This is a genomic window from Thalassospiraceae bacterium LMO-SO8, from assembly GCA_031655335.1.
GTDB lineage: Bacteria > Pseudomonadota > Alphaproteobacteria > Rhodospirillales > Casp-alpha2 > UBA1479.
The window spans coordinates 1,771,655-1,997,183 of the sequence record CP134226.1; the positions used below are offsets into that span (position 1 = coordinate 1,771,655).

The window sequence follows — 225,529 nt, forward strand, 5'->3', positions numbered from 1 at the left end:
CAAGGCGGCCATGGAGGGGGCGGCGCTCGACGCCCGTTTGGCGCAAGAGCGCATCGACGTCACCCTGCCCGTGCGGCCCGAGGACAGCGGGCGGATCCATCCCATCAGCCAGGTTATCGAGGAAATCGTCGCCATCCTGGGTGACATGGGCTTCGGCATCGCGGAAGGCCCCGACGTCGAAGACGACTGGCACAACTTCACCGCCCTCAACATCCCGGCGGACCATCCGGCCCGCCAGGACCACGACACCTTCTATCTGCCCGGGTCGGACGGCGCGGACGCGGCCCGTCTGGTCCTGCGCACCCATACCAGCCCCGTGCAGATCCGCACCATGCAGGCCGGCCCGCCGCCCTACCGGGTGATCGTGCCGGGCCGCACCTACCGCTGCGACTACGACGCGACCCATTCGCCCATGTTCCATCAGGTCGAAGCGCTGCTGGTCGACGAGAATACCCATATGGGCCACCTCAAGGGGTGTCTGATCGACTTCTGCCGCGCCTTCTTCGGCATCGACGACCTGCCCGTGCGCTTCCGGCCCAGCTATTTCCCCTTCACCGAACCCTCGGCCGAGGTCGACATCGGCTGCACCCGCGAAGGCGGCGAGCTGAAGATCGGCCACGGCGGCGACTGGCTGGAAATCGGCGGTTCGGGCATGGTCAATCCCAACGTGCTGCGCAATTGCGGCATCGATCCCGAAAAATACCAAGGCTTCGCCTTCGGCATGGGGGTCGAGCGCATGGCCATGCTGAAATACGGCGTGCCGGACCTGCGCACCTTCTATGAATCGGACCTGCGCTGGATGCGCCATTACGGCTTCGCGTCCCTCGACATCCCGTCCCTGACCGGGGGACTGAACCGATGAAGTTCACCCTCGGCTGGCTCAAGCAGCACCTGGAAACCGACGCCACGTTGGCGGAAATCACCGACCGCCTGTCCATGGTCGGGCTCGAGGTCGAAGGCGTGACGGACCGGGCCAAGGGCCTGGAGACGTTCATCGTCGGCGAGGTTCTGGACGCCAAGCAGCATCCCGACGCGGACCGGCTGCGCGTCTGCCAGGTCAACACCGGCACGGAGACGGTCGAACTGGTCTGCGGTGCGCCCAATGCGCGGACGGGATTGAAGGGTGTGTTCGCGCCCTCCGGCTCCTACGTCCCGGGCACGGGCATCACCCTGAAGCCGACGGAAATTCGGGGCGTGACGTCCAACGGCATGCTGCTGTCGGAACGGGAAATGGGTCTGTCGGAAGACCACGACGGGATCGTCGAACTGCCCGCCGATGCCGCCGTGGGGGCCCGCGCCGTCGACGTCATGGGCCTGGCCGATCCGGTCATCGAAATCGCCATCACGCCCAACCGGGGCGATTGCCTCGGCGTGCGCGGCATCGCCCGCGACCTTGCGGCCTCCGGGCTCGGCAGCTTGAAGCCGCTCGATACCTCGCCGGTGCCGGGCGCGTTCGACAGCCCCCTCGGCGTGGCCCTCGACTTCACGGACGAGACCGCCAGTGCGTGTTCCAAATTCGTCGGACGCGCCTTCCGGGGCGTCAAGAACGGACCCAGCCCGAAATGGCTGCAGGACCGCCTGACCGCCGTCGGCCTGCGCCCGATCTCGGCCCTGGTCGACGTCACCAACTACATCTCCTTCGAATTCGACCGCCCGCTGCACGTGTTCGACGCGGCCAAGGTTTCGGGCACGATCACCGCGCGCCTCGCCAAGCCGGGCGAAAAGATGCTGGCGTTGAACGAGACGGAATACGACCTGGACCCGGAAATGACCGTGATCGCCGACGACAACGGCCCGCAGGCTGTGGCCGGCGTGGTCGGCGGCCTGGACTCGGGCTGCACCGAGGCAACGACGGACGTGTTCCTGGAAGTCGCCTATTTCGACCCCGTGCGCACGGCCATGACCGGGCGCAAACTCAATCTTCAGACCGACGCCCGCTACCGGTTCGAGCGCGGCGTCGATCCGGCCTTCCTCGACGACGCCTGCGAAATCGCGACGCGCCTGATCCTGGACCTGTGCGGCGGCGAGGCATCGAATGTGGTGTCCGCCGGCGACGGCCCCGACTGGCGCCGCACCCTTGATTTCAACCTGGACAAGGTCGCGACCCTGGGCGGCACCGAGATCGACGGCGTCGAGGCGCGGCGGATTCTCAACGTGCTGGGCTTCGCCATCGAGTCCGACCAGGGCAGCCGTCTGGTGGTCAACGTGCCGTCCTGGCGTTCGGATATCGTGTCGGAAGCCTGCCTGGTGGAAGAGATCGTGCGCATCAACGGCTACGACCGCATCGCGCCGGTCGCCGTGACCCGACCCGCGGGCGCCCAGGGCCCCGTGATGACCCCGGATCAGCGCCGCCGCGCCCAGGCCCGCCGCCTGCTCGCCCAGCGCGGCATGGTCGAGGCCGTGACCTATTCCTTCATGCCCGACGCCCAGGCCGCCCTGTTCGGCGGCGTCGCCGACAGCATGCGACTTCTCAATCCGATTTCCGCCGATCTCGACGTCATGCGACCGTCGATCCTGCCCAACCTGCTGACCGCCGCCGCGCGCAACCAGGCGCGCGGTTATGCCGACCTGGCCTTGTTCGAGGTCGGCCCCCAGTTCCCGGGCGCCAAGCCGGAAGATCAGCAGCTGGTCGCATCCGGCATCCGTGTCGGCAAGACCGGCCCCCGCCACTGGGCGGCGCAGCCGCGCGGCGTCGACGCCTTTGACGCCAAGGCCGACGCTCAGGCGGTCCTGGCCGACCTGGGTCTGCCGGCCGACCGGGCACAGATCAAGACCGACGCGCCCGCCTGGTATCACCCGGGCCGTTCCGGCACCCTGCGTCTCGGCCCCATGGTGCTGGCCGCCTTCGGCGAGGTCCATCCGGCGATCCTGAAAGCCCTGGACGTGAAGGGCCCGGCCGTCGCCTTCGAAATCTATTTCGACAACCTGCCGGCGGTGAAGGCCAAGAAGTCCGCCGCCAAGCCGCATCTGGTGCTGTCGGCCCTGCAGCCGGTCGCCCGCGACTTCGCCTTCGTCGTCGACGCCGGCGTCGAGGCGGCCAAGGTCATCAACGCCGCCCATGCCGCCGACAAGGCGCTGATCGCCGAGGTCACCCTGTTCGACGTCTACGAAGGCAAGGGCGTGGGCGAGGGCAAGAAGTCGCTGGCCATCAACGTCGTCCTGCAACCCGTGGAAAAGACCCTGACGGATGCCGAGATCGACGCCGTCGCCGACAAGGTCATCGCCGGCGTGACCAAGGCCACGGGCGGCGAGCTGCGGACCTGATGGGCCCGCTCGACGCCTTCTCCACCGACCATCGCCGCGCCATCCGCGGCATCATCACCGACGTCGACGGCACCCTGACCACCGGCGGCAAGATCACCGCGACCGCGCTGGCGGCGCTGGAACGTGCCCAGGCGGCGGGGCTCAAGATCGTCGCCGTGACCGGGGCCGCCGCCGGCACCTGCGACGCCATGGCGCGGACCTGGCCGGTCGATGCCGTGGTCGGGGAATCAGGCGGCTTCGTGTTCCGCCTGCATCCCGACACGGGGCGCATGGTGCATCTGCATATCCTGGCGCGCGACGAACGGCGCAATCATTGGGCGCAGTACGAAAAGGTGTTGGCGGCGATCGTCGCCGAGGTGCCGGGGGCGGCGTTGGCCGCCGACCAGGCCTACCGGGAAACCGACCTCGCCATCGACCATGCCCAGGACGTTGCGCCCCTGGGGGACGAAGCGGTCGCCCAGATCGTGTCCATCATGGAGGCCGCGGGCATGACCGCGACCTATTCCAACATTCACGTCAACGGCTGGCTCGGCCCTTACGACAAGCTGACGACGACCTGCCTGGTGTTGCGCGAACTGTTCCGCGCCGACGTGTCGGACGAAGCCGAACGCGGGCGCTGGATGTTCGTGGGCGACAGCCCCAACGACGCGCCGCTGTTCGACTTCTTCCCTCATGCCGTCGGCGTCGCCAACGTGCGCGACTTCGCCGACCGCCTTTCGGCCAAGCCCAAATATGTGACGGAAAACGCCTCGGGCGCCGGCTTCGCCGAAGCGGTCGACGCGGTGCTGGCGGCTCAGTCCGCCACCGGGGCCACGGAATAGACCTTCACCGGCGCCGCCCGGCCCTTGACCGGGATCTCCCCCTGAAACGCAGACGCATAGCCGCCGCCGCAGGTGTCGATGGTTTCCTGCGTGCACATGACGTAGGTCCCGTACTGCTTGTTCAGCTGCTCCAGCCGCGCGGCGATGTTCACGTTGTCGCCGTGCACGGTGAAGGTCAGGCGTTCGGCCGTGCCGACGGCGCCGACCACGATGGGCCCGGTGTTGACGCCGCAGCGGGTCAACAGCCTGACCCCGTCGCCGAAGGTGCGTTCGCGGCACACCCGTTCGATCTCGAGCGCGCAGTCGATCGCCCGGGCCGCGTGATCGTCCTGCGGCGTCACGGCGTTGAAGGTGATCAGCATGGCGTCCCCTTCGAACAGCAGAACCACGCCGCCGTGCCGGCTGATGATTTCGCCCATGGCCTGGAAATAATCGTTGATGGTGCGGGCCAGTTCCGCGGGCGACATCTTTTCCGACGCGGTTGAAAAGCCCTCGATGTCCGTGAACACGATGGTCGCGACCTTGCTTTCGCCGTCGCCGGGCTGGATCGCGTGATCGGCCTGGGTGATCCGTTCGGCCACCTCGCGCGACACGAAGCGGGACAGGTCCTGGGCCGCGGTGCTTTCGATGATCGCGCGGTAGAGCGAGCGCCGCGCGCGCAGCACGGCGATGGCCAGCACGCCGGTGACCATGAGGATGGAGACGATTTTGTCGATTTCGGCGCCGATCAGGATGGCGTTCGACGTCATGTATTCCACGTAGTCACGGGTGATCATGGGATTGCCGGCTTCTGCGTGGACGACGTAGTACATGAGGCCGAGCCAGCCCACGGACGCGGACGCCCCGGCGAGCAGGATATAGCCCGGCTCGAAACGCAGGGTGCGCAGGCCGATGAAGATGAACACGTACATCAGGGTCGGGGCCTTCAGGTAGAAGCTCGCGGGCTGCATGTACTTGATGTGGAACGACCAGATCAGCACCATCAGCAAGGCCATGTCGATCACCACCGAGGCGGTCAGCAACGGCGTGTTGAGGGCGTTGCGGTAGGCCGCGATCATGCGCACCAGGGTGAAGGCGAAATAGAAGGCGAGGGCCGCCGGCACCAGGTCGAACTGCGTCTGCGGGCCCTTGGGCGACGCGGCCCACAGGCTTCCGAACAGCAGGACCAGCAGCAACTGCATCCAGCTGATGAGCTTCTCGCCCTGCAACTGCTGCGCGGCGATGCGGTCGCGCACGCGGGCCGGCAGCCGGTCGCCGACCGGATGACCGAAGATGAAATCGGAAAGGCGTTGCCACATGCCCGAACGATGGACTGACGCGGCCGAAAGCTCAATCATGGAATGCAGGTTCCCTTCAGATGGCGGCCTGTCTAGCAGACGGGGCCGCTCACCGGGAATTCACGGCTGCGTCATCTGCCGGGGGATCGGAAGGGGGATCAGGCGGCGTCTCCGACGCCGCCGTCCTGGCGCAAGGCTTCCTTCACCGCCTCGCATTTGTTTTGCAGGTGGTCGCGCAGGACCTTGGCGAGTTTGGGGCCGTCGCGTGCTTCCAGGGCGGCCAGCATGTCCTCGTGCTCGGCCATGGCCTGTTTCCAGCGTTCGGACGTGATGGAGGAAATATAGCGCGCCCGGCGGATGCGGCCGGCCAGGCCTTCGTACATGGAAACGAGCAGGTCGTTACCGGCCGAGCCCATGATCTTTTCGTGGATCTTCTGGTTGAGGGCGAAATACTCCGCCCGTTCCCCCCGCGTGTGATGCAGGGCCATCTGGTAATGCAGGGCGCGCAGCTCGGCCAGATCCGCCTCCGACGCATTGGCGCAGGCAAGCTCCCCGGCCAATGCCTCCAACGCCCCCATCACGGGAAACATCTCGTCCACGTCGGCGGCGGTCAGCCGGGCGACCCTGGCCCCCCGGTTGGGCAGAAGTTCCAGCACGCCTTCCGACGCCAAGACCTTGAGCGCCTCGCGCAGCGGCGTGCGCGAAATGCCGAGCGTTTCGCAGAGCAGCCGTTCCGGCACCTTGTCCCCCGGCTTCAGATCGCCGTCATAGACCATGGCGCGCACCCGGTTGACGATGGTGTCGTGCAGGGACGGGCGCTCGATGGGGGTGTGCGAAGCATCCATGGGCGTCACTCCGTTGCCAGGAAGCGGTCGAGAACCTGGGCCACGTGCACCGCCGCGCGCGGCGTGCCGTCGGCGATTTGATGGCGGCAGCTGGTGCCGTCGGCAACGATCATCGTGTCCGCCTCGGCGCCTCTGACGGCGGGCAGCAGGGCCAGTTCGCCCATGCGCTTGGACACGGCGACGTTGTCCGCGTCGTAGCCGAAGGCGCCCGCCATGCCGCAACAGCTTGAATCGACCGTTTCCACGTTCAGCCCCGGCACCAGACGCAGGGCCGTTTCGACCGCCCCCATGGCGGCGAAGGCCTTCTGATGGCAATGGCCGTGCAGCAGCGCCTTGGCGTCGGCGGCGTTCTTCAGGGGCAGGGTGAGGGTTCCGGCATCGGCTTCCGCCGCCAGGAATTCCTCGAACAGCATGGCCTTGGCGGCCAGCGCCTTGGTGTCCTCGCCCGGCAGCAGGACCGTGAATTCGTCGCGCAGGGTCAGGAGGCACGACGGCTCCAGCCCGACGATGGGCACGCCCGCCTCGACGAAGGGCTTCAAGGCCGCCAGCGTGCGCGCCGCTTCCTTCTTCGCTTCGTCGGCAAGACCGGCGGCCAGGAACGTGCGCCCGCAGCACAGCGGCCGCGTGCGGTCCGGCGCCTGCGCCGTGACCACGCGGTAACCGGCGGCGGTCAGCACGCGCCGCGCGGCGGCCAGATTTTCCGGCTCGAAATAGGTGTTGAAGGTATCGCCCAGAAGGACCACGGCCTTGCCCGCCGGGCAGGAAGTTGCGTCCATGGGCGCGCCCTTGTCCGGCGCCGATGCCCAGCGCGGCAGGGTGCGGTCGGCGGAAAAGCCCAGCAGTTTTTCCGACAGCCAGGGCAGGCCGGGCAGGGTGTCGCGCAGGTTCAGCAGCCAGGACAGCTTCGACGCCACGGGGGCATAGCGCGGCAGATAGGCGACCAGCCGGTCGAACAGGCGCAGCCCGTGGCGCTTGTTGTACTGGTTCAGGAATTCGATCTTCATGCGCGCCATGTCGACGCCCGTGGGGCATTCGCGCTTGCAACCCTTGCAGCCGACGCAAAGCTTCATGGTGGCGGCCATGTCGTCCGACGTGAAGGCGTCGGGCCCCAACTGGCCCGAAATGGCGAGGCGGAGCGTGTTGGCGCGGCCGCGGGTCAGGTGCTGTTCATCCCCCGTGGCGCGGAACGACGGGCACATGACCCCGGCGTCGCGCTTGCGGCAGGCCCCGTTGTTGTTGCACATCTCGACCGCCCCGGCGAAGCCGCCCCAGTCGGACCAGTCGAGGACCGTCGCGATCTCCTGCGTCTGATAGCCGGGCTTGAAGCGGAACAGCGTGCGGTCGTCCATTTTCGGCGGGTCGACGATCTTGCCCGGGTTCATCAGGCCCGTGGGGTCGACCGTGTTCTTGACCTCCTTGAAGGTCTCGACCATGCGCGTGCCGAACATGGCCTCGTGGAATTCGGAACGCACCAGCCCGTCGCCGTGTTCGCCCGAATGCGATCCTTTGTATTCGCGGACCATCTCGAAGGCTTCCTCGGCGATGGCGCGCATCTGCTTCGCACCCAGGTCCTGCTTCAGGTTGATGACCGGGCGGACGTGCAATGTCCCGACCGAGGCATGAGCGTACCAGGTGCCCTCGGTGCCGTGCTTGTGGAACACCTGCGTCAGGCGGTCGGTGTATTCGGCCAAGTCCTCCAGGCGCACGGCGCAGTCCTCGACGAAGGAGATCGGCTTCCCGTCCCCCTTCATGGACATCATGATGTTGAGGCCCGACTTGCGGACCTCCCACACGTCGCGCTGGAAGGCCGGGTCCACGGCCTCGACCACCGCGTCGGGGAAGCCCAGGTCGGCCATCATCTCGCCCAGCTGTTTCAGCTTGGCGAGCAGGGGCTCGCGTTCCTCGCCGGCGAATTCGACCAGCAGCAGGGCATCGGGCTCGCCCTTCACGAAGCGCTCCACCGTGGGGCGGAAGATTTCGATGTCGCGGGCCAGGCCGATCATGGTGCGGTCGACCAGCTCGACCGCCGCCGGGCCCAGGGTCACCAGATGCTGGGCCGCGTCCATGCATTTGTAGAAGGTCGGGAAATGGCACACGCCCAGCACCTTGTGCTTCGGCAGGGGCTGTAGATCCAGGTGCAGTCTGGTCGAGAAGGCGAGGGTGCCTTCCGATCCGATCAGAAGATGGGCGAGGTTCGGATGGGTCTGCTGGCGGTACAGCGTCGCCTCGGCCCAGGGGCCCTTGGGCGCGCCGCCGGGCATCAGGGAATCGATGTTGTAGCCGCCGACCCGGCGCATCAGGTCGGGGAAGGATTGGCGGATGTGGTCGCCCTCGCGCCGGCCGATGTCGAGCAGCCTGGCCACCATGTCCTGCTGCACGGGGTCGAGCTTGGCCGCCGGCTCGTTGTCCGACACCTCGCCGAAGCGCATGGCGCGGCCGTCCATGGTCACCGCGTCGATGGCGCGCACGTTGTCGCGCATGGTGCCGTAAACGATGGACCGCGAGCCGCAGGAATTGTTGCCCGCCATACCGCCCAGCGTGGCGCGGGACGAGGTCGAGACGTCGACCGGGAACCACAGGCCGTGGGGCTTGAGATAGGCGTTCAGATGATCGAGCACCAGGCCCGGTTCGACCAGGGCCTGGCGGCCCGCCGCGTCGAACTCGAGAATCTTGTTCAGGTGCTTGGACAGGTCGACGACCAGGGCCTCGCCCACGGTCTGCCCGCATTGCGACGTGCCGCCGCCGCGCGGCAGGATCGGCACGCCTTGGTCCCGCGCGACGGCGATGATGGCTGCCACGTCGTCGGCGTCCTCGGGCACGACGACGCCCAAGGGCTCGATCTGATAGATCGAGGCATCCGTCGAATAGCGCCCGCGCGAAAACGGATCGAACAGAACCTGGCCCTTGATCGCGGCCTTCAGGCGGCGGGCGAGGGCGGGGTCGCCCTTGGTCGGGCGGCTGCGGGAAGCGTCGGCGGCAAGGGCGGTGTCGGACGGGGCCATGGGCGGAGATCGCTTTGTCATCATAGGGGATGCGGAGTGTATCAAATTGCATTCAAAATACAATAAGGCAAATCAACAGCGCCGGATAAAATTCCATTTTTATTGAATTATCTATATGTAATTACACGATAATTATCGTTTTTCATCAGGTATGCCCGAATCCGGGTTGTCTGGGCAAAAAATGTATGCATAATTCCGGAACTGTCGCGCCACCGGGCGCGGCCCATCGATTATAAAGAGGACATCCGATCATGACTGTGCGCCGCGGCCGCCATTTCCTGCAGATTCCGGGCCCCTCCAACACGCCCGACCGCATCCTTCGCGCCATGGATTATCCGGTGATGGATCACCGCGGCCCCGATTTCGCCGACCTGGGGCTGTCCTGCATCGCCGGCATGAAGAAGGTGTTCAAGACGGAAAAGTGCGAGGTCGTGATCTATCCCGCGTCGGGGACCGGCGCCTGGGAAGCCGCACTCGCCAACACCATGTCGCCGGGCGACCGGGTGCTGATGTACGAAACCGGCCAGTTCGCGACCCTGTGGAAGAACCTGGCGCTGCGTCTCGGCCTGGTGCCTGAGTTCATCGACGGCGACTGGCGCCACGGCGTCGACGCCGCCGCCATCGAGGCGCGCCTGAACGAGGACACGGACCGCGAGATCAAGGCCGTCTGCATGGTCCATAACGAAACGTCGACGGGCGTGACCTCGCGGGTCAAGCTGGTGCGCGAAGCCATCGACCGCACGGGCCATCCGGCCCTGTTCATGGTCGATACCATCTCGGGCCTCGCCTCCGCCGATTTCCAAATGGACGAATGGGGCGTCGACGTCGCCGTCGCCGGATCGCAGAAGGGTCTGATGTTGCCGCCGGGGATCAGCTTCAACTGCGTCTCGGAAAAGGCGCAGGAAGTGTCCAAGACGGCCAGCCTGCCCAAGTCCTATTGGGCCTGGGACGAAATGATCACCATGAACAAGACCGGCTATTTCCCCTATACGCCGGCAACCAATCTGCTTTACGGCCTCAAGGAAGCCATCGCCATGCTGATGGAGGAAGGGCTCGACAACGTGTTCGCCCGCCACGAGCGCGTGGCCGAGGCGACCCGCCGCGCCGTGCGCGCCTGGGGCCTCGAGGTCCTGTGCCAGGAACCCAAGGAGTATTCCCCCGTGCTGACCGCCGTGGTCATGCCCGAAGGCCACAGCGCCGACAATTTCCGCCGTGTGACGTTGGAGGCCTTCGACATGTCGCTCGGCAACGGCCTCAACAAGATCGCCGACAAGGTGTTCCGCATCGGCCACCTGGGCGATTTCAACGAACTGATGCTGATGGGCACGCTCTCGGGCGTCGAAATGGGCCTGGAACTGGCCAAGGTGCCCCATGAAAAGGGCGGCGTCGACGCGGCCATGGCCTATCTGGTCAATCCGCAGGCGCGCTGATCCCACCCCCGCGCGTTGCGGACAGGATGCAGACAAGCAGACAAGAAGAAACGGAAGGAGAGATCATGGCACGAGGTGATGGGCCGCTCGGCGGCATGAAGGTTCTGGACCTGACCCATGTGATGGCCGGGCCGACCTGTGCCCTGATGCTGGCCGACATGGGCGCGGACGTCATCAAGGTGGAAAAGGTGCCGGGCGGCGACGACACCCGCCGCGCGGCCCCACCCAAGATTGGCGACGAGGCGGCGGCCTTCCTGGTCATGAACCGGGGCAAGCGGTCGGTCGCCGTGGACCTGAAAACCCCGGGCGGTCAGGCCGCCGTGCGCCGCATGGCGCTTGAGGCCGACGTGCTGCTGGAAAACTACCGTCAGGGCACGCTGGCCAAGCTGGGCCTGGACTATGAGGAACTGAAAAAAGAAAACCCCAAGCTGGTGTGGTGTTCGATCTCCGGCTTCGGGCAGACGGGGCCTTACGCGGAACGCGGCGGCTTCGATTTGATCGCCCAGGGCATGTCGGGCCTCATGCACATCACCGGCGAAGGCCCGGGCCGTCCGCCCTGCAAGGTCGGCTCGCCGATCACCGACATCACCGCCGGCCTGCTGGCGGCCATGGGCGTGTCCGCCGCCTATGCCCATGCGGTCAAGACCGGGCAGGGCCAGGTCGTCGATACCTCCCTGTTCGAGGCCGGGATCATCCATACCTACTGGCAATCGGCGATCGCCTTCGCGACGGGGGTTTCCCCCGCCGCCATGGGCTCGGCCCATCCCTTGAACGCGCCCTATCAGGCGTTCGAAACGGCGGACGGCTGGATCACCTGCGGGGCGGCAAATCAACGCACCTGGGAACGGCTGCTCGAAGCCCTCGACAATCCGGCCATCGCCGACGATCCCCGGTTCACGGACAACACCGGGCGCATGGCCAACCGCCAGGCATTGGAAGACGTGCTGACGCCGATCTTCAAGTCCCGGCCCGCCGCCGACTGGCTCGCCAAGTTCGACGCGGTCGGCCTGCCCGCCGGCCCGGTCCTCGACATCACGCAGATGCACGCCGATCCGCATGCCCTGGCCCGCGACATGATCGTCGAGGTGCCGCACAAGACCCTCGGCACGGCCAAGGCGCTCGGCATGCCGGTGAAGTTCTCGGGCACGCCCGCGAAGACGGATCAGGGCGCGCCGGTCTACGGCCAGCACACGCGCGAAGTCCTCGCCGAATACGGCTACGGCGCCGACGAGATCCAGGCCCTGATCGACGATGGCGCGGTGATCGCCGCCGACTAGGGCCTATCAAGATGATAGGCTCTAGGGGCGGGCTTGCAGGGTCAGGCTGATCTGTCGATCCGCGCCGCCGCGCCGCACGGTCAGGGCGACGGCGTCTCCCGCGTGATGACGGAACAGGGCCGCGCGAAACTGCCCCGGTGACGTCACCGGCCTGCCGTCAATTTTTGTGATGACATCGCCCGCATCGATCCCGGCGGCGAAGGCGGGTCCGCCCCGCGCGACCTCGACCACGGCGACACCCCCGGTCCGTTCCTGTTGTTGGGCGGACAACGCCCCCGTTTCCATCCCCGCGGTCGCTTCCATCACCGTGCCGTGGGCGGCCAGGTCGCCGACGACCCGCGCCATCAGCGGCTGCGACGCCGCGAAGTTGACACCGATGTTGGCGTCGGAGCCTTGCGCGAAGATCGCCGAGACCAGGCCGACCAGACGTCCCTTGCCGTCGACCAGGGCCCCGCCCGATCCACCCGGGTTGACCGCTGCGTCGGTCTGGATGAAATCCTCGATCACGTTGAACCCGGCGTTGGCGCGGCCCGTCCCTGAGACCACGCCGCAGGATACGGAAATTCCCCGCCCGAACGGATTGCCGATGGCGCAGACCGGCTCGGCCAGGGTTGGCTCGGGCCCGGGTTCCGCCACGGGAAGGTCGATGGGAGCCTTCAGAAGGGCGATGTCCGTCGCCTTGTGACGGCCGACGATCTCGGCGGAAACGGTGCGCCCATCGGCAAGGCGAATACGGACGCTGACGGCATCGCCCAGCACATGATCGTTGGTCGCGACGTAGCCGCCGGGCAGCACCGCGACGCCGGAAGCTTCCGGCGTGATGCGTCCGTCGGCGCTTTTCGGCGCGAATCCGGCCCGCACGCCTTGCCAGTTCGGCAGCACGACGACCACGGACTGTGCCGCCGTGGCCACGGCGGCGGGATCGATGCCGCCGGCCGTTCCCGTGCGGGGTGCCAAAACAAGGACCGCCGCCAGGGCGGGGGCGATGAGAATCCGTGCGCTCATGCCGTCGTCTTTACCATGATGCGAAGCGGCCTGCCGACCTCTATATTGGCCAACCTTCATATTGAGAGGTCACGGCTTGAGAGGAATTCCGGCACAATGAAGTTCGCACGCACCATCCGGCTCGACGCTTCGGACCAGAACGTGTTCGACATTCCGGCGGAACCGGGCGAATGGGCCGTCGCCGGCACCTTTGAATTTCTTCAGGGTGAATTCGCCGACGGCGATCCGTCGGCGTGGACCAACAAACAGCAGTTGGCGTTCAAGAGCGGCTGGATGGGCCTCGGCAGTTTCGGGCGGTCGACCTTCGTGCAGGTCGCGGTGCTGCCCGACGGCCAGGTCGAGGATGCGGTGCGGGCCCTGGCCGGGCATCTGTACGAACGCTACGGCGCCCCCGACATGATGGCGGCCCTCGACGCGGCCAGGGGCGAATGCCGCGACATGGCTGACCTCTGCGATCATCCGGCGGGCACGTTGCTGGCCATCGAACGGGACCTGACGGACGACGGCATCGCCGAGCGCGTGCGCGTGATCCCCGCCACGGGCGACGGTCAGCACGCCCGCATCTGGGGCGTGGCGGGCGACGATCCGGCCTGAACGGTTCGCGGAGAATCCGCCGCATTTCACTCAAGCGTCTCTCACACCCTTGTGATGCCCTGCGACGTCAACGTTACGCCCGCTGCCGGCCCGCGCGGGTACACTCCTCCTCGACCGGACACGAGAGCCGGATCATAGGTTTCACCAAAGGAGAGTACCCAATGTCGATCCAGAAAAAGACCGTCGGCGCCACCTTGGCAACCGCCGCCGCCGCCCTGTTCATCGCCGGTGCCGCCATGACCGGCGCCCCGATGGCCGCGAAGGCCGCCGACGGCGTCAAGTGCATGGGCGCCAATTCGTGCAAGGGCCACGGTTCCTGCAAGACCGCGTCCAATGACTGCAAGGGCCACAACGCCTGCAAGGGCAAGGGCTGGATTTCCACCAGCACGGAAAAGGAATGCATGGAAAAGGGCGGCACGGTCGCCAAGTAACGGCGCCCGCACCTTACCCAACACGACGGATGGCGGGGGGCCGGAGGCATCTGGTCCCTCGTTTCCGTTTTGCGCGAGGCTTCTTTCCATGACTCTCTGCCAGGATACTTTTGCCGGTTTCGGGCTCGGCCTGCGGCCGCAACATTTTCCCGATATTCTCGGTCCCGACGGGGGCGAGGGGCTGGCCCGCGTCGACTGGTTCGAAATCATTTCGGAAAACTTCATGGCCGTGGGCGGCATGCCGCTGCGCAACCTTTTGGCCGTGCGTGAACGCCGTCCCATGGCCATGCATGGGGTGTCGCTGTCGATCGGGGCGCCCGATCCTCTCGACGACGGCTATCTCAAGGACCTCAAGACGCTGGCCGATCTGATCGCGCCGGCGGTGGTATCCGACCATCTGTGTTGGACCGGGGCGCATGGCGTGAACCTGCACGACCTGTTGCCCCTGCCCCTGACCGAGGAAACCCTGGACCATGTCGCGGCGCGGGTCGCCCGGGTGCAGGATGTCTTGGGCCGTCGCATCGCGTTGGAAAACGCCTCGACCTACGTGACGTTCACAGCCGATACCATGAATGAATGGGAATTCCTGGCCGAGCTGACGCGGCGCGCCGATTGCGACCTGCTGCTCGACGTCAACAACGTCTACGTATCGGCCTTCAACCACGGCTTCGATCCGGCCGACTATCTGGCCGGCATTCCCAAGGACCGCGTGCGCCAGATTCATCTGGCCGGGCACGAACACAACGGCGACCATATCGTCGACACCCACGACGCGCCGGTGGCGGATCCCGTGTGGGATCTCTACCGCGCCGCCGTCGCCCGCTTCGGCGCCGTGCCGACGATGATCGAGCGCGACGCCGACATCCCGCCGTTCGCCGATCTGGTCGCGGAACTTGGCACCGCGCGGCGGCTTGCCGGTGACGCCCTTGACGAGGCCGCGGCATGACCGCGTCCTTGCTCGAGGTGCAAACCCTGTTCCAGGACCGTCTGCTGACCGGGCGGGCGGACATCGAAGCGCACCTGACGTCCGGCGGCCCGTTCCTCAAGGTCTACGACCACGCCTATGTCGCCCGCCTGTTGGAAGTGATGGGCGAGGATTTTCCCGCCGTGCACACGTTGCTGGGCGACGATGAATTCGGGGATGCGGCCGCCGCCTATGTGCGGGGCCATCCGTCACAGGCGCGCTCCGTGCGCTGGCTGGGTGCCGGCTTTGCGGCCTGGCTCGGCGAAACCGCGCCCTGGTCGGGCCTGCCGGTGCTGACCGACATGGCGGCCTTCGAATGGGGTCTGGGGCTTGCCTTCGACGCGCCCGACGCGGAGGTCATCGGGGTCACGGCGCTGGCCGCCGTGCCGCCGGAAGCCTGGCCGGTCCTGACGTTCGATTTCCATCCCGCCCTGAACACGGCGGCGCTTGCCCACGACGTCGCCCCGTTCCAGCAGGCCGTGGCCAACGACCGGGATCCCGAGGCGGCGCCCGGGGTGGCGCCGGGGGGGCCGCAGACCTGGGCTTTCTGGCGCGACGGGGAAACCTGCCAGGTGCGCTACCGCGCGCTTTCCGGCGCGGAGGCATCGGGACTTGCCCTGTTGCGTGCCGAGGGAGATTTCCAGACGTTGTGCGAAACCCTTGCCGGGTTCGGCGATGAGGACGATGCCGCCTTGCGGGCGGCTGGGTTCCTGCGCGGCTGGGTCGAGGCGGGCTGGATTACCGGCCTGTCCGCGCCGGGCCTGAGCTGGGCCTGAGCGGACGCCCGGCCCGGCGGCTGGTGACCCCGACAGGATTTGAACCTGTGACCTACAGATTAGGAATCTGTCGCTCTATCCGACTGAGCTACGGGGCCTTGCCGCCGTCGGCCTGACGCTGGACGTCGCGCGCCCGTCTATACCACAGGTTTCCGTGCCGGTTCCAAGCTTTGGTGGCAGGGACGACGGATGCGCGGCGGCCTATTTGAACAGGCCCTTGATGCGGTCCATGGACATGGAATAGTTCAACATGACCGATTCCACGCCCGGGTTGCCGTCGCCCAGGCCCGCGTTCGACGAATGGTCGATGGAAATGCCGATGCGCGAACGGTCGTCGAAGCGGTAGGCGAGTTCCAGGCGCGAGCGGAATTCGAGCGCGTGGCCCAAATCCAGGTTGGACGTCTTGCCCCGCCAAAAGGTCGGCGAGAACTGCGGCGTCAGCACGAAGCGCCGACCCAGGTAGATGTCGACCAGCAGGCCGGCCCCGATGAACGACGAATTGTTGGTGACATAGGCGCCGGTCAGGAACGGCTTGAAGATCCAAAGTTTCTTGCCGAACCGGTAGTCGAGGCGGATTTCCGCGTCCTCTTCCCGGTTGCGGAAGATGTCGAATTTGCCGACGGCGAGGGTCAGGAAATCAGGATCATCCTCGGCCCGCGCGGTACCCGACGGCATGACGGTCACCGCGGCAAGCAATGCCGGAATGAGCAGCTTTTTGAACATGTTAGATCGTCCCCGATACGGTCCGATTGCCGGACCCACCCCTTTGTCGGGCATCTTAATCGATCGGGCCGATCTTTCAAGCCGGGATGACGCGCGGGGTCAGCCGTCGCCGAGCCGCCGGAAGCCGTCCATGGCCCTGACCAGGGAGGAGCGGATGCCCGGCTCCATGGCCGAATGCCCGGCGTCGGGCACGATCACGTAATCGGCGTCGGGCCAGGCCTGCGCCAGTTCGTCTGCCGTGGCGATCGGGCAGACCATGTCGTAGCGGCCCTGCACGATGACGCAGGGCAGGTGGGTGATGCGTCCGATGTTGGCGAGCAGATGATTTTCCGCCATGAACACGTCGTTGACGAAGTAGTGGGCCTCGAGGCGTGCCAGGGACAGGGCCCCCCGCCCGGAGCCGCCGCCGCCGTCGCCGTGGTGCAGGGTGGAACAGGCGGATTCGAACTGGCTCCAGACCTCGGCCGCCGGACGGTGGGTGTTCGGGTCCGGGTCATTCAGACGCCTGTGGTAGCCAGCCAGGATGTCGCCGCGTTCGTTTTCGGGAAGGTACCCGGAGAACCGCCGCCAGGCTTCGGGAAACACCTGTTTCATGCCGTAGAGGAACCAGTCGACCTCCGGCTGGCGGCCGAGGAAGATGCCGCGCAGCGCGAAGCCCCGGCAGCGGTCCGGATGGGCGATGCCGTAGGCCAGCGCCAGGGTCGACCCCCAGGAGCCGCCGAACACGAACCATTTGTCGATGCCGAGTTGGCGGCGCAGGGCCTCCATGTCGTCGATCAGGTCCTGGGTCGTGTTATCCCGCGTTTCGCCGAACGGGGTGGAGCGCCCGGCCCCGCGCTGGTCGAACACGACGATGCGGTAGTGGTCGGGGTCGAAGAACCGGCGGTGCGACGGGTTGGATCCGGCCCCCGGCCCGCCGTGCAGGAAGATCACCGGCACGCCGGTCGGATTGCCTGACTGTTCCCAATAAATGCGATGGCCGCCGGACACATCCAGATATCCCTGGGCATGAGGTTCGATCCGGGGATAGAGGTCCGGCGACGGGCGGTTCAGGGCGGAGTTGGATTTATCCAATGTCGTTGGCCGGTTCGGGTTCTTCCAATTGCCCCTCGGGGCGGTTGGCGGGCGCGGGCCCTCTTTAATTAAGTTGGCCCGTGATCGCGTATTTCAACAGGCGCACCACCTGATCGGGCGTTTCCGCCGTCGCCATGGCTGCCCCGTTCACTTCCTTCAACGCATGGGTCAGGGACGGGTCGTGCAGCGTGATCATCGGCGTTCCAAGCGCGGCGGCGTATCCGGCGTCGAAGGCGGCGTTCCATTGTTTGTACTTGTCGCCGAAGCGTACGACAACCACGTCGGCGCGTTCCATCAGGGTGCGGGTGCGGATGGCGTTGACCTTGGCCCCCTTGTGGTCCTTCCAAAATCCGTCGGGCTCGTCGCCCAGGATGGCGACGCCGCAATCGTCGCTCGATGCGTGGTCGGTCACCGGGCCGACGAAGTCGATGGGCAGGCCCGCCTCGGCGGCACCGGCGGCGATCCGGTCGCGCCAGTCGGTGTGGATTTCGCCGGACAGGTAGACGGTCCAGGGTGTGTCGTCGCTGTTCGTTTGGCTGGTCACTGGGACGTTTCCTTACGTTTCCTGGCAAATCGGGCGATCAGCGGCGGCCCGTGTGAAAGCCCCGCTGGAGATCAAGGTAATCGGAATGGTCGGGTCCGATAAACCCCCGGCGGATCAAAAAGTCGATCACGACGACCCCGCAGTTGAATTTGAAGTCATCCGTCTCGCGCACAGTGTCCATGACCTGGTCCATGGACCACAAGTAGAATTCCTCGATTTCGCCGTCCGTGTTGCGCGGCGTGAAATCCGCCGGCAGTTCCAGGTCATAGTTGAACAGGACGTCGCGGCGCAGGCCCTCGGCCCGTTCCGTGCAGTAGGAAACGGCGCCCACGGGCCGGGCGCGCCGGGCGATGGCTTCGGGAATGGCGGCTTCCTCGCCGCATTCCTTGATCAGGTTGTCCATCACGCCGATCCCGGCGGGCAGGCCGCCGGCGACGATCTGGTCCAGCTTGCCGGGTCCGGTCGGCTTGGTCAGGGACCGCTTGCCGATCCACATCTTCAACTGATCGCCGTCGCGTACGAATCCGTTCACGTGCACGCCGTAGCCTTCGACCCCGAACAGCGGCACCGCCGCGCGCTCCATCTGGAACAGGGGGGCGGCGCCCCAGCGCGCGCAGACGGCATAGGGCTCGTCGCGCCAGCCGGGGATCAGGCCGCGGGACCGGAGTTCGCCCAGGACCCCGGCCATGGCCGTCGTGCGCGCCGCCGGGCTGCCGGGATCGGGGTCCATGGCGACCGCGTCCCCGGTCACCCGGAACACGGCGCCGAAATCGGCGAGATGGGGAACGAAATCGCGATGGATCAGGCCGACCTGCTGACCGCCCGCCATGAACGGCCGGTAGGCCGCCGGGTCCCAGGCGTGCAGGGCGCGGACGCGGTCCAGATAGCTCATGCGGGGACCCCGTGCCGGCGGTCACTCATGGGCGTCGTTCGATTTTTCGGCGACCAGCACGGCCTCGACACAGAACTGGCGGCGCAGTTCCTGGGCGATGAGCCGGGCCTGTTCGGTGTCCGTGTTGTCCAGATGGATGTCAACGATCAGGTCCTCCCGGCCGCTCTGTGCGCGGCTGGCGTGGATGCGGGCGGGCACCAGGCCGCGCTTGGCGAACACCTCGACCACGCGGGGCAGGGTGCCCGGATCGGCCAGGGCCTGCACGGAAAAGCATTGCGTCGGCAATGATTTGCGCCGGCGTGGCGGCCGGGTGGAAGGGGTGGGGGAAACGGCGGATGAATGCGGGGCGTGCCCGCGGTCTTGCGTCTGCATCGGAAAATCCTTTGGCGAGGGGAATGCCGGTCACGGCGAATCAGGAAGGCCCGGTCCTCGATTACGAGGCCGGGTCAATAATTCGCCGGAGGTCTCCGGTCGCCGGAAGGATCGATGCCGTCGTCATGGGCCTGATGATAGGCCTGTGGCGCGAAAATTCAAGGTGCCCTGAATTCGGGGCCGCCGGAGTGCTGAGCCTCAGGCGGCGGCGACCTTGCGCCCGTCCTTGGTAATCCGGATATAGGCCTTGGCGCAATGGCTGCGGCAGTAGGGCTTGCCGTCGAGCGATTCCTCGCCGCAGAAATGGAAATCCGGGTCGTTGGGCTCGCCCACGGGCCAGCTGCACATGCCGGGCCGCAGCTTGGCCATGGTCACCAGGTTCTCGTTGACCTGGGGCCGGTCGGGGCGTTCCTTGATGGGCGATCCGCGCTTGGCCAGGCCGAGACGATGGACCTTGCCGATCACCGCGTTCTTGGTGATGCCGAGGCGGCGGCCGATCTCGCTGGTCGGAAGGCCTTCATCCCACAGGGCGATCAGAGCGTTGACCCGCTGGGGCGTCCATTCGTACGTCGTCTGCATGTACCCTTGCCTCCCGCTTTTCGGCCCGATGTCGCATCGCGGCCGAAATCCAAATTTCTTGCCCCTCGAACGGATATTTGCAGGCCGCATCGGCCTGAAATGCCCATTTTTGCCCGAAAATCAGGCTGGAACGCGTTAATAATTACAAGATTTCGCCTGACCGTCAACTAGCTCCACCACATATAGTTATCCACAATACATGTTGTGTTGTTGATAAAATCCTAAACTAGAGAGGATTTCCGGGCCGCAGATGCAAAAAAATCCCTTTGCCGGGCCGGGGTGCCGGTATAATCCGGGGGAGCCGAAGGGGGATTTTGGCGGGACTATCAGGAGTGACGGAAAATGGCTGTCGACAAGAACGGCATGGATGAATGGGCGGCCGAGGCCGCCAAGGAACTGAAGGGCAAATCCCCCGAAGACCTGATCTGGCACACGCCGGAAGGCATCGCGGTGAAGCCGCTGTACACGGCGGCGGACCTGGAGGGGCTGGAGCACATTGATTCCCTGCCCGGCTTCGCCCCCTATCTGCGCGGCCCGCGCGCCACCATGTACGCCAACCGGCCCTGGACCATCCGTCAGTACGCGGGCTTTTCCACGGCCGAGGATTCCAACAAGTTCTACCGCGACAATCTGGCCGCCGGGCAGAAGGGCCTGTCCGTCGCCTTCGATCTGGCGACCCATCGGGGATACGATTCCGACCATCCCCGCGTGGTCGGCGATGTCGGCAAGGCCGGGGTGGCGATTGATTCCGTCGAGGACATGAAGATCCTGTTCGACGGCATCCCCTTGGACGAGATGTCCGTCTCCATGACCATGAACGGCGCCGTGCTGCCCGTGCTGGCGGGCTATATCGTGGCCGCCGAGGAACAGGGCGTTCCGGCCGACAAGCTGTCGGGCACCATCCAGAACGACATCCTGAAAGAGTTCATGGTGCGCAACACCTACATCTATCCGCCGACGCCCTCCATGCGCATCGTCGCCGACATCATCGAGTACACGGCGCTCAACATGCCGCGCTTCAACTCGATCTCGATCTCCGGCTATCACATGCAGGAAGCAGGGGCCACGGCGGTTCAGGAACTGGCCTTCACGCTCGCCGACGGTCTGGAATACGTGCGCGCGGCCAAGGCCAAGGGCCTGGACGTCGACAAGTTCGCGCCGCGCCTGTCGTTCTTCTTCGCCATCGGCATGAACTTCTTCATGGAGGTCGCCAAGCTGCGCGCCGCGCGCCTGTTGTGGTCGGAACTGATGGCCCAGTTCGAACCGAAGGACCCCCGGTCCTCCATGCTGCGCACCCATTGCCAGACGTCGGGCGTGTCGCTCACGGCGCGCGATCCCTACAACAACGTGATCCGCACGACCATCGAATGCATGGCGGCGGTGCTTGGCGGCACGCAGAGCCTGCACACCAACGCGCTGGACGAAGCCATCGCGCTCCCCACCCCGTTTTCCGCCCGCATCGCGCGCAACACGCAGCTCATCGTGGCCGAGGAAACGGGCATCCCGCAGGTCATCGACCCCTTGGCCGGCAGCTACTACGTGGAAAGCCTCACGGCTTCCCTGGCCCAGGCGGCGCGGGAGTTGATCGCGCAGGTCGAGGACCTCGGCGGTATGACCAAGGCCGTGGAAGAAGGCATGCCCAAGCGGGTGATCGAGGAAGCGGCCGCGCGCAAGCAGGCACGGGTCGACCGCGGCGAGGAAGTGGTGGTCGGCGTCAACAAATACGCCCGCGCGGAGGAGGACTACCTCGACATCCTGGACGTCGACAACGCGGCCGTGCGCGAAAGCCAGATCAAGCGCCTCAACACCATCCGCAACACCCGCGACGGGGCCGCCTGTCAGGCGGCGCTGGACGCGCTCACCCAGGCCGCCGAAAGCGGCGCGGGGAATCTTCTGGAACTCGCCGTCGAGGCGACCCGCAAGCGCGCCACCGTGGGCGAGATTTCCGACGCCCTGGAGAAAGTCTATACCCGCCACCGGGCGCAGATCCGCTCCATCTCGGGCGTTTACGGCGCCGCCTACGAAGGCGACGCCGGGTTCGACAAGATCAGGAAGGACGTCGCCGCCTTCGCCGAAGTTGAGGGACGGCGCCCGCGCATGCTGGTCGTCAAGATGGGCCAGGACGGCCATGACCGGGGTGCGAAGGTGATCGCCACGGCCTTCGCCGACATCGGCTTCGACGTCGACGTCGGCCCCCTGTTCCAGACCCCGGACGAGGCCGCCCGCCAGGCCATCGAAAACGACGTGCACGTGATCGGCGTTTCCAGCCAGGCCGCCGGGCACAAGACCCTGGTGCCGGCCCTGATCGACGAGCTGAAGGCCCAGGGCGCCGAGGATATCCTGGTCGTCTGCGGCGGCGTCATCCCGGCCCAGGATTACGATTTCCTGAAGGCCAAGGGGGTCGCCGCGATCTACGGTCCGGGCACCAACATCCCGACCGCCGCGGCCGAGATCATGGAAATCATCCGCGCCCGGCCGCTCGCCGCCGAGTAATGCCGCGGGGCCTTAGCGGACCCCTGAAACGCAAAATGAAAAGCCCGTCCTGACTGTCTTGGTCGGGACGGGCTTTCGTATGTTTGGCGCGGCGGCGGTAGGCCTTGGCCGATTGGATCTTCTGCTGCCGCAGGGTGCGCACGGCCCGGGCCACCGGGTTCCGCCGCACCGGTGCCTTGCGTTTCATGGCGGGGCTCCTTCGTGGTGACCAACGGGTCGGCGTCTTAAGGCCTTCCGCCTGGAGATGCAAGCGCCTGCCAGCTAGTCACGCCGCAACAGCCATCCCGAAAGGCGCCAAACCGGGTAAAGCAGCAACATCGCAAGGGGAACGACGTAAAAGGCGGACCGCAGCCAATTCAAATCGCATGAGTAGGGATGCGTGCCCCCCGCGTTGGGGTTCAGGGGCAGCAGACCCTGTGAGCCTGCAACAAACTCACATAGGCCCCGTGGTTCCGTGCCGTCGGACTGTACAAGAATCAGGACGACCGGAAACGCCGCGAGAACCAACGAGCATGCGATCGCGGAAACCAAAATGTACATGGCGCGGCGGGTTTTCATATCGGGATGTTCTTCATCTACTTCGTCCACGGCTTCTCACGATAAATACGCGCGACATAAGCGCCGAAATCATTGACGTTTTCTCGACCAACATAGTTCCACACGGAGGCTATTTTTGCCGGAGAAGGATTTGGCACTCTATCAAAAATGCGCTTTATCAAGGTCACGCCAGCTTTGACGTTCGATTCTGGAGCGTAGGCTGAATTTTTGTCAATTCCGAGGCCGGACCACTTTTCAGGATCAATATTCATCGGGAATATCGTGCCGGCCAGTTGAAACCCCTCTAGCATTTTCGCGGTTCCGAAATAGTGCCCCCTAGCATTCTCGGCGTAGACGATCGCCTTGACGAGATCGGGATCGACACCTTGCTTCCTCGCTTCGGCGATTAAGAGAGGTTCGAAGTTCAAGACCGCCGTCTTGCCGACGCTGGGTACTGCGTACCACGGATCGCTGTCATCGGCGTTCGGGTTCTCTTTCACCTCGAACCGCGCGGAGGCATTATTCAGAATTGCGTCTGTTCTTTCGATCGGGTCCGTCAAAATCGGGTTTTTCGTCGCGATCGATGGGAGCGTGGCATTCGTTATTCTGTCTGAGACGAGAGATTTCTGCTCCAGAGAACGCTTGGGCTCGGCCGGAGGCGTTGCTGGGACGGCGGTTGGGGGCTCCCCGGTCGGCAGGCTGCTGGTGGTGAAGGGCGGTTGGGGCAGCTTGGTGTCAGGTGCGCGGGCTGAGCGCAGGATAGAGGCATTCACCTTGGCCTGCCGCTCCCGCAGGGCGGCGGCGGGCTGTACCTGGTGCGCAGATGGTGGCCGGTCGGCTGAAACGGACGTCGCGGCCATCTTCCCTGAGGTCACGGCCCGTTGGCTGAGAATCTCCGTCGGTCCCCAGGGTTTGGCGATACCGTCGATTTGCAGACCGCCGCCGGCCAGATCGTTGAGGCGTTTCTGGCCGTTCTCGATCCCGCGCAGGAAACCGTCGTCCGCGTCCCGCGTGGGGGCGGGCAGGAGGCCGTTCGCGGCGAGGAAGCCGGAGGCCTGGAATACGTCGTCGGGCAGGTTGGCCTGACCGTGGCCAACGCCTTGGGTCAGGAATGATTGCCCGAAGCCGCCGAACCCGTCCGTGCCGCCGCGCCCGGGCAGGCCGGGCGCCATGTCGTCGAGGTTCGCGGCGGGCGTCTCGATCGGGGTTGGGGAATTGGGCAGGTCTTTGGGGCCACCGGTGGTTCCACCCATGGGTCGTCTCCTGTGTTACGGGGTTGAAATATGATGGGGGCTGGCCGCACGACGCGACCCGTCTCGAGACAAAACCAATCAGAGATCAGCGATCTTGGCTGAGCGGCCCAGTGTAAAATCCGCCATACGAGGGAGAAGAAGGGCAACCGCAAACGGAAAGACAAGGGCGGCGAGCAGGCGTCAGTTCATGCCGCCCGGGCCGTCCGGGTTCCGCCGCATCGGTGCGTTTCATGGCGGGGCTCCTCTTCCTAACGGATAACGGCGCCTGATCCACCAAACCGCGCCAAAGGCGGGCGATTGTAAGATTAAGCTAAGGACAATGATCAGGTAGCCATGGGTTCCGATCACATACCCCCAATTGATCCTGCAATCCTGCCCGTTGATGACGTTCGTGTATCCGGGCGGGACATCGTTGTAATCACAATACTCCGCGCCGCCATTGTGCCAAATCCCGGCATAGGCGCCGAACCCGGCCCATCCCCATATAGCGATAGTGGAAAGGATCAAATAAACCACGAGAATGCCCGTGGCTGCTTGGATCCACAGTGGCCGAGTTCTGCTCATTTCCGTCCCCGCGGCACTTTGCTCCACGCCCCGCCAATTCTTGAACCGAACAAGCCCACTTTTCCTAGAATGACGTAACCCCATAATGGTGCCTTGCGTCTCATGGGGCCTCTTCTTCTTTCGACGGATAGCGCTTTCCAAGCCACCAGATTGCCCCTAGTGCCGGCGATTGCGTGATCAGGCTGACCGCTATGATTACCAGCCCATGCTTGGCGAAGATGTAACCCCATCTGATCTTGCAGTCCTGGCCGCTAATGAAATTTGTGTAACCGGGAGGGGCGGCGGAATAATCGCAATATTCAGCATCTTTATTGTGATCGATCGCGGCGACGGTCCCCAGTCCAATCCAAACGAATATGAGGACAGTGGAACAAAGGAGGTAGATTGCAAGCAGGCTTGCTGCGACACGGGCCCACCGTGGTCGTGTAATTATTGCTTCTTTTCCCACAGCCGTTCCTTGTAGGCCCTTCCGATTCTGGCGCCCAAGGAGTTGACTTTCTCCCGGCCCGTGAAATTCCAGATGCTGCCGATCTTTGATGGTGTCGGATTTTCTATGCGGTCACGAATTCGCCGAATTAGCGCAACGGCAGCGGCAATGTTTTTCTCCGGATCCTTAAAGTCATTGATGGATTTGCCATCCATGCCTTCCCAGGTCTTCGGATTTATGTTCATGGGCATCAACGTTTTGGCGGCACCCATCGCAGTCAACACAGATTCAAGCCCGTAATGTGAACCATCGGCATTTTCAACATACATTATGGCACGAATTAGATTTGGGTCTACGCCTTGGCGTTGTGCCTCGAGATTGATGATCGGATCATACTTCCTTACTGTCTCAACTCCTTTGCTATGTTGTCGGCGGAAGGGGGCGTCCCCCGTTTGATGCGAGTTATCGGCAATGTCGAATCGTGCCGGTGCGTCGTTCTTCAGCGCCCATATCCGGGCTTCTTCGTATCTGATTGGAAACCGCCTGCCCGGGTTGGCCTTCATGCGCGCGATCTCTTCTTCCGCCTGGGGGCGAATTTTCGCTGGATCGGTTTCGATGCGCTGACCGGCTCCGCCTTCGCTGATGATGGATGGAACGGGAGGTTCTCCTTTATCGGCGAGCAGGCCGGCGGGGCCGCCTGAACGACGGGTATCCTTGCTGGGTGAACTTGCGTCCCGCGCTTTCATTTTCTCAACCATGACAGAGGGGAGGCTATTCGGTCGCGGCGGCTTCATCTTGCCGGATGAGACGGCGCGCTGGCTGAGAACCTCCGTCGGCCCCCAGGGCTTGGCGATGCCGTCGATTTGCAGACCGCCGCCGGCCAGCTCGTTGAGCCGTTTCTGGCCGTTCTCGATCCCGCGCAGGAAGCCATCGTCCGCATCCCTGGTCGGGGCGGGCAGGAGGCCGTTTTCGGTGAGAAAATTGGAGGCGCGGAACACATCATCGGGCTGGTTGGCCTGACCGTGGCCAATGTCTTGGGTCAGGAATGACTGTCCGAAGCCGCCGAACCCGTCTGTGCCGCCGCGCCCGGGCAGACCGGGCTCCATGTCGTCGAGGTTCGCGGCGGGCGTCTCGATCGGGGTTGGGGAATTGGGCAGGTCTTTAGGGCCACCGGTGGTTCCACCCATGGGTTTGTCTCCTGTGTGATGAGGTTGGAAAACGGATGTGCGCGGGAACCGTGATCAGGCGCGGCGTGACCGCCGCATTCGGGCGGCCCAATCGGTTTCAATCCGCCGCAGCGCCCCCGCCGGGATGGCCGTCATGTCGGCGGGGGCTGATTTGAGGGCGAGGGCCTTGTGGCGCTTCCGCCAGGCGTCGAGGGACCAGTCGCGGGCGCTTAGCCGGATGTCCGCCACGAGCAGGAATATCCAGGCGTCGCGGAGCGTGCCGTCCTCGGCCGTCACGGTTAGGGAAAAAGCATCGTACTGTTCGCCTTCATAGGCGCTTGCCCGCGCCGCCATGGCCGGGCTGACGCCCTCGGCCAGCAGGCCGGAAACGTCGGCGCCCCTAGCGGGCGTGACGGCGGGGTAGTCGTGTCCCGCGACGATGCGGCGGCGGTAGCCGGCGAGCACGGCCGGACGCAGCGATCCGCAGGGGCCGCCGAGAACGGCGGCCCGCAGGTCGGGATCCATCAGGGTTCCGTAGAAGAAGAAGGACAGCACGGGCCGGCCCCTTCCTTCGGGAAGATTACCGGGGGGCGATCACCATGGTCATGAGGCGGCCTTCGGTCTTGGGAAACTGTTCGACCTTGGCCAGTTCGTCCACTTCGACGCGGACGCGGTCCAACACCTTCATACCCAGGTCCTGGTGCGCCATTTCGCGGCCCCGGAAACGGATGGTCATCTTGACCTTGTCGCCGTTGTCCAGGAACTTGCGCACGGCCTTCATCTTGGTCTGATAATCGTGCTCGTCGATGCCCGGGCGCATCTTGATCTCTTTGACCTCGATGACCTTTTGCTTCTTGCGGGCTTCGTTGGCCTTCTTCTGGGCTTCGTACTTGAACTTGCCGTAGTCCAGAATCTTGCACACGGGCGGATCGGCGTTGGGCGAGACCTCGACCAGGTCAAGGCCCACCTCGCCTGCCATTTCGATGGCTTCCTTGGTGGAAATCACGCCGACCATTTCACCGTCGGCGTCAACCAGCCGCACTTGGGCGACATCAATATCTTCGTTAATCCGCGGGCCGTCCTTGGACGGCGGCGTCTGTTGCATGGGGCGGCGTGCTATTGCCTTGCTCCTCAGTCGGTTTCAACAATTCGGGTGGTTGCGGTCAAACCACCCCGTTCCGGCAGAACGCGAACGCTGGTCGTTGTTTATGATTTTTAGGGGGGCGGCTTATCGGCCGGCCCCGGCGCCCAACGGTCCTGCCGCTTCGGCCACTAATGTATCTATCGCCAGTTCCAGCGCAAGGATTTCTTGATCCTTGCCGCCCAGACGGCGAATGGCGACCGTGCCGGCTTCGGCCTCCTTGGCGCCCACAACCATGATCACCGGCACCTTGGCGTGGCTGTGTTCGCGGATCTTGTAGTTGATTTTTTCGTTTCGGGTATCAATTTCAACGCGTAAACCCGCCTTCCGGCAGGCCTTGGCGACCTGGGCGGCATAAGCATCGGATTCATTGGTGATCGTCGCCACGGTGATCTGATGGGGCGCCAGCCAGAGCGGGAAACGCCCGGCATAGTTCTCGATCAGGATGCCGATGAAGCGTTCGAACGAACCCAGAATGGCCCGGTGCAGCATCACGGGGCGGTGTTTGGCGCCGTCCTCGGCGATGTAATGGGCGTCCAGGCGTTCCGGCAGCACGAAATCGACCTGCAGGGTGCCGCATTGCCAGTCGCGGCCGATGGCGTCGCGCAGCACGAATTCCAGCTTGGGCCCGTAGAACGCCCCCTCGCCCGGGTTGAGGATGGGGTCGTGCCCGGCCGCCTTGGTCGCGTCCAACAGGGCCTTTTCCGCGCGGTCCCAGGTCTCGTCCGACCCGGCGCGCACGTCCGGGCGGTCGGAGAACTTGATGACGAAGTCGTCGAAGCCGAAGTCCTTGTAGACGGAGGACAGCAGGTCGATGAAAATCTTGGTCTCGGCCTCGATCTGGTCGGGGCGGCAGAAGATATGGGCGTCGTCCTGGGTGAAGGCGCGCACGCGCATCAGGCCGTGGAGTGCTCCTGACGGCTCGTTGCGGTGGCACGATCCGAATTCGGCCATGCGCAGCGGCAGGTCGCGGTAGCTGGTGATGCCCTGTTTGAAGATCTGCACGTGGCAGGGGCAGTTCATCGGCTTGATGGCCAGCAGTTTGTCCTCGGACTCGGAGATGAACATGTTCTCGCGGAACTTCTCCCAATGGCCCGAGGCCTCCCACAGGGCGCGGTCGACCAGCTGCGGGGTGTTGACCTCGACATAGCCGGCGTCTTCCAGGCGGGCGCGCATGTAATTCTGGCACAGGCGGTAGAGCGTCCAGCCCTTGGGGTGCCAGAAGGCGGAGCCGGGGGCCTCTTCCTGGATGTGGAACAGGTCCATCTCGCGGCCGAGGCGCCGGTGGTCGCGCTTTTCCGCTTCCTCCAGCATGTGCAGGTGGGCGTTCAGGTCTTTTTCGTTGAACCAGCAGGTGCCGTACACGCGCTGCAGCATCTCGTTGCGGTGGTCGCCCCGCCAATAGGCGCCGGCCAGCTTCATCAGCTTGAAGGCATGGCCGACCCGGCCCGTCGACGGCAGGTGCGGCCCTCGGCACAGGTCCAGCCACTCGCCCTGACGGTAGATGCCGATGTCCTCACCCTCGGGCAGGTCCTCGATGATCTGCGCCTTGTACTTCTCGCCGATCTCCAAAAAATGACGGATCGCGTCGTGGCGGCTCCAGACTTCGCGGACGAAGGGGGAATCGCGGTCGACGATCTCGTGCATCTTGGCTTCCATCTTCTCCAGATCGTCGGAGGAAAACGGCTCGTCCCGCGCGAAGTCATAATAAAAGCCGTTTTCGATGGTCGGGCCGATGGTCACTTGCGTTCCGGGATACAGCTCCTGCACGGCCTCGGCCAGCACATGGGCGCAGTCGTGGCGCAACAGGTCGAGGGCGTCTTCGTCCTTCGCCGTGACGATGGCCAGGTTGGCATCGGTTTCGATGGTCGTCGCCAGATCCTTCAACTCGCCGTCGATGCGCACGGCCAGCGCGGCCTTGGCCAGGCCGGGGCCGATGTCGGCGGCGACCTCAAGACCCGTGACCGGGCCGTCGAATTGGCGGACGCTGCCGTCCGGAAGGGTAATGGCAACCATGATGATGCTCAGGCCGTTTGAAAAAGGGATCGGATAAGGGGGGGAATGTAGGGCGTGGCCCCGGCGTGTCAAGCGTGTGTCACGGTGCGGGGTCGGGAAGGGGGAGGGCCGGCAGGACCTTGAGGACGTCTTCCAGGGTCAGGTCGGAAAGCCGCGCCTCGCGCAGGATCGTCACCTGGGCTCCCCGCTGGGCGCACAGCGCCGGGTCGCTGGCGTGGGAATAGAGCACCACCGTGGGCGCCCCGGCGAGGGCCGCCACATGCATGGGGCCCGTGTCGTTGCCGACGGCAAGTGCCGCCCGCCGGGCCAGGGCGGCTAGGTCCAGCAAGGATGTTTCACCGCATAAGCTTCGGGCTCCGGGGGCGGCGGCCAGGATGGCGTCGTGCAGGGCCCGTTCGTCGGCCCCGCCGATCAGCAGGGGCGTAATGCCCTGGCCTGATAGATGGCGGGCAAGGGCGGCAAAGCGGTCGGCGGGCCAGCGCTTGGCCGGGCGATGGGCGGCGCCGCCGGGGACGATCAGGGCGAAGGCGTCGGGCAGGGCGAAGCGAGACAGGTCCGTTTCGGCGAAGGACAGGTCGGGCGCGGGCACCGACGGGATGCCCGCCATGGCGAGCTGGTCCGCCTGGCGTTCGACCGTATGCATGCGGTCGCGCTCCGGGTTGGCGTGGGGGTGGGAACAGCCGCGCGCAATGCCCGACCATTCCGGTCTGGTCCTGGCCGGGAACAGGCGGAAATAGAACGAGGATCGGTCCGAGGTCTGCAAATCGTAGACCCGCGTATACCCACCCTGGATCAGGCCGCGGCGCAGGGCGCACAGGGCGCCCAACTGATGCCATTTCATGCGCGGCTGGGCGATGACGCGGTCGAACAGGCCGGTGGCCGAGGCGAGGTCTTCGAAGGGGGGGGTGGTCAAAAGGTCGATGCGCTGGCCTGCATGATGGTCGCGGATCGCCCGCATGGGGCCCAGCGCCTGAACGAAATCGCCGAGCGCGCCCAGCTTGATGACCAGGATATTGCCGGAAGAGGAAAGGGGCGCGGCCATGGCGTCAGGCAGACGGGCGGATGCCCAGAACCTCGTCATAGACGTCCAACGTCTTGGCGCACATGGTGGCTTTGGAGAAGTTGTCGCGCACGTTGGCGATGGCCTTGCCGGCGAGGGTGCTGCGCTGGGCGCTGTCGAGAGAGAGGACCTTTTCGATGGCGGCGGCCAAGGCGTCCGGGTCGCCCGGCGGCACCAGCCAGCCGGTTTCGCCGGGGATCACGGTTTCCTTGGCGCCGCCGTGGTCCGTCGCGATCACCGGCCGGCCCAGGGCCTGGGCTTCGGCGATCACGCGGCCGAAGGCTTCCGGGTCGGTCGAGGCGGAAATCACCACGTCCGTCAGCATGTAGGCCGCCGGCATATCGTCACAATGATCGACAAGGCGCACGACCTCGTTCAGGTTTCGGTCGGCGATCATGGATTCCAGTTCGGCGCGGTAGTCCTCGCGTCCCTGATCGCCGCCGACCAACAGGCAGCGGATGTCGCGGCGTTTCAGCCTGCTGAGCGCGTCGATGACCACCGGCTGGCCTTTCCACCGGGTCAGGCGCCCGGGCAGCATGATCACCGGCATGCCGTCAGGCAGCATCCAGTCGGTTGCCAGATTGACGACCCGCTGGGCCGTAACCTTGGCCGGGTCGAAGCGCTCCAGATCGACGCCCCGGTGGATTACGCGGATCTTGTTGGACGGCACGCCGTACAGTTGGCGGATGTGCCCCGCGATGAACTGGCTGATGGCGATCACCCGCTCACCCCGGGTCATGATGGAATTGTAGACCCGCTTCAGATGGTTGCCCGCCCCGTAGGTCCCGTGGAAGGTGGTGACGAAATGGGCTCCGGTGCGCTTGGCCGCCGCCCGCGCACTCCACGCGGGGGCGCGTGACCGGGCATGGACGATATCGACCTTTTCAGCACGGATGACCTGGGCCAGGCGGTCGACGTTGCGCCACATGGTGACCGGGTTCTTGGAATCCATCGGCAGATCGACGTGCTCCGCGCCGACGCGGGCCAGATCGTGGACCAACGGCCCGCCCGCCGATGCGACCAGGGCACGGCCGCCGGCCTGCACCACCGCACCCGCGATTTCAACGGTGCCGCGCTCGACCCCGCCGGCCGCACCCATCGCCGGCAGGACCTGTAGCACGGTCGCCAGGCGGCCTTCGCCCGTCACGCCTTGGACGGCCATTCCCTGGGCGGCCATTCCTTGGGCGGCCATTCCTTGGGCGGATTGGGCGCGTTCGCTTTCGCCGCCGCCGGTGGTATGGTCCGGCATCTTGTTCATGGATGGAAACCGATCATGTCTTCAGGCCCAGACGTTGCACCCGACACTCCGCCGCAATTCCTGGAATGTGGTGACGGCAGGACTATTGCCTACCATCAAATGGCTGGCAAGTCTCCCGGCGTCGTCTTCCTGACCGGGTTCAAATCCGACATGACGGGGGGCAAGGCCCTCGCGTTGGAGGCCTATTGCCGCGCCAGCGGCCGGGCTTTCCTGCGTTTTGACTATACCGGACACGGGCAGTCTTCCGGGGTTTTCGAGGAGGGTTCCATCGGCCAATGGGCCGACGACGCGGTCACGGCGCTCGATAAACTGACCACGGGAGACCAGGTCCTGGTCGGCTCGTCCATGGGCGGCTGGATCATGCTTTTGGCGGCCCTGGCGCGAAAACCGCGAATCCGGGGCCTGCTGGGCCTCGCCGCGGCACCCGACTTCACCCGCGATCTGCTGTGGGACGCCTTCACCGACGACCAGAAGGCGCAGATGGATCGCGACGGATTTGTCGAGCTGCCCAATTGTTATGATGACCAGGCGCCCTACCGCATCTGCAAGCCGCTGATCGACGACGGCTGGAAGCGCCTTCTACTGGACAACCCGATCGATCTGGACATCCCCGTGCGCCTGATTCACGGGCTTTTGGACGCGGACGTGCCGTGGCGGACGAGCCTGCGGATTCAAGAGCAACTCACGTCGGACGATGTCGAGGTGCAATTGATAAAGAACGGTGGCCACCGCCTGTCGGAAGATCACGACCTGGACCGCATGACGCGGACGCTGGACGCATTGTTGGCGGCAATGGGATGAAATTTTCGGTCTTCCGTCAGCATCCGGTGGAGGCTGCCCATATCGCCGCGTCGTTCTGCGGTTGGTTTGAAAAGGCTGTGGACTGTCCTGGCTCCTGTACGGGATAGTTGTCATTCCCTGTCCAAGTGTGCGTGATGATGACAGACGATCAATCCGACGATCCGCCCAACTCAATAACCTTTGGTCCTCACGAGGGACGGGAACTGGAGTTGATGCTGTCAGGACAGAAGCCCCTGGCGCTTTTTTTCGACACCTTGCCTGAGAGTGGCGTAATTCCGGACAAAGACTTTGATGCCTTCGTGCGGTCGGGCGCGTTTGTCATGGACCAGCGAATTGTTCGCCCGATTGACGGTAAAAAAAACATGCCTCCGACGCGGGTTGTACTCTATGCAATTCCAAGCGAGGCTTGGCGTATCCAGGAAGCCCTCGCCATCCTTGAGCCGGTGTTCGCTCTGACGCGGCCGCCGTCCGAGGAAGATGACGTGACCTTAGGCCGCCTTCTTGGCTACGCTGAAGAAGACATCGCCAACTTCCTCGGGCAAGGGCATCCTTGATCGAATTGGCTTCGATCATCAGGAGTTCAATTTCAGGTAACACCACCAGCAGTATGGGCCGTAGGCGCCGCCATGGGGTGCGCCGCAGTTGATGCAGCGATAAATGGGTGATTTGGCGGCAACACCTAACTCTCCAAGCGTGCGGTTCAATTCCCGTCGGGCTTCACCACGCCATCGACCTGAAGCCGAGTGACCTCTTGAAAGCGTCTTATTGCGTTGAAAAGTGGTTCGTCACCATACGGCGTCACTTCGTCGCTCAGGCCCTGATAAAGCCCGATGTCACGCATCGCTTTCTTGATATTGAGAATGTCATCGAAATCGGTGTTGTAGGTGGAGCCGACTGTTTTTCGAAGCGACAGCGGTTTGAATGTCGTCATTGATCTTCCGTTAAGTTTGAAATGACGGAATCCAGCGCGTAGGTCAGGAGCGTGTACACCGAGTCAGTTCCCGTCCGTGTGAAATGAAAAAACCGGGGCGCCGGCGCCTGAAGGGAGCACAGGCCGCCGGCGCCCCGTCCCGAGAGGGAGGGGGAGCGGCGCGCGAGGGGATCGCGCTCACCCCTCGTCGGGATACAGGTCCTCGAAGCCGCGCCGGACTTCGGCGGCGAAGGATGTGTCGTGGTCCCGCCAGTAGCGGGGATCCTGCATCATGTGGCGCAGTTGCGATTCCGACCGGCCGGCCGGCGCGGGCTGGGCGCCTGAAACCAGTTGCGGCTCGCCGTCCTGCATCATCCGGTGCAGGGTCAGCACGCCGTCGTAGGAATTGCACAGCGCTTCGAACACCGGGGTCGGCAGGTTGGCCTGGCCCCAGGCGTCGATCTGCGCCGCCGCCGTCTGCCAGCGGTCGGCGCCGCCGAAATGGTCGGTCAGGCAGCGGCGCTGTTCGCCCTGCACCGTTTCGGCGGCCAGATCGCGGACCAAGGGGGCGAGCTTTTCCGCCGCCAGGTCATAGACAAGCTGCGCCTGGGCCTGGGTGAAGCCCGCGTCCATCAGCCGCGCGTTGACCTCCGCGTCAGCGGTCAGGCCCTCCATGGCGGGCTCGATCCGATAGCCTGACGGGTCATCGGGTACGGTATCGCCGGCGGCGGCCCCCAGACGCCGTTCCAGGGCGGCGTAGGAGCGGGCCAGATCCTCGACCCGCACTTGACCTGCCTCCGCATCCCAGAACTTGGGCGGCAGGTAGTCTGGCGCCGTCGCCGCCATCTCCGCTGTAGGGGGCTGGGCGTTGTCGCCGTCCATGGGCGGGGGCGCTACGTCCGGTGCGTCCGGCATCGCGGACAGGGTTTGAGGATCGGTCATGCATCGTCTCCTTTCGAGGCGGGGGAAGCGTCCGGGCCGGCGCGACCCAGGTCGATGAGATGGGACAGGTGGCGAACCAGATGGCGCTGCCCTTCGAGGTGGCGGAGGGTTGCGTCGGTCGCGTCGGGGCCGAGGGCCCGGTCCAGGGTCAGCGCCTTAAGATAAGACAGCAGTGCCGCGCCATCGGTGCTGCGAAAACAGCGGGCCGCCAGCCGTGCGGCGCGGTCGCCGTCGGTCGCTCCGGCATTAGCGGTGGCGGACTGGAAAAAATCTTCGGGCCGCCAGGGCCATTCGGTTTCCGGGCCGGTCATCAAGCGGACCCTACTGGTGGGGTGGGCGGCAGGGCCGCCCCCAGGGCAGACGCGAGCGCGGCGAGCCCGCCGCCCCCGTCACCGCCGTCCACTGGCGGCGGATCGCCGGCCGGCGGTGAGGGTGCCGCTGCCGGGCCGCCGTCGGCCGCTTTCAAGACTTTTGACGGCACGCCGAAGGCGGCGGCGAGAGCTTGCGCCGCTTGAGGGACATCGACGATGGCCAGTGCTTGCGGTCCTAAACGCGCCAGAGCGTCGAGGAACGCCAGGGTCGCCTGTACGTCCTGCTGCGCCTGATGGCGGGCGAGCGGTGATTTGTACTCCAGGTCGATGATCTGGCCGTCGATGCGCAGCGCGGGCACCTCGCCCCGGCGGATCAAAATCGACAACCCGCGCGTGACCAGCGGAGTGAGTAGTTCCGACTGTAGCCGCCCATAGGTCGCGCCTAACAGACGGGAAATTTCGGCGACCCGCTCCAGAACCTCCGTCGCGGTCATGCGCGGCCCCTCGATCTGACCGAGGCGGTCGGCCAGGAGGGCGCGGCGGATGCCCGCCCGCAAATCTTGCAACACGACCTGGGACAGGTCGAACCGGCCGGGGGCCTCCAACGGTTTCAGGCCGGCCGAGCCCACGGCCTTGGGGATGATGGTGCCCGGCGTCAGGCGGATGTTGGCGGGGTTCAGCACGCCGTCGTCGTCAGCCTGCCAGATGCCGGTGACGGCGATGGATGCGTTCTTCAGGACCAGTTCGACAACCTTGTTGGCGGTCTTGATGTCGGGCAGGGTCTTCATCACCGGCGAGCGGCCGTAGATCTCGCCGGGCGCCTTGAGCCAGCGGAAATTGATGAAGGGCGAACGCTCGAACCGCCCGGTCTTGAGCACCGTCACAGACTGATCGCCCGTCGTGCCGTCGCCGGGATCGATCAGCGCCATGTACTCGAAGCCGCCCTTGGCGGGGATCAGGGCTTCGAGGATGTCCGCCGACGGCTCCTGCCCGTCGCCCGGCTTGCGGGCCTTCAGGGCGTCGGGCAGCCTGGCCTTGGGAAACCGCTCGACGATCTGCGCGCGGGTCAGGCGGCTGGTGCGGAAGGTCGTGTCGAGGCGGCCGGAGGCGTCTTCCTCGAAGGCGACCTGGCTCAGCGGCACGGCGGTGAACCGGAAGGCCGAGGGTTCGCCCGGCGGGGCGGCTTCGAACATCAGGCTCGCCGTGCCCGCCGTGACCAGGTCCAAATAGCATTGATGCATTTCAACGGCGAAGTTGGAGCGGTCGAAATGGGATTGCAGGATTTGCGCCGCCGTTTCCAGTTCCTGGGACAGGCCGGCGCGCCGCGCGTCGTCGACCTTCGTGCCCGGCATCAGGCCGAACCACCGCGCCCAGGGTGGCGTGAGTTGCGCCAGCAGGCTGGCGGCCAGTTGATCGACGGCATCGGGTGCGGTGCCGTCAAACAGTCGGTCGGTCTTGCGGCTGGCCCCCTGGGTGCGGCCCAGGGCTGTTTCCCGCTGCGGCAGGGCGAAATCGAAACATTCCTGCCACAGAGGCTCCCAGGTCGCGCGTCGGTCGCGGGCCCGCCGGTATCGCGCCATCACGGCTTCGGTCGTGGTTTCCGTCATGGTCATTCTCCCAGTTTTGTCTTGGCGCCGGAGGCAGGGGCTCCGGCGCCGTCCGGCCGCTCGTCCAGCAGGCCGCGGCGCGATGTGGTGATCAGGCCCGCGCGGCCGCGGCGCTGACGCTCCAGGCGCTCCAGGCGGCGTTCGCGATCGCTTTCTTCCGGGTCCGGCGGCGGCGGTGGCGGTGGTGGGGCGGGCGGCAATTTGGGCGAACTGAAGATTCCTCCCATGGCGGGGGCTCCTTTCCTTAGCGTTTTGGTGAACGGGCCGAGCGGTGCGCGGGTTAGATGCTGTCCGGATCGGCGGTCGCGACGGCGTCCTCCGCCGCCTGGATCAGGCGGGCGAGATCGTCCGTGTCGCTGGCCGATGGCCCGGGCCCTTCGGCCCAGGCGATCAGCTTCGCCCCGGCATCAAGATGGGCCAGCGCCGCCTTGCAGGCGGCCTGGTGGCCGGCGAAGCCCTTGGCGTCATCGGGGGCGGGCTGGGCGGCGAAGGCGGCGTAGTCGGTCATCGCCTTGCGCATCAGCCTGGGCAGACGGCTTCTGACCGCTCGCCGGATGGCGTCAATGGACTGTCGGTTTTTTGGATTTGTCATCGAACAGCGAGGGCATCTGTCTGATTCCGCCCGCCACGATGCCGCGGAACCCGTCGAACAGGGTTTCGCGCGGCGCGCTGAGCAGGCTTGAGCGCTGGGCGGCGGCGGCCGAGTTGATGCCATCGATGCGCAGCTTGTTCAGGTTGCCTGTGTCGGCGATGGCTTCGTCGACCTGGCGGGCCAGGCCGGACAAAAGGCTCGAAGCCGATCCGCTGCTGGCGTTGATGCCGCTGCCGGCGAAGCGCGCGCGCTGCGCGGCCTGAGTCTGACGGAGTTGTTCACGCCGCTTTTTGGTTTCGATCTCCTGCTGTTGGTTGATTTGCGCGACCTGCTGACGACGCTGGGTTTCGACCTGTGCGGCCTGTTGTTTCGCGGCGGCCTGTTTCTGCACTGCGGACAGGCCCGTGCTGATGGCGGTGGACAAGGCCAAGGTGGCGAATTCTGCCATGAAGTGGATCTCCTTGAGTTTGCGGGGAAGGATCAACCATTGACGTTCACTTCTTCGGTCACGGACAGCAGCGTGAAGGGCAGGGGCGTGTCCTGCTCGATCCGCCACAGGGATTGTGTCCCGTCTCGTCGCCAGCCGAAGGCGCGCATCGTCCGGTCCCCCGAAAAGGAGATGGGGGGCGCATCCAGAAGGTCGTTGCCGAATTCGCGGAACGGGACATCGACAAACCCGCGTCCGGTGTCCAGGCGCAGCGCCGATGCATCCTTCAGGCGGTAGGTCGCGGCGACCATGCGCAGGCGTCCGCCCTGGTTGGATCCCTGCAGGCCGTTGACCGCCGGCGGTAACGGTTCGATGACGTGGGTGTAGCCGAGGCCAACCGTCACTTCCACCGCCTCCACGCTCAGGGTGATCTGTCCGCCGGTGACCACGGCGTCGCTTTGAAGGGAGCCGTCGGCGAGGACTTTCACCGCACGGCCTTCCAAATGATCCAGACCGGACCATTCGGCCTTGGGCACGACATCCGTCATGTGCAGGCCGCAATCGACCTGAAGTCCATCGTCGAAAGCTTCGATGAAGTGCCCATCCGTACGCTCCACCAAAAGATATACGGTGTCGCCCACGGCGCAGACGGAGCGGAAGGCGCCCTGGGTGTCGGATAGGGTCCAGCCGGTGATTTCCTCGGCACGGTAAAGGGTCAGGGTGCCGATGGTGCCGTTGGCCATGACCAGGTGCAGGTTGCGGCGGCGGGCGTCGAAATCCTGATCCACGGGATCATGGACCAGGTGTTCGGCGACGGTCGCCAGGTCGCGTGACTGATAGGCCTGCTCCACATCCGTGAACAGGAATTCACGCAACTCGCGCCCTGTACGCGGCACGAACAAGGTTGCGCCATCGACGTTGCGCGGCGGCACGAACCTGACCACGGGTGATCCGATGCGGGTCTGGCGGCGGATCTGCACGGACGCCGGCGTCAGGGGATCGCCCGTGACCATCCATTCCGCGCCCGAGGTGAAGACCTGTAGGTGGCGGCCCGAGAACACCGCGGAACAAGCATTGACCTGATCGGACAACAGAGCGAACTCGATGGCCTCGTCGTCCAGACCCTCGCCCAGATCGAAGTTGAACAGGTCCGCCGATTTGGACATCCAAATCTGGTTCGGCAGGTCGCGCGACCCGCCGATCACCGTACGGTCCTGGTGGAAGGTCACGGTTGCCGGATGGCCGCGCACGGGCGAGAACGATTGTTCTTCCCAATCCTTGGTGGCGGCAGTACTGGCAAGGGTCTCCTTCACCGTCGCCGTGGCCGAGGTGGCGGAGGCGACGGCGGTGATCTCTATCTCCTTGTCGGCGATACGGAACCGTGTGCCCACATGACCCGCGTCGAATACGTCGGCCGACGCGGTCACGGTGATTGTGCCCGTGGTCGCGCTGGCGGACAGCGTCACGTCCGCCGCCGCGAACTTGTGGTGCGGTTGGTGGATGCGGTTGTTCGCTTCGGCGAAGGTCCAATCCGCAATCTGCCAGTCCGCATGCGATGTGCGGGTGATCTTCTTAGGTGCTGTGTCCGGATGGACGAGCAACAAAGTATCGGCGCTCTGCACCCAAGCCAACTTGGTGACCTGTGCTTCGCTCCAGGGGGCGGCGATGGTCGCGGTCTTGATGCCGTCCGTATAGACGTCGATTTGGAGATGGGAAAAGCACAGCAGGTAGGTCTGCTCCGTATTGAACTCGAACGCGATCAGTCGTCCCGGCCCCGGCGCCATGCCGACAAAGCGGGTGCCGGCGCGGCGGGCGACGCCGCCGGTCGGCTGGATCACGACGTTGCGCAGCTTCAACGCCCCATTGGCGTAGGATCGCAGGTCGCTGCGTCCGAGCAGTCGGGCCGAAACCTCGCCGGCGGTGAAGTTGGATTTATGTGTCGTCAGGCGGGGCATCAGGCGCGCACCTCCACCAGGGAGAAGTCGTCGATGCGCCCCGGCGTTTCCTGCTGGGCGTCGATGGTCTTGGCGCGCTGGAATTCCTGGTCGGCCAGACGGTACAGGGCCTCCGCCCGCGAGGTGCTTTCCGTCAGCGGAATGCAGAACTCGGCGGCCAGGCGCGTGATCAGGGCCTGGTCGAAGAACGGGGGAAAGTCGATCTCGGCCGGGCGGAAGATGAAGGTCATGACTACGTCGTCCGTGTTGGCGTGCAGGCGCCGCTCGGCGATGCGGTATTCCAGGCCGTGCCCGCGGGCGTTGCCGCCGGCCGACAGGGCACGCAGGAAATTGGCCGGCAACTGGAACGCCTTGGCGTAATCGGCGACGGGTTCCGCCGCCAGGACCGGGAGGCGCTGCTGCGCCGTTGCGAAACTCCAGGGATGGGCGGACAAGAGGGCGTCGCGCACGGAAGGATACAGGTTGGCCGCGATCTCGGCCTCCGCCGTGCCTTCATCGAACGAGGTGATGGTGGTGCCGCCCAGTTTCAGCAACGCGCGGGAACAAAGAGCGATCTGACTTAACGCCATGACGGTGTCTCCGGTGATCGGTCGGGAGGGGTGCACGCGCAAAGGGGCGTCCCGGCGAATGCCGGAACGCCCCCAAGGTGCGATGAGACGGCGGCGGACTAGTCGGTGTCCGTTCCGCCCACGGCGGTCAGGTCATCGACGTCGACCGTGCCGCCCGCATTGGCGCTGATCAGGAACAGGCCGGCGCCCGGCGTGCCGTCAGTGTCGACATTGGCCACCAGGATGTCGCCTGTCCGCAGCATGTGGGACGCGTCGTTGAAGTATCCGGCGCTGTCCACGGTGGCGGCGGCGTCAACCGTGGTGTAGTGCCACAGGGTGAAGCCGTTGGCGTAGCTGAGAACGCTCAGGTCTTTCGAAACGAATGCCATGGTCGCCTCCTAGCTTTCCAGGCAGCGCAGGGACACCACGCCCGACGGATCGATCAGGCAGGCCCCCTGGCTCATCATGTTGTTGACGAAGTTGGACGCGCGGTCGCCGTGCCAGGTGATGTCGGTCTTCACATCCTTGCCGACGGCGTGGCCGACGGCGCTTTTGTGGTACCAGTAACAGAACCGAACGCCGGTCGTTTTGGTCAGGCCCGAATGGGGAATCCACAGGGTGCCCAGCCAGCGTTTGGCCTGGATGCCGCGCCACGGCAGGTCGTCGGAACCGACGAAGTCCATGTCCGAAAATTCGGGGATCTTCAAAAGATCGGTCCACTGTTTCCAGCCGATGACCGCGAAACGGTCACCGTCGTCGGGGACGTCGGCATCGCCCAGCATTTCGAAGGCGGTCAGCACCTTCGTCTTGGTCAGGCCGTCGGCCCCGTCGCCGGAATAGTTGGTGGACGTGTCCAACTGCGCGACGATCAGTTCGTCCGTCTTGCGGCCCAGCGCGTTGGCGCCGGCCCGGGCGATGATCTGGCGTTCGTTGATGTTGGTCTTGATCTCGTCAAGTTCGTCCACCCAGTCGCCGGCGTAATAGTCCTGCAGCTGGCATTCAACGGGTGTGTGATCCAGGTTCATGACCGGGACCATGCCGTGGCGGGCCTTGGTCGAGGCCGTGCCCTTGCCGACCTTCTGGAAGGTGGTGGACGAGCCCTGGATGTCGTTCTTGGACCGCACCGTGTTGCGCAGCTTGGAGCCGACGCGCTGGTATTCCAGGTGCACGTCCGTCTGGAAGTGCTTGATGAAGGATTGTGCGATATGTGTCGACATGCGTGTTCTCCGGAAATCCGGACTCCTTTGTCGTGTCGCGTTGCGGGGAGGGACGCCGGTCCAGGCGGTTGTGGCGGCGCCTGAACGGGCCCGCCGCCGCGGGGGCGTCGAGATAAATCCGGGCCCTCGGCGCGCCGAAATGCGGCGCGGCCCCTGGGTTGTCCGGGTTGGGGATTGGGGAATGGTGTGGGTAGGCGGATCTTGCCCGAAGGTTACTTCATGTAGTCCGCGCAAGCTTCACGGAACAGGTTCAAAAAGACGGCGACGACGGGTTCTCCGGGCGAAGCTTGGCGCGTGAAATCATTCACCGCCGGGTAAAAGCGAAAGATGGTGTTTATTTCTGCGGCCTTGAGGCATTTCGAAACGGCCGCGCCGATGGCATCTTTGGGGCGGATGTAGCTGATGGCATCCGCCAGTCCTTCAAGGTAAGTCGCCTGGGCGTCGCCTGGATATTTTTCGAGGTAGGTTTCGCGATCCACGAATTGGAAAGCCTCGAACCGGTCTTGTGCGCCGGCCAGGCCGCTGGTCGCGGCGGCGCCGAGAATTATGCCAATGATGAGTGAAATAACGATTTTCATATCGGGCTCCCGACGGCCTCTTGCGGAGGAGAATTCGGGGAAACTGTACCATGGGGCCCCCTGCTTTGCAGCCGGGAGACGAGATGAAAATCATCCCATTGGCTTGCCGCCGCGCATGCGCGTCAGGATCGCGCGAATCTCTTCGTCCCAGGCCGCGACGTCCTGTCGCAGGGCGTGCAGTTCGTCTTGTAGCCTTCGTGTTTCGGCCTCGGCTTGATCGCGTTCGGCCAATGCCGCGGCCAAGCCGGGGGACCCGACACGTCCCCGTTTCATTGCCAGAACAGCGACAAGTTGAATGCCGGCCTTGGCGGCCTCCCGTCCAATTCGGTCCCAGGCCTCGTTGACGGCGTTCTTAGCCTTTTGAAATTCGGCTTCCTTGTCCATCGCTCGGTCGACCGCGGCCCGTCGGTTGCGGCTTGCGGCGTCAAGCTCGGCCTGTAATCGGTCCGGACTGGAAGGTGCGGACTGTGCGCTCGAATCACCTTCCTTCTTCGGGTCATTCACGGCGTCGCCGTCCTTGGGTTCGGCAGGCCATTGGCCGCCGGGAGCGTCGCCTGTGGCTGTTGTGCGAATAGTGTCCCTCGGCTCCCTGTTTGCCAGCGTCTCAAGGCTCTTTGCGGCGACCGCTTCAAATTCCTTATCCGTGGAGGATTCGAACCAGTTTGCGGCAAGGTCGTTGAAAAGGTCGCGCTCTCTTTCTTCAAGACGGCTGCCCTGTCGGCGCAGACGTTCAGAAAAGGCATCCTGGTCGACCAATCCCCGCGTTTTCAAAGCGCTTTCCAGAAGATCGGCTTTGTGTTTCTCGATTTTGAATCCCTGGATATCGGCGTTGCCGGACCGGTCACGTGGAAACCGGCCTGGGCCGGTCGCCGCGACATGCCTGAATTCCCCTGCGGCGTTGAATGGGTCTAACCGCCAAGTTGGCGTGTTGGGGAGGGGTGGGCGCATGGTCATTGTCCTTTGATCGCAGGTTTCCGCGCTGGCGGGGCAAATCGGCCCGCCTTGCAGACAAAATGGGACGAAGGTCGATTTTCCCGGTATTCACAAGCCCTTGGCGCGGTTTAGAAAAATCTTCTATTGTTGGGGCTGGGAAGACATAAGAAACCGATTGTGCTCTAGAGGAAGGCCACTTGAACCAAATCCAACGACAGGGGTTGCCATAAGTGCGTTCAGAAGTGGTGTTCCGAGACGGAACGCGGTCCTGGCTGATCTTCGGCCAAGACAGCGGCAAGCCGCCCGATCTGGTTGATTCCAACCAGGTCGTCGTGCGCGCGGGCAATGAGGCCGTGCTCATCGATCCGGGTGGCGTCGAGATATTCCCCGCCGTGTTCGATGCCGTCGAACGCGAGGTGCCGCTTGTCGACATCAAACATGTCATCCTGACCCATGAAGATCCGGACGCGGGATCGTCGCTGCCGCTGTGGCGCGAGGTCTGCGTCGACGAACTGAAGGTCCATGTCCCCTGGCTGTGGCTGGGCTATGTCACCCATTACGACCGCGAGGCCGATTTCGTCGCCGTGCCCGACGAGGGCATGGAAATCCGCTTCGGCGAGGGCGGCCGGCTGCAACTGATCCCCGCCCACTACCTGCATTCGCCGGGCAATTTCTCGGTCTTCGATCCCGTCGCCAAGGTGCTGTTCTCGGGCGACATCGGCGGCGCCCTGGTGCCGCCCGATGACCGCGACGGATTCACGGTTCGCGATTTCGACCGCCATGTTCAGTACCTGACCGGATTCCACCAGCGCTGGATGGGCTCGCCCGCCGCGCGCGACGACTGGATCCGCCGCGTGCGCGCCCTGGGCCCCGAAATCATCGTGCCGCAGCGCGGCCTGGTGTTCACCGGCGCCAACGTGGACCGGTTCCTCAACTGGTTCGAGACCCTGGAAATCGGCATTGCCGTCAAGGGCGGCACGCCGCAGCGACTGGCGGCGCCGCCGGCCGCCGCTTCGGAGACGGCGGCGGAGCCGAGCGGACAGAGCGCGCTGCCTCCGTCCCCGGCGCCCGAGGCGAAGAAGGCCGCGATGCCGATCGAATCGCCCATCATGGGGGCCGGAAAGCCGCTTGCCCGGGCGCTGAAGGAAAGCGGCCGCCAGTTCCGCCTGATCACCCGCAGCGATTTCGACGGCCTGGTCTGCGCCGTGCTGTTCGAGGAGATGGAACTGATCGACGACATCCTGTTCGTCCATCCGCGCCAGATGCAGTACGGCGAGGTCGACCTCACCGACAACGACATCTCGACCAACGTGCCGTTCGACGAGCGGGTCTATCTCGCCTTCGATCACCATCTGAGCGAGATGGAGCGCGTCGGCGGCAAGAAGGACAACCACGTCATTGACCCGACGGCGCCATCGGCGGCCCGCGTGGTCTACAATTACTTCGGCGGGGAAGAAGGCTTCCCCTACGTGTCGGGCGAACTGATGGACGCCGTCGATCAGGCGGACTCCGCGCAGTATGAAATGGAGGACGTGCTCAACCCCCAGGGCTGGGCGCTTCTCAACTTCATCATGGACCCGCGCACGGGGCTGGGCCGCTTCCGCGGGTTCCGCATTCCCAACTACGAACTGATGATGGGCCTGATCGAGGACTGCCGGAACTTCACCATTGAGGAAATTCTCGAACTTCCCGACGTCAAGGAACGCATCGACCTGTACAATGAACACCGGCCCAAGTTCGAGGACCAGCTCCGGCGCTGCACCACCATGCACGGCAAGCTCGCGGTCATCGACATGCGCAAGGAAACGGATATCTATTGCGGCAACCGATTCCTGATCTACGCCCTGTTCCCGGAATGCAACATCTCCATGCATGTGGTCATGGGCAAGCAGGACAGGAACACCGTGTTCGCCGTCGGTAAGTCGATCTTCGATCGGTCCTCGCCAGTCAATGTGGGCGAACTCATGTTGCGTTTCGGCGGCGGCGGCCACCGCGCGGCGGGTACCTGTCAGGCGGACAATCCGATCGCCGAGGAAACCATGGCGGAACTGATCCACCGGATATCGACGGCCACGTAACCCTCCTTACGCTCTAGGACGCCAGACGCCCCGCCATCGGTCCGGTCAACAGATACCAAGCCATGATGCCGATCCCGCCCATCAAGGTCAGGAGGGCCGCGAACAGGCCCCGGATCAGGCCGGAACGCAGTGCGGCGAATCCCTCCAGCACTTGCACCTGGTTTTCCGTGATGCGGTCCTGGGTCTGGTCGACCCGGTCGTGCAGGCGCGTGCGGGCATCGCGGGTCTGGGCCATGAAGGCGCGCAGTTCCTGACCCATGCGGTCGAACGACTGGGCTGCTTCGCGCGACCGCTCCACGCATTGTCGCTCATGGGCGATGATGGCCTGGCGGGCGAGGCTCGCCTCGCGCAGGGCTTCGTTGGCGGTATGCAGGGCCGGAGTGTCGGCGGTGTCGACGGTAGAAGGCATACGGGTCACTCCCCAATCTTGTGCCGGACCGGCAGCAATCCGTGGGGGCGATCTGATTGTGCGCCCCGTCCATGCCGCCGGTCTCGGGCAGGTCAGATTCCGGGTTGTCGCCGGGTCGATAAAGGGATGTCACAAAGTGAAGTCGGTTTTTGCCGTGAAGGTGCCGCCGCCCCGCCAGTTGGGCTTGCGGCGGGACAGGCCGTTGGCGGGCGGGACGCCACGGCCCAGGCGCACCGGCTCCGCCAGCAGGCAGCCGGCGACCGCGTCCAAGCCATCGTCCCGGCAAATTGCGCCGGGTGTCCATTCGCGCATTTCGCGGATGAACGGAGTTCGCCAGACGTTGTCGTGGGCATGCAGGCGCCCGGCCGCCAGTACGGCGTCGAAGGCATCCAGGATGCGCAGGTCCTTGGCGCGATGACTGGTCGCTTCAATCACCGCTGCCTCGACACCGGCGGCCCCCAGGGCGCGGCGCAACAGGCCAGGCAGGAATCGGCCGATGCCGTTGGTCTCCAGCGTTACCGAGGGCAGGTGGTTGTCGCGTAAAAATTCGGCGACCTGCCGGCACTGTTGCGAAGCCTCGTCCAGGTCGACATCACTTGATCCTGCCGCCGCACGGCCTGCCTCATCCGGGTCATGTTCCAGGTATCGGATGGCATGCAGGTAATGGGTGCCGCCCTGATCCGTGAACAGGGCAGCGACCACGCTGGCGTCGCCGGCTCCCGGTGCGCCGTAAGCCGGATCCCACCAGCATGAGGCAGAGACCAGGCGTTTGCCGCCGAGGGTCAGGACGCCTGTGCCGTTGCGCTCCGCATAGTCCAGCGGATGGGCGTAGGCGACCAGACGGTTTGGATCGAGGCGGCTGTCCAGGATATTGACGGGCTCCAACAGCATTTGGCTGCGAAACTTGTTGGGGCCGCTGCGTTCGCGGATCGCGTCGATGCGGGCAGTGGGAAAGCGTTCCGGCCAGCGTGATCCTCCGCCGGGGCCCAGCAACGGCATCTCAAGCCTTTCGAACCCGGAAAGGAACGGCTTGCAGTCCTCCGCGCCTGCCCGGGCTTGGGCCGCGTAGATGGTATCGTAAGCATGGGGTGTGCCAACATAAAGTTGCAGGCCGCCCGGCACCAAGACGTATTCGATTTCGGCCAAGCGTGCGCGCAGGTCGGCGCGCTTGGGCGCCGTGTCGCAGGTGTTGGGCACCTCGACATCGTCGCAAATCACCACGTCGGCGCGCGACCCGGTCAGGTTGGCGCCGATACCGCGGGCCAGCATGGACGGGTCGCGCAGTTCGGCCCGGCGGTTGACCGTGAACTGTTCCGAGGCCCATTGGTCGGCCCGCGTGGGCTTCAGGCCCCGTGTCAGCGGGTGGCGCTCGATGATGCGTTTGACGTTGCGCACCATCTTGCGCGCCAGCGCCAGGTCCGCCGCCAGCACCATGATTCGCAGGTCCGGGTCGCGCCACAGCATCCAGGCGCTGAATAGGCCGACCAGGGTCGACTTGCCCGAATTGCGGAACGCCATCAGCAGCAGTTCCCGCCGGCCCCCGGTCCACTCGTCCTCCAGCCAGTTGGCCATGCGGATGTGGAGGTCCGGCGTCTCCAGCCCCTGCAGGTTGTTCCACAGGGCGGTGAAGACGGCGAAGGTGACCGGCGGCATGGGGTCTCCCTAGGGGCGTGTCGGTTGCGGAGCGGGTCCGAACGTGAAGTTGACGGGCAAGGAAACCCGCGCCGCGACGGGCCCGAAATTCGGCGTCGAACAATGGCGCAGGCGGCCGTCCATGAAGATCATCCGGCCCGGCGGCGTTTCCACCCGGTGGCAGCGCTGTGGGTCGGTGCCGTCCTGAATGATCAGGTCGCCGCCGTCGCCCTTGACCGAATAGACGGCGACGACGGGGGTCTCCGCATGGTCGTGCCAGGGAACGCCCTCGTTGGGCTTGTAATGGTTGCACCAGGACCGGTGACGAAAGGGCGCGCCGACAAACTCGGGACGCCATCGCCCGACATAGACCGCCAACGCGGCGTAGAGCCGCTCCGCCAGCGCGCCCAGTCCCGGCGGCAGGGGGGTGCGGTCGAACAGGCATTGGGTCGCCCGGCGGTTCAGGATGTTGTCGCCGTGGATGCTGTCCGGTGTCACCTCGGCGGTGCGCATTTCCGCCAGGATCAGGTCGTTCATGGCGGCGATGCGCCCGCCGGCGAAATCGAACGCCATGACGCCCGGGAGCGGTTCCGACCGCTGAACGAGGTCACGCATGGACCGCCTGCGCCCGGTCCGAAGGCGCCAGGCGGATGATCTCCGCCGAGGTGATGCCCGGCCGGCGGATGATGCCGCCGGCTGGGGCCTCGATCCGGGTCAGGGTCATGCCGGTCAGGTAATGCAGGGCCGCGGCCATCATCGCCGTGTTGTAGGTGAAGCTGATGTCGCAGGCGGCCTGCCAGTACTTTCCTTCCAGGAACATGCAGGACCCCTTGCACAACTGCACGACGGGGCAGTTCCGGCACTCGTCGCGGGTCTGGTGGTGATGCGCCGTGTCCAGGCGCACGGCAGCCAGGTCGCGGACATTGCCCAGGTTGTGATGGGGATCATCGGCGGACACGTTGTGGCAGGTCGTGACCTCGCCCATCAGGTTGACGGCGATGGTATCCTCGCGGTCCATGCCGCATTTCTGGCCGAGGGCGGCGAGCGGCCGCTTCTTGCCGAGCGAGTCTAGGAAGTCCTCGATCTTGCCGCGCACGGAATTGCAGCCGGGCACGGTCAGGCCGTTGGCGGCCTCGGCGAACAGGGTGTGCAGGGCCGCCCGGTGGTCTGCCTCGCCCTGCGGCGTGCAGGCCAGGGCGTCGTCGTCATAGGGCAGCAGGATTTCTTCCGTGTTGGAAGAAATCGACCCCGGCGGCACGGCCAGCTTGTCCTCGATATGGCGGCGCACGGCGGCGAGGGAATAATTCCACCGCGTCAGCACCGTGCCGAACCCCAGACCGAAGGCCGGTCCATTGCCGGAAGGTCCGTCCGTGTCGCCTAGTTGGCCCGCCGCCGTCATCAACCGGCGGATCAGTCGGCATTTTTCCGGATCGTCCAGAATGTCTTCCGGGTTGCGGTACTTCTGGGCCGGGCCGTCGTGGCTGATCTGCACGCCCACCTTCTGGGCGATCAGCCAATCGGCTTTTTCATCGTCGAGCAGCGAGCCGTTGGTGATCACGTTAAACCGCGCCTTGGGATAGCGCCGCCGCAGTTCCTCGCCGAGAATCTTCAGCTTGGCCCAGTAGACGAAAGGCTCGCCGCCCCAGAACTCGATGCGCAGATCGCGGCCGCCGTCCTTGGCCGCGCCGCCGGCCACGAACCAGCTGTCCAGGGTGCGAAGAAACAGCTTCGCGTCCTCCACCGCACCGCCGAGAAAGGTGTTCCAGCTCGCCTGGTTGCAATAGGCGCAGGCGTAATTGCATTTGAACCCCATCTGGATTTTCAGGGTGCGGATATTGGCCTTGCGCCCGGGGTTGTCCGGCGATACGCGCTGCGGCACGGACCAGGAAACGGGCTCACCGGTCGTGAAGGCCGGATGAACGATCCGCTCGCCGCTGTCTTCCCGGGTCAGGGTCGAGGTTGCAGGGTCGTAGAGCAGGTGGAGCGTGGTGTCGCCCTGCATGGTCAATCGATAGGCCATCATCCGAACTCCCATCCTTCGGGCATTGGCGACGGAACGGAGAAGCACCCGAGATCCGGATTGGCTGTGCCGTCGGCCAGGGTCTGCCGTGCATCGCAGTAGTCGACGCCGTTGTCCGCCGCCGTGTGGTCGAAGGCGCCGGTGAACCCAAGCGGCCCCAGGCGGGCTTCGACGATCACGTTGTCACCGGTGAAGCCTTCGCTTCCGTCTCCGTCGGTTATGATCTTGACGGCGGGGACCAGGCCGAAGCCCGTGGTTGCGCAGATGTGATTGATGAAGTTGGAGATATAGACGAACTCCTTGTGCTGCCAATGGGGGTACTTGGCGGGTACGCGAAGGGGGGCGGGACAAAGGGCCGCCATCCAATCGACCTCCATCACCTGATACGGTGCGGGCGCCGGCGCGCCGTTGCACAGGGTGCTCAGATAGTGGACCACGCCGCCCTGCATGGCGTCTTCGTCCCAGGAAAGGGTTACGTCGCCCATTGGCGTAAACAGAATCCCGGTCAGGCGCGGCGCCAGATCCTCGCCGAAAATATTGCTGCCGGCAGCGCCGTCACCGGGCCGGTTGACGCCGTCCCGCTGGCGATACCAGGTGCGCAGGTGCAGGCGGTCCGCCGTCACCGTGCAGTCATGGACGAGGTTCTCGACCTCGGTCCCGGCAAGGGTCGAGATGCGTCGCGCGCGTTTCAGCATGTGCCTGCCTCGCTCGGAGAATGGTCGTCGTCGTGTTTCGGGGCGGCGGGGCTGACCCGCCGGAGGTAGCGCAGGGTGGCGGCCGCAAGCCAGAGGATCAGCACGGCGACGACACCCGTGTAGGCCCAAGCCCAGGCCTGAAGCCCAGCCCCGCCGGCGACTGCGAACAGCACGATCCAATAGTCGTTGCGGCAGACGTCGAGCGTCCATTTCACCCGGCGCATGGCGGGCCGCTGGCGCGGGGTCAAGAGCTTCTGTGGATTCCAGGGAACGATGTCCAGGCGCTGGCGCCTTGCCAGGCCCCAGCCGACACCCATCAGCGCCAGGCGCAGCAGGACCGCGGCGCCGGCGCCGGTCCAGGCCAGCGCCGTGTCGCCCTGACGCAGGCCGATGGCGACCATGACGAGGACCATGGTCACATAGCCGACGGCGATGTCGTAAAGACCGCCCAGATTGGTCGCGCGGCCGGTCGCCCGGGCCACATGGCCGTCGATCCAGTCGATCCAACGCGACGCGAAGATCAAGACCGCGCCGGTCATGGCGGAGGTCCAGTCCGCGCCCTGTGCGATGAACCCCAGGCCGACGAGCGCCAGAACCAGGCTTGCCGTGGTGATCCAGTTGGGATGCAGCCAAGCCAGCCGCGGGGCGACGGCCAGGGCTGTGTCACGATCCCAGTTGAGCAACCAGTCGCGGGTCATGGCGGGCCTCCTTTCGCAGGTAGCTTTGGAACGGAAAGGCGTAGTCGGGACCGGCGACGGCCCACAGGCCGCCATGGACTTCGTAGCTGCCGGACCCGTTGTGGCAGATCGGCTCGTAGAGCAGCAGGGTGCCGTCGTGATGGACGGGATCGATGCGCTCGACGGCAAGGAAGCTGTCCAGGCTTCCCCAGGCCAGCCGGTCGCCGATCACCATCTGTTTCGGGCGTTCGCTTTCAGGCGCGTATATGCCGTCTGCCGGTGGCTGATCGACACCGTGAATGTCGGCGAAGCGGGAAAGAGAGCCCGGTTCCTTCATGGCGGCGTACCAGCTTGCCGGGTCGGCGGCGACCCAGCCGCGGGTGAGCGACCACATGCGGTGGGCACCGGCGACGAAATAGCGGCCGTTGACGAGGAACGCGCTGTGCGGTCCGATCCGCCCGACGAACATGCGGTCGATCCGGTTGACCAGGCCGAAGGCGCCCTTGACCAGATCGCCCGGCTGCAGCAGTGCGATGTCGCGTTGGCTGCCGTCGGCCATGGTGACCGGCGTGCCGGCCGGGAAACAGCAGTCGCATTGGCAATCGCAGACACAGGCGCAGGCGCAGGCGCAATTGCAGTTGCAGTTGGCATAGCAGTTGTAGTTGTCGTCGCCGGCGCCACCCGTGCCCTGGCCGAAACCGGTGATACTGCGCTGGCGGACGACCGTCAGTTCGCTGTCGGACATTACGGCATAGGCCGTGCGCTGCGGCACGTTCCAATCGACGAGGGGCACATTGGTTGTCGATTGCCCGCCGGCGAAATCATAGCCCGTTGGGTTTCCGGGGTTGGCCTGATTCATGATCGTGCCGCCGTTGCGGTTGGTGGGCGTGCCGCCGATCCCGGGCCAAGTGTACCAAGCGCCGTCCGGCGGCATCCAGAAAGGATCGCCGGCACAGTTGCCGTTCTGCAGAAGCCCCGTGCAGTTTTCCACTCGAATGTCCACGCGCCGTTCGCGCTTAAACCCGTCGACCGGCCGCCGCGACGGCCCGATGCCGTGCAGGCGGTCGTGAGTCCTGACGCCGGGATCATCCATATGCGCCGTCTGTCGGTGCTGGCCCATGGTCAACCCGCCGTCGTTTGCCTGGGGTGCGGCCGGACTCGGTCCCAGACGGCGCGGCTCATCCCCGCCCCGCGTGCTCATCAGTAATCGACCCCGTCGGCCACCACGTGCACGGTCTTGTCCACGGTCAGGGTGGTGGTCATGGCGACGGCGAGGGTCTCGCCCGCGCCGAGGGTCAGGAACCGGCCCGGGTCGGCGGGGATGGACGGGATCACCGAAGGGTCCAGAAGGTCGACCGCCGGCGCCCCGTTCACGCGGCCCGAGTTGGTCGGCAACTGAAAGGTCGCGAGGATGCAGGACGTGGTGCCGTCGCTCTTCATCAAGGTGAGCGACGGCGTGGCGTCATCCGTCGACGCGGAGACCAGATGCACGCGGGCCCCGTTGGCGCCGGCGGTGAAGATGATTTGGGCCGTGGTGCCGTCGCCGTTGGTGATGATGGTGCATTGGGAATTCCGGGCGCCGAGATAATCAGGTGTCGTGGCCATGTCTGGGTCTCCTCAAAGGCCGAAGCTGAGCGCCGTCAGATGGGCGCCATGGGTGAGGGTCGGGTCGTAGTGGAGTGACCCGGAAGCGTTGACGGCGAGCACCGCCCCCGCGTCGCCGGCGTCCGGCGGCGCCACGCGCAGGAGAACCTGAGCGTGGCGCCGCCGGCGCGTCCGTGTCGTCGAGCAGTGTCGTGATAAAGGTCGTGGTAGGCAGACCGCCGATGGAGCCGGCGCCGGGCACGGGTTTGCCCTCGGCGTCGAAGGCGAGAAAGGTTCCGCCCCGCGCCGCGCGGTCCGGCAGGGTCAATACCGCGTCCGGGTCCGTCGGCGACAACTGCAGGGCGCGCCGCGTGTCGTCGGCGACCTGTTGGAGGGCGGCGGTCAGGAAATCCAATTCGTCGTTGATGACGCGCGCCCGGAAGGCTCCGGATTCTTGAAAGTCGGACTGTCTCGCGATGGTCAACCGGCGGCGCAGGGTAACAGCGACGCCCATGGTGGGCGCCGTGCCGAAGGTGACCTCGCCGCCCAGATCATGCCCGGCGCCGGAAACCTCATAGCCGGTCTCCTGTAGGGCGCCGTCGAGGTATACTTCCAGGTCGACGGCCTTGAATATGGGAAAGGGATAGGTAAACAGTGTCTGCACGCCGTCGGCAACGTAGCGCTTGCGCGGCGTGATATCGCCGATCTGGATGTGATCTGCCATGAGTATCTCCGGATTGTCAGCAGGGGTGGGGTGGTCAAGGACGGGGCCGTATTACGGCTGGTCCCGCCATACGCGGATTCCCTTTTCCACGGACCGGCCGACGACGTAGCCGCCGACGCCGATCTTTAGAAGCTCCCACATGTCCGGCGGCAGAGGCAGCATGGGCACGCCGAACCAGGGGTGAATGATGTAGTTGTTGGCGACGATGACGCCGAACAGGCACATCAGAAGGGGCCGCCAGTTGCGCTGCAACCAGCTGTCGCCTTGGGCTTCGGCGACGATGATCTGGGCCGCCGCCTCGATCTCCTTCATCTGGCCGGTCAGCACCATTTCCTGCAACCGCGCCTTGATGCGGGCGGCTTCGTCCTTGTCCTCGACCGCCTGGTCGATGACGTTGAACAGCCCGCCGATCACGGGCGCGATCAATGCGCTCAGCATGGCCGTCACTCGATGTCGGAATAGAACAGATGGCTGCCGATCTCGGCGGACGGCGCCTTGCCTCGGGCCCAGGGCGGATTGGCGGCCTTGGCGTGGTAATGGGTGGCGCCGTCGGTGGGGTCGGCCAGGGTGCCCGCAAGGGCGCGCCGCGCGATGCGTTGGCAGGTCTGGAAGACCCGATTGTCCGCGTCCACGGCGTCGATCTTGGCGCGGTTGGGATCGCCCGCGTTCCAACAGGAAAACTGCCACGGCCGGCGGCACACGTCCTCGACCGTGCCGCCCCACCAGTAGGTTCCGCCGGCGGCCCGCGCCCGGCGCACCCGGTTCATGACCACGGCGGCGACGGCTTCCTTGCCGCGCACGGACTCGCCCCGCGCTTCGCCGTAGAGGGTGCGCGCCAGAATGTCGGCGGCGCGCTGGGCCGCCTGCGCGTGATCTGGGGAACGGCTCATGTCAGGCTCCTTCGTCATCAATGGAGGGAAGTTTGTCGGCGGTCCTGCGGCGTATCCGCAGGCGGCTTTCGAGGAACGCCAGACCCGTCTCGAACTCGTGGCGGGCGTCGTCGAGGGCTTGTGCCTGGGTCCGTGCCCGGCGTTCGAGCCACCACACCAGACCGGCCAGTACGGCGCCGTCGGCGGCGGCCAGGCAGAGCGCCCAGCCGCCTTCCGTCAACTCGGGCATCGGTCAGGCCAGCGCCTGCGCGATCATCGCCGCGCACAGCAAAGCGCCCGCCGCCGCCAGAATGGCGGCCGGGTCGTTCCTCATCGATTGGGTCTCCTGTTGGGGGCGCCGGTTCGGGCGCGAAATGGATCAGTCCTGGTAGAGTGCCTGCTCGCCCCGCGCCTTCACGCCGGCGGCCAGTCCGCGGATGATGCCGGGGATCAGGTCCTGCGTTTGCTCGATCGTCATGCCGGTCTTGATCGCCGGATCGTAGAGGGCGCGCAGGAGGATTCTGTCATTCAGTGGAAGTGTGACCGGCCGCGCGCGGGTGTCCGAGAAAATCGTCGGAAAATACGTCGCCCGGTCGGCGGGCAGGCCCAAGGCTTGGACTAATTCCTCGACGACGCACGATTCCGATTGGCGTTCGCCCTCTGGCAGGCTGAAGACGATATGACCCCAGGCGATGAAGCCATCGTCACCGATTTCATGAATCGCGTAACAGGTCGCCAGTCTTATCCGGTCGTAGTCGATGCCGAATGTGCGCGCCATCTCGCCTGCTGATGTGCCGGGGGGCGCATAGAACACCGATATGCCGACGTTCTGGTCGAAACGCTTGGTCTCATGGAACCGAATGCCGGTGTACTTCGACAGGATTGCAAACTGACGTTCCGTCAGCTGCCGGTACCAGGCTGGAAGAGTCCGATGGTAATACACGGAAACGTCCGCTCCCCACTTGTTGAGCGGAAGCTTATGGGACCGGTCGACAAGATCCGACGTATGGGCGACCAGATAGAAGCTTTCGATGAGGGCGTCTTTCGACGCCAGGACGTTGCTTTCACGATCCGTCCGAATGACCTGATAGGCGTAGTTTCCCGAAAACCACAGGATCGGCGCGAGGATGGCGAGGATGGCGAGAAGCGATGCCCGGCGCGCGAAGCGCTGAAAACGACGGGCGGCCTGAGGGGTACCTTTGCTTTTTGGTGTCATGGAGCACGTCCGAAGTCGAGCCGATACGGTGGCGGGAGTATAGCGTTTCAGATCCAGCCGTCGTCATTCTGACGTTTCTTCACCGTCGATTCAAAGAACGTTGGCGCTTGCAGCCGTGTTCCGATGCTCAACAGGTTGTCGATGATTCGGGTCATGCGAGCCAACGTGTCGTCGCGAAGATTGACCGCCCGCGGATCGTCGGGCTTGCCGTCCGGCCCGACCGGAATGGAAAATTCGACCCGGCGCTTGGCAAGAAGGTCCATCAGCTCGCGCATCTTGTCCTGGAAGGCGGCGGGCTGGTCGTCTTTCGATCTGGGCGGGCCGGGCGGCAAAATGGTCGTGTAGGGCGGCGGCAGATCGATGCGGGCCTTGGGTTCATCGGGCGCCTTCATGCGGCCCGACGACACGGCCCGCTGGCCGAGAACCTCCGTCGGACCCCAAGGCTTGACGATGCCGTCGCGGCGCAGGCCGCCGCCGGCCAGTTCGTTCAGCCGGTCCTGGCCCTTCTCGACGGCGCGGAAGAAGTCTTCGTCGGCGGTGTCCGTCGGCGCGGGCAGGATGCCGTTCCCGGCAAGGAAGCCGGAAACGCGATGAACGTCTTCGGGCTTGTTGGCTTGGCCGCGGCCGACGCCGTCGCTGAGAAAGGACCGTCCGAACCCGCCGAAGCCGTCGGAACCGCCCCGGCCGGGCAGGCCGGCCTGCGTGTCGTCGTCACCGCTCGGCGGTGCCGGTGGCAAGGCCGGGCCGCTTTCCATGCTCCCCATCGGGATCTCCTTAAGGTGTGGGATTGAAACGTCCGGGGGCGCAGGCGCACCTCGCCCGTTCGTTGACTTGGTTATGGCAGATCATGCAGACTGTGTCAAGAATATAATCCTATATACTGTCAAAATTTTGACCCGGCTGAGCGGTGGCGGCCGATTGCAGCAGCGACCGGCGGCCCGGCTCGGGCGCGGTGGGGTCAGTCCTGATAGAGGGCCTGTTCGCCCCGGGCCTTCACGCCGGTCACCAAGCGGCGGATGATGCCGGGGACAAGCCGCCGGGTTTCCTCAAGCGACATCCCGGCCTTAATGGTGGGATCGTAGAGCGTGCGCAGCAGGATCATGTCGTTCAGGGACAATGCCGCGGGGCGCGCCTGATCGTTGGTGAAGACCGTGGGAAAGTAGGTCGCCCGGTCGGCCTCGAGGCCGAGGACCTGAACCGTTTCTTCGACGATGCAGGCCAGGGTTCTCCGCTCTTCCGGCGGACGGCGGAACACGACGATTCCCCAGGCGATTTTGCGGTCCGCACCGGGTTCGTACGTGGCGAAGCAGGTCGCCAGTCGCAAGCGGTCCGCGTCGACCCCGAAATCCCGCGCCATCTGCGCCACGGACCTGCCGTCCTCCGCATAGAAGAATGAAAGGCCGTGGTCCGCATCCTGGGTATCCGTTCGTTGAAATTGGATGCCGGAAATTCGGGACAGAATCTTGATCTGATGTTCGCTCATCCGCCGGTGCCAGGCGGGCATGGATGGATGAAAATAGACAGGGACCATGTCGCCCCATTTCCGGGCCGGGTATTTGAACGCCGGGTCGCCGTGGTCCGACGTATGGGCAACCAAATAGAAGCTTTCGATGAGGGCGCCTTCCGCCGCCAAGACGCCGCTTTCCGATTCGGTTCTGATGACTTGGTATGAATAGTATCCACCAAATCCCAAAACCGGGAGGATGATGGCCAGAACGGCGACGAGGGCCGCGCGCCGTGCAAATCGTTGGAAGCGGCGGCCGGCCCACGGTATGCGGCTGTCCCAATGTTTCATAAATCCGGTCCCGGGCGGTGGGAGTATGACCCTGATTATATCCCGTCAGGCGCCGCCGTCGTTATCCCGAGATGGTTTGACGGTCGATTCGAAGAAGGTCGGCGCTTTGAGCAACGTTCCGACGCTCAGGAGGTTGTCGAAAATGCGCGTCAAGCGTTCCAGCGTGTCGTCACGAAGGTTGACCGCGTTCCGGTCGTCCGGTTTGCCGTTCGGGCCGACGGGAATGATGTATTCCACCTTCCGCTTCGCAAGGAGGTCCAGGAGATCCTGCATCTGGTCCCGGAAGCTGGCGGGGTGGTCATCCTTCGGCCGGGGCGGCGCGGCCGGGCCGGGCGGCGGAATGTCGGTATAGGGCGGCGGCAGATCGATGCGGGCCTTGGGTTCATCGGGCGCCTTCATCCGTCCCGACGACACGGCCCGCTGGCCGAGAACCTCCGTCGGCCCCCAGGGCTTGACGATGCCGTCGCGGCGCCGGCCGCCGCCGGCCAGTTCGTTCAGCCGGTCCTGGCCCTTCTCGACGGCGCGGAAGAAGTCTTCGTCGGCGGTGTCCGTCGGCGCGGGCAGGATGCCGTTCCCGGCAAGGAAGCCGGAAACGCGATGAACGTCCTCGGGCTTGTTGGCTTGGCCGCGGCCGACGCCGTCGCTGAGAAAGGACCGTCCGAACCCGCCGAAGCCGTCGGAACCGCCGCGGCCGGGCAGGCCGGCGGGCGTGTCGTCGTCACCGGCCGGCGGTGCCGGCGGCAAGACCGGGCCGCTTTCCATGCTCCCCATCTGGGTCTCCTTAAGGTGTGGGATTGAAACGTCCGGGGGCGCAGACGCACCTCGCCCGTTCGTTGGATTGGTTATGGCAGATCATGCAGACTGTGTCAAGAATATAATCCTACACACTGTCAAAATTTTGACCCGGCTGAGCGGTGGCGGCCGATTGCAGCAGCGACCGGCGGCCCGGTTTGGGCGGCTCGAACAGGAAGAAACCCAGGTTGCGGCCCATGGTTTCCGTCAGCCGCCGGGGGCCGGCGGCCCTGAGCACGCGCATCAGCGCCGCCTCGGTCTTGGGCCCGATGATGCCGTCCTCGCGCAGCGCCGTGAAGCCGCGCGGCCCCAGCAAAACCTTGCCCAGGTCGTTGACCGACATCTGGAGACTCTCGCCTTCCTCGGTCGGGGTTTGGGGATCGCCCGCCGCGGGGTCGCGGAACAATTCGGCGAAGGATGCGGAGGTGGCCGCGCGAAGACCGTCCGGCGACGCGCCGCCGGCCAGGCCGCGCAGGGCGGCTTCGAAGCGGCCGAGGGCGAGGGCCTCCTCGATCTTGGCTGACCCCAGCCGCGCCGCCGCCGTGCGCAGGGCGGCCCGGGTCTTGGGCCCGGGGTCGCCGTCGTCCTTGAGGTCCTGGAACATCGGCCCCGGGGCCGGCGCCCGGTCCGCGCCGGCGCCTTGGGCCGCCGTCGCCGCCTGATTGAGGATGGTCAGGCCCCGCTGCAGGAAGCGGACGGCATCCCGAGACCCCTGGGTTTCCGCGACGTCGGCAACCCGCTCCGCCAGGCGCCCGACGGCGCGGGTGAGGTCCATGCCGTCGATGGTGCGGGCGGGGACAGGAGTCCCGTTAATGGTTCGGCGCGCCGTCGGGGCCAGGAGGCGGCCGGTCTCATCGGCATCCGCCGGGTCTGTGCCGTAGGCGTCGTCGTAGAACGCGCGCTCGAACTGGTCGAGGGTTTCTTTCTCTGTCCCGGCGGGCAGAGCGAGCCGGCGTTCTGCAATCTGGCGGATCTCTGCCTCGGTCAGGTCGCGGGGCGATTTGGCCAGAATGTCCTCCAGTCCGCCGTCGGATCTGGTCAGCTGATCGATGAGCGCCTGGCGGTTGAAGGCGGTGTGCGCGCCGCCGCCGCGTTGGGCGCGCGGCGCGATCTGTTTCGTTGTCATGGGGTGTCTCCAGAAGGAGGCGCGCCTGCGGCGACAGCGCCGGTCAGGCGGGGCCGGGCGGCCGTATCGAATGATGGAAAGATCGTCGGAGCGGGCCGGCGCCGAAGCGCGGACACAGGTCGCCCTGTCGATGGAAGGGACCTTAGCCGAGCGGCCTGCTCAAGTCAAGGAAAATAATCCGTATATAGGAATCTTAAAATTTCAACTTGCCGCCACGGCCGCGCCTCAATTCTCCACCGACAGGATCGCGGCCAGCCCTTCGCGGTAAGTGGGATAGGACAGCACCGTCCCCAGGTCGTCCTTGATGCGCGCGTTGCTGACCACCCGGTTGTCGCGCCAGAAGCTTCGCGCCATGGGCGACATGGTCTCGGCCGCGGCGTCGAACGGCAGAAGGTCGGGAGCGGGCAAGCCCAGCAGCATGGCGCCGTGTGCGACCACATCGGCCTGGGGCGCAGGTTCGTCGTCACAGACGTTGTAGACGGATCCCGGATTCGGTCGCGCCATGGAGATGCGGAGCACGGCCCCGATATCGGCGACATGGATACGGGAGAACCGATGTCCCGGCTTGTCGATGCGCCGCGCCGTACCCTGGCGCAGCTGGTCGAGCACGCTGCGCCCAGGCCCGTAGATCCCGGCCAGGCGGAAGAGGTGGACCGGCAGGCCCGATGCGCGGCCGAACGCCCGCCAGGCGGCTTCGGCGGCGGCGCGGAATTCACCCCGGGGCGAGGTCGGGGCCAGGGGGCTGTCCTCGGTGACAACGGCGCCGCCGGTGTCGCCGTAAACCCCGGTGGTCGAGAGATATCCGGCCCAGTGGATGTGCCCGGCGGCCTGGTCAAGGGCCTGTCCGGCATGCATCAGCACGGGATCGCCTTCGGCGCTGGGCGGGATGGACATCAACAGGTGATCCGCACGGGCCAGGGCGCTCTCTCCGTCGGCGTCCAGGGGGGCCGTGCCGTCGAACACATGGGCGTCGATCCCGATTGTCCGCAGCTTCGCCTGCTTGCCTGGGGTGCGGCAGGTTCCGGCCACGGTCCAGCCTTCGGCCATCAGGTCACGGGCCAAGGTCAGGGCACTGAAGCCCAATCCAAAACAGAACAGGTTGGTCATGCGCGTACGGCCCTGGTCGACAAGGAGGCGGAATGCCCCCTATAAGCGGGTTCGGTTATAACCAGAGCAAGACCGTCATGCCAGGGGGCCTGCCCATTCTTCGTCGCCATGCCCGCCGCGGCCTGTTCGTGGGCCTGATGCTGATCCTGACCGCCGCCGGTTCTTTTTCGCCGGCGGCGGCCAAGGATCTGCTCGGCCAGAAGCCGGCGACCTCGCCCGGCGCAAGATCGGATGCGGCCCAGGCGGCGGAATATCAGCGCTGCATGATCCTGGCGCGCAAGCGGCCCCAGGAAGGGTTTGAAACGGCCATCGGCTGGCGTTCGTTGGGCGGCGGCGATGCCGCCGATCATTGCGCGGCCGTGGCCCTGATCGAACTTGAACAGTACGGCGAAGCGGCCAAACGCCTGGAACGCCTGGCCCAGATCTCCATCGAAGAGCCACAGGTCAAGGCCGGGCTGTTCGATCAGGCGGGTCAGGCTTGGTTGCTGGAAGGGCGGCCCGAGGACGCGACGCGGGCCTTCACCTCGGCCATCGCACTTCGGCCCGGCGATCCGGACCTGCTGGTCGATCGGGCCCAGGCCTGGGCGGCGCGGGGCGATTATGACGCGGCGGATACGGATCTGAGTGCGGCGCTCAACCTGTCACCGTCGCGCGCCGACGCCTATGCGCTCAGGGCCAGTGCCCGAAGATTCCTGGACCGGGCGGTCGATGCGCTGGCCGATGCCAACACGGCGTTGGAACTCGACCCCGCGAATCCGGAGGCTTTGTTGGAGCGCGGCATCTTGCGGCGGCTGAAGGGCGATGATCGAGGGGCCCGGGCGGATTGGATGAAAATCCTGAACGCCATGCCCGACAGCGCCGCGGCCGGACCGGCGCGCCAGAATATCGAAAACATGGACGTGAAACCCGACGGCGCGCCGCCGAGGCGTTAGAAATCCAGATCCGCGTAATGGCGGGGTGGGGGAAAGCCGGGCATGCGGTCGGACAGCACGGACCGCATGCTGGGCCGCGACTTGACCCGCGCGTACCAGTCGCGGGCTTCCGGATGGTCCTCCCAGGGCACGTCGCCCAAGTAATCGACGCAGGACAGGTGCGCCGCCGCCGCCACGTCGGCCATGGAAAAATCGTCACCGGCCAGCCAGCGCCGCCGCTCGACCAGGAACGACAGATAGGTCAGGTGCATATGGATGTTGGCGTGCCCGGCGCGGATGCGGGCCCCCTTGGGCTCGCCCTGGCCGAGGAACCGCTTCAGCAGCTTTTCGCCGACCAGATTGTCCGTGACTTCGCGATTGAACTTCTCGTCGAACCAGTTGGTCAGGCGGCGGACCTCGGCCCGGATCACCGGCGTGCGTCCGATCAGGGGCGGGTCGTCGTGGACCTCATCCAGGAATTCGCAGATCACGTCCGCCCCGGAAATCGCCGTGCCGTCGATTTCGACGAGCACCGGCACGTTGCCCGCGGGGTTGAGCGCCAGGAACTCCTCGCGGCGCTCCCAGATATTCTCGATCCGAAGTTCGTGCTCAAGCCGCTTTTCGCCCAGGAAGATTCGGGCTTTGCGGCAAAAGGGCGACATCCACAGGTGATAAAGCGTGCGCATGGTGGTTTCTCCTACACCGCTTTCCGGCGGATGGGAACGCCCCAGTTGGCCGGGCGCTCGCGAAACCCTCGCGAAGATGTGACGGCCCTGCCCCGCCTTCGCCTTATTGGGTCGGCACCTTCCCGGCCTATACTCTTCGCGGAACCAGAAAGACCGCACGACCCCTGCCCGGCGCCCATCTCGCGCGCGGGATATCGACGCAGACGCCCCGGAAGGAAACCCGCCATGATTATTCGCCAGCGCCCCCGCCATCCCATCCCGTCCAGCGAGATCACGCCGCAAGACGTGTTCGAAGACCGCCGCAGGGTGCTCAAGACGCTTGGCTTCGGCGGCCTTGCGGCGACCATGCCCATGTGGTTGCCGGCCCAGGCCGACGCCGCCTGGCGCCCGGCCGAAGGCAAGGCCCTCGCCGGCACGCCCCATCCGAAATACAACGCCCAGGTCCTGGGCCAGGAACCGACGTCGTTCGAGGCCGTCAGCACCTACAACAATTTCTACGAATTCGGCACGGGCAAGGGCGACCCGGCGGACAACGCCGGCAGCCTCAAGACCACGCCCTGGACCATCAAGGTCGAGGGTGCGGTGGAAAAACCGGGCACCTACGACATCGACGACCTGATCAAGGCCGAGGACATCGAGGACCGGGTCTATCGTTTCCGTTGCGTCGAAGCCTGGTCCATGGTCGTGCCCTGGCTGGGCGTGCCGCTGGCCAAGGTGATCCAGCGCCTGAACCCCACGTCGAAGGCCAAGTACGTCTATTTCGAAACCCTGTTCGATCCGGATCAGATGCCGGGCCAGCGCCGGCCGTACTTGGAATGGCCTTACAAGGAAGGCCTGCGCATGGACGAGGCCATGAACCCGCTTACCCTGCTTGCGGTCGGCGTGCACGGCCAGGTCATGCCCAACCAGAACGGCGCCCCCATCCGCCTGATCGTGCCGTGGAAATACGGCTTCAAATCCATCAAGTCGATCGTGCTCATGCGCTTTGTCGAGAAGGAACCGCCGACGTCATGGTCGATCGCCAACGGCCGCGAATACGGTTTCTATTCCAACGTGAACCCCAACGTCAGCCATCCGCGCTGGAGCCAGGCCACGGAAAAGAAGATCGGCGTGAACAACGTATTCGGCCTGCCGATCCGCCAGCCGACCCTGATGTTCAACGGTTATGAGGACGAGGTCGCAAGCCTCTACGCGGGGATGGACCTCAAGAAATTCTTCTAAGTCTGGGTGAGGCCCGCGTCGGTGCCCGATCGGCGCCGGTTGCGCTAGGATGATGTCATGAACAAGGAAACCCGCCTTACCTGGGTCATCAAGCCTTTGGTCCACGTGGCCGCGCTGGCGCCGGTCGGGTGGCTGGTGTGGCTCGGCCTGACTGGCCAGTTCGGGCCGAACCCGGCGGAATTCATCAACCGCTATACGGGCGATTGGGCCATCCGCCTTCTGCTGATCGCCCTTGCCGTGACGCCGGTCCGGGGGATCACGGGCTTGGCCCTGGTCATGCGGTTTCGCCGCATGCTGGGGCTCTACGCGTTTTTCTATGCCTTGCTGCATGTCTCAAGCTACGTGGCGCTCGACCAGTATTTCGCCTGGGCCGCCATCTGGCAGGACATCCTGAAGCGCAATTACATCACCGTCGGCATGCTGGGATTGGTGATCCTGACGGCCCTCGCCGTCACGTCGCCCAAGGCCATGGTCAAGAAACTGGGTGGGCGCAACTGGCAGCGCCTGCACAAGCTGGTTTACCTCGCCGCCATCGCCGCCCCGGTCCACTTCTTCATGATGCGCAAGGGCTTTCAGATCGAACCCCTGGTCTACGGCGGCATCGCCGGCCTGTTGCTGGCCTATCGCGCCGCCGCCTGGATGAAGACGCGGCTGCGCGCGCGCACGGCCCGGGCGGACGTTCAGGCGGCCTGACCGCCGACGCCCGCTACATGCCGGCCATCACTTGTTCAGACTTTGGTGGATCAACTCGATCCACATGGCCTGGGAAATGAACGGCCATTCCCATTTCTTCCATTGTTCGGGAAAGCCCTGGGCCTGAATGGTCTTCAGGTCCTTGCCTTCCATGGCCGCGCTTTGCACGAACAGCGTGGTCGACGTCAGCATGTCCAGATAGGCCTCGAGATCGGCCATGGTCGCCAGCGGTCCGTGGCCGGGGATGATCTTGGCGTCGGCGGGAAACCGCCCGGTGATGTCGCGGATGTTGCGGGCCAGGGCGAGCGCGTTGCCACCGTGGGCCACATCGACGAAGGGGAACATGCCGTTGAAGAACAGATCGCCCAGATGCAGGACGTTGGACGTCTTGAAATAGACCACCGTGTCGCCGTCCGTATGGCCGCCCGGCAGGTGGAGAAGCTGGATTTCCTCGCCGTTGAAATGAACCGTCATACGATCGTTGTAGGTGACGTCGGGCAGGGCTTCGGGCGGCGAGGCGGGGATCGTCTTGCCCAGGGCCTTGAACTCCTGATCCACGGCCATGTGCTTGCGCACGTTGTCGTGGGCAATGATCACCGCCTCGGCGAAACGCTTGTTGCCGCCCGTATGATCGAAATGCCAATGGGTGTTGAGCACGAACCGGGGCATTCCGCCGCCGAACGGCTTGAGCGCCGCCACCAGCTTCTCCGAAAAGGCCTCCAGCTTGTCGTCGACGATCAGCAGACCGTCCGGCCCGGGCAACACCGCGACATTGCCGCCGGAAAATCCGCCGACGCCCATCAGCATGATGATCTTGCCCGCGACGGGCTTGGCGCCGATGGTGATTTCCGGGGCCTTTGCCTGCGCCACATCGGTATTGTGGCTGTGCCCCGCCCCGGCCGCGGCGGGCCCGGCGGCGAACGCCAACCCGGCGGCCAGCAGACAGACGCGCGCAAGGATATCGTGCCTCAGCATCCCCATTCTCTCCATGCTGAATTAGAATTTCCTGAATGGTGCCGGGGTGCGTGCGAATAGGCAACCCCACGTGCGGTGGGGTTGTAAAAAGACCTCGCCGGGTGGTGCCGGCGAGGTCCAAATACTGGGAAAATTTTTCCGGGTTGGGCAGAATTTTCCCAACCAGGCGGCAATTGTTTCCGGCCAACGGGTCGCGGCGGCTGGGATCGTGGCGGCGCCTCGTGGCGGTTTCCGGACTTATTCGTCGTCCTTTGATTTGTCGGCGACGGCCGCCGGATTATCGGCCGGGGCATCGCGGGCTTCCATCGCGGCCAGCAGAACCGATCCGGCGCTGCCCGTCCCGGAGGTGTCGGCGATGTCGCGGGCCAGATCCGGCGCGTCACCGAGGAGGCCGGGCTTGTCATTCTCCAATTCGGCGCTGGCCTGCATGCGGCGCTGGATTTCCTGGGCGATCAGGTCCTCGATGGCGGCCCGCTGTTCGGCCGGCATTTTCTTCAGATCTTCTTCCGTGAGGCCCATGCGGTTGAGAATCTTCTCGCGCAGTTCTTCTCTCTTCCGTTCCTCGACCTCTTTCGCGTAGGCGGTGAAGCCCTTCTCGCGGACGATATCCAGGTCGCTCTTGGGCAGGCCGGTTTCGTCGCCGCTCTGGGACGCGACCGATGCGGCCATCATCTCGGCGAAGGACCCGGACCCGGCGTCGTCTGCCGCCGGTTTGTCGGTTCTCTGCGGCAGCAAGATGCTGGCGACGTTATCGATTTTCATGATTGTCCTCCTATGCTTTCGCGCGGGCGCGCGGGTCGTCCCCTCGAAAGCCGAAGCAAGGGCCGTGCCAAAATTTCTGGAAGATGGGGGCGGCGCGGGCGCTCCGTATGCCGTGTCCCGGTTGACGCGCGCGTGCTGCCTTGAAGCGGCCGCAAAAGCGGCTACACTTCAAGGATGCGTTTCCTGTTTCTGATACCACTCGTCGCCCTTGCCGTCGCCGTCCTGCCGCCTCGCGCCATGGCGGCGGAGGATTTCACCATCCTGCCGCTCAAGGCGCAGCCGCCCGACGGCTGCGTCGGCGACCCGGTGACGCCGCTCTGCGCCATCCAGACGTACTGGGCCTGCCATGCCTGGGCCAGGCGGGATTTGTGCCGCACGATCGGCTACACGACCAAATATGTGTACGGCGGCTTCGCCGGCCTTGGCGCGCTGGCCATCTATAAGCTCCGCATCGTCGATCAGCGCCCTCTGGAACCGGGCGATATCCCCGATTGGACGGGCAACGTCGGTCTGTGGGTGATGGAAGGCATCCAATATGAACCTTGGCGGCCGGGCGACCTCGCCGTGCGGCTGGAGTTCTGGCACTGCACCCCGGACGACAAATGCGTGACCCCGACGCGGGACGATCCCACGAAACAGTACGGTGAAGGCTGTCCACCCGACCATAGCTGCACGCGGTCGGACATCGATAACACCTACGTGCTGCGGCGGGTGGGGGCGAAATGGCAGGTTCTATACGAGCACTTCGACCCTGACGATCACGGCGCCTTCTGGGACGCCTTCTGGAACCGGAAGTGATCGAAGCGGGCGTGCTCGTTCCGCCCGGTCGCCGGAGTGCGCTATGGGTGGCGGGGCCCATGGCGCCGTCTGTCTTGAACCGGCCAGAATTCCGAATACACTTCAAGAATGTATTACTTGGTTTCAGCGGCGCTGTTCTTTTTCACGGCCCTTGGCGGCCCGGCCCGCGCCGCCGACGACTTCGAGGTTCTGCCCTACGCCACGGGGAAGGCCGACGGCTGTGTCGGCAATCCATTGACGCCGCTGTGCGCGATCAAGACACTGGAGGCTTGTCAGCGGTGGAGCGAGGCTGGCCTGTGCCGGGCCGTCGGGCATACGACCGTCTATCTGGACGGTAAGGTGAACCGGGGCCTTGCCGGACTGGCAATCGCCAAGTTCCGGATCGTCGAGCAGCGGGTTTTGACGCAAGCCATGATCCCTGCTTGGACCGGTCATGTGGGCGCCTGGGTCCGTCTGGACGACAAACCGCCACCATGGCAGCCTGGCGATCTGGCGCTGCGCGTCGAGTGGTGGGATTGTGTGCCCGATGAAAAGTGTGTCACCGCCACGCGGGACGACCCGACGAAACAGTACGGGGAGGGCTGCCCTCCAGACCGCTGCGGACGGCAGGACCTAGACTTCTCCTACGTACTCCGCCGAGAAGGCGGGCGATGGCGGGTCCTGTACGAACATTTCGACCCTGACGATCACGGCGCCTTCTGGAATCGGAAGTGATCGAAGCGGGCGTGCTCGTTCCGCCCGGTCGCTTCATGGCGCACGGCTTGCTTGCGTTCGTCCGCGAGGCTGTTGAGGAACCGGGCCCGCATCGCGGGATCGCCCGCCGCCCGCCGGAGTGCGCTATAGGTGGCAGGACCCATGGCGCCGTCCACGGCGACCGGAGCCGTCCCGGCCGCGTTTAAGGCCCGTTGCACGATCTCTGTGCCGCCCTTGCTGCCATGGCGGAACAGGGTGTCGCCGAAGGCGGCGGCGGTTTCCGGGTCGCCCACACCGCGCAGCGCGGCGCTACCGCCCACCGTCCCGAGGGCGTCGTCGAAATAGGCGCGGTAGACCTGGGCTCGTTCGTTTTTGTCCAGTGACTTGGGCTCCGTGCCTTTCGGAATTCCCGTGACCTTGCCCCGGTCGATCAGGTCGTTCAGCGTCGTGCGTGTGATGCCGGCGGTGGCGCCGTTGGAGGGATTGACGTTCCCACCGCCTTCGGCGGCGAAGATTTCCATGTAGGCGCGATGTTCCGATCCCGAAAGCCCGGGCAGGCGGGTGAAGGCGTCGTGCTGCTTGGGCCATTCATCCTTCTGCCCTTTGATAACTTGTTTTCTGTATAGGGGAACAGGCGGCGGTGTAATGGCGGGACCCGCGGCGGGCGCACCAAGAGGCGTAGGTCCGATCCCGGAACTACGCGACATGGCCGGTTGGCGGATGTCCTTCGTGCCGCTTGCAGCGATCTGCGGGGCGGCGGATGGACGGTCTTCGGGCGCCGCCGCGAGCAGGGACGGCACCGGCTTCGGCGGGGATGGTGTGCCGACAGAGGTCGCGGAAATGGACAGAGGAGCGGGCTCGGCGGCAGGCATTTTCATTCTACCCGACGAGATGGCCCGTTGGCTGAGAATTTCCGTGGGGCCCCAGGGACGGGCGATGCCGTCGACCGACAGGCCGCCGCCGGCCAGGCCGTTGAGGTGTTTCTGGCCCTGCTCGATCCCGCGCAGGAAGTCCTCGTCGGCGTTCCGCGTGGCTGCCGGCAGGAGACCGTTCGCGGCAAGGAACGAAGAGGCCTGGAATACGTCTTCCGGCGTGTTGCTTTGGCCGCGGCCGACGGCATCGGTTAGGAACGAGCGGCCGAAGCCGCCGAACCCGTCGGTGCCGCCGACCCCCGCCAGACCATTCTGCAAACCCGTCTTCATCTCGTCCGGGCCGGTGGGGGAGGCGTCGAGCCCGGCGTCGCCGGAACCGGCGGCGTCATATGTCTTCGGCGCCGGCGGCAGGGCCGCCGCGCGTTCGAATTCGCTCATCATGTTCTCCTGAAACGCAAAAGCGCGCGGGGCCGGTGGCCGCGCGCGACTCGAACAAAAAAACGCCCGCTGAAAAGCGGGCGCACAGGTGTCGTTCATTGCCCTGGGATGTACCCCGGTTTGGCGGTCGTGTAAAGGAAAATAATCACATACTGGAGAATTTTACCCTGTGACGGCTCAGTGCGCCTCGTCCCAATTGGCGCCGGTGCCGATATCGACGTCGAGCGGCACGCTGAGATGCGCCGCGCCGGACATGACCTTGCGGACCACGTCGCGGGTCGCCTCGATCTCGGCGTCGGGGACCTCGAAGATCAATTCGTCATGGACCTGCAACAGCATGCGGGCATTCAGCCCCGCCTCGGCCAGGGCGTCGGGCAGGCGGATCATGGCGCGCTTGATGATGTCGGCGGCACCGCCCTGGATCGGCGCGTTGATGGCGGCGCGCTCGGCGAACCCCCGCATGTTCGGGTTGCGGTCGTTGATGCCCCTAACATGGCATTTGCGCCCGAAGGTGGTTTCCACGAAGCCCTGTTTCTTGGCCTGCTCCTTGGTTCGCTCCATATAGGCCTTGATGCCGGGATACTGTTCGAAATAGGCGTCGATATACTCACCCGCCTCGCCCCGCGATATGCCCAGCTGACGCGCCAGGCCGAAGGCGGAAATGCCGTAGATGATGCCGAAGTTGATGGCCTTGGCGCGGCGCCGGACCATGGGGTCCATGCCCTCGACCGGAATGCCGAACACCTGGCTTGCCGTCAGGGCGTGGATGTCGATGCCCGCGTGGAACGCCTGCTTCAGGCTGTCGATGTCGGCGACATGGGCCAGCAGGCGCAGTTCGATCTGCGAATAGTCGGCGGACATCAGGGTGAAGCCCTTGTCGGCGACGAAGGCGGTGCGGATTTTCCGGCCTTCCTCGGACCGGATCGGGATGTTCTGCAAATTGGGGTCGTTCGATGACAATCGGCCGGTCGCCGCCACGGCCTGGGCATAGTTGGTGTGGACGCGCCCGGTCTTGGGATTGATCTCGCCGACCAGGGTGTCCGTATAGGTGCTTTTCAGTTTCGCCAACTGGCGCCAGTCCAAAACCTTCTGTGGCAGCTCATGGCCCTGGGCCGCCAGGTCGTCGAGCACCTCGGCCCCTGTGGCATAGGCCCCGGTCTTGGTCTTCTTGCCGCCGTCCAGGCCCATTTCGTCGAACAGGATTTCGCCCAATTGCTTGGGCGATCCGATGTTGAACTCGTGGCCGGCAAGCTTGTGGATTTCGCTTTCCAGGCCATCCATGCGCGCGGTGAAATCGGCGCTCAAGCCTTTGAGCACCCCGGCATCGACCTTGATGCCGCGCCGTTCCATGTCACGCAGCACGGGGATCAGCGGTCGTTCCAGGGTCTCGTAAACCGTGACCATGTGCTCGGCCACCAGGCGCGGCTTGAACAGGTTGTGCAGGCGAAGGGTGATGTCCGCGTCCTCGGCGGCGTAATCCAATGCCTTGTCGAGCGGCACCCGGTCGAACGATACCTGGGCCTTGCCCGTGCCGGCGACGTCCTTGAACTTGATGGTGTCGTAATCCAGGAAATCGCGGGCCAGGTCGTCCATGCCGTGGCCGTGCAGGCCGCCGTCGAGCACATAGGACAGCAGCATGGTGTCGTCCACGGGAAACACTTCGACGCCGTAACGGCCAAGAACCTGGATGTCGTACTTGATGTTCTGGCCGACCTTCAGGATCGACGGATCTTCCAGCATGGGCTTGAGCGCCGAGAGGGCAGCTTTCAGGGGAATCTGCTCCGGCGCGCTGTCACCGCCGCCGCCGTCCCCGTCGCCCAGGTCCAACTGCCCCTGGGGCACGGACGATACATGGGCCAGTGGGATATAGCAGGCGCGGCCCGCCTCGGTCGCCAGCGACACGCCGACAAGGCCCGCACCCATGGCATCGAGGGCATCCGTCTCCGTGTCCACGGCGATGATGCCCGTGGCATAGGCGGCGTCGATCCAGGGCTGCAATTGGTCGAGCGTCTGTACCAGTTCGTACCGCGGGGCGAGGGCCGCCGGCGACTGCGCCGCCGCCGCGCCGTTGCCACCGTTGGCGGGCGTGCCGAGGCGGCTTTCCACCGTCGTCGCCAGGGACTTGAAGCCGAGGTCACGCAGGAAGGTCAGCAGGGTTTCCGCATTCGGCGCCTTCTTGCGCATGTCGTCGATGGTGTGCGTCACGGGCACATCGTCCTTGAGCGTCACCAGGTCGCGGGAAATACGCGCCATGTCGGCCTGTTCCAGCAGGGATTCGCGGCGCTTCGGTTGTTTGATCTCGGCCGCGCGGGCCAGCAAGGTGTCGAGGTCGCCGTATTCCCCGATCAACTGCGCCGCCGTCTTAACGCCGATGCCGGCGACGCCCGGCACGTTGTCGGACGAATCGCCGGCCAGGGCCTGCACATCGATGACCTTGTCCGGCGCGACGCCGAATTTTTCCATAACCTGGTCAGGGCCGATCTCACGGTTCTTCATGGCGTCGAACAGAACCACGCTGTCGTCGACCAACTGCATCAGGTCCTTGTCGGAGGACACGATGGTGACCTCCGCCCCCCGTTCCCGCGCCTGGCGGGCGTAGGTCGCGATGATGTCGTCGGCCTCGAAACCTTCCATGTCGATGGCCGGCACGTTGAGCGCCTCGGTCGCCTTGCGCACCAACTCGAACTGCGGGATCAGGTCGTCGGGTGCCGGCGGGCGGTGGGCCTTGTATTCGGGATAGATATCGTTGCGGAAGGTCTTGCGCGCGCGGTCGAAGATGACGGCGACGAAATCGGCCTCCGTGTCCTCGACCAGCTTCATCAGCATCTTGGTAAATCCGAACACCGCGTTGGTCGGCGTGCCGTCTGGCGCCGTCATCGGCGGCAGTGCGTGATAGGCACGGAAGATGAAGCCCGAGCCGTCGACCAGAAAGACATGTTCGCGTTGATCGGTCATGGGGGTCCGTTTTGATGGATCGGAATGCTGGCTGGGCGGGCCATGGCGGCGCGCCCCTTGTTATAGCCCGGTGGGGGGGTGGGCATGAAGGGGTTATCTATGACTTTTGGCCGCTCGCAATCGATTTAACACCGATGTTAGACTTGCGCCGTCGCGGGAAGGAGAGCATCCCGCCGGCCAATAATTAAGACCGCGACACGCGGATTGGGTGAGTATCCGGGGGGTTCCGTCGCCAATGTTCGACATCGGTCCCTTGCTGCTCGCGGCGCTGTCGGGCGCCGTGGCGGCTGCTGTCCTGATGGTCTGGTTTGCGCGGCGCGGCCGCGCCGCCGGAGACGCCGGTGATGCGCCGACGGCGGAAGACATCGATCACCTGAAGGCCGATCTGCGGTTCCAGGCCGCCGAACTGCGCCGCACCCAGACCTTGTTGCAGGCGATCACCGTGAATTCGCCGGCCAAGATCCACATCAAGGATGTGGAGGGCCGCTACGTCCTGATCAACAATCGCGCCGCACGCCTGTTCGGGAATCCCGAGGATCCCATCGGCAAGACCACCCACGATCTGTTTCCCAAGGCCGTCGCCGACGCCTTCGTCGCCCATGACCGGGCCGTCATCGAAAGCGGTCAGGCGGTCGAGGAAGAAGAAATTTTCGAGACCGCGGACGGACCCGTCACCTATCTGACGGTCAAATTTCCGATCTATGACCTGGACGGCATCGCCGGCGTCGGCGCCATCGGCACCGATATCACGCGTCGCAAGCAGGCTGAAGAGGCGCTGCTGGACCGGGAGGAACAGTTTCGCGACTTTTCCCAGGCGGCATCCGATTGGTTGTTCGAACTCGACGAACATCACCGTTACAAGCAGGTTTACGCCCGTGGCGACACCGTGCCTGGGTACGATCCGGAACGGATGATCGGAAAGACGCGTTGGGAAATCGCCGGCGGCGATCCGGAAAGGGATGACATCTGGCGCCGTCACAAGGCAACCTTGGACGCGCACGAACCGTTCCAGAACTTCGAATACGAATACGTCGATTCGACAGGGCAGTCCCATTTCTGGAGTGTCAGCGGTGTACCTGTTTTCAGTGGCAAGGGCGCGTTCAGGGGATACAGGGGAACCGCGCAGATCATCACCGAGCGCAAGCTGGCGCAACGGAAGCTGGCGGAGAGCGAGAACCGCCTGCGCCAGGCGGTGGAAAGCTTGAGCGAAGGCTTCACCCTTTACGATGCCGACGACCGTCTTGTGATCGCCAACGAACGGGCGATCAGTATCAATCCGGCCATGCGCGAGGTCATGGCCGAGGGCGGAACCTACGAGGATGTGTTGCGCGCCAATGTGAGGCGCGGGCATATTCCGGATGCGGTGGGCCGCGAGGAGGAGTTCATCAAATGGCGGGTCGCGCGCCACAAGAACCCCGAGGACGGAGAGATCGTGCGCCGGTTCGCCGATGGCCGTTATTACGTGCTGAACGAAACCAAAACGCCCGAAGGCGGCATCGCGCTCACGTTCTTCGACATCACGGATCTGAAGCTTGCCGAACAACAGCTGCGCGAGGCCAAGGAGCAGGCCGAGTTGGCCAACCGCGCGAAGACCGAGTTCCTTGCCAACATGAGCCACGAGCTGCGCACGCCACTGAATTCCGTTATCGGATTTTCCGACGCGCTTTTGGCCGGGGTTCACGGCGAGTTCGCCAATCCGTCGGCGCGGGAATACATCAGCGACATCAAACGCTCGGGCGAGCACCTGTTGCAATTGATCAGCGACATCCTGGACGTGTCGAAGGTCGAGGCGGGGATCGTCCAGGTGTCGCCGGAAGACATCGACATCGGCCACGAAATCGATGTTTGCATGTCGATGGTCGCGGAACGCGCCGCCCGCGGCGGGGTCACCCTAGATGCTGCGGTGCCGAACGATTTGCCGTCTGCCTCGGCCGATCCCAGGCACTTCAAGCAGATCCTTTTGAACCTTTTGTCCAACGCCGTGAAATTCACGCGGGCCGAAGGCCGGGTATCGGTTTCGGCGGCCTACGAAGACGGCCGGGGACTGGTGGTCTCCGTGACCGATACGGGCATCGGCATCGCGGCGGAAGACCTGGATCAGGTGTTCGAGCCCTTTGTTCAACTTGGCGCGGGCTCCCACCGGGCGAGCGAGGGCACGGGGCTCGGGCTCAGCCTGGCGCGGGCGTTGGCGCGCCTGAACGGCGGCGATCTCATTATTGAAAGCGAACGCGGGCAAGGCACGACCGCGCGGTTCTGGTGCCCGATCGTCTATCCAGCGGCCAAGCCACGGCGACGCCGGATGATGGCGTCCGAATGAGGGTGTTCGGAGCGATTCCGCATCAAGATGACAGGCTCTAGTGGCCGTGGCTGGCGATCGGTGCGTCAGGGTTGAGAAGATAGCGTTTCGAGCAATAGGGGCAGACGATCTCCGCCTCTTCGTCGAACTTCAGGAACACCTTGGGGTGGCCCAGCGCCCCGCCGCCTCCGTCGCAGGCGACGATCAGCGTGTCCACGTAGATGGGTTCTTCCGGGTCCATGTCGTATCCCTTGATCCGCTGTTCCTGTCCGCCCGGGTCAGGCCATGACCGTTGACCCTGAGCTTGAGCGGATGATACCGATTGCGGCCCGACAATCAATATGTAGCGGCATCATTCCGGCGTCGCCGGCCGACTTGGCCCGGCGTGCCGGTGCCCTCCCGAGGAGCCAATGACGGTCCGAACGTCCGATACCGCCCGGAACCAGCCCGAATTCGCGGTGGAAATCAGCCATTTACGCAAGGTCTACGGGCGCGGTGGCAATGTGCCCGGGGATACGGGCCAGACCGTGGCGGCGCTCAAGGATCTTTCGCTCAACGTGCCCCGGGGCTCGTTTTTCGCCCTCTTGGGTCCCAACGGGGCGGGTAAATCGACGCTCATCAACATTCTGTCGGGTTTGGTCATCAAATCCTCGGGCGAGGCCCGGGTATGGGGCCACGACATCGACCGCGACATGCGGGCGGCGCGCCTGGCGCTCGGCGTGGTGCCCCAGGAACTGAACCTGGACCCGTTCTTTTCGCCGCGCGAACTGTTGGAGGTCCAGGCCGGGTTGTTCGGCGTGCCGGCCAGCCGCCGCCGGTCCGACGAAATTCTCGCCGCCGTGGGCTTGGCGGACAAGGCCAACGCCTATGCCCGGTCGCTGTCGGGCGGCATGCGCCGGCGCATGCTGGTCGCCAAGGCCATGGTCCACTCGCCGCCGGTGCTGATCCTGGACGAACCCACGGCGGGCGTCGACGTGGAACTGCGCCGCCAGCTTTGGGTCACCATGCGCGACCTCAACGCGCGCGGCACGACGATCCTGCTGACCACCCATTACCTGGAGGAAGCCCAGGCGCTGTGCGACCGGGTCGCCATCATCAACCATGGTGAATTGGTTGCCTGCGACGACACCTCGGCGCTGTTGGCGCGCCTCGATTCCAAGGAAATGCTGATCACCGTCGACCGCGACATCACCGATGTTCCCGACGCCCTCGGCGCCTTCCGCACGGCCCTGCCCACGCCCCGGCAGATTTCCGTGTCCTACCCGCCGTCGCAGGCTCACTCGGGCCAGATCATCGCCGCCATGCAGGACGCGGGCTATGTCATCACCAATTTGTCGACCAAGGAAGCGGCGCTGGAAGACGTGTTCCTGCGCCTGACGTCCGGCGGCCCCACGGACGGCGGCCGGCAGGCCGCCGGGCAATGATCCGTCGCGCCGTGCGGCGTCTCATCGTTCTCGCGCTTTGCGGCCTGCTCGCGGCCTGTGCCGTGCCGCGGACCTATCCGGCGGGACCGGCGGTCACCAAGCCCCATTTCCTGATGGACTGGTTCGTCGCCCACGACGGCATCCGCATGACCGTGCGCTCGTGGCTGCCCAAGGGGCCGCCCAAGGCCGTCGTCGTGGCGCTGCACGGGTTCAACGATTATTCCAACTTCTTCGCCGCGCCCGGCGCCTGGCTGGCGGACCGGGGGATCGCCTCCTACGCCTATGATCAGCGCGGCTTCGGCGACGGCGTCGGCATCGGCCTGTGGGCGGGAACGGCGGCCTATGTCCGCGACCTCGCGGATTTCACGGCCCTGGTGCGCCGTACCCATCCGGGCGTGCCGGTCTACGTGCTGGGCGAAAGCATGGGCGGCGCCGTCGCCCTGGCCGCCGGGGCGGGTGCGGCGGAAACGCGGCCCGATGCCGACGGCATGATCCTGTCCGCCCCCGCCGTGTGGGGCCGCGCCGCCATGGCCTGGTACGAACGGGCGGGGTTGTGGGTCACGGCGCATACCATCCCGACTTTCCGCCTGACGGCCCAGGGGCTCAACATTCAGCCGTCGGACAACATCGAGATGCTGCGCGCCCTCGGCCGCGACTGGCGGGTCATCAAGCGCACGCGGGTCGAAACCATTTACGGCCTGGTCGGGCTCATGGACCAGGCCCTCGCGGCGGCCCCCGCGTTCTCGGAAAAGGCGCTGATCCTTTACGGCGGCAAGGACGACATCATTCCCGGACAACCGATGTTCGAGATGGTGCGCCGTCTGCCGGCGGCGGCGAAGGATCGCCAGACCTTTGCGCTCTATGACGGCGGCTATCACATGCTGCTGCGCGACCTGAAGGCCGAGGTGGTGTGGCGCGACATCCTCGCCTGGATCGAAAACGCCCAGGCCCCCCTGCCGTCCGGCGCGGACAGGCGGGCGGCCCAGGTGCTTATGAAATCTCCCTAGCGGTCAACAGCCGGTCATACATTTGCCGGCCCCGTCGAACGACATGGTCTTGCCGCTCAGCGGAACATGCACCGGCACCTTGGCCGCCTTCATGAAGGTCAGGGTCCGCTTGCCGACGACCTTGCCGTCCTCGGTGCCCGTCTCGTTGGCATGCGATGCGATGACCGCCGCGGGCTTGATCAGGGTGTTGATGACATAGGCCGCTTCCATGGGGCCGGTGGTGTAGGTGTCGCCGATGTTCATGACCACCAGCTGCGCCTTGTAGTGGCCGCCGACCACGGTTTCCTGTTCCGCCGTCACGCCCGTGTCGCCGGACAGATAGGCGACCAGGCCGTTGGAAAAGGTCAGAACATAGCCCGTGGGCGGCCCCGCATAGGCGGTCAGTCCCGCCGCATCCAGCATCTTGCCCAGTTCGCCGTCGACCATGGCCCCGGCGATGCCGTTGGAATGGGCGGCCGGCACGGTGGTGATGGTGACGCCGCCGACCTTGGTCGAGGCGCCGAAGCGCACCAGCACCGACTTTTTCGGATCACCCCCCAGCGCCTTCAATTTGCCCGCGAAAAATTTCGGCATCTCGGACCCGGTGACGATCTTGGCCCCGGTGGCGACGGCGATGTTGGCGGCGTTGGTGTTGGGGGTCGATTTGGCCGACACATCGGGCTTGGCGCAGGTCCCGGCCTCGGGCGCCGGCAGGTGGCGGTCGCCCGCGTGGTCGCCGTGCATGTGGCTGACCAGGATGGCGTCGATCTTGCCGAGGCGCGGGTCCTTGGCCCCGGCCACCGTGCGGCCCGGATCGTAGAGCAGCCGCGTGCCGTCCGGATCCTCCAGGATCAGGGCGCGGTCGAAGCGGCAGAACTCGCCGGCATGGCTGCCCAAGGGCGTGATCTTCACCTCGCCGGCGGCCCGGGCGGCGGGGGCGGCGGCAAGAACGGCGACGGCGGCGCCTAGGGCCAGGGCGGCTTTGATCAGGCTCTGTTTCATGCGCGTGGTCCTCCCAAGGATCAGGGCCATGGCCGCCTTATTCGGGCGGCTCGGGCCGTTATATGAGAGAAGTCTGCCGATGATTTCGAAGGCGCGCAATGCTTGCCAGCAGGCAAGGGTTCGGCGTATGGTCCGCCCCGATGCGATGGCGCGACGCGCCATAGAGGCACCCGTAGCTCAGCTGGATAGAGCGCTGCCCTCCGAACTCTTGGGTTCCAAATCCGCTAAATCCGAAATCCGCTAAATCTCAACAACTTAAAGCCCCCGCACGCTATCCACTCCGCCGCCCTTTTGCGCCAGATATGGCTTTGTTGGGTGTTGGGAATGGCAGCGGATGGCAACGCGGCGCAGCGCCACAAAATCCTCATTATTCGTCGGCGAATAGTTCCTTGAGATAGCGCTCGGGGTTGGCAAGGTAACCACGCAGCACCCGGACATGCTGAATGTCATCGAAGCTGATGGGGTCGATTGTCTGACCGTTGAATTCGCGAATGTCCGCGTCTGGATAGCTCATCAAGATCGGTGAATGGGTGGCGATTATTATCTGGGCGTTTCCCGAGTTTTCCCAGAAGCGGAGCAGTCGAAGAAATTCCAACTGGCGCATCGGCGATAAAGCGTTTTCCGGTTCATCCAACAGATACATGCACCGCTCGGACGTTCCAAACCGATTGGAAAACACATCCATGAATGACTCGCCGTGGCTGCGGTGGCCGAGTTTCCCTCCTGGCGTGGTGGGGCTGCCCTCATCATCAATGTAACGTGCGACATCGGCGAATGTGTCTGCACGGAAGAAAAAGCCCTTCGAAACCTTCGGCAGCCATGACGGCCGGATCGCCTTGGCAAGGGTCGTGTCGGTCGTGTCTGCGGTATAATGCAGCTGGTGATTGATGTCGCCGCCGCCCGTCGCGAAACCGCAGAGCTTGGCAATCGCCTGGAGGATTGTCGATTTCCCTGTACCGTTCTCCCCCACGAAAAGGGTAACGACTTTGGGAAACTCAAGAGAGAAATCGTCGGCAAGCAGATCAGGAAACCTCGTGAATGGAAAAGTCTCCCGATCTGCCTTTTCCGGTAACAGCGAAATACGTTTGAGAAACGGAGGCTTGAGTCCACTCAGGCTCATAAGGGATTGTCGTCCGACGATTTTGGCAGGACCGCATCGCGGTCGATGGGCAGGTCTATAGATGCTCCATTCGCGTCTATGATCGTCATTTGATGATGGCGCAGTTGGTCTTGGACCAGCCAAAGGCATAAGGCGACGGCTTGACGTGCGTTCTGGCCGTGGAAATCTCTCCCGTCGAAAGAGAACAAGGGGCAAGAGATCGTGCAGGCGTACTCACCGCTAGAGCGTTGCTGCGGCTCCGAGACGGCAAGGGTGAACGGAGCTGTTTCTCCGTCCGCTCCTTTCACTCGCGCGATCAACTCGTAACCTTCAGACAATCAATCAGTTCCTCGATCAAGTGGCGGTATTGGGCGGCCAACGCGGCAATTGCCGTATCTTAGCAACGATGAAGCCCAACACCTTTCAGCCGCTCGTGGCCCGTGTTTGGCCGCAATTTGCCGGCAGATTTCTTCATCCTCGGCTACTTGTTCCTCACACTTTCGCTTTCGCTCTTCGTCTTCAGACGTATCGCTTTTAAGCGGCAAGGTAAGCCCAAGGATACCAAGAAGAGCGCCAACGGCAGAGGAAATTTCTGGAAGCACCGGAATTAGAGGCGCCGCTATCGCTGCGGCGACTTGTTTGTCTCCCGTCTCTGGAATCGCGCCGTTCTCAGGGGGCGGATTTGGCTTCGATGGGCCAGTTGCCGATGCTGAGGCCGACGTCTTAGGTGTTAACGACGCCAACTGAAAGGAATTGTCGGCATTGTTCGTTTTCGGTGCTGAGTTGCTGGTTGTGGCACGTTTCATGCCGAGGGGGTTGGTGCCCATGGCGTGTGTGGATTGAGTCAGGCCTGTTTTTCCGTTCGCGGTTAGGGCTGCTTGACGGTCCTTCTCGGCCAAGACGGCGCCCAAAGTCGCGGCGGTCTCCCCATCGGGTTTCATGATGCCGTCTTTTTGAAGATTGTATTGCTCCTGGAACCTCTCGATCCCTTTGAACAAGGGTTCGTCGGGAAATTCCGTCATCCCATAAGAAGGCGTTTCGAAAAAGCCGATCTTCTTCAAGGCTTTCTTGATGCGCAGAGTGTCGTCCAGGTCCGCGTTGTAGTCGCGGCCCAGGGTGGCGTTCAGTTTGAAGGGGGAAATCACGTTCCGTCTCCTTGCGAAATGGTGGGGCGCATTTCGACGGGGCGAAGCGGTTTGCCTGACGCTGTTCGAAACGCGCGCGAATTCCTTGTCGGACGGCGTGATTGCCGTTCGGACGGGGGCTCATTGCGGGTTTTCGCAAGCGTTGTCCGCTGGTTTGCGTCGTTGTCTCAGGTTGTCCGAACCGTCAGAAAAGGCCGGGCCTAGGTGACGCGGCGGCGGGCGCACCGGAAACCAAGGTAATGGTTAATTTTTCATATATACCGATAATAAGATAATATACCTAATTATATACTTGACTGAACGAGCGATTCGATGAAAAAGGACCAGCGACAGGCCGGCGCTAGCTTCGAGGAAATCCGAGAAGCGGTAGAAGACGTTTTGTTAGATGACGACGCTCTGAATCTTACAGCCGAAGACGCCAAAAGATTAACGGTTAAGGTTGTCCGTCGCCTTGAGGCGCGATCAGTGCGAATACGTGCCCAGCGAAGACCGCTAAGTCAGTGGCCAGTTCTCTGAACTGGTCTGTTGCTGCATTGATCTGACTATAAGTGAGCGGTTTGGATTTCATCTTCGCTAGAGATTTATCCGCGTTTAAAGGGTCGTACTGGCTAAGGTCCCAAGGCTGCGGTTTTAGCCAGAATTTCCAACCCGTCGCTGTCAATTCTTCGTCAACAGTGAAGTGAGCAATTCGATTCCGTAGGCCCGACGCGTCTCTGATGCGATCAGATAGAAGTTTCCATTCGTCGCGCATGTCGTCGCGATCATGAGTAGCGAAAAGAAACCGCGCAGCGATATCTAGAAGTTGCAGTCGAGTTGAATGATTTTTGATGTGGTAGAATACGCCGGATGCGCCAAGACCATTATGCGACACAAGGAAGTGGGCGAACAAGTGCCCGCATTCTCGTTCCACGTTTTGCCAAATTATAATGGCGCCCCCGATTGCTTCGTAGAACTCTTCCTCTGTCGATTCATTGGGATCAGACATGTCAGACACCACCAAAGATCAGAAAGACGAACTCACCGAGGAAGAAGCGGCTGCGAAGCGCGACGAGGTATTGAAGCGCATGCTGAACACGCCGCCGAAGCCGAGGAAGCTGAGGGAAAAGGATGACAGAGCCAGTTAGTGCGTCCGGGGTACAACAATTTCCGGGGATTCAATCACTATATACCGTTTCGCTAATTCCTCTGGGGCGCGGCCATCAAAGACAGATTTGGGCACTGGGTCGGATACAACAAACTCCGGATCGCCCTCGCCGCGCTCATGAGGGATTGTCTTCAGGCTTACTATTCGCGCTGGCTTACTCACTCCTTTTCCTTGGAGGTCGAGCCATTCTGGCACGAGCCAAAAATAGTCTCCGTGCTCGATTACATCGACTGTGTGAACGGCGCCGCCCTTTCCGTCATCGTTCTCACTAATGATGACCATCGCTGTGTAGATTTTCATATTCACGCTCCATCCCCTCGCGTATTACGCGAAGCATAGCGCGAAACTCGGATCGAGTCTTTTCGGGTTTAGACGTACGCCCGCTGAGCAGTCCGCCGATATGTCAGGCGCTTACCTTCGATGCCCTTGAGGGCAACGTCACGGCGCTCCGAATCGGTGATTTCGCGGTTGTTGTAACGGAAGTCGAATTCGTCCAGATAGCGCTGTAGGTGCTTCTCGCGGCAATGCTGGTAGACGCCGCGCATGCCGCGCTTGAAGACGGAAAAGAAGTTCTCAACGCGGTTCGTGGTCACGCCGTCCTTGCGGACGTACTCGTGACGGGAGTGGTTCACGGTCTTGTGGGCTTTGAACTCGTCCCCGATCTTCACGTACATGGGCGCTTCGTCGGTATGCAGTTCGGTCGCACGGTCCACGTTCGTGACGAGGATTTCGCGGATGGTCGCCGTGTTGGCGCGATTGACCGCGAACGAGCGGGACTTGCCGCCGGAGACGAGAGAGACAACGGGCACCCTTTGCGCGGCCTTACCCGATTTGAGGAAGGGCGTGCCGTCCGTTTTCAGGGTGCGCTTCTTATCGCGCTTGCCGATGTAGGTTTCGTCGGCCTCGACAAACTTGCCATCCCCGCCCATGGGTCCGGGGTTATCGTCGCGCATGGACTCGCGGATGCGGTGAAGCATGAACCACGCGGACTTGTAGGTGATGCCCAGCATGCGGTGAAGCTGGTGGGCCGACATGCCTTTCTTGGACGCGCAAACCAGATGGGTCGCCAGGAGCCACTTATGCAAAGGGATCTTGGAGCGCTCATAGACCGTGCCGACGCGGACCGTGAACTTCTCGCGGCACGAACCACAGTGATACCAGCCAGGCCCCATGGACTTCCCGCCCAGGGCCTTCACGGTCGAGGTGAAGCCGCAGGAAGGGCATACCGGACCATCGGGCCAACGAATGGCCTCAAGATGCTCACGGGCTTTGTCTTCATTGGTGAAGATGGGGTTCGTTAAGTCGCTCATGGGTCTATCTCCTTGACCCATTTGTACTAAATCAAACCCTGTTCAGTCAAGTATATAATTAGGATAATATACCTATCACAAAGAGTCAAATCAGAAATTCAATCTGCAAATAGCGTTCCGATCAAAGCCTTGCCTTAACGGGTTGCAAAGCGTAGGTTTCCGCCGCGCAGCACCCGTAGCTCAGCTGGATAGAGCGCTGCCCTCCGAAGGCAGAGGTCGCACGTTCGAATCGTGCCGGGTGCACCATTTCCTTCAATGACTTAGGCCTTGTTCGCCCAATCGCCTTTCGTTCTCCGGAAGCAATACGGAAGCATTGTGGCGATATTTTTTTGTCCGGTGACACGCCTGAGGCCGAATAACTCTCGCCTGCCAAGGCGAGGAGCGCTCGTTATTGCCCCATCTCAGAGCTCGGATAGAGGGCATAAGCATCTGAAAGCATCATCCCCATAGAGGCTCAAACGATGATGCACTAACATTCAAACTGGGCAGTCATTGGGGGCTGGTTGTTGATGAAAGGGCTCATGTTGCTATACGCATTTGCAGAAATTCCACGATTTGTCTGGAACGATGCGGCAAAACTTCCGCAGGAGCTCAAACGTGCGAACGGCAATAATATCGAACGGGTCCGAAAGCCCCTATCTTATCTGCTACATGGCCCGGGAGACTTTCCCCAGCAACTGAATGACGTCCTGTATATCCCGGCCCGTGAGCTGAGATATTTTGGGCGTTTCTGCGCTCAGAAACTCTTTGTTTCAATCCGACCGATTGAGTGCCCGCCGATGACCAACAGGATGGTCAAGGTTCTCCAGTATTTCGGGTTTGATGTGAGGACCAACTAAGATGCGTCATCTCCGGAGTGCTCGGGTTTCCCTTCTGGCATTGGTGCTTTCGGTTGCCACGTGTTTCGGGGTGGCCGCCGGGGAGTTCACCGGCATCCCTATCGTAGTTGACGGTGACACAATTCGATTTGGCGACACGAGGGTACGAATCTACGGCATTGATGCTCCGGAATCCGGTCAGCAGTGTTGGGTTGAGGATGCGCCTGTCAACTGCGGCCTCCGAGCTCGATCTGCTCTCGAGAAGTTCATCTCGGACAATTATGTACGGTGTTACATGATCGAAACGGATCGGTATGGCAGATGGATTGCCAGATGCCTGAAGAGCGATGAAGACATTGGTGCGTGGATGGTGCGTGAGGGCCATGCGGTAGCATATCAGAAGTACGCCGACGATTACGTCGCAGAAGAACGCAAGGCTCGGCAAGAGAGGCTAGGCCTATGGGAAGGTGAATTTGTTATGCCTTGGGATTGGCGACGTGGCAAACGGCTCGACATGTCTGCATCGCGGGTAAATCAGGATGCTGGGGCTGCAAAGCCTTGCTCCATCAAGGGGAACATTAGTGGTAGTGGCGAGAAAATCTATCACACGACGGCCAGCCCCTGGTATGCGCGCACAAAAATCAATGAAGGCAAGGGTGAAAGGTGGTTCTGTTCGGAAGAAGAGGCAGTTCAGGCAGGCTGGCGGGCCCCAAATTTCTGACTCTAGTGAGGCTGCGGAAAGGACAACCGGTATCTGTTGATCGTCAAAGCTTCTACCACTAGGGTTTGATCTTGTTTGAGGGGCGGATCCATTGAAAAGCGCACTTGGAAGACTTCGCGAAATTGCGTCGGGGAATCGGTCTGACGAGATTCCGAGCCTATTAGATTTTCCGTCGCTCGACGTCGACAAACTGTCGTCCTCAATGCAGTTGGAGGAGCAAGGCGAAGAACAGGGCAGGGCGGGGAAGCCACTTGCCGGTGCCTCCGCTTTAGATCCAGTTGAACTCCAGATCATTGACCGGGTCGTTGAACATCAACGGGACGCGCACGAGCAACTGAATGGTCAGCTTGGTATCTGTACTGAGCGTTTGCGACGGCTGCATGTCGACTCGTTGGTGACGAGCGTTAAGGCTGAAACCAGAGCGACTGTAACCGATTTTGAGCAGGAAGCGCGCAACGGCGAAAACACACTCTACCAGCTTCGACGAGAACTGATTGAGGCGACCGATGCGCTTGAAGCATTCAAGACCAGACACTCAATTGACCGGCCTGCGCACCAGCGACCTAATATCTGGGTAACGGGATTCATTCTAATTGCGGTTTTTCTCGTGGAAACCCTAGCGAATGCAGGCCTGATCGGTGCCGCCCATGAATCGGGTTACATCGGCGCCTATACACTTGCGGTATCGCTATCTTTTATCAACGTGATCACCGGATGGTCGGCAGGAATATTCGGACTTAGATTTGCCCATCACTCCCGACCGCTACAAAAACTTTGGGGAGTTTTGTTAGTCCTTACTTACTTGGTCTCGGTTGCCTGGTTCAATCTGTACGTTGCTCACGTACGAGATGCCATGCAGTCGTCCGTACTGGACGATGCCCTCAGGATGGTTTGGAAGAAGACTTTCGAAGTCTCGCTCGATTTTCATGACTACCAGGCGCCACTGATGCTGATTATCGGTGTCGTGTTCAGTCTTGTCGCTTTCTACAAGGGCTTCAAGAACGATGACCCGTTTCCGGACTATGGCCGCCAGTCGCGCTTGAGAGACCAAACTGAGGCGAGATACGCGGACACTTTCGCGGAGATCGGTGATCACCTGCAAAGTCAACGTGATGACGTTAAGGACGCTCTAAAAAATGTCTCAGCAGAGCTCGGTTTCCGACGTCAGGATTATTTCTCGATAACCGCAACCATTAACCGTCTCCTTGGCAAGTACCAAGCCTATGAAAGATCCCTCGAGCACTCTGCCCGACGACTCCTGAGCGTTTATCGGGAAGCTAATAGGAAATCACGTAAAAAGGGCGAGCCAAGACATTTCAAACGCGATTTTGTTCTGGAACGTCTGCCCACGGAAGAGCCTTCGACAGACGAGATATTTCCCAAAGAAAAGGTCGAACGAATGATCGAGGAAACGCAGACGCTCATCGAGCGATCCATAGAGGAAGTTGATGAGGCCCACCAGCGGGCGTTCAAACGCTACGGACTTATCTCGCAGCTACTTAGCAAGGAGAAACTGGAGGAAATCGCGTCGTCCGAACTACCAATGTCGGGAGGAAATGTTGGCTAACAGGAAGTCCAGGCCATCGCTCGGTAGCCGGCGAGCCTCCGGCCCTGGGGTTGTGGGCAAGATATTGCTCGGCACCGGTGGTGTCGCGATTTTAGCGATTATCGTAGTGCTTGTCGGATATGGGGTCCTCTCGGAAGGGCCTGTTGCCCTTCAGGACAACGGCTGCCCGGTCGACAGACCTCCGTCATCGAAGGTCGTGGTGCTGATTGACCAGACAGACACGTTTTCCGCTGTTCAGGCAGTCGATATTGAGAACCAGTTCAATGCGGTGAAGCAAAGCATTCCGAGGTACGGAGAACTGGTCATTTACACTATCAAGGAATCGTTACTAACACTTCCGGTCCCTGTCGCGAGAGCATGTAATCCAGGCAACGCACATGATGTTGACCGAATGACGGAGTCGATTGTTCGGGCGGAAAACACATGGCGCGAGAGCTTTGACGAGCCATTCCGAAGAGTTCTCACGAGCGTCCTTAACCCGTCTGAGGCTTCCGCGTCACCAATCATTGAAACGATTCAGGCTGTAACTGTGGCCGAGTTTGGGCCGGTCAAACTTGATCAGGTGCCGAAAAGGCTCGTGCTGATCAGCGACCTGCTCCAGCATTCGAAAGCTATGTCGCACTACAGCGGGGATGTGGATTTTGTGAAATTCGAGAACAGTCCGGTCTATAGACGCTTAAAGACCGATCTGCGTGACGTGGCAGTAGAGATACTCTATCTGAACCGTACAACCAAAAGGGATCTGCAGACCGTAAAACATCGTGAGTTCTGGTACGGGCTTTTGGAGAACCAGAACGCTCGAATTGAACGCTTCTATTCCGTGAGTGGATAGCGCATGAAACAGGTGGATCGGAGCCAGAATTTGAAAGACGGGACTTTCGTTTCGAGTGCGGCGGAGCGATCAAGCAATACTGATTCATGGGCCTATCGGCTCGGCGCGTCCATTCCGCGCCTGTCATCTGGAACGGCAAAATTCTCGGACCTTGTATTCTTCCTGTTCTTTACCATGCTTGGTGTAAGCGTCGAGTTTGTCGCCCATCATTTCACCAATAATACCCTTTTCGTGATTCTTGGCCCGACCGCGGTTCTCTCGGCTTACCTGATCGTCTCCCTGTCGTTCAGAGGGTTTCGGCTGCGGCTCGATCAGCTTGGCGACAATTGTTACTACATGGGCTTTCTATTCACCCTTACGGCGTTGTCACTGGCCCTCTACGATTTCCAAGGTTTAGACATCAAAATCGGAACAATCGTCGCGAACTTCGGTGTCGCCCTTGCTTCGACGATCCTTGGCGTGCTGTACCGGGTCTTGCTCTCTCAGATGCGGGAAGATCCGGTCGAGGTTGAGGAACAGTCCCGTGTCGAACTAGCTCAGGCTTCGGCATCTCTTAAGAACGAGCTATATGCCTCAGTGCGGGACATGAACTCCTTCCGCAGTCTAATGCAGCAGTCAATTGTCGAGTCGTTCGACGACGTCAACGAAAAATCCAAAGAGGCTATTCTCACGGCCGCTAACGAATTGTCGATTGCTGCGAAGAACATCAACGAAGAAATTGCTGAGCGGAATGCCCTGTTGGGGGAACGTTTCGATCGCTTCAATGACCTAACCCAGCGGTCCGTATCGTCGCTTGAGGCCCTGGTGGAGAGTATGGAGAAGGTCCGCCCGCCCAACGAGCTCATCAATGATGCCTTCGACAGAACAGTCGAGGTCATAGAAAAGGTCTCAAGGGAAGCGCAGCAGATTTACGAGATTACTGATAAGCAGCGTCAACAGGCGGAATTGAGACTGGCAACGACGATCGATTCTATGGAGAGCGTTTCTGAAAACCTTGCTGCACTGACCGGAGACAGAAGTCCGCTCAACGATGTGACCGACAATCTTAGCAAAGCAGCAGAAACGCTTTCGACGCTGTCCGGAAAGCTTGTTGAAACCGATGAAACTCTGTCTGGGAATATTGAAGCTCAGAAATCTACGCTTGGTGCCTATGAAGAAATAAGTGCCGAGAGCATCAAAATTCTCAAGGCACACAATGCGGGGGTTGCCGAGACCCTCATTAGCAGCAGGGCGATGTTGGCTGAGGTAGAGAAGAACCTCTCCGAGATGGCTCGTGCGCTCGCGAAATCTGTTGCATAGCTTCCATGCCGCGAAACAGCATCAGCCGAAACGAATTATCCTACAAGCGAGGGCTTGTTCTTGGGCTGACAATGGCTGAGATCGTACTTCTCCTATTGTTCTCACTTCTGCTCGCCCTGGCCGCGTTGTTCTGGGAACAGGAACAAGCATTGACGAAGGCATATGACGAGCGTGAAGCCTATCGGCTAGATCTCCGGGACAGCCAGGCCAAACTCGAAACACTCATGAAACAGTTGTCGCAGTCCGACTTTAAGGAAATGAGAAAAGAACTGGTGAGACTGACGGAACAGGAAAGGAAAATTGAGTATCTCATGCAGCGGTTTGCGATCGACCCCGACAGTTCGACGGAGGAAAAGGTATCGACGCTAGTCGAGAAACTCACAAAGCTTGAGAATGTGGAGACGGCATTGGATGTCGCAGGTTTTTCAAAGGAACCGGGATTGCTGACGCAGGAACTTCGGGATGTTCAGGATTCAAAACATGCCATCGATCGGATCAGAGGTAAGCTCAATGCCGCGGACGAGAAGAGTGAAAAACTGGAGAAGCGATTAAGCAATGCAGAGCAGGCTCTTGATCAGAAGCAGGGGCAGGTCGCGAACATGCAGCGTACGCTTGAGCGATACGGTCGAGGAACCGAAAAACCTGCATGCTGGGCTGATCCCGAAACAGGAAAACCCCGTTACATTTATGATATTGGACTAACGAGTGGCGGTCTAATTGTCCGACATGCTGCAACACCGCCATGGGCGGAATCTCGTGGACTGCCGATCAACGAAATTCCCTATGATATGGAACTGAAGCCGCAGGGGTTTATTTCGGAGGCTAGACCGATTTTCGTATGGTCCGAGGAAAACGAGTGTCGCTTCTTTGTTCGGGCATATGATGTGACGGAAGCAACGGAAAAGGCCACATACAAGAGGCATATGCGGTTTCTTGAGTCGTCCTTCTACAAGTACGAGGTGCTTGATGACCCCTGGCGCCCCTGAAGGTTTTCAACTGAGTTGGCTGGAGCTCAGAGAAGAGTTCGTGAGGCGACTGGTTAGGGAACGATTTAACATCAAAGTCACATCAATCGGTATTCGTCGTTTCGACTTCTCAAAGCCTCTTGATGCCGTTGTTGAGGATGTTCGTTCAGCCCACAAGCATTTCATTCAGGATATGCTTCGCAAGATTGTTTTGCGACGTTTCGGTAGGCCCAATGGTTCGGTCTCGGACGGAGATCGAAATGCTGAGAAAACCTGATTTCTGTTTGCTTGCCAGTTAATCCCTGGGCATTTTCGCGGATGTCGCGTAGGTCCATGTATCAAGGTGCCGCTCGCCGCCTAATTTCTGATAATTGAAGATTATCGGAGGGTAGAAACTTAGGTCGTAGTGAATAGTCTAGTTATGGGTTCTAAGCGGATGTGGCCGGACACTGGGGCCCGCCGCTGCTGTTGACCCAAGGCGGACATCTGAGACTATTCAAATGTCCTCGTTTTCGTCGGAAACTGGACCAGCTTTCGCGCCAAGCACGAATCGCTCAAAATCCTTTTGAGTGTGCTTGGCCAAACCTTCGTCGACCATTGATTAGTGCCAGCGCAAAAGAGCTTCGGTCATCGCTGGCGTCTCCCATACAGGCCCCAAAATCTCCTTCCAAAGAGAGATCTCGCGGGGCGAGACTTCATCCCTTTTCGACAAGACTTCGGCTGTCATCACCAGTTGTCTTGCTAGGCTCTCTTCTACTACTTCAAATGGCTCTGACCAGTGACGGTCGCCGTAGCAATCACTGTACAACCCAATCTGCTTTACAGCATCAAGGATCAAAGTATGTTCACCTTCCTGGTCTACAGCGTCTTTAAAGTCATTGAGGGAAATCGCTCCTCTAGCCACGAGGTCCGGAAGAATCCATGAGGTGCTCTTTGCTCTGTGACTTCTGTATTCCCGCCAGACGCTCTTTATTTCTTTTTCATCGCGAGCCATAGAAAGCCGTCGAAGGATACTCACCTTTCCAGCTTCCTCGATAGCGAGAGCCGCAATTGATGCAGCTGTCGGGAACCGGTGAGCATCAAGGAGAATTCTTGCGTCGGATGCCAGTCGGGCGGCATTTCGCGCAGCGACGTTTATCCCCGCTGCGATTTCGTCGGCGGACAACGCCCCGACATAACGATCCAGTGGCTTTTCTTGCTTCGATCCGGACATACTGTACATCTCCGGTGCAGACGTGTCAGACGTAGTACCGAAGTCTCACTAAGGTAACCTACTCTTGCTGAAAATATTTATTTCTGCGCTGCAATTGGCAACAGCAATCACGGTGATTGTATCGAGCGCCCATGCTGAGGAAGGGTGCCCGGCGGGATTTTTCCCTCAAGCTGGAGATGGCAAATGTACTGCCGTCTCCGAATACAATCGGCTTCCCTTGGACGACAGCAAGCCGATGACGTTTCAAGGCCAGCAAATGAGTATGGCGATTGTCTGGCTCCAAGCCACTGGCGTCATCACCAAGGACACGCCCAAGGAGTTTGCTAGGTTTCTCCATACCTATGACGCGAAGTTGACTCGGAACATTTACCTGCATTCTTCGGGCGGCGATCTCATGGCCGGACTTGAACTCGGGCAGATGATCCGCGAGGCTGGTATGAACACCTTCATCGGCCGATCAATCTCACTTGACGGCGTCATGAATGTTTACTCTTACAAGAAATCCTTCTGCGTTTCTGCATGCGCATATGCCTTCTTGGGCGGCGTTACCCGCTCGTACGGAGAGGATGATATCTACGGCATCCATCGTTTTGGTAGATCGGCGGGATCCGTATCAGGTGACGATGCACAGATCATCAGTAGCGTTGTGGCTAAGTATATTGAACGCATGGGGGTTGATCTATCTGTGTTCGTCCTGGCGTCCACCTCCTCATTTGAAGATGAATTATTCCGGGTGCCGGTGGGCCTCGGGAAGCGCATGCGGATCATTTACGATCCGTCCGGTAACACCTCGTTCGTAATTGAACAACGAGGAGGATCAGTGGTGGCAGCCTTCAGGCTAAATGAACGTGAGCGCGAGCTTGAGGGTGTGATTGCATGCGATAATGGTCAGCGCACTCTCATGCTCTTCGACAAAAGCAACTCTATCTCTACTGGCCTTCGGGCTGCCAGACAGTTCCCAACGGAGTTCAAGGCACAAGGCCGTTCGATTTGGGGGACAGCTACCTATTTGCCTGCCGACCCGGCCCGAAACATGCCAATCGGTGTGATGCTCTTCGTCCTTCCATCGCTTGATGAGCAGGCCTTCACGGGCGATGGCATTAGGCTCAACATGATTCAAAATCCGACCCTGCCCACCGACTTAGGGGCACGCTTGCTGTGGGTCGATGAGGTTAGTAAGTACGCATTCAGAATGAGGGCAGCAAATGCCGGGCGAACATTGCCGATTGTTTTCCGCGATTGCAGGGGGCACCGATAGGTCGCTACACGGGCTTGATCCGGACTACGCTGAAGAAATTCGGTCTGCTGCTGGCTAAAAAGCGACCGTGCCGGCGGCCAGCAACGATGGTCGCTTTGTGACCCGGAGCAGAAGCGCGAACTTCTTGGGATAATGTCTGCAATGCGGACTTTCCTGCCGCCCATGGTTCGCGCCGCAATCTCCGCTTCAGTCATTTCGCGGATGCTTATCGAGCCAATCCTCTGCGATAGAGAGACGATTGGTTTGTTGTTCCGCCAACATCAGATAGAAATTCATGAGCATCATGATGGTCTTTCTCGGTCTGATATTCTGATATTCTTGGTAGACCCTAGCATTCGTTGTGTATCGATTCTCTATACGCGACTCCTCTGAAGATATGATTTCGCAATAAAACCGAACACTATTGGGATGTCGACTACCTAATTCCTCCATGAGCTTTGCATCGTAGTGCCATGGGTTAATCTCGTGGTCGGCTCTCCAGACCTCAAGGAACCCAGAATCGAAATAAAGCTGCATGATCGTCTCGTCATGCTCGGGATGTTCCAGCACAAGTTTGTCAACGTCACTAAGATTTTGGATGGATTTATCAATCTTCCGAGCACCGTTCAGGATATGATTCGTAGATTTCCGCATCAGCTCTAGACCGCTGGGATGCGCCTGCCACGCCTGATACTCCTCGTCGGAGACATCCACGGTAGCATCCGCAACTTCGACAAGTTTCTCACTCTTCAGAAGATCCTTCGGGGTACAGAAATTGGCATTTTTGACGAGATCAAAACCGTTGGCGGCATAAGCTTGCGCGACGAGACGGCTGCAGAACTGTTTAGTCGTGCCTTTCTTGCCAAGTCCCTGCCACGCCCTCGCAGCTTCCAATTTCGCGTATTCGCTGCCGATGCGTTCGCGAACATAGTTGCAGATTTTTATTGCAACGGAAGGGTCCAATGCATCCTTAGTACGTAGGACAAATACAGCGTTGTGTTGCTCGAAGAACAGTCGCTGTGTGTTCGCTGAATGCACTCCATCTTCTGTAGCGTCGATGATGGCGCAATGATCAATATACAGCATGGCGTGAGAAATTGGACTGGCGGTGGTGGTGCGGATGAATTTACTGATCTTCGCGTCGCTTGTGGTTAGGATTACATCACCAGGCTTCAGTACTTTTTCGTTCAGTCGCTTTATCATTTTGCGCTCCGGTGCAGAGAAGCACTATCAACTAGGCAATTTTTTCAAAGTTAGTTAATTGTCCTCGCACATTATTGGGTTTGAAGTACATTTTTTCCGCAATAAATGAGGCAATTCATGTTGACCTTGCTGCCTTTTGTGAGGTTTGGTGGCCTGCGTCTTGACACGTAACGATTTTGGACACTTTCGTGTGGCCCGGACCAGTAAGCCAGAGTTTACAAATGCCACACGGTCTAGAAGCAAATATGCCGCATTTGAGGATGTTGTCTGTCCATACAAGAACTATGTGAACTGAACCTGCAAAGCCGCGATTGATGCTCGCGGCCACCTCTCTCACCATGGCCTCATTCTGAACCTCCGACGCGAAGTGTTGGATGGCCGCTATTGGCTATTAGGCGACATCCGGCCCGACGCCGGTTCGTGTCCGGAAAAAGGGGTTAATCGGACTTCTCCTCTTCTTCACTCTCGACTTCGCTAGCTTCGGTCTGAATAGAATCCTGCCGCTTCCTGAGGTTCGCCCCCATGATGATGGCCGGACCCGTGTGCTTGAGCTTCGGCAAGTCCTCTGCTCGCGTGATTTCGCGATCGTAGATTATCTTACCCATGAAAAAGTCCTCCTTCGTTTTCCAAAAGAGGACTGACGCTCGATATTGCCTTACCGGCCTCATCGTGGGTGCCACCTTGCACGAGCTGCAGGTTGGCGGGGCGTCAGCCCTCTCTTGATGATGGGGGAATAATAGCCTCAAGGAAGCTCGGGGGCAATTAAGGCTTGAGCTTCTTGACCTCCACCGCCGAAAATTCTTCCGGTCCGAACCCTCCGATTTTCATACCCGCCTTCACGTCCCTGTATTTTCTTCCTAACGCGGCGATGCCGCTGTCCCGCACAGGCCCGAACAGAAACCGCTCCGCATTTACGGCCCTCGTCCTATTGGCAAGCTTCACCAATTCAGGAGGGATGTTGAGGAGTTGCTGCCGGTCCTTGTTCCAGTGTGCGAGTAGACAGCGGTTAGATGAGAGCGGGAATAGAACCTCGACGTGCTTGTGCAGAAACCCCGGTCCTTCAAGTGGGTGCAGATGCTGAGATGGAACCTCGCGTGTGAACGGATTGTCGCTGGAGATAAAATAGCGGCCTTCAGGAGGGATGAGCGTCGACCAGTCCATATCAAACAAGATCGGGGCCAGCCCGTCATGGACTGTAAGCGCACTCAAAGTGAATTCGCGATCAACGGCTAGCTTGAATTTTTTGGGGTGTAGCATGCCGTCCCGCAGGTCTTCTTTTTCTTTATCGCTTAATGGACCGTGTTCGGCTTCGTATTCTTCCATCGCGGTACGAAATGCGCCGTCGTGCTGCGCCGTGGCATACAGCTTGATATTCATGTATCCCGCAAACGCCTCCGCATAGGTGCGACGAAATGAGTTTGTTCGCACGAACATCATGGCGAAAAAACTGGCCAAGTCTGCTCGCTCTTGTCCTTCGACATTCTCGCCGCGCAAGACCTTCTCAAATGGCCCTGCGGCCTTGCCCTCGACCTTCGCAAGAAACTCTTCGATTTCGGTCGCCCGCGTGCCGTCATCAAGCGTTACGCTATAGAGATGGGTCTCGACTGCAGTGTTGTCCGCTGCGGCATGCCAGATACCTCCGGTTTCCATGTCGTACGTCCACACATGCCCAGTCGGGTCGTTACCCGCGAATTTCTCAAGGTAAAAACGGGATACTTGATGGTGGCGTTTGGGTTTTGATCCTGCGCCGCCCATGCTGCGCTCCTGGCCACTTGGAATTAGACCAGAATACGACGGACATGACGCGAAAGCTCAGCTAAATATAATTATCATGCGTGTGCTTTTATGCGCCTTCTTGATCGCTTCGTTACCGGCCCTGGCAGCCGCCCCCGATACCTCGACCATCAATTCCGGAATGATGATTACCGGCACTGTCACCCACGTCCGCGACGGTGACACCATCGAGGTTAAAAGCATCCCAATTCGGCTGAATGGCATCAGCGCCCCGGAGATGAATGAACCGCTTGGGGTTAAATCGAAGACCTTCATGGTCGACCTAGTCCTCGGCAAGCATGTGCGCTGCGAGCTGAACGGCGAGAAGACGTATGACCGCTGGGTCGGTGTCTGCTTCCTGGAGAGCGTAGACATCGGGCGCGCCGTCGTCCGCGCCGGTCTCGCGCTGGACTGTCCAAGGTACTCACGTTCGCGTTATGCTGGTGATGAAGCGGAGGGAGCGGCGGCACGAATGAGGCTGCCGGGGTATTGTCGATGAGACGCTTAATTATTGGGCTGCTTTTGGTAGTCGGTTTTCTTTCTGGTTGCGCATCGGGGTCGGCCCTAGTGACCGGACAAGCGCGAACTCCAATTACGAACCACGCGGCTGTCAAAATTTTAACCACTATGCCAGCCGGTGCCGAAGAAATCGCCATAGTGAAGGCGTCATCAGACGCGGGGCTAACGCAACAAGGTGACCTTGACTACGCCGTCGAGGAACTGAAGAAGCAAGCAGCAAAGGTGGGGGCGAATGCCGTTGTTCTGACTGGCCGGGGCACATCCACTCAAACCCAGGTCTTTACAGCTTACGGCGGTGCCACATTCATCGGATCGTCCGAAGCCGAGGTGGTTCAAGGTGTGGCGGTCTGGGTTAAGTAAACCATGATCACCACACGCGACATCTACGCAATGGCCGGGCGGAGCCGGAGTGGTGGTGATGATCTCCTGTAACCGCTGCGGCAAAGACAAAGACGACATCGAGTTCCTTGAAGCCAACGGCACCGGTCGCGGGCCGGGCGGCAGATTTCTCTGGTGTCGGCGCTGCCGAGATCGTGAGTTGTCCCGCCTAAACGAGCTGAAGCGGCGGGTACGCAAGAACCAGAAGGAAGCGCCCATCGCCCGGCTTCACCGGGATGAGATGCTGAAGATCGAACGGGCGCGGCGGCGGATTAGTGAGGTGACGGGAACCCAGCATCACGTCGAGCATATCGTGCCGCTGAGCGGCGAGCGAGCCGGACGCCCAGTATGCGGTCTGCATGTCCCGTGGAACGTATCTTTGGCCAGCGCGGCGCTGAACATGAGCAAAGGGGCGAAGTTCACTGGCAAAGATGCTGAGCGCCTAGAGCGAGATCATATGGCATGGTTAAGGGCTAGAGGGTTGGCTTTGGCGCAGGTGTAAACGGACGATGACTAGGAAGCAGCTTATCTATGGCGGAGCGGGTGTTGTGCTCGGCCTGTTTTTCGGCTCTTCGATGGGGATCGCAGCGTTCGGCAATGCGTGGAATGCGGCACTGCCGGTGGGGTTCGTTGGAGGGTTCACTGGAATTTTGTTGGGGAGGGCTAAAGTGAAGTCGCAAGTTGATAAGTTAGGCAATCTGCAGCAGCCTGTTATCGGCCTCCCGCCCGGCGACTGGGGCCAGAGCGACTATCGGGCCTTTTCGGAGAAGTACTACTTTCATCCGCATGCCATCATCGAAAAAACCGGGCGAGACATCGCTGAATGCCTGCCCAACGCTGACCCGGAAAACCCGACAGGCCGGTATGCGATCTTTGCGAAGGCATTCAATGGCAAGCCCCGAGTACATGTTGCGAACCGGCGGGCGAAGGAGATCTCTCCGGACGCCGAATACGACGGCGACATATTCATCGGACTGCTGACCCGTTATATCAGGGTGGTTGCGCCGACGCAGGGCCGGAAATGATGCCCGCCACGCTCGCTAACCTCATTGCCAACGACAATAGTCGTGGGGACGGTAGCGTGGATGGTGCTGCCGGAAAATTTGTTTTGGGGAGACATGATGAGAATTTCTGTTCTGCTTGTGGCAGTGTTCGTTGCGGCTTGCACGGCACGCGTTTTGCCAATCGAACCAACGATACTCAGTGCCAACGACAAACAAGTGATATTTGAGCGGACGCCGTATGCCCAAGAGGCACCCGTTTACGCGGCCGCCGCGCGCCACTGCCAACAATTCGGGAAGAGCAGCGTGTTTACCGGCAAGGATGGCAACTACAAGTATATATTTAGCTGCTCATGACCACTCCCCGCGACATCTACGCGACGGTCAAGCTGCTGCTCGACCGGCACGGATTGAAGGGCGCGGCGGACCATTGCTTGGAACGCGGCGAGGAGCTGGCCGCCGCCGGAGATAAACAAGGCGTGTACGTGTGGGGTCAGGTCCGGGCAGCGCTGTTAGACCTGTCGGACATCAAGTTCGATGGGGAAGTAGTGAACTAGGGGGGGGCGGAAGGTCCGCTAATGACCCAAGGCGGACACTATTAGCTGCACCAACGCTTCGTCGCCCCTCCAGAATTACGCAGACCGCGCCCAAAATCACGTTCTCATCTGACATCTTAACGTCGTCATGCCGATAAGAGTATGCTTTGAACCAGTAATGAATGCCGGTAGTATTTTTCTAATGTGCAAGGGCCAATACGAGAGGCCCACCGGAGATCGGAATGAGCCTTATCACGGCACTCATGAAGACCGTTTTCGGAATCGTCTTAATACTTTTCGCGGGATTTTTCCTTTTTGGTTTGTTCGGCTCGGACGACGAAAACGAAAAAAATCAGGTGGTTCAAATCCAGCCCAGCCTGGCGGCTTCACAACGATGCGCGGATGCGAAAGACACCGGCGTTGAGTATGGCATTACCGGATCCGGGATCAACATCCGTGAGGGACCAGGAACAAGCTACGACAAGGTCATCAACAAGAAAGCCACACAAACGCTCGGCAAAACCCACTATGTTCAAGTCGATTATACCGTCACCGTGCTAGAAGTTTGCCAAAAAGGCGGCTGGTCATACGTTGAAGTCGTTAAACCGGACTGGCTGAAAGAAAGCCATCGGGGTTGGGTGGCCTCCCGGTTTCTCCGTGGCCAGCGCCGAGACACCGCTGGCATTCGAGTTTTCACCGAGGAAGACTTCATTTGGGACAAGAATACGTCTCCCTACAAAGGAACCATTATTACGGGCGTGAACAAGATTCATCGTGAGAATGAACGCTGCAAGGAAATCGACCCGGCAAGTGCGTATCTTTCAGATTCGAGATCAACACCTGACCGACCGGTTTTTTTTGTCACCTGCGGCGCTGGAACGAAAGCGTTCAACGTCTGGTTTTCCGAAGAAGATTTGAAATCAGGGAAGGCATTCAAAGCCGCGAGACACATAAGCCAAAGCATCGCTATCCAGCTGTGCGAGCAGTATGCTCGCCAAGTCGCGACCCATCCCAACACTGTTGATTTTTCGCGTGTGCTTGACCTAGCGATTAACGAACATGCCAATGGTCGGACGGCAGTTCATTCGACCTTCTCAGCAAAAAATAGCTTCAACCTAGAGATCAAATTCCGAATCCGTTGTCTCCTGGACGCAACCGGCCTTATCGAAGCGACTGTCAATGAGGCAGGATGAGTCTGCTCTTCGTTTCCATTCTTTTTTCGTGCGGGTCGCAAGGGCCGTTTTTGGCTAGAAGCAGTCGTTCACGAACGAAACGATAAACGTCTACTTCAAGTCTCAAGCGGACTAATCGCTCGTGAAGATTAGCTGGGGGAAAAATCTACCAACAAAGGTGAATGATCGCTGAGCTTAGTTTCACGAAGCGCATGCAAGTATTGAGCTTTCGTTGGGTTTAGCTGTGGTGAGGCGAAAATGTGGTCAAACCTGCGAACAGTCAGCTTTCCTTCGCGTTGACTAAACCAGCTTCCCTCAGCCACTTCATAACCATGAAGAGCGCGAAATACATCGGGCATGCCAATCTCTGACAGTCCGGTGATAACGCTTCTCTCGCCTTTCGACCACCTTCCCGGTGGCTGACCCCTGTGATCTTGCGGAACTATCGAACCATCTTTCCTTAACCGCTCACCGAAAACCTTCACCCTTCCATCCGAGAACTCCTGGTCTGGTGAATTAAAGTCCCCACAGAGGATGCGATTGGCTTGAGTGTCTAATGCTAATTTTTCAAAAATCCCTTCAAAGGTCTCGATTTTAATCCACTTATTAGTGACGCCAGGAGGGATATGCGTTGTGTGAAAATCCACATCACCTACCGCATGTTTGATGCGGCAAGACAGAACCCTCTCAGGCCAGGGAATACGGAATTTTTCCGGGCGAAGCGGTTCTATAGGAAACCTTGTGGCAATTATCTCGCCGTATTGCCGTGGGCCTACCAGCTTCGAGTGATCGTTAGCCAATTGAAAACTGTTAAGAACATTTTGAAGGCCTAATTTTTTTAGACCGACTGTCAGGTCGTCTATGGTGGAAATTCTCACTTCTTGTAACGCGACAATGTCCGGGCCGAAGGCCCCTAAAGCACTAACCTGCTGTTCTGAACGACTTCTTCTGCCTGCCACATTCCAAGTAATAACTCGCATACGCTCCCCAACGTTATCTCTGAACTAGGTTCATCGTGTCGGCTTCAATTAATTCTTGAAGACGACCTGCGCCTCCCACTGACCGTCGGGGCGACGAGTCATTTTTGCGGTGAAATTTGTGCGGATTTCGGCTCCAAAGCCATTTTCTGCATCAACGTGTGACTGCACTAGCCATACGCCGCACGACGTCATAGTGGTCTGAGCGTGCAACATGCTTACATCCGCGCTGTCTGGGTTTTTCATCCGCCGCTGAACAGCCAATTGAGCAGATGTAAAAGCATTCAGCTCATCCCCACACTGGGACTGGGCTAATTTGTCGCACATCGCGATGCCGATGGGGATCAAGTCACGGATCGTCTGTAGGTTCCCGTCCTTCGCCAAAGCCCGGCCGTTCAGATATTCCTCCGTTCCTATGGCGGCGCCGTTGAGCGCATATGTCTTACCATCCGTCAGGAACAAGACCAGCGGTCTCGGCTTGCCGTTGTAGACGGGGCCGAGTTCGCATTTAAGAACGCCTTGGTCAGGGATCAGTGTCCAAGTGTTCGGAAAACTGTCTGCACGCATGATTTGTCCACTCGATGCGCTTCCTACAGCCACCGTCGTTATCGTTTTCATCAGGTCTTCCGGTCGTGATCGCTCCGATATCTTCATCCCTTGCGGTGGAACGGCCTGCCCGGACTTTTCCGCGTCATCGTTGCCCCAAAGAATTGCGATGACGACGAGCCCGATGATGGTGATCACCAATTGCCGCAGCCGCCCCCTCCATCGTCTGCGAACCGCCTTGTCTACCCAACCCCGTTCAAGTGGGTCTCCGCACTTCGGACAATGCTTAGCGTTCTCCGAGATCGCCTTGCCGCAAGATGGACAGTCTTCCAAAGCCATAAGAATTTCCCGAAACAATGGAGGTCAGAGCCTACGGCGCGCCCGCCGTAAGATGACTTCACATGAACCCTGGTGATCGGGGAGTTAGTAAACCGATGTGAGTCGGCCCCTGTGACCTTTAGGCGGAGAGCCCTGGACATACGTCACAGGCTCCCCGACCGCAGAGGTCAGGGGTGGATTTTGCGGCCCCACCAGACCGCTCACATCAGGGGTTACTACGCCCCGGAACCGTGCGTCTTGGTTCCATGGGATACGTTAATGGGGAAAAGGGGACAGATAAAGGGTTGAAACCATCGACTAATTTTCCACGCCGAGCCTTCGTTATGGACGGCCATTGTCTGGCAGATAGAATGGCGTCGGAGGGTTGCTCATGAATTCAATTATTCGCGCATTTGGAATTTCAACGCTTGTAGGATTACTGGCATCCGCCCAGGCATTTGCTGGTGGGTATGTCGCCGATGTTCTCCGGTTCAAGGTCGATGATGGGCATGCTGAAGTGCAGGCTGGCAAGTTCTGGTTTAAGCCATTGCCCACTTTCTCTGACGCCGAGTTGGAGGTGGGCATCACGGTTCACAACAAAATCTACAACGACGTTGATGCCTTGGTTTGTACGGAGCGGGAATTATCGTTGTATCGGGCCGGACGACCTGCAAGGTGTGCAGGAGTAAATCGGGGCAAAGGATCATTCACATTCCGCGCCCCAGCCCGGTCCACCGAGCGGCTCTACCTCTTAATCAATAATAGTTTCAGCTTGGTCGTGAAGAAGAAGGTCTCCTTCACAGTTTTTGTCCGCGACCGGATCGACCAGGATAAAAGGCAGGCGTTGGAAGACGGCCTCGCAAAAGGCTCGACCGCCGTATCCACAATGTTCGAGGTGCCGGAGTTCGATCTGAGAGTTGAGCCCTGTGGCCAGGACAATGCCTATTCGAACAGCCGAACCGGCGATATCACCATTTGCTCCGAAATGTTCATGGGGATGGCATTGGGGGGGCAGAAGGGGGCCTTATCGGCGATCATGTTCCATGAGATGGGGCACACTCTTCTCAACCTGTGGGGCCTACCGGGCTACGACAATGAAGAAACGGTCGATGAATACGCCGTCGTGATGCTCTATCTGCAAGGGAAGCAGGAGTACGCGATTGAGTGGATCGACTGGTTCGAGAAACACGACTCCCGGCAACAGGCCCTGACCAAACTTTATGTCGATGACCGCCATCCCCTGTCGGTCCAGCGTATCCGGAACATCCGGCGTATTCTTCAAAACCCCGGCCCGGTCATTGCGCGATGGAACCGGCTTCTGTATCCCAGGATGACGGTGGCGGGGTTGGAAGAAGTTCAGAAGCTAGCGCCCATGTATGCCGACCGCGATCTTGCAGAAAAGTTGATCGCGGGAAAAACCAGTTCAACGCCAGACCGGCGGGTTCAATATAAGGAAACCAATACCCCGCCTTCGCCGCAACCGATGTGGGCACCACCACCTCAAAAATAAACACATCACCTGATGGCATTGGCCTGTTTTAAGAGCCGTGCAGAGTCTTTTTTTCCTCGGGTAGGATGCCTACAACAGGCCTCCGGCGGCATTGTTGACGAACAATTCGCCCGTGCGGACGTACCGTGCCAGTGCAGCATCGGAGCGGTGGCCAGTCTGCTTGCGGATGTCGAGGGAACTGACCCCCGCCATCGCGGCGCTGGTCGCTAGGCCTGCACGAAGGGAATGTCCAGAAAAGCTCCTTGGATCAAGTCCGACTTGCTCAACTCGTACTTTGACCACACCGGCGACGGCCTCCGAAGACAAGCGTGCTTCGCCGATCTGTCCATGTTGACTAACAGAACGGAATATCGGGCCATCCTCAATGCTTGAAAACTGCAACCACTCCTCCAAAGATTTGACGGGACAGAACCGTCCCCGTGCGAGCGGAATACCAATTTCGCGACCCTTCCCGGCTTGATCTGTTTTGGACCGCCGGATTGAAACAACCATGCCTTGTCGTACCTGCCGGATGTCTTCGACATCAAGTGCGACGAGTTCCGATCGACGGAATCCGCCCGCGAACCCGATCAGCAGTAGGGCGCGATCCCGCGTGTCCTTCGGGCTATCGCCGAGCATGTTCATGATGCGGAGGAGGTCCTCGACCAGGAGAGGGGATGAGGCCCGCTGTGGTGCGCCGTGAGTGCGCTTAATGCCGCGCAGGGTGGCCTTGATAAGGTCAGAGGTCGTCGGGCTTTGTAGGCCCTTTGAGGTGTGAGCTTTGGAGATCGACGCAACACGCCTCGAAAGAGTCGCGACGGAAAGATTGCCAGCATGCGCCGCTAGGTAGTCGGCGACGACTACGTCCGACGCAGGGATACTACCGCCCCATTCTAGGAAGTGCGCCAGGTCTGATCTATAGGCGCGGCGGGTGTTGTCGGCGACAGACGCCCGCACGTATTCGAAGGCAGTTCGATTGCAACTGATTGCACTCGACTGGTCGGTCGCTTCCTGTGTTCTGGATAATGTCGCGTCGCGGGCCGTGAGCGACTTCACGATTGTTCGCTATCTAGGATCAAGTCGCGCAACAATCGGCGATGACACCTTCTTTGATCGTGGCATGCACAAAGGAGGGTGATGGTCTCCATGTCTTCGTGACGGCAACGAAGCTCCTGGATCGTGTCCCGCTGTACCTTCATTTCGTGGCGATACAACACGGACCAATGTTCCCACACCTCATCGGATGTCCATTTCGGCCCTTCCGAGCGATCCATCAGCCACTTCAGCAATCCAGGTGAAGGCGCCAAATTCGGCAGCCAATGGTCGAAGCAATCCTTACCCATGCCCCTGGGCCAATAACGCATCACGAGTAGCCGGGTGCCATCTTCGGGGGATGGGTATATCCGGCAGTGTTTGTCGATCAAGATGGGCATAATCTGTGTAACTCATTGCAATTGATTGCAAAAACACACTTTCAATCAGACAATCTTGTGTAAACAATTATTCGCATCAGCTACAAAAATTGCCATCGACGCAGTTGGTGAAACCGAAGGCCAGGGCGGGGGTTAAGCCGAAATCCAAGTTGGAATGACCTATGCGTTTCAACGTCGCGCGAGCTTAATGAAGTACAGAACTAAGATGGCCTGAGAGGCCCTTAAGGGGGGCATGGACACACATAACAATCCGCGGGAAGGAGAAGTAGGATGACGTGAATCGAGTAGTTGTTTGGCGTCTTTTGATCAGCCCGCCGCTTCTACGCAAGCATCACCGATATCCCTCATCCGGTTCTCTTTAAATGGCTCTGCTTTATCCCAAAGTCCAAAAGCCGCGCACCATCCCCGCACATACCGACGAAGGTTTTCTTTCTCCTTTTTCCTGCGTTCTTTTGTCATTCCGGCTTTGGCAATGCGGCCTATGCCTTTGTCGAATTTATGCTGAAACTCAGCACGGTTCTGACCGCTCGGAACGAGCGTTGTACCATTCGGGCACGCCTGAAACTCGTAACCCAGGAACTCGAATTTTTGGCTGGGTGACGTAATCTTCCCACACTTAGACGTAAACGGGCCGGCAGGGTGCTTCTTGAGAGCGGCCCCAAGGCTAAATAACATCGACACCGCATCGTCTTCCGTCCTGCCCATCACAAGGATGTTGTCAGAGTAGCCAACCAACCTGACGCCTTCCGGGACGTCTTCGAAGACTGGCGCTAATAGCAGTTCAAATACGTACGACGATACGGTCGACCCTTGGGGTATGCCCTGCCGGCCCTCCTTGAGCGTCTCAGCAAGGAGGTCGGGCTCCTCTGTCATCAGGCTGAGATCGCCTTCGGGGTCTACCAGGTTCATGAGAGTACTACCTGGGATAGCACAGCTTTCTTCGCACGTGAGAACGTGCTTGATCACTGTGCCTGGTATGGGGAGGTATCCCGACAAGGCCTCCACACACACAGATGGGAAACAATCATTTATGTCTAGTTCAACACACCAACCAAAGCCTGCACTCAAGTACTGAACGACCAGCTTCGCCGCATCGTTCTTACCGCCCACGTTGGCGAATTGGTTCGGGTGGAGGTGCGTTCGCGCTTTCAACACGGCGAGAACGATCCCTTGCTTGGTTCTGTTCTCGATCCCGTAGTCTTTTACGTGCCGATAATCGTGCCCCGAATTCTTCGATTTGATGTCGAAGACAACCGGTTCCGTCGAGGCTTTGTGCACATTTACGGTATCAGCAAGATAGCTCAGGTCGATGTCTTTGCTCTTTTTGTGCGGCTTGAGATTCCGAAACGCCTCGACGGCGTGGAAATACTTCACGTGATGGGACTTAAAATAGAGCTGGGTCAGGTAGTCTGCGCGCTTCAACTTTCCCGACTCGCAGGCGCTACGCAGCTTGCGCCACAGCTCAGCCTCGGCAGTCTTCGCCACTTGATACTGCTTTTCGTTCCACTGTTTCGTGCTCATTAGTCATCTCCATCGGACGGAAAAGCTGGCCCCGTCTTCTTTAGTCCTGAGAAGAAGGCCGCGCTTTTTTGCTTTCGTAACTCGCAGAGTTCTTCGTCGAAGTTCGGCTGCACCCGGCGCAACAGCCGTTTCACCGTCTCAGGGTGCCACTTACCGCTGCGTGCTGTCGGAATGCCCTGCTCGTTCAACATCCGGGCAAGAACAACCGACCCACAGACGACACCAGCTTCCAAAGAGAGTTTCAGGAGTATCGGTCGCATCTTCTCAGCGAAGGCATCGGCCCCAGCTTTGTTGGCCTCGCCGCGACCCTGTTTCGGAGTTCCAAATCCCAAAGAGAGATTGGCTTCTCCACCGAAAATGTTTCTGAGGTTTTTGGTCATGATGCACCTACGTGCAATGAGGTGAACAAGTGAGCTTGAATTACGGATTAGTACTCGGAAGTGGAGCGGCGCCGGCGAGATATCAGCCAAGCGTCCAGATCTGCTCGATCGTAGAGTACAATGCGGGGGCCGGCCTTCGAGTAGGGCGGGCCATCTCCACGTAATCTCATCTTCGCAAGCGTGGAAGTTGAGAGGCGGAGGTACTGCGCGGCGTGAGGTGCGCGCATTTTCTCTTTGATGTTCATGATGTTTATCCTTCGGACAAGGCGATTAACTGTGGCCCGAAAGATGCCGGAACATGCCGGTGGGTTCATAACCTAATAAAGTCGAGACTTTATGTTTTTTAATCAGGTTTTGCGAACGTCACGCCTTTCAAAAGAGGCTTAATGTCGAGCGCAATTCTTATTTCGCGAAGTGGAAGATAATACTTTCGTGAATTTGAAGGGGTTTTCATATCTTTCTCAACGATCCCGAATGACCGCTTCACAGTTCCCTCGCTGCATTTAGCTCCAACCGCATCTAAAAGCGGAACGGCCTTGGCAAAGATTTCACTGTCGTGCGGCTCGCCCGCCCTCAGAAGTTTCTTGACGGCAAGCCATCTCCGAAAATGATCGTGATCTTTGTAGAAGGCTTTCGCATCATTGGCCTTCGGCCCTTTGCCTTTCGATGCGCCCCGGACCGTTCGCTCTCGCACGACTTTGATCGCCCCGTCCAACACCCATGCCGGCATCGGGTAGTCAGTATGTTTGCAGACATGCAAAGCATCATAAAGTGCGGCGTTGACGCCTGCTTCAAAGATAACCTGTCGTTCCTCAAACCACGTTTCTAAGTCGGCAACGAGAAGAGAGAATTTACCGTCATCGTGTTTGAAAGTGATAACCACGTTGCACCCATAGAAATGCGCTTATTACGACTTTGACAATCCCATCGCCGCTTCGATGAGCGACGACGTGTCCTCCACAGCAGTTTGCAACGGATCATCCATTAGGTGGGCGTATATCTGCGTCGTCTTGGGGTCGGCATGCCCAAGGATCTTCCCGATGACGATCAGGCTCTCTCGATTGGATGCCGCAGTGCTGCCGAATGAGCGGCGCAGATCATGAATTCGAACGTCCTCAATCTTGGCCCATTTTCTGATCCGTTCCCATTCCTTTTGGAGACCGACATAGGGACCTTCATCAGTCGCGCCGGGGAGCACGTGATCGTTCCCTTCGATCCGGTCGATGCCTTTCAAAATATCGAGAGCTGGTCTGCCGACAGGGATCGTCTTCTCGTTTGTTTTCGAGTCCGGCAGCCTCAACACCTTGTTGTCGAAATCCACATACTTCCACTTGAGAGTCAGGATTTCTGATTTCCTACAGCCAGTCAGGATCAGGAGTTTAATCGCTGCAATGGCTTTCGGGTTCACGCCCTGATTTACCGCGTGAATAAGCGCATCTCCTAACCGCTTGAACTCATCCTGGTTTAGGAAACGCGAACGCCTTTTGTCCTTAGACTTCTTGACGCCGTGGACTGGATTGTCCGGACGAAGGAGCAACGATTTCGATGCGAAGGTGAAGATGCCGCCCAACATGCTCACTGACCGTCGAGCGGTACCGTTGCCGCCGCGAACGATAGCGCGTCCCCGCTTCTTAGTCTTCTTATCGGCACGAGTCTTTCCGTCCGAGACTGCCTTCATGAACTTCTCAACATCGTGGCGCGTCACGTTCCGGACTAAGAGCGTGCCGAGTAGAGGTTTCACGTGCCGTTCGATCCGGCCTTTATCCGTCTCTATGGTGCTCGCTTTCTTATGGCCGCAGCCTTCGGCAATATATTTGTCGCAGAGATCGGCAACAGTCATGTCTTCGCGGGCACGTGCCCTGATTTCAGCCGGGTCGCCGCCACGGGCGACCTCGCCTAGAACACCTTTCGCTTCCCTCCGCGCCTCGTCCGGCGTGAATACGCCATGTGCTCCGATAGCCATCCGCCGCGTTCGGCGGTGCTGGCGATATTGAACAACGTAGGACTTCTTCCCCGACGGGAACACGCGAAGTCCAAATCCCGCGAGGTCATCATCCCAAACGAAATATTCGGTATCTTTGGGCTCGGCCGCATCGACTGATTTCTTAGTTATCTTTGGCACAGTGACCTCCATGTCACGCGCTTCCACGGAAGCAATACGGAAGCAGCAGAGAGGAAATCACTAACATCAAAAGGAATCTTGCGGCAAAGAAAATATCTATAACTGATTGATTTTGCTATTATAATGACAGTTAAGGAATTTAGAGGATAGATAGGTGAGCCCACTCCGAAGGCAGAGGTCGCACGTTCGAATCGTGCCGGGTGCACCATTTCCTTCAATGACTCCCCAAATTCTCGCCGATCGCCCGTCGGGCGGCGAACGCCAACGGGTGCCGCTCGCCCGCGTCCTGGCGCCGGTTTGGGGGCAGACCGGCGCGGCCTATTCTCCACTTGACATCTGTACAATCCTGCCTGTCATATTCACAAATAATAAAGTATCTGGCGGGGCCCTGCCGCGGGCCACGCCCGTACCGCCGCCCGCCCGGAACCGGCCCGGCGGCGGCCCACGAAATCCAAGGAGAGGACCATCCCCATGACACGCCTTCCCATTGCCCTGGCCGCCCTGTTCTGCCTGTTCGTCGCCGGCCTTGCCCCGACATCGGCCCGCGCCGACGACGACAAGCTGGAGGTCAAAATCAACGCCCGCATGCCCAGCGTCACCGTGCCGACCAAGGACGGCCCCGTGAAGATCATGCGCAATCAGGACCTGGGGGCGAAGATCCACGAGGACTACGCCAAGACCTCGCGCAAGTGCCCACCGTTCTGCATCCAGCCCATGCAGGTCGCGCCCGGCGTGACCACCGTGGGCGAGGTCGAGCTGCTGGAATTCGCCAAGGCGGGCGGCAAGCTGATCGACGGCCGCACGGTCGAATGGCACGTCAAGGGCACCATCCCGGGGGCGATCAACATGCCCTACACCCAGATGGCGGAGCGCCTGAACGAGGTCGGATGCGTGCGCGGGGCGGACAAGAAATGGGACTGCGCCAAGGCGGAAAAGGTGCTGCTGTTCTGCAACGGCCCGTGGTGCGGCCAGTCGCCCATGGCGATCAAGGCGATGCTGCGCGAAGGTTATCCGGCGGACAGGATCCTGTACTACCGGGGCGGCATGCAGACCTGGCACAGTCTGGGCCTGACCGTGGTCGAGGGCGAGTTCTAGTCCCCTGGGATCACGTCGAACGCGACGGACAACCGTTCCACCGGCGCGTGGAACGGCACCGTCTCATGGTAGAGGTAGCTGGGAAACAGCAGCATCAGTCCTTCGCGGGGGCATAGCCGCGTGGTGATCGCCGCCGCCGCGTGAAAATCGCCGGGCGGCCGCCCGAATTCGATCCAGCCCTGGTGGTCCGGGTCGTCGCCGCGCACGACATCGGGGATTTCCGGATAATAGACGCCGCTGAGCCAGGCCGCCGGGTGGATATGGGCGATCTGATGGCCCCGGTCTTCCATCACCACGCCCCAGATCGACAGCGACAGATTGCCCGGCCGCTGGGCCAGGAAAGGATGGTCCGGATCAATCGGCAGGGCTGTTCGGTACGCCTCGACCGCGGCCATGATGGCGGCCTCAAGCCCGGCCACGGGGCCCTTGTCGCCGATCAGAAGCTCGCCCGAATGGCGGCCCTTTCGCGTCGCGTGGCTGGCCGGGGCATAGGCCAGGGACGGATGGCCGCGCAGATGGCGGGCAAGCGCCTTGTTGAATTCAGCGACGCTGGCGAAGCCCTTGGGCGGTGTAATCTCGGTCGGCCGCAAGAGCCGGTCAAAATCCAGCAGCTGGGCCGCGTCCGCCCGGTTGCCGGTCTCGTTCAAGGCGATGGCCTGGAACGCCAGGGCCGAGGTGTTGCCGGGGTGGGCGGCGAGAAAGGCCGCCGTTTCGGCGACGGCATCGTCCGGGCGGCCCATTTCCAGCAAAAGGTCGCCCAGATTGACCCAGGCCTTGTCGTAATCGGGGGCCAGCGCGATGGCCTTGCGGGAGGCCTCGAGGGCGCCGTCTAGCCGCCCCAGTTGGCGCAGCGCATAAGCGATGTTGACCTGGGCTCCGGCATGGCCGGGCTCCTGGGCCAGCACGGCCTCGTATTCGGTGATCGCCTCTGCCGGGTGGCCGGTCTCCTGCAACAGGGTGCCCAGGTTATAGCGCGCGTCGGCGTTGTCCGGTTCCGCCGCCAGGGCTTGGGCATAGGCGGCCCGGGCCTCCAACGGCTTGCCCGTTTCCTGCAGCACGGCGCCCCGGTTGGTCGCCGCCCCGGCATGGCTTGGCCGGGCCTTAAGGGCCGCGTCATACTGGGCCAGGGCATCGGGCAGGCGGTTCAGGGCCTTCAGGATGTTTCCCAGGTGGAACAGGGCCTCGGCATGATCGGGTTCGCGGTCCAGGATACGGCGGAAGACGGCTTCGGCCTCCGTGAACTTGCCCGACACCTCCAGCAGGATGCCCAAGTTGAAGCGTGCCCCCCCATGGCCCGGATCGGATTTCAGGACGGCGCGGTAGGCGTCCTCGGCCGCGTCCCGTTGGCCCATGTCGGACAGCACATTGCCCCGGTTCATCAGCGCCTCGCCATGGCCGGGGTGAAAGGCCAGGGCCGTGTCGAACAGGGTCAAGGCCTCGGCCCGGTCGCCCAGGTGAAAGGCGGCGACGCCGGTGACGTTCAGCGCGTCCGCGTCGTCGGGGGCCGCCATCAGGGCGTCGCGCCCGGCGGCCAGCGCGTTTTGCCAATCGCCCTGCGTCAGGGCGGCGCGGGCGCGATCCAGCAGCGGTCCGATGGCCGGCGGGGCGAAGCCGGCAAGTCCCGGCGTGGCCGGGGCCGGGTGTGGCTGCGGGCGGGGTTTTGTCACCGGCGCGGACGGGGCCGCGCGTTTGCGCTTTTTCGATGCTCCCGGATTGGCCCGCCGCTTCTGCTTTTTCACTTCGGCGTCTCCGGTGCCGGGCCGTGGACCGGGGGGGCCGGGGGCGGCGCGGTCTCCGGGACTGCGCCGCCGGGCTTGTCCTTCTCGGACGTGTCCTTCTGGCCCCATTCCATGGATTTCAGAACCTTCTGGAATTCACCGGGCAGGCGGGCGCGTTCTTCCGGGCTGGCGGCGGCCCAAAGTGCCACCCAGACCACCAGGGTAAGGAGGCAGAACGCCGTGACCAGCTTGCCGCCCAGCGGCGCCACGCGGGTTTCGAACCAATGGCGCAGGGGGGCGTCGCCGGTCAGGAACCGACGGCGCAGCAGGACGCCGGCCACGGCGGCGAGAACCAGAATGACGACGAGCTTCCAACCGTTTTCCATGCGCTGATCCTATTCGCCCTGAAGGTGCAGCAACACCCGGCGGCGATGCGCCTGGCGGCGGTGTTCGAACAGATAAATGCCCTGCCAGGTGCCGAGCATAACCCGGCCCCCGGCCAGGGGCACGGACAGCTGCACGTTGGTCAGGGTGCTGCGGATATGGGCGGGCATGTCGTCCGGGCCTTCGGCGGTGTGGCGGTAAAGGGACGGATCCTCCTTCACAAGCCGTTCGAAAAAGCCCTGAAGGTCGCGGCACACGTCCGGGTCGGCGTTTTCCTGAATGGTCAGTGACGCGCTGGTATGGCGGCAGAACAGGGTCAACAGCCCCGCCGTCATCCCTTGGGCGCCGGCCCAGGCCGCGACGTCGCGGGTGATCTCGTAAAGGCCGGGGCCGTCGGTGGCCACGCCCAATTCATGCTGCGCCTGTCGCATGGGGGATGCTTAGCCTTCCCGGGCCCCGGCGGCAAGGGCTTGTCAGAACCGCGCCGGGCGGGTAATCAGGGTAGACAGGAAAAGAACATAAGATGAACGAAATCGAGGCCCGCGATAATCTGTCCCTGCCGGATGCCCCCCGCCCGCAGGTGACCCTGGGCGTGACCCGAGGCGTCGTGCGCCTGCTCTGGCGCATGGGGTTCAGCCCGCTCACGGAATTCAAGTTGACCACGAACCGCCGCATCGACGTGGCGGGACTGGACGGTCAGGGCCGGTTTCTGTTCGTCGAGGTCAAGTCGTCGGTCGCGGATTTCCGCGCCGACGGCAAGTGGCACGAATATGCCGATTTCTGCGATTGGTTTTACTTTGCCGTGCCGCCCGGGTTTCCCCAGGATATTCTGCCGGCGGACGCCGGGCTGATCGTCGCCGACGGCCACGACGGCGCGGTTCTGCGCTCGGCCGACGAGACGTCCATGAACGGTAATCGGCGGCGCAAGCAGACCCTGACCTTCGCCCGCGCGGCGGCGGATCGGTTGGTGCGTGGCGTCTAGGTCTTCCGCCCCCGTTCGCGGGCGAGAAGTGTCCGTTTCCGCGCCACGCCCCAGCGGTATCCTGTCAGCGACCCGTTGGCCCCCACGGCGCGGTGGCAGGGAATGATGAGCGAGACCGGGTTGGTCGCGCAGGCGCGGCCGACGGCGCGGGCCGCCCCGTCGTTGCCCAGTTCCGCGGCCAGCTCGCCGTAGGTCCGGGTTTCCCCGGCCGGGATGGCGGTGAGGGCCTGCCAGACCCGCCATTGAAAGGCCGTCGCCCGCACGTCCAACGGCAGGGCTTCCGCCGTTTCCGTGCCGTCGAGAAAGGCAAACACGCCTTCCATCAGGGGCTTCAGGGTCGCGTCGTCGCGGGTGATTTCGGCCAGAGGAAAATCGTGACGCAGTTCGGATTCCAGCGCCCCGTCGTCGTCGGCAAGCGCAACCATGCAGAGCCCCTTGTCCGTCGCCGCCGCCAGCACCCGGCCGAGCGGCCCCTCGGCGATGGCGAAGCGGATCGCCGCCCCGCGCCCGCCCGCGGCGTAACTTGCCGGCGTCATGCCCAGCAACGCCGCGGATTTCTCATAGACCCGGGACGCCGATCCATAGCCGGCGCCGTACAGCGCCCCCGCCACGCCGCCGCCCGCCTTCAATCCCCGGCGCAGGCGCTCCGCCTTCACCGCGTCGCCGTACTGTTTGGGGCTGACGCCGACCATGACCTGAAACATGCGCTGCAGATGGAAGGGGCTGTAGCCCGTGGCCCCGGCCAGGGCGCCCAGGGTCGGCGGGGTCTCGGCCGCCTCGATCCGGCGGCAGGCCTCGGCGACGGCGGCCAGGCGCGGATCGACGAGGCGGCCATTGTTTGGGCGGCAGCGCTTGCAGGGCCGAAATCCGGCGGCCTCCGCCTGGGGGCCTGTGTCGAAGAAGCGAACGTTGTCCCGCTTGGGCCGGCGCGAGGCGCATCCCGGCGTGCAATAGACGCCCGTGGTGGTGACGGCGTAGACGAAATCGCCGCCGGTGCGGCGCTCGCGCACCTGGCGCCAGCGGTCGTCCTCAAGGGTCGGGTCTTGGTGTGTCGCGTGATCCATGGGGAAAGCCTACGCCCAAGGTCCGGATCAGGCCATCCGAAGCTTGCGGGGTAATTCTAGTCCGAGACAGGCCCGACCAGGAACAGGGCCGCGCCCTCGTCGCGCAGCCACTTGCGGCAGGCGTCCATGTCGTCCGCCAGATCGCGGACCAGGGCCCAGAACCGGGGGCCGTGGTTGTGTTCGCGGATATGGGCGACCTCGTGGGCGACGACGTAACGCAGCACCCGGTCCGGGGCCAGCACCAGCCGCCAGGAAAAGTTGAGGTTGCCGTTGACGGCGCAGGACCCCCAGCGGCTTTTCGTGTCGCGCAGGGTGATGCGTCCGGGCTTCACCCCGAGGGCCGCCGCCGCGGCCTCGACACAAGGGTGGATACGCCGACGGGCATCGCGCTTCAGCCAGTCGGCAAGCCGCCGGGGCAGGTGTTCCTCCTGGCCGGTGACGTGAATTTCGCCCAGGTCCTCGCCGTCCTCGACCCATACACCGCCACGCGCGTCCGGGCGGTGGCGGATGACGTGCGGGCGGCCCAGATAGGGAATGACCTGACCGTCGGCGAAGGGCAGGGGCTTGGGGGCGGAAGCCAGACGGGCGTGGATCCAGCCCGCCTGTTTCTCGGCGAAGGCATGCGCCTCCGCGTCCGAGACCCAGGGCGGGCAGGTCACCACCGCCGCCCCCGTCGCCGGGTCGGCGCGCAGGATCAGGCGTTTCGCCCGCTTGTTGCGGCGGATGGTGAGCGGCACCGCGCCGCCGTCGGCGCGGTCAAGGTCGAGGCCCAGGGTCTGTAAGGTCCGGCCGCGCCCGCCGCCCGTCAACTCAGGCGGCTTCTGCCATGGCCAGGCCGGCACCGTCGTATTCCTGGTACAGACGCTGGGTCTGGGCCGCGTCCATGGCCAGCACCGGCGGGCGCATGTTGAGCCAGGCGTTATCACCCGTGTGGCGGGCGACCATGGCTTTCAGGGACGGGATCAGCGGATAGCCGGAGATGATCTTGCGCACGGCGGCCAGCGGTTTCTGATGTTCTTCCACGTTGCCGTCGTCGCCGTTCGCCCGGTATTCGGAATAGACCGCCTGGGCCAGGTCGGACGCGATGTTGGCGCAGGCCGTGATGCAGCCCGCCCCGCCTTCGCGCAGAACCGGCAGCATCAGGTCGTCGGCGCCGGAGAACACGCAGAAGCCGGGGAATTCGCGGGTGGCGGTCAGCATGTTTTCCAATACGCCCGACGAATCCTTCATGCCGACGACCGTGTTCGGATAGGCCTTCCGCAGCATCCCGATCAGGTTCATGGAGATCGGCACGCCCGACATCTGCGGGAAGTGATAGAGGCAGATCTTCAGGCGGTCGTCGCCGATGCGCTGGATGACCTCGGAATAGGCGGCGAACAGGCCCTCGTCCGACTGGTTCTTGTAATAGAAGGGCGGCAGCATCAGGACCGACCCGGCGCCGATTTCCAGCGCCTTCTTGGTGATCTCGACCGTGTCCGGAATGGCGCAGCAGCCGGTGCCCGGCATCATGCCCTTGGTCGGCACGCCGTTTTCCGCCAGCTTGTCGAGAATTTCCAGGCGCTCGGCGACCGTGAACGAGTTGGCTTCGCCCGTGGTGCCCAGGATGCCCAGGCCGTCGCAGCCGTTGGCCAGAAGCCAGCGGGAATGCGCTGCCAGGCGGCCGTGGTCGGGGCTCAGGTCCGCCAACTGCGGGGTCAGAACGGCGGCATAGACGCCCGTCAGTTCCAGGTTGCTCGCACTCATGTCTCTCTCCTTCGCAGGGTTGTCCGGCCTGCTTGCCGGGTGGCGGGCGGCTATTTGGGCCAGCCCACCACGTGATTTTCCAGGTCGTCGGTGTCGCGTTCGGAAACCACGCGGCCACGCACCGAGATACCCGCATAATGGACCGTTTCCGGATCGCCGGAAACCAGGGGATGCCACCAATAAAGGTCCTGGCCTTCGGAAATCAAGCGGTATGCGCAGGTCGACGGCAGCCAGCCCAGTTTCTTGACCATGCGCGGCGTGAGAATCTGGCATTCGGGGACAAACCGCTTGCGGTCTTCGTAGCTTGAACAGCGGCAGCTGTCGGTATCCAGAAGGCGGCAGGCGACGTCGGTGTATAGCACCTCGCGCGTGGCCTCGTTCTCAAGCTTGTTCAGGCAGCAACGTCCGCAGCCGTCGCACAGCGATTCCCATTCCGACTTCGACATCTCGGCAAGACCCTTGGTCTTCCAGAATGGCGGCGGCAGGTCGCGTTTCTTCTTCTTGAACAGTCCGAACATGGACGTTTTCTTTCCCCGGCGATGATGATGGGCGACAGCATACCGCCCTCAGGCGCGGCTGTCCTCCCGGTCGATGAGGTGGACAAACGATCCCATGACACTGCCCCGCCGCCGGCCCAGGGCGCCCAGATACATGCCGTCGGCGTTGGAAACGTGGAACAGGGGGACATCAAGACCGGCGCCCAGTCCTTCGGCAAGGATCGTCGCGTAATGGAACTCATGGCCGCGCACCGCCGTGCCGGTCGGCCCGAGTGGCCCGGCATCGGCGATGACCGCCCGGCGATAGCCCAGATGCAGTTTGCGTTTGGCAAACGACGTTTCCAGGGGCAGCAGGCCGGCCATGGCGTGGGCGTGGCCCTCGGCATCGGTCAGGGCCTCGCCCAGCACCATGTAGCCGCCGCATTCGCCGAACACGGTATGGCCGGCGGCGGCGGCGACGCGCAGTCCGGCCAAGAAACAGGCATTCTGGGCAAGGCGGCCCGCGTGCAACTCAGGGTAGCCGCCGGGTAGGTAGACCGCATCGGCCGCCGCCGCCGGGGCTTCGTCGGCGAGGGGGGAAAAGAACGCGATCTCGGCCCCGGCCCGGCGCCAGCCGTCCAGAACATAAGGATAGGCGAAGGAAAAGGCCTGGTCACGGGCGACCGCGATCTTCCGGCCCAAGGGCGGCAGGGGCGGCTCATGCGCGGTATCGGCGACCCGTGTCGCGCCGGCGATGGCGCGCAAGGCGGCCGTGTCGACATGGGCCGCGACGGCCGTGGCGGCGGCGTCCAGGAACGTTTCCAGGTCGCCGTGTTCGCCTGCCTGGACCAGGCCCAGGTGGCGTTCCGGCAGGGTCAGATCGGGTAGGCGGGGCAGGCAGCCGAGCACGGGAATATCCGGATGGTCCTGGGCCATGGCGGCGCGCAGGATGTCGGCATGCCGGGGGCTGCCGATGCGGTTGAACACCACCCCGGCGACGGTCACGTTTGCCCGGTGGCGAGCGAAGCCGCCGACCAATGCCGCCGCCGACGCCCCCTGGGCGGCCGCATCGACCACCAGGACGACCGGCCAATCGAAGGCGCGCGCCGCATCGGCGGTCGACCCCACGTCCAGTTTGGCGCCATCGAACAAGCCCATGACCCCTTCGCAGACGATTAGATCTGCCCCTTGGGCCGAGGCCGTGAGCACCGACGCCAGGGTCGCGTCCCGCATGGCCCAGAGATCCAGGTTGGGGCAGGTTCGCCCGCCCGCGGCCGTGTGAAACGCGGGGTCGATATAATCCGGGCCGACCTTGGCCGAGGCCACGGCCAGGCCCGCGTCGCGGAAATGGCGGAGCAAACCCAGGGTCAAAAGCGTCTTGCCGCTGCCCGAGGACGGGGCGGCGATGACGATTCCCGGCGGCAAACCGCCGGTCACAGGAGGGACTTGATCTTGGCCGCCATGGTTTCGGCGTCCGTCTGGGTGCTGAAATGGGCCAGGAACTTGCCGTTCGGTCCCATCAGATAGATCACCGACGAATGGTCCATCAGATAGGCGTCCTTGTCGCCGCCCTTGTCCGGGACCTTGGCGAAATAGACGCGGTAAACTCTGGCGGCCTGCTTGATCTGCTCCAGCGTGCCGGTCAGGCCGACGATGCCGGGATGAAAGTGGGCGACGTAGTCCTTCAACACCTCGGGCGTGTCGCGTTCGGGGTCGATGGAAACCAGGATCGGCACGACCTTGTCCGCCAAGGGCCCCAGCTTGTCCATGGCCGCCGAGATTTCGGTCAGCGAGGTCGGGCAGACGTCCGGGCAATAAGTATAGCCGAAGAAGATCAGCATGGCCTTGCCCTGAAAATCCTTTTCCGTCACCTGACGGCCGGTGTGATCGGTCAGGGTGAAGGGGCCGCCGATCTTCACTTCCGGCGCGGTGCCGGTGCGGGGCGTATCGGTCAGGCGCTGTTCCGCGATCACGGCGACGACGGCGACCAGGATAATGGCGGCCAGGCCGATGGCGACGCGGCGCACCAGGCGCAGGCGGGAGACGGTCTTGTTCGGGTGGTCGGTCATGGCCTCGTTGCCGGTTGTTCTGATGTGCGGGAAAGGTACGGACTTTGTCCGCCGGATCAACCCTTGTTGGTCACGAATGTGGCCGCAAATAGACAATGTAATAAGTCCCCGCCACGAACAGGCCGCCGCCGACCATATTGCCGAGAGTGACCGGCACCAGATTGCCGACGAAACCCGCAAGCGTCAGCCCGGCCCCGGTCCCCGGCAGGCCCGCCGCCGCCACGTAGACGTCGTTGCCCGCCGCCAGCATGCCGACGGGGATGAAGAACATGTTGGCGATGGAATGCTCGAACCCCAGGGCCACGAAGGCGGTGATCGGGAACAGGATGGCGAAAATCTTGCCGATGACGTTGTGGCTGGCGAAGCACAGCCAGACCGCCAGGCAGACCAGGGTGTTGCACAGGATTCCCCGTACGAAGGCGGTCGCGAAATCCAAATCCACCTTGGCCGCGGCAATCTTGACCGCCGTGGCGCCGACGGCACCCGATCCTAAGTCCATGTAGCCGGACCAATGGGCCAGAAACGCCATGGCGACGGCGCCTGACAGATTCCCGCCATAGGCGACGATCCAGTTGCGCAGCAGGGCCGCCGTCGCGATCTTGCGGTCGGCCCAGCCCATGACCAGCAGCAGGTTCCCCGTGAACAACTCCGCCCCGCCGACTACGACCAGGATCAGGCCGAGCGAGAACGTGACCCCGCCCAGAATGCGCGACGGCCCCAGGCCCATGCCGTGGTCGGTCATGGTCAGGGTGAACATCATGGCGCCGAAGGCGATGAAGGCCCCCGCCAGCAGGGCCAGGGTGAACAGCGGCAGCAGCGGCAATCCGGCCTTGGCCACGCCGGCGACCTCGACACGCCGCGCCATCTGGGCCGGCGCGTAGGCGTCGAACAGACCCGGGTCCGTGCCCGGCGGCGTCGCTTGATCGGCCATGAAGATACTCCTTACCTGATCGTGTCCCCGGGGGCGCTGCGGCCCCCGCCTGTTTTCCCCTTTGGGCCGCGGCGGGTCAATGCGCTAGATTCCCGCCATGCCCGCACGCAAACCCGACGGAAACCTGAAACGCGGCTGGACCACCGGCGCCTGCGCCACGGCGGCGACGGCGGCCGCCTATGAGGCTCTGGTCACCGGGGCCTTCCCGCCTGCGGTGACCATCACCCTGCCGCGCGGCGAGGAGCCGACCTTCGATCTCGCCCGCACGGCCCTGGACGGCGGGGCCGCGACCGCCGCCGTCATCAAGGACGCGGGTGACGATCCGGACGTGACCCACGGCGCCGAGGTCTCGGTGTCCCTGCGCCCGGGGGCGGAAGGTTCCGGCGTCACTTTCCGCGCCGGGCCGGGCGTCGGCACGGTGACGCTGCCGGGCCTGCCGCTGCCCCCTGGGGAGCCTGCCATCAACCCGGGACCGCGCAAGATGATGACGGGCGTGATCAAGGATCTGTCGCGCCGCCTGAAGGGCACCTCCGACATCGAGATCACGGTCGCCATCAAGGACGGCGAAGTGCTGGCGGAAAAGACCATGAACGGGCGGCTCGGCATCGTCGGCGGTCTGTCGGTGCTCGGCACCACGGGCATCGTCATTCCCTATTCCTGCGCGTCCTGGATCCACGCGATCCACCGCGGCGTCGACGTGGCGCGGGCGGGCGGGCTCGACCATATCGCGGCGGCCACGGGCTCGACCTCGGAAGCGGCGGTGAAGGCGCTTTACGATCTGCCCGACCGGGCGCTGATCGACATGGGCGATTTCGCGGGCGGGCTGTTGAAATACCTGCGCCGCCATCCCGTGGCGCGGCTCACGCTCGCGGGCGGTTTCGGCAAGCTGGCCAAGCTGGCCCAGGGGCATCTGGACCTGCATTCCGCGCGCTCGTCCCTCAACATGAAGAAGCTGGCCGCCCTCGCCGACGACGACGCGGCCCTGGCCGCCGGGATCAAGGCCGCCAACACGGGCATGGAGGCCCTGACCCTGGCCCAGGCGGCGGGCCACCCGCTGGCCGAGCGCGTCGCCCAGGGGGCGCGGGAGGTTGCCCTGGCGGCCCTGTCCGGCGACGTCGCGGTCGAGGTCCTGGTGTTCGACCGCCAGGGCCAACTCGCCGGGCGGGCCGGTGGTTAGCACGCTTCTGATCCTGGGCGGCACGGCGGATGCCCGCGCACTCGCCGCCGCCGTCCTGGCGCGCTGGCCCGACCGCCGCGTCATCACGTCCCTGGCGGGACGCACGGTGGCGCCAAACCTGCCCGAGGGCGAGGTCGTGACCGGTGGGTTCGGCGGCGCGGCGGGCTTGGCAGATTACATCGCGGCCGAAGGCGTCGACGCCCTGATCGACGCCACCCATCCCTTCGCCGCCGAGATTTCCAAAAGTGCGGCAGAGGCTGCAACAATCGCACATATTCCGCGGCTGGTTCTGGCCCGCCCGCCGTGGGTTTTTGTGCAAAATGCTGCGGTGCAGCATGTGCGCAGCATAAACGCAGCAAAAGCGGCGCTGGAAACGGATGGAAAGCGCGTGTTTCTCGCCATTGGCCGACAAGAAATAAATCAATTCAATAGCTTGAAAGACCGTTTCTTCTTGCTGCGCTTTGTCGATCCGCCGCAAACGCCGCCCGATTTTGGGCAATGTCAGGTGCTGACGGGCCGCCCGGGGACGCTTGAGGACGAGCGCAGCATTTTGCAGCAATTCGCCATCGACACCTTGGTCGCCAAGAACGGCGGCAGCGACGCTTCGCGGGCCAAGGTCGATGCGGCGTTGGAACTGGGGATCAGGGTTATCCTGATCGATCCGCCCGCCCCGCCGCCACCGCCCCATGCGGACAGCGTCGAGGGCGCGCTCGTCTGGCTCGACGGCCTCTAGGAGGGTTGCGCCTTTTTGGGGCGCAGCACGTGGTGGTGATGGGCGGCGTAAAGGGCGGAATCGTCGAACGCCGTCTCGCCCAAGGCCCGGCCGACCAGGATCAGCGCCGTGCGGGTGAAGCCCGCCGCCTTCACCTTCTCGCGGATGTCGGCAAGCGTCCCTTCAACGATCTGCTGGTCGGGCCAGGTGACGCGGTAGGCGACGACCACGGGACAGTCCGCGCCGTAATGGGGCGTCAATTCCCGCACCACCTTGGCCAGGTTGTTGACGGACAGATGCACGGCCAGGGTGGCGCCGCTGCGGCCCAAGGTTTCCAGGTCCTCGCCCTTGGGCATGTCGGACGCCCGCACCGAGGTGCGGGTCAGGATGATGGTCTGGCTGACCTGGGGCAGGGTCAGTTCGCGCTTGAGCGCCGCCGCCGCGGCGGCGAAGGCGGGCACGCCCGGTGTCACGTCATAGGGAATGCCCAGCGCGTCGAGCCTCCGCATTTGTTCGGCGACGGCGCCGTAGATCGACGGATCGCCCGAATGAACGCGGGCGACATCCTGGCCGGCCGCATGGGCCGTCTCGATCTCGGCGATGATTTCGTCCAGGTTCAGGGGCGCCGTGTCGATCACGCGGGCCCCCTCGGGGGCCTCGGCCACGACCTCGGCCGGAACCAGGGACCCGGCATAAAGCACCACCGGACATGCCTTGATCAGGTTGAGGCCGCGCACGGTGATCAGGTCGGGTGCGCCCGGCCCGGCGCCGATGAAATGGACGGTCATGTGCCGGTCTCCTGTTTCTGCATCTTTCCGGCGTAGCCGCGCGGCGTGTAAACCCAGCGCCGGGTGCCCCGCGTCACGGCGCGGGTGTCGGATGATCCGATCATCACCAGGGTCAGCATGTCGACCTGGTCCGCCGTCAGGTCCTTCAGGTCGATGACCCGGATCGTCTCGCCGTCGCGGCCCAGGTTGCGCGCCAGGATCACCGGCGTTTCCGGCGGGCGGTGGGCGAGCAGAATGTCCCGCGCGGTTTCCAACTGCCAGCGCCGGCGCTTGGACACGGGATTGTAGAGGGCCATGACGAAGTCGCCTTGGGCGGCGGCGGTCAGGCGCTTTTCGATGACCTCCCAGGGCGTCAGCAGGTCCGACAGGGAGACGGCGCAGAAATCATGGCCGAGCGGCGCCCCCGCCCGCGCGGCGGCGGCCTGAAGGGCGCTGACTCCGGGCTCGACGGTCACGTTGATGCGGTTCCAACGGGGATCGTCCCCGCGGTCGATCAGCTCCACCACCAGGGTCGCCAGCGCATAGACGCCGGGATCGCCGGAACAGACCAGGGCGACCTGCTTGCCCTCGCCAGCGAGGTCGAGGGCCTTGCGGGCGCGGGCTTCTTCCTCGGACAGGTCCGACGAATGCAGCGCCTTGCCTTCGGCGGCGGGGCCCAGCAGGTCAAGATAGAGGCCGTAGCCGACCAGGTCCGTCGCCTCCGCCACGGCGCGGGACACGGCGGGCGTGCGCCACAGGGGCGTGCCCGGCCCGGTGCCGACCACGGTCAGGCGCCCCCGCGCCCGGCCCACGGTCCGCGCATCGATGTTTCCGGGCGACCGCGCGACGGCGCAGGTGGCGCGCTTGGACTTGCTCTTCTCCACGATCAACTGGGCATCCGGGCCGGCGGCGGCCAGGGCCGCGCCCTCGGCGACGCCGTGGCAGCCGACTTCGTTGAAGACGACGTCGGACGGATTGGCGAGGCGCGGTGTCAGGGCCTCCAACTGGCCTGCGTCGAAGAACCGCACGGGCACGCCCAGGGCGTCGCCGAGATCGTTCACCGCCGCCTCGTCCATCTTCACGTCGATGGAGGCGACGCAGGCGACGGCGCCCGCCGCCAGGCCATGCTTCGCCAGGGTCTCGGTGACGAGGGCCTGGACCTCGGCCGGGTCCGCGTCCCGTTCGCAGCCGACGCCGATGGCCAGCACCGGCGGATGCAGGACAAGATCATCCGTATCCCCCGGGGCGCGGTCGGTGACCTGGATACCGGGCCCGGCCGCCGGGTCGATGGGCAGGCCCGCGTCCGTGAGCCAGCTTGCCTCGCCGGCCTCGACCGTCAGGCGCACGGGGGACCCCGCCAGCAGGGCGGCGGCGACGGAAAGGGATTTCTTGCGGTTGGCGACGGACCAGCCGGCGGGCGGATCGTCCACGCCGATGCCGTGGCGCAGGTCGCCCGTGGTGGTCACGGCGGCGCTGATGCCGAGCGCCTTCGCGATCTCGCGGGCCAGCACGTTAGCCCCCGAATGCCCGCCCAACAGCGGCACCACGGCGCTGCCGTCCTCGGCCACGGAAATCACCGGCGGCTCGGCGACCTTGTCGGCCAGCAGGGGGGCCAGCGCGCGGATCAGGATGCCCGAGGCGAAGACGCCGATCACCGGATGCCCGGTCTGGAACAGGCGGGCGGCGTGGGATGTGGTTTCGGCGAAGAAATCATCGGCCTCGGCGACCCGGCCGACCCGGCCATGGACCAGGGCGCCCGGGATCACGGATTGCAGGCGGCGGGCGAGCGCGGCCCCCGGCTCGGTCACGGCCAGGATCACGGGGGCTGTGGCGGTCATGTCAGGAGCTCCGCGGTTTCGACGTCCTCGGGCGAGCGCACCAGGATCATGGAGAAATAGGGCGCCGTGTCGGGCGCGTCGGCCAGCGCCATGACCTTCTGGTCGGCCATGGTCGCGCGCTCCACGTACTGCGCGTGGTCGAGCCGCCCCAGCTTTTCGATCACCGCCCGCACCTTGGGCAGATGGCGGCCGACCTTCATGATGGCGGCGGCTTCGGAGTTGGCGAGACGCGCTTCCAGGTCCGCCTCGTCGAGCGGCCCCGGGATCACCGTCAGCACCTGATTGCGCGACACCAGGGGAGCCCCTGCCACGGCGGCGCAGGCGGCCAGCGACGACACGCCGGGCACGACCTGGGTCGGATAGTCGCCCGCCAGGCGCAGGAACAGATACATGAACGAGCCGTAGAGAAAGGGGTCACCCTCGCACAGAATGGCGACGTCGCGCCCCGCCGCGAGATGGCCCGCGATCTCTGCGGCATACGTGTCATAGACGTCGTTGGCGGGAAAGCGGCCCGGCACCATGGGCGTGACGATGGCGATTTCCGTCTTGCCCGCCGGAATATGGGGGCCAGCGATGGCGCGGGCGAGGCTGTCCGTGCCCTCCGCCGCCGGATAGGCGATCACCGGCGCCTGGGCGATGATCTTCACCGCCTTCAATGTCAACAGGTCCGGGTCGCCTGGGCCGACGCCGACGCCATAGAGGGTGCCGGGGGCGGTCATGGCTTGGTCACCGCCCATTGCAGCACGTCCATCAGGGGGCGCATGCCGGTCAGGCCGCCGACCGCGTCGGCGCGGGCGACGGCGATGCGGGCGAGTTCGCCGCCGAGGGCGCGGTGGTGGCGGATCAGCGTTTCCTGGGCTTCCAGGGTCACGCCGTTGGCGACCAGACGGCCGCCCGGTTTAAGCGCGGCCAGGGCGCCGTCGATCACGCCGGGCTGGGACAGCCCGCCGCCGACGAACACGGCATCGGGGGCGGGGCCCGCGTCGGCGAAGCACCCCGGGGCGTCGCCTTTGACGAGTTTCAGCTGCGGCACCCCCAGGTTCAAGGCGTTGGCTTCGATGTCGTCGAAGCGGGTGGGATCGCGTTCGATCGCGACGGCTTCCGTGCCCGCCGCCGCGCGCAGCCATTCGATGGCGACCGCGCCCGATCCGGCCCCCACGTCCCACAGCAATTGTCCCGGCAGGGGTTGCAGGCGGGCCAGGGTGGCGGCGCGCACCTCGCGCTTGGTGATCTTGCCGTCGTGGCGGAAGGCGGCTTCGGGCAGGCCCGGCGTTTCCGGCCAGATGGTGGCGCCCGGGCTCGGCCACAGGTGGAAGGCGATGACGTTCAGGTCCTTGACCCGGCGTCCTTCCCATTCCTCGGCCACGGTGTCGTAGCGGCCTTCGTCAGGTCCACCCATGTGTTCGAACACGGTCATCGGGCTTTCGCCGAACCCGCGCCGGCGCAGCAGGTCCGCCGCCCGGGCCGGGGTCTCGCCGTTGCGGGCCAGGATCAGCAGGCGCAGGCCCGGCAGTAGATGGCGGTTCAGGACCTCGACCGGGAAGGCATGGCAGCTCACCGGGCGCACGGTCCCGTCGGCCAGTGACCAGCCCATGCGCGCGGCCAACAGGGCGAAGGCGCCGGGGGCGGGCAGGATGTCCATGGCATCGATGCCGAAGCGCGCGACCAGGCGCTTGCCGATCCCGAAGTTGAGCGGATCGCCCGACGCCAGCACGCAGACGGGCTTGCCCGCATGTTTGGCGATCGCTTCGATCCCCGCGTCCAGGCCGTCGCCCCAGGTCAGACGCGGGCGCGCATCGTCGGCCAGTTTGCCGAGATGGCGGTCGCCGCCGACCAGGACCTCGGCGGCGTCGATCCGCGCGCGGGCGCGGGCCCCCAGGCCGTCGAGCCCGTCCTCGCCGATGCCGACCACGGACAGCCACCTATCCATGGGCGGCCTCCGCCTGTTCCGGGGCGGGACAAAGCGCGTTCACGGCGGCGGCGGCCAGCGCGCTGCCGCCCCGCCGCCCCGGCAGGGTCGCGAAGGGGATGCCGCCGGCATGGTCGATCAGGGCCTGCTTGGATTCGGCGGCGCCGATGAAGCCGACGGGGAAGCCCAGGATCACGGCGGGACGAGGCGCGCCCTCGGCCAGCAGTTCCAACAGCCGGAACAGAGCCGTCGGCGCGTTGCCGATGGCGACCACCGCGCCCGCCAGGTGCGGCGCCCAGGCGTCGACGGCGGCGGCGGAACGGGTGGTGCCCAGATTCGTCGCGCGGTCCCGCACACCGTCGTCGTTCAGGGTGCAGATCAGGCGGTTGTCCGCGGGAAGGCGGGCGGCGATGACGCCGCGGGCGACCATTTCCGCGTCAACCAGAATGGGAGCGCCCGCCGCAAGGGCGGCCTTGCCGGTCTCGGCCGGATCACCGGACAGCACGAGGTCGCCTGCGATCTCCGCCATGCCGCAGGCATGGATCAGGCGCACGGCCAGGGTGCGCTCGGCCCCCCGGAACCGCGACAGGTCCGCGGCCGCCTCGATGGCGGCGAAGGAACGGCGGTAGATTTCCGCCGGGTCGCGGACGTAATCGAACATCGGGCCCCCGGTGTCAGGTGTCGGCGTCGTGGCGGTGGGGATGCTCGTGGCTGTGCCCGTGATCGTGGGAGTGTCCATGGTCATGCCCATGGGAATGGCCGTGACCATGATCGTGCCCGTGATGATGGCCGTGCTTGCCGTGGTGGATGCCGTGGTCGGCGGCCCCGTGGCCGTCCGTGCCGATGCCGACGACATGGTGGTGGTGGCCGACCTGGGGCGCGCCCTGGTCGTCCTCGTAGCCGATGATCTGCTCCCGGTACTTGCACAGCAGGCAGTTCATTTTGTTGTCGCCGTTCAGCGCTTCCTCGACCCGGTCGGCGAAGCAGTCGATCAGGTCTTCATGGTCGTTCAGGTAGGGCGCCTTGACGACATCGGTCTCGGGGTGTGCCGCAGCACACTCGTCGGCCCAGCGGTAGATGCGGTTGACCAGGATGCCCGTGAACAGGAAATAGGGGAACACGATGATGCGCTTGAAACCGAGCTTCACCGCCTTGTTCAGGCCCTCGTCGACAAGCGGATAGGCAACGCCGGAATAGCTGACCTCGGCCCAGCCGAAATCCATGCCTTCCCACAGCATCCGCGCGACCTTGTTGACGTTGGAATTGGCATCCGAATCGTTGGTCCCGCGCCCGACCACCATCAACAGGGTGTCTTTGCGGGCGATCTCGCCCTTGGCGGCGTTGGCCGCGGCCTCGGCCTCTTCGATGCGGGTGCGGGCGGCGCGCAGCAGACGGGCGTCGATCGCCAGTTCGCGCCCGAAACGCACGTCCAGGTCCGGATGGGCATGGGCGAAACTGTTGATTTCCGAGGGCAGGTCGTTCTTCACATGACCCGCCGCGAACAGCATGCCTGGCACGCAGATGATGCGGTTGACGCCCCGGTCCCGCAATTTGTCCAGGCCCGTGCGGATCACCGGCGTGGCGAATTCCAGGAATCCGCTTTCCACGTCGTAATCGGGGAACCGCCTGGCCAAATGGCCCGCCAGGGTACCGAATTCGTCGACGGCCCCCTGGTCGCGGCTGCCGTGGCCGCAGATCATGATGCCGGTTTTTTGGGGTGTGTCAGTCATGTTGGGCATTCGCTTGGTCCTTGCCTTCGAGCGATCGCCGGCGCCATTGCCGACGGAATGGTCTGATCTTTCGCCGCCTGGTCATCGCCTCCGGGCGGGAAAGTGGGCCGACTATACAGATTTCAGGGTCAGGGGAAAGGGTGACGCCGCGTCAACCGGCGGGCACGGGCCGTTCGTCCGTCTCAACGGCTTCCGGGGCCGCCGGATTGCCGCGGTCCTGATCGGTTTCCGGAGAATCTTCTTCTGCCGGTTCCTCGGTTTCCGGCGGCTCGGGGGGCGGCAGGCCGGCCCGGCGTTCCAAATCCTGGGCGTCTTCCTCGCGCCCCAGGGCGCGCAGAGCGGCGGCCAGGTTGACCTGGCTGAGGGCGAGCGAGGCATCGCCCGGCATCAGGTGTTTTTCCTTGATCGCGACGGCGCGGCGGAACAGGGGTTCCGCCGCCTGGGTCTTGCCCCGGCGCCGGTAATAGAGGCCCAGGTTGTTGACCACGGCGGCGACGTTGAGGTGGTTATCGCCCCAGGCCGTCTCGTCGGCGGCAAGGGCGCGCTGGTAATACAGCTCCGCCGCCTTGGCGTCGCCGGCCAGATCGCAGGCTAAGCCTAAGTTGTTGAGAATGCCGCCCAGATCGGGATGGCTCGCGGCGCCCGAGACTTCAAGCAGCTCGAGCGCGGCCGCGAAATGTTTGCGTGCGGCTTTGTAGTCCCCCCGGCCGTGGGCCAACGCCCCCAGGCGGCCCAGACATTCGACCCGCAGCTCCAGATCGTCTTCGGGCACGGCGTCGGTGGCCAGCCGGAACAGGGTCGCGGCTTCCTCCGCGTCGCCGCGCGCCGCCAGAAGGTCGCCCGCGACCAGGCGGGCCAGGGCCGCGGCGCGGCCATGAACGCCGGCGGTCCAGGCATGCTTGTGGCCGGTGGTGTCTTCTTCCTCGGCGGCGCGGATCAAAAGGTCCGTGCCGCGGACGATGTCGCCGGAGGCGATGGCGCCCCGGGCGTCATGCAGCAGTTTGGCCGCCGCCGGCGACCCGGCGCTGACGGTGCCGAGCCGCGCCCGCAAGTCGTCCAGTTCCCCGGCAAAGGAACGCAGCCGTCCGTCGCGTGCCTGATCGTCGACCCCCTGTTCGGCGAGAATTTCGGCGAGGCCCTGAATTTCCGGCGTGTCGGGCAGGGGGGTGGGTTCCATGGGTTCGGGCGCCATTGCGCCGGCCGGGGGCGTGTCCAACGCCGTCGGCTGACCGCGCAGGATGGGGTCGGGGCGGTCCAGGCGGTCACCGCCGTGAAGCCTGCGGCCGCCGAACAGCAGCACGCCGAGCAAAGCCAGCGCCCCCGCCCCGGCGGCGGCGAGCACCCAGGTCGGCATCGTCGCGACGGTTTCCACCAGCGGCACCCACAGGTCCGCGGTCGCGTTCAGAACCCCGTCACGGATCAGCACTAGGTCCGACAGAAACTGTTCCATGACCGGAAAAAATACCCGCCCATGCCTGATTTGCACAGGGGAATGGCCCAATCGCCCGCCTGCGGGGCGCTGGCCGGGGCCGAACGACGGCGATGCGGGGGGCAGGGCACCCTGGCCGCCCCGGCGATTCGCGGGGAGCGGCTTAGTCCGCCGGGCGGAAGGCCGGGTAATCGAAGGGCAGGGCGCCCATGCGCAACAGCGCCTGGCGGCGGGTGCGCTCGTCCTCGTCGTCGATGTTGCGCTGGACGAAGGTCTCGACCGTGTCGGCCAGGCCGTGCAGGGCGAGCAGGCGTTGAATCAGGTCGCGCTGGCCCAGGGCGGGATGGGTGCGGTCACGGGCCGGGATCTCGGCAAGGGGCACCGGACGCCCGTCGATGGCCAGGGCCCCCCGGGTGCAGATGTAGGCGCCGGCGCTGCGCACGGCGGGGCCGAATTCAACCTCGGCCTCCAGATCCGTAAGCTCGCCGAAGACGTAATTCCCGCGCGTGGTTTCCGTTGTGTGCATGTGGGCGAGCTGGGCCGGCGTCAGCCAGTTGACGAACAGCGACACCACGGTGCCGGGGGCGGGATGCAGGGTTGCGGGGACCGATCCGTAACCCGCGAAATGGGCGCAGTAGACGCTGTCGAAATGCTTCAGGTGGACGCGCACCACGGGCACGGCGCCGTCCTCCGGCCGGGAGAATTTCCAGGCCAGGGCCGAGGGCGCCTGGTTCGAGCCGCAGGCGATCACCGGCACGCGCCCGGCAAGGTCGCCGCCCGCCAATTCCATGAAATGGGCGTCGTTCTCGACCGCCTGGACATGGCCCGCGTGAATGACGAATGAACGGTCGGGCACGTCATAGGGGTAGGCCAGCGCCCGCGAGACGGAACGCGGGCGGACCGGGCGGGCGGGGGGTGGGGCGGGCTGGTTATTCAAGGTATTTGGAGATGTCCACGTCGTCGATCTGATAGGGCTCCAGGAACCTGTCGGCGTATTCCTGGAACACGCCCGAGGTCAGGAACAGTTTGAACAACTCGCCGTCGATATGCGCGTCCTTTTTCATGAACGACATGATCTTGATGCTGTCCGACAACTTTTTGGGGTCCTTGTAGGGGCGGTCGGCGGCGGTCAGGGCCTCGAAGATATCGGCGATCGCCATGATGCGCGCCGGCACGGACATGTCTTCCTCGGTCAACTTTCGGGGATAACCCGTGCCGTCCATTTTTTCGTGGTGGCCGCCGGCGTATTCGGGCACCCGCTTCAGGTGCTTGGGGAACGGCAGCTGCTCCAGCATGATGATGGTCTGCACGATGTGGTCGTTGATCTTGAAGCGCTCTTCCTCGGTCAGGGTGCCGCGGGCGATGCACAGGTTGTAGATTTCGCCGAAATTGTACTTGTGCTCGGGGATGTTCAGCTTGAACCCGAAGGGGTTGTCGGGCTGGGCGGTGGGCTCGAGCGCGTCGCGGTAGACCACATGGTCGTCGCGGTCCGCCAGCAGGTTTTCTTTCGTCGGCACGGGCACGGGCGGGGTGCGGTCCTTGCGCTTGCGTTCCTCGAAGGACAGGCCCAGGCGGTCGTTCAGGGTGCGGGTCCATTGGACCTTGCCGATTTCGCGGATGCGTTCCTGGTCCTCGGGCGCCATGAACTCGTCGCCCACGTTGGCCTTGGCGACGAATTCCCAGTCCGCGTCGATCTTGGCCAGGGTCGCGTCCAGTTCGGCCTTCAGCGCGTCCGGGTCGCCCCGGCCCTCGATCAGCGCCTTGTAGTACTCGATCTCGGCCTCGCGCTTGACCACCTCGAAGCGCATGCGCACCTCGTGGACGCGGTTGTAGATGGTTTCCAGCTTCACGGCCTTGTCGACGACGTATTCCGGCGTCGTGACCTTGCCGCAGTCGTGCAACCACGCCCCGATGTGCAGCTCGTACCACTGCTCTTCGGTCAGGTCGAAATCCTTGAACGGGCCGTCCTTGTCGTCGCAGGCGGCCTTGGCCAGCATCTTGGTCAGTTCGGGCACGCGCTGGCAGTGGCCGCCGGTATAGGGCGACTTGGCGTCGATCGCCGACGCGATCAGCTCGATAAAGCTTTCCAAAAGCTTGCGCTGGCTTTCCAGCAGCTGCTGGTTGTCGAGCGCCACGGCGGCCTGGGAGGCCAGGGCCTCGACCAGGGGCTGGATTTGCTTGGAGAACTCGATCACCGTGCCCGACGGGTCGGTGGCGTTGAGCAGCTGGATGACGCCGATGATTTCGTCCTGGCTGTTCTTCAGGGGCACGGTGAGGAACGACTTGGACCGGTAGCCCGTGCCCTCGTCGAACTTCTTGGTCCCGGAAAAGTCGAAATTCTCCGCCTCGTAGGCGTCCTTAATATTGATCGATTCGCCGGTCAGGGCGCAGTAGCTGGCGATGTTTTTTTCGTTCGGCTGGCCCGTTTCCGGATCGAACAGGCGGATCGGCGGAAAGGTGATGTCCTTGCCCGTGGTGCCGCCGAGCGCGATCTTGAGGGAATCGGTGCGCATGATCTCGAACTTCAGCGCGTCCTCGTCCGTCTTGATGTAAAGGGTCCCGCCGTCGGCCGAGGTCAGGTCCTTGGCCTCCAAAAGAATCTTTTCCATCAATCGGTTGATGTCGCGTTCGGCGGACAGCGCGATGCCGATGTCGATCAGGCGCTGAAAATTCTTCAGCGCCGGATCGGTCTGCGCCGTCATTGCGTCACCGGACATGTTTCACCAATGAGGTCTTCAACTTCCCGCCGTGCCTTGGAGCCGTTCCGGCCTCTCCAACCGGAATTCCCTCGAAATCCTAAACCGTCGATGTTTTACAGGGTGTTAATGTCATCGATCAGCTTTGGAAAGGGTATCCGCCTTTGCCCCCCGTGACAACTCAACGCGGCCCGATGGGTAATTGGGGGCGGGCCGGGCATTTTCACCTTTTGCCCAATGGATTCAGCCGCTAACGTCGGGCCCCGCGCCGGAAAACCCTTTCGGCGGCCAAGGAACCACACATGGCCTATGCCTCGCTCAGGGATTTCATCTTCAACCGGCTGGAGCCGGCGGGCCGCCTCGTGCGCGTCACGGCCCCCGTGTCGCCGGAATTGGAGATGACGGAAATCCAGACCCGCCTGATCGCCGAGGGCGGCCCGGCCGTCTTGTTCGAGAACGTCGTGGGAGCCGGCGGCAAGCCCTACGGCATGCCGGTGCTGGTCAATCTGTTCGGCACGGTGGAACGGGTCGCCTGGGGCATGGAACGCGAGCCGGCGGAACTGCGCGAGGTCGGCGAGACGCTGGCCTTCCTCCGTCAGCCGGAGCCGCCGGAAAATTTGCGTCAGGCCATGGACATGCTGCCGCTGCTCAAGACCATGGTCGCCATGAAGCCGAAAACGGTGAAATCGGCGCCGTGCCAGGAAATCGTCCTCAAGGGCGACGACATCGATCTGTCCGCCCTGCCGATTCAGACCTGCTGGCCGGGCGAGCCCGCACCCCTCATCACTTGGCCGCTGGTCGTGACCCAGGGGCCCCAGGCCGGGCAGAAGGGCGGCGACAAGCGCGACGGTTTCAACCTCGGCATCTACCGCATGCAGGTTACCGGCCGGAATACCACCCTGATGCGCTGGCTCAAGCACCGGGGCGGCGCCCAGCACCATGCAAGGTGGAAGGAAACCCGGCCCGAACCGCTGCCCGCCGCCGCCGTCATCGGCGCCGATCCGGGCACCATCCTGGCCGCCGTCACGCCGGTGCCGGACACCCTGTCCGAATACCAGTTCGCCGGCATGCTGCGCGGCAAGCGGGTCGATCTGGTCGACTGCAAGACGGTGCCGCTCAAGGTTCCGGCCGAGGCCGAGATCGTCATCGAAGGGCACGTCTCGCTCGAGGACTACAGCGACGAAGGGCCCTACGGCGATCACACGGGCTACTACAACTCGGTGGAGCCGTTCCCCGTGTTCACGGTCTCGGCCATCACCATGCGCCGCGACCCGATCTATCTTTCGACCTACACCGGCCGGCCGCCGGACGAACCCTCGATCCTGGGCGAAGGGCTGAACGAGGTCTTCGTGCCGCTGTTCCGCCAGCAGTTTCCGGAAGTGGTCGATTTCTGGCTGCCGCCCGAGGCCTGCTCCTACCGCGTCGCCGTGGTCTCCATGAAGAAGGCCTACGCCGGTCACGCCAAGCGGATCATGATGGGCGTATGGTCCTACCTGCGCCAGTTCACCTACACCAAGTTCGTCATCGTGGTGGACGAAGACATCAATGCGCGCGACTGGAACGACGTGATCTGGGCGATCTCGACCAACGTCGATCCCGCCCGCGACGTGACGATGATCGAGCACACGCCGATCGATTACCTGGACTTCGCCTCGCCGGAACCCGGCCTGGGCAGCAAGATGGGGATCGACGCGACGGCCAAGATGGGGGCGGAAACGCGGCGCGAATGGGGCCGCAAGATTCGCATGTCGGACGACGTGATCGACGAGGTCACCCGCAAGTGGGCCGATTACGGTCTGCCCGGATCGGGCAGGCCGATCTGGAAATAGGCCTCAGCAGGCGTCGGCGTAGCTGAAATACATGTCCCGCGTTTCCCGGAACATCGGGCCTCGGGGCAGGGCGCGGCCGTCCAGTTGCGTGCAGGGCACGACCTTGGAATAGTTGCCGGTGGCGAACAGTTCGTCCGCTTCGGTCAGGTCGTCATAGGTGATCCGCCGTTCCACGACCTCGACCCCCGCCTCGCGCAGAAGCTGGATCACGCGTTGGCGGGTGATGCCGTTGAGAAACGTGCCGTTGATTTCCGGCGTGTGCACGACGCCGTCCTTCACCATGAACAGGTTGGCCGACGAGAATTCCGCCACGTCGCCGTCCGGGTCCAGCATCACGCCCGTGTCGAACCCGCGCCCGTTGGCGTCGGCGACGGCGCGCGACACGTTGGGGTACAGGCAGGCGGCCTTGGCCTCGGTCGGCGCCATGTCGGCGGCCGGGCGGCGGAACGGCGACAGGCAGGCCTTGAAGCCGGTCGGCTCGGGCAGGGCCGCCTCTTCCACGGTCAGCACGAAATGGGTCGAGTCCGGGTCGGGCACGACGAAACCGCCCGAGGCGTAGAACAATGGGCAGATGTAAAGCTCGGCGTCGTCGGGGAATTTCTGGATGCCCTCGCGGGACAGGTCGACGATGTCTTCCGTCGTCACGCCCGGGGCCATGCCCATGATGCGGGCCGACCGGATGGCGCGCGCGCAATGGGCCTCCAGGTCGGGCACCTTGCCGGCCATGGACCGGGCTCCGTCGAACACGGCCGATCCCAGCCACATGGCGTGATCGGTTGCCTTGGCGACGGCGGGCTCGTCGTCATGCCATTCGCCGTCGATCCAACTGATGGCGTTGCCGCCCCTGCTTTGTCCGTATTTCATGGCATCGGCCTTTCAAAACTCCCAAAGCCAGCGCCACTCCCTTCGCATGTGCAGCATAGCCCCTGGAGGCCGAAAGGCCAAGGGTAGGGCGGAAAATCAAGTCATTACAGTTCTTTGCGGTGGAATTCCGACGTGTGGCGGAAAAGTTATCCCGGGGCGCGGCGGCCTTACTGGCTGGCCCAGACCACGCGGGAAATCCATTCGACCTGGGTCAGGTCGAGGGAGCGGTCTTCGTGCGCCGGGTTCAAGGATTGCAGGTCGATGTGGCGCGCCGTGCGGCGGATCAGCACCTTGGCCATGACCTCGCCCTCCGTGGTCTTGACGACGACGCGGTCGCCGCGCCGGACCGAGGCATGGGGGGCGACGATGATGGTGTCGCCGTCGCGGAACACGGGCTCCATGCTGTCGCCGTTGATTTCCAGGGCGAAGGTGTTGGGATCGTTCAGGCCGGGGAAGGGGATTTCATCCCAGCCGCCGCCCACGGGATAGCCGGCATCGTCGAAAAAGCCCGAGTTGCCCGCCTGGGCGAAGCCGATCAGCGGCACATTGCGGTAGACGCCGCCGCCTTCGGTTTCGTCCACGTAGGACACCCATTCCGACAGGCTGGCCCCCGTGGCCTGCAAGATCTTGGCGATGCTTTCCGTCGACGGCCAGCGCAGCTTGCCGTCGCGCGTCGTGCGCTTGCTTTTGTTGAAGGTGGTCGGATCCAGGCCGGCCTTGCGCGCAAGACCGGAGGTCGACAGGCCGTGTTCGCGGGCCAGCCGGTCAACTGCATGCCATACGCTTGAATGCCGCAACATGGGAACATTGTCTTACAATTCGTGGGTAATTTCCATAGAGAATCGTCACGGCAGGCCGTTTTGCATCTGGAATGGGCGGATTGTATAAATAGGAAAATCAACCTCAAAAATCGTTGACATGGGAATTTTAGGCTGATTATCTGTATTTGTTCTTGAAATGTTCTGTTCGTTTCAAGCCACAAGGAGGCCGATCCCGTGAAACGCAAACGCTATTTTCCGCGTCCCCAGTCCGCCGGTGCGGTTCGGCCCTTCGACACGGCGGAAGAGGCCTGGTTCTGGTTCATGCGGGCCCATCGGGCGCGGCGCGACGGCCAGCGGTTCGAGGCCGGCGGCGGCATGGCCCGGCCGTGCGAAGCCGATGACGTCTACCTTGCCGCCGTATCCTTGGTGCGGGCGCGGGTGCTGAAGGGCCTGCATCTGCGCACGTTGTTGGAATTCGGTGCCCGCGACCGCCCCCCCGACGCCCGCCTGCGTGACGAGGCCTGGCCCGCCCGTCTGTGGGACGAGGCGCTTGACCGCATGGCGACGGTGCTGCGCCGCAAGGGCATCCTGGCATGAGCGACGACGAGGCCCTGGCCGGACCGGACTTGGCCGTGGTCGCCTTTACCGGGCGGGCGACCCTGCCTTGGTTGCGCCTGCTGCAACCCGGGTTCCGCCATTGCTTCGTGCTGCTGCGCACGCGGGGCAACTGGCTTTATTACGACCCCATGGCGCATTACACCTTCGCCTCGGCGATCGGCGCCTATCCGCTGCTGGGCCTGCTGCGCGTGTTTCGCCGGCGGGGTTGCCGCCTGCGTCTGGCGCGGCCAAGGGTGCCGCCGCCCCGTGCCCAGGCCTGGCGGCCCTATACCTGTGTCGAGGCGGTCAAGCGCGTGCTCGGCCTGCGGGAGCCCTGGGTGCTGACGCCCTGGCAGTTGTACCGGCGTTTGGGCAGGCGGACCCAAGGTGATGTATGATCCGCAGGGGGGTGGATAGGCCCGGTCGTTCCCGGGGTGGATGAAACCGTCATGGCCCTTGTCACCGAACCGGAAAGCAAGGATGCCCGCGCCGTGCGCGCCGCGGCCGCCGTCTTGCGCATCAGCGAATACGATCTGTTCCGCCTGGCCTTCGAACGCTGGAGCGGGCGCCCGGCCGACGACCGGGATATGGAGCCCGTGTTCGTCGCCTTCCTGTTCGACCACGGCATGCCTCATTGGGTGCGGCACTTCGCCCGCCGGGTGCTGGACGCGGCCGAGGCCGGAACCCTCGACCGCGCGGACCTGGGGGCGGACCGCTACAAGCGGGTGGTGCCGCTCCATCCCAGGGCGGCGCGCCCGCCGCTCTCCGTCACCGTGATGATGATCGCGCTTTATGTTCTGGGGGCCGCCGCGATTCATTACCGGGTCGAATTGAAGGCCGATATCTGCGCAATGCTTCGCCACGGCGGCTGGCCCGCCTTTATCGCCGCCGCCCTGATCGAGGGCGAGGACGCGGTCTGTGGTCCCGGGTGGAAAGGGGAAGGGAAGAAGGTCAGCCCGCCGGCGCCAACAGGCGCCCCGCGATGATGGCGGCCAGCACGATCAACCCGAAATCCCGGTTGGATTTGAACCGCGCGAGGCAGATCTTGGCGTCGTCCAGATCGAGGCTGCGAACCTGCCAGGTAAGATGCAGCGCCGCCACGGCCAGGCCCGCGAAATAAACCGGGTGCAGGGCCGCGTGTATGCCCGCCGCCGCCAGCAGGGTGATCGTGCCACCGTAGAACGCGGCCAGCCAAGGCCCGGTCGCATCGCCGAACTTGAGCGCCGTCGATTTGACGCCGACCAGGACGTCGTCTTCCTTGTCCTGATGGGCGTAGATCGTGTCGTAGCCCATCGTCCACAGCAGGCCCGCGGCGTAAAGCAGCACCGCCGGCGCCTCCAGCCCCCCCGTCACCGCCGCCCAGCCGACCAGGGCCCCCCAGTTGAAGGTCAGGCCCAACACGAACTGGGGCCAATAGGTGACTCGCTTGGCGAAGGGATAGAGGGCGACCAGGGCGAGCGACGACGCCCCCAGAATCACGGTGTAGGTGTTGAACTGCAGCAGCACCGCGAGCCCGATGCCGAGCTGCAACGCCAGGAAGGCGAGGGCCTGGACGACCGAAACCTGGCCGGACGTGATGGGCCGATCGGCCGTGCGCGCGACCTTTTTGTCGATATCCCGGTCGGCGATGTCGTTGATGGTGCAGCCCGCCCCCCGCATGACCAGGGCCCCCACGGCGAACAGGGCCATGAACCAGGGGTCGGGCCAACCGGGCGACGCCATCGCCGTCGCCCACCAGCAGGGCAGCAGCAACAGCCAGGTGCCGATGGGCCGGTCCAGGCGCGCGAGGCGCAGGTAAGGCCGCACTCCGGCCCCCGGGACCCGGTCGATCCAGCTTTGCAGCGGAATGTCCGAGGCCGAAACTTGTTGTCGTTCATCCATGGCCTCAAGTAATAGGGGCGGAACCCGAGACATTCAAAGGGGAAAAGCGCCATGGCGGCTGGGATCCGCCTTTACGTCGACGGCGCCCTTGGCGAGGGCGCGCTGGTCGCGGCCACGGCCGATCAGGCCCATTACCTGGGCCGGGTCATGCGCCTGGGCGTGGGCGATCCGGTCCTGTTGTTCAACGGCCGTGACGGCGAATGGCGGGCCGAGATCGCGCGCATGGACAAGCGCGCGGCCGAGATGATCATCCGGGAAAAAACCCGGGATCAGTCCGAGTCCCCGGGCCCGTGGCTCGCCTTCGCGCCCGTGAAGAAGACCGGCACCGATTTTATCGTTCAAAAGGCGACGGAACTGGGGGCATCGCGGCTGCTGCCCGTCGTCACGGCCAATACCCAGACCGGGCGCACGAATACGGAGCGCCTCCGCGCCCAGGCTGTCGAGGCGGCGGAACAGTGCGAACGCCTGTCCGTGCCGGACGTTTCCGACATGATCGACCTCGATGCCCTGCTGGCCGATTGGCCCCGGGACCGCCCTCTGTTCGTTCTGGACGAGACCGGCGGCGGCGCGTCCCTTGCCGCCGCTGCCGGGACGGCGGGTGCGGCGGTCGGATTTTTGGTCGGCCCGGAAGGCGGCTTTCAGGCGCGGGAACTTGACAGGTTTGCTAAGCTTCCCTTCATCACCCCGGTAACGCTGGGTCCCCGCATCCTGCGCGCCGAAACGGCCTGCCTTGCCGCACTTGCCGTATGGCAGGCGGTTGTAGGCGACTGGACCTGACCAAATATAGGAACGGCAACCCTTGATCTTCCTTCCGCCCGTTCCCTCCAACGACGAAAGACCCGGCCATGGCCAATGACAGTTCTCCGAAGTCCCAGCCCATCACCGACAAGGCCACCCTGGTCGAATACCTGGCAGCGGGCTGCAAGCCCGCGCGCGATTGGCGCATCGGCACGGAACACGAAAAATTCGCCTACGACCTGAAGACCCTGCGCCCGTTGACCTATGACGGAACGCCGGGCGTGCGCCAGATGCTCGACGCCTTGACCCGCTTCGGCTGGACCCCGGTGCTGGAGAACGGCAACGTCATCGCCCTGTCGAAGCCGGACCGCAGTTCGATCTCGCTGGAACCGGCGGGGCAGCTCGAATTGTCGGGCGCACCCGTGGAAACCATTCACCAGACCTGCAGCGAAGTGACCGAGCATCTGAAACAGGTGAAGACCGTGGCCGGCGAGCTCGGCATCGGGTTTCTGGGCCTGGGCTATAACCCCAAATGGACGCGCGAAGACATGCCCTGGATGCCCAAGGGCCGTTACGCGATCATGCGGGAATACATGCCGACCAAGGGCTCCCTGGGGCTTGAGATGATGCAGTCGACCTGCACCGTGCAGGTCAACCTGGATTTCAATTCCGAGGCGGTGATGCGCCAGATGTTCCGCGTCGCCCTGGCGTTGCAACCGATCGCCACGGCGCTGTGGGCCAATTCGCCGTTCCGCCACGGCAAGCCCAACGGCTTCCTGTCCTACCGTTCGCACATCTGGACCGACGTCGACCCGGACCGCTGCGGCACCCTGCCCTTCGTGTTCGAGGACGGCTTCGGCTTCGAACAATACGTCGATTACGTCCTCGACGTGCCCATGTACTTCGTCTACCGCGACGGCAATTACATCAACGCCGCCGGGCAGTCGTTCCGAGATTTCATGGCGGGCCGGCTGCCGGCCCTGCCGGGCGAACTGCCGACCATGAAGGACTGGGAAGACCACATGACCACGGCCTTCCCCGAGGTGCGGCTCAAGACCTTCCTGGAAATGCGGGGTGCGGACGGCGGGCCCTGGGCCCGGCTGTGCGCGCTCTCGGCCTTCTGGGTCGGGCTGCTGTACGATACCGAAGCCCGCGACGCCGCCTGGGATCTGGTCAAGGACTGGACCGAGGACGAACGCGAGGCGATGCGCCGGGACGTGCCCCGCACGGCGCTCAAGATCCCGTTTCGCGATCGCCAGGTCAAGGACATCGCCTGCGAGGCGCTGTGCATCGCCCGCCAGGGGCTGAAGAACCGGGCGCGGCTCGACGCCGTGGGGCTGGACGAAAGCCATTTCCTGAAGCCCATGCACCAGATCTGTGATTCCGGCATGACTCCGGCCGAGGAGCTGCTGGTCGCTTACGAACGCCGCTGGAAGGGCAACATCGACCCCGTGTTCACGGAGTACGCCTACTAACTTTGCTTGCCCCCGGGCCGGGCGCGGGGTTAGGTTCCCGCTCCATTTCAGACCCGAAGAGCCCGAATCATGACCGATCTGCGCGAAATAGCCGAAAACGCCAATGCCTGGCCCTTCGCCGAGGCCCGCGAGCTGTTGAAGCAGCTCGGCGGCAAGCTGCCGGAAAAAGGTTATGTGCTGTTCGAAACGGGCTACGGCCCCTCGGGCCTGCCGCATATCGGGACCTTCGGCGAGGTCGCGCGCACGACCATGGTGCGCCACGCCTTCGAAACGTTGACCGGCATGCCGACCAGGCTGTTCGCGTTCTCGGACGACATGGACGGGCTGCGCAAGGTGCCGGAAAACCTGCCCAACCAGGACATGCTGGCGGAAAACCTGGGCAAGCCGCTGACCTCGATCCCCGATCCCTTCGGCACCCACGAAAGCATGGGTCATCACAACAACGCGCGGCTGCGCGCGTTCCTCGACGGCTTCGGCTTCGACTACGAATTCAAAAGCTCGACCGAGTGCTACAAGGCCGGCGAGTTCGACGCCACGCTGCTGACCCTGCTGCAACGCTATGACGCGGTGATGAAGGTCATCATCCCGACGCTCGGCGAGGAACGGCGCGTGACCTATAGCCCCTTCCTGCCGGTCTGCCCCAAGACCGGGCGCGTGCTGCTGGCCCCCGTGCTGGAAACCAACCCGGACGCCGGCACCATCGTCTACGAGAACGAGGACGGCGAAAAGGTCGAAACCCCCGTCACCGGCGGCCATTGCAAATTACAGTGGAAGCCCGACTGGGCCATGCGCTGGACGGCGCTCGGCGTCGATTACGAAATGTCCGGCAAGGACCTGATCGAATCCGTGAAGCAGTCGGGCGCCATCTGCCGCATCCTGGGCGGCAAGCCGCCCAAGGGCTTCACTTACGAGCTGTTCCTCGACGAGAACGGCGAGAAGATTTCCAAGTCCCGCGGCAACGGCCTGACCATGGAAGAATGGCTCGCCTACGCGCCGCCGGAAAGCCTGTCCCTGTTCATGTTCCAGAAGCCGAAGACGGCGAAACGCCTGCACTTCGACGTGATCCCGAAGAACGTCGACGACTATCTGTCGCACCTCTCGGCCTATCCCGATCAGGACGCCGCGCAGAAGCTCGCCAATCCGGTCTGGCACATCCATTCCGGCAATCCGCCGACCCCCCAGGCGGCGCTCAGCTATTCGATCCTACTCAATCTGGCCGGTGTGTGCGGGACCGAGGACAAGTCCGTCCTCTGGCATTTCATCTCGCGCTACCGCCCGGACCTGACGGCCGAAAACGCCCCCTTCATCGACGGGCTGGTCGGCACGGCCATCGCCTACTACCGGGATTTCATCAAGCCGGCCAAGGTCTACCGTGCGCCGACGGATGCCGAACGCGCCGCCCTCCAAGACCTTGCCGACACCCTCAAGGGCATGGACGCGACGTCGGAGGCCGAGGAGTTGCAGACCCAGGTCTACGAGGTCGGCAAGCGCCACGGTTTCGAGAACCTGCGTGACTGGTTCAAGGCGCTTTATGAAATCCTGCTGGGCCAGTCCCAGGGCCCGCGCATGGGTTCCTTCATCGCCCTTTACGGCGTCAACGAGACCGTCGCCCTGATCGACCGGGCGCTGGCGGGCGAGGACCTGGCGCAAAGCGCCTGACGTTCGGGGTCTTCCGGCAAGGAAATCCGCTGCGGCGGTCACGGTTTTTCCAATGGCGAAAAGGCTTTATCCGTAATATAGGAATAAAATCTTGATTTCGCCGACAAAACTGTCTATGTCTGATGCGTCCGATCGGGGGACGTGCGGCCGCGGCGCCTCGTCCGCGATCTTGGCCCTGCCCTGGAAATTCAGACTCCCAGAAACATCGACGCCGTCGCCAGGAATCCACTCATCAGGATTGTGAACAACGTCGGCAGGAGCACGGCGAGGAAAAGAGACGTCCGCCTCGCATCCGGGAACAGGGCCAGGATTTTCCAACGCAGTGCCCCCTCGGCGCAGGCGAAGGCAATGGTCGTCCAAACCGCGAGCGCCAAAAGCGGGTTATCCGACAACAAGGAAAACACCGGGCTCAAGCCGACCGCGATCAGGGTGATCGGCAGGGTAATGATCAGCTCGATCAGCAGGATATCCCGAAGCCGGGTCACGACGGGCGGTCGCACGGCGATGTCGAGAAACGCCACCTTGGCGATCAACCCGCCAACGATCGTCCATAGATAGACCGGCGACGCGACAATCGCCAAGGCGACCGGCTTGGGCAGGCTTTCAATGAACGCCACCACGCCGGCGGGCAGCCGGAATGCCTGAATGGCATCGGCGAACGTAAACGCAAGAACGGGTAGCCCCAGCAAATAGGCGATCATGATCGTCAGGCCGGTTACGCCCAACTTGCGGTCCTTCCACATCCGTAACACCTCCACACGCCATATCGAATGTTCGTTCTGAAATGCACTTTAAAGGAGCATATCCATGGAGCCTGGAATTTACCTAGAACTTACGCCCGCTCAATCGAGCGGGATTAATCTTTGGGACGACAAGCATGCCTATCTCGTCTACCGCAAGGCGAACGGCGACACGGAAGTGATCCGTGGCGGACCCGGATTCCGTTCAGCTTCCAGGGGCCGCAACGGCGGCTTGGCCATTCAGGCCGAAGTCGGCAAAAGCCTGTATCAGAGCCAGGACAAGTATGAGGCTGGTGAGCGTCCTGACTCACGTCCCTCGCGGCGCTTGGATATCGCGGCGGCCGACCTGGACAAGGTCTGGATGCGGATGAGGCGGAAGGCCGAAGAAATCGGTGCGGCCGGACTTTCCTATCGTGCGGATACGGAACCGGACGATCCCGACCAAACCAGCAACTCCGTCGTGCGTGCGGCCCTGCGCCGCGCGGCGGCGGCCTGGGGACGCCCGGGGGTCGAGGAGGGACTGGCGCTTGGACGGTTCGACGGCTTTGTGCGTAATGCCGAGGCCGGAGGCCTCAGAACGGCGGCCAAAACGGCCTTTGCGCCGCTGTTTCCCGCAAGCACCGCGCGGCCGGGCGGGCCGCGGCCCGAAGGCTATGGCCTGCAGATGGCCGTCAACGACCTGGGGCAGGAAATGATGGGGCGGAACCTACCGGCCCTTGAAAGAGGACGGGGATATCGGGCCCAAGACGGAAGCCGCCTTCCATGACGTGCTGCGGGCCTCCGGGCCGGACCGCTTCGTCGGCCGGCTCGGCAAACGGCTCGGCTTTTTCGGCGCGGCCGGGGACACGGCGGACGTGGCCTGAAATCAGGCCCCCGTGCCGCCCACCGTCAGCTGATTGACCAGCAGCGTCGGCTGGCCGACGCCCACGGGCACGCCCTGGCCGTCCTTGCCGCAGGTGCCGATGCCCGGGTCCATTTCCATGTCGTTGCCGACCATGCCGACGTGGTTCAGCACGTCCTTGCCGTCGCCGATCAGGGTTGCCCCTTTCAGGGGCCGGCCGATCTTGCCGTTCTCGATCTCGTAGGCTTCCGTGCAGGAGAACACGAACTTGCCCGACGTGATGTCGACCTGGCCGCCGCCGAAGGACACGGCGTAAACGCCTTTCTTCACGGAGGCGAGAATTTCCTTGGGGTCCTTGTCGCCGCCCAGCATGTAGGTGTTGGTCATGCGGGGCAGGGGCTGGTGGGCGTAGCTTTGGCGCCGCCCGTTGCCCGTGGGCGCCATGCCCATGAGCCGCGCGTTGGTGCGGTCCTGCATGTAGCCCTTGAGGATGCCGTCCTCGATCAGCACGGTGTTCTCGGCCGGCGTGCCCTCGTCGTCGATGGTCAGTGAGCCGCGCCGGTCCTGTATCGTGCCGTCGTCGACCACGGTGACGCCCTTGGCGGCCACGCGCTCGCCCATCAGGCCGGAAAACACCGACGTCTTCTTGCGGTTGAAGTCGCCTTCCAGCCCATGGCCGATGGCTTCGTGCAAAAGGATGCCGGGCCAGCCCGGACCGAGCACCACGGGCACCTCGCCCGCCGGGGCGGGAACGGATTGCAGATTGACCTCGGCCTGGCGGAAGGCCTCGTCGACCACGGCCTTCCAGCTGGCCGCGTCCATGTAGCGTTCGTAGGTCACGCGCCCGCCGACGCCGTAGCCGCCGGTTTCCATGCGCCCGTCCTGTTCCAGCACGACCGAGACGTTCATGCGCACCAGGGGGCGGATGTCGGCGACCCGATGGCCGCCCGAACGCAGAATCTGCACCGCCTGCCAGTTGCCGAGGATCGACGCCGAGACCTGGCGCACGCGGGCATCCTTGCCCCGGGCATAGGTGTCGATGGCGCGGAGCAGGTCGACCTTTTCCTGGAAATCGACGAGTGCCAAGGGATTGTCTTCCATGTACAGCGCCCGGTTGGTGCCGTTGGGGGCGGCGGCCAGGCTGCCCGTATGACCCCGGCGCACGGCCTTCACCGTTTCCCCGGCGCGGCCGATGGCGGCCTCCGACAGTTCCGAGGCGTGGGAATAGCCGGTGCTTTCGCCCGCGATGGCGCGCAGGCCGAAGCCCTGGGCGGTGTCGAAGCTGGCGGTCTTGATCTGCCCGTCGTCGAGCACCAGGCTTTCCGATTGCCGGTATTCCAGGAACAGTTCGCCGTCGTCCATGCCGGTCAGGGCATTGTCGAGCAGGCCCTGCACGCGGCCCCGGTCCATGCCGGTACGGTTGAAGAACAGGTCGTCGGTGGCGGCAAGATCGGTCATGGCATCCCTTAGGGTTAAACGGCGGGGCTAAGCGGCGGCGTTGAAATTTAATGGGCGCGAAACGCCCTTGTCCTGGTTATATAGGGGCCGTTGAAGGCATTTTCGAGTATACGGGTGACCATGTTCAAGGAACATCCCCTGCGCCGCGCCCTCGCGGAAGAAATTCATGCCCGCCCCCCGGCGGACCTGACGGCCCCCGTGCAGGTCTCGCATATCGCCCTGATTTCGGGCGAGGACGGCATGGCGCCCCACGTCGCCCATCTGGAAGCGCTCTGCAAGCACTTCCGGGTCTCCCCGCCGTCGGCGGACGCGACCCATTTTTCGGCCGAACTGGGCGAGATCGGCCTGAAGTGGGAACGCCATACGGAATTCTCCACCTTCACCATCATCCGCCCGGGCGCCTTCGCCCAGCCGTTCAAGGGCACGGCCGTGGATGGCCTGCCCAAGGACTGGCTGACGAACCTGCCGGGCCGGGTCATCGCCGCCTGCCACGTGGCGGTGGAAACGGGCCAGGGCAGCCACCGCACGCCCTCCGACCTGGCCGGTCTGTTCGACAACAACCCGTTGAACGGCTCCATCGTGTCCGGCGGCAACGCCTGGCTGTGGACGGATTTCCAGCTTCATGCGGACGGCTTCACCCGGTTTTTGTTCAACGTCGGCGAAATCACGCCGCCGACCCTGGGCCGCCTGATCCAGCGCATGCTGGAAATCGAGACCTACCGCATGATGGCCATGCTGGCCTTTCCGCTCGCCAAGGAATCGCGCCCGCGCCTGACCGCCGTGGAAACCAAGCTAGGCGGCATCATCGCGCGGCTCGGCACCCGCGAGGCGGTCGAGGACGAACGCCAGCTGCTCGACGATCTGTCGGCGCTGGCGGCCGAGACCGAGGCCGTCAACGTGGCGACCGCCTACCGCTTCGCCGCCGCCCGCGCCTATCACGAACTGATCAAGCGGCGCATGGCGTCGATGCGGGAAGAGCGCATGGAAGGCGTGCCGCCGGCCATGGACTTTCTCGACCGCCGCTTCGCGCCGGCCATGGAATCCTGCGAAAACCTGGCGACGCGGGTGGAAAGCCTGTCGGGGCGCATCTCGCGCGCGACCTCGCTGCTGCGGACCCGGGTCGACGTGGCGTTGGAAGCCCAGAACCGCGATCTCCTGGAATCCATGAACCGCCGCGCGCGGCTGCAACTGCGCCTGCAGGAAACGGTCGAGGGCCTGTCCGTCGTCGCCATCAGCTACTATCTGCTGTCGCTCATTTCCTACCTGGCCAAGGGGGCGAAGACGGCGGGCCTGTCGCATTTTGATCCCTATGTCGTCGTCCTGGCCGCCTTCGTGCCCGTGGTCGCCGGCATATGGTTCGGCGTTAAGCGCATGCGCCGGGTGATTTCAAAATCGGCGGACGGAAAGCCGACGCCGGACCTTTAACCGGCCGCAAACGGTATATTTACAGACGACGTTCGACCGTGCTGCGCAAGGCTGCTCAGTGCGCGGCCGCGAAATCCGCCAGCAGTTGCTCGAACTCCTCCGGCGGGGGGTATCCCGCGTAGCTGCGCCTTGCCGGCGTGTCGGCCCAGGGAAGTTTTTCCGCTGTCATGGTTTCGATGAACGGCTTGGTCCAGACGGGGTCTTGGAACAGGGTCGGACGGACATTGACCAGCGCGGGCAGGGTTGCGATCCGGGTGAACATCCAGGTTTTGCAGTCCGGACAGAAATAATGGTCCAGGTCGGGGCCTTGGATGCCGCCCTTGACCGGTGTGCCCTTGGTGACCTGAAAGGCCTCGGCCGGGAACATGGCGGATAGGGAGTAGGCGCTGGCGCTCATGCGTTGGCAGCCCCGGCAATGACAGGCCGAGGTCATTACGGCGGGGGCGGAAACGCTGAACGTGGTATTGCCGCAACGGCAGGCACCTGATAGCGGCGGTTGATCATCTGGCACGGTATGCTCCTTCGGTATGCTGGCAACATACCGTGCGCCGCCGCTCATGCCGAGACACTTGCTGGCCCCTTTGGCCCTTGACGTTTTCCGGGGCGGCTGTATTTTTCAGCTTCGTGGTGATTTGTTCGACCAGCTTGCGGCCACGTTAAAAATCCCGCTAAACGGTCTGTGGCGTTCTCGCCCTGACCCTTTGTTTTTTAGCGGTCGGGGTTTTTTATGGCCGGGCCGAACCTGTAATTCAGCCTGCCTGGAATAATGAAGAGAGCGTGAGATGACTGACGACAACAACAATCCCGAAACCTGGCGCCCGGCGACCCAGATGGTGCGCGGCGGCACCCTTCGTTCCAACTTCGAGGAAACGTCGGAGGCCATTTTCGCGACCTCGGGCTACGTCTACGCCTCGGCGGAACAGGCGGAACAGGCCTTCAAGGGCGAGGTCGATCGCTACATCTATTCGCGTTACGCCAATCCGACCGTGGTCATGTTCGAACGCCGCATGGCGCTTCTCGAAGGCGCCCAATTCGGCATGGCCTTCGGCAGCGGCATGGCCGCCATGTTCGCGTCGCTCGCCAGCTTCGTGAAGGCGGGCGACCGGGTGGTCGCGTCGCGGGCTCTGTTCGGGTCGTGCCTGTATGTGGTTCAGGACCTGCTGCCGAAATACGGGGTCGAGACGGTCCTGGTCGACGGCACGGACCTGGCGCAATGGGAAGCGGCCTTGTCCAAGCCGACCGTCGCCGTGTTCCTGGAAACGCCGTCCAACCCCTGTCTCGACATCATCGACGTCCAGGCCGTGGCCGACCTGACCCATAAGGCCGGCGGGCGGCTGATCGTCGACAACGTGTTCGCCACGCCGGTACTGCAAAAGCCGCTGACCCTGGGGGCCGACATCGTGATGTATTCGACCACCAAACATGTCGACGGTCAGGGCCGTTGCATGGGCGGGGCACTCCTGACCAACGACGAAGCCTATTACGCGGACCATCTGGTGCCCTGGATGCGCCACACCGGCCCGGCCATGAGCCCGTTCAACGCCTGGACCATGCTGAAGGGGCTGGAGACCATCAATATCCGCGTGCGCCAGCACTGCGCCAACGCGCGCGCCCTGGCTGAGTTTCTCGAAGACCAGGCGGGGATCGTCAAGGTGCTCTATCCGGAACTGAAATCCCATCCGCAGCACGATCTGGCCATGAAGCAGATGGCGGCGGGCTCGACCATGCTGTCGTTCGAACTGGCGGGCGGGAAGGCGGCGGCGTTCCGCTTCCTCAACGCCCTCAACCTGGTCGATATCTCCAACAACCTCGGCGACACCAAGTCGTTGACCACCCATCCAGCGACCACGACGCACCAGCGCCTGACGCCGGAAGACCGCGCGGCACTCGGCATCGGCGACGGGCTGATCCGGCTGTCGGTCGGGCTCGAGGATGTCGAGGATCTGAAGGAAGATTTGGCGCGGGGCCTGAAGGCGGCGAACGGCTGATCCGGTCAGAGGGCGGCCCGGGCCGGGGTTACTTCTGCACCCAGGGCAGGCCGTCGACTTTCCAGCCGCCCGTGGTGCCGCGGTGGTTGTCCGCGTCCTTGTCGCCCTCGAAGCCGGTCAGGATGTTGTAGGACTTGGCGTAGCCCGCCTGCGTCGCGGCCTTGGCGGCGGCGATGGAGCGCACGCCCGAGCGGCACAGGAACAGCACGGTCGCGTCCTTGTCGGCGACCTGATCCTCCAGGTCGTCCGTGAACTCGGGATTGACGTCACCCTTGGGAAACAGAACCCAGGAAATCATCCGCAGTTCCTTGCCCAGCGGCGACAGGTCCGGCAGGCCGACATAGGCCCATTCCGCATGGGTGCGCACGTCGACCAGCACGGCCTTGGGGTCCTTCTGAAGAAGCTCCCAGGCGTCCTTGGGCGTAATGTCTCCGGCGTATCCGTCCGTCATGGGTGTCGTTCCTGGTTCGCTCGGCCCGTTCCGAGACGCGGCCCATGTATCGCGCAGCCGGCCCTAGGCGTCCAGCACTTTCAACATTTCCGGGACGGTCACGAACTTCTCGCGCGGATTGCCGCTGCCTTCGGCGCGGGCGACCTCGGCGGCCTCGATCTTCTTCCAGTCGTCGAAGTTGACGACGCGCACGCCGCGTTCCTCAAGAACGGGGGCGAGGGCCGCGCGTCCCGGCTTGCCGCCGCCGTTTTCGGCGATGGCCTTGAAGTCCTGGCAGATGTATTCGGCGACGGTCACGCCGTCGGGCCGATTGGATGAAATCACCCCCGTGGGCCCGCGCTTGATCCAGCCGACGGCGTACAGCCCGTCATCGACCCGCCCGTCCCGGTTGGGAATGATGCCGGCCTTGTCGTCGAACGGCGCGCCCTCGATGGGGTCGGAGCGGTAGCCGATGGCGGCGATCACCAGGCCGCAGGGAATTTCGAACAATTCGCCCGTGCCTTCGGCGCGGCCGTCGACGACGCGGGTGCGCTCGAAACTCACGGCCTCGACCCGGTCGTCGCCCAGGATCGCCACCGGTTGGGCGAAGAATTCGAAATGGATGCGCTTGGGCTTGGCGTCCGGGTCGTTCGTCGCGTAGTCGCGCAGGTTCGCCAGATTGCGTTCCGCCAGGCGCTTGTCGCGCGGGTCCATGTCGTCGGGGACGCTGTCCGGTAGCTGTTCGGCGCGGGCCAGGGGCACCGCCCGTTCCAGCTCGCCCAGTTCGCGCAGTTCCACATTGGTGAACTTGGCGTCGAGCGGACCGCGCCGGCCGGTCAGGTAGACGTCGGTCAGGGGGGCGGTCTCGATCATCGCCATGGCATGGGCGGCGATGTCGGCGCCCGCCATGCCTTCGCGCGATCGCACCAGCACGCGGGCGCAATCCAGCGCCACGTTGCCGTTGCCGATGACGACGGCGGCCCGGATGTTGAGGTCCGGTTCCAGGTCGCGGAAATCGGGATGGCCGTTGTACCAGCCGACGAAGGCGGCGGAGCCGTGCACGCCGGCCTTGTCGGCGCCCGGGATGGTCAGCTTGCGGTCGCTGGGTGCCCCCACGGCCAACACCACGGCGTCGTACATCTCGCGCAGTTCGGCCAGGGAGACGTCCTTGTTGACCTCGACGTTGCCGAAATAGCGAACCTGTTCGAACAGGGCCGTCTGCTCGTACTTGCGCGCGACCTTCTTGGTGGTCTGATGGTCCGGCGCCACGCCGCCCCGGATCAGGCCGTAGGGTGTGGGCAGGCGTTCGATGATGTCGACCTGGACGTCGCAGCCGCCATTGACCAGAGCATCCGCCGTGTAGAAACCGGCGGGGCCCGACCCGATGATGGCGACGGTGATGGTCATCGGTCCTGGTTAACCCCTACCTGCGGTAAGGTCAATCCACCGTCCATGTCCGCCCGGCGCGCAGCAGCTTGTTGAAGTCGGGCTTTTCCGCCGGCGTGTGGCTGCGGACCAGGTCGCCGACCTCGTCGTCATAGCTTTGTCCCGGCGCCGAGTAGAGCACGCCGAGCGCCACCGGCAGGGCGGGCGGCTCCATATGGGCGAGCAGGGTGGCGATCATCCGGTTGGTTTCGTCATGGACCAGGATGTCGCTTTCGTTCACGCCGTTCTCGCCGATCACCACGGCTTCCAAAGATAGGGTCTGGGTGTTCAGGCGCAGACCTTTTTCCCCGTCCTTGCCGAAGGTCAGCGGCTTGCCGTGTTCGACATAAATCTGCCGGTCCGACGCCACGTCGCGGGCCGTGAAGTTTTCGAACACGCCGTCGTTGTAGACCTTGCAGTTCTGGAAAATCTCGACGAAGGACGTGCCCTTGTGGGCATGGGCGCGGGCCAATACGTCGGGCAGGTGTTTCTGGTTCGAATCGATGCCGCGCGCGACGAAGCGCGCCCCGGACCCGAGCGCGAACACGGTCGCCGAGGCCGGATTGTCCAGCGAGCCCCAGGGCGTGGAGGGCGAGCGCGTGCCCTGGCGCGAGGTCGGCGAATACTGCCCCTTGGTCAGGCCGTAGATTTCGTTGTTGAACAACAGGAACTGCAAATCGACGTTGCGGCGAAGCAGGTGGAACAGGTGGTTGCCGCCGATCGACAGGGCGTCGCCGTCGCCGGACACGACCCAGATATCCAATCCCGGATTGGCCAGCTTCAGGCCCGTGGCGAAGGCCGGGGCCCGGCCGTGGATGGTATGGAAGCCGTAGGTCTTCACGTAATAGGGAAAGCGCGCGGCGCAGCCGATGCCGGACACGAACACCGTGTTTTCAGGCCTGGCACCAATGTCGGCGAGCGTCTTCTGCACGCCCTTGAGGATGGCGTAGTCGCCGCAGCCGGGGCACCAGCGTACTTCCTGGTCCGTGGCGAAATCCTTGGGCGTCAGCTTCTCGGGCGGGGTGACGACGTTCATCTCAGTTCTCCAACCGGGCGCGGATCGCGTCCTCGATTTCGATGATCTTGAAGGGCTGGCCGGACACCTTGTTCAGGCCCTCGGCCGGGACCAGGTATTCGGCGCGCAGCACGTTGACGAGCTGCCCATGATTCATTTCCGGCACCAGCACCTGATCGAAGCCCTTCAGCAGGTCGCCCAGGTTTTCCGGGAACGGCCAGATGTGGCGGATGTGGATATGGCTGACGTCCAGGCCTTGCGTGCGCAGGTTGGCGACGGCGCGGCTGATCGGACCGTAGGTCGATCCCCAGCCGACGACGGCGAGCTTGCCCGACGTGGCGCCGTCCTCGACGCCCTGGGCCGGAATGTCGCGGGCGATGCCGTCGATCTTGGCGAACCGGGTGTCGGTCATCTTCTGGTGGTTGCCGGGATCGTAGGAAATGTTGCCGGAATCGTAATCGCGCTCGATCCCGCCGATGCGGTGTTCCAGCCCCGGCGTGCCCGGCACGGCCCAGACCCGGGCCAGGGTGTCGGCGTCGCGCATGAAGGGATGGAAGCCTTCCGGGTCGGTGCGGAAATTGACCGGGATCTTGGCGTAATCGTTGATGTCGGGGATGTTCCAGGGTTCGGCCGCGTTGCCGATGTAGCCGTCGGTCAGGATGAACACCGGCGTCATGTACTTGATGGCGATGCGCACGGCCTCGATCGCGACCTCGAAGCAGTCGGCGGGCGAGCGCGCGGCCAGCACGCAAAGGGGGCTGTCGGCGTTGCGGCCCAGAACGGCCTGATACAGGTCCGACTGTTCCGTCTTGGTCGGCATGCCGGTCGACGGCCCGGCGCGCTGCGAGTTGACGATGACCAGGGGCAGTTCCGTCGAAATGGCGAGACCGATGGCCTCGGTCTTCAGCGCGATGCCGGGGCCCGACGAGGAGGTGACGCCGAGCGATCCCCCGAACGACGCCCCGATGGCGGCGCAGGCGGCGGCGATCTCGTCCTCGGCCTGGAAGGTGACGACGTTGTGGTCGATCATCTTGGACAGGGAATGCAAAATCTGTGATGCCGGGGTGATGGGGTAGGACGCGAACACCATCTTGATGTCGGCCAGGTGCGTGCCCGCCGCCAGACCCCAGGCCAGGGCGTCGGCCCCGGTCACGGTGCGGTAGGTGCCGGGCGCGATGTCGGCGGCGTCGACGTGGAAGCCGTGGACGCCGTCGGGCAGTTCCATGGTTTCGGCAACCGTGTGCCCCGCGTCCATGGCGGCGACGTTGGCGGCGGCCACGTCCGGGCGCTTGCCGAACTTGGCGATCAACCAGTCGGCGGTCGGCTTGCGGTCGCGGCCGTACATCCAATAGACGAAGCCCAGCGTCCACATGTTCTTGCAGCGCAGCGCCTCCTGCTTGGACAAGCCCGTGTCCTTGACCGCTTCCATGGTCAGCTTGGAGATGTCCAGCGCGACCAGACGATAGCCGTCCAGGCTGCCGTCCTCGAGGGGGTTTTCCGTGTAGCCGGCCTTGCGCAGGTCGCGTTCGCCGAAGCTGCCCGTGTCGGCGATGATGATGCCGCCCTGCTTCAATCCTCCCAATTCCACCTTCAGCGCCGCCGGGTTCATGGCGATCAGCATGTCGAAGGCGTCCCCCGCGGTCTTGATCACGCGCGAGCCGAAATTGATCTGGAACGACGACACGCCGAAGGTCGTGCCGGCGGGGGCGCGGATTTCAGCGGGGAAATCGGGGAAGGTCGAAAGATCGTTGCCGGCGAAGGCGGTGGCCAGGGTGAACTGTCCGCCCGTCAACTGCATGCCGTCGCCGGAATCGCCGGCAAAGCGGACGACGGCGGATTCGACGGTTTCGCGGTGGGAAGGGACGGAAGATTTCTCGGCAAGTGCGGTGTTGGACATATGTTGGCGATCCATTGACGTTCAACCGGCGTTCATGGAAACGGCGGTTGCGATGTGGGCTCACGACCGGCGCCCGCCAGCCGTCGATGCCTTGAAGAACCGCCCTGCGAGGCCGTTACTTCATGATTGCAAATTATCTAGTGCACCCCATGGCGCAGAACAACCACAGTTTAAGTAGTGTTACAGTCCACGATTATCCTGGCCCCGGGACCCTTGCGGGCCATATTTAAGACCGGAACCCATCGCGCATCCACAACCAAGACGGAATATCATGACCGCCACAGGCAATATTATCGACCGGCTTCAATCACTTATCGGCAAGGCCGAGGCGCTGGGCGCCGACGCGGCGGACGCGGTATTCGTCCGTTCGGCGTCGCTGTCGCTGTCGCAGCGGCTGGGAAATCCCGAAGATTTGATGAGGTCGGAGGATAACGATCTGGGCCTTCGCGTGTTCGTCGGCAAGCGTCAGGCGGTGGTTTCGTCGTCGGATATGTCCGATTCGGCCCTTGATGAGCTGGCCGAGCGCGCCGTCGCCATGGCCCGCAACGTGCCCGAGGATGCCTTCTGCGGTCTTGCCGACCCGGACCAGTTGGCGACCGAACTTGCCGACATCGACGACTTCGATCCGTCCGAGCCCACGGCCGAGGATCTGATCGCGCTGGCCGCCCGGACCGAGGACGCGGCCCGCGCCGTGCCCGGCGTGACCAATTCGGAAGGGGCCAGCGCCAGTTGGAGTTCGAGCGAGATCGCGCTGGTGACCTCCACCGGCTTCGCGCAGACCCGGCAGGCGTCGCGCCACAGCATCGGCGTCTCGGTCCTGGCCGGCACGGGCACGGCGATGGAACGGGATTACGATTACGACACCAAGGTCTACGCCGCCGACCTCGCCGACGCCGAAGCGATCGGCCGCTCGGCCGGTGAAAAGACGGTCAGGCGTCTCAACCCGCGCAAGGTCTCAACCCAGCAGGCGCCGGTGATCTTCGATCCGCGCGTCGCCAACACCATCCCGGGGCATATGTCCTCGGCTATCAACGGGTCTTCCGTGGCGCGGGGCACGACGTTCCTCAAGGACGCCATGGGCACGCAGATTTTCGCCGACGGCGTGACCATCGTCGATGATCCGCACCGCCGCCGCGGTCTGCGCTCCAAACCGTTCGACGGCGAGGGCGTGGCGACGCGGCGCCTGAACGTGGTCGAGGACGGTCGCCTGACGACCTGGATTCTCGACTGCCGCTCCGCCCGGCAACTGAAGCTCGCGACCACGGGCCATGCGTCGCGCGGCACCTCGTCGCCGCCGTCGCCGTCGGCGTCGAACCTGTACATGGAGGCGGGCACCATTTCGCCGAAGGACCTGATCGGCGGGATCAAGCAGGGCCTTTACGTGACGGAGCTGATCGGCATGGGCGTGAACGGCGTGACCGGCGATTATTCGCGCGGCTGTTCCGGGTTCTGGATCGAGGACGGGGAACTGACATTCCCGGTCAGCGAATTGACCATCGCCGGTAATCTGAAGGACATGTTCAAGGCCGTCACCCCGGCCGATGATCTGGAATTCAAATACGGCACCAACGCGCCGACCCTGCGCATCGACGGCATGACCGTGGCCGGGAAATGACGGCATGACCACGACCACGAACCGCCAGATCATTTTCAAATCCCGGCCCGAGGGCTGGGTGACCTTGGACAACTTCGACGCCCGCGATACGGCGATGCCCGATGTCGGCGACGGCGACGTGCTGGTCCGCGCGATCTACATGTCACTCGACCCCTACATGCGGGGGCGCATGGATGCGAGCAAATCCTACGCCGCCAGCTTCCAGGTCGGCGCCCCGCTGCAAGCCCGCGTGATCGGCCGGGTCGCGGCCTCGAAAAACGCCGACTATCCGGAAGGCACCCTGGTGTTCGGCACGCTCGATTGGGCCGATGTCACCCTGGCGCCGGGCGGCAAGGGGCTGAAGAAGATCGATCCCGCCGCCGCCGACGTGCCGCTGACCTGGCACCTGGGGGCGCTGGGCATGCCGGGCATGACCGCCTGGGTCGGGCTCGGCTTCACCGACCCGAAACCGGGCGACACCCTGTTTGTTTCCGCCGCCTCCGGCGCCGTGGGACAGATCGTCGGCCAGATCGGCCGCCTGCGCGGCTGCCGCGTCGTCGGTACGGCGGGCACGGATGCCAAGGTGGCGTATCTTACGGACGACCTCGGCTTCGATGCGGCCTTTAATTACCGGACCGCCGGTGACGATGTGTTGGGTGCGCTTCAGGCTGCCGCCCCCGACGGCATCGACATCTATTTCGACAATGTCGGCGGACAGATCCTCGAAGCGGCCCTCGACGCCGCCAACCGGTTCGCCCGCTTCGTCGAATGCGGCATGATCTCGCAGTACAACCTGACCCGCGACGAAACCCCCGGCATCCGCAACATGACCCATGTCGTGCGCAAGGCGATCCGCATGCAGGGCTTCATCGTCTCCGACCACGCCGACCGGCGTGCCGAGTTCGACGCGGAGATGATCGATTGGTTGAAGGCAGGAAAGATCAAATACCGGATCGATGTGGCCGACGGCCTGGACGCCGCCCCCGCCGCCTTCATCGCCATGCTGAAGGGCGAGAACTTCGGCAAGCAGGTGGTGCGGATCAGCGCCGAGGACTGATCTCTAGACCAGCTTCGGGAAATCCGTGACGCCCACGTCATGCCCCATCTGGGTCAGGATCGTCGTTAATTGCCCCCGGTGATGGGTCTGGTGGTTGAACATGTGGCTGACCAGGACCCAGCGCGGCTGGTTGAAGGTCAGGTTGTCCGTGCGCGACGTCCAGGCCACCGTTTCCGACAGCCATGAATCCGTCAGGGCCGCTGTCCAGGCCGTGATCTCATCGTCCAAGGTTTCCCGCGCGGCCCGCATTTCGTCGAAGTCGGAAAACAGGTCTACGCCCGTGCCGGGGGTCGGGCGGCTGCCGCCGTCGAACCTGTTCATCCAGGCGTTGTCCCCGAACATCAGATGGTTGAGCGTGCCGTGCACGGATTTGAAGAACGCCCCCCGGTCGGCCTTGCGCTCGGTATCCGGGATATCGGCGCAAACGGCGTAGACGGCGTCGTTCATGGCGCGGTTGTATCGGGCAAAGGCCTGATAGAGGGCGGGCGTGGACATGGCGGGCTCCTTTGGCTGTCGGGCGCAGTCTAGGAAGGAACGGCCCGGGCGACAAAGGGCAAGGTTGGAAAAAACGTTATGCGGGGACCAACATGTCCAGGCGGTCGGCCGCGATGCGGGCGTCCAAGGGCAGGCGGGTGACGATGTCGCCGTCGCCCTGCACCGGCTCGCCGGCCATGCCCTCGACGATGATCGAGGTCGCGGGCAGGACCTCGTAGTCGGGCAGCTTGTCGAGCCGGCCCAGGATCATCCAGACGGTGTAACGCAGGGCACTCCACGGCCCCACCGACTTGAACAGGCAGACATGCAGACGGGGGTCGCCGAGCGCCGCGTCCTTGGCGCAGACGAAGCGCCCGCCGTAGAAATGGCCGTTGGCGAACACGGCCGAGCCCACGTCATAGGGTTTGCCGTCGACGATCAGCCGGTAGGACCGGAACTTGTAGCGAAAGAAACCGCGGAGCGTTTCCCACACATAGGCCATCTTTCCGATCAGGCGTTTCAGTCCCGCATCGACCGAGGCCACGACATGCGCGTCGAAGCCGACCCCGGCCATCATCACGAAGCGCCGCCCGTTGACCTCGCCCAGGGTGACCGGCCGGGTGCGGCCGAGGGCGATGGTGCGGGCCAGGCCGACGTCGTCTGTCGGCAGGTCCAATTCGGCGGCCAGCACGTTGGCGGTGCCGAGCGGGATGATGCCGAGCGGCACCTGCCGTCCCGCCAGGCCGTTGATGACCTCGTTGATGGTACCGTCGCCGCCGGCCGCGACAATCACGTCATAGACCTCCGCCGGGGCCTCGCGGGCCGTGCGTTCGCCGTCGCCCCGCGCCCGGGTTTCGTGCAGCGTGACGTCGGCGCCGAGGCTCCACATGATCTCCAGAATACGCTGTAGGCGCGCGCGCCGACGGGCGCCGGCGGTCGGATTGAAGATCACAAGAACCTTGCGGGGAGCAGCCATCAGCGTGTCCGGCTCCCCCGGTAGGGCGTTTGAATCGGGCATGATGTGTCGTTTAGACCATTGAATGTGTCACTTTTGTTTCGACTATAATTTCAAATGTATTTCCCGTGTGTGAAGTTTCAATGACAGTGCCTGAAAGTAATGGCGGACATATGGCCGATTACATAAAAGTCACCACTAAATATAGGCCATGCGATAACAACCGCCGTGGACGACATGAACGCAGTTCAACAGAAGACGTCATTGAAATTCCGTTCCATCTGGATCTCCGACATTCACCTGGGCACCCGGGGGTGTCAGGCGGAAATGCTGCTCGATTTCCTCAAGCACACGGAATCGAAATACCTCTATCTGGTCGGCGACATCATCGACGGCTGGCGCATGCGCCGGGCCTGGTACTGGCGCCAGGCCCATAACGACGTAATCCAGAAGATTTTGCGCAAGGCGCGCAAGGGCACCCGCGTCGTCTACGTGCCCGGCAACCACGACGAAAACTTCCGCGATTTCTCCAACCACCGGTTCGGGCGCGTCGCCGTGCTGAACGAGGCCTACCACACCATGGCCGACGGGCGGCGCTTCCTGGTCATCCACGGCGACCAGTTCGACGGCGTCGTGAAATACGCCAAGTGGTTGGCCTTCCTCGGCGACAATGCCTACAACGCGGCCCTGATGCTGAACCTGTGGCTGAACATCGTCCGGCGCAAGCTGGGGTTCTCCTACTGGTCGCTGTCGGCCTACCTGAAACACAAGGTCAAGAACGCGGTCGAATTCGTGTCCAGTTACGAGGCGGCCGTGGTCGGCGAAGCCCGCAAATTGGGCGTGCAGGGCGTGATCTGCGGCCATATCCACACCGCCGAGATGCGTGACATGGACGGCATCCTCTACTGCAACGACGGCGACTGGGTCGAAAGCTGCACGGCCCTGGTCGAACACGAGGACGGCCGCCTGGAAATTCTCAAATGGGCGGAACTGCGCGGCCTATCCTTTCTAAGGGACGAAGACGCATGCGACTCCTCATCGTCACCGATGCCTGGCTTCCCCAAATCAATGGTGTCGTCCGAACCCTCGACACGCTGAGGCAGGGGCTGGAGAAACGCGGCCACCAGGTTCGCCTGGTGACGCCGGATCAGTTCCGCACCATACCTTGCCCGACCTATCCGGAAATCCGGCTGGCCCTGTTCCCGGGGCGCAAGGTCGCGGCCATGATCGAGGACTTCCGGCCCCAGGCGATTCATATCGCGACCGAGGGGCCCTTGGGCGTCGCCGCGCGGGCCCATTGCCTGCGTAACGGCTATCCCTTCACCACGGCCTATCACACGCGGTTTCCCGAATACGTCCACGCCCGCGTGCCGTTGCCGCTCGGCTGGCTTTACGCCGTGATGAAATGGTTCCACGGGCCGTCCTCGGCGATCATGGTGGCGACCCAGACCATCGAGGACGACCTGAAATCCCGGGGCTTCCGCCCGCCCGTCAGGCGCTGGTCGCGCGGCGTGTGGACGGACCTGTTCAAGCCCCGCGACAAGGCGTTTCTGGACGCCCCCCGGCCGATCAGCCTGTTCACCGGGCGGGTCGCCGTGGAAAAGAACATCGAGGCGTTCCTCAAGCTCGACCTGCCCGGTACCAAATACGTGGTCGGCGACGGTCCGCAGTTGGACGACCTGAAACGCAAATACCCCGCCGTGCGTTTCGTCGGCGTGAAGGAGGGGGAGGAACTGGCGAAATACTTCGCCGCCGCCGACGTCTTCGTGTTTCCGTCCCGGACCGACACCTTCGGGCTGGTCCTGCTCGAGGCCATGGCGTCCGGCGTGCCCGTCGCCGCATATCCCGTGCCGGGCCCCTTGGACGTGGTCAACCAGTCGGGGGCCGGGGTGCTGTCCGACGATCTCGCGGCGGCGGTCAAGGGGGCGCTCGCGATTCCCGCCGAGGCCTGCCGGAACCACGCCCTGAAATATTCCTGGGACGCCAGTTTCGACCAGTTCGAGGGCAATCTGCACGTGTTTCGCTGAGGCCTTTAGAACTCGCTTATAAATCCCTGAAATCACGCGGGATTCTTGGCCTTTCTCAGGCTACGTGGTAAAAGGTCCGACCCTGTCCCAGGAACCTTCGGAAGGACCCGAGGCCCGTGGCGTCCGCCATCGATACCCACTCCCCCGTCCATGCCTCCACGGCGAGCCTGCTCGGCCGGCTGTTCCGTGAAAGCATGCGTGGCTACGCGCGCTGGTTTTTCGCGGCGCTTGCCTGCATGGCGTTGATGGCGGCGGCGACGGCGGCCAGCGCCTGGCTGATGGAACCGGTGGTCAACGACATCTTCGTCAACCGTGACGAAACCATGCTGATGCCCGTGGGCCTGGCCGTGTTCGCCGTGTTCATCGTCAAAGGCCTGGCCAACTACGGGCAGGCGACGCTGATGGCCTATGTCGGGCTGCGCATCGTCACCGACAACCAGAACCGCCTGTTCGACAAGCTGTCGCGCATGGACGTGAAATTCTTTCAGGATTCCAACACGGGCGGGCTGATCTCGCGCTTCCTGGTCGACATCAATCAGATGCGCGGCGCCGTGTCCAACGCCTGGGTCTCGCTCGGCAAGGACGCCATGACCCTGATCGGCCTGATCGGCGTCACCTTCTACCAGGATTGGCGATTGGCGCTGATCGCCTTCATCATCTTCCCCGCCGCCCTCTTGCCCATCGTCAAGCTGGGCCGGCGCATGCGCAAGGTAACGGCCAACACGCAGCGTGAAATGGGCCTGTTCACGACGCTCCTGGAACAGACCATCCAGGGCATCCGCGTGGTCAAGGCGTACTCCATGGAAGCCTACGAGCGCGCCCGCGTCAGTGAAATCGTGGAGCGCGTGTTCAACCTGACCATGAAGGCCGAACGCACGCGGGCACTGTCCAGCCCGATCATGGAAACGCTGGGCGGCGTCGCCGTCGGCATCGTCATCTTCTATGGCGGCTACCGGGTGATCCATGGCAACACGGACGCGGGATCGTTCTTTTCCTTCATCACGGCGCTGCTTCTGGCCTACGAGCCCATGAAGCGGCTGGCCAATCTGAACGCCGCCCTGCAACAAGGTCTGGCCGGGGCCGACCGTCTGTTCCAGATGCTCGACATGGAACCGGCGATCCAGGAAGCCCCCGATGCCCGCAGCCTGCCCGCGCCGGTCAAGGGTGCGGTCGAATTCCGCAACGTCGGTTTCGCCTATACCCCGGACCGGGCGACCCTCAACGACCTTTCCCTCACCGTGCCGGCGGGCAAGACCGTGGCCCTGGTCGGTCCGTCCGGGGCGGGCAAGTCGACCATCCTCAACCTGATCCCCCGGTTCTACGACGTCGCTGAGGGCGCGGTGCTGGTCGATGGCGAGGACGTGCGCGGCCTGACCTTCGCGTCCTTGCGCGGCGCCATGGCCCTGGTCAGCCAGGAAGTCACCCTGTTCGACGACACGGTGCGCGCCAACATCGCCTATGGCCGGGCCGGGGCGAGCGAGGACGACATCGTTCAGGCGGCCAGGAACGCCGCCGCCCATGACTTCATCGCGGCCCTGCCCGACGGCTACGACACCCTGGTCGGCGAACAGGGGGTCAAGCTTTCCGGCGGCCAACGCCAGCGCCTGGCGATCGCGCGGGCCATGCTGAAGAACGCGCCGATCCTGCTGCTGGACGAGGCGACCTCAGCCCTCGATACGGAATCCGAACGTCAGGTGCAGGCGGCGCTCGACGCCCTGATGACCGACCGCACGACCCTGGTCATCGCCCACCGCCTGTCGACCGTGGTGCGCGCCGATCTGATCTGCGTCATCGTCGACGGCCGCGTCGCCGAACAGGGCAGCCATGCGGAACTGTTGGCCAGGGGCGGCCACTACAAACATCTCTATGAACTGCAATTCGCCGGGGAAACCGGGGATGCCGCCCGCCAGGCGGCGGGACGGTAACCGGCCCGGGCCGGTGATCCCGCCATGCTGAAACGGCTCCTGAAAAGCGACGGATTGCGCCGGGTGTTGTGCTGGTTGGGCTCGCTTTACATCCGGCTGGTCCATGCCACGGGGCGGTGGCGGGTGGTCGGCGGCGACGCGGCGCGCGCCCATTGGGCGGCGGGCAGGCCGTTCATCCTGTGTTTCTGGCACGGCCGGATTTTGATGATGCCCCATTGCTGGCCTCGCGATAAGGCGATCCACATGCTGATTTCCCAGCACCGGGACGGCCAGATCATCGCCCGCACGGTCGGCCATTTCGGCATCAGGACCGTGGCGGGCTCGTCGTCCCGGGGCGGGGCACAGGCGCTGCGCGCCATGGTCAAGGCGCTGAAGGCCGGCGACTGCGTCGGCATCACGCCCGACGGCCCCAGGGGGCCCCGCATGCGGGCGTCGGACGGCGCCGTCGCGTTGGCCAGACTTTCCGGCGTGCCGATCATCCCGGCGACCTTCGGGGCCGCGCGGGGGCGGGTGCTGCAAAGCTGGGATCGCTTCCTGGTCGCCTGGCCGTTCGGGCGGGGCGTCATCGTCTGGGGCGATCCCATCGACGTTGCCCGCGACGCCGATGCGGCGGCGCTGGGTGCCGCGCGTTTGCAGGTTGAAAACGCGCTCAACGCCATCACCGTCGAGGCCGACCGCCTGACCGGTCGCGTCCCGGTCGAACCCGCTTCGGTGGAGACGGCCCGATGATGCTCGGTCTTTATCGTTTCCTGACGACCCTGGGCGCACCCGTGATCCAGATCTACCTGGGGCGGCGGATCAAGGCCGGGAAGGAAGATCCCCATCGCTTCAACGAACGGCTGGGCCGGGCCGCCCTGGCGCGCCCCGACGGACCCTTGATCTGGCTGCACGGGGCCAGTGTCGGCGAGGCGATGTCGCTGCTGACCCTGGTCGCCCGCTTGAAGAACGCGGTGCCCGCCGCCAACATCCTGATCACCACGGGCACGGTGACCTCGGCGCGCATGCTGGCTGACCGCCTGCCCAAGGGGGCGGTTCATCAATACGTGCCGGTCGACCGCATGGCCTACGTGCGCCGCTTCCTCGACCATTGGCGGCCGGACCTGACGCTGTGGGCGGAATCGGAATTCTGGCCCAACCTGATTTCGGAAACGGCGGCGCGGGGCAATCCCCTGATCCTGGTCAACGGACGCATCTCGCCCCGTTCGTTCAAAGGCTGGTCGCGGGCACCCAAATTCATCGCCGGGCTGCTCGGCGGCTTCGCCCTCTGCCTGGGCCAGACCGAGGGCGACGCCGAGCGCCTGCGCGCGCTGGGGGCGGCGGGCGCGCGCAGTGTGGGAAATCTCAAATTCGCGGCCGATCCCCTTCCCGTCGATGCGGCGCGGCTGGCGGACCTGCGCGCCGCCACGGCGGGCCGGCCCCTGTGGCTGGCGGCCAGCACCTGGGCCGGGGAAGAAGATATCGCCTGGGGCGTTCATCAGAACCTGATGGCGGCTCATCCGGGGCTGTTGACCGTCATCGTGCCGCGCCACCCGAACCGGGGGGCGGAGATCGCGGCCCGGCTTGCGGACCAAGGGGCGCGGGTCAAACGGCGCGCGGCGGGGGGCATGCCCGACGCCGGAACGGACGTCTATGTCGCCGATACCATGGGTGAACTCGGCCTGTTCTTCACGCTGGCCCCTGTCGTGTTCATGGGCAAGTCGCTGTCCGCCGAAGGCGGCCAGAACCTGTTGGAGCCGGCGCGCCTCGGCTGCGCCGTGCTGTACGGCCCGCGCATGACCAACTTCGCCGACATGGGGGCCCGCATGGCCGCCGCCGGGGCCTCCCTGCCGGTCGCCGACGGGGCGGCCTTGAGCCGCGCCGTCGGCCGGCTTCTTGACGATAAGGGCGAGGCCGAGGCCATCGCCGCCCGCGCCCGCACCTTCGCCCAGGCGGAAGCCGGGGTCATCGACCGGCTGATGACGGAACTCACGCCCTACCTACAGCGTCTGGACGGCGCAAAGGGGGCCGCATGAAGGCCCCCGCGTTCTGGTACGATGCGGCGCCGTCGGCTCTGGGGGCCGTGCTGTCGCCGCTCGGCCTGATCTACGGCGCCGCGACGGCGTTGCGGCAGCGCGGAGGAAGACCGGCCCAGGCCGGCGTGCCCGTGGTTTGCGTCGGCAACCTGACGGCCGGCGGGGCGGGAAAGACGCCGGTGGTGATCGATATCGCGCGCCGCCTGGCCACCGCCGGACGGCGGCCCCATGTGGTCAGCCGCGGTTACGGCGGCCAGGCCGATGCCACGCCCCGGCCCGTGGACCCGGATGCGGATACGGCGGACAAGGTTGGGGACGAGCCGCTGATGATCGCCAAGGCCGCACCGGTTTGGGTCGGCGGCGACCGGGCCCAGGCGGCCCGTACCGTCGCGGACGCCGGGGCCGGGACCCTGGTGCTGGATGACGGTTTTCAGGACCCGTCGCTCGCCAAGGATTTGTCCATCGTCGTCGTCGATGGCCGTTACGGTTTCGGCAACGGTTTCCTGATCCCGGCCGGGCCGCTCCGCGAAACCCTGCGGGCGGGGCTGGCGCGGGCGGACGCCCTGGTCGTCATCGGGGACGATGCCTGGGGCGTGGGCGACGCGGCGCGCCGGTTCGGCCCGAAAAATCTACCCCTGTTGACGGCCCGGGTCGTGCCTGGATCCGAGATCGGCCAAATTTCAAAATCCCTGGGCGTTGCCTTCGCGGGGATCGGACATCCGGAAAAGTTCTTCCAGACCCTTCGCGATCACGGCTGCCGCCTCGCGGGAACGCAAGCCTTCCCTGACCATCATCCCTTCAGCTCTGCCGATCTGGCGGCCTTGAAACGTCGTGCGGAAGCCCTGAAGGGGGTTTTGATAACCACGGAAAAGGACGCCCAGCGGATCCCCGCCGGTGACCGCGCGGGCATTGAAGTCTTGACAATTACCCTGCAATGGGACGACGAAGCGGCCCTCGACCGATTGTTGCAAAACGCCAAACCCTAGTCAGGCTGCCGATTCCATGGCTCATGCGCCGGCCCCGCTGAACAAATACGTGCTTCACCCCGTCCAGGCGGCGGCGGCGTTCACCGTCTACATGTTCTTCCGCATGCTGCCGCTCGATTGGGCGTCTGGGCTGGGCGGTCTTCTGGCGCGCACCATCGGGCCGCGCCTGCGCCTGTCCGACCGGGCGCGCCGGAACCTGCGCGCGGTGTTTCCCGACATGGCGGCGGCCGAGGTCGAGCGCATCGTCCACGGCATGTGGGACAACCTGGGCCGGCTTGCCGCCGAATTCCCCCATTTACAGGAAATCGACGTCTACGCCGGGAACGGCCGGGTGACCGTCGAAGGCGGCGAATACGTGGACCAGCTGCGCGACGATAATGAGGCGGGTATTTTCTATTCTGCCCATATCGGCAATTGGGAAATTTTGGCCCTGGGCGCGACGCAGCGGGGCCTGCCGCTCGACCGCGTCTACCGCGAGGCCAACAACCGTCTCGTCGAATGGCTGTACCGCCACGGCCGGGCCGCCGTCGAAGGGGCGCTGATCCCCAAGGGCCCGCAGGGCGTGCGCCAGCTTCTCAACGCCTTTCGCTCGGGCAGCCACCTGGCCATGCTGGTCGATCAGAAAATGAACGACGGCATCGCCGTGCCGTTCTTCGGCCGCCCGGCCATGACCGCCCCGGCATTGGCCGAACTGGCGCTGCGCCACAACTGCCCCGTGGTGGCGGCGCGGGTGACGCGGATCAAGGGCGCGACCTTCAAGATGACGGCCCTGCCCCCCGTCCGGTTCGAGAAGACCGGCGACCACAAGGCCGATGTGCTCGCCGCGATGACGCAGATCAACAACCAGGTCGAACAATGGGTCCGCGACACGCCGGAACAGTGGTTGTGGCTGCACAATCGCTGGCCCAACGGCGGAGAATAAGGGCCGGAACATTGACATTTGTCGTTATTTATGTATTATAGCGCCAAATGTCTTTTGACGATTTGCAAAGGATCGTTCCGGTGCCCCATCTTCGTCTTATTGAACCGCACCCCGCCCCGCCGGGGCCGAACTTCTCCGCCGAGGAGGTTCACGCCATGCAACGGGCGGTGATCAACCTGTTCGGCCGCTGGGACATCACGGACACCCAGGCCGCGACCTTGCTGGGTGAAATCGCGCCGCGCACGTTCCAACGCTGGAAGGCGGGGGAATATGGCCGGGTCGGTCCCGACCTTGCGGCGCGGTTGTCGAATCTGCTGGGGATTCACAAGGCGCTGCGGTTGCTGTTCAAGGACGCGGAACGCGGTTACGGCTGGATCAGGCGGCCCAACGCGGCGTTCGGCGAGCGTTCTGCCCTGGCGGTGATGCTGGGTGGGCAACTGACCGATTTGATGCGGGTGCGCCGGTACCTGGACGCCGTCCGGGGGGGCTGGTGAGGGCGCCCACGTCACAGGTGGCGTGGTCCTATCATCGACTTATCAATTCCGCGTATCCCCCCATCGACCTGTTCGAGGATATCGCCGACCCCCAGGACTGGCTGCTTTTGGCATCGGCGGAAATAAAGACCAACGCGCGTCTTGCCGAAACCATCGGAAATCTCGACCTTGTGCCGCCGGAACGGCGCGTCGGCGGCGCGGGCGCTTCCTATGTCATGGCGCCCTTCACCCATGTCAGTCCGGATCGGCCCGGGCGGTTTCACGACGGCACCTTCGGCGCCTTTTACGCCGCCGCCGGATACGAAACGGCCCTGTTTGAAACGGTTCACCATCAAGCCCGGTTTTGCCGGGCGACGGCGGAGGCGCCGGGGTGGATCGCCGACCTGCGCGAACTCGTCGGTCGCATTGATGCCGCCTTGGATGACTTGCGGGACGGTGGCTTCGCGGACCTGCTCGATCCCGACGACTATGCGCCGTCTCAGGCCTATGCGCGGGAAGTCCGCGCCGGCGGCGGCGACGGCATCGTTTATCCCAGCGTTCGGCACGCGGGCGGCGAGTGTTTCGCCGCGTTCCATCCGGACGTGATGGGCATTCCCGTCCAGGGGCGTCACGTCAGCTATCATTGGGACGGTGGCCGGATTGACCGGATCAAGGATCTAAGCGACGGCCATAAGGTCTATCAGATCGACTCTTGACGATCGGCGGGGAACAGGGCGCCGGCTATTCGATGGGCTTCTGCGGGTCGACCAGCAGCGCCGGGTCCAGATGGGTCTTGAACCAGCTGACGCCCCAATGCAGGTGCGGCCCGGTGACCCGGCCGGTCGCCCCCACGGTGCCGATCTGCATGCCCTTGGTGACGAAGTCGCCTTCCTTCACGGTGATCTTGTCCATGTGGATGTAGACCGACGTCAGGCCCAGGCCATGGTCGATCATCACCGTCTTGCCCGTGAAGAACATGTCCTGATTGACCAGGGCGACGATGCCGTCGCCCATTGTCTTGACCGGCGTGCCGCGGGGGGCGGCGACGTCGACGCCGTTGTGCGGGCTGCGCGGCTCGCCGTTGAGGATGCGCTGGCTGCCGAACACGCCGGAAATGGGTCCCTCGACCGGCCACATGAAGCCGGTATCGAAAAAGGTCTTGAGCGTCGTGCGTTTGCGTACTTCGGCGATCTGGACCTGGTCCTTCTTGATGCGGGCGAGGTCTTCCGGCTTGGTCGGGCTGACCTTGCGTTGCGGCAGGCCGTTGATGCGCTGGACTTTGTATTTGCGTTTCTCGATGGCAAGCTCGCGCGTTTCCGGCAGGCCTTCCGGCGGCTCCGCCCGCAGCACCATCTTCGCCTTGGCCTTGCGCCCGAAGCCGATGATGAAGCTGCCGTCGGGCGCCACGGCCACGGGCTGCCCGTCGAGCGTCAGTTTGGTCCCCGGTTCAACCTTGCCGGTCACCAGGCCGCCCTGAATGAACTTGCCGGAAAGCTCCAGCGCGAACGCACTTTGAATGCCCGCCACGGTGATCGCCGCCGAAAGCAGGAGGGTATGAAGGATATTGGTCACAGAAGCTGCCCCTGTCGGCCGTCGCCCGGTTTGTCTGGTTTCGGTTTTCCCGGTGCCTTTGTCTTGTCCGGGGTGTCGTTGCCCGTAACGGTCACTGGCCGCGTTCCGTCGCGGAGACGCAGATCAAGCCGGTCGCCGGTCTTAAGCCCTTTGGCAGAGGTCACGGGCGCGCCAGCAGGGGCAGTGACCAGGGCGAACCCGCGGTCGAGCACGCGCTGATAGGAATAGCTTTCCAACAGAGCCGAGGCCTGTGTCAGGCGGTTTCGCGCCCGGTCCACGGCGGCCCGGCCGGCGGTCTTCAGGGCGCGCACTTCCGAGGCGAGGCGGCCGGCCTCCATCTGGATGATCTTGTCGGGCCGGGTCAGCCCGGCGGCGGCGCCTGCGAGGCGCGCGCGGCGGCGTTCCAGCCCGCTGCCCAGCGAATGACCCAGGCGGTCGGTCCAATCGTCGAGCCGCTGCGCCTGTTCCTGCAGCATGCGCGCCGGGTTGGGCAGGGCCCGGGCCGTGGCGTCCAGATTGCGGCGGTGGTCGGCCAGCCGCCGGGACACGGCGCTGGCGATGCGCCGACCGTCTTCCAGAACCTGGGCCAACAGGTCCAGGCGCACCGGCACGGCCATTTCCGCCGCGGCGGTCGGGGTCGGTGCGCGCCGGTCGGCGGCGAAATCGGCCAGGGTCGTGTCCGTTTCGTGGCCGATCGCCGAAATCACCGGGATCGGACAGTCGGCGATGGCGCGCACGACCTCTTCCTCGTTGAACGCCCATAAATCCTCCAGGCTGCCGCCGCCGCGGGCGACGATGACCACGTCCGGGCGCGGCACGGGGCCGCCGGCTTGGATATCGCCGAATCCACGTATGGCCGCGGCGACCTGCGTGGCGGCGTTCTCACCCTGGACCAGCACGGGCCAGATCAGGACGTGGACCGGGAAGCGGTCGGCCAGCCGGTGCAGGATGTCGCGGATCACCGCCCCCGTGGGCGAGGTCACGACGCCGATCACGTCCGGCAGGAAGGGAATGTCGCGCTTGCGCTCGGCCGCGAACAGGCCCAGGGATTCCAGCTTGCGGCGGCGATCCTCCAGCAGCTTCAGAAGCGCGCCCTCGCCGGCCAGTTCCATATGGTCGACCACGACCTGGTATTTGGAGCGCCCGGGATAGGTGGTCAGCCGCCCGGTGGCGACGATCTCCATGCCGTCCTCGGGCTTGATGGCCAGGCGCCCGGCGGTGCCGCGCCAGCACACGCCGTCGATCACCGCATCCGCGTCCTTCAACGCGAAATACAGATGGCCCGAGGCCGCCCGCTTGAAGCCCGAGATTTCGCCCCGGATTCGCACCCATTGAAAGGTCTCCTCGACCGTGTGTTTCACGGCCTGGGAAATCTCGGAAACGGTAAAGACCGGCAGGTTATGGCTGGTCTCGGTTTCGCCGGGTTGACTCTGCGCGGTGCCGCTGGAATTGTCGCTCATGGGCGCAGTATGCAAGGCCCAGTGAACGGACACAATACGGCGGGCCGTGACCAAGGCGGAGCGCCGAACGAACCGCCGGAACCGGGAGGGATTGGGACAGGATGAAGGTACTTGTGGTCGGTTCGGGCGGGCGCGAACATTCCCTTTGCTGGGCCATCGCCAAATCCCCCAAATGCAGCGAACTGTTCTGCGCCCCCGGCAACGCCGGCACGGCTGCTCTCGCGCGCAACCTTGATATCGAGGCCGAGGATCTGGACGGCATCGTCCGATTCGTCAAGGACAGCGCCATCGACTTCGTCGTGGTCGGGCCGGAGGGCCCCCTGGTGGCGGGCCTGGTCGACAGACTGGACGCGCTCGGCGTCAAATCCTTCGGGCCGACGGCGGCGGGGGCGGAATTGGAAGGCTCCAAAGCCTTCACCAAGGATCTTTGCGCGAAGTACGACATTCCGACCGCCGACTACGACCGCTTCGACGAACCGGACGCGGCCAAGGAATACATCCGCACGCACGGGGCCCCCATCGTGGTCAAGGCCGACGGCCTGGCCGCCGGCAAGGGCGTCATCATCTGCCGCAACGTGAACGAGGCCTATGCGGCGGTCGACCAGATCATGATCGAGGAAGCCTTCGGCCGCGCCGGCACGGAAATCGTCGTCGAGGAATTCCTCGAAGGCGAGGAAGCCAGCTTCTTCGCCCTGGTCGACGGAGAAACGGCGCTGCCCCTGGTCGGCGCCCAGGATCACAAGCGCGCCCACGACGGCGACGAAGGCCCCAACACGGGCGGCATGGGCGCCTATTCCCCGGCCCCCGTCATCGACCAGGCCATGGTCGACCGGGTGATGGCCGAGATCATCGAGCCGACGATCAAGGGCATGGCGGCCGAGGGCAGGCCCTTCAAGGGGGTGCTCTACGCCGGGCTGATGATCGACGGCGCGGGGCCCAAGCTGATCGAATACAACACCCGGTTCGGCGATCCAGAATGTCAGGTCATGATGATGCGCCTGAAATCCGACGTGCTGGAGGTTCTCCTGGCCTGCGCCGAGGGGCGTCTGGCCAAGACCAAGCTGCAATGGCGCGATGAGGTCGCCATGACCGTCGTCATGGCCGCCAAGGGTTATCCCGGGAAGTACAAAAAAGGCACGGAAATCAAGGGCCTGGATGCCGCCGGCGCGGTCGAGGGCGTGGTCGTGTTCCATGCCGGGACGGCGGCGGGTGCCGGCGGCGCGGTGACCGCCAACGGCGGCCGCGTGCTGGGCGTCACGGCGATCGGCAAGGACGTCAAGGAAGCCCGCGCCCGGGCCTATCAGGCGGTCGATCTGATCGACTGGCCCGAAGGGTTCTGCCGCCGCGACATCGGCTGGCGGGCGATCCAGCGATAGGCCCCGGCGGGGCCGCCCTTTTTCCGGCGGCCTCCGGCCCCTATATAGACCGCACAGACGAACAGCCGCCGCGCGGGACACCGGCGCGGCGGAAGACGGAGGAAACGACGACATGGACGACAAGACCCGCACGGAAGTGGAAGCCGCCGCCTTTCGCGGCCTCATCAAGCATTTGCAGAAGCGCACGGACGTGCAGAACATCGACCTGATGAATCTGGCCGGGTTCTGCCGCAACTGCCTGGCCAAATGGTACGCCGCCGAGGCCCAGGCCAAGGGCGAGGACGTCGATTACGACGCGGCGCGCACGGTCGTCTACGGCATGACCTATGACGCATGGAAGGACAAGTTCCAGAAGCCCGCCGACGAAGCGCAGAAAAAGACCTTCGAGGACACCAAGCCGCTGCACGCCGACATCAGCGGCCATAACTAGCCCATGAATACCCCGGCGCCCGATTTCTGGCCCAATTCCGGCTACCATCTGCTGACCCGGAACGGGGCCGGGCATCTGGCCGTGACGGATGCCTTCCTGCGTGCCTATCTGCAACGTCCGGAAATCGCCCCCATCGCGGAATCCTGCGATGCCGAACGGGCCCTGCACGGCGCCCTGATGGCCAATCCCCGCGAAGCCGTCGGCGACGGGCGCATCGACGCCATGGCCGACGAAGACGCGCGCGACAACTACCGGGTGCTGCTCGCCTTCCGCGACCGGCTTGTGGGCGCGGGCACGGTCGAGGCTTGTTACCTGGAAATCTTCCGCTCGGACGGCGTCACCATTCCGCCGCTGTTCATCGATCAGATGGCCCACGTCGTCGCGCGGCGCGTCATCGACGGCACGGACGACCCGTTCCGCGCCCGCGCGGCGGAACTTCTGTTCCGCGAACAGACGGTGACCTTGAAGGACGGCGCGATTTTGTTGGGCGATGCGGAAACGGTCGAGATGCTGGCCACCACGGCCGGCATGGGCAGCCTGGGCAAGCTGGTGGTCGGCAGTGGCGCGGCCGCCCGCCAGGTCGACATGGACGTGTTGCAGACGGACACGGCGGCCATCTATTGGGACCGCAACGAACGCTACGACACGGTGCTCGACATCTCCTTCGCCCGGCCGGGGCTGGATGCGCTGTGCCGTGTGCTCGAAGCCTGGGTCCGTCATTTCCTACAGGCCGAGGTCTCGATCCAGCCGGTGCAGGAAATCAACGACGAGAAATGGGTCTGGCATCTGGGCCTGGACGCCGAAGCCTCGACGCTGCTGAACGACCTCTACGAAGGGGAAGATGTCGAGGATGCGCGCATGGAACGGCTGCTGTCGCTGTTCCGCCTCGACTTCAAGGACCCCAACCAGATGGCCATTGAGGTCCGGGGCAAGCCGATCTATCTGGCGCTCTGCATGACCCCGGGCCAACGCGTGCGCCTGAAGCCGCAGAACCTGCTGGTCAACCTGCCCCTCGCGGCGGAATCCTGAATCCTAGAATTTCAACCGCTTAGCGGCGGTCCTTGAAAAAGTCTTTCAACAGCGCCGCCGCCTCCGTCTCGCCCAGGCCGCCGACCACCTCGGGCGCGTGGTGGCAGGTCGGCTGGGTGAAGAACCGGGGGCCGTGCTCGACCCCGCCGCCCTTTGGATCATAGGCTCCGAAATAAAGCCGCCGGATGCGGGCATGGCTGATGGCGGCGGCGCACATGGCGCAGGGTTCCAGGGTCACGTAGAGATCGCAGTCGGTCAGGCGCGGCGCGCCTTGCGCCTGCGCCGCGCGGCGCAGCGCCAGGATTTCCGCATGGGCCGTCGGGTCGTGGGTGGCCTCGGTCTCGTTGCCGGCGCGGGCCAGGACGCGGCCGGTCGCCGCCTCGACCACCACGGCGCCCACGGGCACCTCGCCGCGCGATGCCGCGGCGCGGGCCTCTTCCAGGGCCTGGCTCATGAAGCTGTTTGATGCCGGTTTGTCCATGGCGCCAACCATACTCGCCGGCCTCCCGTCGTCAATGCTTGCCGCCGCCGCCGTCCGCCCCTAATGTCCCCGCCATGGCCGAAAAACCCAAGACCGCGAAGACCGCAGACGCCCCCGAACGCATCGCCAAGGTGATCGCCCGCGCGGGCCTGTGCTCGCGCCGCGAGGCCGAACGCTGGATCGAGGAAGGCCGCGTCATCCTCGACGGCAAGAAACTTCTGACTCCGGCCCAGACGGTGACGGAATCCAGCCTCATCCTGGTCGACGGCAAGCCCCTGCCGGGCAAGGCGCCGCCCAAGCTGTGGCGCTATCACAAGCCGGTCGGTCTGGTCACCACCCACAAGGACCCGGAAGGCCGGCCGACGGTGTTCGACCGCCTGCCCAAGGACCTGCCCCGGGTGGTTTCCGTGGGCCGTCTCGACCTCAATTCCGAAGGGCTGTTGCTGCTGACCAACGACGGCGGCCTGGCGCGGCGCCTGGAACTGCCGTCCAACGGCTGGAACCGGCGCTACCGGGTGCGCGTGCACGGCGCGGTGAAGCCCGAGGATCTGGCCAAACTGGCCCGTGGGGTGACCGTATCCGGCGTGCGCTATGGCCCGATCAAGGCCGAGATCGACCAGATGGAGCCCGGCGACAAGGTGCGCAAGGGCTTCGCTAACCACTGGCTGACCATCAGCCTGTCCGAAGGCAAGAACCGCGAGGTCCGCAAGGTGATGGAACATCTGGGGCTGACCGTGAACCGCCTGATCCGCACGGCCTACGGCCCGTTCCAGCTGGGCAATCTGGCGCGCGGCGACGTTTACGAAATCAAGGGCAAGACCCTGAAGGAACAGCTGGGCAAGGTTCTATCCTGATGCGGGGTGTGGCCTGATGCGCATCGTCGCCGGCCGGTTCCGCGGCAAGAAGCTGGCCGCCCCCGAGGGCCGGGATCTGCGCCCGACCTCGGACCGGGCCCGTGAATCGATCTTCAATATTCTGGCTCACGGCAAGGCGGCCGTGGATTTGGACGGCATCACCGTCGCCGACATGTTCTGCGGCACGGGGGCGCTGGGGCTCGAGGCGATGTCGCGGGGGGCCGCCTTCGGCATCTTCGCCGACCGCAATCCGGTCCACCTCAAGATCGCCAAGGACAACGCGGCGGCCATGGGCCTGTGGCGGGAATGTCTGATGCTGGGGCTCGACTGCACCCATCTGGCGGTGCCGCCGCGCGCCGCCAAGACGCCGGCCGGGCTGGTGTTCCTCGATCCGCCCTACGGTCAGGGCATGGCCGATCCGGCTTTGCGCGGCCTGTTGAACAAGAACTGGCTGACCCCCGACGCCACCGTGGTGGTCGAGGTCGGGGCCGAGGAAAGCCTGGCCGGGACGCGCGGGTTCGAGACGCTGGACGAACGCATCTACGGCGCGGCCAAGGTCTATTTCCTGAAAAGATTGGAATAGCCCGCGATCCGCAGGCGCAGGTCCCGGCCGCGCTCCACCTCCGGCGCCGGCGCCAGGTTCCAGATCCAGCGTTCCTCCGGTTCCGGCAGCTTGATGTCGGCGAGTGCGGGCTCCGTCTCGTCCACCTCGCCATCCGCGACAAATTCCCGCACGGTTTCCGTGATCAGGCAGACCCGGCCCGGCAGGGCCTGCAGGGCGCGCAGGTGCTGGCGCTGGATTTCGGCGGCGAAGGCCTTGGCCTGTTTTTCGGGCACGTGCCGGGCCGGGATCAGCGGCAGCTGGCTCATCAGGTTCAGGGATACGACCAGGTCCGCATCGGCTTCGGGGATGTCCGGCAACGGCGGCTCCGTCGACATCTCGCCTTGGGCCAAGTCATCAACCAGACCAGTCAGATCGGCCTCGGCCAGATAGACGTTGGGATACTGCGCGGTCCAGGCCTGCACGGCGGGGGGATGGAAGATGTCGACCAGCACGACCTCGGCGAAGTCGTCGGCGAGATCACAGAGCGGCACGTCCAGAAGCCCGCCCGACCCCAAAATCACCACCTTGTTCTGCCCGGGGCAGTTGGCCGCCGACCACAACACGAAGCGGCGGGAGCGCTCCAGGTGCTCCTTCCAGGCATGGTGCAGACGCCGGTGGCGGGCGGCGATGGCGATCTGTTCCTTCAGATAGCCGAGCCGCTTCACCGGCTCCGGCGCCGGGGTCGTCCGGTGGATGAGCCATTCACGCAGCATGGGCCTGAACGTTCGGTTGCGGAAAACAGGACGATCTTAGCGTCGGCCGAACAGTTTTTCGATATCCGCCAGCTTCAGTTCCACATAGGTCGGGCGGCCGTGGCTGCACTGCCCGGAATGGGGCGTCGCCTCCATTTCCCGCAGCAGGCGGTTCATCTCGTCCGCATTGAGCCGCCGACCGGCGCGGATCGAACCGTGGCAGGCCATGGTCGCGCAGACATCGCCGATGCGCTCGGCCAGGGCGATGGTCTCGCCGTATTCCGCGAGATCGTCGGCCAGGTCGCGGATCACGCCCTGGATGTCCATGTCTCCTAGTAGGGCCGGTGTCTCGCGCACCACCACGGCGCCGGGGCCGAAACCTTCGATCACCAAGCCCATCTCCGCCAGTTCGTCGGCGCGGGAAAGCAGGCGGTCGACCGCCGGCTCCTCCATCTCCACGACCTCGGGGATCAGCAGCATCTGGCGGTTGACGCCGCCGGACGCCAGGGCGGCCTTGATCTTTTCCTGGGTCAGGCGTTCGTGCGCCGCGTGCTGGTCGACGATGACCAGGCCGTCCGCCGTCTGGGCGATCACGTAGGTGGCATGAACCTGGGCCCGCGCCACGCCCAGGGGGTAGTCCGCCGCTGGCTGTTCCGCCATAGCACCGCCGTCCGGGGCCATCGTCATCGGTGCGCTGGGCGTGCGGTCGAGATCGGGTAGGGGGGCGTAGAAATCCGACAGGCCGCCTGGCCGCGCGGCGGGCGCATAGGCCCCGCCATAACCGCCGCCGCTTCGCCCCAGGGGCAGGGCGCCGCCGGGGTTTTCGCTGGGCCGGAAGGCGCCGAGGGCGGCCCCGGCCACGGTGGTCGAGGCCCGATGCCCGGCTTCGGCGAGCGCATGCTTCAGGGCGCTGACGATCAGTCCGCGCACCACCCCGGCGTCACGGAACCGGACCTCGGTCTTGGCCGGGTGGACGTTGACGTCGACCTCGGCTGGTGGGACTTCGAGAAACAGGGCCAGCAGGGGATGGCGGTCGGACGCCAGGAATTCGCGGTAGGCACCGCGCACCGCGCCCAGCAGAAGGCGGTCGCGCACGGGCCGGCCGTTGACGAACAGGAACTGCATGGCCGTGTTGCCGCGGTTCAGGGTCGGCACCCCGGCATGGCCGGAAAGGCGGATGCCTTCGCGGATGGCGTCGATGGTCATGGCGTTATCGGCGAAGGGGCGGCCCATGATGCCGGCCAGGCGTTCCAACCGCGCCGTGGCCGCATCGTCGCCCAGGCGCGGCGTGACCGCGTTCAGCTTGATCAGGTCGCGGCTGCCGTCGGACAGGGTGAAGGCGATTTCCGGATGAGCCATGGCCAGGCGGTTCAGGGTTTCGACCACATGGTTCTGTTCCGTGCGCGCGGCCTTGAGGAATTTGAGCCGCGCCGGCGTGGCGTAGAACAGGTCGCGCACGTCGACCCGCGTGCCATGGGGATGGGCGGCGGGCTGGGACTTGGCGGGGCTGCCGCCTTCGACCGTGACGGCCCAGGCCTGGGCGGCCCCTTGCGGGCGCGAGGTGATGGTCATGCGTGCCACGGCGGCCATGGAGGGCAGGGCCTCGCCCCGGAAACCCAGGGTGGACACGGCCATCAGGTCGTCGTCCGGCAGCTTCGATGTGGCGTGGCGTTCCAACGCCAATTCGATTTCGTCGGGCGTCATGCCGCAGCCGTCGTCGGTCACGGTGATCGCCGTCTGCCCGCCGTCGCGGATCACGACCTCGATGCGCCGGGCGCCCGCGTCGATGGCGTTCTCGACCAATTCCTTCACGGCCGAGGCCGGGCGTTCGACCACCTCGCCGGCGGCGATGCGGTTGACCACGGTTTCCGGCAGGCGGCGGATCACGGGGGCAGGGATCATGGCCCGTCTCCGCCATCGCGCACGCGGCGGATGCGGGCGAGCAGGCCGCGGGTCGAGGCGTCGAGGTCCGGCGGCTCGGTGCCCTCCGTCAGCGCGCGGGTCAACGGCCCGGCCAGTTCCTTGCCCAGCTCGACCCCGAACTGGTCAAAGGAATTGACGTTCCAGATGACGCCCTGAACGAACACCTTGTGCTCGTACAGCGCCAGCAGCATGCCCAGGCGGCGCGGGTCCAGCCGGTCGAGCAGGATCGACGTGGTCGGCCGGTTGCCGGGAAAGACCTTGTAGGGCGGCACGGCGGGATCCGCCTTGCGGCCGCGCGCCAGGGCGGCGGGCTGGGCCAGGAAATTGGCCAGCAGCTTGGCGTGATGATCGCCCGCTGGATGAGCCGGCTCCACGGCGGCGATGAAGTCGGCGGATACTAGGTCCGTTCCCTGATGGAGCAACTGATAGAACGCATGCTGGCCGTTGGTGCCGGCCTGGCCGAACACCACGGGGGCGGTCGGCTGGGCGACCGGGTTGCCGTCGCGGTCGACGGCCTTGCCGTTGCTTTCCATTTCCAACTGCTGCAGGTAGTCGGACAGGCCGTCCAGCAACTGGTCATAAGGCAGCACCGCATGGGCGTCGGCGCCTTCGAAATTGCGGTTCCAGATGCCGGCCAGGGCCAGCAGCACGGGCAGATTTTCGGCGAGCGGCGTTTCCAGGAAATGGCGGTCCATGTCCCGGGCCCCGGCCAGGAAGTCGCGGAACGCGTCCATGCCCGCCGTCAGCGCCAGCGGCAGCCCGATCGCCGACCACACCGAATAGCGCCCGCCGACCCAGTCCCAGAACCCGAACCGGGCGTCGTCGGCGATGCCGAAATCGCGCGCCGCGTCGTCGTTGGTGGTGACGGCGCAGAAATGTTGGGCGACCGCGCCCGACCCCAGGGCGTCGGCCAGCCAGCGCCGGGCCGTCAGGGCGTTGGTCATGGTTTCGGCGGTCGTGAAGGTCTTGGACGACACGATGAACAGGGTGGTTTCCGGATCGCAGGCGGCGAGGGTTTCCGTCAGGTCCGTGGCGTCCACGTTGGACACGAAGCGCGGCGTGATGCCTGGCCGGCGATAGGGGGCCAGGGCCCGGCAGGCCAGGCGCGGCCCCTGGTCCGAGCCGCCGATGCCGATGTTGACGACATCGGTGAAGGCCCTGCCGGTGGCGCCGACGCGCGTGGCGCTTTCGACGCCGGCGACGAACGCCGCCATGTGGTCGAGCACGGCCTGAACGTCGCCGTGGACGGGCGCGCCGCCGACGGCGAAACCGTCCTCGGCGCGGGCGCGCAGCGCCATGTGCAGGGCGGCGCGGTCCTCGGTTGTGTTGATCACCTCGCCCGCCGCCATGGCGTCCCGCCGCGCCGCCACGCCGCGCTCATTGGCCAGGGCGACCAGCAGGGCGAGGGTGTCAGTGGTGAGGCGGTTCTTGGACAGATCCAGGTACAGGCCGTCCAGAACGAATGTCAGGGCATCGGTGCGCTTGCCGTCGCCGAGAAGGTCGCGCAGATGACTGCCCGCCGCCGCCCGGTGGTGGTCGGCGAGCGCCTGCCAAGCCGGCGTTGGGGCGGGGGGCGGCATGGGGGTCTCATATCCTCCGGGGGACGGTTGCGCCGGCGAGAGTACCATCCGTCCCCAGCGCCGCCAACGGCGGGGCTCAGGGCGTCGGTTTGACGCCCTTGGGTTCGCCCACGACGACCACGGTCAGGTCGTCGGGATGCAAGAGTTTCCGGGCAACGCGGCGGATATCGTCGAGGCCGACGGCCTCGATATAGCTGTTGCGCTTGTCCAGGTAATCCATGCCCAACTCTTCCGTCTGCATGCCGACCAGGATGGACGCGATTCGTTCCGTCGCCGTGAAGCGCAGCGGGAACGATCCGGTCAGGTACTGCTTGGCCGCGGTCAGTTCCGCCTCGGTCACGCCGTCCTTGGCCAGCTTGGCCCATTCGTCGCCGACGACCTTGATGGTTTCCGCGACCCGCGCGTTGGCCGTGCCGGCCCCGCCCACATAGACCGCCGAGTGGTCCATGGGGTGCAGGTAGGTATAGACGGAGTAGGCGAGGCCGCGTTTTTCCCGGACCTCCGTATACAGGCGCGAGGTGAAGCCGCCGCCGCCCAGGATATGGTTCATCACATAGGCGGCGTAGAAATCCGGATCCTTGCGCATCAGGCCCCGGTCGGCGAACAGGATGTTGCTCTGCTTCAGGGGCTTTTCGATGACGATGGTGCGGCCCGCGGTCTTGGGGGCCACGTCCGGCACCTGCCAGGGGGCGGCCTTGGCCGGCAGGGTGCCGAAGGTCTTGTCAAGCAGCGGCGCCAGTTCCTTGGCCGTGATGTCGCCGACCACGCCGACCGCCAGGGTGTCCAGGGCAAGCCGCTCCTGCACGAAGGCGCGCAGGTCGTCGGCGGTGATGGCGGCGACGCTGTCCGGGGTGCCGCCGGTCGGGCGGCCGTAGGGATGGTCCGGATAAAGCGCCTTCATCAACGCCTTGCCGGCGATCGCGTCGGCGTCTTCCGATTCATGGCGCAGATTGGCCAGCAGCTGGGCGCGCAGGCGCGACACGGGTTCGGCGTCGAAGCGCGGCTTCGTCATGGCCTGACGCAGCAGATCGAAGGCCAGGTCGCGGTATTCGGTCAGCACCTGGACGCGGGCGCCGAAACTGTCGCGCGCGGCGCTGAAGCGGAGCGTGATGGAATTGTCTTCCAGCGTCTGCTGGAACGCCTTGCTGTCCAGGTCTCCGGCCCCTTCGTCGAGCAGGGTCGAGACCATGTTGGCCAGCCCCTCCTTGCCCTTGGGGTCGAGGGCACTGCCGCCGCGAAACGCCAGGTGCATCGAGATGATGGGGTTGAGGTGATCCTCGACCAGCCAGGCCTCGATCCCGCCGGGGCTGACCACGCGCTCGATCTGGGTCGCCTTGGCCGGCATGGCGTAGAGGACGAAGACGGTCGCCGCCAGGGCCAGGGCGGCGCGGGACAGAAGGCGGCTCATTCCGGCTTCTCCTTATCTTCCACGAGAAAGGCCGTGACCGAGTGTTTCTTGACGAAAACGTATTTGGCGGCGGCCTGGATTTCCTCGGCGGTGACCGCCGTGATGCGGTCGGGCCAGGCTTCGACGTCGGCGACCTTGCGCCCGACGGCAAGCGCCGCCCCCAGGGTCCGCGCCCCGGCGGTAAAGGAATCGCGGGCGAACACGGCGCTGGCGACCAGCCGCTTTTTGGCGCGCGCGACCTCGTCGGCGGTGACGCCGTCCTTGGCGACCCGGTCAAGCTCGGCATCGACGGCCTGCTCGATCTCGGGCAGGGTCACGCCGGGCCGCGGGCTGCCGTAGATGGTGAAGCTGCTGGGGCCCAGGGAATCGGCATCGTAATAGGTGCCGGCCGAGACCGCCTTGCGGTCGTCGATGACCAGCTTGCGGTAAATCCGCGACGTCCCGCCGCCGCCCAGGATTTCGGTCAGGACCTGCAGGGCGTAGGCGTGTTGCGTTTCGCCGTAAAGATAACTGGGGGCCAGGTAGGACCGGCGCCACGACGGCTGGCGCACCTGGGTATGCTGCATGGCGACGATGCGCGCGGCCTCCTGCGGCGGTTCGGCCGGGCGCGCGCGGGCGATCGGCGCGGCGGCGGGAACGGCGCCGTAATATTTTTCCGCCAGCGGCTTCAGTTCCTTGGCCGTGATGTCGCCGGCGACCACCAGGATCGCGTTGTTGGGCGCGTACCAGCGCTTGTAGAAATCGATGATGTTCTGGCGGGTCATGGCGACGATTTCGTGGTCGTAGCCGATGATCGGCCGCCGGTAGGGATAGTTGCGGTACAGCGCCTCGGATACGTGCTCGCTCAGGATCGCCGCCGGGTTGTTGTCCGTGCGCGACCGGCGTTCCTCGCGGACGACCTGGCGTTCCGGTTCGATGATTGCGTCGGTCAGGGTCAGGTTGGTCATGCGGTCGGCCTCCATCTCCATGACCATCTCCAGGTGTTCGCGGGCGATGGTCTGGTGATAGGCCGTGTAATCGTAGGAAGTGAAGGCGTTTTCCTGCCCGCCGTGGCGCGCGACCAGTTTGGAGAACTCACCCGGCTTGCGCGTCTTGGTGCCCTTGAACATCAGGTGTTCAAGGAAATGCGCGATCCCCGAATAGCCCGATTTTTCGTCGGCGGAGCCGACCTTGTACCACACCATATGAGTGACTACGGGCGCGCGGTGGTTGCTGACGACGACCACCTGCATGCCGTTCTTCAGGGTGAAGGTTTCCGGGCTGAACACCTTGGCCAGGGCCGGCGTGGCGCCCAATGTCAGGGCGGCGGCCAGCAGGGCCAGGGCGGCGATCAGCGGGCTGAGGTGCCGGCCGGACCGATGGCGGGGGGTGGGGGGCATGAACATGTCGGGATCAGGGCCTGTTGCGGGTTGCGGTCAGTGGCGGGATGCGGAGCGGCGTGCCCCCGAAAGATGGGGATGAACGGCGCCCGCGGCAACGGCGGACGCTTCTGGGTATAGGCTTTGGGAAGATTGTCGTCGAGATCGCGGCGATTTCAAGGCGGCCAGGCGCTTTTTGCGGACTTCCGGCTAGAATCCGAGAATACCCTTCTTGCGGGTCTCGCGCTTGATCTCGGGCGTCTTGCCTTCGTTGACCGGCTTGCCCAGGGCCTGGGTTTCCAGCAGGCGGCGCTGTTCGGCCGCCGGATCGACCACGGTGCCCGAATATTTCGGATCGTCGACCCAGAAGATCAGCTTGTCGATCAGGCGGCGGTCCTCTTCGGACAGCGCGAGCGTTTCCTGGTCGATGATCGTGCGGATGGCGGGATCGGCATCGGCGGTGCCCATCTTGTCCATCAGCACGGTCAGGCCCGGCGTGGTTTCGGCAAGCGGCTGCGCCTGCACCGGGCGGCGCAGCATGGCGGCGCGGGCCTGGTCGCGCGGGCTGTAGGTTTCAAGCTGCTCACGCCCCGGCTCGGGCGGACGCAGCGCATAATCGGGCGGCAGCGACAGCGGCGGGCGCTTGTAGACGGCGAATTCGTCGGGGGCCTTCTTGCCGCCGGAAATCGCGCGCTTCACGGAATCGCAGGCACCCAGGCTGAACGCCATCATCAGCACCAGAAAAATACCCGTCGTTCGTGCCGTTTGCCGTTTCATGCCCGCCGTTTCATGCTCAACAGGTTGCGCCCTGGGGTGATTTTCGCGGAACGGGGTCCCGTTCCGGCCCCCGCCGAGGCCAGCCAATCTACGATGATTTATCCCGGTGAAACAAGGAATCAAGGATCAGAAGCACCGCGCCCACGGTTATGGCGCTGTCGGCGACGTTGAAAGCGGGCCAATGGGCGTCGCCCACGTGCAGGTCGACGAAGTCGACGACGGCGCCATGGATCAGCCGGTCGATGACGTTGCCGAGCGCGCCGCCCAGAATCAGCCCGATTCCCCAGCCGACGATGCGCTCCGGCCCACGGAACAGCCAGACCGCGAGAATGGCGGAAACGCCGACCGCCACGGCGGCCAAAATCCAGGGGCCGTAATCCGATTGCGTGTTGAACAGGCCGAAGCTGACGCCCCGGTTCCACACCAGGACCAGATTGGCGAAGGGCGTGAGTTCAATGACCCGGGGCGGGTTCATGATGTCGGTCAGCACCCACCACTTGGTGATCTGGTCGAGGACGATGACCAGCAAGGCGAGCCCCAGACCCTGGATGCGCAGCGATGTCCGGGGATCAGCCAACAAGCGGGGCCTTATTCGGCGGCCAGGGACGAATGACGCACGGCGTCGGCGCAGCGCGTGCAGACCGTCGGATGGTCCGCGTCCGCGCCCACGTCGTCCAGCACCTTCCAGCAACGTTCGCACTTTGCCCCCGTGGCCAGCACCGGCACGACGGCGACGCCGGGGGCTTCCGGCATGGTGAAGGCACCCTCGGGCGCCGGGGCGGTCGTGATCTCACCCGACGAGGTGATGAAGGTCTGCGCCAGGTCGAGGCCGTTGAGGGCCGCCGCCTGTTCCGCCGTGACATGCACGGTGACATGGGCTTGCAGGGATGAACCGATGCGCTTTTCCGCGCGTTCCAGTTCCAGCGCGCCGGTGACGGCGCGACGGACCTGGCGCACGGTGCGCCATTTGGCCTCCAGGGCTTCATCGTTCCAGCTGTCGGGAATTTCCGGGAACTGCCGGCGGTGGACGCTGTCGGCGGCGTCGGGCTGGGCGAGGCGCGCCTGCCAGGCTTCTTCCGCCGTGAAGCACAGGAACGGGGCCAGCCAGGCGGTCAGGCAGTTGAACAGTTCGTCCAGCACGGTGCGCGCGGCGCGGCGTTCGATGGAATCGGCGCGGTCGCAGTACAGCGTGTCCTTGCGGATGTCGAAATAGAAGGCCGACAGGTCGACGGCGCAGAAATTGTGCAGTTCCGTGAACACGCCGTGAAATTCGAAGCTGTCGCACGCACTGCGCAGCATCTTGTCGAGTCGCCACAGGCGGGTCAGCACCCAGCGTTCCAGTTCCGGCATCTCGGCCATGTCCAGGCGTTCGGCGGCGCTGAAGCCGTCCAGGTTGCCCAACAGGTAGCGCAACGTGTTGCGCAGGCGGCGGTAGATGTCGGCGTGGAACTTGACGATTTCCGGCCCGATGCGCAGGTCCTCGGAATAGTTCGATCCGACCACCCAGAGACGCAGGATATCGGCGCCGTGCTGGTTGCACACATCCTGGGGGGCGGTGATGTTGCCCAGGGACTTCGACATCTTCTGGCCGTCCTCGGCCATGACGAAGCCGTGGGTCAGCACCGCGTCATAGGGGGCGCGGCCCCGGGTGCCGCAGGATTCCAGCAGCGACGAATGGAACCAGCCGCGGTGCTGGTCCGTGCCTTCCAGGTAAAGGGCGGCGGGCCAGGTCAGGTCGTCGCGCTGTTCCAGGACGAACGAATGGGTCGATCCGGAATCGAACCACACGTCGAGAATGTCCATCACCCGGTCGTAGTCGTCGGCGCTGTAGTCGTTGCCGAGGAAGCGCGCCGGCTCGGACGCGAACCAGGCGTCGGCGCCTTCGGCCTCGACCGCCGCGACGATGCGGGCGTTGACCGCCGGATCGTTGAGAAGCTCGCCCGTTTCCTTGTGCACGAACACGGTGATCGGCACGCCCCAGGCGCGCTGGCGGGAAATCACCCAGTCGGGGCGGTTCTGGATCATGGCGTGCAGGCGGGCCTGTCCGCCGCCGGGCACGAACTGCGTCTGGCCGATGGCGCCCAGCGCGACGTCGCGCAGGCTGGCCTGGCCGGCGCCGTTCGGCACGGCGAAATCCCGGTCCATGGCGATGAACCACTGCGGCGTGTTGCGGAAGATGACCGGCTTCTTGGATCGCCAGGAATGGGGGTACTGATGCTTCAGTCGTCCGCGCGCGATCAGCCGGTTGGCGTCGACCAGGGCCTTGATGACGCGGTCGTTGGCGTCGCCCTTCTTGCCGGTCTCGGTAATCACCTGGCCGCCCTCGAACCCGGGGGCCTCGGCCGTGAAGCGGCCGTCGGCGTCGACCGTATAGGGGATGTGCGAATCGATGCCGCGCTCGGCCAGGAATTTGCCCGACCCGGTCCAGGCCTCGAAATCCTCGCGCCCGTGGCCGGGGGCGGTATGGACGAAGCCGGTGCCGGTTTCTTCCGTGACATGGTCGCCGTCCAGCAGCGGCACGTCGAACTCGTAACCCATGCCGCGCAGGGGATGGGCGCAGGTCAGGTCGGCCAGAACATCGGCGGCGACATCGCCGCGCCGCTCGAACCCTTCGACCCGGGCGGCCTTGAACACATCGGCGGCCAGCGCGTCGGCCAGCACCAGCTTGTCGCCGGGCTTGGCCCAGTTGTCGTCCGCCGCCTGGGTGACTTCGTACAGGCCGTAGGAAATGCGCCTGGAAAAACAGATCGCCCGGTTGCCGGGGATGGTCCAGGGGGTCGTCGTCCAGATCACCACGGACGTGTCAGCGAGCCCGGCATCGCCCGCGACCACCGGGAACTTGACCCAGATGGTGTCCGATTCATGATCGTGGTATTCGACCTCGGCCTCGGCCAGGGCGGTTTTTTCGACCACCGACCACATCACCGGCTTGGAACCGCGATAGAGCAATCCGTTGTCGAGGAACTTCAGCAGCTCGCGCACGATCTGCGCCTCGGCCGGGAAGCTCATGGTGGTGTAGGGATTGGCCCAGTCGCCGATAACCCCCAGGCGCTTGAACTCGTCGCGCTGCACGCCGATCCAGTGCTGCGCGAAATCGCGGCATTCCTGGCGGAATTCGACGACCGGCACCTGGTCCTTGTCCTTGCCCTGGGCGCGGTACTGTTCCTCGATCTTCCATTCGATGGGCAGGCCGTGACAGTCCCAGCCGGGCACGTAATTGGCGTTCTTGCCCATCATCTGCTGGGCGCGCACGATCACGTCCTTGAGGATCTTGTTGAGCGCATGGCCGATGTGCAGGTTGCCGTTGGCGTAGGGCGGGCCGTCGTGCAGCACGAAGGGCGGGCGGCCCTTGGCGTCCTCGCGCAGAAGCTGGTAGAGGCCGACCTCTTCCCACTTCTGAATGATGTCCGGTTCCTTGGCGGCCAGACCGGCCTTCATGGGAAAGTCGGTCCGGGGCAGGAACACCGTGGCTTTGTAATCGACGGTCATGGCCCTGTTTTCGATAAGATTTGGCGTGCTTGGTCGCTGTCCGCGGCGATTTGTGCCTTTAATTGGTCGATGCCGTCAAACTTCTTTTCCGGGCGCAGGAATTCGACGAGTTGCACGCCGAGCCGCCGGCCGTACAGATCGCCCGTGAAATCGAACAGAAAGACCTCCAGCAGATCGGCCTCGCCGGCGAAGGTCGGGCGCTTTCCGATGTTGGCGACGCCGGCGTATTCCTGTCCTTCGCCGACGCGCACGCGCACGGCGTAAACCCCCCGCGCGGGCCGCAGATAGGTGCCCAGCGCCAGGTTCGCCGTGGGAAAACCGATGGTGCGTCCGCGCTGATGGCCCTGGATGACCCGGCCCTCGATCTCGAACGGGCGGCCCAGGATGCGGGCGGCGGCCTGGGGATCGCCCGCCCGCAGGGCCTCGCGCACGCCGGTCGAGGAATAGGCGGTTTCGGCGCTGTCCCCGCCCGCGAAGGTCTGGGCGCGCACGGCCGTGAAATCGAAACCCAGGCGCTTGCCGAAGCCCAGTAGCATTTCGGCGCTGCCGCCCCGGCCCTTGCCGAACACGAAATCGTAGCCGCAGACGACGTGCCGGGCGCCGATGCCGCCGACCAGCACGGTTTCGATGAAGTCCTCGGCCGTCAGCGACGAAAACGCCTTGTTGAACTGCTGCACGAAGATGGTGTCGACGCCGAGCCCGAAGATCAGCCGCGCCTTGGCGTGGAACGGGGTCAGGCGGAAGGGCGGGGTGCCGGGGGCAAAGAAGGCGCGGGGGTGCGGTTCGAACGTCAGCACCCCCCAGGGCCGTGCCGTGGCATGGGCGATGGCCCCGGCCTCGCCGATCACGGCGCGATGGCCCAGGTGCACGCCGTCGAAATTGCCGATGGCGACCACGGCGCCCCGGGCGTCGCCGGGGATGTTCTGGTAATGGCGAAAAATACGCATCGTGCCGGTGAAGGTGCCCGCCGGTGCCGGCCTGGTCAACCCCGGCCTGTTGCCCCGTTTTGAGGCCGGATTATTTGCTGCGCGACGGGACCATGATGGTGGCCTCGCCGTCCAACACGACCTTGTCGCCGACCAGGCACTGGGTCTGGATCTTGACGAATTTCTTGTCCTCGATCTTTTCCAGGATCGTCGCCCGCGCGATGACCGTGTCGCCGGCCTTGACCGGGCCCTTGAACTTCAGGGTCTGGCCGACGTAGATGCAACCCGGCCCCGGCATCTTGGTGCCGATCACGGTGGAGATGTAGCTGGCGGTCAGAAGCCCGTGGGCGATGCAGCCCTCGAACATGGTTTCCGACGCGAATTCATGGTTCAGGTGCACCGGATTGGTGTCACCGGACACGCCCGCGAAGATCAGGATGTCGGATTCGGAAATGGTCCGGGAATATTCGTCGCTCTGCCCGACCTCCAGGTCTTCGAAATAGAAACCGTGGAGTCTGTCGAGGGCGGTGACGGTATGGGTATCCATGATTTACGCGCTCCAATACACCTTTGGATTGGGGTTTTTTGGCGCCGAACGGGATTCCGCAGCGCAGCGTTCATATATTGCGCCGCAATATGTGTCCCCGCAAGGGAATGTTTTGCGGGGTGGGGTTGCCCGTGTAGCATGCCCGGGAAAGGGACGGTGCTGTGCGGTTCATTGAAATTCCTCGGTTTTCCGTGATTTTGGCGGCGATTCTGCTGGCGGTGGGGCTTGCTTCCGCCACACCTTTGCGCGCCGCCGACCAGCCGTCCCTGGGCCTGCCCCTGACCTGCGATCCGGGGCGGACCTGCTGGCTGGTCAACCATGTCGACCACGATCCCGGCCCCGGCGTGCGCGATTATGCCTGCGGCGCCCATGGCTACAACGGCCATACGGGCGTCGACATCGCCATCCGCGACTATTCCAAAATGGAGGACGGCGTGCCCGTGGTCGCGGCGGCGACCGGCACGGTGCGGCGCCTGCGCGACGGCATGCTGGACGGCGACGTGTCCCTGGTCGGGCACGACGCGGTGATGTCCCAGGGCTGCGGCAACTCCGTCGTCATCGGCCATGACGGCGGCTGGGAAACCTTCTATTGCCATCTGCGGCGGGGGTCCCTCACCGTGCGGCCGGGGCAGCGGGTGGAAAAGGGCGACAGACTGGGTTCCGTCGGATCTTCCGGTCTGGCCGAATTTCCCCACGTCCACCTGGGCGTGCGCCTGAACGGCAAGATCGTGGACCCCTTCGTCGGGGTCAAGCGCGCATCGAACTGCGGCGCCGGGCCGTCGCCGTTATGGGATTCGCGGACCCTGAGCCAGCTCAAGGGTACGCCGACGGCGCTTTACGATGCCGGCTTCGCGCCGGTCGAGGTCAACCCCATCGCGCTGCGCCGGGGCTTTTACCGCGACACCAAATTGTCGGCCAAGGCGCCGCTGCTGGCGTTCTGGGTCGATGCCTTCTGGGTCGAACAGGGCGACCGCCTGACCCTGACCTTCACCGGACCCAAGGACCGCAAGATCGCGGCCAAGACCTTCACCCTGGACAAGACCCAGGCGCGGCACATGCGTTTCGTCGGCAAGCGCAAGACCGTGGACTGGCATGCGGGCAGTTACCTCGGCGTCGCCGTGCTGGAACGCGCGACCAAGGACGGCGGCAAGGAAACCTTCCGCATCGAACGCCGGTTGGACATCGAATAGAGGCGGGGAACAGGGGGGTGCGGCGGCCTGCCCGGCGCCGGTCAGGTCAAGGACGGCCGGCGCGACACCAGTTTGGGCGTGGCCCGCAAGGCCCGGCGCAGGCCCTTGGCGGCGTCCTGGGTGCGGGTCTGAACCTCGCGCTGGACGCGGGCGGTCGCGGTCTCGGCAGCCTTGGCGGGAACGAAATCCTCTTCCGGGAACAGGGCGGCGGCCTGGACCTTGTCGTCTTCGCGCTCTTCCTCGCGCTTGGCGATCAGGTTCAGGGTCCGCGTCACCAGGGGATGGCGGTCCGGGCGCTTGCGCGATTTGCGCATGTGTTCCTTGGCGATCGCCTTCACCATGTTGACGATGGTCTGGTAATGGTGGTTTGTCTCGCACCAGCGGGCATAGGCGGCCACGGTCCACGGGTTGGCCGGCAGGGGGCGTAGCCCCCGGTTCTGGCACCAGTCGACAAAAACAGTCCAGGCAGTGTGGTGGTTCAATCGGGGCATCGGTCCAGGTTCGCCGCCTAAATTTGCACTATTCCCGCGAGGGAACTATACCGTTTCCGCCCAGGCGCGGCTTGACCCGGGCGGAAATTCCACTATTCAAGCCCATAATTGGGAAACATCCGATTAAATTATGGAGAAAATTAGACCATGGGTGAATACCGAATTGCCGCCATCGGCGGGGACGGGATCGGACCGGAGGTCGTCGAGGCCGGTGTCGAGGTCCTGAACGCGGTCGCCGAGAGGGACGGAGGATTCTCGCTCAAGGTCGAAACCTTCCCCTGGGGCGGCGATTATTACCGCAAGCACGGCGTGATGATGCCCGAAGACGGGGTCGAGACGTTGAAGCCCTTCGACGCCATCTACTTCGGCTCCGCCGGCGACCCCAATATCCCCGATCACATCACGCTCTGGGGGCTGCGCCTCAAGATCTGCCAAACGCTCGACCAATACGCCAACGTGCGCCCGTCCAAGCTGCTGCCGGGGATCGACGGGCCGCTGAAGAACGTCAAGCCCGGCGACCTGGACTGGGTCATCGTGCGCGAGAATTCCGAAGGCGAATACGCGGGCGTCGGCGGCCGGGTTCATACGGGCCTGCCCGAGGAAGTCGGCATGGATGTCGCCGTGTTCACCCGCGCGGGCGTCGAGCGCATCCAGCGCTTCGCCATGGACCTGGCCCGGTCCCGGCCGCGCAAGAAGCTGACCCTGGTCACCAAGTCCAACGCCCAGCGCCACGGCATGGTGTTCTGGGACGACGTGTTCGAGGTTGTGCGCAAGGACTACCCCGACGTCGAAACCGACAAGATGCTGGTCGACGCCATGACCACGCGCATGGTGCTGAAGCCGCAGTCGCTGGACACCATCGTCGCCACCAACCTGCATGCCGACGTGCTGTCGGATCTGGCGGCGGCGCTCACGGGCTCGCTCGGCATCGCGCCGACGGCCAACCTGCGGCCCGAACGGGACTTCCCGTCCATGTTCGAGCCGATCCACGGCTCCGCCTTCGACATCATCGGCAAGGGCGTCGCCAACCCCATCGGCTGCTTCTGGTCCGGCGTGATGCTGCTGGAACACCTGGGCGAGGCCGCCGCGGCGAAACGCCTGATGGCGGCGGTCGAGCGGGTCACCGGATCGCGCGAGGCGGTATCGCCCGATCTCGGCGGCTCGGCCACCACCCGCCAGGTCACGGACGCGGTGTTGGCCGCGGTCAGGGGCGCCAATGACTGAGCCATTGACCGTCGAGTTCCGCCGGTCCGGCGTGACCGGCACCTGGGACGGCTCCCACGACAGCATCCTGGACCTGGCCGAAAGCCTGGACCTGGTGCTCGCCTACAGCTGCCGGTCGGGCATCTGCACGACCTGCCAGTGCCGCAAGATCGCGGGCGACATCGCATACAGCGACGACGGCGTCTATCAGCCGGACGCCCCGGACGAGATTTTGATCTGCTGTTCCGTGCCGAAAACGGCGCTGGTGCTGGATATTTGACAAGGTCGGGTATGATCGTGCCCTCAGGCACGCCGTACCCGGCGCCACCGCAATAAAGACAGGGAAGGCCCCACCGCCATGAAATTATCGGAAATCGCCCGCCTGCAGCAGTATCTGCGCGCCGCCTTCGACAACAACCGTTTCACCGTGAAGCCGCCGAAGAAGGAAGGTCATCCGGTCGAGGTCTATCTGGGCGACCATTTCGTCGGCGTCCTGCACCGCGACGAGGACGAGGGCGAGGTGTCCTACTCCCTGCAGATCGCCATCCTGGAAGAAGACCTGCCGCAGGGATGACCGGCGCCCCCGGGCGCCTTCCGATTCTGTGATTTCGCGCATTGGCGGCGGGCCCGCTTCGGCGTAACGTCGGGGCAACGATCCTGAGCCTGTGGGAGGACAGCCAAATGCCAAGTGACGAACGGGACATCGGCCGCGCGCGCATGCAGATGCACGACATTCTGCGCGACATCAACCGCGAGACCATCCACGAGCTTGTGCCCAACGTGTCCGTGGCCGAGTTGACGCCCTATTTCAAATTGGTGGCCAAGGCGCGGGGCATGTACATCAAACGGCTGATCGAATTGGCCCAGGGCGCGAAGGGCTTGCCGTCGGACGAACAGGTGCGTGAACTGAACCTTTTGCGCCGCTCCTACGACGAGCTGATCCACGGCGCCCAGATGATCGAAACCGCGATCGAGCGCGGCTACATCGACGTCGATAAAAAATAACGACGTTTATACCGCCACCGGCAATGCCGTGCGGTAGACCACCTGTTTCAGAGAAAAGCTCGACTTGATGGAGGCGACGCCGGTGACCCGCGTCAGCCTGTCCATCAGGAAGCGCTCGTAGGCGGACAAGTCCGCCGTGACCACGCGCAGCAGGTAATCCGCGTCGCCGGTCATCAGGTAGCATTCCATGACCTCGGGCCAGGAGCGGATGGCCGCCTCGAACTCCTCCAGCGCCTTTTCCACCTGACGTTCCAACGTCACGCTGATGAAGATGGAGACAGGCAGGCCCACGGCCTGCTGATCGACCAGGGTGACGTAGTCGCGGATCACGCCCGCGTCCTCCAACCGCTTGACGCGCCTAAGGCAGGGCGAAGCCGACAGGCCCACGGCCTCGGCCAGGTCGACGTTGCGCATGCGGGCATTGGCCTGGATCGCCTTGAGGATGCGGCGGTCGATGGCGTCGAGGTCGATATCGGGCATTTTTCACCAATCCGAAGCCGAAAACTGCGTATTAATTGCGTAAATATCCCATTCAGCGCCGCAGATCGCAAGGAAATACCGATAATTTTGGCGTAGGATTGCGCAACATCCTGCGATTTCGCGTCATTCCTGCCCGGAGACCCCCATGGCCCCCCTCGACACCCCGAACCACCTGATGATCGAGCCCAATCCGGGCGCCGCCCCCGATGCGGAGACCCTGGCCCGCCTGACCGATCTGCAAAAGCGCATCCTGTGGCTCTCGACCTGGACGATCCACCACGCCAACCACGTCCGGGCCAAGGGCGAGGTCAAGGTCGGCGGCCATCAGGCGTCCTGCGCGTCCTCGGCGGCGCTGATGACGGCGCTGTATTTCCACGCCCTGCGCCCGCAGGACCGGGTCGCCGTGAAACCCCACGCCAGCCCTGTGTTCCACGCCATCCAGTACCTCATGGGCAACCAGACGCGGGCGAAACTTGAGAATTTCCGCGGCCTCGGCGGGGCGCAAAGCTATCCGTCGCGCACCAAGGACACGGACGACGTGGATTTCTCCACCGGCTCCGTCGGCATGGGCCCGGCCATGACCATGTTCGCGTCGCTGACCCAGGATTACACCCGCCGCCATTTCGAATCCGTCCGCGCGCGCGAACCGGGGCGCATGATCGCGCTGGTCGGTGACGCCGAAATGGACGAAGGCAACATGTACGAGGCGATCCTCGAGGGCTGGAAGCATAACCTGCGCAATTGCTGGTGGATCATCGACTACAACCGCCAGAGCCTGGACGGCGTCGTCAACGACAAGCTGTTCCGCCTGATCGACCGCCTGTTCCGCGCCGCCGGCTGGCGCGTGGTCATCATGAAGTACGGCAAGCTGATGCTGAACGCCTTCCAGAAGCCGGGCGGCAAGGCGCTGAAGAAATGGATCAACGACTGCCCCAACGACATGTACGCAGCCCTGACGTTCCAGGGGGGTGCGGCCTGGCGCGACCATCTGACCGCCGACATCGGCAACGAACCGGGCGTGCCGGAACTGCTCGCCTCCCACACGGACGACGAATTGCAGGACCTGATGTCCAACCTGGGCGGCCATTGCCTGGAAACCATCTGCGAGGCCTTCAAGTCGGCCGACGACGACATCCCGACCTGCTTCCTCGCCTATACCATCAAGGGCTGGGGCCTGCCACTGGCCGGTCACAAGGACAACCACGCGGGCATCCTCACGCCGGATCAGCTGAAGGGCTTTCAGAAGGACCTGGGGATCAGCGAGGGCCAGGAGTGGGAACCCTTCGCCGGCATGGAAGACCGCGCCCAGGCGCTCAAGGACTTCATCGCCAAGACCCCCTTCATGGGCCCCGGGTCCAAGGATCGCCGCATGTCGGCCAAACCCGTCGCCGTGCCGGCCAAGCTGGCGGAAACGGGCACGGGCAAGGGCTCGACCCAGGAAGCCTTCGGCAGGATCCTGTTCGAACTGGCGGCCACGGACCAGGACCTGGCCGACCGCATCGTCACCACCTCGCCCGACGTCACCGTCTCGACCAACCTGGGCCCTTGGGTCAACCGCCGCGGCATCTTCGCCATGGAGGAACGGGAAGACACCTTCCGAAAAGTGAACGTGCCGTCCGTGCAGAAATGGGGCGCCAACGACGAAGGCCAGCACCTGGAACTGGGCATCGCCGAAAACAACCTGTTCCTGGCGCTGGCGGCGCTCGGCCTCAGCCACGAATTGCATGGCGAGCGGCTTTTGCCCATCGGCACCCTGTACGATCCGTTCATTCAGCGCGGCCTCGATGCGCTGAACTACGCCTGCTATCAGGACGCGCGGTTCATGGTGGTGGCGACCCCGGCCGGCGTGACGCTCGCCCCCGAAGGCGGCGCCCACCAGTCCGTCGCCACGCCGATGATCGGCATGGGCCAGCCGGGCCTGGCCTATTTCGAACCGGCCTTCGCCGACGAGCTTGAGGCCGTGATGCGCTGGGGCTTCACCCACATGCAGGCCGAGGACGGCGGCTCGATCTACCTGCGGCTCTCGACCCGGCCCCTGGAACAGCCAGCCCGCAAGATGGACAAGGCGTTGGCCGATCAGGTCATCCAGGGCGCCTATTGGCTGAAGAAGCCGGCGTCGAAGGACGCGGGCGCCATCGTCTACACCGGCGCGCTGGCCCCGGAGGCCCTCGCCGCGGCGGAAACGCTCGGCAAGGCCGGCCCCGGCGTGCTCGCCGTGACCTCGCCGGACCGGCTCTATTCCGACTGGCGCAAGAACGGTGCGGACAGCCATGCGGCGAAGCTGCTGGGTGCGGTCAAGCCGGGGGGCAAGCTGGTCACCGTTATCGACGGCCATCCGGCGACGCTATCCTGGCTCGGCGGCGTGCAGGGCCACCGCGTGACGGCGCTGGGTGTCGAGGACTTCGGCCAGTGCGGCACGATCGCCGACCTCTACAGCAAATATGGCCTCGATGCTGATGCTATTGCGAAGGGGTTCGGGGATCATCCGTCGCTAGCAAAAAAAGGCGATTAACCACTGTATTGTCTACGTGAGACAGGAAGCTGCTTCAGGAGAAAACGTATCGTGTAGGAAGCCTGCAACGAATCCTGCCGAATATCCTGCCACGAAACTAACACCTTCTGCTGCCGCGGCACCTGAAAGAGCACTAACAAATGTTAAGAAGGCTTGCTTCCAAATAGGAAGCGACGCAACAACTTGCTCAGAAACGGCGTTGTGATCCCGCACTTTTTTGTTGTCGTCGGAAAGTTCTTCCAGTTTTTTCTCGAGATCCAAAACAGACTCTCTAAGCGAAAGAAATAAGCTTCGTTGCTCTTCATTAAATTGGTTTGGTATAGACAAATCTTTGAGAATCGCACTAGCTGGACCCACAGCGGTCTTGGCCATCCTTATTGAAACGTCCGAAACGCTTTGGTGGTTTGTATCCTCTAAGTCTTCTTGAGTAACAATTGTATCTTCAATGCTTATTTGGTTTCGTTGTTCTTTTGATATCGCTCCCAATCCGAGGGTGCGGACATCTATCTTCGCGCTATTGAAATCTGCGCCAAGAAATTTTGATCCCCTAAAATTAGCGTTTCTTAAGTCGGACGAACCGAATTTTGCGTTTTCCAAATTAGCGTTTGTGAAGATGACGCCAATTAAACTAGCGCCACCAAAGTGGGCTCCGTGCCCGACAGCTCCATCCAAATTTGCGCCATCTAGCTTCGCGTTTTGAAGGTTTGCTCCGGCGAGATTTGCGCCGACCAAGTTTGCCTGAGTAAGGTCGGCGTTATTAAGGTCAGCACCGTGCAAATCTGCCCCTTCAAAGTTAGTGTTGCGGAAATGCCCGGACCGAAGATAACGTGCTGGTAAGGATACGCCAGATAAGTCAGTGTGTTCTGGATTCGTCGACTTTCGCCACTCGTTCCAAACTGCAACGCCATCTTGATCGATAATTTCAGTTTGAATCGTGTCCGCCATCAAATCACCCCAAACGCATTTAAAGTACTGCCTAATCAAATGTACATTTATAGCTATACTTGAGAAATTAGCGGTTAAATTTAATTTTTGAACCTTTAATTTCGCATAATATAAAATTTGACTTTAAATATAGGGTGCTTGTCTAATCGGTAGTTTGGTGCGGGCGGGGAGAATCGAACTCCCACTCCGTTGCCGGAACCAGATTTTGAGTCTGGCGCGTCTACCAGTTCCGCCACGCCCGCTTAAGCCCGTCGGAAGGGGCGACTTTCTAGCACCCCGGGGGGCTTCAGGCAAACGCAGAACGTGGGTCGCCCCCCCTCACCCCGACCCTCTCCCCCACGGGGGAGAGGGAGGCTCCCTCTCAGGCGTTCGCGCGGGCCTCGGCCACCAGCGTCAGCCGCCACATTTCCCGTTCGTACTTGCTGTAATCGAAGCCGGTCCCGGAATGGATGGTCGAGCGGTTGTCCCACACCACGATGTCGCCGGGCCGCCACTGCCATTTCACGGTGAACTCGGGCCCCGTCACGGTCGGCAGCATGTCGCGCCAGATCATGACGCTGTCGTCCTCCACCCCTTCCAGGTCCCATTTGTCCAGGTCGGCCGGGTCGATGTCCTGGCCGATCGGCACGATGGCGCAGGTCGAACTGTTGAGGCCGTAAAGCGACGGCTTGCCCGTCACCGGATGCTTCAGCACCAGGGGCACGCGGTTGGGCGGGTTTTCCTTGCGCTGCTCGGGCGTCAGCACCGGATAGTGCGGCGAGTAGCTGTTGATCTTCTTGTCGTGGTGGGCGAGGGAGCACACGGCCTCGAGGCCGTCGAGCTTCCGCCGTTCCTCGGGCGGCAGGGCGGCATAAGCGCCCTGCATGTCGGCGAACAGGGTCTCCGCACCCTCGGGCGGGGCCTTGCGGCAATGAAAGACCGATCCGACCGGCGGCCGCGCGCGGAAGGTGGAATCCGTATGCCACACCGGCCTGCGGGTTTCCGGGTTGTAGCGGATGTCCGCGTCGCTGGTCAGCTGCGGCACCTGCAGCAGTTGCGCGACCATCTTGCCGTCCTTGTCGCGCACGTTGCCGATGCGCAGGATCGGGAACCCGGCGACGGATTTGTCCTCGCGCGCCGTCTGGATTTTGTCCTCGATCACGCCGAACACCTCGGACCAGCGCACCAGCGCCTCGGGCTCAAGATCGGCCAGGGCGTCCCCGCGCACGCCGAGCAGCCCGCCGTGGTCCAGCCACAGGCCGCGTGCCCAGGCCTGAAAATCCGGGTCGGCGAGGTCGCCCGGTGTGACCTGGTCGATCAAAATGCCGAAATCGCCGTTCAGCGGCTGGGTCGGATGGGTCATCGCTGTCTGCCTTTTGTTAGATGTTTCTGATCGAAGGATACGGGTACCCGTGCCAAAAACAAGACCCGAGAGAGGTGCGGGGCTGGTTGTCTCGACGCGGGCCACCTGATAGAAGCGCCCGACGCTTTCGCTGACGGAACGGGGCCCAACGCCCATGCTGCGCCGCCTTTATGACCGCACCCTGGAACTGGCCGGGCACCGCCACGCCAAGGCCTGGCTCGCCTTCGTCAGTTTTATCGAAAGCTCGGTCTTTCCCATTCCGCCCGACGTGCTGCTGATCCCCATGGTCCTGGCCGACCGGGCCAAGGCCTGGCGCATCGCCCTGATCTGCACCGTCGCCTCGGTCCTGGGTGGGGTGTTGGGGTACGCCATCGGTGCCTTCCTGTTCGACCAGGTCGGCCGCCCCATGCTGGAATTCTACGGCTATACCGCCAAGTTCGATCAGTTCCGCGCGACCTACGCCGACTGGGGCGCCTGGGCCGTGTTCATCGCGGGCGTCACGCCCTTCCCCTACAAGGTCATCACCATCCTGTCGGGCGTGGCGTCCCTGGATATCTGGGTGTTCTGCGTCGCCTCGGTGCTGGCGCGGGGGGTCCGGTTCTATCTGGTGGCGGGGCTGTTGTGGTATTTCGGCGAGCCGATCCGCGCCTTCATCGAGAAGTACCTGGGGCTTTTGTTCACGATCTTTTGCATTCTCCTGGTCGGCGGATTCGTGGTTATCAGGTTCGTGCTGTAGGAGCCCGCCATGCTGTCCATGCTCGACGACCCCAAACTGCAACGCTGGTATCCGGCGGCTCTGTTCGCCATATCGGCAGGGGCCCTCGGCCTGGCCTTGCATGCCCAGTTCGTGTTGGGGCTTGAGCCCTGCAACCTCTGCCTTTACCAGCGCGTCCCCTATGCGGTGATCGGCCTGTTCGCGGGGGCCTGCATGACGCGCCCCAATCCCAAGGCGGGGCGCGCCGTGGTCGGGCTGGCCGCTCTCGGCTTCGCCATCGGGGCGGCGATCGCGGTCTATCATGTCGGGGTGGAACAGCATTGGTGGGCGTCCGCCGTGTGCGGCGGCACGGTCGCCGACGTGGGATCGACCAAGGACCTGATGGCCGGATTGTCGGCGCCGCCGGAAAAATCCTGCGATTCCGTGGACTGGGTCTTCCTTGGCCTCTCCATGGCGACCTATAATGCGGCCTTCTCCGCCGTCATGGCCGGGCTGTGTTTTATCGCTGTCCGCCGCATGAGGGCCGCCTGACAGGGCGTTTAAGGACGCGACAAGGACCCATGGCGACCAAGACCTCTGCCAAGACATCATCGAAGATCGGGGCCAAGCCCCGGCGCATGCCGGGCGACCTGTCCAAGGCCGCGATGGTCGAACGCATGCTGCGGGTCGATCACGCGGGCGAATACGGCGCCGTGCGCATCTACGAAGGTCAGATGGCCGTGCTGGGCAAGGATGCCGGCGGCGGTGCCATCAAGCATATGGCGGAGCAGGAAGAGGTTCACCTCGCCACGTTCAACGACCTGGTGGCCGACCGCCGGGTCCGGCCCACGGCGCTGCTGCCGCTGTGGCATCTCGCCGGCTTCGCGCTGGGCGCCGGCACGGCGCTTCTGGGCGAGAAAGCGGCCCATGCCTGCACCGTCGCCGTGGAAGAGGCCATCGACGAACATTACGCGGCCCAGATCGACCGCCTGGACGGCGAGGGCGAGGACGACCTGCGCGACACCTTCGAAAAATTCCGCCAGGAAGAACTGGAACACCACGACACGGCGCTGGAGCTGGGGGCCGAGGAAACGCCCGGCTACGAGGCCCTGAAGGGCGTCATCAAGCGGGGATCGAAGCTCGCCATCTGGCTGTCCGAGCGCATCTGACCCCGTTCCATAAAAAAAATCCAAGACCGAGAAGAAACCAAAAGGACCAAGACGATGAAGGCAGTGGTGTTCCCCGGCGACCGCAAGATCGAGATCATGGATTTCCCCGACCCCCATCCGGGCCCGGGAGAGGTCGTTCTCAAGATCAAGGCGTCGGGCATGTGCGGCAGCGACCTGAAGTACTACCGCAACCCGCCGGGCACCCCGACGCTCGGCCTGGGCGAACGCAAGGGCCCGATCATCGCCGGGCACGAACCCTGCGGCGTGGTGGTCGAGGTCGGCGAGGGCGTGTCGGACGCCCAGGCGCGCGTCGGCGACCGCATGATGGACCACCACTATTCCGGTTGCGGCGTGTGCAAGCACTGCCGCACCGGCTGGTCGCAGATGTGCATCGACGGCATCACCGTCTACGGCACCACGGGCCATGGCGCCCATGCGGAATACATGAAGGTGCCGGCCCATACCCTGGTCCGGCTGCCGGACGATCTCAGCTTCACCACCGGGGCTGCCATTTCCTGCGGCACGGGCACGGCTTACGGCGCCTTGAAACGCCTGGACCTGGCCGGCGACGAGACGGTGGTGGTGTTCGGCCAGGGGCCCGTCGGCCTGTCGGCGACGCAGTTGGCCAAGGCCATGGGGGCGCGGGTCATCGCGCTGGACATCTCGGCCGAGCGGCGCAAGATGGCGGAAGATTTCGGCGCCGACGTAGTCATCGACCCCATGGGCAACGACGTGGTCGCGGCGATCCGCGACCTGACGGGCGGCGAAGGGGCGCACAAGTCCCTCGACTGTTCGTCGAACGCCGAAGCCCGTGCCTCGGCCGTGCGCTGCCTGCGCGCCTGGGGCACGGCCTGCTTCGTCGGCGAGGGCGGGCAGGTGACGCTCGACGTCAGCCAGGACATCCTGCGCCGTCAGGTCTCCATCGTCGGATCCTGGACCTTTTCGAAGAACGGGCAGGCCGATTGCGCCGCCTTCGTCGCCGAACGCAAGATCGATGTCGACGCCCTGTTTTCCCACCGCTTCACGCTGGATCAGGCCGACGAGGCCTACAAGCTGTTCGACACCCAGACGACCGGCAAGGGCGTGTTCGTGATGGATTAATCCTGGTTGGCGGGGTCCTTGGGGCCCCGCCGCAGGGCGACGATCACACCGCGCAGGATGCGGACTTCCTGATCCGTCAGGCGCGCGCGGCCGAACAGGTTGCGCAGGTTGCGGACCATGGTGGGGGCGCGTTCCGGCGGCTGAAGGAAGCCGCAGGTTTCCAGTTCCTGTTCCAGGTGTTCGAACAGGTGGACCAGGTCCTGATGGTCGGCGGGGCGCGTGGTCTTGGGCATGGCCAGGTCTTCGGCCGGCACGTCCAGGCCCGTCAGCCGCCATTCATAGCCGACCAGCAACACCGCCTGCGCCAGGTTGAGGGACGAAAACGCCGGGTTCAGCGGCACGTTCAGAATGGCGTCGGCAAGCGCCACCTCGTCGTTGTCCAAGCCCTTGGCCTCGCGGCCGAACAGGATGCCCGTGCGGGCCCCGCTTTCGGCGTGAATTTGTCGGATTTCCTCGGCCGCGCGGCGCGGGGTCACGACGCGCTTGGTCATGTCGCGGGACCGCGCCGTGGTCGCGATGACCAGGTTCAGGTCGGCGACCGCCTCGGCGGCGGTGGCATAGACACGGGCCTGGTCGATCACCAGGTCGGCGCCCGAGGCGGCGGCCCGCGCGGGCTCGCTCGGCCAGCCGTCGCGGGGGTTGACCAGACGCAGGTCCGTCAGCCCGCAATTGAGCATGGCCCGGGCGGCCATGCCGATGTTCTGACCCAGCTGCGGTTCGACCAGAACGACCGCGGGCGCGCCCGAGGCGTCGATTGTGTCGGCGTCGCCGCGCCGCGAGGAATCCGTGCCCGCCATGACTCGGATCAGGCCCTTTCGGGCGCGACGCTGTCGCAGGGCGCGGTGTCGAACGGATAGGCGGGGGTGTCCGTCATGGGGGCTGGCCTCGGTTTTCTGATCCCGGGCGCGTCGCCCGCCGCAGGGTTGCGGGAGAATGCCGAATGCGGCGGCATTTCTCAAGGGTTCCCGGCTGGGGGGCGGTTGCATCCGGGATCGGGATTTCTCAATGGCCGATTGGAAATTACTGCCCGGGCGATTATGTTGACGGGGTGAAAACAAAGGATCAAGCCGGTATCGCGGGCGCTTCGGCGGCCGTGAACGCGGCGGCCGCCGGGACGGGAGGGACGGCGACCTGAAGGGAACAATCGTGGCGTCAAATTCCGCGACGGCTGTGGGCAGGAACATGGTGAGCGAACCATCGCCGGAATATCTCGACCTCAAGGCGCGCGCCGCGTCGTCCAACCTCGATTCCGAGACCCTGCTGGCCACGGACTACCTCAACCATTTCAATGAAATCGTCATGTTGCTGGAAATGGTCCCCGACATGCCGGAGATCATGGAGGAAGTGAAGGCGTGGCGGCCCAAGGCCTATGCCGATCATTTCCGCGATTCCACCATCGCCGACCGGGACCTGGCCATCGAGGCTTACGATCACGTGCTGCCCGTCTACCGGGAGCCTTTCGACCATACGGTGGCGCAGTTGAACAACGTCGTCATGACCAGCATCCAACTTCTGGAACGCTATATCGAACAGGGGGACCAGGGCATGCTGCGCGAACAGGCGACGGTCATGTCGCGCATGATCCAGCGCCTGTTGGATACCGCATCGGGCATCATCCATGGCGCGACCAAGACCATGGACCAGGAAGAGATCGACGCCATCATCGCGACCTGAATGCCGTGCGGGCGGGGGACACTTGAATTGACGGTGACGGCGGCCGGCGGTTACTCGCCGGCGGCGGGCGGCGTCTTGAGAAAGGCGCTTGAGCCCGCCCGCGCCAGCTCCATGAACTTTTCATTGCTGACCGGCGGGCTGAACAGATAGCCCTGGCCGACCTGACAGCCCAGGGCATGCAGAAAGCCGACCTGGTTTTCCGTTTCAATGCCTTCGGCGATGATGTTCAGATTCAGGTTCTGCGCCATCGAGATGATGGCCCGCGCCACGGCCGAGGCGTCGCGGTCGTCGGGCAGCCCCGTGACGAACGAACGGTCGACCTTCAGGTTGTCGAGCGGGAAGCGGGTCAGATAGCTGAGCGATGAATAGCCGGTGCCGAAGTCATCCATCGACACGTTGACGCCCATGTCCTTGATGACCTTGAGAATGCGGATGGTTTCCTCGGCGTTGGAGACCAGCATGCTTTCCGTCAGCTCGACGTCAAGCAGGTGCGGGTCGAGCCCGCAGGTGTCGAGCACGTCCTTGATTTCGCCGGCCAGGTCACCGTGCAGGAACTGCATGGCCGACAGGTTGACCGCGATGTGGCAGGCGGTCAGCCCTTCCTTGATCCAGACCGCCGCCGTTTCGCAGGCTTGGCGCAGCACCCAGCTGCCGATGGCGACGATCAGGCCCGTCTCCTCGGCGACGGGGATGAACTCCACCGGGGACACCTTGCCCAGGTTGGCGTTGTCCCAGCGCAGCAGGGCCTCCGCCCCGATGATGCGGCGCGTTTCCAGGTCCACCTTGGGCTGGAAGACCAGTTCGAACTCGTCGTTCTCCAAGGCCCGGCGCAGGCCGCTTTCGACCTCGATCCGCCGTCTGGCGTCCTCGGACAGTTGTTCCGTGTAAAACTGGAAATTGGCCCGGCCCTGCTTCTTGGCGAAGTGGGCGGCGGTGTCCACGTTGCGCATCAGTTCGACCAGGGAATTGGCGTTTTTCGGGTACATCACCACGCCGATGCTGCACGAGGTGAAGACCTCGCGGCCATCGACCTTGAACGGCTGCGACAGGCTTTTCAGAACGTCGCGGGCGATCTTGGCGGCACGGGCCTCGTCGTCCATGCCTTCCAGGATGACCATGAATTCGTCGCCGGACAGGTGGGCGACCGTGTCCTGGCCGCGTACGCAGCCGCAGACGCGCTGGCCCGCCAGCTGGATGATGCGGTCGCCGATCAGATGGCCGAGGGCGTCGTTGATGGTCTTGAAATTGTCGAGGTCGAGAAACAGCACGGCAAAACCGACGCCGCAGGTGTCGGCCTGTTCGATGGATTCTTCCAGGCGTTCCGTGAACAGGTTGCGGTTGGGCAGCCGGGTCAGGGGATCGCGGGTCGCCAGGTCGCGCAGGCGTTCCTCGTTCTCCTTGCGCTCGGTGATGTCGCGCAACGCCCCGATGAACAGGCGCCGCCCGGAAAACCGCATTTCGCTGACCGCCAGTTCGATGGGAATGAGCGAGCCATTCTTGCGCCGGCCGATGACCTCGCGGGCGCTACCGATGATGTGGCGCACGCCCGTGTTGGTGTAGCGCGCCAGATAATGATCGTGGTTACCGGCGTCGTCCTCGTTCATCAGGACCTTTACGTTGGAGCCGACCAGTTCACCGGGTTTGTAGCCGAAAATTTCCTCGGCCGTCGGGTTCAGGGTCTCGATGGTGCCGGTCTCGTCGATGGTGATGATGCCGTCGGCGACCGTGTCCATGATCTTGCGCAGGTGTTCCTCGCGCGTCGCCTGGGCCTTCAGCGCGCGGTTCCGTTCCGTGACGTCGCGGGCCATGATGATGTAGGCGGTGCCGTCGCCGTCGTCCTCGTGCTCCTCATAGGGCAGGGCCGCCAGTTCGACATCCAGGGTCGTGCCGTCGGCCCGCAGCAGGACCATGGGCGTGCGCAGGCGTTCCTTGGTCAGGTTCTCGATCCCGCCCTGGAAATGGGCCAGGCTGTCGGCCTGCACGAAGTCGGTGAAGATGCGGCCTTTCAGTTCGACCGCGGGCCACACGCCCAACATGTCCGCGCCCGCCGGGTTGATCAGGTCGATGGCGCCGCCGCGGCATACGGCAATCAGGTCCGGCGCCAGTTCGATGACGTGGCGGAAACCCTGTTCCGTGCGCTTCATGTTCTCGAAGCGCTTGCGGTTCAGAAGGTCGTTGATGAAGTCCAGCATGCGCCGGCCTTCGGTCGAGATCACTTCGACGTATTCGCGGTAATGAGGGTTCGACAGCGGACCCAGGATTTCCTGGTCCATCATGTCGGCGAATCCGATGATGGTGTTCAAGGGCGTGCGCAGGTCGTGACTGAGGGTTTCCAGAAGGGTCTCGTTGGCCTCTTCCGTGGCGTCACCTTCGCTCTGAAGGCGCCCGCCCACCTGCCGGGCGCCGGGCTTGATTTCGTAGATGTCCGCCATTGAACCAGCTTGTGTTTGCCCCCTGACCATCTTTGATGGCCGTTTTCCGCGGGTTCGGGGGATTTTGCTCACCCTGTTCCGCATTATAGCGGGTGAAAGGGCGAAACCGTCAAGCTAGCCAAAAGGTTACATTGTTTTAGCGGGCTCGCCGCATGGCGGGTGGCGTGCTAGCGTTCGGCCATGCCGCATGAGATCATCCTGCTGACCGGCGACGTCGAGGGGCCCCATCTGGCGGCTGTCCTGATGGCCCACAACCCGACCGTTCACGTCAACCACGTCGATGGCGCGGATTCCCTGCGTCGCGCCCTCGATCTGGCGGGCGGGGCCGCCGCCAACGCGGGCCGGCGGCTGATCGCTTTCTGCACCGGGGTCGTGGTGCCGTCTGATGTTCTCGATGCCTTGCCGGGCCCGGCCTACAACTTTCATCCCGGCCCGCCGACCTATCCGGGAAGCTGGGCCGCGGGCTTTGCCCTGTACGACGGGGCAACCCGATTCGGCGCGACCCTGCATGTCATGGAGCGGCGCGTGGACGAGGGGGCGATCATCGACGTCGACTGGTTCGACCTGCCGGCGGGGTTGAAGCTGCGCTACGACGAGTTGGAGGTCATGGCCTACCAGCGTTGCGTCGGCCTGTTCCATAAATACGCGGCGCATCTGGCGGCGGACGATTCGCCCCTGCCCCCGTCGTCGGAAACATGGTCCGGGACCAAGCGCAGCAAGGCGGAGGCCGCCGCCATGCGCGAGCCGCCGCGCGATGCCTCGGAACAGGAAATCCGCCGCCGCTTCCGCGCCTTCGGCGGCTAATCCACTTAATCTAAATCCGCCGCCAAGTCGCGCCCCCGGCGCTGTCCTCGACCGCGATGCCCTCGGCGGTGAGGATGCCGCGAATCTCGTCGGCGCGGGCGAAATCCTTGGCCTGGCGGGCGGCGACGCGCTCCGCGATCAAGGCGTCGATCTCGGCGTCGGAAAGCCCGCCCGTCTTGACCGGCGGCTGCCATTTGAACCAGGCTTCCGGGTCCTGCTGAAGAAGGCCCAGAACGCCGGCCGCGGATTTCAGGACCCCGGCCGCCGCCGGTTTGGCCGCGTGATCCGCCTTGTTGGCGGCGGCGGCGAGGCTGTGAAGCTGACTGATCGCCAACGGCGTGTTCAGGTCGTCGCAGAGCGCATCCATCAGGGCCGCCGAAGCCTCATCGCTGTCCGCAACGGGGACGCCGCGCAGGGCGCCATAGAAGCCGTCCAACTCCGCCTTCGCCTCGCGGATGCCGTCCTTGGTGAAGTCGAGCGGCTGGCGGTAATGGGTCTTCAGCAGCGTCAGGCGGATGGCCTCGCCGGGGAATTCCTGCAAAAGGTCATGGACCGTGTAGAAGTTGCCCAGGGACTTGGACATTTTCTCGCCCTCGGCCATCAGATAGCCGTTGTGCATCCACACGCTGGCCATCACGTCCGTGCCGTGGGCGCAGCGGCTTTGCGCGATTTCGTTCTCGTGGTGGGGGAAGATCAGGTCCTGGCCGCCGCCGTGGATGTCGAAGGTCGGGCCCAGGATCTTGGCCGACATGGCCGAGCATTCGATGTGCCAACCAGGCCGCCCACGGCCCCAGGGGCTGGGCCAGCCGGGCAGGCCGTCTTCCGCTGGCGACGGTTTCCACAGCACGAAATCCGCCGCATCCTTCTTGTAGGGCGCGACCTCGACCCGGGCCCCCGCGATCAGCTCGTCCCGGTCGCGCCGCGACAGCCTGCCGTAGTCGTCCATGGCTGGCACGCTGAACAGCACGTGCCCTTCGGCCTCGTAGGCGAAGCCCTTGGCGATCAGCGTTTCGATCATGGTGATCATTTCGGGAATGTGGTCCGTGGCGCGCGGCTCGTACTTGCGGGGCAGGGGCAGGGCGCCCAAGGCGGCCATGTCGGCGTGGAACTGGGCTGCCGTTTCCTTGGTGATGTCCTCGATGGGGCGGCCGGTTTCCTGGGCGCGGGCGTTGATCTTGTCGTCCACGTCCGTGATGTTGCGCACATAGGTGACCTTGTGGTCCGGCGCGGGATAAAGCCGCTTCAGCAGCCGGTACAGCACGTCGAACACCACCACGGGCCGGGCGTTGCCGATGTGCGCGAAGTCGTAGACCGTGGGACCGCAGACGTACATGCGCACGTTCTTGTCGTCGATCGGTTTGAAATCGACCTTGTCGCGGGTCAGGGTGTTGTGCAGGCGAAGGGTCATCAGAACTGCTTTGTAAATCCGTTGGTGATGGGATAACGGCGGTCGCGGCCGAAGGCGCGGCCGGTGATCTTGACCCCCGGCGGGGCTTGGCGGCGTTTGTATTCGGCGCGGTCCAAAAGCACCCAGATGCGGCGCACCACCTCGGCGTCGAAGCCTTCCTTGACCGTGGCGTCGAAGCCCATTTCCTTTTCGACCAGACACATCAGGATGGCGTCCAACTCCTCATAGGGCGGCAGCGAATCCTGGTCCTTCTGGTCGGGGCGCAGCTCGGCACTGGGCGGCTTGGTGATCGTGCGCTCGGGGATCGCGCGCCCCTTCGGGCCCAGGAAGTCCGCCGGGCAATGCTGATTGCGCCAATGGCACAGCTTGAACACGGTCGTCTTGTAGACGTCCTTCAACACCGAATAGCCGCCGTTCATGTCGCCGTAGATGGTGGCGTAGCCGACGGACATTTCCGACTTGTTGCCCGTGGTCAGCAGCATATGGCCGAACTTGTTGCTGATCGCCATCAGCAGAAGGCCCCGCGTGCGGGCCTGGATGTTCTCTTCGGTGATGTCCTTGTCGCGGCCCGCGAACAGGGGGGCCAGCATGGCGTCGAAGGCGGTCATGGCCGGTTCGATCGGCACGCTTTCCAGCCGCGTGCCCATGAGCGTCGCCGCCTCGGCGGCGTCTTCCAGGCTGTCGGCGGAGGTATAGGGCGAGGGCATCATCACCGTCAGCACCCGGTCCGCCCCAAGGGCGTCGACGGCGACGGCGGCGGACAGCGCCGAATCGACCCCGCCGGACAGGCCCAGGACCACGCCCGGAAAGCCGTTCTTGTTCACATAGTCGCGCAGCCCCAGGACCATGGCGCGGTAGATGGATTCCGTGTCGTCGGGGGCGGCGGTGATCGCCGCCGTCTCGGGCCGGAAGGCCTCGCCGTCGCGGGTCCATTTGGTCAGGGCCACGTCGCTTTGCCAGCAGGCCATCTTGGCCGTCAGGGCGCAGTCGGCATCGAGCACGAAGGAGCCGCCGTCGAACACCAGTTCGTCCTGCCCGCCGACCAGATTGGCGTAGAGCAGCGGCAGGCCCGATTCCTTGACCCGGGAAACCGCATAGGACAGGCGCTGGTCGCCCTTTTCCACGTCATAGGGGGATCCGTTGAGGACGATCAGCATTTCCGCGCCGCTTTCGTCCAGGCATTCGGTCACGTCCTCGAACCACATGTCCTCGCAGACCATGACGCCGAGCCTGGCCCCCCGGAACGGCACCGGGCCGGGCAGGGGGCCTTGCGCGAACAGGCGCTTTTCGTCGAACACGCCGTAGTTGGGCAACTCATGCTTCAGGCGCACGACCTGGACCTCGCCACCGTCGAGCAGCAGGGCCGCGTTGTAAAGCTTGCCCTTGTCCCGCCAGGGGGCGCCGGTCAGCACGGCCGGGCCGCCGTCGTCGGTTTCCGTGGCCAGGGTCTTCACGGCTTCCTCGATCCTGTCCTGGAACGAGCGCTTCAACACCAGGTCTTCCGGCGGATAGCCGCACAGCGCCAGTTCCCCCGTGACCACCAGATCGGCGCCCAGCTTGGCGGCCGCGGCCCGGGCGTCCCGGACGAGCGCCAGGTTGCCCGCGACGTCGCCGACGGTCGGGTTGATCTGGGCAATGGCGATGGCCAGGGTTTCGGTCATGAAAGCTTCGCGGTGTTCGGGTTTTCAGAAGGGGTCGGTCAGGCGGCGGCAGGGTAGGGACGGCGGGGGAACGTGTCAACGAAACCGGCGCGGAATCGGCGGCGTTACGTGTCCTTGCCGGGCCGCCGCAACAGGAACTCGCGGCCCAGTTTCACGCGCGGCGTGCCGTCATAGGCGATGATGTCGGCGGTGGCGTAGGTCTCGTTCCAGTTGCTGGGCAGGTACGATCCCGTGCCCACCACGTCGATGGGCGCCTCCACGTCGGCCATGACCTTGCATTTCTCGACGTCGAAGCCGGACGAACAGACGATCCGGGCCTTGTGATGTCCGGCGGCGTCGAGGCGTTCGCGGAACAGGAAGATGGCGGCCGCCGACACGCCCGTGCCGGTCAGATAGCGCAGTTCCTTTTCATTGCGGTAGCGGCGCACGGCCAGCGGCACGTGGCGTTCCAGCACGGCGTAGCTTTCCTGGGGGTCGAGGCCTTCCATGTAGCGCCCGCCGTGGGTATCCAGGCGGAAGGCGAGCTTGCCCGCCGCGAGCAGGTCCGGGAAATGGGCGCAGACGGCCAGCGCGTCCGTGATCTCGGCCCCGAAATAGTCGGCGAGCACGGTCATCGGCTCGCCCGGGAAGGTCTCGGCGTACATTTCCGCCGCGCGCAGGGTCGATCCGGCGTAGCCGATCATGGCGTGGGGCATGGTGCCCATGCCGTCCGTGTTGCCGAAGTGATGGGCCGTCGCCTTGGTCGCGTTGCCGATGAAGCCCTTGGCCCCGGCCTGGTCGCGCGCGGCCTGCGACCCGACGGAGCACGCATAGGCCATCTGGTCGGCCATTTCCGTGCCGGCGCAGTGGCGCGCGTCCATGGCCATGAAGGCGACCTTGGGCAGGGTCGCGCACATGACATAGGCGTTGTTGGCGGCGACGCAGCAGGCCCCCAGTTTCTGGAGCAGCAGGGTTTCCAGATCGACCAGATGTTCGAGCGATCCGGTCACGTACATCAGGGGCTCGCCGGCGCCGACCCACTGGCCCTCGGCGAAATTGGGTTCGACCTTGAAGTCGGTCGACCGGGCGCGGGCGGCTTGCGTCAGCCAGTCCAGCGCGATACGCGGCGCGAACACGACGGGCCGGCGCATGAAGATCGCATAGGTGACCTGGGTGTCGCCGAAGCGGCGGACCGCCTGCTTGGTGCGCAGGAAATAATGATCGGCCCAGCGGGTGATCTGGTCCTCGAACCGCGTCTTGTCGGCCATGTCGTCCGGTGGCCCGTCCATGGAATGTCTCCCCGCCGCGCCGCCTGACGGTCCGCGTCTATGACGGCAGGGCGGCCTGTTTCAGCTTGGGCGTACGGGCTTCCTTCAGCATTTCCGCCACCAGGAACGCCAGTTCCAGCGCCTGACGGGCGTTGAGCCGGGGATCGCAATGGGTGTGATAGCGGTCGCTGAGGTCCGTGTCGGTGATCGCCTGGGCGCCGCCCGTGCATTCGGTCACGTCCTGGCCGGTCATTTCCAGATGCACGCCGCCGGCATGGGTGCCTTCGGCCTGATGCACGGCGAAGAAGTCGCGGACTTCGGACAGGATGCGGTCGAACGGCCGGGTCTTGTAGCCGCTGGACGCCTTGATGACGTTGCCGTGCATGGGGTCCGTGACCCAGACGACCTTGCGGCCCTCGGATTTCACCTTGCGCACCAGCGGCGGCAGGCCCTGGGCGATCTTGTCCGATCCCATGCGGGCGATGATGGTGATGCGCCCGGGGTCGTTCTTCGGGTTCAGCAGGTCGATCAGGCGGATCATTTCGTCCGGGTCGAGGGACGGGCCGGCCTTGAAGGCGATCGGATTGTTGATGCCGCGCATGAATTCCACATGGGCGCCGTCGGGATCGCGGGTGCGGTCGCCGATCCACAGCATGTGGGCCGAGGTGTCGTACCAGTCGCCGGTGGTCGAATCGATGCGCGTCAGGGCCTGCTCGTACCACAGCAACAACGCCTCGTGGGACGTGTAGAAATCCGTTTCGCGAATCTGCGGCGTGGTCTCGGACGTCAGGCCGCAGGCGGCCATGAAGCCCAGCGTTTCGTCCAGGCGGTCGGCCATGTCGGCGTATTTCTCGCCTTCGGCCGAGTCCGCGACGAAGCCCAGGTTCCACTGATGGACCTTGTGCAGGTCGGCATAGCCGCCCTGGGCGAAGGCGCGCAGCAGGTTCAGGGTCGATGCGGACTGGTTGTAGACCTGCATCAGGCGCTCGGGATCGGGAATGCGGGATTCCGGCGTGAACTCCATGCCGTTGACCATGTCGCCCCGGTAGGACGGCAGTTCGACGCCGTCGATGACTTCCGTGGGGGCCGAACGCGGCTTGGCGAACTGCCCGGCCATGCGGCCGACCTTGATCACCGGCAGGGCCGCGCCGAAGGTCAGCACGACCGCCATCTGCAACAGCACGCGGAAGGTGTCGCGGATGTTGTCCGGATGGAATTCGGCGAAACTTTCGGCGCAATCGCCGCCTTGCAGCAGGAAGGCCTCGCCCTCGGCCACCTGGGCCAGGGATTTCTTCAGCGAGCGCGCCTCGCCGGCGAAAACCAGCGGCGGCCGGCGCTTCAGCTGCGCTTCGACGGTTTCCAGGGCCTTCGTGTCCGGATACTCCGGAACCTGAAGGATCGGCTTGCCGCGCCAGGAGTCGGGCGTCCATTTGATCGCCATGAGGCACCTCTTCAAAGGCTTAAGATGTTCGTTTTCCCAGGGTATTTAACGACCCGATATAAGGGGCATCGTCGCGGATTTCCAGTTAAACCGGCGTTAAAGGGCGATTTCCGCCCCGTGACCGGGCATCCGCGGGCCGGTGACGGGGATGTGAACGGCTGTGTAGGGCGCCTGCCCGCGGATTATTCTATCTATGACGCCGATGCCGTTCCCTGCTTTTCAGGACCTTGCCGATGATCCGCGCCGCCGTCTTTCTGCTTGTCGCCGTCCTTGCCGCGCCCGCGTCGGCCGGCGGGCCCAAGGCCGAAATGTGGGACCGCTGGCAGGCCCACGACCCGGCATCGACGGCGCGTGTCAATCATGGCGCCTGGGGCCGCTTCCTCGCCCGTTACCTGCGCGTCGAGCCCGGGGGGGCCAACAGGGTCGACTATGCCCGCGTCACGGCGGCCGACCATGCGGATCTCGCGGCCTATGTCGCGAAGATGGAGGCGGTCGCGGTCTCCGGCCTGAACCGGCGGGAACAGATGGCCTTCTGGATCAACCTCTATAACGCGCTGACGGTAAAGGTGATCCTCGATCATTGGCCGGTGTCCTCGATCCGCGACATCGACATCTCGCCAGGCCTGTTTTCCGACGGGCCCTGGGGCAAGAAGCTGGCCGGGGTGGAAGGTGAAAAACTTGCCCTCGACGATATCGAACATCGCATCCTGCGTCCGATCTGGCGCGACCCCCGCCTGCATTACGCGGTCAACTGTGCGTCCATCGGCTGCCCCGACCTAGCGGCCCAGCCCTACACGGGCGACACGGTGGACCGCATGCTGACCGCCGCGGCGGAAACCTACGTCAACAGCGCGCGCGGGGCGCGCACCGACGCCGCCGGAAGGCTGATCGTGTCCAAAATCTACGACTGGTTCATCGATGATTTCGGCGGCACGGAGGCGGGCGTGCTGGCGCATCTGACGCGGTACGCCGGGCCCGACCTGAAGGCCCGCCTCGCCGGACGCACGGAAATCGACGACCATGCCTACGACTGGCGGATCAACGCCGCGCCCTGATGGACCCATGGGCTTATTTCCCCGGAATTTGCGCCAGATCAATTTCCTCCGACCCGTTCCGCGGTGATATGGGCGCCTGCCCGCGGGTGACCCGCGGCCCAACGGATGGAACCCGACCATGGACCGGCATCTTCTTGAAAAATATGGCGGTCCCGTGCCGCGCTACACCAGTTATCCCACGGCGCCGCAGTTTCACGACGGCATCGGCGCGGCGGCGTACGCGGACTGGCTGACGGCCCTCGGCCCGGGGGACGGGCCGGTGTCGCTTTACCTGCATATCCCCTATTGCCGCGAGCTCTGCACCTATTGCGGCTGCAATACCAAGATCACCCGCCGCTACGCCCCCATCGCCGGTTATGTGACCGACCTGACGGCGGAGATCGACTTGGTCGCGGCGAACGTCGGGGAACCGCTTGCCGTGTCCCATGTGCATTTCGGCGGCGGCACACCCAATATCCTGGGGGCCGACGATTTTCTCGCCTTGATGGGCCACTTGCGGCGATCCTTTGCCTTCGGCCCGGACACGGAGACGGCGGTCGAGGTCGATCCGCGTGTGCTCACCGGCGACATGGCCGAGGCCATGGCGGCGGCCGGCGTGACCCGGGTCAGCATCGGGGTGCAGGACCTGAACGAGGACGTTCAGCAGGCCATCAATCGGGTGCAGCCGCTGTCCGTGGTCCGGCGTGCCGTCGCCATGTTGCGCGGCGCCGGGATCAATGAGATCAATCTCGACCTCATGTACGGCCTGCCGCTGCAGACCGTCGACCGCGTGCTTGCCACCGTCGACCAGGTGGCGGAGCTTGAGGCCCAGCGCATCGCGCTGTTCGGCTATGCCCATGTGCCCTGGATGAAAAGCCATCAGCGTCTGCTTGACGGCCTGCCTCGGGCCGATGCCCATGGCCGCTTCGAGCAGGCCGAGGCGGCGGCCCGGCGTCTGGCCCGCTACGGCTACCGGCGCATTGGTTTGGACCATTTCGCAACGCCGGGCGACGGCTTGGCGCGGGCGCTGGATGCGGGCCGCCTGCGCCGCAACTTCCAGGGTTACACCACCGATACGGCCGACGTGCTGCTCGCCTTCGGCGCCTCGGCCATCGGTCAGTTGCCGGGCGGCTATGTCCAGAACGCGCCCGACAGCGGCACCTACCGCCGCCGGATCGAAGCCGGGCGGCTTGCCACCGTCAAGGGGCTGACCCTGAGCGGCGACGACCGCCGCCGCCGCGCCGTGATCGAACGCCTGATGTGCGACATGGCGGTCGACCTGGAGCACTTCGGCGGCACCGCCGCCTTCGCCGCCGAGCTGACGCGCCTCCACGCCATGGAGGGCGACGGCCTGGTCCGTGTGGCGGGCGCCCGGGTCACCATTCCCGAATCCGCACGCCCCTTGATGCGGGCCGTGGCGGCTGTGTTCGACGGTTACCTGAACCCGGTCGGCATCCCCTCGGCGGGACGCCATTCCATGGCTGTTTAGGCATCCCCAAGTAAAATTTCTTGCGTCGGGGGGGTTGCAAACTTCCGCTGGATGGGACTATCTGCCCAGCCGTTCAAGGTTGATCAACAACCGGCAACAAGTGGGAGAAGGGGGCCGTGAATTGCGATTGCCGCATTCCGGACATATTCGCGATTATCATTGCGCCGGTCCCCGTCCCGTGGGATCACGCACGCCAGTGGGGGTTGGTGACGCGCAATGTCTGACATGATCGTTCTTGAGAATCTGACCAAGCGGTTCGGTGACCTGACCGCCGTCGACGCCGTGTCCATGGCCGTCCGGCGGGGCGAGGTGCTGGGCTTTCTCGGCCCCAACGGCGCCGGCAAATCGACGACCATGAAGATGGTCTGCGGATACCTGACGCCGACCAGCGGCACCGCCCGGGTGCAGGGCCACGACGTGGTGACCGAACCGATGGCCGTGAAGGCCGCGATCGGCTACCTGCCCGAAGGGGCGCCGACCTACGGCGACATGCGGGTCTCGTCCTTCCTGCGCTTCATCGCTCAGATTCGCGGCTTCAACGGCGCCGAGATCGGCCGCCGCGTCGACCGGGTGCGCGAAATGGCGGCCCTCGACGAGGTCTTCAACCGCCCGGTGGAAACCCTGTCCAAGGGCTTCAAGCGCCGCGTCGGCCTGGCCCAGGCGATCCTCCACGACCCCGAGGTCCTGATCATGGACGAGCCGACGGACGGCCTCGATCCCAATCAGAAACATCAGGTCCGCAGCCTCATCAAGGACATGGCCCACGACAAGGCCATCGTCATCTCGACCCATATCCTGGAAGAGGTCGAAGCCATCTGTACCCGTGCCGTGGTCATCGCCCATGGCAAGCTGTTGGCCGACGGCACGCCGGAACAGCTTCTGTGCCGCGACGCACGCCACAACGCGGTCGTGGTCAAGCTGGCCGCCGATCAGGCCGACGACATCGTGGCCGGGCTGGCGGCGCTCGATCAGGTCGCGGGCGTGGACGCGCTGGGCGATCCGGTGAACGGCACGGCGGCCTTCCGCGCCCGGCCCAAGGCGGGGGCGTCCATCGTGCTTCCGGTCGGCGATTTGCTGAGGTCCAAGAACGTGACGCCCGAGGAAATGTACGTCGAGCGCGGACATATGGACGAGGTGTTCCGCGCGATCACCCAGGGGGGTGGCCATGCGTAACATCTGGATCATCGCCAAGCGCGAACTGGCCGGTTATTTCGCGACGCCGCTGGCACTGGTGTTCATCGTCATCTTCCTGGCGTTGACCGGCGCCTTCACCTTCTATCTCGGCCGCTTCTTCGAAAACGGCCAGGCGGATCTGGAAGCCTTCTTCCGCTTTCATCCCTGGCTGTACCTGATCCTGATCCCCGCCGTCGCCATGCGCCTGTGGGCGGAGGAACGCAAGTCCGGGACCATCGAACTGCTGATGACCCTGCCCGTGACCACGACGCAGGCGGTGCTCGGCAAGTTCCTGGCCGCCTGGGCGTTCTGCGGCATCGCGCTGGCGCTGACCTTTCCCGTCTGGGTCACCGTCAACGTGCTGGGCGAGCCGGACAACGGTGTCATCGTCGCGGGCTATGTCGGCAGCTTCCTGATGGCGGGGGCCTTCATGTCGATCGGCGCCTGCATGTCGGCCATGACCAAGAATCAGGTGATCGCCTTCATCATTTCGGCCACGGTCTGCTTCCTGTTCACCATGAGTGGCCTGGACCTGGTGCTCAACTTCTTCCAGGCCTGGGCGCCGGCGCTGATCGTCGACACGGTGGCCAGCCTCAGCTTCCTGGTCCGCTTCGATGCGGTCATGCGCGGCGTCATCGACCTGCGCGACGTGCTGTTCTTCGTGTCGCTGATCGCGTTCTTCCTGTTCACCAACGTGATCGTCGTCGAAGTGAAGAAATCGGCGTAGGGGGCGGGAACAGTCATGAACGCATTGAAGACCATCGACCGCAACCGTCTCGCCGTGATCGGCGTGGGCCTCGCCGCCGTCTTGTTCCTCGCCGTCAACCTGGCGGTCAATCTGTCCCTGCGCTCGGCCCAGGTCGACCTGACGGAACGCGGCCTCTACACATTGTCGGACGGCACGCGCAAAGTGCTGACCTCGTTGACGGAACCGATCACGCTGCGTCTCTATTTTACCCGGGCGCTGGGCGAAAGCTATCCGGGCCATCAGGCCTACGCCAACCGCGTGCGCGAGCTTCTGGAACGCTACGTCAACATCTCGGGCGGCAAGATTCGGCTTGAGGTCAAGAACCCGGAGGCCTTTTCCGAGGTCGAGGACGAGGCCGTCACCTTCGGCCTGCAAGGCCTGCCCTATGACCAGTCCGGCGACCGCGGCTATTTCGGCTTGGCCGGCACCAATTCCGTCGACGGCAAGGCCGTCATTCCCTACTTCACGACGGAGCGCGAGCCGTTCCTGGAATACGATTTGACCAAGCTGGTCTATTCGCTGGCGACCCTGGACCGGCCGGTTGTCGGCATGGTCGCGCGCCTGCCGGTCGAAGGCGGCTTCATGATGGGCCAGCGGCCGGTGCCGGCCTGGGCCGTGATCAACCAGATCCGCGAACTGTTCGACGTCCGCACCATGCCGGCCGAGTTCAACGCCGTGCCGCCGGAATTCGGCATGCTGATGCTGGTTCATCCCAAAAATCTCAGCGACGAAACCCTGTACGCCATCGACCAGTTCGTGATGCGCGGCGGGCGGGTGCTCGCCTTCATCGACCCCAACGCGGAAACCGAGGCCCCCAACCCTCAGGCGCCGGCGGGCCCGTCGGACATCGACCGGCTTCTGAAATCCTGGGGCGTCACCTTCATCAAGGACAAGGTCGCCGCCGACCTGCAATCGGCGCGCCGCGTCAACGTCCGTCACGAAGGCCAGATCACCCAGGTCGATTACGTGGCGTGGAATTCGCTCGACCGGCGTAATCTGGACACCACCGACGCGGTGGTCGCCGACATCCGCGACCTTAACGTCGGTTCGGCCGGGATCATCGAGCCGGCCGAGGGCGCGACCACGACGTTTCGGCCGCTTGTCACCACCTCGGAGAATTCCGAGGCCCTTGACGTCGCCAAGCTACAGGGCCGCATCGACATCGTCGGCCTGTTCCGCGATTTCAAGCCGTCGGGCAAGAAGCTGGTCATGGCCGCGCGGGTAACCGGCCCGGTCAAGTCGGCGTTCCCCGACGGGCCGCCGCTGATCGGCGAGGGCCCGGACGCCGAGAAGGCCCGTGCCGAGAAGGCCAAAACCCATCTGGCGGAATCGCAAAAGCCGCTCAACGCCGTGATCGTCGCCGATACCGACGTTCTGCACGAAGGCCTGTGGGCGGAAATTCGCAACGTCAACGGCGAACAGCTTATGGTGCCCTATGCGGGCAACAGCGACTTCGTCATCAACGCGGTCGAGAATCTGTCCGGCGGCGATGTGCTGCTGGGCCTGCGTTCGCGCGGGGATTCCAAGCGCCCGTTCCTGATGGTCGAGAAAATCCAGCTTGAGGCCGAGCGCAAGTTCCGCGCCGAGCAGGAAAAGCTGGCCCAGGAACTACAGGAAACGCAAAAGCGGATCGAAGGCCTGACCAACCGCGAAGGGGCCAACGGCGAAGCCATCCTGACGGCGGAGGAAAAAACCGCAATCGCCGAATTCCGCCGCAAGATGATCGATATCCGCCACGATCTGCGCAACGTGCAGCACGCGCTGCGCAAGGATATCGACGCGCTGGACGCCTGGCTGAAGTTCCTCAACATCGCGGCCATCCCCCTGATCCTGGGATTTGCCGCCCTGGTCATCGCCGTTGTTCGCCGCTTGAGCCGCGCCGGCGCGCGGCCGGTGACGGAATAGGGGAGAGCCGGCATGAGCGCGAAAAACTTTCTGATCCTTCTCGTCGCCACGGTGCTGGGCGTCATTGCCGCCGCCGCCGCCGTGATCACCCGTCCCGGTGACGCGGCTTACGCGAACCTGGGCGATCCGGTGGTGCCCGGCCTGATCGACAACCTGAACGATGTCGACACGGTGCGCATCGAAAGCCACGAAGGCGGCGTGCTGACCTTCAAGCGCAACGCCAAGGATGCCGGGGACTGGGGTATTGCCAACCGCGACATGTACCCGGCGAAGGCAAGCCAGGTGAACGCGCTGGCGCTGCGCGTGGCGGAACTCACCTATCTGGCGCCCAAGACCGCCACCCCGGAACTGTTTCCGCGGCTTGATCTGGGCGATCCCGATGCCGTGGGATCGAAGGCGATCAGCCTGCGCCTCAACGACAAGGGCGGGCGGCCGATGGTCGACATGGTGATCGGCACGGCCCGCAGTGCGCTCGAAGGTTCGGCCGAGGGCGGCACCTATTTCCGCATTCCCGGCAAGGAGCAGGCCTGGCTGGCCAAGGGTTCCATCGAAATCGGCAAGCTGATTTCCGAATGGATCGAGACCGACATCTTCGATATTCCGACCAAGCGCATCCGCCGCGTCGAAATTCATCACGCCGACGGCGAGAAGATTTCCATCTTCAAGGAACAGCAGGGGGATTTGGATTTCGTCCTGAACGGCGTTCCCGACGGCAAGAAGGTGAAAAGCCGGTTCAGCGTCAACGGCATCGCATCCGCCATTGACGAGTACAAGATCATGGACGTCGCGCGCCGCGAAAAGCATCCGGTCGATCCGGCCACGGCGACCCGCGTCGTATACGAAACCTTTGACGGGCTGACCGTGACCGCCCTGATCGAATTGCCCAAGGGCGACCCCAAGGGGCCGGCGGCCGAATATTGGGTGTCGCTCGACATTGCCGGCGGTGAGGGCACGGCCGAGGCCGATGGCTTGCGCGCGCGCACCGGCCCGTGGGTGTTCCGCATCTCCGACTATCGCTACAACGCGATCGCCAAGCGCATGACGGACCTGGTCGAGGACGCCGCCGGCTCGTAACGGCCGCGCAACTCATTTTCCTTTAATTTCAAAATTGTGCCGCCCGTCACAGATGGCGCGGCCCCGCATCCCTACGCTTTTCCCATAAGGTCGGCCAGGGGGGCCGCCCGTGGACCCCGGCGACGGGGTGAGGTAGGCTCGACATGAACGAGATCGCGCTCAATGGTTTGGGGGCCGCCATGACCGACGCGGACAGGGACGATACGGTGGGGAAAACGGGTGCGGCTGCCAAGGCCAAACCCGCGGCGAAATCCCGCATCCAAGGCAAGACCGACCGCGAACGCTTCGTGGCCCTGGCCTTCTGCCGCGCGGACCTGCTTCTCGAACTGGACGGCAACTACAATATCGCCTTCGCCGCCGGGGTGACCCCGGTGCTGGGCGCCACGCCGGAAACCCTGTTGGGCTCGTCGTTTCTCGACTTCGTCGGTGACGAGCACAAGACCTATGCCCGTGATCTGCTGGCCGGCGGCGGCCGCAACGGCCGACTGGAGGACGTTGTCCTCGACCTGAAAAGCATCGCCGGAAAACGCATTCCCGTGGTGTTTTCCGGCTATCGCATGCCTGATTTCGAGGACCACTATTTCTTGGCGCTGAAGGTCGAACCGGTGCGCAAGACCCATGTCCCGGCCGAAGACCTGATCGAGGACGAATGGTCGGGCGTGTTGGAGCGCGAGTCCTTCACCCGCGCCGCGATCGAACGTATCCAGGACTACGACCGCACGGGGGCCAGGGGGCAGCTCACCTTCGTGCGTCTGGACAACGTCAAGTCCCTGACCGAAACCCTGGGTGCGAGTGAAAAACGCAACCTGATGACCGCCGTCGGCAGCATCCTGAAAACCCATTCGCTCGGCGGCAGCACCGCGGGCCAGCTGGACGCCGAGAACTTCGCCTATGTCCACGGCGGCGACGTCGATCCCGAGGCCGTGAACATGAAGGTCGAGGAAGCGGCCCAACAGCTTCTCGGCGACAAGGCCGCCGAGTTCGGCGCCCGTTCTTCGACCCTGGACGCCGATGGTGCCGGGCTCAGCGAGGACCAGGTCGCCCGCGCCCTGGTCCATACCATGCAGCAGTTCTGTACCGGCAAGGCCAGGTTGCCGGTCGAGAAACTGTCCGACGCGCTCGACGACATGATGCAGGACACGGTGGAAACCGTGAAATTCATCAAGGACACGACGGAACGCTGCGACTTCGATCTGGTGTTCATGCCGATCTGCGACCTGCGCCTGGGCCGGGTTCATCATTTCGAGGCCCTGTCCCGGTTCCGCGACCAGACCCGCGCCAAGACCACGTTCCAGATCATCACCCTTGCCGAACAGTTGGGCCTGATCGTCGATTTCGATTTTGCCGTGGTCCGTCAGGTCATGGACATTCTGGGCCATATGGCGAAGCGCGGGCCGTTGCCGCCGGTGGCGGTCAACCTGTCGTCCCTGTCGCTGGCCCAGCCGCAGTTCGTGCAGCGCCTGATCCAGGTTCTCGAAAGCCGCCGCGACATGAACCGCCGGGTGATGTTCGAGCTGACGGAATCGGCCGAGGCCGAAGACCTGGAAACCCTGAACAAGGTGATCCAGGAAATCCGCTCGCGCGGGTTCCAGTTCTGTCTCGACGATTTCGGCGCGGGATCCGCCAGCTTCGATTACCTCAATGCCCTCGACGTCGACGTGGTCAAGTTCGACGGCCCCGTGGTGCGTCGGGCCTGCGCCTCGGACAAGGGCCGCGACATGCTGTCGTCGATGGCCAAGATGTGCTCGTCCGCGGGCGTGCACACGGTCGCGGAAATGGTCGAAGACAAGGAAGCCGCCAACAAGCTGTTCTATTGCGGCATCGACTACGGCCAGGGCTGGTATTTCGGCAAGCCCAGCCCCGATCCCTTCACCTTCGCCGACCGCTTCATCGGTGCGGATTAGGCGCGTCTTGAAAAATTAGGTTAGGACGCGCGGCCCTTGTAGGGGTTCTCGATCGCGTCGACGACGGATTGCAGGACTTCGCGGACCTGGGCCTCGTCGCAGCCCATGAGGATCGCATCCTCGAAGGCATCCTGGCAGTACTGGCGGATTTCCTCGAGGTTCTCGTTCAGGACCTTCAGCTTCTCCTCGCAGGACACCAGTTCACCGTCCGGCTGGCGCCAGGTGATCTCCGATCCGATGGGTGAACGTAAGCTGGTCATGGGTCCGTCCGCGGTCCTTGGGTTATCGCGCGGCGCCGGTCCGATGGCTTGGTCGCGGCGCTGAGCCCTAAATGTAATATCTTCGCCGCCGGGTGCAAGTCCCCTTGGCGGCCGGGCGGGGGTCAGGCGCCGGCGGCCCGGCTCTTGAGGCCGCGGTCGTCATCGTCGTCCTTGGGGGCGTCATAGACAGACATGTCGCCTTCTTCCTCGTCATCGTCGGCGCCGCCGGACGTTTCGGCCAGATGCGGGGCGTAATCCTTGGGCTCCCACGGCAAGGGCGGCGGCGACTTCGGCCGGGCGATATCCATCAGGCGCTCGACCCGAGACAGGTTCTTTTCCGTGATCATGGTCAGGCGGTGGGCGCCACGCGCCTCGTACACGCCCTTGGCCAGGGAAAAGGCCTCGCGGGCGGCCTCCAACTGACCCGGATCGTGGGTCAGCTTGGACAGCATGAACAGCGCCGAGCCCAGGTTGTTCTGGGTCGCCGCCCACAGCAGCGGATGGTCCAGCTTGTGACGGACTTCCAATGCGCCGGAGCACGCCTCGATGGCTTTTTCGAACAGCTCCACCGATTTCAGTTGTTCGCCCAGGATCGCCGCCGCCTGGCCGATGTTGTTCATGACCTCGGCCCAGCGCATGGGATGGTCGACCCGGTTGAACACCTGCAAGGCGGCCTGATAGTGGTTCAGGGCCTGTTTCAAAAGATCCTGGTCGCCTTCCTGGGCGTCGATGCGATAGCAGATCTGCCCCATCCGGTTCTGCAACGCCGCCCATTCCTTGGGGTAGAGGTCGCGGGTGAACTGCTCGGCCGCCGCTTCCAGAAGCGCCATCGCCTGGGCCATCGGCCCGGCCGCCTTGTGTTCGTCGTCGACCGGCATCTCCAGGGTTTCCCATTCTGGTGCCAGGGTCGGCAGGATCGCACCGAGCGCGCGCTGCGCCACGGCGCGGTCGAAGGCGTCGCTGTCATCCTTCAGGAAGGCGATGGCCTGGCCGTAGATATCGGCGGCCATGCGGTAACCCTCAAGCTGTCCCGCCGGGCCCGGCTGAAGCGTCAACAGGTTGGCGAAAAACAGCCGGGCGATGGCACGGTCGCGGTCCGTGATGTCGGGTGCCGTGCCCAGGGCTTCGATGGCCGGGGCCGCGCGTTCCATGGCCTGGGGCAGGACTTTGGCGAGGCGGCTTTTCTTGACCTCGGTCAGAGGGATCGTCGCCGTCAGGGCGACGGCCGTCGCCAGGGCCGTCAGGGCCGGGTCCGGCTGGGCCGGCAGCACCAGCGCCTGGGCTGCGTGAAACATTCCGGGCGGGTCCTCGTTCTGGATGCCCAGGGGCAGGAACCGCAGGGTCAGGCGCTTGCCGTCGGGGGCCAGCTCGAAGCAGATCAGGATGTCTGCCTCGGCCTGGGCCAGGGCCTGGCGCGCCGCCCAATGCAGACGGTTCGCGCGGTTCCCGGGTTCCGTGTCCTCAGGGAGGGCGAGGGGCTTCTTCAAGGGCCGGGCGCGCACGCCCTCCAGGTCGGCGAAGGCGTCGAGGATCAGGGTTTCAGGGTCCGGCGCGGTGCCGCTGTCGGCGCCGAAGTCTTCCGTGGCTTGGCCTTCGGGGGGCAGGGCCGCAACGCGGATCTCGATGCGGGTCGGGTCGGCGGGCTGACTGGCTTCCTTGATCTGGCGGAACCAGCCGAACAGGGAGAGCCGGCGGCGTGGTGCCCCGGTGTTCGGCGCGGCCAAGGGGGCAAGCAGGCGGGCCAACAGGCCGCTCCCCTGAACCGGCGTCTTGACCAGGGCCAGGGCCTGTTGGTCGAGCGGGCGCAAGGTCACCGTGCCGGCGGCGATCGCCGTCGATTTGTGGCGGCCGTGCGCGACATCCGCGTCGCCCAGGGTCTTGCCCGGGCCAAGAACACCCAGATGCTTTTCCTTGCCGTCGACCTCGGTCATCAGTTCGACCTTGCCGGCGATGATGGTGAAGGCACGGGTCGCCGGATCCCCCTCGCGGAAGATGATGTCCTTGTCGCGGAACTGTTGTTTCCTGCTGTTCACGGACCTTGGCCTGCTTGTTGAACGCTATCCGTCCATTCTCCGGTTGCCTGATCCAACCGGAGCCGACGGCGGCGCTGGACGATTGCCGCCCCGTCCATTAAACAGAAAGAAGGTTTACCCTTGTTTAAGGCCGATCTGCTTCCTTATCGTGGCTGAATACCAGGGATAAGGCCGGGGACAGAGGAACGCCGAAAGCGGCGTCCTGTGAGCGAGTGAGGGGCTATTTTGTATAATAAGTTCAAGGGATTGTGCGTGGGCTTGGGGCTCTGCATGGTGGCTGTTTCCGGTGCGCGGGCGGATAGTGCGTCGACCGGATACGACATCCGAATTCTGATGGGCAAGACCCATCCTTTTGCCGCCCGCCCGGCCAAAGAGTGGGACCAGGCCCGGCCGGGACAGCCCGCCGCAGGCCGCGTGGCCCAGCCGGTTTACGCCCCCATGCCGGCGCGCCCGGCGCCCCGGCCTCAGGTCCGCCCGGTTCCGGCCTCCGCGCCGGCACCGCAGCCGCAGGCCCAACCCACGGCGCCGATGTCGTCGAAAACGGGACCGCTGTGGCCCGGCGGCACGGAACGGGGGGCCCGCGCCAGTTCGCGGGGCAAGCCGCTCGGCGGCATCGTTTCCGAAATTTCCATCGGCGCCCTGATCCACGATGACGGGCCGTTCTCCAACTCCAAGGAAGACGGCTATGACGGGCATATCGAAATCCGCTTCGCCTCGCCCAAGTTCCTCGACATCATCTGGAGCCCGGAGCCCCACATCGGCGCCAACATCAATTCCGAGGGCGACACCAGCCAGGTGTTCGCCGGTCTCAGCTATGAATGGAATCTGTGGAAGGGCCTGTTCGCCGGGCTCAGCGTCGGCGGCGCCTATCACGACGGCGAGACGGATTCAGGGGCCCTGGACAAGAAGGACTTGGGCTGCCATCTACTGTTCCGGGAATCGTTCACCCTCGGCTGGCAGTTGACCGAGCATCACAAGATCGCGGCCATCTTCGACCATATCTCGAACGCCAAGATCTGCGATCACAACGAAGGCCTGGAAAACATCGGCCTGCGCTACAGCTATCGTTTCTAGGAAAAGGGCCTAGGCCCCATCGCCGCGCCGCACCCGGGCCCGCAGGCCGCGCCGGGTCTGGTCCAGCAAGGCCGCCCAGTCGCCCCGCCGTTCCGTGCGCAGGATGCGCATGGTCGGATACCAGGGCGTGGCGTCGCCGGAGGTGCCCCAGCGCCAATCGGGCGAGGCCGGGGCGATCAGCCAGGTTTCCTTGCCGAGCGCGCCCGCCATATGGGCGACGGCGCCGTCGACGGCGATCACCAGATCCATCTGATCGATATAAGCCGCAAGACCGGCCAGCCCGCCGGCCCGGCGCGCCACATCGATGATCAGGGCATCCGCGCCCTGTGCCTTCAGGTCGCCCGATGCCGGGCCCGTCTGCAGGCCGAACAACGTGACCCCGGCCAAGCCGGCCAGGTCAAGGAACGGGCGCAGCCCCGGCGTCGGCGTGACATGAACCGGCGTCCGCTCGTCTTCCCAGGCGATCCCGACTTTCAAAAAATCGCCGCCCGGCGGCAGGCGAAAGGCCCCCGGGTCGGGCGGGGCGATATAGGGGGTCGCGGCCGGCACCTTGGCGGCGGTGGTCTTGAAGATGGCGGCAAGCGACAGCAATGGCGCGTGCAGATCGAATTTCGGCAGGGCCGCGCCCTGGATCACCAGCTTATCGACGCCGGGCACCGTGGCCAGAAGATCGGCCAGCGCGGCGGGCGCTTCGAGAACGACATTGGCGCCTTGGGCCTTGATCATGGGAATGTAGCGGGCGAATTGGATGATGTCGCCGGGGGTGCCTTCGCAGGGCACCAGCACCGTCTTGCCCTTGACCTTGGCGCCGGTCCAGCGCGGCGTGTCCATGCCGCGCAACTGGAAGCGGCGCATTCGGAAGCGGGCTTCCAGGTCCTTGAAACCGGCGGCATATTCGCCCGCCAGCAACAGCGACCGTCCGCGGTCAAGCAGACTCGGGATATGATCCGGATTGTGGTCCAGCGCGCGCTCGAAACAGTCGAGGGACTGGTCGCGGCGGCCCAGGTCGCGCAGCGCCACGCCCAGGTTGTGCAGGGTGTCGGGATTTTTCGGGTCCAGGTGCACGGCCTGCTGGTGGCTGGCCACGGCGGCCTCGAACCGGCCAAGGTCGCGCAGAACGTTGCCCAGGTTGGAATGAGACGACGCATTGCGCGGCTTCAGCGCGATGGCCCGCCGGTAGCAGGCGACGGCGGCTTCCGGCCGGCCCGTGGCGCGCAGCACCACGCCCAGGTTGTTATAGGCCTCGGCCAGATTGGGATTGAGGGCGAGGGCCCGGGTGTAATCGGGGATCGCCTCTTCCAGGCGGCCGTTCCGTTGATGGTCGGAGCCGATGGCGAACAGGCGCGCGGCCTCGCGGTCACGGAGCGCCGTGCGTTCTTCTTCCGGAAGCGATTCCCACGCGGCGCGGGCGTCATTGACGTCCACCGGGGATTGATCCGGGCTGGCGCGGTCGTCGGCGGCCATCAGTCCTCCACGATATCAGCGGCCCCTTTGTCCGCTGTCGCTAGTGTTCGTCCGATCCGCCCGCGCCCCGTTTGGGTGATCTTCGGGCAGGTCAGAGAAGTGATCTGTAACCACGCTCCCCCCGCGCGCACATATTGAAGTGTCCCTGGCGGAACCGCAAGCCTCGTAACCTACGAGGATTACAATAAAACTCGGCGGTTCGGGCGGTCTGTCAGGTCCGTGTCAGACAAGCGCCAGAACGTTCTCCGGCGGCCGCCCGAGAACCGCCTTGGCGCCCTTGACGACGATCGGCCGTTCGATGCACCGGGGATTGGCGATCATGCCCTTGATCAGGGTGTCCTCGTCCATGTCCTTGGCAAGGCCCGCTTCCTTGGCTTCGGCGGCGCGCAGGATATCGGCGGCCTTCAGGCCGAGCTTGCGCAACAGCTCCTTCATCTCGTCCATCGTGGGCGGGGTTTCCAGGTACAGCACGATTTCCGGGGCGACGCCGTTGTCCTCCAGCAATTGAAGGGTCTGGCGCGATTTGCTGCACTTCGGGTTGTGATAGATGGTGATGGCCATGATGGCTGCTCCCCTGTTGTCTGTTCGGTGGCCGGCGGGACCGGTGTCATGCCTTCCCGGCGGAGCCCGGCCCCGTGGGCGGTTGGAAGATTTCCGGCGCGTCGTCGCCCGGCAGGCTTTCCACATAAATCGATTGGCTCGGGAAGGCAAAGGCCGCCTCGGCGCCGTGGACGATGTCCATGACCTTGTAGGCCAGGCGTTCCTTGATCTCCAGGTATTCACCCCATTTCGTCGTGATGGTGAAGCAGTAGACCAGGATGTTGATGGAGGAATCGCCGAAACTGTCGATGCGCACGAAGGTCGAGACATCCGTCGCCGGGGCGAATTCCGGTGTTTCCTCGATATAGGCCGCGATCTGGTCGCGGATCTGGCGCAACTGGTCGATCGTGGTGCGGTATTCGACCCCGATCAGCCATTTGATGCGGCGGTGGGTCATGGCGGTGAAATTGATGACCGCCGTGTCCGACAGCTGCGAATTGGGCACCATGACCGGCGCCTTGTCGAACCGGCGGATCATGGTCGAGCGAAACCCGATGGTCTCGACATGGCCTTCGACCACGCCTTCGACATGGATCCAATCGCCCTTGTGAAAGCGTTTTTCCGCCAGGATCAGCAGGCCCGCGATGAGGTTCTTGAACAGGTCCTGGGCGCCGAGCGCGACGGCGACGCCGATCAGGCCGAACCCGGCGATGATCGGGCCGACCTTGATGCCCCAGATTTCCAACACCGCCGCCGCGCCGATGATGAACACCAGCACGCGGATCGCACGCGCCATCCATTCCACCAGTTCCGTGGAAAAGATCCGGTCGAGGCGATGGAGAAGCACGCTCAAGGGATCGACTGCCCGGTAAAGCGCCCAGAAAATGGTGAAGGCGATCAGCGAGCGCACCAGGTTCGACGCCATCTGGTCGGGCGTGCCCACGAGTTTGAGGACCTGGAAGGCGAAGAACAGGCCCATGACCACGGGCACGAAGCGGACCGGTGGTTCGATGGTCGCCAGGATCTGGTCGTCCAGGGTCCAGGCCGTGCGCTTGGTCATCATGCGCAGCCAGCCCATGAGGAAGCGGGTCAGCAGACCGCGCAACATCAGGAAGACGAGGAAAATCCCCAGGGCGGCGGCCATGCGGCCGACGTCGATGCCGATCACGCCGTGTTGCCACACGTCGACAACCAGATTCCAAAACTCGGTCATGTCTTTCATAACAGTTGTTTATTGTATGTTGGGCCTGCTTGACTAGACTGTTGCCCGGATAAAACTGCTTCTTGGGGCGAGGGCGGGGCCGTCCCGCACCGTGACAGCCAAGGGGAGCCGAATGGGCCTGTCCCGTACTATCGCATTTGTGGCGGCCTTGATCGGGGCGATGGCGTCGTCATCTTCCGCCTGGGCGTCCGCCTCCTGCATCGCATCGAAGGACGGGGACGCGCCGATTCCCTATTTGTCGCCTGCTGAAAACGCCAATTTCATCTTCAAGATCACCCATAACCCGGATTCGAAAACCCCGGACGTGACCCACCACCGCTATCGGGTGAAAACCATCGACGGCGACAAGGTGCGCTGGTTCCGCGAACCGATCCAGGGAAAGGGGCCGATCCAGGACGTGACCCTGTACCGCGCCTTCGCCCGTGTCGCCGGCGGCGGCGGCTGGAATTTCGATTTCAAGGTGCCGGAATACGACAAGCTGTGGCCGCTGAAGCAAGGCAACGAAGCCAACTACGTCGTCGAAGGCAAGAAGGACGGCAAGCCGGTGTTCAAGCTACAGTCGTCGTTGTGCGTGCGCGGCTCCAAGGTCTTGAAACTGCCGGCCGGCGAGTTCACCGCCCACCTGGTCGACATCTCGCAAAAGGTGATCGAGGGACCCAAGTCCATGAAATGGGACCTGGTCGAAATCAACGCCTGGTACGTGCCCCAGTTCGGCACCGCGCTGCTGATGGAGGACCGCATCTCGTTCAAGGGCAAGCTGATCCTGATCCGCCGCCGCGAGGCCATCGAAGTTCCGAAATAGCGGCGGCCCCTTAGACATCGTCGAGCATCCGGGTCAGGTCGTCGACGGTCTCGGCCTCGATCACGCGCCGTGCCGTGTCGTAATCGAACCCAGCCCGCGCCAGGGTCGCCAAGTCCTTGTCGCGCCGGTCCGCCCGTTTGTCCGGGGCGGCGTAGGGGCCCAGCCGGCGGCGCCGGGCCAGGGCGGCGGCGGCGGCCAGGTCGGGCTCCGGCGTGTCCTCGGTCGCGGCGGCAAGGGCCTTGTCGATGTCGTCGGCCCCCACACCCTTCTGCATCAGTTTGAACCGCACGCCTTTCACCGGCGTGCCCCGGCGCAGCATGTCGCCGGCCCGCGCCTCGGCATAGGCGGCGTCGTCCAGCAGGCCCGCCCGCCGGTAGCGCTGGATCAGGTCCTCGACCCAGGCGGCCCCTTCTTCCGCATCGGTACCGTGGTGGCGGGCCGACCGCTCGACCCGGCGCATCAGCACCCGGCGCAGGTTTTCGGCCGAGGTGGCGAAGCGCGCAAGGTAATGGAGGGCGGCGTTGGCAAGACGGCTCTGCGTCGCCTTCTTGGGCCCCCGGGGCTTGCGCCTGGCACCCTTGGCGGGCGCCGGATCGTCGGAACCGATTGGACTCTCCATGGCCATATCTTATAAGGAGCGCGATGATGCGTGACCAGACACCCCTTGCCGCCCTGCCCACCATGCCGTCCGCGACCGACGGCCTGCCCCCCATGGGGGCGGTCAACTGGATCGGGCTGAAGACGCTCTACCTGCGCGAGGTGCGGCGCTTCATCAAGGTCTACACCCAGACCCTGGTCGCCCCCCTGGTGACGACGATGCTGTTCCTCGCCGTGTTCGCCCTGGCGCTCGGCGGGGACCACCGGGTCGTGGTCGGCATGCCGTTCATGACCTTCCTGGCCCCCGGCCTGATCATGATGGCGATCGCCCAGAACGCCTTCGCCAACACCTCAAGTTCCCTCATCATCGGCAAGATCCAGGGCAACATCGTCGACAGCCTGATGGCGCCCCTCAACGCCCATGAACTGGTGTTCGGCTTCGCCATCGGCGGCATGACCCGCGGCGTCGCCGTCGCCGTCGTCGTGGGTGCGGCCATGGCGATGACCGTGGACATGGGCCTGCACGACGTGTTCTTCGTCGTCTATCACGCGGTCATGGGGGCCCTGATGCTGTCGCTTCTGGGCCTCGCCGGCGGCATCTGGGCCGACAAGTTCGACCATATCGCGGCGGTCACCAACTTCGTCATCACGCCGCTGTCGTTCCTGTCGGGCACCTTCTATACGGTGCAAAGCCTGCCTCACGGCGCCCAGGTGGCGGCCCATTTCAACCCCTTCTTCTACATGATCGACGGCTTCCGCTACGGCTTCATCGGCCATGCGGACGGCAACCTGTGGATCGGCGTCGCGGTCATGGCGGCGATCAACGGGGCGCTCTGGTGGCTGTGTACCTGGATGTTCCGCACGGGCTACAAGCTGAAGGCCTGAGGCCCGCCCAAAAGCCGTCGCCGAACGGTCATCTTGCCGCCGTTGACAAGGGGGCACGAGATATCGATACTCGGCGGCTTTCCTGGTAAGGAAGATGGTTGAAGCTCCTGGAAAACGGGGGCTTTTTTCCGTTTTGACACGTTGAGCCAAAGGAGAGCGAAATGATCAGCGCCGTCATGCCGAATTACGCGCGGACCGCCTTCGCCCTGGTCAGGGGTGAGGGCATGTACGTCTGGGCGGACGACGGCCGACGATTCCTCGACATGGGATCGGGGATCGCTGTCAATTCGCTCGGCCATTGCCATCCGAAACTGGTGGCCGCGCTGACCGAGCAGGCGAAGACCCTGTGGCATGTCTCGAACCTGTACCGGGTCGCCGGGCAGGAGCGGGTCGCCGATCTTCTGGTCGCCAACTCCTTCGCCGACACCGTGTTCTTCAACAACTCGGGCGCCGAGGCCGTGGAGGCCGCGATCAAGATGGCACGGCGCTACCACCACGGCGCCGGGCATCCGGAACGCTACCGCATCATCAGCTGCGACGGCTCGTTCCACGGGCGGTCGCTGACCGATCTGGCCGCCGGGTCCAGCGAGAAGCACCGCGAAGGCTTCGGCCCCATGCCCGAAGGCTTCGACCACGTGCCGTTCGACAACCTGAACGCCATGCGCGCCGCGATCACCGACCAGACCGCGGCGATCCTGGTCGAGCCGGTGCAGGGCGAGGGCGGCATCAAGGCGCCGTCGCCGGGCTTCCTCAAGGGAATCCGCGAAATGTGCGACGAATTCGGCATCCTCATGGTGCTGGACGAGGTGCAGACCGGTAACGGCCGCACGGGCAAGCTGTTCGCCCATGAATGGGCGGGCGTGACGCCGGACATCCTGGCCACGGCCAAGGGCCTGGGCGGCGGGTTCCCCGTCGGCGCCGTGCTGGCGACCGAGGCCGCCGCCAAGGCCATGACGCCGGGCAGCCACGGATCGACCTTCGGCGGCACGCCGCTCGCCATGTCGGCGGTCGGCGCGATGCTGGACGTCGTCCTGGCGCCGGGGTTCCTCGCCAATGTCGACAAGATGGCCCGCGTGCTGTGGGACCGGCTGGGCGCCGTCGTCGCCAAGCATCCGACGGTGCTGACCGAAGTGCGCGGCCAGGGCCTGATGGTCGGCATGCGCTGCGCCGTGGAAAACGGCATCCTGGTCGGCAAGATGATCGACAACGGCGTGCTGACAGTGCCGGCGGGCGACAACGTCGTGCGCATGCTGCCGCCGATGATTCTCGAGGAAAGCCACATCGACGAGGCGGTCGCCGCGCTCGACAAAAGCTGCGCCGAAATCGCGGCGGACATGGCCGAGGAGAAGACGGGATGAGCGCGCTTCGCCATTTCCTAGATCTCGACCGGACCGACGCGGGCACTCTGCGCCGGATTCTCGACCGCGCGGCCGCGATGAAGAAGAACGGGGCGGCGGGCTCGGCGCCCCCGTCCCTGGCCGGCAAGACGCTGGTGATGATCTTTGAAAAGCCGTCGACCCGCACCCGCGTGTCGTTCGAGGTCGCGATCCAGCAACTGGGCGGCCGCGCCGTCGTGCTGTCGGGCAATGAATCGCAACTCGGCCGCGGCGAAACGGTGGCCGATACGGCGCGCGTGCTGTCGCGCTATTGCGACGTCATCATGATCCGCACGGACGATCCGCAGAAACTTCACGATCTGGCCGAATACGCCACCGTGCCGGTGATCAACGGCCTGACCGACGCCTCGCACCCGTGCCAGATCATGGCCGACATCATGACCTATGAGGAACATCGGGGTGGGATCAAGGGCCGCACCGTGGCCTGGGCCGGCGACGGCAACAACGTCGCCGCGTCGTGGATTCACGGGGCCGCGCGGTTCGGTTACCAGTTGCGCCTGGCCTGCCCCGAGGCGCTGTCCCCCAATCCCGACCTGGTGGCCTGGGCGGCGGGCGAGGGCGCGGATGTTCAGGTGACCGAAGACGCCGACGCGGCGGTCGCCGGGGCGGATCTGGTCGTTACCGACACCTGGGTGTCCATGGGCGACGCCGACGCGGGGTCGCGCCACAACCTGCTGACGCCCTACCGTGTGGACGATCGCCTGATGAAGCTGGCCGCGCCCGATGCCCTGTTCATGCATTGTTTGCCCGCGCACCGCGGCGAGGAAGTGACCGAATCCGTGATCGACGGGCCCCAGTCCGTGATCTGGGACGAGGCCGAAAACCGCCTGCACGCGCAGAAGGGTATCCTGGCCTGGTGTCTGGGCGACGTCTGACCGGATCTTCCGAACGATGGTGAAGGACGCCCCTCATGTTTGACGAAGCGGGCATCCGCGACCTGGAACGCCGGGCCGCCGACTGCTGGCCGCCGTTCAGCCAGGGCATTCTGGAAGGCTGGCAACTGCGCTTTTCCGAAGGCGTGTCACGGCGCGCCAATTCCGTTCTGGCGCTTGAGGAGACGGGGGAGAGCGCCCTCGACCTGCGTATCGACGCGGCGGAAAAATTCTACCGTCAGCGCGGCCTGCCCTGCCGGTTTCAGATTTCCGGCGCCGTCGCGCCGCGCGGCCTGGACGCGGCGTTGGAACGCCGCGGCTACGCCATCGAGGCGCGCACCCTGGTCATGACCGCCGACGCCGCGTCCGTGGTGGAAAACCTGGCCGATCGACAGGCGATCCGTTTTCGCGCGCGTCTGTTTTCCGGCCCCACGGGGGCGTGGTTTCAGGTCTACGGCGGCGGCCTGGCGCAGGGCCGCGAACGCGGCCTGCGTTGCCGCCTGGCCGAAGGCCTGCCGGCGCCGCGGGCCTATGCGGTGGTCGACGACGGGTCCGAGCCCGCCGCCGTGGGGGCCGCCGTGATCCGCGACGATTGGGCGCTGATCCTGTGCATGGCGACGCGGGACGGGTTTCGCCGACGGGGACATGCCGCGCGGGTGCTGGCCGCGCTTGCCGCCTGGGCCGCCGATACGGATCGAAACCGACGCCTGTTCCTACAGGTGGAATCGGACAATCGTCCCGCCATGGCGCTTTATCACTTGGCGGGCTTCCAAGCCGCGCATACCTATTATTATCGGACACAGACACAAGCCGCCTCAAACGA

The 225,529-nt window shown here is 64.2% G+C and carries 226 protein-coding genes, 3 tRNA genes and 2 riboswitches (2 of these 231 cut by a window edge); of the genes, 94 read left to right on the forward strand and 135 right to left on the reverse strand.

Annotated elements, in window-relative coordinates:
- The 3 genes in view from pheS to RJ527_08550 are tightly spaced (each overlapping or abutting the next) and all read left to right on the forward strand, a layout consistent with a single transcriptional unit that may run on beyond the window.
- Window positions 1-862, forward strand: the 3' portion of a protein-coding gene (gene pheS, locus RJ527_08540) for a phenylalanine--tRNA ligase subunit alpha (protein WND77779.1). Its footprint begins 221 nt before the window's first position; only the last 862 of its 1,083 coding nucleotides appear in the window; its start codon lies beyond the left edge, outside the window; the stop codon is at window positions 860-862.
- Window positions 859-3,264, forward strand: a complete 2,406-nt coding sequence (gene pheT, locus RJ527_08545; GenBank protein WND77780.1) for a phenylalanine--tRNA ligase subunit beta — start codon at window positions 859-861, stop codon at window positions 3,262-3,264. The genes pheS and pheT overlap by 4 nt, the downstream gene beginning before the upstream one ends.
- A complete protein-coding gene (locus RJ527_08550) occupies window positions 3,264-4,085 on the forward strand; it encodes an HAD-IIB family hydrolase (GenBank protein ID WND77781.1) in 822 nt (273 codons plus the stop codon). The genes pheT and RJ527_08550 overlap by 1 nt, the downstream gene beginning before the upstream one ends.
- Here the strand turns inward: RJ527_08550 and RJ527_08555 are convergent.
- The 3 genes from RJ527_08555 to RJ527_08565 all read right to left on the reverse strand — a co-directional run bounded on the left by RJ527_08555 (window position 4,058) and on the right by RJ527_08565 (window position 9,209).
- Window positions 4,058-5,422 carry an adenylate/guanylate cyclase domain-containing protein gene (locus RJ527_08555; GenBank protein ID WND77782.1) on the reverse strand — a complete coding sequence of 455 codons (1,365 nt, stop codon included), beginning with the start codon at window positions 5,420-5,422 and terminating at the stop codon, window positions 4,058-4,060. The two genes, RJ527_08550 and RJ527_08555, sit on opposite strands and share 28 nt — an antisense overlap.
- A 98-nt stretch (window positions 5,423-5,520) precedes the next feature.
- Complete coding sequence (locus RJ527_08560; protein WND77783.1) at window positions 5,521-6,207, reverse strand: GntR family transcriptional regulator; 687 nt, start codon at window positions 6,205-6,207, stop codon at window positions 5,521-5,523.
- A 5-nt stretch (window positions 6,208-6,212) separates the two neighbouring features.
- Window positions 6,213-9,209, reverse strand: a complete 2,997-nt coding sequence (locus RJ527_08565; protein WND77784.1) for an FAD-linked oxidase C-terminal domain-containing protein — start codon at window positions 9,207-9,209, stop codon at window positions 6,213-6,215.
- A 251-nt stretch (window positions 9,210-9,460) separates the two neighbouring features.
- Between RJ527_08565 and RJ527_08570 the strand changes: the two genes are divergently transcribed.
- Entirely contained in the window at window positions 9,461-10,639 is a 1,179-nt protein-coding gene (locus RJ527_08570; GenBank protein WND77785.1) for an aminotransferase class V-fold PLP-dependent enzyme, read from the forward strand.
- 65 nt (window positions 10,640-10,704) lie between these two features.
- Window positions 10,705-11,916, forward strand: coding sequence for a CoA transferase (locus RJ527_08575; protein WND77786.1), 1,212 nt, complete (start codon window positions 10,705-10,707; stop codon window positions 11,914-11,916).
- 21 nt (window positions 11,917-11,937) lie between these two features.
- Here the strand turns inward: RJ527_08575 and RJ527_08580 are convergent, their stop codons facing one another.
- Window positions 11,938-12,921: a trypsin-like peptidase domain-containing protein gene (locus tag RJ527_08580; protein WND77787.1), complete on the reverse strand. Its 984-nt coding sequence runs from the start codon at window positions 12,919-12,921 to the stop codon at window positions 11,938-11,940.
- Window positions 12,922-13,017: 96 nt separating this feature from the next.
- On the opposite strand from RJ527_08580, the gene RJ527_08585 reads away from it, so the two are divergent.
- From RJ527_08585 to RJ527_08600, 4 genes are all read left to right on the forward strand, one after another.
- Window positions 13,018-13,515: a DUF6505 family protein gene (locus RJ527_08585; protein WND77788.1), complete on the forward strand. Its 498-nt coding sequence runs from the start codon at window positions 13,018-13,020 to the stop codon at window positions 13,513-13,515.
- A 161-nt stretch (window positions 13,516-13,676) separates the two neighbouring features.
- A complete protein-coding gene (locus RJ527_08590; protein WND77789.1) occupies window positions 13,677-13,946 on the forward strand; it encodes a hypothetical protein in 270 nt (89 codons plus the stop codon).
- Window positions 13,947-14,034: 88 nt separating this feature from the next.
- Window positions 14,035-14,892, forward strand: coding sequence for a DUF692 domain-containing protein (locus RJ527_08595; protein WND77790.1), 858 nt, complete (start codon window positions 14,035-14,037; stop codon window positions 14,890-14,892).
- On the forward strand, window positions 14,889-15,686 hold the full coding sequence (locus RJ527_08600; protein WND77791.1) for a DNA-binding domain-containing protein: 798 nt from the start codon (window positions 14,889-14,891) through the stop codon (window positions 15,684-15,686). The genes RJ527_08595 and RJ527_08600 overlap by 4 nt, the downstream gene beginning before the upstream one ends.
- Before the next feature lie 21 nt (window positions 15,687-15,707).
- On the opposite strand, the gene RJ527_08605 is transcribed toward RJ527_08600, so the two are convergent.
- The 7 genes from RJ527_08605 to RJ527_08635 form a co-directional block, all read right to left on the reverse strand.
- A tRNA-Arg gene (locus RJ527_08605) sits at window positions 15,708-15,784 on the reverse strand.
- A gap of 103 nt (window positions 15,785-15,887) precedes the next feature.
- Window positions 15,888-16,409, reverse strand: coding sequence for an acyloxyacyl hydrolase (locus RJ527_08610; protein ID WND77792.1), 522 nt, complete (start codon window positions 16,407-16,409; stop codon window positions 15,888-15,890).
- A gap of 99 nt (window positions 16,410-16,508) precedes the next feature.
- Window positions 16,509-17,483 carry a prolyl aminopeptidase gene (pip, locus tag RJ527_08615; GenBank protein WND77793.1) on the reverse strand — a complete coding sequence of 325 codons (975 nt, stop codon included), beginning with the start codon at window positions 17,481-17,483 and terminating at the stop codon, window positions 16,509-16,511.
- A gap of 64 nt (window positions 17,484-17,547) precedes the next feature.
- Window positions 17,548-18,027 (reverse strand): YtoQ family protein, encoded by a 480-nt coding sequence (locus tag RJ527_08620; protein WND77794.1) that lies wholly within the window; start codon window positions 18,025-18,027, stop codon window positions 17,548-17,550.
- A 37-nt stretch (window positions 18,028-18,064) separates the two neighbouring features.
- A complete protein-coding gene (locus RJ527_08625; protein ID WND77795.1) occupies window positions 18,065-18,919 on the reverse strand; it encodes a DUF4743 domain-containing protein in 855 nt (284 codons plus the stop codon).
- A gap of 21 nt (window positions 18,920-18,940) precedes the next feature.
- Entirely contained in the window at window positions 18,941-19,204 is a 264-nt protein-coding gene (locus RJ527_08630) for a hypothetical protein (protein WND77796.1), read from the reverse strand.
- A 285-nt stretch (window positions 19,205-19,489) separates the two neighbouring features.
- Window positions 19,490-19,870, reverse strand: coding sequence for a GcrA family cell cycle regulator (locus RJ527_08635; GenBank protein ID WND77797.1), 381 nt, complete (start codon window positions 19,868-19,870; stop codon window positions 19,490-19,492).
- A gap of 363 nt (window positions 19,871-20,233) precedes the next feature.
- Between RJ527_08635 and scpA the strand changes: the two genes are divergently transcribed.
- Complete coding sequence (gene scpA / locus RJ527_08640) at window positions 20,234-22,363, forward strand: methylmalonyl-CoA mutase (GenBank protein WND78040.1); 2,130 nt, start codon at window positions 20,234-20,236, stop codon at window positions 22,361-22,363.
- A 575-nt stretch (window positions 22,364-22,938) separates the two neighbouring features.
- Here the strand turns inward: scpA and RJ527_08645 are convergent.
- The 7 genes from RJ527_08645 to RJ527_08675 form a co-directional block, all read right to left on the reverse strand.
- Entirely contained in the window at window positions 22,939-24,153 is a 1,215-nt protein-coding gene (locus RJ527_08645) for a hypothetical protein (protein ID WND77798.1), read from the reverse strand.
- A 993-nt stretch (window positions 24,154-25,146) separates the two neighbouring features.
- The gene (locus RJ527_08650) at window positions 25,147-26,331 is read right to left on the reverse strand and encodes a hypothetical protein (protein WND77799.1); all 1,185 of its coding nucleotides are present in this window, start codon (window positions 26,329-26,331) and stop codon (window positions 25,147-25,149) included.
- Between the two features lie 54 nt (window positions 26,332-26,385).
- The gene (locus RJ527_08655; GenBank protein WND77800.1) at window positions 26,386-26,865 is read right to left on the reverse strand and encodes a gamma-glutamylcyclotransferase family protein; all 480 of its coding nucleotides are present in this window, start codon (window positions 26,863-26,865) and stop codon (window positions 26,386-26,388) included.
- 25 nt (window positions 26,866-26,890) lie between these two features.
- Window positions 26,891-27,415 carry a translation initiation factor IF-3 gene (gene infC, locus RJ527_08660; protein WND77801.1) on the reverse strand — a complete coding sequence of 175 codons (525 nt, stop codon included), beginning with the start codon at window positions 27,413-27,415 and terminating at the stop codon, window positions 26,891-26,893.
- A gap of 123 nt (window positions 27,416-27,538) precedes the next feature.
- Window positions 27,539-29,467 (reverse strand): threonine--tRNA ligase, encoded by a 1,929-nt coding sequence (gene thrS / locus RJ527_08665; GenBank protein WND77802.1) that lies wholly within the window; start codon window positions 29,465-29,467, stop codon window positions 27,539-27,541.
- 79 nt (window positions 29,468-29,546) lie between these two features.
- Complete coding sequence (locus RJ527_08670; GenBank protein ID WND77803.1) at window positions 29,547-30,548, reverse strand: glycosyltransferase family 9 protein; 1,002 nt, start codon at window positions 30,546-30,548, stop codon at window positions 29,547-29,549.
- Window positions 30,514-31,785, reverse strand: a complete 1,272-nt coding sequence (locus RJ527_08675; protein ID WND77804.1) for a glycosyltransferase family 4 protein — start codon at window positions 31,783-31,785, stop codon at window positions 30,514-30,516. Before RJ527_08675 ends, RJ527_08670 begins: the two co-directional genes overlap by 35 nt.
- 99 nt (window positions 31,786-31,884) lie before the next feature.
- Between RJ527_08675 and RJ527_08680 the strand changes: the two genes are divergently transcribed.
- Both RJ527_08680 and RJ527_08685 read left to right on the forward strand, forming a co-directional pair.
- Complete coding sequence (locus tag RJ527_08680; GenBank protein WND77805.1) at window positions 31,885-32,586, forward strand: alpha/beta hydrolase; 702 nt, start codon at window positions 31,885-31,887, stop codon at window positions 32,584-32,586.
- Window positions 32,587-32,720: 134 nt separating this feature from the next.
- Window positions 32,721-33,140, forward strand: coding sequence for a hypothetical protein (locus tag RJ527_08685; GenBank protein WND77806.1), 420 nt, complete (start codon window positions 32,721-32,723; stop codon window positions 33,138-33,140).
- A gap of 146 nt (window positions 33,141-33,286) precedes the next feature.
- Here RJ527_08685 and RJ527_08690 read toward each other — a convergent pair whose 3' ends face one another.
- The 13 genes from RJ527_08690 to RJ527_08750 all read right to left on the reverse strand — a co-directional run bounded on the left by RJ527_08690 (window position 33,287) and on the right by RJ527_08750 (window position 42,621).
- On the reverse strand, window positions 33,287-33,517 hold the full coding sequence (locus tag RJ527_08690) for a peptidoglycan-binding domain-containing protein (protein ID WND77807.1): 231 nt from the start codon (window positions 33,515-33,517) through the stop codon (window positions 33,287-33,289).
- 177 nt (window positions 33,518-33,694) lie between these two features.
- On the reverse strand, window positions 33,695-34,438 hold the full coding sequence (locus tag RJ527_08695) for a hypothetical protein (protein WND77808.1): 744 nt from the start codon (window positions 34,436-34,438) through the stop codon (window positions 33,695-33,697).
- Window positions 34,435-34,749 (reverse strand): hypothetical protein, encoded by a 315-nt coding sequence (locus RJ527_08700; protein ID WND77809.1) that lies wholly within the window; start codon window positions 34,747-34,749, stop codon window positions 34,435-34,437. The genes RJ527_08695 and RJ527_08700 overlap by 4 nt, the downstream gene beginning before the upstream one ends.
- On the reverse strand, window positions 34,749-36,356 hold the full coding sequence (locus tag RJ527_08705) for a portal protein (GenBank protein ID WND77810.1): 1,608 nt from the start codon (window positions 36,354-36,356) through the stop codon (window positions 34,749-34,751). The genes RJ527_08700 and RJ527_08705 overlap by 1 nt, the downstream gene beginning before the upstream one ends.
- Before the next feature lie 2 nt (window positions 36,357-36,358).
- Window positions 36,359-36,583 carry a hypothetical protein gene (locus RJ527_08710; GenBank protein ID WND77811.1) on the reverse strand — a complete coding sequence of 75 codons (225 nt, stop codon included), beginning with the start codon at window positions 36,581-36,583 and terminating at the stop codon, window positions 36,359-36,361.
- Between the two features lie 53 nt (window positions 36,584-36,636).
- The gene (locus RJ527_08715) at window positions 36,637-36,864 is read right to left on the reverse strand and encodes a hypothetical protein (GenBank protein ID WND77812.1); all 228 of its coding nucleotides are present in this window, start codon (window positions 36,862-36,864) and stop codon (window positions 36,637-36,639) included.
- A gap of 52 nt (window positions 36,865-36,916) precedes the next feature.
- The gene (locus RJ527_08720) at window positions 36,917-37,396 is read right to left on the reverse strand and encodes a hypothetical protein (GenBank protein WND77813.1); all 480 of its coding nucleotides are present in this window, start codon (window positions 37,394-37,396) and stop codon (window positions 36,917-36,919) included.
- A 32-nt stretch (window positions 37,397-37,428) separates the two neighbouring features.
- Window positions 37,429-39,330: a hypothetical protein gene (locus RJ527_08725; GenBank protein ID WND77814.1), complete on the reverse strand. Its 1,902-nt coding sequence runs from the start codon at window positions 39,328-39,330 to the stop codon at window positions 37,429-37,431.
- Entirely contained in the window at window positions 39,330-39,899 is a 570-nt protein-coding gene (locus RJ527_08730) for a hypothetical protein (GenBank protein WND77815.1), read from the reverse strand. The genes RJ527_08725 and RJ527_08730 overlap by 1 nt, the downstream gene beginning before the upstream one ends.
- Before the next feature lie 98 nt (window positions 39,900-39,997).
- Window positions 39,998-40,267 (reverse strand): hypothetical protein, encoded by a 270-nt coding sequence (locus RJ527_08735; protein WND77816.1) that lies wholly within the window; start codon window positions 40,265-40,267, stop codon window positions 39,998-40,000.
- A 9-nt stretch (window positions 40,268-40,276) separates the two neighbouring features.
- A complete protein-coding gene (locus tag RJ527_08740) occupies window positions 40,277-41,095 on the reverse strand; it encodes a phage capsid protein (GenBank protein WND77817.1) in 819 nt (272 codons plus the stop codon).
- A gap of 212 nt (window positions 41,096-41,307) precedes the next feature.
- A complete protein-coding gene (locus tag RJ527_08745) occupies window positions 41,308-41,673 on the reverse strand; it encodes a hypothetical protein (protein WND77818.1) in 366 nt (121 codons plus the stop codon).
- A gap of 90 nt (window positions 41,674-41,763) precedes the next feature.
- The gene (locus tag RJ527_08750) at window positions 41,764-42,621 is read right to left on the reverse strand and encodes a hypothetical protein (GenBank protein ID WND77819.1); all 858 of its coding nucleotides are present in this window, start codon (window positions 42,619-42,621) and stop codon (window positions 41,764-41,766) included.
- A 215-nt stretch (window positions 42,622-42,836) separates the two neighbouring features.
- Here RJ527_08750 and RJ527_08755 point away from each other — a divergent pair, with 215 nt between their 5' ends.
- The gene (locus RJ527_08755) at window positions 42,837-44,684 is read left to right on the forward strand and encodes an MBL fold metallo-hydrolase (protein ID WND77820.1); all 1,848 of its coding nucleotides are present in this window, start codon (window positions 42,837-42,839) and stop codon (window positions 44,682-44,684) included.
- A 13-nt stretch (window positions 44,685-44,697) separates the two neighbouring features.
- On the opposite strand, the gene RJ527_08760 is transcribed toward RJ527_08755, so the two are convergent.
- The 18 genes from RJ527_08760 to RJ527_08845 form a co-directional block, all read right to left on the reverse strand.
- Window positions 44,698-45,093, reverse strand: coding sequence for a hypothetical protein (locus RJ527_08760; GenBank protein WND77821.1), 396 nt, complete (start codon window positions 45,091-45,093; stop codon window positions 44,698-44,700).
- Between the two features lie 129 nt (window positions 45,094-45,222).
- Window positions 45,223-46,746 (reverse strand): phage terminase large subunit, encoded by a 1,524-nt coding sequence (terL, locus tag RJ527_08765; protein ID WND77822.1) that lies wholly within the window; start codon window positions 46,744-46,746, stop codon window positions 45,223-45,225.
- A 9-nt stretch (window positions 46,747-46,755) separates the two neighbouring features.
- Window positions 46,756-47,340, reverse strand: coding sequence for a hypothetical protein (locus RJ527_08770; protein WND77823.1), 585 nt, complete (start codon window positions 47,338-47,340; stop codon window positions 46,756-46,758).
- A complete protein-coding gene (locus tag RJ527_08775) occupies window positions 47,333-48,748 on the reverse strand; it encodes an SPASM domain-containing protein (protein ID WND77824.1) in 1,416 nt (471 codons plus the stop codon). The genes RJ527_08770 and RJ527_08775 overlap by 8 nt, the downstream gene beginning before the upstream one ends.
- On the reverse strand, window positions 48,745-49,440 hold the full coding sequence (locus tag RJ527_08780; GenBank protein WND77825.1) for a hypothetical protein: 696 nt from the start codon (window positions 49,438-49,440) through the stop codon (window positions 48,745-48,747). The genes RJ527_08775 and RJ527_08780 overlap by 4 nt, the downstream gene beginning before the upstream one ends.
- The gene (locus RJ527_08785; GenBank protein ID WND77826.1) at window positions 49,434-50,138 is read right to left on the reverse strand and encodes a CDP-alcohol phosphatidyltransferase family protein; all 705 of its coding nucleotides are present in this window, start codon (window positions 50,136-50,138) and stop codon (window positions 49,434-49,436) included. The genes RJ527_08780 and RJ527_08785 overlap by 7 nt, the downstream gene beginning before the upstream one ends.
- Complete coding sequence (locus RJ527_08790) at window positions 50,104-51,237, reverse strand: hypothetical protein (GenBank protein ID WND77827.1); 1,134 nt, start codon at window positions 51,235-51,237, stop codon at window positions 50,104-50,106. Before RJ527_08790 ends, RJ527_08785 begins: the two co-directional genes overlap by 35 nt.
- A gap of 80 nt (window positions 51,238-51,317) precedes the next feature.
- Window positions 51,318-51,722: a hypothetical protein gene (locus RJ527_08795; GenBank protein ID WND77828.1), complete on the reverse strand. Its 405-nt coding sequence runs from the start codon at window positions 51,720-51,722 to the stop codon at window positions 51,318-51,320.
- Window positions 51,706-52,425 carry a hypothetical protein gene (locus tag RJ527_08800; protein WND77829.1) on the reverse strand — a complete coding sequence of 240 codons (720 nt, stop codon included), beginning with the start codon at window positions 52,423-52,425 and terminating at the stop codon, window positions 51,706-51,708. The genes RJ527_08795 and RJ527_08800 overlap by 17 nt, the downstream gene beginning before the upstream one ends.
- A 51-nt stretch (window positions 52,426-52,476) precedes the next feature.
- Entirely contained in the window at window positions 52,477-52,863 is a 387-nt protein-coding gene (locus RJ527_08805; protein ID WND77830.1) for a 3TM-type holin, read from the reverse strand.
- Window positions 52,864-52,868: 5 nt separating this feature from the next.
- Window positions 52,869-53,315: a cell wall hydrolase gene (locus RJ527_08810; protein WND77831.1), complete on the reverse strand. Its 447-nt coding sequence runs from the start codon at window positions 53,313-53,315 to the stop codon at window positions 52,869-52,871.
- Window position 53,316: 1 nt separating this feature from the next.
- Window positions 53,317-53,544, reverse strand: a complete 228-nt coding sequence (locus RJ527_08815) for a hypothetical protein (protein ID WND77832.1) — start codon at window positions 53,542-53,544, stop codon at window positions 53,317-53,319.
- Between the two features lie 129 nt (window positions 53,545-53,673).
- Window positions 53,674-54,510 carry a DUF2927 domain-containing protein gene (locus tag RJ527_08820; GenBank protein WND77833.1) on the reverse strand — a complete coding sequence of 279 codons (837 nt, stop codon included), beginning with the start codon at window positions 54,508-54,510 and terminating at the stop codon, window positions 53,674-53,676.
- A gap of 47 nt (window positions 54,511-54,557) precedes the next feature.
- A complete protein-coding gene (locus RJ527_08825; GenBank protein ID WND77834.1) occupies window positions 54,558-55,265 on the reverse strand; it encodes a hypothetical protein in 708 nt (235 codons plus the stop codon).
- Window positions 55,266-55,468: 203 nt separating this feature from the next.
- Entirely contained in the window at window positions 55,469-56,143 is a 675-nt protein-coding gene (locus tag RJ527_08830; protein ID WND77835.1) for a DUF2927 domain-containing protein, read from the reverse strand.
- A gap of 207 nt (window positions 56,144-56,350) precedes the next feature.
- Window positions 56,351-57,067, reverse strand: a complete 717-nt coding sequence (locus RJ527_08835; protein ID WND77836.1) for a hypothetical protein — start codon at window positions 57,065-57,067, stop codon at window positions 56,351-56,353.
- 118 nt (window positions 57,068-57,185) lie between these two features.
- A complete protein-coding gene (locus tag RJ527_08840; protein ID WND77837.1) occupies window positions 57,186-58,223 on the reverse strand; it encodes a hypothetical protein in 1,038 nt (345 codons plus the stop codon).
- A 225-nt stretch (window positions 58,224-58,448) separates the two neighbouring features.
- Complete coding sequence (locus tag RJ527_08845) at window positions 58,449-59,330, reverse strand: SDR family oxidoreductase (GenBank protein ID WND77838.1); 882 nt, start codon at window positions 59,328-59,330, stop codon at window positions 58,449-58,451.
- A 32-nt stretch (window positions 59,331-59,362) separates the two neighbouring features.
- Between RJ527_08845 and RJ527_08850 the strand changes: the two genes are divergently transcribed.
- Window positions 59,363-60,262: a tetratricopeptide repeat protein gene (locus tag RJ527_08850; protein ID WND77839.1), complete on the forward strand. Its 900-nt coding sequence runs from the start codon at window positions 59,363-59,365 to the stop codon at window positions 60,260-60,262.
- Here the strand turns inward: RJ527_08850 and RJ527_08855 are convergent.
- A complete protein-coding gene (locus RJ527_08855; GenBank protein WND77840.1) occupies window positions 60,259-60,927 on the reverse strand; it encodes a glutathione S-transferase family protein in 669 nt (222 codons plus the stop codon). The two genes, RJ527_08850 and RJ527_08855, sit on opposite strands and share 4 nt — an antisense overlap.
- A 225-nt stretch (window positions 60,928-61,152) precedes the next feature.
- Here RJ527_08855 and msrP point away from each other — a divergent pair, with 225 nt between their 5' ends.
- Together msrP and RJ527_08865 are read left to right on the forward strand one after the other, a co-directional pair.
- The gene (gene msrP / locus RJ527_08860; GenBank protein ID WND77841.1) at window positions 61,153-62,148 is read left to right on the forward strand and encodes a protein-methionine-sulfoxide reductase catalytic subunit MsrP; all 996 of its coding nucleotides are present in this window, start codon (window positions 61,153-61,155) and stop codon (window positions 62,146-62,148) included.
- 57 nt (window positions 62,149-62,205) lie between these two features.
- The gene (locus tag RJ527_08865) at window positions 62,206-62,841 is read left to right on the forward strand and encodes a protein-methionine-sulfoxide reductase heme-binding subunit MsrQ (GenBank protein ID WND77842.1); all 636 of its coding nucleotides are present in this window, start codon (window positions 62,206-62,208) and stop codon (window positions 62,839-62,841) included.
- A 27-nt stretch (window positions 62,842-62,868) separates the two neighbouring features.
- Here the strand turns inward: RJ527_08865 and RJ527_08870 are convergent, their stop codons facing one another.
- The gene (locus RJ527_08870) at window positions 62,869-63,816 is read right to left on the reverse strand and encodes an MBL fold metallo-hydrolase (protein ID WND77843.1); all 948 of its coding nucleotides are present in this window, start codon (window positions 63,814-63,816) and stop codon (window positions 62,869-62,871) included.
- A 237-nt stretch (window positions 63,817-64,053) separates the two neighbouring features.
- Window positions 64,054-64,578: a hypothetical protein gene (locus RJ527_08875; GenBank protein ID WND77844.1), complete on the reverse strand. Its 525-nt coding sequence runs from the start codon at window positions 64,576-64,578 to the stop codon at window positions 64,054-64,056.
- Between the two features lie 174 nt (window positions 64,579-64,752).
- Between RJ527_08875 and RJ527_08880 the strand changes: the two genes are divergently transcribed.
- The gene (locus RJ527_08880) at window positions 64,753-65,376 is read left to right on the forward strand and encodes a hypothetical protein (GenBank protein ID WND77845.1); all 624 of its coding nucleotides are present in this window, start codon (window positions 64,753-64,755) and stop codon (window positions 65,374-65,376) included.
- Window positions 65,377-65,484: 108 nt separating this feature from the next.
- Window positions 65,485-66,090 carry a hypothetical protein gene (locus RJ527_08885; GenBank protein WND77846.1) on the forward strand — a complete coding sequence of 202 codons (606 nt, stop codon included), beginning with the start codon at window positions 65,485-65,487 and terminating at the stop codon, window positions 66,088-66,090.
- On the opposite strand, the gene RJ527_08890 is transcribed toward RJ527_08885, so the two are convergent.
- Both RJ527_08890 and polA read right to left on the reverse strand, forming a co-directional pair.
- Window positions 66,063-67,379 (reverse strand): hypothetical protein, encoded by a 1,317-nt coding sequence (locus tag RJ527_08890; protein WND77847.1) that lies wholly within the window; start codon window positions 67,377-67,379, stop codon window positions 66,063-66,065. The genes RJ527_08885 and RJ527_08890 overlap by 28 nt on opposite strands.
- Window positions 67,380-67,556: 177 nt before the next feature.
- Window positions 67,557-70,334 carry a DNA polymerase I gene (polA, locus tag RJ527_08895; protein ID WND77848.1) on the reverse strand — a complete coding sequence of 926 codons (2,778 nt, stop codon included), beginning with the start codon at window positions 70,332-70,334 and terminating at the stop codon, window positions 67,557-67,559.
- A gap of 235 nt (window positions 70,335-70,569) precedes the next feature.
- Between polA and RJ527_08900 the strand changes: the two genes are divergently transcribed.
- A complete protein-coding gene (locus RJ527_08900; protein WND77849.1) occupies window positions 70,570-72,651 on the forward strand; it encodes a PAS domain S-box protein in 2,082 nt (693 codons plus the stop codon).
- 37 nt (window positions 72,652-72,688) lie between these two features.
- On the opposite strand, the gene RJ527_08905 is transcribed toward RJ527_08900, so the two are convergent.
- Window positions 72,689-72,871 (reverse strand): zinc-finger domain-containing protein, encoded by a 183-nt coding sequence (locus tag RJ527_08905; GenBank protein ID WND77850.1) that lies wholly within the window; start codon window positions 72,869-72,871, stop codon window positions 72,689-72,691.
- A 169-nt stretch (window positions 72,872-73,040) separates the two neighbouring features.
- On the opposite strand from RJ527_08905, the gene RJ527_08910 reads away from it, so the two are divergent.
- Together RJ527_08910 and RJ527_08915 are read left to right on the forward strand one after the other, a co-directional pair.
- Window positions 73,041-74,054: an ABC transporter ATP-binding protein gene (locus RJ527_08910; GenBank protein WND77851.1), complete on the forward strand. Its 1,014-nt coding sequence runs from the start codon at window positions 73,041-73,043 to the stop codon at window positions 74,052-74,054.
- Window positions 74,051-75,061 carry an alpha/beta hydrolase gene (locus RJ527_08915; GenBank protein ID WND77852.1) on the forward strand — a complete coding sequence of 337 codons (1,011 nt, stop codon included), beginning with the start codon at window positions 74,051-74,053 and terminating at the stop codon, window positions 75,059-75,061. Before RJ527_08910 ends, RJ527_08915 begins: the two co-directional genes overlap by 4 nt.
- Before the next feature lie 3 nt (window positions 75,062-75,064).
- On the opposite strand, the gene RJ527_08920 is transcribed toward RJ527_08915, so the two are convergent.
- From RJ527_08920 to RJ527_08940, 5 genes are all read right to left on the reverse strand, one after another.
- Window positions 75,065-76,042, reverse strand: coding sequence for an MBL fold metallo-hydrolase (locus tag RJ527_08920; GenBank protein ID WND77853.1), 978 nt, complete (start codon window positions 76,040-76,042; stop codon window positions 75,065-75,067).
- A 367-nt stretch (window positions 76,043-76,409) separates the two neighbouring features.
- Window positions 76,410-77,162: an AAA family ATPase gene (locus RJ527_08925; protein WND77854.1), complete on the reverse strand. Its 753-nt coding sequence runs from the start codon at window positions 77,160-77,162 to the stop codon at window positions 76,410-76,412.
- Window positions 77,159-77,479 carry a hypothetical protein gene (locus RJ527_08930; protein ID WND77855.1) on the reverse strand — a complete coding sequence of 107 codons (321 nt, stop codon included), beginning with the start codon at window positions 77,477-77,479 and terminating at the stop codon, window positions 77,159-77,161. Before RJ527_08930 ends, RJ527_08925 begins: the two co-directional genes overlap by 4 nt.
- Window positions 77,480-78,286, reverse strand: coding sequence for a peptidoglycan-binding domain-containing protein (locus RJ527_08935; GenBank protein WND77856.1), 807 nt, complete (start codon window positions 78,284-78,286; stop codon window positions 77,480-77,482). It lies immediately after the preceding gene.
- A 433-nt stretch (window positions 78,287-78,719) separates the two neighbouring features.
- Window positions 78,720-79,271, reverse strand: coding sequence for a hypothetical protein (locus RJ527_08940; protein WND77857.1), 552 nt, complete (start codon window positions 79,269-79,271; stop codon window positions 78,720-78,722).
- On the opposite strand from RJ527_08940, the gene RJ527_08945 reads away from it, so the two are divergent.
- Window positions 79,270-79,410 carry a hypothetical protein gene (locus RJ527_08945; GenBank protein ID WND77858.1) on the forward strand — a complete coding sequence of 47 codons (141 nt, stop codon included), beginning with the start codon at window positions 79,270-79,272 and terminating at the stop codon, window positions 79,408-79,410. The two genes, RJ527_08940 and RJ527_08945, sit on opposite strands and share 2 nt — an antisense overlap.
- Here the strand turns inward: RJ527_08945 and RJ527_08950 are convergent.
- Both RJ527_08950 and RJ527_08955 read right to left on the reverse strand, forming a co-directional pair.
- Entirely contained in the window at window positions 79,407-79,730 is a 324-nt protein-coding gene (locus RJ527_08950; GenBank protein WND77859.1) for a hypothetical protein, read from the reverse strand. The two genes, RJ527_08945 and RJ527_08950, sit on opposite strands and share 4 nt — an antisense overlap.
- Before the next feature lie 68 nt (window positions 79,731-79,798).
- A complete protein-coding gene (locus RJ527_08955; GenBank protein ID WND77860.1) occupies window positions 79,799-80,740 on the reverse strand; it encodes an IS1595 family transposase in 942 nt (313 codons plus the stop codon).
- A gap of 169 nt (window positions 80,741-80,909) precedes the next feature.
- Between RJ527_08955 and RJ527_08960 the strand changes: the two genes are divergently transcribed.
- From RJ527_08960 to RJ527_08995, 8 genes are all read left to right on the forward strand, one after another.
- Window positions 80,910-80,986 (forward strand) — tRNA-Arg (locus RJ527_08960).
- A gap of 275 nt (window positions 80,987-81,261) precedes the next feature.
- A complete protein-coding gene (locus RJ527_08965; GenBank protein ID WND77861.1) occupies window positions 81,262-81,579 on the forward strand; it encodes a hypothetical protein in 318 nt (105 codons plus the stop codon).
- Window position 81,580: 1 nt separating this feature from the next.
- Window positions 81,581-82,279: a thermonuclease family protein gene (locus tag RJ527_08970; protein WND77862.1), complete on the forward strand. Its 699-nt coding sequence runs from the start codon at window positions 81,581-81,583 to the stop codon at window positions 82,277-82,279.
- 91 nt (window positions 82,280-82,370) lie between these two features.
- Window positions 82,371-83,846 carry a hypothetical protein gene (locus RJ527_08975; GenBank protein WND77863.1) on the forward strand — a complete coding sequence of 492 codons (1,476 nt, stop codon included), beginning with the start codon at window positions 82,371-82,373 and terminating at the stop codon, window positions 83,844-83,846.
- Between the two features lie 52 nt (window positions 83,847-83,898).
- Window positions 83,899-84,678 carry a hypothetical protein gene (locus RJ527_08980; GenBank protein WND77864.1) on the forward strand — a complete coding sequence of 260 codons (780 nt, stop codon included), beginning with the start codon at window positions 83,899-83,901 and terminating at the stop codon, window positions 84,676-84,678.
- Window positions 84,679-84,681: 3 nt separating this feature from the next.
- A complete protein-coding gene (locus RJ527_08985; GenBank protein ID WND77865.1) occupies window positions 84,682-85,977 on the forward strand; it encodes a hypothetical protein in 1,296 nt (431 codons plus the stop codon).
- Between the two features lie 71 nt (window positions 85,978-86,048).
- Window positions 86,049-86,963 carry a hypothetical protein gene (locus tag RJ527_08990; GenBank protein WND77866.1) on the forward strand — a complete coding sequence of 305 codons (915 nt, stop codon included), beginning with the start codon at window positions 86,049-86,051 and terminating at the stop codon, window positions 86,961-86,963.
- Window positions 86,944-87,219 (forward strand): hypothetical protein, encoded by a 276-nt coding sequence (locus RJ527_08995; protein ID WND77867.1) that lies wholly within the window; start codon window positions 86,944-86,946, stop codon window positions 87,217-87,219. Before RJ527_08990 ends, RJ527_08995 begins: the two co-directional genes overlap by 20 nt.
- 324 nt (window positions 87,220-87,543) lie before the next feature.
- Here RJ527_08995 and RJ527_09000 read toward each other — a convergent pair whose 3' ends face one another.
- A complete protein-coding gene (locus RJ527_09000) occupies window positions 87,544-88,155 on the reverse strand; it encodes an AbiV family abortive infection protein (GenBank protein WND77868.1) in 612 nt (203 codons plus the stop codon).
- A gap of 64 nt (window positions 88,156-88,219) precedes the next feature.
- On the opposite strand from RJ527_09000, the gene RJ527_09005 reads away from it, so the two are divergent.
- Window positions 88,220-89,413, forward strand: a complete 1,194-nt coding sequence (locus RJ527_09005; protein WND77869.1) for a hypothetical protein — start codon at window positions 88,220-88,222, stop codon at window positions 89,411-89,413.
- Between the two features lie 186 nt (window positions 89,414-89,599).
- Here the strand turns inward: RJ527_09005 and RJ527_09010 are convergent, their stop codons facing one another.
- From RJ527_09010 to RJ527_09020, 3 genes are all read right to left on the reverse strand, one after another.
- Window positions 89,600-90,595 carry a YiiX/YebB-like N1pC/P60 family cysteine hydrolase gene (locus RJ527_09010; protein WND77870.1) on the reverse strand — a complete coding sequence of 332 codons (996 nt, stop codon included), beginning with the start codon at window positions 90,593-90,595 and terminating at the stop codon, window positions 89,600-89,602.
- 437 nt (window positions 90,596-91,032) lie between these two features.
- A complete protein-coding gene (locus tag RJ527_09015) occupies window positions 91,033-91,200 on the reverse strand; it encodes a hypothetical protein (GenBank protein WND77871.1) in 168 nt (55 codons plus the stop codon).
- A 31-nt stretch (window positions 91,201-91,231) separates the two neighbouring features.
- Window positions 91,232-91,326: riboswitch (SAM-I-IV-variant riboswitch) on the reverse strand.
- Window positions 91,327-91,357: 31 nt separating this feature from the next.
- A complete protein-coding gene (locus RJ527_09020; GenBank protein ID WND77872.1) occupies window positions 91,358-92,350 on the reverse strand; it encodes a DUF4238 domain-containing protein in 993 nt (330 codons plus the stop codon).
- Between RJ527_09020 and RJ527_09025 the strand changes: the two genes are divergently transcribed.
- The 7 genes from RJ527_09025 to RJ527_09055 all read left to right on the forward strand — a co-directional run bounded on the left by RJ527_09025 (window position 92,349) and on the right by RJ527_09055 (window position 95,995).
- A complete protein-coding gene (locus RJ527_09025) occupies window positions 92,349-92,867 on the forward strand; it encodes a thermonuclease family protein (protein ID WND77873.1) in 519 nt (172 codons plus the stop codon). The genes RJ527_09020 and RJ527_09025 overlap by 2 nt on opposite strands.
- Window positions 92,864-93,247 (forward strand): hypothetical protein, encoded by a 384-nt coding sequence (locus tag RJ527_09030; protein ID WND77874.1) that lies wholly within the window; start codon window positions 92,864-92,866, stop codon window positions 93,245-93,247. Before RJ527_09025 ends, RJ527_09030 begins: the two co-directional genes overlap by 4 nt.
- Window positions 93,248-93,299: 52 nt before the next feature.
- Complete coding sequence (locus RJ527_09035) at window positions 93,300-93,767, forward strand: hypothetical protein (GenBank protein ID WND77875.1); 468 nt, start codon at window positions 93,300-93,302, stop codon at window positions 93,765-93,767.
- A gap of 46 nt (window positions 93,768-93,813) precedes the next feature.
- Window positions 93,814-94,290 (forward strand): hypothetical protein, encoded by a 477-nt coding sequence (locus RJ527_09040; GenBank protein WND77876.1) that lies wholly within the window; start codon window positions 93,814-93,816, stop codon window positions 94,288-94,290.
- A 60-nt stretch (window positions 94,291-94,350) separates the two neighbouring features.
- Window positions 94,351-94,623, forward strand: coding sequence for a hypothetical protein (locus RJ527_09045; GenBank protein ID WND77877.1), 273 nt, complete (start codon window positions 94,351-94,353; stop codon window positions 94,621-94,623).
- Window positions 94,620-94,823, forward strand: a complete 204-nt coding sequence (locus tag RJ527_09050; protein WND77878.1) for a hypothetical protein — start codon at window positions 94,620-94,622, stop codon at window positions 94,821-94,823. The genes RJ527_09045 and RJ527_09050 overlap by 4 nt, the downstream gene beginning before the upstream one ends.
- Before the next feature lie 221 nt (window positions 94,824-95,044).
- Window positions 95,045-95,995, forward strand: coding sequence for an SH3 domain-containing protein (locus tag RJ527_09055; protein WND77879.1), 951 nt, complete (start codon window positions 95,045-95,047; stop codon window positions 95,993-95,995).
- Between the two features lie 128 nt (window positions 95,996-96,123).
- On the opposite strand, the gene RJ527_09060 is transcribed toward RJ527_09055, so the two are convergent.
- Window positions 96,124-96,954, reverse strand: coding sequence for an endonuclease/exonuclease/phosphatase family protein (locus RJ527_09060; protein WND77880.1), 831 nt, complete (start codon window positions 96,952-96,954; stop codon window positions 96,124-96,126).
- A gap of 48 nt (window positions 96,955-97,002) precedes the next feature.
- On the reverse strand, window positions 97,003-97,695 hold the full coding sequence (locus RJ527_09065) for a hypothetical protein (protein WND77881.1): 693 nt from the start codon (window positions 97,693-97,695) through the stop codon (window positions 97,003-97,005).
- 511 nt (window positions 97,696-98,206) lie between these two features.
- Here RJ527_09065 and RJ527_09070 point away from each other — a divergent pair.
- Window positions 98,207-99,325: a DUF4344 domain-containing metallopeptidase gene (locus RJ527_09070; GenBank protein ID WND77882.1), complete on the forward strand. Its 1,119-nt coding sequence runs from the start codon at window positions 98,207-98,209 to the stop codon at window positions 99,323-99,325.
- Window positions 99,326-99,394: 69 nt separating this feature from the next.
- Here the strand turns inward: RJ527_09070 and RJ527_09075 are convergent, their stop codons facing one another.
- The 6 genes from RJ527_09075 to RJ527_09100 form a co-directional block, all read right to left on the reverse strand.
- A complete protein-coding gene (locus RJ527_09075) occupies window positions 99,395-100,360 on the reverse strand; it encodes a site-specific integrase (GenBank protein ID WND77883.1) in 966 nt (321 codons plus the stop codon).
- 683 nt (window positions 100,361-101,043) lie between these two features.
- Window positions 101,044-102,258, reverse strand: a complete 1,215-nt coding sequence (locus RJ527_09080; GenBank protein WND77884.1) for a reverse transcriptase domain-containing protein — start codon at window positions 102,256-102,258, stop codon at window positions 101,044-101,046.
- The gene (locus tag RJ527_09085) at window positions 102,258-102,638 is read right to left on the reverse strand and encodes a recombinase family protein (GenBank protein ID WND77885.1); all 381 of its coding nucleotides are present in this window, start codon (window positions 102,636-102,638) and stop codon (window positions 102,258-102,260) included. Before RJ527_09085 ends, RJ527_09080 begins: the two co-directional genes overlap by 1 nt.
- A gap of 47 nt (window positions 102,639-102,685) precedes the next feature.
- Window positions 102,686-102,952, reverse strand: coding sequence for a helix-turn-helix domain-containing protein (locus RJ527_09090; GenBank protein WND77886.1), 267 nt, complete (start codon window positions 102,950-102,952; stop codon window positions 102,686-102,688).
- A gap of 29 nt (window positions 102,953-102,981) precedes the next feature.
- Window positions 102,982-103,521, reverse strand: coding sequence for a hypothetical protein (locus RJ527_09095; GenBank protein ID WND77887.1), 540 nt, complete (start codon window positions 103,519-103,521; stop codon window positions 102,982-102,984).
- Window positions 103,522-103,545: 24 nt separating this feature from the next.
- Entirely contained in the window at window positions 103,546-104,772 is a 1,227-nt protein-coding gene (locus tag RJ527_09100; GenBank protein WND77888.1) for a tyrosine-type recombinase/integrase, read from the reverse strand.
- A gap of 459 nt (window positions 104,773-105,231) precedes the next feature.
- Between RJ527_09100 and RJ527_09105 the strand changes: the two genes are divergently transcribed.
- A complete protein-coding gene (locus RJ527_09105) occupies window positions 105,232-105,855 on the forward strand; it encodes a rhodanese-like domain-containing protein (GenBank protein ID WND77889.1) in 624 nt (207 codons plus the stop codon).
- Here RJ527_09105 and RJ527_09110 read toward each other — a convergent pair.
- The 3 genes from RJ527_09110 to RJ527_09120 are packed head-to-tail and all read right to left on the reverse strand — an operon-like array spanning window position 105,852 to window position 108,388.
- Window positions 105,852-107,594: a tetratricopeptide repeat protein gene (locus tag RJ527_09110; GenBank protein WND77890.1), complete on the reverse strand. Its 1,743-nt coding sequence runs from the start codon at window positions 107,592-107,594 to the stop codon at window positions 105,852-105,854. The two genes, RJ527_09105 and RJ527_09110, sit on opposite strands and share 4 nt — an antisense overlap.
- Window positions 107,591-107,959, reverse strand: coding sequence for a hypothetical protein (locus RJ527_09115; protein ID WND77891.1), 369 nt, complete (start codon window positions 107,957-107,959; stop codon window positions 107,591-107,593). The genes RJ527_09110 and RJ527_09115 overlap by 4 nt, the downstream gene beginning before the upstream one ends.
- 9 nt (window positions 107,960-107,968) lie before the next feature.
- Complete coding sequence (locus RJ527_09120; protein ID WND77892.1) at window positions 107,969-108,388, reverse strand: secondary thiamine-phosphate synthase enzyme YjbQ; 420 nt, start codon at window positions 108,386-108,388, stop codon at window positions 107,969-107,971.
- Between the two features lie 92 nt (window positions 108,389-108,480).
- On the opposite strand from RJ527_09120, the gene RJ527_09125 reads away from it, so the two are divergent.
- The gene (locus RJ527_09125) at window positions 108,481-108,939 is read left to right on the forward strand and encodes an MmcB family DNA repair protein (GenBank protein WND77893.1); all 459 of its coding nucleotides are present in this window, start codon (window positions 108,481-108,483) and stop codon (window positions 108,937-108,939) included.
- Here the strand turns inward: RJ527_09125 and ada are convergent.
- The 7 genes from ada to RJ527_09160 form a co-directional block, all read right to left on the reverse strand.
- The gene (gene ada, locus RJ527_09130) at window positions 108,936-110,003 is read right to left on the reverse strand and encodes a bifunctional DNA-binding transcriptional regulator/O6-methylguanine-DNA methyltransferase Ada (protein ID WND77894.1); all 1,068 of its coding nucleotides are present in this window, start codon (window positions 110,001-110,003) and stop codon (window positions 108,936-108,938) included. The genes RJ527_09125 and ada overlap by 4 nt on opposite strands.
- Window positions 110,004-110,059: 56 nt before the next feature.
- Entirely contained in the window at window positions 110,060-110,845 is a 786-nt protein-coding gene (locus RJ527_09135) for a SprT family zinc-dependent metalloprotease (protein WND77895.1), read from the reverse strand.
- Entirely contained in the window at window positions 110,814-111,746 is a 933-nt protein-coding gene (locus tag RJ527_09140) for a dihydrodipicolinate synthase family protein (protein ID WND77896.1), read from the reverse strand. Before RJ527_09140 ends, RJ527_09135 begins: the two co-directional genes overlap by 32 nt.
- 50 nt (window positions 111,747-111,796) lie before the next feature.
- Window positions 111,797-112,264 (reverse strand): YcgN family cysteine cluster protein, encoded by a 468-nt coding sequence (locus RJ527_09145; protein WND77897.1) that lies wholly within the window; start codon window positions 112,262-112,264, stop codon window positions 111,797-111,799.
- 48 nt (window positions 112,265-112,312) lie between these two features.
- Window positions 112,313-113,659, reverse strand: coding sequence for a cobyrinate a,c-diamide synthase (locus RJ527_09150; protein WND77898.1), 1,347 nt, complete (start codon window positions 113,657-113,659; stop codon window positions 112,313-112,315).
- Entirely contained in the window at window positions 113,656-114,291 is a 636-nt protein-coding gene (locus RJ527_09155) for an SCO family protein (protein WND77899.1), read from the reverse strand. The genes RJ527_09150 and RJ527_09155 overlap by 4 nt, the downstream gene beginning before the upstream one ends.
- A 70-nt stretch (window positions 114,292-114,361) precedes the next feature.
- On the reverse strand, window positions 114,362-115,222 hold the full coding sequence (locus RJ527_09160) for a formate/nitrite transporter family protein (protein WND77900.1): 861 nt from the start codon (window positions 115,220-115,222) through the stop codon (window positions 114,362-114,364).
- 97 nt (window positions 115,223-115,319) lie between these two features.
- Between RJ527_09160 and RJ527_09165 the strand changes: the two genes are divergently transcribed.
- Both RJ527_09165 and RJ527_09170 read left to right on the forward strand, forming a co-directional pair.
- A complete protein-coding gene (locus tag RJ527_09165) occupies window positions 115,320-116,399 on the forward strand; it encodes a cobalt-precorrin-5B (C(1))-methyltransferase (protein ID WND77901.1) in 1,080 nt (359 codons plus the stop codon).
- Entirely contained in the window at window positions 116,392-117,132 is a 741-nt protein-coding gene (locus RJ527_09170; GenBank protein ID WND77902.1) for a cobalt-precorrin-6A reductase, read from the forward strand. The genes RJ527_09165 and RJ527_09170 overlap by 8 nt, the downstream gene beginning before the upstream one ends.
- Here the strand turns inward: RJ527_09170 and cobM are convergent.
- From cobM to RJ527_09215, 9 genes are all read right to left on the reverse strand, one after another.
- Window positions 117,129-117,899, reverse strand: a complete 771-nt coding sequence (cobM, locus tag RJ527_09175; GenBank protein WND77903.1) for a precorrin-4 C(11)-methyltransferase — start codon at window positions 117,897-117,899, stop codon at window positions 117,129-117,131. The genes RJ527_09170 and cobM overlap by 4 nt on opposite strands.
- Window positions 117,896-119,716 (reverse strand): precorrin-3B C(17)-methyltransferase, encoded by a 1,821-nt coding sequence (gene cobJ / locus RJ527_09180; GenBank protein ID WND77904.1) that lies wholly within the window; start codon window positions 119,714-119,716, stop codon window positions 117,896-117,898. The genes cobM and cobJ overlap by 4 nt, the downstream gene beginning before the upstream one ends.
- The gene (locus tag RJ527_09185; GenBank protein ID WND77905.1) at window positions 119,713-120,453 is read right to left on the reverse strand and encodes a precorrin-2 C(20)-methyltransferase; all 741 of its coding nucleotides are present in this window, start codon (window positions 120,451-120,453) and stop codon (window positions 119,713-119,715) included. Before RJ527_09185 ends, cobJ begins: the two co-directional genes overlap by 4 nt.
- Window positions 120,432-121,646 (reverse strand): precorrin-6y C5,15-methyltransferase (decarboxylating) subunit CbiE, encoded by a 1,215-nt coding sequence (gene cbiE / locus RJ527_09190; GenBank protein ID WND77906.1) that lies wholly within the window; start codon window positions 121,644-121,646, stop codon window positions 120,432-120,434. The genes RJ527_09185 and cbiE overlap by 22 nt, the downstream gene beginning before the upstream one ends.
- Complete coding sequence (locus tag RJ527_09195) at window positions 121,639-122,286, reverse strand: precorrin-8X methylmutase (protein WND77907.1); 648 nt, start codon at window positions 122,284-122,286, stop codon at window positions 121,639-121,641. Before RJ527_09195 ends, cbiE begins: the two co-directional genes overlap by 8 nt.
- A 13-nt stretch (window positions 122,287-122,299) precedes the next feature.
- Window positions 122,300-123,355, reverse strand: coding sequence for a sirohydrochlorin chelatase (locus tag RJ527_09200; GenBank protein ID WND77908.1), 1,056 nt, complete (start codon window positions 123,353-123,355; stop codon window positions 122,300-122,302).
- Between the two features lie 151 nt (window positions 123,356-123,506).
- Window positions 123,507-124,805: a tetratricopeptide repeat protein gene (locus RJ527_09205; protein ID WND77909.1), complete on the reverse strand. Its 1,299-nt coding sequence runs from the start codon at window positions 124,803-124,805 to the stop codon at window positions 123,507-123,509.
- Window positions 124,806-124,947: 142 nt separating this feature from the next.
- A complete protein-coding gene (locus tag RJ527_09210; protein ID WND77910.1) occupies window positions 124,948-125,721 on the reverse strand; it encodes a hypothetical protein in 774 nt (257 codons plus the stop codon).
- Complete coding sequence (locus RJ527_09215; GenBank protein ID WND77911.1) at window positions 125,714-127,501, reverse strand: HD domain-containing phosphohydrolase; 1,788 nt, start codon at window positions 127,499-127,501, stop codon at window positions 125,714-125,716. Before RJ527_09215 ends, RJ527_09210 begins: the two co-directional genes overlap by 8 nt.
- Window positions 127,502-127,782: 281 nt before the next feature.
- Between RJ527_09215 and RJ527_09220 the strand changes: the two genes are divergently transcribed.
- Window positions 127,783-129,309 (forward strand): UbiD family decarboxylase, encoded by a 1,527-nt coding sequence (locus RJ527_09220; protein ID WND77912.1) that lies wholly within the window; start codon window positions 127,783-127,785, stop codon window positions 129,307-129,309.
- A gap of 3 nt (window positions 129,310-129,312) precedes the next feature.
- Here the strand turns inward: RJ527_09220 and RJ527_09225 are convergent, their stop codons facing one another.
- A complete protein-coding gene (locus tag RJ527_09225) occupies window positions 129,313-130,173 on the reverse strand; it encodes a branched-chain amino acid aminotransferase (protein ID WND77913.1) in 861 nt (286 codons plus the stop codon).
- A gap of 167 nt (window positions 130,174-130,340) precedes the next feature.
- Window positions 130,341-130,973 carry a helix-turn-helix transcriptional regulator gene (locus tag RJ527_09230; GenBank protein ID WND77914.1) on the reverse strand — a complete coding sequence of 211 codons (633 nt, stop codon included), beginning with the start codon at window positions 130,971-130,973 and terminating at the stop codon, window positions 130,341-130,343.
- 195 nt (window positions 130,974-131,168) lie between these two features.
- Between RJ527_09230 and RJ527_09235 the strand changes: the two genes are divergently transcribed.
- From RJ527_09235 to RJ527_09245, 3 genes are read left to right on the forward strand one after another with little or no spacing between them, the layout of a single operon-like run.
- Entirely contained in the window at window positions 131,169-131,531 is a 363-nt protein-coding gene (locus tag RJ527_09235) for a hypothetical protein (protein WND77915.1), read from the forward strand.
- Window positions 131,528-131,929 carry a hypothetical protein gene (locus RJ527_09240; protein WND77916.1) on the forward strand — a complete coding sequence of 134 codons (402 nt, stop codon included), beginning with the start codon at window positions 131,528-131,530 and terminating at the stop codon, window positions 131,927-131,929. Before RJ527_09235 ends, RJ527_09240 begins: the two co-directional genes overlap by 4 nt.
- 51 nt (window positions 131,930-131,980) lie before the next feature.
- Window positions 131,981-132,517 carry a hypothetical protein gene (locus tag RJ527_09245; protein WND77917.1) on the forward strand — a complete coding sequence of 179 codons (537 nt, stop codon included), beginning with the start codon at window positions 131,981-131,983 and terminating at the stop codon, window positions 132,515-132,517.
- Here the strand turns inward: RJ527_09245 and ubiA are convergent.
- Window positions 132,483-133,412 carry a 4-hydroxybenzoate octaprenyltransferase gene (ubiA, locus tag RJ527_09250; GenBank protein WND77918.1) on the reverse strand — a complete coding sequence of 310 codons (930 nt, stop codon included), beginning with the start codon at window positions 133,410-133,412 and terminating at the stop codon, window positions 132,483-132,485. The two genes, RJ527_09245 and ubiA, sit on opposite strands and share 35 nt — an antisense overlap.
- A 51-nt stretch (window positions 133,413-133,463) precedes the next feature.
- Here ubiA and RJ527_09255 point away from each other — a divergent pair, with 51 nt between their 5' ends.
- From RJ527_09255 to RJ527_09265, 3 genes are all read left to right on the forward strand, one after another.
- Window positions 133,464-134,189: a 16S rRNA (uracil(1498)-N(3))-methyltransferase gene (locus RJ527_09255; protein WND77919.1), complete on the forward strand. Its 726-nt coding sequence runs from the start codon at window positions 133,464-133,466 to the stop codon at window positions 134,187-134,189.
- A gap of 68 nt (window positions 134,190-134,257) precedes the next feature.
- The gene (locus RJ527_09260; GenBank protein ID WND77920.1) at window positions 134,258-135,625 is read left to right on the forward strand and encodes a glutamate--cysteine ligase; all 1,368 of its coding nucleotides are present in this window, start codon (window positions 134,258-134,260) and stop codon (window positions 135,623-135,625) included.
- Between the two features lie 69 nt (window positions 135,626-135,694).
- Window positions 135,695-137,284: a lysine--tRNA ligase gene (locus RJ527_09265; protein ID WND77921.1), complete on the forward strand. Its 1,590-nt coding sequence runs from the start codon at window positions 135,695-135,697 to the stop codon at window positions 137,282-137,284.
- A gap of 188 nt (window positions 137,285-137,472) precedes the next feature.
- Here the strand turns inward: RJ527_09265 and RJ527_09270 are convergent, their stop codons facing one another.
- Window positions 137,473-138,027 carry a hypothetical protein gene (locus tag RJ527_09270; protein WND77922.1) on the reverse strand — a complete coding sequence of 185 codons (555 nt, stop codon included), beginning with the start codon at window positions 138,025-138,027 and terminating at the stop codon, window positions 137,473-137,475.
- A gap of 64 nt (window positions 138,028-138,091) precedes the next feature.
- Here RJ527_09270 and RJ527_09275 point away from each other — a divergent pair, with 64 nt between their 5' ends.
- Window positions 138,092-138,790, forward strand: coding sequence for a hypothetical protein (locus tag RJ527_09275; GenBank protein ID WND77923.1), 699 nt, complete (start codon window positions 138,092-138,094; stop codon window positions 138,788-138,790).
- Between the two features lie 99 nt (window positions 138,791-138,889).
- On the opposite strand, the gene tldD is transcribed toward RJ527_09275, so the two are convergent.
- Complete coding sequence (gene tldD / locus RJ527_09280) at window positions 138,890-140,323, reverse strand: metalloprotease TldD (protein WND77924.1); 1,434 nt, start codon at window positions 140,321-140,323, stop codon at window positions 138,890-138,892.
- Window positions 140,324-140,443: 120 nt separating this feature from the next.
- Between tldD and RJ527_09285 the strand changes: the two genes are divergently transcribed.
- The gene (locus RJ527_09285) at window positions 140,444-141,748 is read left to right on the forward strand and encodes a DUF3422 domain-containing protein (protein ID WND78041.1); all 1,305 of its coding nucleotides are present in this window, start codon (window positions 140,444-140,446) and stop codon (window positions 141,746-141,748) included.
- A gap of 55 nt (window positions 141,749-141,803) precedes the next feature.
- Here RJ527_09285 and RJ527_09290 read toward each other — a convergent pair whose 3' ends face one another.
- On the reverse strand, window positions 141,804-142,145 hold the full coding sequence (locus RJ527_09290) for a GFA family protein (protein WND77925.1): 342 nt from the start codon (window positions 142,143-142,145) through the stop codon (window positions 141,804-141,806).
- A gap of 217 nt (window positions 142,146-142,362) precedes the next feature.
- Window positions 142,363-142,440: riboswitch (SAM riboswitch) on the forward strand.
- Window positions 142,441-142,530: 90 nt separating this feature from the next.
- Between RJ527_09290 and metZ the strand changes: the two genes are divergently transcribed.
- Window positions 142,531-143,736: an O-succinylhomoserine sulfhydrylase gene (gene metZ / locus RJ527_09295; GenBank protein ID WND77926.1), complete on the forward strand. Its 1,206-nt coding sequence runs from the start codon at window positions 142,531-142,533 to the stop codon at window positions 143,734-143,736.
- Between the two features lie 28 nt (window positions 143,737-143,764).
- Here the strand turns inward: metZ and RJ527_09300 are convergent, their stop codons facing one another.
- The 4 genes from RJ527_09300 to RJ527_09315 all read right to left on the reverse strand — a co-directional run bounded on the left by RJ527_09300 (window position 143,765) and on the right by RJ527_09315 (window position 148,503).
- Window positions 143,765-144,187 carry a rhodanese-like domain-containing protein gene (locus RJ527_09300; GenBank protein ID WND77927.1) on the reverse strand — a complete coding sequence of 141 codons (423 nt, stop codon included), beginning with the start codon at window positions 144,185-144,187 and terminating at the stop codon, window positions 143,765-143,767.
- 63 nt (window positions 144,188-144,250) lie between these two features.
- Window positions 144,251-145,573, reverse strand: coding sequence for an FAD-dependent oxidoreductase (locus RJ527_09305; protein WND77928.1), 1,323 nt, complete (start codon window positions 145,571-145,573; stop codon window positions 144,251-144,253).
- A gap of 31 nt (window positions 145,574-145,604) precedes the next feature.
- Window positions 145,605-146,627, reverse strand: coding sequence for a 2-oxoacid:ferredoxin oxidoreductase subunit beta (locus RJ527_09310; GenBank protein ID WND77929.1), 1,023 nt, complete (start codon window positions 146,625-146,627; stop codon window positions 145,605-145,607).
- Between the two features lies 1 nt (window position 146,628).
- A complete protein-coding gene (locus tag RJ527_09315; protein ID WND77930.1) occupies window positions 146,629-148,503 on the reverse strand; it encodes a 2-oxoacid:acceptor oxidoreductase subunit alpha in 1,875 nt (624 codons plus the stop codon).
- A 271-nt stretch (window positions 148,504-148,774) separates the two neighbouring features.
- Here RJ527_09315 and RJ527_09320 point away from each other — a divergent pair, with 271 nt between their 5' ends.
- Together RJ527_09320 and RJ527_09325 are read left to right on the forward strand one after the other, a co-directional pair.
- Window positions 148,775-150,118 (forward strand): metallopeptidase TldD-related protein, encoded by a 1,344-nt coding sequence (locus RJ527_09320; protein ID WND77931.1) that lies wholly within the window; start codon window positions 148,775-148,777, stop codon window positions 150,116-150,118.
- Between the two features lie 4 nt (window positions 150,119-150,122).
- On the forward strand, window positions 150,123-151,154 hold the full coding sequence (locus tag RJ527_09325; GenBank protein WND77932.1) for an NADP-dependent oxidoreductase: 1,032 nt from the start codon (window positions 150,123-150,125) through the stop codon (window positions 151,152-151,154).
- A gap of 3 nt (window positions 151,155-151,157) precedes the next feature.
- On the opposite strand, the gene RJ527_09330 is transcribed toward RJ527_09325, so the two are convergent.
- A complete protein-coding gene (locus tag RJ527_09330; protein ID WND77933.1) occupies window positions 151,158-151,649 on the reverse strand; it encodes a DinB family protein in 492 nt (163 codons plus the stop codon).
- 76 nt (window positions 151,650-151,725) lie between these two features.
- Window positions 151,726-152,646: a diacylglycerol kinase family lipid kinase gene (locus RJ527_09335; GenBank protein WND77934.1), complete on the reverse strand. Its 921-nt coding sequence runs from the start codon at window positions 152,644-152,646 to the stop codon at window positions 151,726-151,728.
- 174 nt (window positions 152,647-152,820) lie between these two features.
- Here RJ527_09335 and RJ527_09340 point away from each other — a divergent pair, with 174 nt between their 5' ends.
- The 9 genes from RJ527_09340 (at window position 152,821) to RJ527_09380 (ending at window position 161,644) form a co-directional block, all read left to right on the forward strand.
- A complete protein-coding gene (locus RJ527_09340; protein WND77935.1) occupies window positions 152,821-153,681 on the forward strand; it encodes a UDP-2,3-diacylglucosamine diphosphatase in 861 nt (286 codons plus the stop codon).
- A complete protein-coding gene (locus RJ527_09345) occupies window positions 153,609-154,610 on the forward strand; it encodes a glycosyltransferase family 1 protein (GenBank protein ID WND77936.1) in 1,002 nt (333 codons plus the stop codon). The genes RJ527_09340 and RJ527_09345 overlap by 73 nt, the downstream gene beginning before the upstream one ends.
- A gap of 116 nt (window positions 154,611-154,726) precedes the next feature.
- A complete protein-coding gene (locus RJ527_09350) occupies window positions 154,727-156,535 on the forward strand; it encodes an ABC transporter ATP-binding protein (protein WND77937.1) in 1,809 nt (602 codons plus the stop codon).
- Window positions 156,536-156,559: 24 nt separating this feature from the next.
- Window positions 156,560-157,264, forward strand: coding sequence for a lysophospholipid acyltransferase family protein (locus RJ527_09355; GenBank protein WND77938.1), 705 nt, complete (start codon window positions 156,560-156,562; stop codon window positions 157,262-157,264).
- Complete coding sequence (locus RJ527_09360; protein WND77939.1) at window positions 157,261-158,547, forward strand: 3-deoxy-D-manno-octulosonic acid transferase; 1,287 nt, start codon at window positions 157,261-157,263, stop codon at window positions 158,545-158,547. Before RJ527_09355 ends, RJ527_09360 begins: the two co-directional genes overlap by 4 nt.
- Entirely contained in the window at window positions 158,544-159,533 is a 990-nt protein-coding gene (lpxK, locus tag RJ527_09365; protein WND77940.1) for a tetraacyldisaccharide 4'-kinase, read from the forward strand. Before RJ527_09360 ends, lpxK begins: the two co-directional genes overlap by 4 nt.
- Before the next feature lie 16 nt (window positions 159,534-159,549).
- Entirely contained in the window at window positions 159,550-160,455 is a 906-nt protein-coding gene (locus RJ527_09370; GenBank protein ID WND77941.1) for a lauroyl acyltransferase, read from the forward strand.
- Window positions 160,456-160,610: 155 nt separating this feature from the next.
- Window positions 160,611-160,949: a DUF2384 domain-containing protein gene (locus tag RJ527_09375; GenBank protein ID WND77942.1), complete on the forward strand. Its 339-nt coding sequence runs from the start codon at window positions 160,611-160,613 to the stop codon at window positions 160,947-160,949.
- A 17-nt stretch (window positions 160,950-160,966) separates the two neighbouring features.
- Window positions 160,967-161,644, forward strand: coding sequence for an RES family NAD+ phosphorylase (locus tag RJ527_09380; GenBank protein ID WND77943.1), 678 nt, complete (start codon window positions 160,967-160,969; stop codon window positions 161,642-161,644).
- A gap of 25 nt (window positions 161,645-161,669) precedes the next feature.
- Here RJ527_09380 and RJ527_09385 read toward each other — a convergent pair whose 3' ends face one another.
- Together RJ527_09385 and xseA are read right to left on the reverse strand one after the other, a co-directional pair.
- Window positions 161,670-162,500 carry a M23 family metallopeptidase gene (locus RJ527_09385; GenBank protein ID WND77944.1) on the reverse strand — a complete coding sequence of 277 codons (831 nt, stop codon included), beginning with the start codon at window positions 162,498-162,500 and terminating at the stop codon, window positions 161,670-161,672.
- Window positions 162,497-163,960: an exodeoxyribonuclease VII large subunit gene (gene xseA, locus RJ527_09390; protein ID WND77945.1), complete on the reverse strand. Its 1,464-nt coding sequence runs from the start codon at window positions 163,958-163,960 to the stop codon at window positions 162,497-162,499. The genes RJ527_09385 and xseA overlap by 4 nt, the downstream gene beginning before the upstream one ends.
- A 101-nt stretch (window positions 163,961-164,061) precedes the next feature.
- Here xseA and purD point away from each other — a divergent pair, with 101 nt between their 5' ends.
- The 3 genes from purD to RJ527_09405 all read left to right on the forward strand — a co-directional run bounded on the left by purD (window position 164,062) and on the right by RJ527_09405 (window position 166,795).
- Window positions 164,062-165,336 carry a phosphoribosylamine--glycine ligase gene (gene purD, locus RJ527_09395; protein WND77946.1) on the forward strand — a complete coding sequence of 425 codons (1,275 nt, stop codon included), beginning with the start codon at window positions 164,062-164,064 and terminating at the stop codon, window positions 165,334-165,336.
- Between the two features lie 112 nt (window positions 165,337-165,448).
- A complete protein-coding gene (locus RJ527_09400; GenBank protein ID WND77947.1) occupies window positions 165,449-165,766 on the forward strand; it encodes a DUF1244 domain-containing protein in 318 nt (105 codons plus the stop codon).
- A 3-nt stretch (window positions 165,767-165,769) separates the two neighbouring features.
- On the forward strand, window positions 165,770-166,795 hold the full coding sequence (locus tag RJ527_09405; protein WND77948.1) for a DUF6352 family protein: 1,026 nt from the start codon (window positions 165,770-165,772) through the stop codon (window positions 166,793-166,795).
- A 19-nt stretch (window positions 166,796-166,814) separates the two neighbouring features.
- On the opposite strand, the gene RJ527_09410 is transcribed toward RJ527_09405, so the two are convergent.
- Window positions 166,815-167,288 (reverse strand): nucleoside deaminase, encoded by a 474-nt coding sequence (locus RJ527_09410; GenBank protein WND77949.1) that lies wholly within the window; start codon window positions 167,286-167,288, stop codon window positions 166,815-166,817.
- 62 nt (window positions 167,289-167,350) lie between these two features.
- Between RJ527_09410 and RJ527_09415 the strand changes: the two genes are divergently transcribed.
- Window positions 167,351-168,130 (forward strand): pseudouridine synthase, encoded by a 780-nt coding sequence (locus RJ527_09415; protein ID WND77950.1) that lies wholly within the window; start codon window positions 167,351-167,353, stop codon window positions 168,128-168,130.
- Between the two features lie 16 nt (window positions 168,131-168,146).
- Window positions 168,147-168,713 (forward strand): 16S rRNA (guanine(966)-N(2))-methyltransferase RsmD, encoded by a 567-nt coding sequence (gene rsmD / locus RJ527_09420; GenBank protein WND77951.1) that lies wholly within the window; start codon window positions 168,147-168,149, stop codon window positions 168,711-168,713.
- Here the strand turns inward: rsmD and RJ527_09425 are convergent.
- The 10 genes from RJ527_09425 to RJ527_09470 all read right to left on the reverse strand — a co-directional run bounded on the left by RJ527_09425 (window position 168,689) and on the right by RJ527_09470 (window position 181,434).
- Complete coding sequence (locus tag RJ527_09425) at window positions 168,689-169,447, reverse strand: hypothetical protein (GenBank protein ID WND77952.1); 759 nt, start codon at window positions 169,445-169,447, stop codon at window positions 168,689-168,691. The genes rsmD and RJ527_09425 overlap by 25 nt on opposite strands.
- A 36-nt stretch (window positions 169,448-169,483) precedes the next feature.
- Window positions 169,484-171,328, reverse strand: coding sequence for a DNA mismatch repair endonuclease MutL (gene mutL / locus RJ527_09430; protein WND77953.1), 1,845 nt, complete (start codon window positions 171,326-171,328; stop codon window positions 169,484-169,486).
- Complete coding sequence (gene pgi / locus RJ527_09435) at window positions 171,325-172,929, reverse strand: glucose-6-phosphate isomerase (protein ID WND77954.1); 1,605 nt, start codon at window positions 172,927-172,929, stop codon at window positions 171,325-171,327. Before pgi ends, mutL begins: the two co-directional genes overlap by 4 nt.
- Window positions 172,930-173,005: 76 nt before the next feature.
- Window positions 173,006-174,337, reverse strand: coding sequence for a pitrilysin family protein (locus tag RJ527_09440; protein WND77955.1), 1,332 nt, complete (start codon window positions 174,335-174,337; stop codon window positions 173,006-173,008).
- Window positions 174,334-175,716, reverse strand: a complete 1,383-nt coding sequence (locus tag RJ527_09445; GenBank protein WND77956.1) for a pitrilysin family protein — start codon at window positions 175,714-175,716, stop codon at window positions 174,334-174,336. Before RJ527_09445 ends, RJ527_09440 begins: the two co-directional genes overlap by 4 nt.
- A 189-nt stretch (window positions 175,717-175,905) precedes the next feature.
- On the reverse strand, window positions 175,906-176,472 hold the full coding sequence (locus tag RJ527_09450; GenBank protein ID WND77957.1) for a DUF3035 domain-containing protein: 567 nt from the start codon (window positions 176,470-176,472) through the stop codon (window positions 175,906-175,908).
- Between the two features lie 88 nt (window positions 176,473-176,560).
- On the reverse strand, window positions 176,561-177,049 hold the full coding sequence (lspA, locus tag RJ527_09455; GenBank protein WND77958.1) for a signal peptidase II: 489 nt from the start codon (window positions 177,047-177,049) through the stop codon (window positions 176,561-176,563).
- A gap of 11 nt (window positions 177,050-177,060) precedes the next feature.
- A complete protein-coding gene (gene ileS / locus RJ527_09460; protein WND77959.1) occupies window positions 177,061-179,961 on the reverse strand; it encodes an isoleucine--tRNA ligase in 2,901 nt (966 codons plus the stop codon).
- Window positions 179,958-180,947, reverse strand: a complete 990-nt coding sequence (locus RJ527_09465) for a bifunctional riboflavin kinase/FAD synthetase (protein ID WND77960.1) — start codon at window positions 180,945-180,947, stop codon at window positions 179,958-179,960. Before RJ527_09465 ends, ileS begins: the two co-directional genes overlap by 4 nt.
- A gap of 31 nt (window positions 180,948-180,978) precedes the next feature.
- Window positions 180,979-181,434: a MaoC family dehydratase gene (locus RJ527_09470; GenBank protein WND77961.1), complete on the reverse strand. Its 456-nt coding sequence runs from the start codon at window positions 181,432-181,434 to the stop codon at window positions 180,979-180,981.
- 161 nt (window positions 181,435-181,595) lie between these two features.
- Between RJ527_09470 and RJ527_09475 the strand changes: the two genes are divergently transcribed.
- A complete protein-coding gene (locus RJ527_09475) occupies window positions 181,596-182,624 on the forward strand; it encodes a M23 family metallopeptidase (GenBank protein ID WND77962.1) in 1,029 nt (342 codons plus the stop codon).
- A gap of 41 nt (window positions 182,625-182,665) precedes the next feature.
- On the opposite strand, the gene RJ527_09480 is transcribed toward RJ527_09475, so the two are convergent.
- Window positions 182,666-183,106, reverse strand: coding sequence for a hypothetical protein (locus RJ527_09480; GenBank protein WND77963.1), 441 nt, complete (start codon window positions 183,104-183,106; stop codon window positions 182,666-182,668).
- Window positions 183,107-183,262: 156 nt separating this feature from the next.
- On the opposite strand from RJ527_09480, the gene RJ527_09485 reads away from it, so the two are divergent.
- The 4 genes from RJ527_09485 to RJ527_09500 all read left to right on the forward strand — a co-directional run bounded on the left by RJ527_09485 (window position 183,263) and on the right by RJ527_09500 (window position 185,323).
- Window positions 183,263-184,339 (forward strand): tartrate dehydrogenase, encoded by a 1,077-nt coding sequence (locus RJ527_09485; GenBank protein ID WND77964.1) that lies wholly within the window; start codon window positions 183,263-183,265, stop codon window positions 184,337-184,339.
- Window positions 184,332-184,598, forward strand: a complete 267-nt coding sequence (locus RJ527_09490; protein ID WND77965.1) for a 2Fe-2S iron-sulfur cluster-binding protein — start codon at window positions 184,332-184,334, stop codon at window positions 184,596-184,598. Before RJ527_09485 ends, RJ527_09490 begins: the two co-directional genes overlap by 8 nt.
- 78 nt (window positions 184,599-184,676) lie before the next feature.
- The gene (locus RJ527_09495) at window positions 184,677-184,892 is read left to right on the forward strand and encodes a DUF3126 family protein (GenBank protein WND77966.1); all 216 of its coding nucleotides are present in this window, start codon (window positions 184,677-184,679) and stop codon (window positions 184,890-184,892) included.
- Between the two features lie 107 nt (window positions 184,893-184,999).
- Window positions 185,000-185,323, forward strand: a complete 324-nt coding sequence (locus RJ527_09500; protein ID WND77967.1) for a hypothetical protein — start codon at window positions 185,000-185,002, stop codon at window positions 185,321-185,323.
- Between the two features lie 6 nt (window positions 185,324-185,329).
- Here RJ527_09500 and RJ527_09505 read toward each other — a convergent pair whose 3' ends face one another.
- The gene (locus tag RJ527_09505) at window positions 185,330-185,803 is read right to left on the reverse strand and encodes an Lrp/AsnC family transcriptional regulator (protein ID WND77968.1); all 474 of its coding nucleotides are present in this window, start codon (window positions 185,801-185,803) and stop codon (window positions 185,330-185,332) included.
- A 145-nt stretch (window positions 185,804-185,948) separates the two neighbouring features.
- On the opposite strand from RJ527_09505, the gene RJ527_09510 reads away from it, so the two are divergent.
- Window positions 185,949-188,315 (forward strand): transketolase, encoded by a 2,367-nt coding sequence (locus RJ527_09510; protein WND77969.1) that lies wholly within the window; start codon window positions 185,949-185,951, stop codon window positions 188,313-188,315.
- A gap of 12 nt (window positions 188,316-188,327) precedes the next feature.
- Here the strand turns inward: RJ527_09510 and RJ527_09515 are convergent, their stop codons facing one another.
- From RJ527_09515 to RJ527_09525, 3 genes are all read right to left on the reverse strand, one after another.
- Window positions 188,328-189,260, reverse strand: a complete 933-nt coding sequence (locus RJ527_09515) for a pentapeptide repeat-containing protein (protein ID WND77970.1) — start codon at window positions 189,258-189,260, stop codon at window positions 188,328-188,330.
- Between the two features lie 155 nt (window positions 189,261-189,415).
- Window positions 189,416-189,502 (reverse strand) — tRNA-Leu (locus RJ527_09520).
- Window positions 189,503-189,621: 119 nt separating this feature from the next.
- Complete coding sequence (locus RJ527_09525; protein ID WND77971.1) at window positions 189,622-190,602, reverse strand: TauD/TfdA family dioxygenase; 981 nt, start codon at window positions 190,600-190,602, stop codon at window positions 189,622-189,624.
- A 154-nt stretch (window positions 190,603-190,756) separates the two neighbouring features.
- Here RJ527_09525 and RJ527_09530 point away from each other — a divergent pair, with 154 nt between their 5' ends.
- From RJ527_09530 to RJ527_09545, 4 genes are read left to right on the forward strand one after another with little or no spacing between them, the layout of a single operon-like run.
- Entirely contained in the window at window positions 190,757-191,338 is a 582-nt protein-coding gene (locus RJ527_09530; GenBank protein ID WND77972.1) for a YqaA family protein, read from the forward strand.
- Between the two features lie 9 nt (window positions 191,339-191,347).
- Window positions 191,348-191,848 carry a disulfide bond formation protein B gene (locus tag RJ527_09535; protein ID WND77973.1) on the forward strand — a complete coding sequence of 167 codons (501 nt, stop codon included), beginning with the start codon at window positions 191,348-191,350 and terminating at the stop codon, window positions 191,846-191,848.
- A 29-nt stretch (window positions 191,849-191,877) separates the two neighbouring features.
- Window positions 191,878-192,465 carry a demethoxyubiquinone hydroxylase family protein gene (locus tag RJ527_09540; GenBank protein ID WND77974.1) on the forward strand — a complete coding sequence of 196 codons (588 nt, stop codon included), beginning with the start codon at window positions 191,878-191,880 and terminating at the stop codon, window positions 192,463-192,465.
- Between the two features lie 54 nt (window positions 192,466-192,519).
- Window positions 192,520-193,566 (forward strand): zinc-binding dehydrogenase, encoded by a 1,047-nt coding sequence (locus RJ527_09545; protein WND77975.1) that lies wholly within the window; start codon window positions 192,520-192,522, stop codon window positions 193,564-193,566.
- Here the strand turns inward: RJ527_09545 and RJ527_09550 are convergent.
- Window positions 193,563-194,363 (reverse strand): RNA methyltransferase, encoded by an 801-nt coding sequence (locus tag RJ527_09550; protein WND77976.1) that lies wholly within the window; start codon window positions 194,361-194,363, stop codon window positions 193,563-193,565. The genes RJ527_09545 and RJ527_09550 overlap by 4 nt on opposite strands.
- Before the next feature lie 385 nt (window positions 194,364-194,748).
- On the opposite strand from RJ527_09550, the gene RJ527_09555 reads away from it, so the two are divergent.
- Window positions 194,749-195,240, forward strand: a complete 492-nt coding sequence (locus tag RJ527_09555) for a hypothetical protein (GenBank protein WND77977.1) — start codon at window positions 194,749-194,751, stop codon at window positions 195,238-195,240.
- Between the two features lie 50 nt (window positions 195,241-195,290).
- Here RJ527_09555 and RJ527_09560 read toward each other — a convergent pair whose 3' ends face one another.
- Window positions 195,291-197,672 carry an EAL domain-containing protein gene (locus RJ527_09560; GenBank protein ID WND77978.1) on the reverse strand — a complete coding sequence of 794 codons (2,382 nt, stop codon included), beginning with the start codon at window positions 197,670-197,672 and terminating at the stop codon, window positions 195,291-195,293.
- A 180-nt stretch (window positions 197,673-197,852) separates the two neighbouring features.
- Here RJ527_09560 and RJ527_09565 point away from each other — a divergent pair, with 180 nt between their 5' ends.
- On the forward strand, window positions 197,853-198,476 hold the full coding sequence (locus tag RJ527_09565) for a formyltransferase family protein (GenBank protein ID WND77979.1): 624 nt from the start codon (window positions 197,853-197,855) through the stop codon (window positions 198,474-198,476).
- A 10-nt stretch (window positions 198,477-198,486) separates the two neighbouring features.
- Here RJ527_09565 and cysS read toward each other — a convergent pair whose 3' ends face one another.
- The 4 genes from cysS to RJ527_09585 form a co-directional block, all read right to left on the reverse strand.
- Window positions 198,487-199,884 carry a cysteine--tRNA ligase gene (gene cysS, locus RJ527_09570; GenBank protein ID WND77980.1) on the reverse strand — a complete coding sequence of 466 codons (1,398 nt, stop codon included), beginning with the start codon at window positions 199,882-199,884 and terminating at the stop codon, window positions 198,487-198,489.
- A complete protein-coding gene (locus RJ527_09575; protein WND77981.1) occupies window positions 199,884-201,545 on the reverse strand; it encodes an NAD+ synthase in 1,662 nt (553 codons plus the stop codon). Before RJ527_09575 ends, cysS begins: the two co-directional genes overlap by 1 nt.
- A 104-nt stretch (window positions 201,546-201,649) precedes the next feature.
- The gene (locus RJ527_09580) at window positions 201,650-202,792 is read right to left on the reverse strand and encodes a nicotinate phosphoribosyltransferase (protein ID WND78042.1); all 1,143 of its coding nucleotides are present in this window, start codon (window positions 202,790-202,792) and stop codon (window positions 201,650-201,652) included.
- 58 nt (window positions 202,793-202,850) lie between these two features.
- Window positions 202,851-204,233 carry a 3-deoxy-7-phosphoheptulonate synthase class II gene (locus RJ527_09585; GenBank protein WND77982.1) on the reverse strand — a complete coding sequence of 461 codons (1,383 nt, stop codon included), beginning with the start codon at window positions 204,231-204,233 and terminating at the stop codon, window positions 202,851-202,853.
- A gap of 233 nt (window positions 204,234-204,466) precedes the next feature.
- Here RJ527_09585 and RJ527_09590 point away from each other — a divergent pair, with 233 nt between their 5' ends.
- The 7 genes from RJ527_09590 (at window position 204,467) to RJ527_09620 (ending at window position 213,560) form a co-directional block, all read left to right on the forward strand.
- A complete protein-coding gene (locus tag RJ527_09590; GenBank protein ID WND77983.1) occupies window positions 204,467-205,288 on the forward strand; it encodes a DUF547 domain-containing protein in 822 nt (273 codons plus the stop codon).
- Between the two features lie 118 nt (window positions 205,289-205,406).
- The gene (hemN, locus tag RJ527_09595) at window positions 205,407-206,756 is read left to right on the forward strand and encodes an oxygen-independent coproporphyrinogen III oxidase (GenBank protein WND77984.1); all 1,350 of its coding nucleotides are present in this window, start codon (window positions 205,407-205,409) and stop codon (window positions 206,754-206,756) included.
- Window positions 206,757-206,972: 216 nt separating this feature from the next.
- A complete protein-coding gene (locus RJ527_09600) occupies window positions 206,973-207,929 on the forward strand; it encodes an ABC transporter ATP-binding protein (protein ID WND77985.1) in 957 nt (318 codons plus the stop codon).
- On the forward strand, window positions 207,922-208,656 hold the full coding sequence (locus RJ527_09605) for an ABC transporter permease subunit (protein WND77986.1): 735 nt from the start codon (window positions 207,922-207,924) through the stop codon (window positions 208,654-208,656). Before RJ527_09600 ends, RJ527_09605 begins: the two co-directional genes overlap by 8 nt.
- 15 nt (window positions 208,657-208,671) lie before the next feature.
- Window positions 208,672-210,582: a Gldg family protein gene (locus RJ527_09610; GenBank protein ID WND77987.1), complete on the forward strand. Its 1,911-nt coding sequence runs from the start codon at window positions 208,672-208,674 to the stop codon at window positions 210,580-210,582.
- Window positions 210,583-210,594: 12 nt separating this feature from the next.
- The gene (locus RJ527_09615; GenBank protein WND77988.1) at window positions 210,595-211,656 is read left to right on the forward strand and encodes a DUF4340 domain-containing protein; all 1,062 of its coding nucleotides are present in this window, start codon (window positions 210,595-210,597) and stop codon (window positions 211,654-211,656) included.
- 143 nt (window positions 211,657-211,799) lie between these two features.
- Complete coding sequence (locus RJ527_09620) at window positions 211,800-213,560, forward strand: EAL domain-containing protein (protein ID WND77989.1); 1,761 nt, start codon at window positions 211,800-211,802, stop codon at window positions 213,558-213,560.
- Window positions 213,561-213,580: 20 nt separating this feature from the next.
- Here RJ527_09620 and RJ527_09625 read toward each other — a convergent pair whose 3' ends face one another.
- Both RJ527_09625 and RJ527_09630 read right to left on the reverse strand, forming a co-directional pair.
- Complete coding sequence (locus RJ527_09625; protein WND77990.1) at window positions 213,581-213,820, reverse strand: hypothetical protein; 240 nt, start codon at window positions 213,818-213,820, stop codon at window positions 213,581-213,583.
- Between the two features lie 122 nt (window positions 213,821-213,942).
- The gene (locus RJ527_09630; protein ID WND77991.1) at window positions 213,943-215,853 is read right to left on the reverse strand and encodes a cyclic nucleotide-binding domain-containing protein; all 1,911 of its coding nucleotides are present in this window, start codon (window positions 215,851-215,853) and stop codon (window positions 213,943-213,945) included.
- A gap of 270 nt (window positions 215,854-216,123) precedes the next feature.
- On the opposite strand from RJ527_09630, the gene RJ527_09635 reads away from it, so the two are divergent.
- Window positions 216,124-216,927 carry an acyloxyacyl hydrolase gene (locus tag RJ527_09635; protein ID WND77992.1) on the forward strand — a complete coding sequence of 268 codons (804 nt, stop codon included), beginning with the start codon at window positions 216,124-216,126 and terminating at the stop codon, window positions 216,925-216,927.
- 9 nt (window positions 216,928-216,936) lie between these two features.
- On the opposite strand, the gene RJ527_09640 is transcribed toward RJ527_09635, so the two are convergent.
- The 3 genes from RJ527_09640 to RJ527_09650 form a co-directional block, all read right to left on the reverse strand.
- Window positions 216,937-218,391: a tetratricopeptide repeat-containing glycosyltransferase family protein gene (locus RJ527_09640; protein WND77993.1), complete on the reverse strand. Its 1,455-nt coding sequence runs from the start codon at window positions 218,389-218,391 to the stop codon at window positions 216,937-216,939.
- 222 nt (window positions 218,392-218,613) lie between these two features.
- On the reverse strand, window positions 218,614-218,955 hold the full coding sequence (gene arsC, locus RJ527_09645) for an arsenate reductase (glutaredoxin) (GenBank protein ID WND78043.1): 342 nt from the start codon (window positions 218,953-218,955) through the stop codon (window positions 218,614-218,616).
- 43 nt (window positions 218,956-218,998) lie between these two features.
- On the reverse strand, window positions 218,999-220,144 hold the full coding sequence (locus RJ527_09650; GenBank protein WND77994.1) for a mechanosensitive ion channel family protein: 1,146 nt from the start codon (window positions 220,142-220,144) through the stop codon (window positions 218,999-219,001).
- A 121-nt stretch (window positions 220,145-220,265) separates the two neighbouring features.
- Here RJ527_09650 and RJ527_09655 point away from each other — a divergent pair, with 121 nt between their 5' ends.
- Entirely contained in the window at window positions 220,266-220,955 is a 690-nt protein-coding gene (locus RJ527_09655; protein ID WND74313.1) for a hypothetical protein, read from the forward strand.
- 10 nt (window positions 220,956-220,965) lie between these two features.
- On the opposite strand, the gene RJ527_09660 is transcribed toward RJ527_09655, so the two are convergent.
- Window positions 220,966-221,574, reverse strand: coding sequence for a RecX family transcriptional regulator (locus RJ527_09660; protein WND74314.1), 609 nt, complete (start codon window positions 221,572-221,574; stop codon window positions 220,966-220,968).
- A 62-nt stretch (window positions 221,575-221,636) separates the two neighbouring features.
- Between RJ527_09660 and RJ527_09665 the strand changes: the two genes are divergently transcribed.
- The 4 genes from RJ527_09665 to RJ527_09680 all read left to right on the forward strand — a co-directional run.
- Window positions 221,637-222,437 (forward strand): ABC transporter permease, encoded by an 801-nt coding sequence (locus RJ527_09665; GenBank protein WND78044.1) that lies wholly within the window; start codon window positions 221,637-221,639, stop codon window positions 222,435-222,437.
- Between the two features lie 161 nt (window positions 222,438-222,598).
- Entirely contained in the window at window positions 222,599-223,795 is a 1,197-nt protein-coding gene (locus RJ527_09670; protein WND74315.1) for an aspartate aminotransferase family protein, read from the forward strand.
- Window positions 223,792-224,709, forward strand: a complete 918-nt coding sequence (argF, locus tag RJ527_09675) for an ornithine carbamoyltransferase (protein WND74316.1) — start codon at window positions 223,792-223,794, stop codon at window positions 224,707-224,709. Before RJ527_09670 ends, argF begins: the two co-directional genes overlap by 4 nt.
- 35 nt (window positions 224,710-224,744) lie before the next feature.
- Window positions 224,745-225,529, forward strand: partial view of a GNAT family N-acetyltransferase gene (locus RJ527_09680; protein ID WND74317.1) — the 5' portion only. Its footprint extends 37 nt past the window's final position; 785 of the gene's 822 nt are visible here — the first part of the coding sequence; the start codon lies at window positions 224,745-224,747; the stop codon falls past the right edge of the window.

Bases quoted from the DNA above. Each gene is read 5' to 3' on its own strand.
- pheT (WND77780.1), top strand. From the start codon at position 859: ATGAAGTTCACCCTCGGCTGGCTCAAGCAGCACCTGGAAACCGACGCC.
- RJ527_08550 (WND77781.1), top strand. From the start codon at position 3,264: ATGGGCCCGCTCGACGCCTTCTCCACCGACCATCGCCGCGCCATCCGC.
- RJ527_08555 (WND77782.1), bottom strand. From the start codon at position 5,422: ATGATTGAGCTTTCGGCCGCGTCAGTCCATCGTTCGGGCATGTGGCAA.
- RJ527_08560 (WND77783.1), bottom strand. From the start codon at position 6,207: ATGGATGCTTCGCACACCCCCATCGAGCGCCCGTCCCTGCACGACACC.
- RJ527_08565 (WND77784.1), bottom strand. From the start codon at position 9,209: ATGGCCCCGTCCGACACCGCCCTTGCCGCCGACGCTTCCCGCAGCCGC.
- RJ527_08570 (WND77785.1), top strand. From the start codon at position 9,461: ATGACTGTGCGCCGCGGCCGCCATTTCCTGCAGATTCCGGGCCCCTCC.
- RJ527_08575 (WND77786.1), top strand. From the start codon at position 10,705: ATGGCACGAGGTGATGGGCCGCTCGGCGGCATGAAGGTTCTGGACCTG.
- RJ527_08580 (WND77787.1), bottom strand. From the start codon at position 12,921: ATGAGCGCACGGATTCTCATCGCCCCCGCCCTGGCGGCGGTCCTTGTT.
- RJ527_08585 (WND77788.1), top strand. From the start codon at position 13,018: ATGAAGTTCGCACGCACCATCCGGCTCGACGCTTCGGACCAGAACGTG.
- RJ527_08590 (WND77789.1), top strand. From the start codon at position 13,677: ATGTCGATCCAGAAAAAGACCGTCGGCGCCACCTTGGCAACCGCCGCC.
- RJ527_08595 (WND77790.1), top strand. From the start codon at position 14,035: ATGACTCTCTGCCAGGATACTTTTGCCGGTTTCGGGCTCGGCCTGCGG.
- RJ527_08600 (WND77791.1), top strand. From the start codon at position 14,889: ATGACCGCGTCCTTGCTCGAGGTGCAAACCCTGTTCCAGGACCGTCTG.
- RJ527_08610 (WND77792.1), bottom strand. From the start codon at position 16,409: ATGTTCAAAAAGCTGCTCATTCCGGCATTGCTTGCCGCGGTGACCGTC.
- RJ527_08625 (WND77795.1), bottom strand. From the start codon at position 18,919: ATGAGCTATCTGGACCGCGTCCGCGCCCTGCACGCCTGGGACCCGGCG.
- RJ527_08635 (WND77797.1), bottom strand. From the start codon at position 19,870: ATGCAGACGACGTACGAATGGACGCCCCAGCGGGTCAACGCTCTGATC.
- scpA (WND78040.1), top strand. From the start codon at position 20,234: ATGGATGAATGGGCGGCCGAGGCCGCCAAGGAACTGAAGGGCAAATCC.
- RJ527_08645 (WND77798.1), bottom strand. From the start codon at position 24,153: ATGGGTGGAACCACCGGTGGCCCCAAAGACCTGCCCAATTCCCCAACC.
- RJ527_08650 (WND77799.1), bottom strand. From the start codon at position 26,331: ATGGGTGGAACCACCGGTGGCCCTAAAGACCTGCCCAATTCCCCAACC.
- infC (WND77801.1), bottom strand. From the start codon at position 27,415: ATGCAACAGACGCCGCCGTCCAAGGACGGCCCGCGGATTAACGAAGAT.
- thrS (WND77802.1), bottom strand. From the start codon at position 29,467: ATGGTTGCCATTACCCTTCCGGACGGCAGCGTCCGCCAATTCGACGGC.
- RJ527_08670 (WND77803.1), bottom strand. From the start codon at position 30,548: ATGACGAGGTTCTGGGCATCCGCCCGTCTGCCTGACGCCATGGCCGCG.
- RJ527_08675 (WND77804.1), bottom strand. From the start codon at position 31,785: ATGAACAAGATGCCGGACCATACCACCGGCGGCGGCGAAAGCGAACGC.
- RJ527_08680 (WND77805.1), top strand. From the start codon at position 31,885: ATGGCTGGCAAGTCTCCCGGCGTCGTCTTCCTGACCGGGTTCAAATCC.
- RJ527_08685 (WND77806.1), top strand. From the start codon at position 32,721: ATGATGACAGACGATCAATCCGACGATCCGCCCAACTCAATAACCTTT.
- RJ527_08690 (WND77807.1), bottom strand. From the start codon at position 33,517: ATGACGACATTCAAACCGCTGTCGCTTCGAAAAACAGTCGGCTCCACC.
- RJ527_08695 (WND77808.1), bottom strand. From the start codon at position 34,438: ATGACCGATCCTCAAACCCTGTCCGCGATGCCGGACGCACCGGACGTA.
- RJ527_08700 (WND77809.1), bottom strand. From the start codon at position 34,749: ATGACCGGCCCGGAAACCGAATGGCCCTGGCGGCCCGAAGATTTTTTC.
- RJ527_08705 (WND77810.1), bottom strand. From the start codon at position 36,356: ATGACGGAAACCACGACCGAAGCCGTGATGGCGCGATACCGGCGGGCC.
- RJ527_08710 (WND77811.1), bottom strand. From the start codon at position 36,583: ATGGGAGGAATCTTCAGTTCGCCCAAATTGCCGCCCGCCCCACCACCG.
- RJ527_08715 (WND77812.1), bottom strand. From the start codon at position 36,864: ATGACCGACTACGCCGCCTTCGCCGCCCAGCCCGCCCCCGATGACGCC.
- RJ527_08720 (WND77813.1), bottom strand. From the start codon at position 37,396: ATGGCAGAATTCGCCACCTTGGCCTTGTCCACCGCCATCAGCACGGGC.
- RJ527_08725 (WND77814.1), bottom strand. From the start codon at position 39,330: ATGCCCCGCCTGACGACACATAAATCCAACTTCACCGCCGGCGAGGTT.
- RJ527_08730 (WND77815.1), bottom strand. From the start codon at position 39,899: ATGGCGTTAAGTCAGATCGCTCTTTGTTCCCGCGCGTTGCTGAAACTG.
- RJ527_08735 (WND77816.1), bottom strand. From the start codon at position 40,267: ATGGCATTCGTTTCGAAAGACCTGAGCGTTCTCAGCTACGCCAACGGC.
- RJ527_08740 (WND77817.1), bottom strand. From the start codon at position 41,095: ATGTCGACACATATCGCACAATCCTTCATCAAGCACTTCCAGACGGAC.
- RJ527_08745 (WND77818.1), bottom strand. From the start codon at position 41,673: ATGAAAATCGTTATTTCACTCATCATTGGCATAATTCTCGGCGCCGCC.
- RJ527_08750 (WND77819.1), bottom strand. From the start codon at position 42,621: ATGCGCCCACCCCTCCCCAACACGCCAACTTGGCGGTTAGACCCATTC.
- RJ527_08760 (WND77821.1), bottom strand. From the start codon at position 45,093: ATGCCTTCTACCGTCGACACCGCCGACACTCCGGCCCTGCATACCGCC.
- terL (WND77822.1), bottom strand. From the start codon at position 46,746: ATGCCGCCGGTCACCTTCGCCGTCTTCACCGCCCTGTGGAACAACCTG.
- RJ527_08770 (WND77823.1), bottom strand. From the start codon at position 47,340: ATGCGTGACCTCGTTCAGCGGTCGGAACCGCTCCCGGGCGTCATGGCG.
- RJ527_08775 (WND77824.1), bottom strand. From the start codon at position 48,748: ATGATGGCCTATCGATTGACCATGCAGGGCGACACCACGCTCCACCTG.
- RJ527_08780 (WND77825.1), bottom strand. From the start codon at position 49,440: ATGCTGAAACGCGCGCGACGCATCTCGACCCTTGCCGGGACCGAGGTC.
- RJ527_08785 (WND77826.1), bottom strand. From the start codon at position 50,138: ATGACCCGCGACTGGTTGCTCAACTGGGATCGTGACACAGCCCTGGCC.
- RJ527_08790 (WND77827.1), bottom strand. From the start codon at position 51,237: ATGGGCCAGCACCGACAGACGGCGCATATGGATGATCCCGGCGTCAGG.
- RJ527_08795 (WND77828.1), bottom strand. From the start codon at position 51,722: ATGGCCACGACACCTGATTATCTCGGCGCCCGGAATTCCCAATGCACC.
- RJ527_08800 (WND77829.1), bottom strand. From the start codon at position 52,425: ATGGCAGATCACATCCAGATCGGCGATATCACGCCGCGCAAGCGCTAC.
- RJ527_08805 (WND77830.1), bottom strand. From the start codon at position 52,863: ATGCTGAGCGCATTGATCGCGCCCGTGATCGGCGGGCTGTTCAACGTC.
- RJ527_08810 (WND77831.1), bottom strand. From the start codon at position 53,315: ATGAGCCGTTCCCCAGATCACGCGCAGGCGGCCCAGCGCGCCGCCGAC.
- RJ527_08815 (WND77832.1), bottom strand. From the start codon at position 53,544: ATGCCCGAGTTGACGGAAGGCGGCTGGGCGCTCTGCCTGGCCGCCGCC.
- RJ527_08820 (WND77833.1), bottom strand. From the start codon at position 54,510: ATGACACCAAAAAGCAAAGGTACCCCTCAGGCCGCCCGTCGTTTTCAG.
- RJ527_08825 (WND77834.1), bottom strand. From the start codon at position 55,265: ATGGAAAGCGGCCCGGCCTTGCCACCGGCACCGCCGAGCGGTGACGAC.
- RJ527_08835 (WND77836.1), bottom strand. From the start codon at position 57,067: ATGGAAAGCGGCCCGGTCTTGCCGCCGGCACCGCCGGCCGGTGACGAC.
- RJ527_08840 (WND77837.1), bottom strand. From the start codon at position 58,223: ATGACAACGAAACAGATCGCGCCGCGCGCCCAACGCGGCGGCGGCGCG.
- RJ527_08845 (WND77838.1), bottom strand. From the start codon at position 59,330: ATGACCAACCTGTTCTGTTTTGGATTGGGCTTCAGTGCCCTGACCTTG.
- RJ527_08850 (WND77839.1), top strand. From the start codon at position 59,363: ATGCCCCCTATAAGCGGGTTCGGTTATAACCAGAGCAAGACCGTCATG.
- RJ527_08855 (WND77840.1), bottom strand. From the start codon at position 60,927: ATGCGCACGCTTTATCACCTGTGGATGTCGCCCTTTTGCCGCAAAGCC.
- msrP (WND77841.1), top strand. From the start codon at position 61,153: ATGATTATTCGCCAGCGCCCCCGCCATCCCATCCCGTCCAGCGAGATC.
- RJ527_08865 (WND77842.1), top strand. From the start codon at position 62,206: ATGAACAAGGAAACCCGCCTTACCTGGGTCATCAAGCCTTTGGTCCAC.
- RJ527_08870 (WND77843.1), bottom strand. From the start codon at position 63,816: ATGCTGAGGCACGATATCCTTGCGCGCGTCTGTCTGCTGGCCGCCGGG.
- RJ527_08875 (WND77844.1), bottom strand. From the start codon at position 64,578: ATGAAAATCGATAACGTCGCCAGCATCTTGCTGCCGCAGAGAACCGAC.
- RJ527_08880 (WND77845.1), top strand. From the start codon at position 64,753: ATGCGTTTCCTGTTTCTGATACCACTCGTCGCCCTTGCCGTCGCCGTC.
- RJ527_08885 (WND77846.1), top strand. From the start codon at position 65,485: ATGTATTACTTGGTTTCAGCGGCGCTGTTCTTTTTCACGGCCCTTGGC.
- RJ527_08890 (WND77847.1), bottom strand. From the start codon at position 67,379: ATGAGCGAATTCGAACGCGCGGCGGCCCTGCCGCCGGCGCCGAAGACA.
- polA (WND77848.1), bottom strand. From the start codon at position 70,334: ATGACCGATCAACGCGAACATGTCTTTCTGGTCGACGGCTCGGGCTTC.
- RJ527_08900 (WND77849.1), top strand. From the start codon at position 70,570: ATGTTCGACATCGGTCCCTTGCTGCTCGCGGCGCTGTCGGGCGCCGTG.
- RJ527_08905 (WND77850.1), bottom strand. From the start codon at position 72,871: ATGGACCCGGAAGAACCCATCTACGTGGACACGCTGATCGTCGCCTGC.
- RJ527_08910 (WND77851.1), top strand. From the start codon at position 73,041: ATGACGGTCCGAACGTCCGATACCGCCCGGAACCAGCCCGAATTCGCG.
- RJ527_08915 (WND77852.1), top strand. From the start codon at position 74,051: ATGATCCGTCGCGCCGTGCGGCGTCTCATCGTTCTCGCGCTTTGCGGC.
- RJ527_08920 (WND77853.1), bottom strand. From the start codon at position 76,042: ATGAAACAGAGCCTGATCAAAGCCGCCCTGGCCCTAGGCGCCGCCGTC.
- RJ527_08925 (WND77854.1), bottom strand. From the start codon at position 77,162: ATGAGCCTGAGTGGACTCAAGCCTCCGTTTCTCAAACGTATTTCGCTG.
- RJ527_08945 (WND77858.1), top strand. From the start codon at position 79,270: ATGTCAGACACCACCAAAGATCAGAAAGACGAACTCACCGAGGAAGAA.
- RJ527_08940 (WND77857.1), bottom strand. From the start codon at position 79,271: ATGTCTGATCCCAATGAATCGACAGAGGAAGAGTTCTACGAAGCAATC.
- RJ527_08950 (WND77859.1), bottom strand. From the start codon at position 79,730: ATGAAAATCTACACAGCGATGGTCATCATTAGTGAGAACGATGACGGA.
- RJ527_08955 (WND77860.1), bottom strand. From the start codon at position 80,740: ATGAGCGACTTAACGAACCCCATCTTCACCAATGAAGACAAAGCCCGT.
- RJ527_08965 (WND77861.1), top strand. From the start codon at position 81,262: ATGTTGCTATACGCATTTGCAGAAATTCCACGATTTGTCTGGAACGAT.
- RJ527_08970 (WND77862.1), top strand. From the start codon at position 81,581: ATGCGTCATCTCCGGAGTGCTCGGGTTTCCCTTCTGGCATTGGTGCTT.
- RJ527_08985 (WND77865.1), top strand. From the start codon at position 84,682: ATGAAACAGGTGGATCGGAGCCAGAATTTGAAAGACGGGACTTTCGTT.
- RJ527_08990 (WND77866.1), top strand. From the start codon at position 86,049: ATGGCTGAGATCGTACTTCTCCTATTGTTCTCACTTCTGCTCGCCCTG.
- RJ527_08995 (WND77867.1), top strand. From the start codon at position 86,944: ATGACCCCTGGCGCCCCTGAAGGTTTTCAACTGAGTTGGCTGGAGCTC.
- RJ527_09000 (WND77868.1), bottom strand. From the start codon at position 88,155: ATGTCCGGATCGAAGCAAGAAAAGCCACTGGATCGTTATGTCGGGGCG.
- RJ527_09010 (WND77870.1), bottom strand. From the start codon at position 90,595: ATGATAAAGCGACTGAACGAAAAAGTACTGAAGCCTGGTGATGTAATC.
- RJ527_09015 (WND77871.1), bottom strand. From the start codon at position 91,200: ATGGGTAAGATAATCTACGATCGCGAAATCACGCGAGCAGAGGACTTG.
- RJ527_09025 (WND77873.1), top strand. From the start codon at position 92,349: ATGCTGCGCTCCTGGCCACTTGGAATTAGACCAGAATACGACGGACAT.
- RJ527_09020 (WND77872.1), bottom strand. From the start codon at position 92,350: ATGGGCGGCGCAGGATCAAAACCCAAACGCCACCATCAAGTATCCCGT.
- RJ527_09030 (WND77874.1), top strand. From the start codon at position 92,864: ATGAGACGCTTAATTATTGGGCTGCTTTTGGTAGTCGGTTTTCTTTCT.
- RJ527_09045 (WND77877.1), top strand. From the start codon at position 94,351: ATGGTGCTGCCGGAAAATTTGTTTTGGGGAGACATGATGAGAATTTCT.
- RJ527_09050 (WND77878.1), top strand. From the start codon at position 94,620: ATGACCACTCCCCGCGACATCTACGCGACGGTCAAGCTGCTGCTCGAC.
- RJ527_09055 (WND77879.1), top strand. From the start codon at position 95,045: ATGAGCCTTATCACGGCACTCATGAAGACCGTTTTCGGAATCGTCTTA.
- RJ527_09060 (WND77880.1), bottom strand. From the start codon at position 96,954: ATGCGAGTTATTACTTGGAATGTGGCAGGCAGAAGAAGTCGTTCAGAA.
- RJ527_09070 (WND77882.1), top strand. From the start codon at position 98,207: ATGAATTCAATTATTCGCGCATTTGGAATTTCAACGCTTGTAGGATTA.
- RJ527_09080 (WND77884.1), bottom strand. From the start codon at position 102,258: ATGAGCACGAAACAGTGGAACGAAAAGCAGTATCAAGTGGCGAAGACT.
- RJ527_09085 (WND77885.1), bottom strand. From the start codon at position 102,638: ATGACCAAAAACCTCAGAAACATTTTCGGTGGAGAAGCCAATCTCTCT.
- RJ527_09090 (WND77886.1), bottom strand. From the start codon at position 102,952: ATGAACCCACCGGCATGTTCCGGCATCTTTCGGGCCACAGTTAATCGC.
- RJ527_09100 (WND77888.1), bottom strand. From the start codon at position 104,772: ATGGAGGTCACTGTGCCAAAGATAACTAAGAAATCAGTCGATGCGGCC.
- RJ527_09105 (WND77889.1), top strand. From the start codon at position 105,232: ATGACACGCCTTCCCATTGCCCTGGCCGCCCTGTTCTGCCTGTTCGTC.
- RJ527_09115 (WND77891.1), bottom strand. From the start codon at position 107,959: ATGGAAAACGGTTGGAAGCTCGTCGTCATTCTGGTTCTCGCCGCCGTG.
- RJ527_09120 (WND77892.1), bottom strand. From the start codon at position 108,388: ATGCGACAGGCGCAGCATGAATTGGGCGTGGCCACCGACGGCCCCGGC.
- RJ527_09125 (WND77893.1), top strand. From the start codon at position 108,481: ATGAACGAAATCGAGGCCCGCGATAATCTGTCCCTGCCGGATGCCCCC.
- ada (WND77894.1), bottom strand. From the start codon at position 110,003: ATGGATCACGCGACACACCAAGACCCGACCCTTGAGGACGACCGCTGG.
- RJ527_09140 (WND77896.1), bottom strand. From the start codon at position 111,746: ATGAGTGCGAGCAACCTGGAACTGACGGGCGTCTATGCCGCCGTTCTG.
- RJ527_09145 (WND77897.1), bottom strand. From the start codon at position 112,264: ATGTTCGGACTGTTCAAGAAGAAGAAACGCGACCTGCCGCCGCCATTC.
- RJ527_09155 (WND77899.1), bottom strand. From the start codon at position 114,291: ATGACCGACCACCCGAACAAGACCGTCTCCCGCCTGCGCCTGGTGCGC.
- RJ527_09160 (WND77900.1), bottom strand. From the start codon at position 115,222: ATGGCCGATCAAGCGACGCCGCCGGGCACGGACCCGGGTCTGTTCGAC.
- RJ527_09165 (WND77901.1), top strand. From the start codon at position 115,320: ATGCCCGCACGCAAACCCGACGGAAACCTGAAACGCGGCTGGACCACC.
- cobM (WND77903.1), bottom strand. From the start codon at position 117,899: ATGACCGTCCATTTCATCGGCGCCGGGCCGGGCGCACCCGACCTGATC.
- cobJ (WND77904.1), bottom strand. From the start codon at position 119,716: ATGACCGCCACAGCCCCCGTGATCCTGGCCGTGACCGAGCCGGGGGCC.
- RJ527_09185 (WND77905.1), bottom strand. From the start codon at position 120,453: ATGGGCGGTGACCAAGCCATGACCGCCCCCGGCACCCTCTATGGCGTC.
- cbiE (WND77906.1), bottom strand. From the start codon at position 121,646: ATGGATAGGTGGCTGTCCGTGGTCGGCATCGGCGAGGACGGGCTCGAC.
- RJ527_09195 (WND77907.1), bottom strand. From the start codon at position 122,286: ATGTTCGATTACGTCCGCGACCCGGCGGAAATCTACCGCCGTTCCTTC.
- RJ527_09200 (WND77908.1), bottom strand. From the start codon at position 123,355: ATGACTGACACACCCCAAAAAACCGGCATCATGATCTGCGGCCACGGC.
- RJ527_09205 (WND77909.1), bottom strand. From the start codon at position 124,805: ATGGAACAGTTTCTGTCGGACCTAGTGCTGATCCGTGACGGGGTTCTG.
- RJ527_09215 (WND77911.1), bottom strand. From the start codon at position 127,501: ATGTCCGGTGACGCAATGACGGCGCAGACCGATCCGGCGCTGAAGAAT.
- RJ527_09220 (WND77912.1), top strand. From the start codon at position 127,783: ATGGCCTATGCCTCGCTCAGGGATTTCATCTTCAACCGGCTGGAGCCG.
- RJ527_09225 (WND77913.1), bottom strand. From the start codon at position 130,173: ATGAAATACGGACAAAGCAGGGGCGGCAACGCCATCAGTTGGATCGAC.
- RJ527_09230 (WND77914.1), bottom strand. From the start codon at position 130,973: ATGTTGCGGCATTCAAGCGTATGGCATGCAGTTGACCGGCTGGCCCGC.
- RJ527_09240 (WND77916.1), top strand. From the start codon at position 131,528: ATGAGCGACGACGAGGCCCTGGCCGGACCGGACTTGGCCGTGGTCGCC.
- RJ527_09245 (WND77917.1), top strand. From the start codon at position 131,981: ATGGCCCTTGTCACCGAACCGGAAAGCAAGGATGCCCGCGCCGTGCGC.
- ubiA (WND77918.1), bottom strand. From the start codon at position 133,412: ATGGATGAACGACAACAAGTTTCGGCCTCGGACATTCCGCTGCAAAGC.
- RJ527_09255 (WND77919.1), top strand. From the start codon at position 133,464: ATGGCGGCTGGGATCCGCCTTTACGTCGACGGCGCCCTTGGCGAGGGC.
- RJ527_09260 (WND77920.1), top strand. From the start codon at position 134,258: ATGGCCAATGACAGTTCTCCGAAGTCCCAGCCCATCACCGACAAGGCC.
- RJ527_09265 (WND77921.1), top strand. From the start codon at position 135,695: ATGACCGATCTGCGCGAAATAGCCGAAAACGCCAATGCCTGGCCCTTC.
- RJ527_09270 (WND77922.1), bottom strand. From the start codon at position 138,027: ATGTGGAAGGACCGCAAGTTGGGCGTAACCGGCCTGACGATCATGATC.
- RJ527_09275 (WND77923.1), top strand. From the start codon at position 138,092: ATGGAGCCTGGAATTTACCTAGAACTTACGCCCGCTCAATCGAGCGGG.
- tldD (WND77924.1), bottom strand. From the start codon at position 140,323: ATGACCGATCTTGCCGCCACCGACGACCTGTTCTTCAACCGTACCGGC.
- RJ527_09285 (WND78041.1), top strand. From the start codon at position 140,444: ATGTTCAAGGAACATCCCCTGCGCCGCGCCCTCGCGGAAGAAATTCAT.
- RJ527_09290 (WND77925.1), bottom strand. From the start codon at position 142,145: ATGAGCGCCAGCGCCTACTCCCTATCCGCCATGTTCCCGGCCGAGGCC.
- metZ (WND77926.1), top strand. From the start codon at position 142,531: ATGACTGACGACAACAACAATCCCGAAACCTGGCGCCCGGCGACCCAG.
- RJ527_09300 (WND77927.1), bottom strand. From the start codon at position 144,187: ATGACGGACGGATACGCCGGAGACATTACGCCCAAGGACGCCTGGGAG.
- RJ527_09305 (WND77928.1), bottom strand. From the start codon at position 145,573: ATGACCATCACCGTCGCCATCATCGGGTCGGGCCCCGCCGGTTTCTAC.
- RJ527_09310 (WND77929.1), bottom strand. From the start codon at position 146,627: ATGAACGTCGTCACCCCGCCCGAGAAGCTGACGCCCAAGGATTTCGCC.
- RJ527_09315 (WND77930.1), bottom strand. From the start codon at position 148,503: ATGTCCAACACCGCACTTGCCGAGAAATCTTCCGTCCCTTCCCACCGC.
- RJ527_09320 (WND77931.1), top strand. From the start codon at position 148,775: ATGACCGCCACAGGCAATATTATCGACCGGCTTCAATCACTTATCGGC.
- RJ527_09325 (WND77932.1), top strand. From the start codon at position 150,123: ATGACCACGACCACGAACCGCCAGATCATTTTCAAATCCCGGCCCGAG.
- RJ527_09330 (WND77933.1), bottom strand. From the start codon at position 151,649: ATGTCCACGCCCGCCCTCTATCAGGCCTTTGCCCGATACAACCGCGCC.
- RJ527_09335 (WND77934.1), bottom strand. From the start codon at position 152,646: ATGCCCGATTCAAACGCCCTACCGGGGGAGCCGGACACGCTGATGGCT.
- RJ527_09340 (WND77935.1), top strand. From the start codon at position 152,821: ATGAACGCAGTTCAACAGAAGACGTCATTGAAATTCCGTTCCATCTGG.
- RJ527_09345 (WND77936.1), top strand. From the start codon at position 153,609: ATGCGACTCCTCATCGTCACCGATGCCTGGCTTCCCCAAATCAATGGT.
- RJ527_09355 (WND77938.1), top strand. From the start codon at position 156,560: ATGCTGAAACGGCTCCTGAAAAGCGACGGATTGCGCCGGGTGTTGTGC.
- RJ527_09360 (WND77939.1), top strand. From the start codon at position 157,261: ATGATGCTCGGTCTTTATCGTTTCCTGACGACCCTGGGCGCACCCGTG.
- lpxK (WND77940.1), top strand. From the start codon at position 158,544: ATGAAGGCCCCCGCGTTCTGGTACGATGCGGCGCCGTCGGCTCTGGGG.
- RJ527_09370 (WND77941.1), top strand. From the start codon at position 159,550: ATGGCTCATGCGCCGGCCCCGCTGAACAAATACGTGCTTCACCCCGTC.
- RJ527_09375 (WND77942.1), top strand. From the start codon at position 160,611: ATGCAACGGGCGGTGATCAACCTGTTCGGCCGCTGGGACATCACGGAC.
- xseA (WND77945.1), bottom strand. From the start codon at position 163,960: ATGAGCGACAATTCCAGCGGCACCGCGCAGAGTCAACCCGGCGAAACC.
- purD (WND77946.1), top strand. From the start codon at position 164,062: ATGAAGGTACTTGTGGTCGGTTCGGGCGGGCGCGAACATTCCCTTTGC.
- RJ527_09400 (WND77947.1), top strand. From the start codon at position 165,449: ATGGACGACAAGACCCGCACGGAAGTGGAAGCCGCCGCCTTTCGCGGC.
- RJ527_09405 (WND77948.1), top strand. From the start codon at position 165,770: ATGAATACCCCGGCGCCCGATTTCTGGCCCAATTCCGGCTACCATCTG.
- RJ527_09410 (WND77949.1), bottom strand. From the start codon at position 167,288: ATGGTTGGCGCCATGGACAAACCGGCATCAAACAGCTTCATGAGCCAG.
- RJ527_09415 (WND77950.1), top strand. From the start codon at position 167,351: ATGGCCGAAAAACCCAAGACCGCGAAGACCGCAGACGCCCCCGAACGC.
- rsmD (WND77951.1), top strand. From the start codon at position 168,147: ATGCGCATCGTCGCCGGCCGGTTCCGCGGCAAGAAGCTGGCCGCCCCC.
- RJ527_09425 (WND77952.1), bottom strand. From the start codon at position 169,447: ATGCTGCGTGAATGGCTCATCCACCGGACGACCCCGGCGCCGGAGCCG.
- mutL (WND77953.1), bottom strand. From the start codon at position 171,328: ATGATCCCTGCCCCCGTGATCCGCCGCCTGCCGGAAACCGTGGTCAAC.
- pgi (WND77954.1), bottom strand. From the start codon at position 172,929: ATGCCGCCCCCCGCCCCAACGCCGGCTTGGCAGGCGCTCGCCGACCAC.
- RJ527_09440 (WND77955.1), bottom strand. From the start codon at position 174,337: ATGAGCCGCCTTCTGTCCCGCGCCGCCCTGGCCCTGGCGGCGACCGTC.
- RJ527_09445 (WND77956.1), bottom strand. From the start codon at position 175,716: ATGCCCCCCACCCCCCGCCATCGGTCCGGCCGGCACCTCAGCCCGCTG.
- RJ527_09450 (WND77957.1), bottom strand. From the start codon at position 176,472: ATGAAACGGCAAACGGCACGAACGACGGGTATTTTTCTGGTGCTGATG.
- ileS (WND77959.1), bottom strand. From the start codon at position 179,961: ATGACCGTCGATTACAAAGCCACGGTGTTCCTGCCCCGGACCGACTTT.
- RJ527_09470 (WND77961.1), bottom strand. From the start codon at position 181,434: ATGGATACCCATACCGTCACCGCCCTCGACAGACTCCACGGTTTCTAT.
- RJ527_09485 (WND77964.1), top strand. From the start codon at position 183,263: ATGGGTGAATACCGAATTGCCGCCATCGGCGGGGACGGGATCGGACCG.
- RJ527_09490 (WND77965.1), top strand. From the start codon at position 184,332: ATGACTGAGCCATTGACCGTCGAGTTCCGCCGGTCCGGCGTGACCGGC.
- RJ527_09495 (WND77966.1), top strand. From the start codon at position 184,677: ATGAAATTATCGGAAATCGCCCGCCTGCAGCAGTATCTGCGCGCCGCC.
- RJ527_09500 (WND77967.1), top strand. From the start codon at position 185,000: ATGCCAAGTGACGAACGGGACATCGGCCGCGCGCGCATGCAGATGCAC.
- RJ527_09505 (WND77968.1), bottom strand. From the start codon at position 185,803: ATGCCCGATATCGACCTCGACGCCATCGACCGCCGCATCCTCAAGGCG.
- RJ527_09510 (WND77969.1), top strand. From the start codon at position 185,949: ATGGCCCCCCTCGACACCCCGAACCACCTGATGATCGAGCCCAATCCG.
- RJ527_09515 (WND77970.1), bottom strand. From the start codon at position 189,260: ATGGCGGACACGATTCAAACTGAAATTATCGATCAAGATGGCGTTGCA.
- RJ527_09525 (WND77971.1), bottom strand. From the start codon at position 190,602: ATGACCCATCCGACCCAGCCGCTGAACGGCGATTTCGGCATTTTGATC.
- RJ527_09530 (WND77972.1), top strand. From the start codon at position 190,757: ATGCTGCGCCGCCTTTATGACCGCACCCTGGAACTGGCCGGGCACCGC.
- RJ527_09535 (WND77973.1), top strand. From the start codon at position 191,348: ATGCTGTCCATGCTCGACGACCCCAAACTGCAACGCTGGTATCCGGCG.
- RJ527_09540 (WND77974.1), top strand. From the start codon at position 191,878: ATGGCGACCAAGACCTCTGCCAAGACATCATCGAAGATCGGGGCCAAG.
- RJ527_09545 (WND77975.1), top strand. From the start codon at position 192,520: ATGAAGGCAGTGGTGTTCCCCGGCGACCGCAAGATCGAGATCATGGAT.
- RJ527_09550 (WND77976.1), bottom strand. From the start codon at position 194,363: ATGGCGGGCACGGATTCCTCGCGGCGCGGCGACGCCGACACAATCGAC.
- RJ527_09555 (WND77977.1), top strand. From the start codon at position 194,749: ATGGTGAGCGAACCATCGCCGGAATATCTCGACCTCAAGGCGCGCGCC.
- RJ527_09560 (WND77978.1), bottom strand. From the start codon at position 197,672: ATGGCGGACATCTACGAAATCAAGCCCGGCGCCCGGCAGGTGGGCGGG.
- RJ527_09565 (WND77979.1), top strand. From the start codon at position 197,853: ATGCCGCATGAGATCATCCTGCTGACCGGCGACGTCGAGGGGCCCCAT.
- cysS (WND77980.1), bottom strand. From the start codon at position 199,884: ATGACCCTTCGCCTGCACAACACCCTGACCCGCGACAAGGTCGATTTC.
- RJ527_09575 (WND77981.1), bottom strand. From the start codon at position 201,545: ATGACCGAAACCCTGGCCATCGCCATTGCCCAGATCAACCCGACCGTC.
- RJ527_09580 (WND78042.1), bottom strand. From the start codon at position 202,792: ATGGCCGACAAGACGCGGTTCGAGGACCAGATCACCCGCTGGGCCGAT.
- RJ527_09585 (WND77982.1), bottom strand. From the start codon at position 204,233: ATGGCGATCAAATGGACGCCCGACTCCTGGCGCGGCAAGCCGATCCTT.
- RJ527_09590 (WND77983.1), top strand. From the start codon at position 204,467: ATGATCCGCGCCGCCGTCTTTCTGCTTGTCGCCGTCCTTGCCGCGCCC.
- hemN (WND77984.1), top strand. From the start codon at position 205,407: ATGGACCGGCATCTTCTTGAAAAATATGGCGGTCCCGTGCCGCGCTAC.
- RJ527_09600 (WND77985.1), top strand. From the start codon at position 206,973: ATGTCTGACATGATCGTTCTTGAGAATCTGACCAAGCGGTTCGGTGAC.
- RJ527_09605 (WND77986.1), top strand. From the start codon at position 207,922: ATGCGTAACATCTGGATCATCGCCAAGCGCGAACTGGCCGGTTATTTC.
- RJ527_09610 (WND77987.1), top strand. From the start codon at position 208,672: ATGAACGCATTGAAGACCATCGACCGCAACCGTCTCGCCGTGATCGGC.
- RJ527_09615 (WND77988.1), top strand. From the start codon at position 210,595: ATGAGCGCGAAAAACTTTCTGATCCTTCTCGTCGCCACGGTGCTGGGC.
- RJ527_09620 (WND77989.1), top strand. From the start codon at position 211,800: ATGAACGAGATCGCGCTCAATGGTTTGGGGGCCGCCATGACCGACGCG.
- RJ527_09625 (WND77990.1), bottom strand. From the start codon at position 213,820: ATGACCAGCTTACGTTCACCCATCGGATCGGAGATCACCTGGCGCCAG.
- RJ527_09635 (WND77992.1), top strand. From the start codon at position 216,124: ATGGTGGCTGTTTCCGGTGCGCGGGCGGATAGTGCGTCGACCGGATAC.
- RJ527_09640 (WND77993.1), bottom strand. From the start codon at position 218,391: ATGGCCGCCGACGACCGCGCCAGCCCGGATCAATCCCCGGTGGACGTC.
- RJ527_09650 (WND77994.1), bottom strand. From the start codon at position 220,144: ATGACCGAGTTTTGGAATCTGGTTGTCGACGTGTGGCAACACGGCGTG.
- RJ527_09655 (WND74313.1), top strand. From the start codon at position 220,266: ATGGGCCTGTCCCGTACTATCGCATTTGTGGCGGCCTTGATCGGGGCG.
- RJ527_09660 (WND74314.1), bottom strand. From the start codon at position 221,574: ATGGAGAGTCCAATCGGTTCCGACGATCCGGCGCCCGCCAAGGGTGCC.
- RJ527_09665 (WND78044.1), top strand. From the start codon at position 221,637: ATGCCGTCCGCGACCGACGGCCTGCCCCCCATGGGGGCGGTCAACTGG.
- RJ527_09670 (WND74315.1), top strand. From the start codon at position 222,599: ATGATCAGCGCCGTCATGCCGAATTACGCGCGGACCGCCTTCGCCCTG.
- argF (WND74316.1), top strand. From the start codon at position 223,792: ATGAGCGCGCTTCGCCATTTCCTAGATCTCGACCGGACCGACGCGGGC.